The sequence below is a fragment of the Corynebacterium sanguinis genome (genome assembly GCF_007641235.1).
GTDB classification, from domain to species: domain Bacteria; phylum Actinomycetota; class Actinomycetes; order Mycobacteriales; family Mycobacteriaceae; genus Corynebacterium; species Corynebacterium sanguinis.
This window is the reverse complement of sequence record NZ_CP038157.1, coordinates 228,303-457,273: the sequence shown is the minus strand read 5'-3', so window position 1 is coordinate 457,273 and position 228,971 is coordinate 228,303. Positions and strand designations below refer to the sequence as shown.

Here is a 228,971-nt window from a genome sequence, read left to right as displayed (position 1 = left end):
CGCAATCACGTTGCCCTGCGCGTCGAGCGTGCCTGCGGCCCAGCCGCGCCCATCGGGTGACAGCGCAACCGCCACATCGCCCGGCGCCGACAGCTGCGTCGACGACTCCGGCACCTCAACGGAATAGTCGGCGAGTTGGTGCGCGTCCGAGCGCGCACCAACCGCCAGCACGGTCGGGGAGTGCGATGGGATCACGCTCGAGCCCTGCGGGCACTGCGAGGTGACGTTGCCTGCCGCGGCCACCACCACGGCCCCTTCGGCCTCCGCCCGCGCGAGGGCGGCATCGAGGCCGGTGGTGTCGACCCGCGGGGCAACGCGCGGGTCGAGGCACGAGACGACGGAAATGTTGATTACGTCGGCTTGGAGGTCGAGGGCGTTGTTAAGGGCGTCGACAAGCGTTCGCACGCTGCCCGCGCCGGGGCTCGATTCCTGCTCGCGGTAGTGGGCGGAGGTTTGGCGGATGGAAATCACCTCCGCGTCCGGGGCAATGCCGGCGGTCGTGCCCGCGATGATTCCGGCGACGACGGTGCCGTGGGCGTCGCAGTCAAACAGCGCGTCGGGTGCGTCCGGGGTGACGAAGTCCCCGCCCGCGACGAGCTGGTCCAGCTCGGGCGAGGCGGCCACCCCGGTGTCAATCACCGCCACACGCACTCCCGCGCCGGTGGCGAACCGGCGCAGTTGCGGGGCCCACTCGGGCGTGGCGGGTGCGTCCGCGTGGGCGGGCGGGGCGCACACTACGTCCTGGGCGGCGGCACCCGGCGCGACCAGGGCGGGCGCGAGGAATGTGGCAGCGACGATGGCAGCGCGCCCGCGCATCACGCGCCCCGAATCAGGTCGAAGGCGCCCATTAGTAACAGCCCGAGCGGGAACACCGCGATAATCGCGAGTGCCTCCGCGCGCTCGAACCACACCAGCGACGTCGGCTCCAAATCGGGCACCCGGGCCGACCACAGCGGCGCGGTCAGCGTTAGCGCCGCGAGGAAGTAAGAAAACCCCAGCCACACCGGGTGCGCGTTGTCGGTTACGGCGAGGCAGGCGCATGCGACCGCGGCGTACGCCGTAACAGCGAGCGCGATGCGCGACGCGGTGTCGTGGTGGCGAAACGAGTGCAGCACGAGCGCACCGCCTGTGCAGAGGCTAAACGCGCTCACCCAGCCCCCGCCGAGCCATCCCAGCCACGTGAGCGCGGGCACGCAGCACAAACACACCCCGGCGGACACGCCGGCGGTGACGCGGCGCGCCACCCGCCCGCGCACGTCGACGTCGTGCTGGTGGGTGTCCGCGATGGAGAAGTTCTCTCCCGCGGTGGGCACCCGCGGGATGGCGATGCCCGAGGCACGCGTTGCCACGGCGGGCGTGAACATCACCGCGCCGAGCCCGGCGAGCACTACCGCGGCGGCCGGCGCGGTGGGAGGTGACAACCACGCCGCCGCGCATGCACCGGCGCCGAGCAGGGCGGCGGTGGTGGCCAGGGTGGCGGTGATTGGGGTGTCGGAAAGCTTGAGCACCACGCCGAGCCCGGCGCCGGCGATGAGCGTCGCGGCGGCGGCAGCGACACCGAGGGCCACGTCGAGCTCGCCGACCCACAGCCCGGTGCTCACCGCGGCAACCACAGCGAAACCGGCGAACAGCGCGCGGGAGCGCGCCAGAATGCTCACCGCGAACAGTGCTGCCGCCGCCGCCGCCGGCAGCCCCGTGAGCAGGCCGATCACCGCAGCACCTACGGCCGCGGCCACGATGTCCAGGCCTTGCGGCGCGCGGTCGTCGGCGGATGCGGCCGCGAGGGACTCCGCGGCGTCGCGCACAACGGGCGGGGGCACGGGTTCGCGAGGGCGCAGCACGATGATGTGGCCGTCGCTAAGCCGCTGCTGATACAGCGGGCGATGCTGATCGAGCAGGGCTCCGGCGACGGTGGTGACCTCCCACGGGCGCGACAACGGGGGCAGATCGACCAAGCGCGCCAACTCAGGCAGGATCTCGGCGAACGTGGACGACGTCGGCAGCGTCAGGTCGATGTCGCGGTGAAACGATGCGACGTCAATGCGGACGGTGACGCGAACGATGTGGTGCGCAGACGTGGCAACCATAGATACCCCCGAAAACTTCCCGCGCGAACCCCCGCTGCCGCGCGTCTGCGCCAATTATTGCTTAAGATGTCCACCACGTCCACAGCTACGGGGAGCTCGGGACTATTTCTACGGGGGGGTAAATCTGCTGTGCTCGGTCTAGACCACACTGCGGTTTTGGTGCCGCAACACGCTCACGCGGCGGAACCGGCGCCGCCGCTGCCGCAGGGCAGGCTCATCGCCGAGCCCGTGCCGGAGGCGCGACGCGACGCGCCACAGCCGATCATGAAAATCCTGATGCCGGTGGTGATGGTCGTTGCGATTGGCGCGATGGTCGCCACGCTCGCGTTGTCGGGCCGCGACGTCAGCCCGATGATGATGATTTTCCCGCTGATGATGGTGCTGAGCACGCTCATGATGGTTAACCCGCCCGATCAGCAGGGCGATATCGACGAAACTCGGCGGGTGTACCTGCGCCACCTCGACGCGTTGGCGGCGCAGGCGCGTCGTAACGCGAGGCTGCAGCGCGCCCACGTCACGCACTTCCACCCCGAGCCGGCCGAGCTGATCCACGCCACGCCGACGTCGCGGGTCTGGGAGCGGGCCTTTGACTCGCCGCGCGCCTGGGAGGTGCGCTTCGGCGAGGGCGCGACCTCGCTGTGCACCCCGATTGAGGTGGGCGACCCGGGCTCGCCGGAGGACTTGGACCCCGTGTGCGCGGTGAGTCTGCGTCGCACGGTGGCGGCGGTGAGCACGGTGCCGGCCATGCCGATCGTCGTGCAGCTTAGCGCGTTTCCGGCGATCACTCTGGCTGGCCCGCGCGCCGCGGAGGTGGCGCGCGCGGTGATCAGCCAGCTCTGCTTCTTCCACGGCCCGGAGATGGTGGGGGTGGTCAACTTGCACGGGGATCCGGACTTCGGGTGGGTCAAGTGGCTGCCGCACACGCGCGACCCAGACCACGCGGCATTGTGCGTCGCCGTCGCCGACAGCGCGCAGGCCAGCGCCGCTCTTCTGACACCCGGGATCGACTGCGTCATCGTGGTCGACGCGGATCCCGACTACATCGGCGATGAGGACTCCCTGCACCTGTCCTGCGCCGAGGAAATCGTCGCGCACACACTCGAGGGGGCCGAGACGCTGGGCCGGCCCGACGTGTTTAGCGTCGCCCAGGCGCAGTTGCTTGCCCGCCACCTGGCCTTTTACCGCCGGCCGGAGGACACCGGTGCCAGCGGGGCCGCCTCGGATCTGCTGTCGATGCTGGGCATTGCCGATATCGACGACCTCAACCCGCACTCGATGTGGCGCGGCAGGGAGGGCACCCGGCAGAACCTGGTCGTGCCGTTCGGCGCGACGCCCGACGGGGTGCCCGTGCACCTGGATCTTAAAGAGTCCGCCCACGGCGGCATGGGCCCGCACGGGTTGTGCATTGGTGCGACCGGTGCTGGAAAGTCCGAGTTCTTAAAATGCCTGGTCACGGCCCTTGTTGCCACGCACTCGCCGGAGGAGCTCAACTTGGTGCTGGTCGATTTCAAGGGAGGCGCCACCTTCCTCGGGTGCGAGGCGCTGCCGCATACGGCGGCCGTGATCACCAACCTCGATAACGAGGCGGTGCTCGTCGAGCGCATGTACGACGCCATCTCCGGCGAGCTGAACCGGCGCCAGGAGTTGCTGCGCAGCGCGGGCAACTTCGCAAACATCACGGACTACTCCGCGGCGCGGCGCGGCGGGCGCGCGGACCTTGCCGCGCTACCGGCGCTGCTCATCATCGTCGATGAGTTCTCCGAGCTGCTAGTTCAGCACCCGCACTTTGTGGACCTGTTTGTCGCAGTCGGCAGGCTGGGCCGCTCGCTGGGTGTTCACCTCCTGCTGGCTTCGCAGCGCTTGGAGGAGGGCAAGTTGCGCGGGCTGGATTCCCACCTGTCGTACCGCATTGGTCTGCGCACGTTCTCCGCGGGCGAGTCGCGCCAGGTGCTCGGCGTGCCCGACGCCTACGAGCTGCCGAACGAGCCCGGCAACGGTTACCTCAAGGCGGGTGCGCCGGAGCTGACCCGCTTCCGCGCCGCGTACGTGTCCGGGCCGCTGACCCGCCGTGTGGAGCTCGGGGAGGTCCAGGCGCGCCCGAGCGTGGGGCTGTTTCGCGGCTGGGAGTCGCCGGAGCTCGCCGCGTCCGAGGGGTCGACGGTGGTGAGCGTGGATGAGTCGACGACGCTTCTCGACGCTGTCGTCGCCAAGGCGCGCCAGACCGCTGAGCTGCGTGGGTTGCGCGCCCACCAGGTGTGGCTGCCGCCGCTGCCCGAGTCGGTGGAGCTGTCGGCGGTGTGCGAGTCGTCGCAGCCGCTGAGCGTCTCCATCGGGCTTATCGACGACCCCTACCACCAGCGCCAAGAGCACGCGAGCGTAGATTTCTCCGCGGCTGGGGGACACGTCGCTGTGGCGGGCGGGCCCCAGTCGGGCAAGTCCATGGCGCTGCGCACGATCGTCGCGGCGCTCGCTGTGACGCATTCCACCGCCGAGCTGTGCTTCTACGCGATCGACGCTGGCGCCGGGCGTATGGAGGATCTCGCGGTGCTGCCGCACGTTGCGGGTACCGCGACGCGCGCGCAAGGGGAGCGGGCCCGCCGCATTGTCGACGAGGTGTGCGCCATCATCGACAACCCTGCCCGCGCGGGCGGACGCCAGGTGTTCTTAGTGGTTGACGGTTGGCACGCGATCGTCGCCGCCGACTCGCCGCTGGAGGATCTGCGTGACCCGCTCGCCCGCATCGCCTCGGAAGGCCCCGCGGCCGGCGTCCACCTGATCGTGTCCACGCAACGGTGGAACGCGATCCGCGCAGCCGTGCGCGACCTAATCGGGACGCGCTTCGAGCTGCACCTTGCCGAGGCGGCGGATTCGCTGATCAGCAGGAAAGAGCAGCTCAGGGTGCCTGCCGCGCCGGGCCGCGGTCTCGCGCCAGACGGCAGGCACATGCTCGTTGCCGCCACGCACCCTCAAGACCTCGCGCACATTGCCGCCCAGGCCGCCGCGCAGCCGCGGGTGCCGCAGCTCAAGGTCCTGCCCGCGGTGGTGGATGCACGCTCGCTTCTCGACGCCCCCACCGGCCAGCGCCTCCCCTTCGGCATCGGGGGCAGCCAGCTTGACACGCTCTTCCTCGATGCCGCGCACCTTTTGGCGATCGGCTCGCGGGGAAGCGGCAAGTCGACGCTGATTGCCACGCTTTTGGCGGGGATCTGCTCGCTGCCGAGGCAGCGCGCCCGGATCGTGCTCGTGGATCCGCGGCGCACGCACCTGCACCTCAGCGGCTCGGACATGGTTGCTGCGTACGCCGTGGCGTCGTCGGTAAGCGAGACGGTCAACGCGGCGGTGGAAACCTTGCGCTCTAGGCTGCCGGGCCCGGAGGTCACCGCCGAGCAGCTCGCGGAGCGGTCGTGGTGGGAGGGCCCGGATATCTACCTAATTATCGATGACCTCGACATTGTCGGCGACGAGCCGTTTCGGCCCCTGCTGTCGCTGCTGCCCCACGCGCACGATGTCGGGTTGCACGTCATCGTCGCGCGCAAGTTCGGCGGCAGCGCCAGGGCGCTCTACAGCGGTCTGCTCGCCGCGCTGAAAGACCTCACCCCCGACGTCCTCATCTTCGACGGCAACAAAGACGAAGGTGCCCTGTTCGGGGTCAAACCCGCGTCGAAGCCGCCCGGGAGGGCGACGTTGATGCGCGCCGGGCACAACGCTGGCGACGTTCAGATTGCCACTCTCGAACCGGAAGGCGAGGGGCAATGACGACCACCGCTGCCGACATCACCGTCACCGTCAACTCTGATACGACGACTTTCGCCGGGCTGGCCAACGTGCGCCGCGACGATCACCCGACACCCGCGGAGATCGCAGGTTACATCCGAAGCGTGCTCGGGCCCGCGCCGGGCAACGCGCACGTCCGCGTCGTGGCGGAGGCCGAGGACTTTGCCCTGATTGCCCGGGCGCTTGGCGGCTACGACGTGGAGCTCTCCCACGAACCGACTTCCGGGAGGTCAGGGGGCAAACACGCGATACGGGATGCGGAGCCCGCGGATTTCTTCGACGATGGGCCGATCGACATAGCGCGCCCCGAGGCGGAAGCGCCCGGGATCTTCCCCCTCGACGGGTGGCAGATCGTCGTGATCGGCATTGCCGTGGTGCTGTGTTTCGGCGCGATCTTGTCGACGGTGCTGGCTGCTGGTTCCGGTGACGGCGACGTTGTGGTGGAGTCTGAGATCGAGCCGGCGCCGGAGATTGAGACGACGTCGGAGAGTGAGCCGTCGACAAGCGAGCAAGCGCCGCCTCCGCCGACGGTGATTTCGCGGCAAGGCCTGACCGTGGAGGTGCCCGCGGGGTTTAGCGTCGAGGCCGATGGCGACATGTGGCGCGCGACGGGCAGCGACCCCGATTTTCGGCTGCAGCTGGCCGTCGACCCGCTCTACCAACTGCCGTCCGAGCAGCTGTTTACGCAGATCAAGGCGGAAATCGACGCGGACCCCACGGTCGAGCTGCTCAGCGACGACGGCACCGCGCTAACCTACCGCGAGGACAGCGCCGACGGGTCGCACGCGCTGTGGAAAACCTGGGCCGAGGCGGACCACCAGCTTTCGGTGGGGTGCCACACCCGCGCCGAACCGACGACGGTGCACAGCGCGACGTGCCGGATGGCCATGGAGTCGGCGACGTTTAGTGCGGCCGAGTAGAAAAACTTTCGGGTCGGATGGAACCGGAGGCGCCTCGGGGCAGTCAAATAGGGGTGAGGCCACATCCGGGCCCACACACGGACGCACATACAAGGGGGAGACACTATGGCTCAGCTCCAAACTGAAGCCGACGTCATGCGCTCGGCCGCAAACAACGTGGACGACACAAACAACGCAGTCAACCGAGAGATCGAACGCATCCAGGGCGTCGTCGAAGGCACCCGCTCGTACTGGCAGGGCGAGGCCCAGACCAGCTTCGACGGGGTCATGCTGCGGTACGACGATGCGCAGCGCCGCCTCGGCCAGGCGCTCGCCGCGATCGCCGAGAACCTGCGCGACAACGCGAAGAACTACGAAAACATCGAAGCCTCCAACACCGACGACCTGCGCTCCATCAGCACCAGCGCGGGCCTTGCGCTCTAGAGACGAAGGGGTAGAACGACTATGACAATCAAGTACGAATTCGGCCAGCTCGCCGGGGCGGCCGAGGACCTGCGTGGTTCGGTCGCGCAGATCAACCGGATGCTCGACGAGCTCAAGAGCGGCCTGCAACCCATGGTCTCCACTTGGACGGGTGACGCGGCCGAGGCTTACAAGGTCCACCAAAGCGAGTGGGATTCGGCGACGAGCGACCTCAACGCCATCCTGAACAGCGTCGCCGAGGCTGTTGACGGGGGCAACAGCCGCATGCAGCAGGTCAACAACGCCGCCGCGCAAAGCTGGGGCTAGAACACCGCACATACATCGGGGCTTTTTCATCGGGGGATACGCAGCGCGTTCCCGCAGCATCGCTTGGTGCTGTGGGGGCGCGCTGTTTAGTAGATCGCATCTCCGTACCGCAGGTACGGATCACTGGCGATCAGCGCCGCAACGTCGGCGTCGAGATCATCGCCATCGTCCAGTGGCGGTTCGAACGGGAAGGTCATGCCGAACTCACGTTCAAGATCCACCAGCGCCTCCATGCAATCATGGACGTTCTGCGTGAGGTCGAAGTCGTCGAGGATCTTGTGCCCGCGGGCGAAGAACGTCCTCACCCGGTCGCGCTCGCGCAGCCTAGAATCCAGGTCGATATTCCACCTCGGGTTGTGCGGGCTGATGTGCTCACCAATAAACCCTTCGGGTTGCGACAGCTGGTAGGTCCCGTCCGGGAACAGCCACACGATGTCACCGGTGGCGGGATCCGGGACGTAGTACGCCCGGCGGTCCGTCTTCACGTTGTGGTGCCGCTGACAGAGCGAGTACAAATTCGACGGGGTCGTCGCGCCATTTTCCTGGAACGGAACCCGGTGGTCCAGCTGGCATTCCGTGGCATCGCGGTCGCAGCCAGGCCAGATGCACACCCCGTCGCGGGCAATTGCGTAGGCGCGCATGCTAGACGACGGCACGTAGCCGGCAATCTCGTGCTCCGCTACCTCATCGAGGTTGATGATGCGCGGCGGGTTGGCCTCGGTGAGGTCGTCGAACTCGGACGTTCCCGCGGCGTCCGTCCACCCGCTTCCGGGGAAGAACACCGACGCCCCGGGCACGACGGTGCCCTCCGGGGTCAGCGGCGCGTACCCGAAAATGGTGACGTTGGGCTGCGTGGTGTGGCGGCCGGTGAGGATCAGTTTCGCGGCTTCGCTCTCGGAGACCTTGTGCTCCCGGGCAACCTGGCGGCGAAACTCCTTCATCACCGCGTGCGTCGTGTTGTCGCACTCAACCGTCAGGCCGGAGCGCTTGCCGGCGGAAAACTCGTAGAGGGTGAAGTCCTCAGCCGCCTTCGCCCGGTCCTTGCGCTTCTTCGGGTCGTAATCAACCCGCTCGTCGAACTTGGCGATGAACCGCTTCAGCCGGTGCGTGATCGCCTTCGGCGACAGCAGCGGCTGGTTTGCCTTGCGTGGGGTGAAAGTGTCGGTGAGATAGGCGTCGATAAGCTCCAGAACCTCGTGCGAGACCTCGGGGCAGAGTTCGGCGATGACGTTGTCGATGGCGACGAGCCTTTTGATGTCCAGCACGCGCGTGGTGCTTTGCGTGGATCGGAGCTGGGGCAGGTCGGAGAGGCGTCGATAAGCAAAAATGGCTTTTTCGATCGCTGACCTGCTCTCACCCACGGCCTCCTGGAGGGCTGCGACCTCCAGCTCGAAATCGTCGACGCAGTGCGCGGGATCTGCCCACGCCTTGAACAGCTCGAAGTCGGCATCGCGCTTGCGCTGCGCGAGCGCGGCGACGGCATCCCCCGGGCGCTGCGTCCTAAAGAAGTACTCGGTCGGGTCTAAGTGCTGAGTAGTGTTTTCCATGTCCCCCTCCTTGTTGCTCTGCATTGTAATCGAATGTAAAAGCGAGCACAATACTTACAAGCAGATTTTTTAACAAAAAATACGACAAGATGTTCTATAGAAAATTAAGATAAGTCGATCCGCGTTTTTTGGCGATCGAAACCCCGTGCCGTAGTCTTATACCCCTGTGTGTTCTCGCGCCCCGCAGTGGGAGTGACATCGTCCGTCGGGTCTCCACCGGCCGCCGTCAGGACGATGCTGGGCGCACGGCAAGGTTTCTGGCCGGCAGCCATCTAGGCAGACTTTAAGGAGTCATACATGTCTACTTACCACCCGAAGAGCGGTGACATTACCCGTCAGTGGTACGTCATCGACGCAACCGACGTGGTACTGGGCAAGCTCGCTTCCACCGCAGCGGACATCCTGCGCGGCAAGCACAAGCCCCAGTTCACGCCCAACGTTGACACCGGCGACCACGTCATCGTGATCAACGCCGACAAGGTCCACATCTCCTCCAACAAGCGCGAACGCGAGATGCGCTACCGCCACTCCGGTTACCCGGGCGGTTTGAAGTCCATGACCCTGGGTCGTGCTCTGGATGAGCGCCCGGATCGCGTCGTCGAGGAGGCAGTGCGCGGCATGATGCCGCACAACCGCCTTTCTCGCCAGTCCATCAAGAAGCTTCACGTCTTCGTCGGCTCCGAGCACCCCTACCAGGCTCAGAAGCCGGAAACCTTCGAGTTTAAGCAGGTGGCCCAGTAATGACCGAGCCGAACAACTACACCGAAGAGAACTTCGACGCAGAGGTCGACGTCAACCTGGCGACCGCCGCGACCGAGGAATTCAACTACACCATCGGCGACGCCGTCGCTCCCGTGGTGGAGGGGGAGTCCGAGGAGACCGTCGAGCCGGTGTCCCTGCACGAGGGTCCGATCCAGACCGTTGGCCGCCGTAAGCGCGCCATCGCCCGCGTCACCGTGACGGAGGGCGACGGCACCATCACCGTCAACGGCCGTGAGTTCGAGAACTACTTCCCGAACAAGCTGCACCAGCAGGACATCCTGCAGCCGCTGACGCTGCTCGATCGCGAGAGCCAGTTCAACATCAAGGCCAACATCTCCGGTGGCGGCCCCACCGGCCAGGCCGGTGCACTGCGCCTCGCTATCGCCCGCGCACTCAACGTTTACAACCCGGCTGAGCGCCCGACCCTGAAGAAGGCCGGCCTGCTCACCCGTGATGCACGTGCCGTGGAGCGCAAGAAGGCAGGTCTGCACAAGGCCCGCCGCGCACCGCAGTACTCGAAGCGTTAATCGCTTGTGCGCCTCGCCGCCCCCACGTTCGCCACTGCGAGCGCGGGGGCGGTTTTTGTATTCGCCACGGTGGGGTCCTGTCTGGGTGTGCGTGGTTGCTCGGGCATAATGACACGAATGACTCGCTTGTTTGGAACGGACGGCGTCCGTGGATTGGCCAATGAAGTTCTGACCGCTCCCTTGGCGCTGAAGCTGGGCGCAGCCGCCGCGATGGTGCTGACGGAGAACCGTGGTAGCGGCAAGCGCCGCCCGACCGCCATCATTGGGCGCGACCCGCGCGTCTCCGGCGAAATGCTGGCGGCCGCGATGGCAGCAGGCATGGCGTCGAAAGGTGTCAACGTGCTGCGCGTCGGCGTGATCCCAACCCCCGGCCTGGCCTTTCTTACCGACGACTACGGGGCCGACATCGGGGTAATGATTTCCGCCTCCCACAACCCCATGCCGGACAATGGCATCAAGTTCTTCTCCGCCGGCGGGCGCAAGCTTCCCGACGAGGTCGAGGACAAGATCGAAGCAGCGATGGAGCATCTGGACGACAACGGCCCGACCGGAACCGGCGTCGGGCGCGTCATCGAGGAAGCCCCCGATGCCCGCGAGCGCTACCTCGCTCACCTCAAGCGCGCGGTCACGACGGACCTGACCGGCATCAAGGTCGTGGTCGACTGCGCCAACGGCGCCGCCTACGAGATCGCGCCGAAGGCGTACGAGGCCGCGGGCGCCGAGGTGATTCCGATCTTCAACACCCCGGACGCGTTCAATATCAACGACGGTTCAGGCTCGACGCACATGGAGCAGGTGCAGCAGGCCGTCGTGCGCCACGGTGCCGACATCGGCTTGGCGCACGACGGCGATGCGGACCGCTGCCTTGCCGTCGACGCCAAGGGCAACATCGTCGACGGCGATCAGATCATGGCGATCCTCGCGACCGCGATGCGCGACAAGAACATCCTGCAGGAAAACACGCTGGTGGCGACGGTGATGAGCAACCTCGGCCTCAAGCTCGCGATGCAGCGCGAGGGAATCACCATGAAGCAGACCAAGGTGGGGGACCGTTACGTACTCGAGGAGCTCGGGCGCGGCGGCTACTCGCTCGGCGGCGAGCAGTCCGGCCACATCGTCGTGCCCGCCTTTGCGACGACCGGCGACGGCACCCTGTCCGGCCTGCTGCTGATGGCGCGCATGGCGGAAACCGGCAAGAGCCTTGAGGAACTTGCGGGCGTGATGAAGGTCCTGCCACAGGTGCTCATCAACGTCCCGGTGTCCGACAAGTCCTGCATCATCGACGCCGAAGACGTCAAGGCCGCGGTTGCGGAAGTCGAGGCTGAACTCGGTGACAACGGCCGCGTGTTGCTGCGGCCCTCGGGCACCGAGGAGGTATTCCGCGTCATGGTGGAGGCCTCTGAGCAGGAGCAAGCGCGCAAGATCGCGGGCCGCCTCGCGGCGGTCGTATCTTCGGTGTAGCTTTCACCCTGTAACCGGAACAACTTCTCACAGTGCCGAAAGTTTTTCCGGGATGCAGGGAACCGCATCGGGCTCGGGGGAGTCTAATCAGGGTGCAACTGTTGCGGTTGTGGGCCGGTAACGGCCGACATTGAAGGGGGATGTCATGGAGCAGGCTTTGAACGTGGATCCGGAAGCCGTTCGCCAACGGCTCGATTCCGCGATTGCCCAGTACGAGGAACTCGCGGCGCAGCTGCGCGACAACGCGCCTACCTTTCCGGCGCATGCCGTCGGGGCGGGTTTTGAAGCCCACGGGCGCGCGTTGGCGGAAGCCATGTCGCGGATGCAGGAGCGTAACGTCGAGTTCCTCGCCAACCGGGTTGAGGGATGGCGCCAGCTGCGTAGCCTGATGGATTCCGTGGAACAAACCGATGCCGCCAACGCGTCGGAGGTGGGGCTGCGATGACAACGACGGTGACGCAGAACCTCTCATCGTTAGCGGCGGAGGCGGCGACGATCCCAGGGTCGGACCCCGCGGTGGTGGCCAGGATCGACTCTGTTGCCAAAGCGATCGCCCGCGAATACCTCAAGACCGAGGGTATGAACCTCGATGTTGTAGCGGCGAGCGCGAACAAGCTGGGCACATCAGCCACTGCGCCCAGGCGCGGCCGCGGCATAGGCGGTTTCGCGGCCAATTTCATCAAAGACGTGCTCAGCAAGATCGGCGCCGAGCACACCTCCAACTGGTTCGACTCGATCGGTGTGTCCACCGATGAGAAGGGGCGCGAAGACGCCGAGGGGATCCAGGGGGATAACGCCGAGCAGCTGTGCCACGACGTGACCCACTGCTGCGACGCCATCCGCGAGATCGACACCACCGCCGACGAAGCCATTGGGGGAGTGGCCGACGTCATCTCCGCCCTGCTCAGCATCGCCAGGATCCACCCGATCGGCCGGAAGGCTGGGCTTATCCTGCCACTCGTCCTCAATGGCTTCGAGCAAATTAAAGGAATCGTAGACGACCGAAACGGCCAGGTTGAAACCTGCCTCGGAGCCGTCACGCAGGCGTGCAACGACATGCTCGAGCACCAGCCCCAACCTCACAAGCAGTGGGATTGCCCGCCGGTGAGCACCGCCCCGTCACCCACTGCACCCGCCGTGCCCGCCGCGCCCACCGCACCCGCCTCGCTTGACGACGGCTGCGAGCCCCAGGCACAACCCCAAGCCTCAACCCAAGCCCCGACCTCGATTTCTTTTAACTTCGATCTCGGTGCGTCATCTGAGCTGCAGACTCACTCCGTTGCATTGCAACCGCCCACCTGCGACGTCGCGGCGCAGTTCTCTTCGCCGCAACCTGACGCGTCACCGTTGACCGGGATTCTCGCGCAGATTGGGATCAGCATCACCCTGGAGTGCCTCAACCACCTGGCGGAAAGTATTGAGGCAGCCGCCGAGTGCCCGGGGGAGACCTGCTGCACCCACGGCGAGACGGAGGAAGTCGCCGAAGTTGCTCCCGCGGAACCCGTTGCCGCAGCGCCGCCGGAACTGGCGGAGGTCGAAGAGCCACCGGCGCCGGCTGCAAAGCTTCAGGCGGCAGGTCTCCAGACGCCCCCGCCTGCTCCACCGCCCGTGCAGGCTGAAACGCAGCCCGTGCAGGCTGAAACGCAGCCCGCGGAGGTTGAAACACCGCCCGCGGACCCTACACCCAAGATGAGGAAGTCAGGTGAATGGTGATGGATTTCGTCGAATTCGTGGAGCAGTACAAACTCCGAACCGCGAAACGGATGGTTGATTTCGAGGCGGCGATCGCCGAGGCTCACCGCCAAATGGAGCAAGCTGGGCGACAGCAGGCCATAGCGCGGGAAATGAAGCTGCGCCCGGCACCGGTCACCCCGCGGGGCGTTTACCGACCTGTGCGCCGAAACGGCCGCGTGCAGGGAGTGCTGCGCCGCGACGACAAGGACGAGACGTAGAGTCGCCCGCCCTCACGGCTCGGAAACTTAGAAGAAGGAGAAGCTGGAGTCGTCGCGAGTCAGGCCGGCGCGCTCCGCGAGATCGTCCCCGTGCAGCGAGGTGACCTTCGCGCCGGTGGCGTCGGCCTCGCTGAAGTCGGAGTACTTGCTCTGGCCGTCGAGCTGGTGAAGGAAGTAACCCACGAGCAGCCCGCGCACCGTTGCCTGCACCTTCCCGTTGGGGCGAGCCAGCCCCAGGATGCGCTTGACTATGCCGTCTTCGCTAAAGCTTGCCTGGCTCCCCTTGGCCGGGATTCGGTAAACCACATCTCCAGCCCAGTTGTACGCCAGTTTCGCGGGGTTGCCCGGGTCGAACAGGGAGTCGGAGTCATCGTCGGCCCCGATGACCATGCCCGGCAGGAAGATGTTCCGCGCCGCCTGGATCGACGAGGGCGCGGTGTTGGCCGGGTAAATCGCGGCGACGGCTTTGACCTTGTGGTTGTCCACCGCGGACAGCACTGCGGCGCCGCCGCCCATGCCGTGTCCCGCAACGCCAATCTTGCCCGGGGCCACGGTGATGTTTCCGTTGCCGAGGCGCACGCCCGCAAGGATCTGCATCGCACTGTCCAAGTCTGCGGAGAATCCGGCATGGTCAGGTTTGAAGCCCGACTCGGTGGCGGGGGCCGCGACGACAATTCCCCAGCTGGCCAGGTGGCGCAGGGTGGCATGGTAATCGTCGATGCTCTTCATCCAGTCGTGGCCGAAAGCAATCGCGGGAAGGCCCTCGCCTTCCGCCGGGGCGTACACCTTCCCAGGCAGGCCGGTGTAGCCAAGGTCGCCCTCGAGGACCCGGTGCGGGCCACGCTTTGTCAGATCAGACAGCTTCTTCAATTTCGCAGACACAACAGCAAGAATACGTCATGTTGTCAGTGGCAGGGGCGGTTGATGCGTAATTGGTTGGCGGTGCGGTCAGGTTGGGCGTCGAGAAGCAAGATGCGGGTGGGGGTAAGAGGTTGTATTAGGGTGGGGCGCATGTGTGGAATTGTTGGATATGTCGGCACGAAAGAATCGCTGCCCATCGCCGTTGAGGCCCTGCGCCGCATGGAATACCGCGGATACGATTCCGCGGGCGTTGCCGTTGTCGGCGAGAACGGCATTGCCAGCGCAAAGCGTGCCGGCAAGCTCGCCAACTTAGAGGACAAAATCTCTGAGATCGGCGAAGACACCCTCACCGGAACCACAGTTATCGGCCACACGCGCTGGGCCACCCACGGCCGACCGACGGACGAGAACGCGCACCCGCACATCTCCTTCGACGGCAAGGTCGCGATCGTGCACAACGGGATCATCGAGAACTTCGCCGCGCTGCGCGCGGAGCTCGAGCGCGACGGCGTCGAGCTGACTTCCGACACAGACTCTGAAACCGCCGCGCACCTGCTGGCCAAGGCGTACAACGAGGGGGAGACCGCGGGCGACTTCCGCGCCTCCGCGCTGCACGTTCTCAGCCGCCTGGAGGGCGCGTTCACGCTTTTGTTCGTGCACGCCGACCACCCCGACCAGATCATCGCCGCGCGTCGCTCTACGCCGCTGATGGTCGGCGTCGGCGAGGGCGAGATGTTCCTCGGCTCCGATGTCGCCGCCTTCATCGAGCACACGAAGCAGGCCGTCGAGCTGGGCCACGACTCCGTGGTGATCATCACCAAGGACGACTACGAGATCCTCAACTTCGACGGCACGCCCGCCGAGGGCAAACCATTTACCATCGACTGGGACCTCGAGGCCGCGGAGAAGGGCGGCTACGACTCCTTCATGATGAAGGAGATCTTCGAGCAGCCCGCCGCAGTGCGCGACACCCTGGCCGGCCACTGGGCCAACGGCCGTGTCACGCTGGATGAAAACAACCTCACCCCCACGGAGCTGAAGTCCTTCAACCAGGTGTTCGTTGTGGCCTGTGGATCCGCCTACCACTCCGGCCTGGCGGCCAAGTACGCCATCGAGCACTGGGTGCGCATCCCGGTCCAGATTGAGGTGGCCAGCGAGTTCCGCTACCGCGACCCGGTGCTCGACGAGCGCACGCTGGTGCTCGCGATCTCGCAGTCCGGCGAGACCGCCGACACGCTAGAGGCCGTGCGCCACGCGAAGACGCAGGGCGCGAAGGTGCTCGCGGTCTGCAACACCAACGGCTCGCAGATCCCGCGCGAGTCCGACGCTGTGCTCTACACCCACGCCGGCCCGGAGATCGGCGTGGCGTCGACCAAGGCGTTCCTCGCGCAGGTCGCGGCAAACTACATCGTCGGCCTCGCCCTGGCGCAAGCGAAGGGGACGAAATACCCGGACGAGATCACCGAGATCTGGAAGGAACTCGAGGCCATCCCGGACAAGATCGCCACCGCACTGACCGTGCGCGACGAGGTCAAGCGGATCTCTGAGACCCTGGGTGCTGTAAAAACCATGCTCTTCCTCGGCCGCGGCGTCGGCTTCCCGATCGCCCTGGAGGGCGCGCTCAAGCTCAAGGAGCTCGCCTACATCCACGCCGAGGGCTTCCCGGCGGGCGAGCTCAAGCACGGTCCGATCGCGCTGATTGAAGACGACCTGCCGGTCGTGGTCATCGTGCCCAGCCCGCGCGGCGTGAGCCAGCTGCACTCGAAGATCGTCTCCAATATCCAGGAGATCCGCGCGCGCGGGGCGAAGACGATCGTGATCGCGGAGGAGGGCGACACCGCCGTCGAGCCGTACGCCAACTGGCTGCTGCGCATCCCGCAGACGCCGACGATCATGCAGCCCCTGCTCGCCACCGTGCCGCTGCAGTTCCTTGCGGCGGACATCGCGCGCGAAAACGGCAACGAAGACATCGACAAGCCGCGCAACCTGGCCAAGTCGGTCACGGTCGAGTAGGCGCGAGAACCTTTCAGCATGCTCGGAGCCCTCTCCCTTGCTTTCGTCGACTCGATCAACCTGCTGCTGATCGGGGTGGTCGTCGCGGTGGGGATCGTCGTCAAGCACGCGTACGCGAAAATCACTTCGCTGCTGATCATCGGCGACTGGCTGGGTGTGGCCAGCCTCGCGCTAGTCATGCTCGTTATTTTCGACGGCCTCGGACCCGTGGTAAAGAGCTTCGTTGAGGGCCCCGTCTTCGGCGTCGTGCTCATCGCGACGGGCGTGGTCACAGGCCTTTTGGCCCTGCGCGGCGGGGATCACTCCGCGGTGGTGGAAAAGGTCATGGTGCCGCTGCGCACGCCTGGGCCGAAAACCGTGGCCACGGGGTTTGTCCTGGGGTTGATTCAGTCGGCGACGTCCGTGCCGTTCTACGGCGGGCTGGCGCTGCTGTCGACCGCCGGCATCGAGCCCGCGGTGCGCTATCTCTCGCTCGTGCTGTACGCCACGGTGGCGCTGAGCCTGCCCACGGCCTGCGCGCTCGTGGTGGCGTGGGTGCGCCGGAGCCCGGACAGCGCCGCCGGCCGCGGTTTCGCCTGGGCTCGGGCCAACCCGCGCCCGGTAACGCTCACGGCGACGTGGGCAGTGTCCGTGCTACTGGTGATCCTCGGTGGACTCCACCTCGTCTAGATCCGGCACAATAGTGGCCATGGATCTGCTCACCGCACGCATTGACTTGGACGCGATCGCGCACAACACGCGCCTGTTGTCCCAGCTCGCGGGCGGCGCGCGCCTGATGTGCGTGGTCAAAGCCGACGCCTACAACCACGGTGTCGCCCGGGTCGTGCCGGTGATGGACGCCGCGGGCGCCGACGCCTTCGGCACCGCCACGCTCGCCGAGGCTGCCGAGGTACGCGAGCTGACCGCCAAGCCCGTGGTGTCGTGGCTGTGGGTGCCGGGCCAGGACATCCCCGCCGGCATCGAGCTCGGCGTGCCCACCCTGGAGCATCTTCGCTGGCTTATCGACACCCACATCGGCGCCCCCCTGCACATCAAAGTGGACACCGGCATGCACCGCTCGGGGCTCATCGAGGCGCACTGGGACGAGGCGTTCTCCCTCGCGGCGCGCGCCGGGCTCAACGTGCGCGGGCTAATGAGCCACCTCGCCGTGGCCGACGAGCCGGCGCACCCGTACAACGACGTCCAAGCCCGGGCGTTTCGCCGCGCGATCGAGCGCGCCCGCGCGCACGGCCTCGACGTGCAGTGCAACCACCTCGCCAACACGCCGTCGCTGCTCAGCCGCCCGGATCTTGTTTTCGACCAGGTCCGCGCCGGGCTGGGCCTCTACGGGCTCGAACCGATCGCGGGGGCCGAGCACGGCCTGCGCCCGGCGATGACGTGGGTGGCGCGGATCCTTGCGGTCAAGCCGCTGGCGGCGGGCGAGGCGCTGAGCTACGGGCTGACCTGGAGCGCGCCTGAGGACGGGTTCATCGCGGTCGTTCCGGCGGGTTACGCCGACGGCGTGGGGCGCTCCTGGCAGGGCAACCTGGATGTGGCCATCGGCGCCAGGCGCTACCCGCAGGTGGGGCGCGTGTGCATGGACCAGTTCCTGGTCTGGCTCGGTGGCAACCCGGAGGGTGTGGCGGGGGGCGACGAGGCGATCATCTTCGGCGCCGGCGGGATGAGCGCGACCGAGCTCGCCGAGCGCGTCGGCACCATCAACTACGAGATCGTGTGCTCCCCGAAGGGGCGCACGGTGCGCAGCTTTCACGGAGGTAGGCAGGCATGAGGGGCGATTTCCCGGAGAACGGCTCGCGGCGCTGCGACACCGCGGCCGAGACGAAGCAGCTCGGCCACGAGCTGGGCGCAGCCCTCGAGGCGGGCGACGTGGTCATCCTCGACGGCCCGCTCGGGGCGGGCAAGACGACGTTCACGCAAGGCATCGCGGACGGCATGGGGGTTTCAGGTCGGGTGACCAGCCCGACGTTCGTCATTGCCCGCGAGCACAGGTCGCGGGACGGCGGGCCGTCGCTCGTGCACGTCGACGCCTACCGGCTCATCGGTGAGGGCTCGTCCGGCGACCCGCTCGGCGAGCTCGATGCGCTGGACTTGGAGACGGACCTTGACACGGCAGTTGTTGTCGCGGAGTGGGGCGGGGGATTGGTCGAGCAGATCGCCTCGGCCTACCTCAAGGTCACGATTGACCGCGAGACGCTCGTCGCCCAGGATCCGGACTCCGAGGGCAGGCTGATCTTTTGGGAAATAAGAGTCCCAGAGCAGTAGCGATGTAGGATCTAGTCCATGCTGAAGCTGAACAACGCCAACCGCCGCTGGATCGGGCTCGCCCTCGCCCTGTGGGTAATCGTCCTCATCGCCATCATTTTTATCCCCATGACGAGGGGAGGGGCGCAGGTGAGCCACACCAACTCGCTCGCCCAGAGCCTGCAGGCTACCGAGGCCGCCAACGGCGACTCGGTCGTGGCGGAGCTGGTTAACCCCGCGCTGGTGTACGACGATTCCTTCGCCGGCTACACCACGATGTGCCCGACGGATCCGGCTGAGCTGACCCTGGCGAAGCTGCAGGCGTTCGACCTAGATGCCGCCGAGGTCGACCTGAGCGGCAAGTACGGCTACATGGTTCTGCTGCCCGCGGAGCGCGGCGGCGATGTCACCCTGGACAAGATCAACCTGGACACCGTGAACATCTGCACCGTCGCGCAGTCCGAGTCCTTCCCGCTGAACACCCCGATCCCGTTCTACGTCAACGAGGGCACGTGGACGATGGGCATTAACTCCTAAGGGAGCTCGCTTGTGATCGTTCTGGCACTGGACACCGCGACGAGCGACCTCGTGGTCGGCCTCGTCGACGCGTCGGATGAGCCCCGGACGATCGCGGAATCGGTGACACAGACGCGGGCCCACAACGAGCGGCTCGTGCCCGAGGTCACCCGGCTTTTGGACCAGGCAGGGCTCGGTTTCGGCGACCTCACGGCGATCGTCGTCGGCTGCGGCCCCGGCCCCTTCACCGGGCTGCGCGTCGGCATGGCCACGGCGGGAGCCTTCGGTCAAGCGCTGGGGATCCCCGTCCATGGCGTGGTCACCCACGACGCCGTCGCCTCGCTTATCGACGCCCCCACCGAGCGCCCCGTTGTCGTGGCCACTGACGCGCGGCGCAAGGAAATCTATTGGGCGAAGTTCGTCGGCGGCGCGCGCGTCGCGGGGCCGAGCGTTACGGCTCCGGGGGACGTCGATACGCGCGGAGCGGCCGTGATTAGCGTCCCGGAGCACCTGAGCCCGCAGCTTGAGGTAGGCGAGGCGACCGTGACCTACGTAGCGCCGAGCCCGGTCGGGCTCGCGCGCGTTGCGGACCTCGACGCCGAGCCCGCGCCGCTGGTCCCGCTCTACCTCAGGCGGCCGGACGCGGTGCCGCCGAAGCCCGCCGCGCGCTCGGCCGCGATTCCGGCCGTGGACCTCGGGGAGCTTGCGTGAGGCTGCGGGAGTTAACCATCGCGGACGCCACCCGCGTCGCCGAGATTGAGCAGGCGTTGTTCGTCGGCGACAACCCGTGGTCGCGCGATGTCTTCGTGGCGCAGTTCGCGCAGCCGTACACCTTCTACGTCGGCGCCTTCGTCGAGGATGAGGCTGACGCCGAAGAAGTGCTCGTCGGTTACGCGGGGCTGGCCATGCTCGGCCCGCGCGACGACCCAGAGTTCGAGGTCCACACCATCGCGGTGGACGGCGCCTACCAGGGCCGCGGCATCGGGCGGGTGCTCATGGACCAGCTCGTGCACACCGCCGACCTGATGGGCGGGCCAATGTTTCTAGAGGTGCGCACGGACAACACCCCGGCAATCGCGCTGTATGAGAGCTACGGTTTTTCGGTGTTGGCGACGCGCAAGGCGTACTACCAGCCGTCGGGCGCAGACGCGTTTTCCATGATGAGGCACCCGCGCGGCGAGGAGGATCCAGGGACATGATCGTTTTAGGTATCGAGACCTCCTGTGACGAAACCGCGGTCGGGATCGTCGCGCTGGGCAACGACGGGTCGATGGAGATCCTCGCCGACCGGGTGGCGTCGTCCATGCACGAGCACGCCCGGTTCGGCGGCGTGGTGCCGGAGATCGCGTCGCGAGCCCACCTCGAGGCGCTGCCGCAGGTGATGGAGGCGGCGCTGAGCGATGCCGGGATCATCAAACCCGATGCCGTCGCCGCCACGGTTGGTCCGGGACTGGCCGGGGCGCTGCTCGTCGGGGCGTCGGCAGCTAAGGCGTACGCGGCGGCGTGGGGCGTGGACTTCTACGGCGTCAATCACCTCGGCGGGCACGTCGCGGTGGCGAACCTCGACGGCGCCGAGGACCTGCCGCACTCGGTGGCGCTGCTCGTCTCCGGCGGGCACACGCAGCTGCTGGAGGTCGAGGCCGTGGGCAAGCCGATGCGGGAGCTGGGCAGCACGCTTGACGACGCCGCCGGCGAGGCGTACGACAAGGTCGCACGCCTTCTGGGGCTGGGGTACCCGGGCGGGCCGGTCGTCGATAAGCTCGCGGCGAAAGGCACCGCCTCGATTCCTTTCCCGCGCGGGCTGAGCAAGGCCGAGGACCTGCGAGGCGAGCACCGCTACGACTTTTCCTTTTCGGGGCTGAAGACCTCCGTGGCGCGCTACGTGGAGGCCGCAGAGCGCGAGGGGCGCGTGATCTCGGTGGAGGATGTGTGCGCGTCGTTCCAGGAGGCGGTGTGCGACGTCTTGACTAAAAAAGCGCTGATGGCCTGCGAGGATACCGGCGCGCGCGTGCTGCTTTTGGGCGGCGGAGTGGCGGCGAACCGGCGACTGCGCGAGCTCGCCGCACAGCGCTGCGAGGCCGCCGGCGTTGAGCTGCGCGTGCCGCGGCTGTCGCTGTGCACGGACAACGGCGTGATGATCGCGGCGCTGGCCGCGCAGCTGATCCACGAGGGCGGGACGGCCTCGAGTCTCGGGGTGGGCACGGACACCACTCTCGACGTCGCGGTGCCGCTCGTGCATGTTGTCAGTTAGCACTCTCGGGGGTAGAGTGCCAGTAGGTTGCATTGAGCACAGTTGTTCACCCGCGACGACGGCTGCAGCTGGATGAAAACCGACTGAAGTAATTCACTCACGCTCAAAACATCACGAAAGGTCATTGATCGATCATGGCAAACGTCAACATCAAGCCGCTCGAGGACAAGGTCCTGGTTCAGATCGCTGAGGCGGAGACCACCACCGCTTCCGGCCTGGTCATCCCCGATTCTGCCGCTGAGAAGCCGCAGGAAGCCGTCGTCATCGCTGTGGGCCCGGGCCGTCTCGACGACTCCGGCAACCGCGTACCCGTCGACGTCAAGGAGGGCGACACCGTCGTGTTCTCCAAGTACGGCGGCACCGAGCTGAAGTACAACGGCGAGGAGTACCTGCTGCTCTCCGCCCGCGACCTGCTCGCCGTTGTCGAGAAGTAGGAACGGGGTCTAGAGCCACCCATGGCAAAACTTATTGCATTTGATCAAGAGGCCCGTGAGGGCATCCAGCGCGGCGTGGACGTTCTCGCCGACGCTGTGAAGGTCACCCTCGGCCCGCGCGGCCGCAACGTGGTCCTGTCCAAGGCCTTCGGCGGCCCGGCAGTGACCAACGACGGCGTGACCATCGCCCGCGAGATTGACCTCGAGGACCCGTTTGAGAACCTCGGCGCGCAGCTGGTCAAGTCCGTCGCCGTCAAGACCAACGACATCGCCGGCGACGGCACCACCACCGCGACCCTGCTCGCCCAGGCGCTCGTCGCCGAGGGCCTGCGCAACGTCGCCGCGGGCGCGAACCCCGTCGAGCTGAACAAGGGCATCAAGGCCGCCGCCGAGAAGGCCGTCGAGGAGCTCAAGGCCCGCGCCACCGCAGTCTCCGCCTCGGCGGAGATCGCCAACGTGGCCACCGTGTCCTCGCGCGACTCGGAGGTCGGTGAGATGGTCGCCGGCGCGATGGACAAGGTGGGCAAGGACGGCGTTGTCACCGTCGAGGAGTCCCAGACCATGGACTCCTACGTTGACCTGACCGAGGGCATCTCCTTTGACAAGGGATTTCTCTCGCCGTACTTCATGACCGACCCCGACGCCGGCCAGGCAGTGCTTGACGACGCCCGCGTGCTGCTGGTGCGCGGCAAGATCTCCTCGCTGCCCGACTTCCTGCCGCTGCTGGAGCAGATCGCCGCGGAATCCGTGTCGCTGCTCATCATCGCCGAGGACGTCGAGGGCGAGCCGCTCCAGACGCTGGTGGTCAACACCATCCGCAAGTCGCTGAAGGTCGTTGCCGTAAAGTCCCCGTACTTCGGTGAGCGCCGCGCGGCGTTCATGGACGACCTCGCGGTGGTCACCGACGCCACCGTGATCGACCCGGAGGTCGGCGTTAACCTCAAGGACGCCACCCTGAACCTGCTCGGTTCCGCCCGCCGCGTCACGGTGACCAAGGATGACACCATCATCGTCGACGGCGCCGGATCCGCCGAGGCCGTCGAGGAGCGTCGCGCGAAGATCCGCCGCGACATCGAGGCCACGGACTCGACCTGGGACAAGGAAAAGATGGAGGAGCGCCTGGCCAAGCTGTCCGGCGGTGTCGCCGTCATCCGCGTCGGTGCTGCCACCGAGACCGAGGTCAACGAGCGCAAGTTGCGCGTCGAGGACGCGATCAACGCGGCCCGCGCAGCCGTGCAGGAGGGTATCATCGCCGGCGGCGGCTCCGCCCTCGTGCAGATCTCCCGCGAGCTCGAGGCGTATGCCGACAACTTCGAGGGTGAGCAGCGCACCGGCGTGCTCGCGGTGTCGCGCGCGCTGACCAAGCCTGCCTACTGGATCGCGGAGAACGCGGGCCTTGATGGCGCCGTTGTGGTGTCCAAGGTCGCGGAGCGCTCCAACGGCGAAGGCTTCAACGCCGCCACGCTCGAGTACGGCAACCTCATCGAGGAGGGCATCATCGACCCGGTGAAGGTGACCCACTCCGCAGTGGTCAACGCCGCGTCCGTGGCGCGGATGATCCTGACCACCGAGGCGTCCGTGGTGACCAAGCCGGCTGAGTCCGGCGACGACCACGGTCATCACCACCACCACCACTAGTTAGAGCGCACGTAAAAAGGGCCCCTTGCGAGGGGCCCTTTTTAAGGTGTCTACTTCGCGGAGACCGCGGCGACCTTCATCCCGCCGCGCGAGGAGCCGGCGCGCAGGATGGCCTGGCGCTCGGACTCGCTCATGCCGCCCCAGATGCCGTAGGGCTCGGCTACCTGCAGCGCGTGGTCGCGGCACTGCGACAGCACCGGGCAGTTGTAGCAGATGGCCTTGGCGCGGTTTTCACGCTGGGTGCGGGCGCGTCCTCGCTCGCCGTCCGGATGGTAGAACACCTCTGATGCTTCGCCGCGGCAGGCGCCGTGGAGCTGCCAATCCCAAAAATCTGCGTTCGGTCCGGGAAGCTGCTGAGGCTGAGACATGAAAGTTGAGACTCCTTTATCCGCGGCGCCGTGAGAACGAGGATTCACACAGCGTTTTCCTTTGTATAGCTGCGGTGTGTGCACCAAGGAGGAAGTTAAGTCTGCCATGGTTAACGTAGAGTTTCGCGAGGGTTACGCTGAGCTTGAAAGCCTGAAAGGCCCGCGAAAATAATGGCAGTAAGCTGGGAGTTTGATGAAGGTTAAAGCTCGGTGAATTCTTGACGATAGCCCCCAATAAGACCATTTACCCACCTCAGTTAGCCCGTTTAAGGTACGGCAGCGTAGGATGTGCGCCAACTGTGAATGGGTGCGGAAGGGAGTGCAGTGGCTGCGTCGGAAGTAGACAGCCAGCTCGCGGGTTTAGTTCCGCTGGCTGCAGCGGGTGACCGCCGCGCCCTGCAGGACGTGGTGCGGCTCATACACCCGCTCGTGCTGCGCTACGCCCGCGCTCGGCTTGGCGGGGGACGCATGCCCACACCCGAAGACGTTGCGCAGGAAATCTGCCTCGCGGTGGCGACCTCGATTGAGAAGTACGTTGATCGCGGCAAGCCGTTCATGGCGTTCGTTTACGGCATCGCGTTCAACAAGGTTGCCGACGCGCACCGAAGCCTGGCGCGTGACAAGCTCTCCCCGACGGAGCAGGTTCCAGACGAGGAACTTTCCGGCGAGACACCGGAGGAGTTCATACTGGTCAGCGATGGTAGTAACAGAGTTCGTGAACTTCTCGATTTACTGAGTGATAAGGCTAGAGACATCATCATCCTGCGCGTGTTTGTCGGACTCTCCGCTGAGGAAACAGCGGAGGCCGTCGGCGGCACCGCAGGCGCTGTACGAGTGGCGCAGCACCGCGCCCTAGCCACCCTGAGAAAAGCTATCCAAGAAGGTGGGAGCTATGAGTCGTCACTATAACGGCAACGACAGCACGCCAGAGCTGCAGTCGCTTGTCGACGACGACGCGTTCCTCACCGCACTCTCCCGCGGCGAGGACCCGTCCGGCGGCAGCGATCCGCTCGCCGCGATGCTCCTTGAGCTGCGTGACGACGTCCACCAAGAGATGCCCCCGGCCCCCGTCGTGAAGACCCCTGCTCGCCACAAGCGCCCCCACCCGCTGCTCGCGGGCCTGGTCGGCGCTGCCGCGGCGACCGTCATCGTGGCTGGATCCGGCGCCGCACTGTACAACGCCACGCCCGGTTCCCCGCTGTGGCGTGCATCGACCGCCGTGTTCGGCGAGCGCACCTCCGTGGTCGAGCTTGCCAGCACGCTCGAAGAGCTCGAGGTCGCCAGCGCGAAGGGCGATGTCGAGGGCGCGCGCAACCTGCTGAATCAGGCACGCGCGCTTGTCAACGCCATTGGTGCGCGAGAAAACGCCCCAGCAGCTCCGGAGAACCCGGAGAACCCGGAGAATAACGTCACCGTCACGGTGACGGAGACCCGGCAGCCGCAGGCCCCGGCCCCGGTTGCGGCCGAGCCCTCCGATAACCCGCAGCCTGCCTCCGAACCGGCCGCGACGGTCACGCAGACCGTGACGGTGACGCAGACCGTCACCGAGCCCGCGCCGACCAGCGCCGCCCCGGTTACGGCGACGACGCCAACGGGCGAGCCGACACCCCCGCCCACCTCGCCGTCAACGGCGAACGAAGCAGCCTTGCGTTAGCTAGCGCGCGTCGAGCCCGTCGAGGTAGCCCAGGGCGTAATCCCACGGCACGTACGCCTCGACGTTGGGCTGGGCGCTTGGTTCGTGGACCGGGGGCAGCTCACCGTTGAGCGTGGCGAGCATGTTCTGCTCCATAATTTCCCAGTCGTAGTAGTGCATCTCTTCGCAATCCTCGCACAGGAAGTAGATGCCTAGGATGCCGCGCGGGCGCAGAACGTCCTTGAACTCGCGGACCTGGGCGAGGTCGCGGATGATGTGGACGCGCTCCTCGTCGGTGAGCGGTTCGACGACTTCGTCGTCCTCGATAAACGATGCCGGATCGTTCGGGTCATCCTTGAACGGGTCGAGGGGCATCATATCGTCATAGTTCACACTGCCTAACCCTAATTGCCCAGCCCGACATGGGGCAATTCCGGTGCCGCGATATATCATGACGTAAACGACCGGGATGAACATCGGCTTTTCTATTTAAGGGGAGATGCGGTTTATGGCGACCGAGCGAGTACTCACAGGCGGAGACGACCCAAACAAGGTGGCTCTGCGCGGCCTGACCTTCGATGACGTGTTGCTGCTTCCCGCCGAATCCCACATCGTCCCCTCCGAGGTGTCGACGGCGACGCAGTTCACCCGCAACATCCGGCTTGGCATCCCGATCGCGTCTGCCGCGATGGATACCGTCACCGAGTCGCGTATGGCGATCGCTATGGCGCGTCAGGGCGGTATCGGCGTGTTGCACCGCAACTTAAGCGCCCGGGACCAAGCGGAGCACGTCGACATTGTGAAGCGCTCTGAGTCCGGAATGATTTCGGATCCCGTCACCGCCTCTCCCGAGATGACGCTGCACGACGTCGACGCGCTGTGCGCCCGGTTCCGCATCTCCGGCCTGCCTGTCGTCGATGACTCGGGCACCCTCGTCGGCATCATCACCAACCGCGACATGCGCTTCGAGGCGGATTTTGACCGCTCCGTGTCCGAGGTGATGACGGCAATGCCGCTCGTGGTGGCCCGCGACGGGGTGTCCAAGGAGGAAGCGCTGGCGCTGCTATCGGCCAACAAGGTGGAAAAGCTGCCGATCGTTAACGAGGCTGGGTCGCTGACCGGCCTGATCACCGTGAAGGACTTCGTCAAGTCCGAGCAGTACCCCAACGCGTCGAAGGACAGCCAGGGCCGGCTGCTGGTGGCCGCCGGGATCGGCACCGGCGAGGACTCCTACGACCGCGCCGGGCTCCTAGTCGAGGCCGGCGTCGATGCGCTGGTGGTCGATTCGGCGCACGCGCACAACAACCGCGTGCTCGAGATGGTCGCGCGGGTGAAGAAGGACTTCGGCGACCGGGTCGATGTTATCGGCGGCAACCTCGCCACCCGCAGCGCGGCCCAGGCCATGATCGATGCCGGTGCGGACGCCATCAAGGTTGGTATCGGCCCGGGTTCGATTTGCACCACGCGCGTCGTCGCTGGCGTGGGCGCGCCACAGATCACGGCGATCCTTGAGGCGTCGGTGCCGGCGCACAAGGCAGGGGTGCCGGTGATCGCCGACGGCGGCATGCAGCATTCCGGCGACGTCGCTAAGGCGCTGGCGGCGGGCGCATCCACGGTGATGCTGGGCTCGATGCTGGCGGGGACAAAGGAGGCCCCGGGCGACATCGTCGTCGTGGGCGGCAAGCAGTACAAGCGCTACCGCGGCATGGGCTCGATGGGCGCGATGCAGGGCCGTGGGCTGTCGGGGGAGAAGCGTTCGTTTTCCAAGGACCGCTACTTCCAGGCGGATGTCGCCAGCGAGGATAAGCTGGTGCCGGAGGGCATCGAGGGGCGCGTGCCGTACCGCGGTGAGCTTGACTCGATTACGCACCAGATTGTTGGCGGTTTGCGCGCGGCGATGGGTTACACCGGCTCGTCGTCGGTCGAAGAGCTGCAGACCAAGCAGTTTGTGCAGATCACCACCGCTGGCCTGCGCGAGTCCCACCCGCACGACATCACCCAGACCGTCGAGGCCCCCAACTACCGCGGCTAAGCATCCGTTTATCGACGCCCACCTGACCACTACCCAAGAAAGCGAACGTACATGCGCGATTACGTGGAGATCGGAATCGGGCGCGAGGCCCGCAAGGCATACCGGCTAGGCGATATCTCTCTGGTGCCCTCGCGTCGCACGAGGTCCTCCTCGGACGTGGACACGAGCTGGCACATCGACGCCTACACCTTCGACATGCCGCTGGTTGCGCACCCGACGGATGCGCTGGCGAGCCCCGAGTTCGTGATCGAGATGGGAAAGCGCGGCGGTCTGGGCGTGCTCAACGCCGAGGGGATCCTGGCGCGCCACGCCTCGTTCGAGGAGGCCGTATCCCGCGTTGTGGGGTCCGGTGTGAAAAGCGAAGTCGCTGATTCCGATTACTCGATTTCGGAGTTCCGCCGCGCAAGCCGTGACACCACGGCTGCCCTGCAAGAGCTGCACGCCGCGCCGCTCGACCACGACCTGCTTTCCGAGCGCATCGCCCAAGTCCGCGACGCCGGGGTGACCGTTGCCGTGCGCGTCTCCCCGCAGAACGCCCGCGAACTCGCGCCGGTTGTGATCAAGGCCGGGGCCGAGCTCCTGTTTATCCAGGGCACGGTCATCTCCGCGGAGTACGTCAAGCGGGGCGGGGAGCCGCTGGACCTGAAAGAGTTCATCGGCAGCCTCGAGGTGCCCGTGATCGCGGGCGCGGTGTACGACTACACCACCGCAACCCACCTGATGCGCGCCGGCGCGGCGGGCGTCATCGTCGGCTCCGGAGCGGTATCGAGCTACCCCTCGGTCGGCGTGGGAGTGCCCATGGCCACCGCCATCGCCGACGTCGCTGCAGCGCGCCGCGAGTACCTCGACGAGACGGGCGGGCGCTACGTCCACGTGATTGCCGACGGGGAGATTCTCAGCAGCGGGGATGTCGCCGCGGCGATCGCCTGCGGCGCGGACGCCGTGATGCTTGGCCTGCCGCTTGCCCAGGCAGAGGAAGCGGGGGGTCAGGGCTACTACTGGGAATCGGCGGCCGCGCACCCGCGCTACCCGCGGGGTTCGGTAGAGCCCTACGATCTGTTCGGCAAGCGTATCCCCCTCGAGCGGGTGCTCCACGGCCCCGCTGCGGAACCCAACGGGACGACAAACGTGGTCGGAGGTTTGCGCCGCATCATGGCAAAGTGCGGTTACACGGACATCAAGTCGTTCCAGAAGGTTGGTCTGACGGTTCAGCGCTAGCGCTGCCGGAGTATTTTCGCCGGCGGCGCGTCGGCTAATATCTGCAGTTGTGACTACAGCCCAGCAGCGCCCCGTCCTTGTTGTCGATTTCGGAGCCCAGTACGCGCAGCTCATTGCTCGCCGCGTGCGCGAAGCCCGCGTGTACTCGGAAGTCGTTCCCTCCACGGTGACAGCCGCGGAGGTGCGGGAGAAAAACCCCGTGGCGCTCGTGCTTTCCGGCGGTCCCTCATCCGTCTACGAGGAGGGCGCGCCGCAGCTCGACCCCGAGATCTTTGAGCTGGGGTTGCCCATCTTCGGCATCTGCTACGGCTTCCAGGTGATGACCCAAGCGCTCGGCGGCAAGGTAGAGAAGACCGGCGCGCGCGAGTACGGGCGGACCACGATGCTGAGCACCGACGGCGTGCTCCACGGCGGTCTGCCGACCGAGCACCCCGTGTGGATGAGCCACGGTGATTCCGTTACCCAGGCCCCGGAGGGTTTCGTGGTGTCCGCGTCGACGCCGGGTGCTCCCGTGGCGGCTTTTGAGAACGTCGAGAAGCGGTTTGCGGGTGTTCAGTACCACCCGGAGGTCATGCACTCGCCGCACGGGCAGCAGGTGCTGACGCGCTTTTTAACCGACATTGCGGGCTTGGAGCAGTCGTGGACGGCGTCGAACATTGCCGAGCAGCTCATTGAGCAGGTGCGTGAGCAGATCGGTGAGGACGGGCACGCGATCTGCGGCCTGTCCGGCGGCGTAGACTCCGCCGTCGCTGCGGCACTCGTGCAGCGCGCCATCGGCGACCGTCTGACCTGCGTCTTCGTCGACCACGGCCTGCTGCGCCTGGGCGAGCGCGAACAGGTGGAGCAGGACTTCGTCGCCGCGACCGGCGCGAAGCTGGTCACCGTCGACGAGCGCGAGGCGTTCTTGGACAAGCTGGCGGGTGTGACCGAGCCGGAGGCGAAGCGCAAGGCCATTGGCGCGGAGTTCATCCGCTCCTTTGAGCGCGCCGTGAGCACCGTGCTGTCGGACCACACCGTGGATTTCCTGGTGCAGGGCACCCTGTACCCGGACGTTGTTGAATCCGGCGGGGGAACGGGCACCGCGAACATTAAGAGCCACCACAACGTGGGCGGGCTGCCTGACGACGTCGAGTTCAAGCTCGTTGAGCCGCTGCGGCTGCTGTTCAAGGACGAGGTGCGCGCCGTCGGCCGCGAGCTGGGCCTGCCCGAGGTGATCGTCAACCGCCAGCCCTTCCCGGGCCCGGGCCTGGGCATCAGGATCATCGGCGAGGTCACCGAGCAGCGTCTGGAGACGCTGCGCCAGGCGGACGCGATCGCGCGCGAGGAGCTCACCCGCGCGGGCCTGGACAGCCAGATCTGGCAGTGCCCGGTGGTGCTGCTTGCCGACGTCCGCTCCGTCGGTGTCCAGGGCGATGGACGCACCTACGGCCACCCGATCGTTTTGCGCCCGGTCGCCTCGGAAGACGCGATGACGGCTGATTGGGTGCGCGTGCCGTACGAGGTGCTCGAGACCATCTCCACTCGCATTACCAACGAGGTCTCTGAGGTCAACCGCGTGGTTGTGGACATCACGTCGAAGCCGCCGGGGACCATCGAGTGGGAGTAGCCCCTACGCCGCGCGAACCTCAATGTCACCGATACCAACGGTGACGTTGAGCTGCAGCACCCCGCCGTCGGCGTCCTCGTTGAGTGTGTCTGGGCAGTTGTGGGTTCCGATACCTTCCCCGCACGCGAACTCCACGCGGGTGTCCCGAGGAGGGATGATCGTGAGGGTGCCCACTCCGTGCTGGACGTCGACTTCGCGGTCGTCGTCAAGCGGCTTCAGGCCAGACAGGTCGAGCGTCGCATCGCCGATGCCCGAGCTGTAGGAGGACGCGAGGTCGTCGGTTGCGGTGATCGTGGTGTCCACCGGCACCTCGGGTTTGTAGATGATGTATCCGCCGGCTGCGCTGACCAGGACAATCGCCGTGAACAATGCGATGCCTAGGCCGACGAGCCACCCCACCCACCGGTTACGCTTGGGCGCTTGCGTGACGACGGGCTCCGTTGGCGGTTCCGGCAGGTGCCAGAGCTCGGGGGCAACGCCGAGGGGATCCCACTGCGGCGGGGTGGTGCGACCCACGGTGGGGTGCGGGTAGCCGGCGGGGGTTGTGAGGTGGGAGGTGTCAACCTGCGGCCCAGCGGTGGTGGCGCTGGTGGAGACGCTTAGCCCCGCCGGCGGTGCGGGATGCGCGCGGTGCAGCAGGTAAAACGCCCCGGTGGCGATAAAGAGGGTGATCACGGACGCGGTGGCGAGGCCGCCCGTGCCGATCGTGATGGAGGGCAGGAAGATGATCAGGCCGACAAGCAGTGCCCAGCCGGTGTCGCGGTCCTTCTTTTCCAGCGCGCTGAGCTGGACTTTAGGGGTGTTGATGGCGCGCCATGGCGAGGTGGTCATGCCGTAGCGGGGCATGTTCATCCACAGCAGGAGGTAGACGAAGATGCCGCCGCCGAAGGTCAGGGTCAGGCCGACGAAGGCGAGGCGGACGATGATGGGGTCGATTTGGTAGCGGGCTCCGATGCCCTCGCACACGCCGGCGACCAGGGCGTTGCCGCCCTGGCTTTTGGGAATGCGTACGGGGCGGGTGTACCACATGTCTTTGAGCGTTGTCTCGATGCTGGTGTTGGTGTCCATGACTTAAGGATCGCGCGTGAGGGCCTCGAAGCGCTATCGGGAAGCGCCCTGATTTCGCGGTTCAGGGTTATCCCTGATTTGCCTGAGAAGTTTAAGTGCAACAATCGGGGGCATGACTTCTACCACCGCGTATACCCCTGCCCCGGGGCGGCTGTACCCGCGTTTCGAGCGGCGCCGCTCCGGCCGCGTCGTTGCGGGAGCGGCGGCGGGGCTGGCCACGCACCTTGGGGTGCGGGTGCAGTGGGTGCGCATCGCGTTGGCCCTGTCGTGCTTCGCCAGCGGTTTGGGGCTGATCCTGTACGCGCTGCTGTGGGTGTTTACCCCGCTAGAAGCCACGAAGACACCCCCTGACGCCAATGCGACCGGCGATTGGCCGCGGGTGTCGTACGTGCTGATGGCGGCGGTCGGTTTGGCGGGGGCGGCCGTGTCGATCACGGTGGTCGGCGGCGCCGGTGGCGCGTTTTCCTTCATCCTGGGCGTCGTCGCCGTTGGTGCGGTGGTGGCGTGGCAGGCGTACGACCGGGGGATGTCGTCGGCAAGCAATGTCGTGGCGCTGGCGTTGGGCATCGTGCTGGTGATGGGCGGGGTGCTGGCGATCGCGCTGTCGGGCGAGGCCGCGGGCACGGCCAACATCGTGGTCGCGGTCGTGGCCAGCATGTTCGGCGTGCTGCTGCTCGTCGTCCCGCTCATCGTGCGCCTGGCGTCTTCACTTGTGGAGGAGCGCCAAGCCAAGGCCGTGGCGGACCAACGCGCGGAAATCGCCTCGCGCCTTCACGATTCGGTGTTGCAGACGCTGGCGCTGATTCAAAAGCGGGCCAGCGACCCCGAGGAGGTCGCCAGGCTCGCGCGCGGCCAGGAGCGCGAGCTGCGCACATGGCTTTTCGACGCTGAGGACACGCGCAGTAAGCACACGACCGCCACGGTGTTCGCCGCGCTGCACAAAGCGGCGGGGGAGGTCGAGGACCTCTACTCGGTGGTGATCCGCCCGGTCACCGTCGGCGAGGACGTGGCCTTTAGCGAGGCGACGGAACCGATCGTGCTCGCCGCGCGCGAGGCCATGGCCAACTCCGCCAAGCACGCTGGCGTGGACACGCTTGACGTGTACGTGGAAAACCTCGCCGGTGAGCTCAGCGTGTTCGTGCGCGATCGGGGCTCGGGCTTCGACGTCGACGCGGTGCCGGAGCACCGCCACGGGGTGCGCGACTCCATCGTGGGACGCATGGAGCGCGCCGGGGGACGCGCGGTGGTGCGGTCGTCGATAGGCGAGGGCACCGAGGTTGAGCTGAGCTTGAGCGTCTAGGCGCTACAGAGCGGGGTAGTCGTTGTAGCCGGTGTCCCCGCCGGTGTAGAACGTGGAAGCATCCGGGGTGTTCTCCGCGGCGCCGGTCTTCCAGCGCTCGATCAGGTCCGGGTTGGCCAGAAGCGGGCGCGCCACCGCGGGCCCGTCCGCCCAGCCGTTTTCCACCATCGCCACGGCCTCCTCGCGCGAGCTGGTGCGCTTTTCCAAGATGGTCGTGTTGCCGAAGATGGTGCCGGCAAAACGGTCGCGCACAAGCTGCGCGCACGGGCCGGCCAGGTCGGGCTGCTCAAGCGAGATGTAGGCGAGGCCGGTGTCGGCGAGGGCGTCGACAAGCACGGCGTAGGTTGCCAGCGTGTGGTCCTGGTCGGACTCGTCGACGCCCTGGATGCTCACGCCCGGGCAGATGCGGATGCCGAGCCGGTCCGCGCCGATCTCCGCGGCGACGGCTTGGGCAACCGAGATGGGGTACGCGGCGCGCTTGGCGGGGGTGCCGCCGTATTCGTCGTCGCGGACGTTGGAGTTCTTGCCCAAGAAGGTGTGCAGGAAGTAGCCGTTCGCGGCGTGGAGCTCGACGCCGTCGAACCCGGCGTCCATCGCGCGGCGCGCCGCGGCGACGAACTCGCCCCGGGCGCGCTCGAGTTGCTCGATCGTGGCTTCCGCAGGCGTGGCGTAGGGCAGGTGGTTGCCCTCGGCGTCGCGGGTGTGGCCGTCGTGGGCGACGGCGCTGGGCGCCTCCACGGGTAGACCGGTGATCTCCGAGTGCGTGTTCCAGCCCGCGTGCATGAGCTGGACCACGATGGTTCCGCCGGCGTCGTGCACTGCGTCGGTGACCTTGCGCCAGGCGGGGATGTGCTTATCGTCGTAGATGCCGGGCTGGAGGAACTGGACGCGGCCCGCCTGCGAGGGCGAGGTGCCGTCGGTGACGAGCAGCCCGACGGAGGCGCGGTCGCGGAAGTAGCGCACCATGCGGGGCGTCGGCGTGCCGTCGGCGGCCGCGCGCAGCCTGCCCATCGGTGCTTGCATCACTCGGTTACGCAGCTTCAGGGCGCCGGCGGTGATTGGTTCCCAAAGGATATCGGTAGAGGTCATGGGCTCCTCTCGGTGAAATAGATACGGTGTTTTCGTGGGCGGGCCCCATGCTACGCCGCCCTGTAAGTTGGGGGCTATGAAAGTCTTCCTGGTTGATGATCACTCCGTTTTCCGCGCCGGCGTGCGCGCCGAGCTCGCCTCCAGGTTCGACATCGCCGGGGAGGCGGGCACGGTCACGGAGGCAACCCGCGGCATCAACGCCCAAGAGCCGGACGTCGTGCTTCTCGACGTCCACATGCCCGACGGCGGCGGCCTCGCGGTGATTCGGGGCGTGGCCGCGTCGACAAAGTTTTTGGCACTGTCGGTCTCGGACGCCGCCGAGGACGTCATCGCGCTGATCCGCGCCGGGGCCCGCGGGTACGTGACCAAAAACATCGCGGGCGACGAGCTTGCCGAGGCCATTGAGCGCGTCCACGGCGGGGATGCCTACTTCTCCCCGCGGCTGGCGGGGTTCGTGCTCGACGCGTTCGCCTCCGGCGGGGTGGTCGAAGACCCGGAGGGCGAGCCCGTCAAGGTTGAGGACCCGCTTGTCGACGCCCTCACCAGGCGCGAGCTGGAAGTTCTCCGCCTCCTCGCCCGCGGCTACACCTACAAGGAAATTGGCACGCAGCTGTTCATTTCGGTGAAAACGGTGGAGACGCACGCGTCGAATATCCTGCGCAAGACGCAGACGTCGAACCGGCACCAGTTGACGCGCTGGGCGGCGGACCGCGCGTTGGATTAGCGCCGTAAAATCATAGAAAGTACGTTCGACCTCGCCTGTTGCCGGTGTCGCGGCGCGGGTGCATACTTAGTGGCGTGAGTGGAACACCTATTCGACTATCCGCGGAGCCGCAGGCGCTCGAGCCCACCCGGGCCGAGCGCATCGCTGAGCTGCGTTCGCGCATGGCCGATATGGGGGCGCACGCGCCGCAGCGCGTCTTGCCGGACGCGGACGTGCTCGGAGTCGGTGACCAGTTCCACCGCGTTTTGCCTGATGGTGGGGTGCCGCGCCGGGCTGTGACCCACATCAGCGACACGCCCGCGCTGGTGGTGGAGATCATCGACCGCGTCACCGCCGAGGGAGGGTTCGCAGCCGTGGTGGGCTGGCCCGAGCTCTCCTACGCCGGTGTGGCCACCCTAGAACGGGTCATCGCGGTGCCCGAGCCGGGCATCGACCCGCTGGCCGTCGCCGGGGTGCTGGTCGAGGGCCTCGACCTAGTGGTGCTGCACACGCCCCAGCCCTTGAACCTGAGCCCGGTGCGCGCGAGGCCGCTGTTGGCGCGCGTGCGCAAGGGGAAAGCCGCGTTGCTCACGGTCAACGCCCGGGTCCCCTCGCCGGCGCTGAGCATCACCGGTACACTCGCCGGGTTCCACGGCATCGGCCGCGGCGCCGGGCGCATCGTGGGCATGGACATGCGCGTCGAAGCGGCCGGGCGCCGCACCGCCTCGACGGTGATCACCCTGGGCCAGGCCCCGCGGCCCGCGGGCGTGAGGGCGGTGAGGTGAGATGCGGGTGGCCGCGATCTGGTTTCCGGACTGGCCCGTGCAGGCTGCGCGCCTCGACGCCGACGATGTGCTGCCCGAGCCCGTCGCCGTGGTCGCGCAGCACCGCATCAAGGTGTGCTCGCGCCAGGCGCGCTCCCGCGGGCTGCGCCGGGGGATGCTGCTGCGCCACGCCCAGGCGCTGGTCCCGGAGCTCACGGTTGTCGAGGACAACCCAGATCGCGACGGGCGGATGTTCGCGGCCCTGGCCGCGGGTTTCGACGACGTCGCCTCCTCCGTCGAGGTTGTGCGCCCAGGGCTGGTCGTGGTGGATCTCGCCGCCGCCGCGAAGTTCCACGGCGGCGAGGACATCGCGGTTGAGATGCTTATCGACGCCGCCGCGCGCCGCGGTATCGATGCCTTTGCCGGGGCGGCGGACGAGCTGGCCACGGCGATCGTCGCTACGCGGTCCTCGGCGCTTGTCCCGAAGGGCGAGTCGGCGCAGTTCCTGGCGGCGCAGCCGCTGCGCGTCCTGCTCGCCGAGGTGGCTCTGGCGGCCGACGCGGAGACCGTCAAGGCGCTCGGCCAGCTCGGCCTGGCCACCCTAGGCGACATCGCCAACGTGCCCGCAACGGCGATGTCCACGCGCTTCGGCGCGCGCGGCACGTACATCCACCGCATCGCCCGCGCGGCACCGGACCGCCGCGTCGCCCCGGAGCTGCCCGTGGCGGACCTGGCGGTGGCGATCACCCCTGAGGACCCGATCGAGCGCGTCGACGCGGCGGCGTTCGCGGCCCGCGCCCTGGCGGCGAGCCTGCACGAGCGGCTCAAGGAGGCGGGGAAGGTGTGCCTGCGTCTGAAAGTCACCGCGGAGCTGGGCAGCGGCGAGCGCGTTGAGCGCGTGTGGCGCACCCGGGAGGGCTTAAGTGAGTCCGCCACGGCGGACCGGGTGCGCTGGCAGCTCGACGGCTGGCTCACCGGAGGCGGCGCAGGCCAGATCACCTCGCTGATCCTCGAGCCGCTCGAGCTGGCGCAGCCCGAGGTCGTCGGCGAGCTGTGGGCGGACGGGACAACCACGGATGAGGCGCGCCGCGTGGTGGAGCGGGTGCAGTCGCAGCTCGGCATCGACGCTGTGGTGCAGCCCAGGCTCGTCGGCGGGCGCGGCGTGGCCGAGCGCATCGAGCTGGTGCCGTACGGAGAAAGCGTCAACGAGCCGCAGGCGGCGCCGTGGCCGGGGGCGATCCCCCCGCCGCTTCCGGCGCGCCTCGGCGGGGGCATCGAACACCCATCCTCCAAAGTGCTGCTTATCGACGCCACCGCCAAACCAGTCAGAGTCACCGCCGAGGTGCTCCTCACATCCGCACCCTACGCGCTGGGGTGGGGTGACAAGCGGTACCTGGTCACCGGGTGGGCAGGCCCATGGCCGGTGGACGAAGGCTGGTGGGCCGGGGTGGCCAACAGAGTCGCGCGGCTGCAGGTGGTGGGCACGCGCGAAAACGGCAGCGAGCCGTGCGGGTGGCTTCTGATGTGGACGCGGCAACGCTGGCGGGTGGAGGCGGTGTACGGCTAGAAGGTGAGTCAGGCCTTGGAGATGTCGACGACCAGGCGCGTGGGGTCGTCGAGAAGCTGAACCGAGTAAGGCAGGGTCGAGCGCAAGCCGACGACGATCTGGGTGCGGCCCTCGTACGTGCCCGCGTGGACGATGTCGACCACGTTCGAGGAGCTCGACGAGATGTCGATGGGTGTTGCCGCGTCGAGGCCGGCTTCGGAGCGGCTGATTGTGCCGTCGATATTGATGTTGAGGTAGGAGCTGCCCGCCACTTTGACGGGTTTGCCTGCGGTTTCCTGCAGCGGGGAGGGCACGTAGTTGACAAACCACCCCGGCTCGCCGGTGCCCGCGAAATCGACGGTGAGCCTGTCGAACCCGCTGTGGCTGTCGATCGTGATCGCCGATACCGCGAGATGCGCGGGCTCGGCGGGGCGCTGCGTTTTGGGGGACTGGTCCATGGCCGCTGGCGAAGCGTACGCCCCGCGTTGGGCGACACCGACCTTTGCCGAGACGGTATCCGCAGCGGTGGTCGAGGAATCCGGGGCAGCGCACGAAGATACGGCGAATGCGGTCGCGGCGATCGCGGCACCTATTCCCCGTAAACGTCTAACCACCAAAGACATATCTGTCACCGTATCCAGTCGTAGCGTTAGAACGAAATCACGAGCACCACTGAGATAAAAAGGTTACAAAACTGTTGCCTAATTCACCGGGTAAGGTAGACGCTATGAGTCCGAGCGCCGACGACATCTTCTGTTCAGATGTGGAAGTGGAGCCTCTGCCGGGAACAGCCAAGCAGGGCGATGTGTACGTGCTGCTCGAATGGCCGGGGCGGTGGAGCCACGACGTTCTCGACGGCGACACACTCGGCGACGAGCTCACCGCCAAGATCAAAGCTCACCTGAAAAAGTTCGGCGCGTCCCTGCAGCTCATCCGCCACCCCACGCGCGAGGGCAGGCGTATCGACGACCACCACCTCTACATCATCCACACCAGCATCGGGCTGACCGAGGTCAAGCACGTCGACGGTCCCGAGGCGATCTTGGATCTCGACCTGTCGGGGCCCGGCCGCAACCATGCGATGGCGCGGCTGGCCCCGCTGGTTCTGGTGTGCACGCACGGCAGGCGGGACCGCTGCTGCGCGGTCAAAGGCCGCCCGCTCGTCAACGAACTGGAAAAGCTCTACCCCTTCAACCGGGGCAGCGACGTGGTGTGGGAGACCTCCCACATCAAGGGCCACCGCTTCGCCGCCACGCTGCTGCTCATGCCGTGGGGCTACAGCTTCGGGCGGATGAACCTCGAGGCCACCGAGGCGATGATCGCCGACGCGATGCGCGGGCAGTACTTCGTGCCCGGCAACCGCGGCCGCGGCATTTTCTCGCCCGCGGCGCAGACGGCGGAGGTCGGCGTCGCCGCACAGCTCGCGGCGGAGGGAACGCGCATCACCTACGGCCAGCTGCAGGTCGTGGGCGAGGAGGTCGGCGAGGACGAGGCGCGCATAAAGCTAATCGACGCCTCCACGAACGCAACCTTCGATGTCACCATGCGCCGCAGCGCAGTATCCGGGGTTATCTCCTCTTGCGGCGATGAACCGAAGGAGGGCGTTGTGTGGGGCGTCGAAAAGATCGCGCGCTCGTGATTCGGACCGGGGAGCAGCTGCCGGCGGCCTGTCCTCCTTCCGCCTAAACCTGCGCGCGAGTTTAACCGTGTGGGTTTAGGCGCAGCGAGAAGCGCTCTAGCGGCGCATCACCTTCTTAGACAGCCAGTTGCCCAAGAACTGGGCGAGCTGCACCATGACCACGATGACGATCACCGCGGCGAAGGTCACGGCGGGTTCGAACTGGCGGTAGCCGTAGACGATGGCGAAGTCGCCGAGGCCGCCGCCGCCGATGTAGCCCGCCATCGCCGACATGTCGATCACGGCGATAAAGATGAAGGTGTAGCCCAAAATCAGTGGGCCGAGCGCCTCGGGCAGGATCACGGTGCGGATGATGCGCCATGGGCCGGCACCCATGGAACGCGCCGCCTCGATCATGCCCGGGTCGATGGACACCAAGTTCTGTTCCACGATGCGCGCGACGGTAAACGTGGCCGCGACGCACATCACGAACGTCGCCGCCGAGCGGCCGATCGTCGTGCCCACCACCTGCAGCGTGATGGGGTAGAGCATCGCGATCATGATGATGAAGGGGATCGGCCGGAAAAAGTTCACGAGCACGTTGATCAACCAGTAGACCGCGCGGTTTTTCAGGATCCCGCCCGGGCGCGTGGTGTAGAGGAACACGCCGAGGATCAGGCCGAAGAAACCGCCGATGACCATGGTGATGGACACCATGAACAAGGTGTCGCCGATGGCCTCGATGAAGGTGGGGCCGAGGCGTTCCCAGTTGGGCTGGGCGAGGATGGAAGTGTTCATCGGACGATCTCCTGAATGTCGGTGGTGCGCTGGAGCGTGGCCAAAAACTGGCTGATCGCGGCGTCGTCGCCGTTGAGGCGCACCGTCATCTTGCCGAAGGAGTGGTTCTGCAGGGTGGTCACACCACCGTGGACCGGCTGGACGCTCACGCCAGCGGCGCGCGCGGACTCCACGGCGCCGAAGAATCCAGAGTTTTCGCTCAGGTCCACGGTGAACAGGCGGCCGGGCTCCGCGAGCAGCTCGCGGGCTTCGACCTCATCCGGCGTGTTGCGCAGCGAGGTGGACACGAAGCGCTGCGCCACGTGCGTGCGCGGCTTGGAAAACACCTCGTAGACCGAGCCGTACTCCACAACCTTGCCGTTTTCCATCACCGCGACCTTGTCCGCGATGGCGCGCACGACCTCCATCTCGTGCGTGATCACGACGATGGTGATCCCGAGCTCTTCGTTGACTCGGCGCAGCACGCTTAAGACCTCGCGGGTGGTTTCGGGGTCGAGGGCGGAGGTGGCTTCGTCGGCAAGCAAAAGCGAGGGGTTGGTGGCGAGCGCGCGGGCGATGCCGACGCGCTGCTTCTGGCCGCCCGAAAGCTGCTCGGGGTAGTTCTTGCCGCGATCGGACAGGCCGACGAACTCGAGCAATTCCGCTACTCGACGCTTGCGTTCGGCCGGCGGCATGCCGGCCAAGGTCAGCGGGTACTCAACGTTGCCGGCGGCGGTGCGCGAATTGAACAGGTTGAACTGCTGGAAGATCATGCCAACGCCGCGGCGGATGTTGCGCAGCTCGCGCTCCTTCATGCCGACGATGTTGGTGCCGTCGAGAAGCAGCTCGCCGCTCGTGGGCATGTCCAGGCCGTTGATGAGGCGAACGAGCGTCGACTTGCCGGCACCCGAGTAACCAATGACGCCGAGGATTTCGCCGGGCTCGACGGTCAGCGTGACGCCGTCGACGGCGACCACCTCGCGCTTGGCCGTGGTGAACACTTTGGAAACGTCCCGGAACTCAACCCGGGTGCCGGTGGAAGCCACTACTTGTACTCCTCCACGAGACGGTCGAGGATTTCGTTGAGCTCTTGCTTGTCGCGCTTGACCTGGACGGCGGTGCCGCCGGAATCCTGGTTGAGCGCCTCGGTGACCTCGTCGGAGTGCCAGACCTCGACGAGTTTTTCAAAGATCTCGTTGTCCACCTGGTCGGCCTTGACCGTGAACACGTTGATGTAGGGCTCGGCGAGCTCGGAGTTCGGGTCGTCGGCGGCCACCGCAGATGCCGGGTCGATGCCGGCGCGGGAGAGCCAGTTATTGTTGATCACGGCCGGGCGACCCTCGTTGTACGCCGACGGCGTCTGCGAGGCGTCGATGGCGACGACCGAGACCTTGGACGCGGCCTCGTCGATGTCGGCCGGGGTCGGGGTCAGCGTCGGCGCGCCGGGCTTCAGGGTGACCAGGTCAGCCTGGACGAGCACGTTGATCGCGCGGCCCTGGTTCGACGGGTCGTTCGGAACGGCGACCTCTTCGCCCTCGATGCCGTCGAGGGAGTCGTGGTCCTTCCAGTACAACCCGAGGATGTTGATTTCGCCGGAACCGATGATGCGCAGATCCTTGCCCGCCGAGGCGTTGTACTGCGCCTGGTAGTTGATGGTCTGGAACTTCGAGATCTCAATCTGGTCCTCGTCGAGCGCCGGGTTGACCGGCGGGTACTCCGAGAACCGGACGATGTCGAGCTTGATGCCCTCTTCCTCGGCCTTTTCCTCAAACGCGGTCCAAGCTTGCTGGTCGGCGTCGGTTGTGCCGATCTTCACGGTCACCGTTTCGTTGCCCTCGCCCGGAGCGTTCGTCCCGGAGACGGAGGAGCCGGATTCCGTCGAGCAGGCGACGAGACTGGTCGCGGCAATGGTGGATGCGGCGACAGTGGCGGCAAAACGGGAAAACTTCATGCGCTTAAATCCTCCTGTGCGTTATGGCTTAGTTCGATTCGAGGTTGGTCAAGATGTCGTTGAGCTCGGCCTTGTCGCGCTTGACCGGCACCGAAGTGCCCTTGGAGTCCTGGGCGACCGCCTCGGTGACCTTCGGGTCGTGCCAAATCTCGACGAGCTTGTTCAGCGTCTCGTTGTCAATGTCACCGCTGCGGGAAGCGAAGACGTTGATGTACGGCTCGGCCTCGGGGGAGTTCGGGTCATCCTCGAAGACGGCCAGGCCCGGCTCGATGCCAGCGCGGTCGAGCCAGGTGTTGTTGATGATCGCCGGGCGTCCCTCGTTGTAGGCGGCCGGGGTCTGGGAGGCGTCGACAGGCACGACAGAAACCTTCGACGCGGCCTTGTCGATGTCAGCCGGGGTCGGGGCGAGCGGGTCTGCTACACCCTCGCTCAACGTGACCAGGTCCGCTTGGACGAGCACGTTGATGGCGCGGCCCTGGTTCGACGGGTCGTTCGGAATGGCGACCTCTTCGCCCTCGATGCCGTCGAGGGAGTCGTGGTCCTTCCAGAACAGGGCCAGGGGCACGATCTCGGTGGAGCCGACGATGCGCAGGTCGTTGCCGGAGTTCTTGTTGTACTCGGCGAGGTACATGATGTGCTGGAATTTATTCACGTCCAACTCACCCTGGGCGAGCGCCTCATTGACCGGTGCGTAGTCCGAGAACTGCACGATGTCGAGGGTGATGCCCTGCTCCGCGGCGAGATCGCTGAACACGGACCACGCCTGCTGGTCGGCGTCCGTGGTGCCGATCTTGATCACGGTTTCACCGTTTTCCCCCGTGGTGCCGGGGGTGGCGGTGTTGGCGGATTCAGTGCCGCAGGCAACCAGGCTGGTTGCGGCGATGCCGGTGGCGGCCAGGGTGGCGAGCACTCGGTTGAGTTGCATGGGGTCTCCTTGGAAAAGTGAAGTATGTCGGGACAAAATCTATCACCCGGCATACCGCTTAGTCTATTTTCTTGATCGCGGTGAAGAGGAGTCGCGGCCTCGGCCGGGGTCTAGAGGGCTGGGGAAATACCTGGGCGCACGAGCGGAATCGGGGCCGGTATCAGGCGCCTGCGGCGTGTCTTGCGGTGATCTTGTTCACATTGACCGCGAGGCGCGCGACGTGGGTGAGTCTTGAATAAATTGCCGTGAACAGGGAAATTGCCTGGATTGCTAGACGTCGGGTGGTGCGCTTGACCAGGAGAATGTTTCTATCGCCCTATTGAAACGGGTGCCGGGATTGGCTAGCCTGTCGACCGACAGTTAGAAAACTGTCGTGGGCCCTTACTGAAAGCGAGAACAGCAGTGAGCACAACAACTAAAGTGGGTGACACCGGAGCGCCGGTAACAAAACTCAACGATGACTTCCCACTTCGATTCGCGCCGCGGAGCTACCGGCGCTGGACCCCGGCAGCCGTGGCAGGCTCTGCACTCGGTGGAATGGCCTACCTCGCGGACTTCTCCATCGGCGCAGGCATCGGCATCGCGCACGGCACGACTAACGCGATTGGCGGCATCCTCATCGCGGCGGTATTGATCTTCGTCTCATCCTTCCCGCTCGCGGTCTACGCAGCGAAGTTCAACTTAGACCTTGACCTGATCACACGTGGCTCCGGCTTTGGCTACTACGGCTCCGTGGTGACCAACATCATCTTCGCCAGCTTCACGTTCATCTTCTTCGCCCTCGAAGGTGCGATCATGGCGCAGGGCTTGAGGCTGGGCCTCGGCGTGCCGCTGTGGCTGGGATACCTCGTATCCACGCTGATCATCTTCCCGCTGGTGATCTACGGCATGAAGCTCTTGTCCAAACTGCAGACGTGGACGAACCCGCTGTGGCTGGTCATGATCGTGCTCCCGCTGGTCATCCTCGTCGTCCAGGAGCCAAGCACCGTCACCGAGTTCCTTAACTACACCGGTGAGGGTTCCGGTGAGACGAGCTTCGCCGCGATGATGCTCGCCGCGGGCGTCTGCCTCGCTTTGGTGGCGCAGATCGCTGAGAACATCGACTACATCCGCTTCATGCCCCCGAAGACCCCGGAGAACTCCAAGTCGTGGTGGACCTCCGTGATCATGGCCGGTCCGGGCTGGGTCCTCTTCGGCGCGACCAAGCAGATCCTCGGTGTGTTCCTCGCGGTCTATGTCATGAGCCACCTTGGTGCCTCGGCGGCTGAGGCTTCCGAGCCGGTGCGCCAGTTCTTCGCCCTGTACCAGGAGATGATGCCCGCTTGGCTGGCAGTGACACTCGCTGTGTTTTTGGTTGTGGTCTCGCAGATCAAGATCAACGTCACCAACGCCTACTCCGGCTCGCTGGCGTGGACGAACTCGTACACCCGCATCACCAAGTCCTACCCGGGCCGCACGTTCTTCGTGTTCTTCAACCTGGCCATCGCGCTGGCGCTGATGGAGTTCAACATGTTCGGCATGCTCAGCTTCGTGCTCGGCTTCTACTCCAACCTCGCCATCGCCTGGATCTTCACGGTCGCGGCGGACATCGCGATCAACAAGTCCTTGCTGAAGATCTCCCCGGAGTACCCCGAGTACCGCCGCGGCATGATCGCCAACTTCAACCCGGTGGGCCTCGGCTCGCTGGCGCTGTCGGCGATCGTCTCTGTGGCGATGTTCTTCGGTGCTTTCGGCGAGTCCGCCAAGCCCTACTCGGCGCTGGTCGCTGCGCTGATCGCGGTGGTGGCCACCCCGCTGATCGCCGTCCTGACCAAGGGTAAGTACTACCGCCGCCGTAACGACGACGGCATCGACGCGCCGCTTTTCGACGCCCACAGCAACCCCTCCGATGAGCGCTTCACCTGCTGCGTCACCGGTGAGGAGGTTGAGCGCCCCGACGTGATCCGCTCCGCAGCGGATAACCCGGACGGGTCGCCGCGCTACATTTCTTCCTTGGCGCTGACCATGGATAAGACCGGCGAGCACGTCTTGCCGGAGGATCTGAGCCCGCGAGGCTAGATCGCGCACAGATGGGGACCTCGGCGATGCGTCGCCGGGGTCCTTTCGCGCGAAAACCCATCCCGCCTGACACCGATGTTGATATCATTCGCCTACATCCCTCCTTAGCGACCACAGGAAGCGAGTCCCCGTGAAGATTGCGCTTTTTGCTACATGCATCGTGGACGCAATGGTTCCGTCCGCGGCCATCGCAACCACCCGAATCTTGCGGCGCCTCGGCCACGAGGTGACCTTCCCCGCGGGCCAGGGCTGCTGCGGCCAAATGCACATCAACAGCGGCTACTTCGCCGACGTGGTTCCGGTGGTGCGCAACCACGTCAAGGCCTTCGAGGGCGCCGAGTACATCGTCGCCCCCTCCGGGTCGTGCGTTGCCTCCGCCCGGCAACAGCAGGCGATGGTCGCGCGCCGGGCAGGCGATTCGGGCCTGGAACAGGCCGCCGTTGATACCGGCGAGCGCACGTACGAGCTGTCGCAGTTCCTCGTGGACGTTCTCGGAATCACCAACGCCGCGGAGCTCGGCTCCTACTTCCCGCACTCGGTGACCTACCACCCGTCGTGTCACGGAAAGCGCCTGCTGCGCCTGGGCGACCGGCAGGTGGATCTGGTGCGCAGCGTCGAGGGCATCGAGTTCACTGAGCTTCCAGACGCCGCCGAGTGCTGCGGTTTCGGCGGTACCTTCTCCTTTAAGAACCCGGACGTATCTGGCGCGATGGCGGAGGCGAAGATCGCCAACATCGAGCGCTCAGGGGCCGACATCTGTACTGGGGGAGACGCCTCGTGCCTGTTCCATTTGGAGGGGGCGATGCTGAAGAGGGGCGTCGATAAGCATGCGCTTCACTTCGCCGAAATTCTCGCCTCAACGAAGGAGCAGCCGTGGTCAATCTAGGAATGCCGGCCTACGGGCGAGGCAACATCAACCTCGACGTGCCGTTCCCGAGCGCCGCGAGGGTGCAGCTGGGCAACACGCAGATGCGGGAGAACATTCGGCACGCCACGCACGCGATTCGCGCGAAGCGGGCCGAGGTCGTGGGCGAGCTGCCCGATTGGGAGGAGCTGCGCAGCGCTGGGTCCGCGATCAAGGAAAACGTGATGGCGAACCTGCCGGAGCTGCTGGAACAATTCGAGCGCGAGTTCACCGCGCGGGGCGGAGTCGTGCACTGGGCGCGGGACGCGGGTGAGGCGAACGCGATCGTCGAAAAGCTCGTGCGAGAAACGGGTGAGAGCGAAGTGCTCAAGGTCAAGTCCATGGCCACCCAAGAAATCGGGCTCAACGAGCACCTCGAGGCGGCGGGCATCTGCGCGGTGGAGACAGACCTGGCGGAGCTGATCGTGCAGCTCGGGGGCGATAAACCCTCGCACATCCTCGTGCCAGCTATCCACCGCAACCGGCGCGAGATCCGCGAGATCTTCAGCGAGTATATGGACGGCCCGCTTAGCGACGAGCCGGCGGTGCTGGCGGAGGCCGCGCGCACGTACCTGCGCGAGAAGTTCCTTGGCGCCAAGGTGGCGATTTCCGGGGCGAACTTCGGGGTCGCGGAAACCGGCACCCTGGCGGTGGTGGAATCCGAGGGCAACGGGCGCATGTGCGTGACCATGCCGGAGACCCTGATCACAGTGATGGGCATTGAAAAGCTTGTGCCCACCTTCGCCGACCTGGAGGTGTACCTGCAGCTGCTGCCGCGCTCGTCGACAGGCGAGCGGATGAACCCGTACACCTCGCTGTGGACAGGGGTGCACACCGGCGACGGGCCGCGCAACGTCCACCTCGTGCTGCTGGATAACGGCCGCTCCGCGGTGCTGTCGGACCCGCAGGGCCGCTCTGCGCTGCATTGCATCCGCTGCTCCGCCTGCCTGAACGTCTGCCCCGTGTTCGAGCACGTCGGCGGCCACGCCTACGGCTCGACCTACCCGGGGCCGATCGGGGCAATCCTCTCCCCGCAGCTCACCGGCATTGAATCCGAGGCCAACGCGACCCTGCCGTTCGCCTCGACGCTGTGCGGCGCGTGTTACGACGTCTGCCCCGTCAAGATCAACATCCCCGACATCTTGGTGCACCTGCGCGCCGAGGCCGTGGAAAAGACGAGCCAGCCAGCGCAGATGACCGCGGCGATGAAGGGTGCGTCGGTGACGATGAGCTCCGGGCGGCTCATGTCGCTCGCCGAACGCGTCCTGCCGCTCGCGCGGTTCCGCATCTCGTGGCTGCCCGGCCTCTTCGGCGGGTGGACGAAGGAGCGTGTCATCCCCGCGCCGCCGAAAAAGGCCTTCCGTCACTGGTTTAAGGAGAACCGATGAGCGCCAAATCCGATATCCTGGCGAGGCTGCGCTCCGCGCTGGCGGACAACCCGCAGGCCCCAGCCGTGCCCCGCGAGTACCGCCGCGTTTCGACGCTCACAGCAAACGAAACCCTCGACATGCTCATTGACCGCCTGGTTGACTACAAGGCCGCCGTGCACGTCGCGGGCGGTGTCTCCGATGTCGGCCGGGTTGTGGGGGAGCTGGTCTCTGGGCCCGTGATTGCACCGAGCGGCGTGGACCGCGCGTGGCTGACGCCGGTAGATGAGGTGCGCGACCCCTTGGAGGCGTCGTGCGTGGTCACCTCGTCGACGGTGTCGTGCGCGGAAACCGGCACCATCTTCCTCACCGGGCGTGACGACGAAGGGCGCCGCGAACTCTCGCTCATCCCCGACCACCACATCTGCCTGGTGTTTTCCGACACCATCGTCGAGCTCTTCCCCGAGGCGTGGGAGCGGGTGCGCGAGGTGGGAACGCGCGGGCCGGTGACGATGATTTCCGGGCCGTCCGCCACCTCCGACATCGAACTGCAGCGCGTCGAAGGGGTCCACGGGCCGCGCCGGCTCGACGTTGTGATTGTGAGGTAGCTGCCGGGTTCGGGTGGACAGCGAATCGGGGAAAGCGTGTCGGAGTGGGGCGCTTGCACAAAGTGGGAACTTCGGCTCCACCCGCCCTTCCACGGAAACTCGGACGCAGACAACTTGCTTTCGAGTTTCGGCGGAAGAGGGGCATCCTTAGGTGCCCGGTTTTAGGCGGAGGGGTTCCGCCGAGTAGAAAGCATGTTCTAAAACCGCTATTATCTACTCCCATGATGTTTCATGGCGGCGAGGCCCTGTCGTGGTCGCGGCTGGAGCGTATTCTCTCCGGCCGCCCCGGCCCCATGCCTGTGCCCGTTAACCACACTCGCCCGCTTGTCGACGCCCCCACCAACCGCCCCGAAGCCAGCCACGCGCCGTTCGCCGAGCTGCACGCGGTGTCATCGTATAGCTTCCTTGGCGGGGCGAGCGAGCCGGAAGAGATGGTCCGCCACGCCAAGCGCCTGGGCATCACCACGCTCGCGCTGCTGGACAGGGACGGTTTTTACGGGGCAGTGAAGTTCGCCGAGGCCGCGGCGCGCGAAGGGGTGGCCACGGTGTTCGGTGCGGAGCTGAGCCTGGGTGACCGTGTTCTGCCTGTGCTGGCGCGGGGCCCGGAGGGGTATCGCCGCCTGTCCCGCCTCATTGCCGCGGCCCGCATGATCACCCGGGAGAAAGACGAGGTCGCCTACCCGCCGCTGGAGCTTATCGCCCATGAGCTGGCGGGCACGTGCATCGTGCTGGCGGGTTGGCAGTGGGCCCCGCAGATCGATTACCTGATCGAACTGTTTGGCCCCGGGGCGGTGGTGCGCGAGTACGAGGTGTCGATGACTCCGGAGGACGCCGACCACCACCGCGCGCTCGATGACTACCCGCACGTCCCCGCGATTGTCAGCGCCGTGCCGGCCGCCGCCACGCGTGACGACGCCCGCCTGGCCGCAGCGAAACGCGCCCTGGCGCGGCGCGACTGCCTGGGCGACGCCCACGCGCACCTGCACCCCATGGGGGCGAACTGGCTGCGCTCCGCCGAGCAGCTCCAGGCGATGCTGCCGGGTGCGCAGGACAAGATTGACACGGCGCTGGCTATCTCCGCGCAGTGCGCGTTTACTCTCAACCTCGTTGCCCCTGAGCTGCCGCGCTACCCCACGCCGGCGGGCTTTGATGAGATGAGCTGGCTGCGCCACATCACCATCGCGGGTGCGCAGCTGCGCTACGCGACACGCCCGGAGGACATCCGCCGGCGCGCGATGGCGCAGATCGACTACGAGCTCGGCGTGATCGAGGAGCTGAACTTCCCCGGCTACTTCCTCATCGTCCACGACCTGGTGGACTTTTGCCGCCGGGAAAACATCCTGTGCCAGGGCAGGGGTTCGGCGGCGAACTCGGCGGTGTGTTTTGCGCTCGGCATCACCAACGCCGAGCCGATCAGCGCGGGGCTTTTGTTCGAGCGCTTCTTGTCGCCGGATAGGGACGGCCCGCCGGATATTGACATTGATATTGAGTCGGGGCGTCGTGAAGAAGTGATCCAGTACGCCTACGAGCGCTACGGGCGCGACAACGCGGCGCAGGTGGCAAACGTGATCACCTACCGCACCAAGGGGGCGATTCGCGACGCCGCCCGCGCCCTGGGGTATGCGCAGGGCGCGGCGGATTCGTGGTCGAAGGGGATCTCGCGGCCACCGGAGGGCGTCGAAAAGCTTGCGGCGGAGCTCAAAGGCCAGCCCCGGCACTTAGGCATCCACTCCGGTGGCATGGTTATCTGCGACCGCCCGATCGCCGACGTGGTGCCGGTGGAGTGGGCGCGGATGGAAAACCGCTCGGTGGTGCAGTGGGACAAGGACGACTGCGCCTCGGCCGGGCTGGTCAAGTTCGACCTGCTGGGCCTGGGCATGCTCGAAGCGCTGCACCACATGATCGACCTGGTGCGCGACACCGCCGGGCGCGAGGTCAACCTGTGGGAGCTCGACGTCGCGGATGCGCGCGTGTACGAGATGCTGTGCCGCGCCGACGCCGTCGGCGTGTTCCAGGTGGAATCGCGCGCGCAGCTCTCCACGCTGCCGAGGCTGAAACCGCGCTGCTTTTTCGATCTCGTCGTCGAGGTCGCGCTGATCCGTCCCGGACCCATCCAGGGCGGGTCCGTGCACCCCTACCTGCGGCGTCGCGACGGCAAAGAGGCCATCGTCTACGACCACCCCGTGCTGGAGAAGTCGCTGGGCAAGACCCTGGGCGTGCCCCTGTTCCAAGAGCAGCTCATGCAGATCGCCGTCGACGCCGCGGGGTTTTCCGGCCGCGAAGCTGACGCGCTGCGCCGCGCCATGGGCTCGAAGCGCTCGCCGGAGAAGATGGCGCAGCTCAAGGAGCGCTTCTTCGACGGCTGCTGGGCCACCAACCGCATTGATCACGACGTGGCGGAGACGCTCTGGGCCAAAATCGTCGCGTTCGCCGCCTACGGGTTCCCCGAGTCGCACTCTCAGTCCTTCGCCTCGCTGGTGTTCTTCTCCGCGTGGTTCAAGTGCTACTACCCGGCGCAGTTTTGCGTCGGGTTGCTGCGCGCCCAGCCGATGGGGTTCTACTCGCCGCAGTCGCTGATCCAAGACGCGCGCCGGCACGGCATCGACGTGCTGCCCGTCAGCGTCAACGACTCGGGCCGCGAGGCGATCTGCGTGGACAATGCGACGATCCGCGTCGGGCTGAACCTGATCAAGGGCCTCGGCGACCAGGCGGCCGACCGCATCGAGGCGGCCCAGCCGTTTCGCGACATCCCGGACCTGTCGCGCCGCGCCGACCTGTCGGTCGAGCACGTCGAGGCGCTGGCGCGCGCGGGCGCGCTGGACTGCTTCGGCGTGGACCGCAGGCAGGCACTGTGGCAGGCGGGCGTGGCTGCGACCGAGCGTGAGGGCATGCTGCCGGGCCTCAGCGCCATCGAGGCGCCTGCGCTGCCGGGCATGAACGCCTTCGAGCTGATGGCGGCGGACGTTTCGGCCACGGGTGTGACCCACGACAAGCAACCCGTGGAGCTTCTGCGCGCGGGCCTGCGCGAGCGTGGCATCCTCACCGCCGATGACCTGCGCCGCGTCGAGGACGGCTCGCGGGTGCGCGTCGCCGGGGTGATCACGCACCGGCAGCGGCCGAAGACCGCGAAGGGCGTGACGTTTTTGGGCATGGAGGATGAAACCGGGTTGATCAACGTCATCGTCCCGGTGGGGCTGTGGGAGCGCCAGCTTGTGCTGGCCAGGACCGCGAAGTCGCTGATCGTGCGCGGCATCGTGCAAAACGCCACCGGCGCGGTCAACCTGGTGGCCGACAAGTTCGAGCCCCTTGAGCTGGGCGATTACCTCAACCGGGGGGCCCGTGACTTCCATTAGTACTATGAACACCATGACCAGCCACCCCCTGCCACGAAGCGTCGAAGAGATGAACCGAGTGTCACCGCGGCTGGCGATCCCGTCGTACGTGGGACTGATCGTGTGGTCCCTCATTTTCGGCGCGGTGTTTACCTTCGCCGCGCTGCGGTGGAGCCAGTGGTGGGTCATCGGGCTCGGGGTCGTCGTCGTGCTGGCGGTCGTCAATGCCGTTCTCATCCCGCTGCGGGTGCGCGCAATGGGGTGGTTGGAAACCGAGGACGAACTGATCCTGGCCAAGGGCAGGCTGTGGCGTTCCATGACGGTCGTGCCCTACGGGCGCATCCAGTTCGTCGACGTCACCTCGGGGCCGATTGCGCGCGCGGTGGGGCTGAAAGATCTCGAGGTCAACACCGCGTCAACGACCTCGGTGTCGTCGCTTCCCGGCATCGAGGCCGACGTCGCCGACGCGCTGCGCGACCGGCTGGCCGCCAAGGCCCGCGAGCGCATGAGCGGGCTGTAATGGACAGGAAGGTACACCGGATCACACCCCTGCTGCGCGCCTGGGGTGTGCTGTTCGCCCTGGTAGTGATCGCAGCGGTCAATTTCCTCGAGCCCTTGTACACGTGGGTGAGCTCGGAGCACTTCGCCGCGTTCGACATCCTGCGCGGGGTCGGGATCTTCGTCGTCGGAGTCGCGGTGCTGTTCGCCGTGTCTCAGCTGTGGTGGTCGCGGATGGGCTACGGCATCGGGGAGGAGGAACTCGGGCTCAAGCGCGGCGTGTTTACCACGCACGTGCGCACGGCCCGCTTCGACAGGATCCAGGCCGTCGACGTGGTCGAGCCGCTCGCCGCGCGGATCTTCGGCCTCGCCGCCGTGCGCGTCGAGGCAGCCGGCGGCGGCGACTCCGCGATCGAGATCGCCTACCTGCCCAAGGACGAGGCCGAGCGGGTCCGCGCCGAGATCATGCGCGCCGTCGCCCGCGAGGGGGCAGAGGTGGACACGGCCGCGGACGCGCAAGACTTCCTGGTCGCGCCGGTGCCGATTCACCGCTCGCTCATCGGAACGCTGCTGCGGGTGAGCACGCTTGTCGCCGCCGCGTTCACGGCGCTCCCATTGGCCACCAACCTCAGCCCCGCGGCGGCAATCCCGGTTATCATCGGCGTCCTCCCGTCGCTGTGGCGGATGATCGATCAGTCTTGGCGCTTCCAGGCCGTGCGCGGCGACGAGGTGGTCAACGTCACCTTTGGCCTTGCTAATCGACGCCGCCAGGCCGTGCCCCTGGACCGCATCCACGCGGTCTCGCTCACCCAGCCCCCGCTGTGGCGGCCACTGGGCTGGTGGGAGGTCAAGGTCAACGTCGCAGGCTACAAAACCTCCGGCGACGGCGGGACGCTGACCCTTCTGCCCGTGGGCACGCTCGACGAGGCGCTCGCGGTGGTGCGCGCGCTGAGCCCACTTCAGGTCGGTGAGTTGGGCGAGATCGACCCCGCCAGCACGGATGCGCACGTGCGCACCCCGCGCCGGGCGCGCTGGGTCTCGCCGGTGGATTGGCGTCGCCAGTCGCTGCTGCTTCGCGACGGCACCGCGGTGGTGACCTCGGGCAGGCTCTCGCGGCGCTACTCGGTGGTGGAGGTGCCCCACATCCAGGAGCTCACCTCCACCCAGGGCCCGCTGCAGCGGGTGCTGGGCCTCGCGTACGTGCGCCTCGATCTGGTGCCGGGGCCGGTGAGCGCCACGGTGCGTGATCTGGACATCGAGGACGCGCGGTGGGTCGTCGATACGCTGCGCGCACGCGCTCTGCCTCCGGTGGGCGCGGCGCCGATAGAGTTGGGGTGTGACGCAGAACAATCAGACGGGCACCCAACGCCAGCGCGAGAAGGCGAAGAAGCGCCGGGAGCTACTCGCGGCGGCGGCGGACATCATGGCGCGCAAGGGGTTTCACCAGACCAGGCTCGCTGACGTCGGCGCCGCCGTAGGCATCTCCGGCCCGGGGATGTACCGCTACGTCGAGAGCAAGGACGCGCTTTTGGCGGAGATTCTCGACGAGATCTCCGACCGGCTTATGGCGGGGGCGAGGGAGATTATTGATGCCGGAGGGCGTCGAGAAGCAAGCGCCCGCGAGGTGATGGGGGAGCTGGTGGCGTTCCACGTCACCATCGGCGTGACCGAGCCCAACGTGGTCAGCGTGCAGGAGAGGGAGCTGAAAAACCTCGACCCGTCGAGCCAGGAGCTGGTGCGCGCCAAGCAGCGCGAGTACCTGGCGATGTGGACCGAGGTGTTGGAGCGGGCGGAGCCGACCCTGGGCGCGAGCGTGGCGCGGATGAGGGTGCAGCTCGTGGCCGGGATGATCAACTCGGTCAGGTACGTGATCAAGCGTGCGGGGCCCGAGGTGGTGCGCGAGCACGCGTACCGGATGGCAATGAGCGCGCTGTTTTCTTAGGAAAAACAAAAAGTTTGGCGAAATGTGTTGTGGCGCACACTGTGAAGGGTTAGATTGTTAAGCAAAACAAAGTTAATCGCGATTAACTGAAGCTCTGTCTGACACCCACGACCCTTTACAAAGGGGGGGACAACCCTTGACCACTCCACACAGCAACCGCGAGCAGCACATCGGCCTCGTCCGCGACCTGAAGCGCATCCTGGGCGAGACCGCGCGCGGCGGATCCGACGCCGCGCGCGAGCGGCACACCTCCCGCGGCAAAATCCTGCCGCGCGAGCGCATCGACCAACTCCTCGACCCGGGCTCGCCGTTTCTTGAGGTCGCGCCGCTGGCCGCCCACGACATGTACGGCGGCAAGGTCGCGGCTGCCGGAGTGATCGCGGGCATCGGCCTTGTCGAGGGCCGCACCTGTCTCGTCGTGGCCAACGACGCCACCGTCTCCGGCGGCACCTACTACCCGATGACGGTGAAGAAGCACCTGCGCGCCCAGGAAATCGCCGCCGACAATCACCTGCCGTGCATCTACCTCGTCGACTCCGGGGGAGCAATGCTGCTCAACCAGGCCGAGGTCTTCCCCGACCGCGACCACTTCGGGCGCATCTTCTACAACATGGCCAACATGTCCAAGCGCGGCATCCCGCAAATCTCCGCGGTGATGGGCTCCTGCACCGCCGGCGGCGCCTACGTGCCGGCCATGGCGGACGAAAACGTCATCGTGAAAAACCAGGGCACCATCTTCCTGGCCGGCCCGCCGCTGGTCAAAGCCGCGACGGGCGAGGAGGTCACGCCCGAGGAGCTGGGCGGCGGCGACCTGCACTCCTCCGTCTCCGGCGTCACCGACCACCTGGCGCTCGACGACGCGGACGCGCTGGCGCGGGTGCGTCGGATCGTCGCCACGCTGCCGCGCGATAAGAACGCCGCCTGGGACGTGATCGAGCCCGTCGAGCCCACGCGCTCGCAGGACGAGCTTTACGACGTCGTCCCGGTCGGCAGCCGCGACCCCTACGACGTGCGCGACGCCATCGAGATCATCGTCGACGGGGGCCAGTACGACGAGTTCAAATCCGAGTACGGCACCACCTTGGTCACCGCGTTCGCGCGCATCTACGGCCACCAGGTCGGGATCGTCGCCAATAACGGCATCCTGTTCGCCGAATCCGCCCAAAAGGGTGCCCACTTTATCGAGCTGTGCGACCAACGCGCCATCCCGCTCGTGTTTCTGCAAAACACCACCGGGTTCATGGTGGGGCGCGAGTACGAGGCCGGCGGCATTGCCAAGCACGGCGCGAAGATGGTCAACGCCGTGGCCACCACGCGCGTGCCCAAGTTCACCGTGGTCATCGGCGGCGCGTTCGGCGCGGGCAACTACTCCATGTGCGGGCGCGCCTACTCCCCGCGTTTTCTGTGGATGTGGCCCAACGCGCGGATCTCCGTGATGGGCGGGCCGCAGGCCGCGATGACCATGTCCACGGTGCGCCGCAACCAGATCGAGCGCTCCGGCGGGCAGTGGAGCGCGCAGGAGCAGGAGGACTTCGAGGCTCCCATCCGCGAGCAGTTCGAGCGCGAATCCCACCCCTACTACTCCTCCGCTCGTCTGTGGGACGACGGAGTCATCGACCCGGCCGAATACGCAGGCGACGTCACCGGGCTCATCGTCTTTCTGCTCTCGCTCGCCGTCATGGCCGCGGCGTGGGTGGCGGCGCGGCCCGCGCTGCTCGCGCCCGTGGCCAACCGGATGGGCGACGTCAGCGCACGATAGAAAAGGAGAACACCATGCCAGAGTCATACTTCCGACGCACCGGCGACACGACGTTCGCGCCGACCACCCACTGCGAAGGAGCCTGGTCGGCGCAGGACTACCACTTCTCCAGCCTCGCGGGGCTCATCGTGCACGTCGCCCAGCTCTCCCGTGACCCCGACGACACCAAGCGGCTCGTGCGCGTTTCCTACGATATCCTCGGTCGCCTGCCGCTGGAGGAAGCCAACGTTGCAGTAGAAACAATTCGGCCCGGGCGCAAGATCGAGCTCGTTGAGGTGACAGTATCCCTGGCCGGGCGGGCCGCGATTATCGCGCGGATCTGGTACATCGACGCGCTTGACACGCGCGACGTGGAAACCCCAACCCAGCAGACCTACCCCGTCCCTGAGGACTGCGAGGACCAGGGAAGGCGGGTTCATCCGCCAACTCATCGGGCGCAAGGTCACCGGCCTGCCGGAGGGCACGTTCTTCTCGTGGTTTACTTCCGAGACCACCATGGTCGACACCGACGAACGCATCCCGCTCGCGGAGTTCTTCAGCCGCATCGACATCGCCAACGGCATCGCCGTCCACCACAGCCCCACCGAGTGGGCGTTCCCCAACGTTGACCTGACCGTTCACCTGTACCGCTACCCGGTGGGGCAGTGGAACGGGTTGGAGGCAACAAACGTGTGGGGGCCTGACGGGGCCGGCCTGACCAGCACGATTCTCCACGACCTCGACGGGCCCCTCGGCCGCGCCGAGCAAATGCAGGCGCTGGGCAGGGTGTAGGCGTTGGTGGCCGTTGTTTCTGGGGGCGGCGGCGGTGTGGTCGCGCGGTGCCTGGGCGTCTCACACCGCCGGCGTAACCGAGCTGGTGCCACGCCTCGTAGGTGGCGACCCCCGCGCGGTGCCTGACTGCGCATTGTGGACTGCGCAATGTACGGAAACTGGCTCACCGTGACCTGGGACTTTGCAGCCGCGAGATCACAAATTGCGCAGTCCAAACAACGCAGACGCCCAGAAGGGCCGAGAACAGCAGCCAGAACGCCCAAACGTTACACCCCGCCCGCATACCCGAGCTGCCGCCACGCCTCGTACGTGGCCACGGCCGCGGAGTTCGACAGGTTCATCGACCGCCGGCCGGGCAGCATGGGGATACGCAGACGCCGCGTCACCCGCGGGTGGTGAGAATGCTCCGGCGGCAGCCCGGTCGGCTCGGTGCCGAACAGTAGCGCGTCGGAGTCGCGGTAGGCAACGGTGTGGAAGTGCGTGGTGGCGTCGGTGGTGAAGGCGAAGACGCGTGAGGCTGGGAGCGTCGATAAGCATGCGTCCAAAGAGGGGTGAATCTGCACGTCCGCGAGGTCGTGGTAGTCCAGCCCTGCGCGGCGCAGGTGTTTTTCGCTGAGGTCGAAGCCGAGCGGCTCGACGAGATGCAGGGTTGCCCCGGTGCCGGCGCACATGCGTATCGCGTTGCCCGTATTGGGCGGGATAACCGGGTTATCAAGGATGACATGCAGGTGCGACACAAGCTTCAAGTCTAGGATGGGGGCCGTGACTGCGATCAAATTGGACGGAAAGCTCTACCGCGAGGAGATCTTCGCGGATCTGAAAGAGCGCGTGGCGGCGCTGCAGGACAGGGGGATCACCCCGGGCTTGGCCACGGTTCTCGTTGGCGAGGACCCCGCGAGCCAGAACTACGTGCGCATGAAGCACAAGGACTGCGCCGAGCTCGGCATCGCCTCCATCATGAAGGAGCTGCCCGGCGACACCTCCCAAGCGGAGCTTGATTCGCTTATCGACGATCTGAACAACGACCCGGCCGTCACCGGCTACATCGTCCAACTACCGCTGCCGAAGCACCTCGACGAGAACCGCGTCCTCGGCCTCATCGACCCGGACAAGGACGCCGACGGGTTGCACCCGGTGAACCTGGGAAAGCTGGTGCTGGGCGAGCCGGCCCCACTGCCGTGCACCCCGAACGGCTCGATCAAGCTGCTCGAGCGCTTCGGAGTCGAGTTAAACGGCGCGGTCGTCTGCGTCATCGGCCGCGGCGTGACCGTGGGCCGGCCGATCTCCCTGATGCTGACCACAAAGGCCACCAACGCCACCGCCATCTTGTGCCACACCGGCACGAAAGACCTCGCGGCACAGACGCGCCGGGCCGACGTGATCATCGCCGCGGCCGGTAAGCCGCACATGATCACCGCCGACATGGTCAAGGAGGGCGCCGCGGTGCTCGACGTGGGCGTCTCGCGTGTCGACGGCAAAACGGTCGGCGACGTCCACCCCGACGTGTGGGACAAGGCCGGTTGGGTCTCCCCGAACCCAGGCGGGGTCGGTCCGATGACGCGCACCTTCCTCGTCCGCAACATCGTGGAGCGTGCCGAAACACTTGCTGGATAACCCCCACGACATTAACAACGCCCCCTCCAAGCTGCCCGTCCTGGTGCAGCAGGCGATGGCGGCGGTATTTGTCGTGGGCTTCGTGGCGTCGGGACTCTTCTCCGCCACCGAGCACTGGCGCCGCGCCACCTTCACCCTGGGCGCGGCGATGGTGTGGCTAACGCTCATGCGCCTGACGTGTGACTCCCGCGTGATTGGCCTGGTTGCGGTGCGCTCGCGGCGTTTCGATGCCCTGTTCACCACCGCCCTCGGCGCGGCCATGATGTGGCTGGCATGGTCGGTGGACGCGCTGGGGAGTTAGATGTCGTACGCCCCGCTGCGCGCCGCGAAGTCGTGCGGCGAGGGGGTTTGCTCCGACAGCGCGATGAACTTGCGCAAGATGATGTCCATCTGGCGCGCCTCAACGAGAAAGGCGTCGTGGCCGACGGGGCTGGACAGCTTCGACATCGCCAGCAGGTTGCCCAGGTTGCGGCTCAAGTGCTCCTGCTGGTGGTAGGGGTAGAGAATGTCGGTGTCCACGCCGACGATCATGGTGGGCACCTTCGAGCTGGCCAGCGCCTTGTTCAGGCCGCCGCGCCCGCGCCCGACGTCGTGGCGGTTGAGTGTTTCGGTCAGGGTGACGTAGCTGCCGGCGTCGAAACGCTCCACAAGCTTGATGCCCTGGTGGTCGAGGTAGCTCTGGACGGCGAAGCGCTGGTTCTCACACCGGTAGGGGCCAAGCGGGTTCTCCCCGGCCTGGGCGGCGGTGCCGAAGCGCTCGTCGATCTCCAGCTCCCCGCGGTAGGTCAGGTGTGCAATGCGCCGCGCCGCCGCCAGCCCGGCTGAGGGCCCGTTGGGTTTGTCGTAGTAGTCCCCGCCGTACCAGTCGGGGTCGCGGGTGATAGCCGAGAGTTGGGCGGTCTGAATGCCGATCTGCCAGGCGCTCGCGCGCGCGGACACCGCCAACACGCAGGCGTAATCGACCATTTCGGGGAACATGATGGTCCACTCGAGCGTGCGCGCCCCACCCATCGACCCTCCGAGCACCGCGCGAACGCGCTCAAGCCCGAGCCGGTCCAGAAACTGCCTCTCCGCGGCCACCTGGTCGCGAATCGAGATGGCGGGGAAACGCGAACCCCACCGCCCGCCGTCGGGGTGCTCACTGGCCGGGCCCGTCGAGCCGTAGCAGCTGCCCAGCGCGTTCGTGCAGATCACGCAGAACGTATCTGTATCCAGCGCCTTGCCGGGGCCGATGACCTCGCACCACCAGTCGGCGGCGTTGGAGTCGCCGGTCAGCGCGTGCTCGACGAGCAGGACGTTGTTGCTGCCAGACGGGTTGCCCCGGAATTCGCCCCAGCGCTGAAACGCGATCGTGACGTCCGGGATGTCCACGCCCGCCTCGGTAGAAAAGGTACCGATGGCGACGTGGTGCAACTCGCCCTCGGGGGGCAGTGTCAAGGACATGGACGCTGGCTTCCTAGACAGCGGCGAACCCGCGCTCGAGGTCGGCGATGATGTCGTCGATGTTCTCAATGCCCACGCTCAGGCGCACCGTGGACTGGCTGATGCCGGCGCGCGCAAGGCCCGCCTCGTTCGACTGCGAGTGCGTCGTCGACGCCGGGTGGACCACCAGCGAGCGCACGTCGCCGATGTTGGCCAGGTTGGAGTGCAGGCGCAGCGCGTTGATGAAGTCCCAGGCCTTCACGCGATCGTTCGGGTCGCCCGCAAGGTCGAAGGAGAGCACCGAGCCGGTGTACTTGAGCCCCAGCTTCTCCTTGATGGCGTAGTAGGGGCTCGATTCCAGCCCGGCGAAGTTCACTTTGGCCACCTTGTCGTTGTTGGCCAGGTACTCGGCCACCTTCAGGGCGTTGTGGTTGTGACGCTCTACGCGCAGGCCGAGGGTGTCCAGGCCCTGCAGGGCGACCCAGGCGTTGAACGGGGAGATCGCCGCGCCGGTGTCGCGCAGGATGCCCGCGCGGGCCTTGATGGCGAAGGCGGGCTCGCCGAGGTCGGCGTACTTCAGGCCGTGGTAAGCGGCGTCGGGGGTGACAAAGTACGGGAAGACCGGGGCGCCGTCGCGCTCGACGGTCCAGTCGAACCGGCCGGCGTCGATAAGCGCGCCGCCAATGGCCGCCCCGTTGCCGGTGTAGAACTTTGTGGTGGACACGACGACGATGTCCGCGCCCAGCTCAAGCGGGCGCACGAGTGCCGCGGTGGCCATCGTGTTGTCCACGATCAGCGGCACCTGGTTGGCGTGCGCGACCTCGGCGACGGCCGGGATGTCAAGCACGTCGGCGATCGGGTTGCCGAAGGTCTCGCCGTAAAACGCCTTGGTGTTGGGCTTGACCGCGGCCTGCCAGGAGGCGGCGTCGTCGGGGTTGTCCACGAAGGTGGACTCGATACCCAGGCGCGGCAGGGTGACCTCGAAGAGGGTCTCGGTGCCGCCGTAGAGGCGCGGGGAGGTGACAATGTGGTCGCCGGCGGAGGCGAGGTTGGTAATCGCCGCGGTTTCGGCGGCCATGCCCGAGGCGAACGCGACCGCCGCGACGCCGCCTTCGAGGCTAGCGAGGCGGTCCTCCAACGCCTGCTGCGTCGGGTTGGTAATGCGGGTGTAAATCGGGCCAGCATCGGAGAGGTTGAAGCGGTTCTCCGCGTGCTGCGCGTCGTTGAACACGTACGAGGTGGTCATGTAGATCGGCTGGTTGCGGGCGCCGTAATCGGAGTCGAGCTGCTGGCCGGCGTGGACCGCGCGCGTATCAAAGGACCATTCGTGTGCTTGAGAGTTGTCGTAGTGAGCCATAGGGCCAATGTAACGGCGACCGCGCGCGTTGTGTACCAAGCTGTCTAAAAGGCGGGGTAAACTCGGGGTTTTCGTGAATATAAATCTGCCGGGCACGGAAAAGCGGCCCCCGCCGGCTTATCGACGAAGGCCGCTTCCCCTACGAGCGCGCCCCGGTGCTAGTGGAAGTACAGCAGCGGCGGGAAGCTCTGCATGTCGTTGAAGATGCAAAACGCCACGTCTTCAAGCTCGACGCGTGGCTGCTCGGCGATCCACGAATCGTAGAGCCCCTCGGCGTCGACAAGCTCAGCGGCGTCATCGCACTGCGTCAGGCGGTAGCCCAGCGTGCAGTGGAAGGCGTACTCATCGAGCCCAGCCACGGGGATCTCAAGGACCTCGCCCGCTTGACGACGAAACCGGTCGAGCTCGCGCTCCACGCCGGAGCACACGCGCGCCGAATCCATGATTCGCCGCATCAGGGCGGAGGGTCTGGAACCGTTCGTGGTCGACGTGCGCTACGACACCGGCCAAGACTACGTTCTCCCGCTCGTGGAAAGCGGTGCCGTGACGGCGGTAATGTGCCCGACCGATATGAGGCAGCTGCAGTACCTGCGGGCGCTCAGCTCAAACGGCATCGACGTTCCCCGCCAGGTCAGTGTCACCGGGTGCGACGGATTCCTGCCGGGGATGGATGTTTTGGGGCTGACGACCTACACGTGGCCAATCGGGCATTTCGCCGACACGGTGATTGACACCATGATTGACCTGATCAAGCGCTTCCGCACCCCGGATGATCGCCGGGAAGTGGTCAGCGTGAAGTTCGAGGGCGAGGTCGTCGCCGGCGCAACCGTCGCCCCGCCCCCGCTCTAAACCCGCCTAGCGCGCCACCATCGAGTCGATGATCTCGTTCAGCGTCGCCGACGGGCGCATCGTTGCGGTGGCCTTCTCGTCATCCGGCAGGTAGTAACCGCCGATGTCGCCCGCGCTACCCTGCGGGGCGAGCAGCTCTGCGGCGATCTTCTCCTCGTTCTCGCGCAGCTTCTCGGCCACCGGAGCGAAGTAGTTCGCGATCTCGGCGTCCTGGGTCTGCTTCGCCAGCTCCTCGGCCCAGTACAGGGCGAGGTAGAAGTGGGAGCCCCGGTTGTCGATCTCACCGACCTTGCGCGAGGGGGAGTGGCCCTGGATCAGTACTTCTTCGGTGGCCTTGTCCAGGGCGTCGGCAAGCACATCCGCCTTGGGGTTGCCCTGGTCGGCCGCGAGCCGCAGCGACTCCGCCAGCGCGAGGAACTCGCCGAGCGAATCCCAGCGCAGGTGGTTTTCCGCCTCAAGTTGCTGGACATGCTTCGGAGCGGAGCCGCCGGCACCCGTCTCAAACAGCCCGCCGCCCGCCATGAGCGGGACGATGGAGAGCATCTTCGCCGACGTGCCCAGCTCGAGGATGGGGAACAGGTCGGTGTTGTAGTCGCGCAGCACGTTGCCGGTGACCGAGATGGTGTCCTTGCCCTGGCGCAGGCGCTCGACGGTGATCTTGGTCGCCTCGACGGGCGACGCGATGGAGATGTCGAGGCCGTCGGTGTCGTGCTCGGCGAGGTACTTGTTCACCAGGCCGATCAGGTTGCGGTCGTGGGCGCGGGACTCGTCGAGCCAGAAGATCGTCTTCATGCCGGACTTGCGCGCGCGGCTCACCGCGAGGCGGACCCAGTCGCGGATCGGGGCGTCCTTGGCCTGGCAGGCGCGCCAGATGTCGCCGGTTTCAACATCGTGCTCCATCAGCGTCTCGCCGGCGGAGTTGACCACGCGCACGGTGCCGTCGGCCGGGATCTTGAACGTCTTGTTATGGGAGCCGTACTCCTCGGCCTTCTGCGCCATGAGGCCCACGTTGGGCACGGTGCCCATCGTGGTCGGGTCGAACGCGCCGTTTTCGCGGCAGTCGTCAATGACAACTTGGTAGATGCCGGCGTAGGAGGAATCGGGGATGGTGGCCAGGGTGTCCTGCTCCTGGTCCTCGGCGTTCCACATGTGCCCGGAGGTGCGGATCATCGCCGGCATCGAGGCGTCGACGATCACGTCGGAGGGCACGTGCAGGTTGGTGATGCCTTTGGCGGAGTTGACCATGGCCAGGTCGGGGCCGTCGGCAAGCGCCTTGTCAAAGGCGGCGCGGATCTCCTCGCCGTTGTCGAGGGCGCCCAGCCCGTCGAGGATGGCGCCGAGGCCGTTCTCGCCATTGAGGCCCGCGGCAAGAAGTTCCTCACCGTGGGCCTCGAATACGTCATAGAAGTACGCGCGTACTACGTGGCCGAAGATGATGGGGTCGGAAACCTTCATCATGGTGGCCTTGAGGTGCGCGGAGAACAGCACTCCCTCGTCCTTGGCGCGGGCGATGGCCTTGAGCAGGAACTCGTCGAGAGCCTTGGCGGACATGAAGGTCGCGTCGACGACCTCGCCGGCGAGCACGGGCAGGGATGCGCGCAGCACCTCGACGGAGCCGTCGGCCTTGACCAGCTCGATGCGCAGCGTGTCGTCGGACGGCATGATCACGGACTTTTCGTTGTCGCGGAAGTCGCCGTGCTCCATCGTGGCCACGTTGGTCTTCGAGTCGGAGGACCACTCGCCCATGGAGTGCGGGTGCTTGCGTGTGTAGTTCTTCACAGCCTCGGGCGCGCGGCGGTCAGAGTTGCCCTGGCGCAGCACCGGGTTGACTGCGGAGCCCTTGACCGAGTCGTAGCGCGCGCGGATGTCGCGCTCCTCGTCGGTGGTGGGGTTATCCGGGTAGTCGGGCAGATCGAAGCCCTTGGCCTGCAGCTCAGCGATCGCCTTCTTCAGCTGCACCAGCGATGCCGAGATGTTGGGCAGCTTGACGATGTTCGCTTCCGGGCTGTTCGCAAGGTCGCCGAGCTCAGCGAGGGCGTCGTGGGCGTACTTGTCATCCTTGACGCGCTCCGGGAACAGGGACAGGATGCGACCTGCGACGGAGATGTCGCGAGTTTCCACGTTGACTCCCGCGTTGGAAGCGAATGCCGTGACGATCGGCAGCAGCGAGTAGGTCGCAAGCAGCGGTGCTTCGTCGGTGCGTGTCCAGATGATGGTAGCCACTATTTTGCTCCTCTAACTATTACTTAATTATCCAAGCACTCAGAATACCAATGTTGGGTGGAAACGGCGGTGAAGTTGCCCGTCGACGTCATTGCTAGGGTGACACGCATGAGTCTCACGATCGCGTCTGTCAACGTCAACGGCATCCGCGCCGCCACCAAGGTCCGCAACGAGTTGAACCCCGGAATGCTCGCGTGGCTGGAAACGACCACTGCCGACATCGTTCTTATGCAGGAGGTTCGTGCCAGCGTGGACCAGGCGCGTGCGGTACTCGCCCCCGCGCTGGAGGCGGGCTGGCACCTCGTGATCGCCCCCGCCGAAGCCCCCGGCGCGAAGGGTCGTGCGGGCGTGGGAATTTTGAGCAGGTCACAGTTGGAGGACGTGGAGATAGGCATCACATCCTTCGAGGATTCCGGCAGGTTCATCGCCGGCACGCTTGACGACGTCCGCGTCGCGTCGCTCTACCTTCCTTCCGGTTCGGCGGGCACGGAGAAGCAGGACGAGAAGTACCGCTTCCTCGATTCGTTCGAGCCGCTGCTGGAGTTCTGGGCGAGCGAGTACCCGAACATGGTCATTGGCGGGGATTGGAACATCTGCCACCGCCGCGAGGACTTGAAGAACTGGAAGACCAACCAGAAGAAGTCCGGGTTCCTCTCCGACGAGCGCGCGTTCATGGACGCCGTGTTCGGCGTCTTTCCGGACGATGAGGCTCAGGACCTGGAAGCGAAATCGCTCTACTCCTGGGCGGGCGCGGTGGATTACGCGTCGACGGGGCGTCGGCAAGCGAATGCGGACCCGAAGTGGTTCGACGTTGCGCGCAGGCTCGAGCCCGACACCGCGCCGTACACCTGGTGGACCTTCCGCGGCCAGGCGTTCAACAACGACGCGGGCTGGCGTATCGACGTCCAGGCGGCGACCGCCGCGATGCTTGAGCGTGCCCAGCGCACGTGGGTGGAAAAGGCGCCGACGGTGGAGCAGCGCTGGTCCGACCACTCGCCGCTGATGGTCGAGTACGCTTAAGCGCCCGTGGAGTCTTTGAAGATGCTCGGCGTGAGCATGCCCGAGCTGCTGACCACGCTGTTTGTCATCGGCATCATCGCCGAGTCCATGACCGCCGCCGTCGCCGCGGGCCGCGTGCGGATGGACCTGTTCGGGGTGATCACCCTCGGGGCACTGACCGCGCTCGGCGGCGGCACCGTGCGTGACGTCATCTTGGGCAACTACCCCCTGACCTGGGTTGACGAGCCGCGGTTCTTGCTGGTCACGGTGATTGCGTCCGTGGTGACCGTGCGGATTAACTGGCTGATGTACCAGCTACGCAAGTTCTTCCTCGTCGCCGACGCCGTCGGCCTGGCGGCGTTTGTGGTGCTGGGTATCCAGATCGCCCTGTCGCTCGGGCACGGGTTCATCATCGCCGCCGTTGCCGCCGTGACCACGGGTGTTTCCGGTGGCGTGATGCGCGACATCCTCTCCGGCCGGGTGCCGCTGGTGTTTCGCGAGGAGCTCTACGCCTCCATCGCGGTGCTGGGCACCGTCGTGTACATGGGGCTGATGGCGGCAGGGGTGCCCGAGTGGATAGTCACGATCGTGGCCGTGATCTTCGTGTTTGTCACGCGCCTGCTGTCGCTCCGGTTCAGGTGGTCGCTGCCGATCTTCGACTACGACGAGGAAAGAGCGGCGCAGATCGACCCCAAAGACGAGCTGGCAAGCTTCGTGCGCACCCGCGGGCGCAAGATCCCCGGCGCGCGGCGCGTCTACCGCAAGGTACGCATGGTCGCGGAGCAAGCGCCCGTGCGCCACAAGCGCAAGGGCAACAGCAAGGGCTAGCGGATAAACCGCGGGGCGCGCGCAATCACCCAGGCGGCGCCAAGGGCGAGTGCGGTCAAGACAGCGGCGAGCGCGATCGACCCCGCGTTGGGTGCGGTTCGTGGAATTATGTCGCCGCCGATTTCCACCGTCTCGGTCAACGCCGCGTAGGTAAATCCGGCCACTAGGCCACCGATCACAGTGGCGGCCATGAGGATTGCAAACGCCCCGCGGTTCCTGCCGGCAATCCCGGTGGCGATGCCCACCATCGCCGCGACGGCGAAGAGGGCAAAGGTGAGAAGCACGGTCAGCGTGATCGTCGTGGCGTTCTGGCCGGCGTTGTCCACCATGTAGGGCTCGCCGTTGGTGTCGACAAACGGGGTGTCGCCCTGGGTGATCAGCAGGACGTCGTAAAGCCGGTACCAGGGGTTGTTCGTCCACATCACCTGGCCGGCGACGACGTTTGCTGCCGTCAGGATGACCGCACTTATCGCGCTAAAGGCAGCCGCCCCGCCGAGCCAGCGGCCGTAGCTCGCCCCGAGCTGGTTGAGTGCCGCCCACTTGTCGGCGAAGTAGGCAGTCAGCCCGAAGAGCACAATCGCGGACAGGAGTGTCCACGTCGTGCCGTCGCCGGCGTAGAAGCGGCCTGCTGCGCCCACCGCCACGGCCAGTGCGATGACGCCAATGGTGAGGAGGAAACTGTGGGGACCGAGGAAGAGCTTCATAGCGGTGTTAGGCCTTTCGGGTAGCAAGCAGGTCGATGAGTTCGGCGTCGTTCGGGTAGGTCAGCTCGACACCGTCGGCACCGTCGGCGCCGGTACAGGGTTCGGCGAGCTGGGCGCGAAGAGTCGGCCCCAGGGACTGGGCGGCAATCACGTCACGGCCCGCGATCAGCTTGTCGACGTCCGCCTTACGCCCCGTGAGCACCGGAAACGACGCGCGGGCGTCGTCAAGCAGCAGCGGCTGCGAGGTGACTTGGTCGAAGACGCGGATGACGCGGTCGGCGAGCCCCGCTAGATCCTCGCTGCGGTGCGACGCCATGATGACCACGCGGGTGTCGTCGGCTGCGACGAAATCGATCAGGTTGTTGCGCAGCCGGGCGCGCGTGGCGGCGTCGAGGCCGTCGAAGGGCTCGTCGAGAAGCAGCAGCGGCTTGGCTGCTGCGAGGGCGAGGGTAAAGGTGAGCTCGCGCCGCTGGCCGACGGAGAGCTTGCTCAGCCGCGTGGAGGTGTCGAACGGCAGCGTCAAGGCCGCGCGCGGTGTCGCCTCGCGGGCCCAGGCGATGTGGTCAGCGACGGTACGGCCAGCGAAGAGGGCGTCGGCGGCCGCGGGGATGTACGCCGCGTCGGGGCCGATCAGTGAGCGCAGGTAGTGAGTCTTGCCGGCGGCGTTGGGGGCCGATCAAGGCGCTAATACCGGGGGAGTGGTGAATGGTCATTTACGAGTTCTCCTGGGTGATCATCGCGGTGAGTTCGTCGGTTGAGATGCCAAGTTGCTTGGCCTCGTGCATAAGGGGGGTGATGAAGGTGTCGCGGAAAGCCTCGCGGCGGGTGCGCAGGACCTGCTCGCGGGCGGTGGGCAGCACGAACATGCCCAAGCCCCGGCGCTTTTCCAGCAGGCCTTCCTGCTGGAGTTCGGTGAGTGCTTTGGCGGAGGTGGTGGGGTTGACGGAGTGGAAGTGGGACAGCTCGTTGGTCGACGGGGCGCGGTCGCCGGGGCCGAGCTGCCCGGAGGCGATGAGATCGCGGAGCTGATCAGCGATCTCCATGTATATGGGTTTACCACTCATGTGGGTAACTATATAACCCGTGGGCTGAGCGTGTCAACACTCGCCGCTAGAATGACCAACCATGACCGAACAGCAGCGAGTTCTCTCCGGCATTCAGCCGACCGCCGATTCCTACCACCTGGGCAACTACCTCGGGGCGCTGAAGCAGTGGATTGACCTGCAGGAAGGCCACGACGCGTTCTACTTCATCCCCGACCTGCACGCGATCACGGTCGACCAGGACCCCGCGGAGCTGCGCGAGCGCACGCTCAAGGGGTGCGCCCAGCTGATCGCGCTCGGCATTGACCCGAACGTGTCTACGCTGTTCGTCCAATCCCACGTCCCCGCCCACGCGGAGCTGACCTGGGTGCTGCAGTGCCTGACCGGGTTCGGCGAGGCGTCGCGCATGACGCAGTTCAAAGACAAGGCGGCGAAGCAGGGCCAGGACCGTGCCACCGTCGGCCTGTTTACGTACCCGGTGCTCATGGCGGCCGACATTTTGCTGTACTCGCCGCAGCTCGTGCCGGTGGGCGAGGACCAGCGCCAGCACCTGGAGCTGACCCGTAACCTGGCGGAGCGCTTCAACTCGCGCTTCGGAGAGACCTTTGTCGTACCCGAGGGCTTCATCCCCGAGGGCGCGGCGAAGATCTACGACCTCCAAGACCCGACGGCGAAGATGTCGAAGTCGGGGGCGAACCCGAAGGGCTTGATCAACCTTCTCGACGACCCGAAGACGTCGACCAAGCGCATCAAGTCCGCAGTCACGGACAACGACGGCGTTATCGCCTACGACAAGGACAACAAGCCGGGAGTGTCGAACCTGCTGGTGATCCAGTCCGCGCTCACGGGCACGGACATTGACACCCTGGTCGCCGGCTACGAGGGCCAAGGCTACGGCGCCCTAAAGGGCGACACGGCCGAAGCGCTCGAGGCGTTTACCACCCCGCTGCGCACGCGTTACGACGAGCTCATGGCCGACCCCGCCGAGCTTGAAGGCATCCTGGCCCGCGGCGCCGAGCGCGCCCGCGAGGTCTCCGAGCCCCTGCTGGCAGAAGTCTACGAAAGGGTGGGCTTCCTCGCCCCCGCCCGCTAGCAACCACCCGTTGGCAAACTAGCTGGCAAAACTTGGCCTAAACTGTGTTGCCACAGGTGAAAATTAAACAAAACCCGATCACGGAAGGACAGCTTATGGCGACCTCCACCGCGCCCCGCAAGGCGTACCAGGACGAGCAGGGCATTGAGCGCGCGAGTAAGCAGCAGGACAACGGGCCCGCCGACAAGGTGGCCAAGAAGTCGCCGTTCGTCGCGCACCTGATACGCATGAACGAGCGCTTCGCGACGGAGGGCGGAAACCAGTTTTCCGCAGGCATTACGTATTTCTCCGTGCTGGCGCTGTTCCCGCTGACGATGCTTCTCTTCGCTGGCATGGGCTTCTTCCTAGCCAATCGCCCGGAGATGATTGAGCAGATCCGCGTACAGCTTGAGAACAACCTCGGTGGTGAGATCGGCGGCGTGATGTCGCAGTTAATCGACTCCGCCATCGCGCAGCGCGGCGCCGTCGCCGGAATCGGTTTGCTCACCACCCTGTGGTCCGGCCTCGGCTGGATGAACAACCTGCGCGTCGGCATCTCCGCGATGTGGAAGCTCGACGCTAACGAGGGCGGCAACTTCATCGTGAAGAAGCTGTGGGACCTGCTCGGCCTGATCGGGCTGATCCTCCTGTTCATCCTCGCTTTCGCGGTCACCGCGATTGGTGCATCGTCATTCACCAGTGACCTGATGGACTACTTCGGGCTGGGTAACTTCCCCGGCGCGCGCTTCGTCGTCTGGCTCGTCGGGCTTGCCGCGGGTATCTTCGCCAACTTCCTCGTGATGGCGTGGTTGGTCATCTTCATGCCGCGCACGAAGGTGCCGTGGCGCTCCGGGCTCAAGGGCGCGCTTTTGGGTGCTGTCGCCTTCGAGCTGATCAAACAGTTCGCCACCGTGATCGTCAGCTCCGCCACGAACAACCCGGCCGGCGCGATCTTCGGCCCGATCATCGCGCTGATGGTCGTGCTCTACCTCATCTGGCGTGTGGTGCTCTACGTTTCAGCATGGACCGCGACCACCGAGGAATCCCTGGCCATGCAAAAGACCGAGGTGCCCGAGCCCGCCGTGATTAACGTGCGCGCGGCCGCCGCGACCCAGGCCAAGCCGGTCAAGGGAACCGCTATCGGCGTCGGCGCTGCCCTCGGCGCCCTCGGTGTCGGCCTGATGTCGTTGTTAACGCGCGACTAGCAATCACGGCTGCGCCGGCCAGCGCCAGCACGGCGCCGACAATCGCTACCGGCAACCACGGCAGAGCCCGCGAACCGGGCCCTGCCTGAGCTTCGGCCACCGCGGCCCCGCCAGGGGCCTGAGCGGTGGCCGTCGGCGTTTGCAACGCGGTAGGCGCCTGGGAGGACGCAGCCTCGAGCGTGGCCACGGACGTGCCGGGGCCAAACCTGTAGGACTCGTGGAGCAGCTGCTGTGCTTGCTGCCAGGCTCGGGCCTTGTTCACGGTGGTGTCGAGGACAACGGCCACAAGGTGCCGGCCGTCGTGGTTCACAGCGCCGACAAAAGTGTGGTTGGCGTCGTCGGTATAGCCGGTCTTGCCGCCGATGCCCTCGGGATCGTTGAGGTAGAGCGCGTTGTCGTTCCACAGCTCGAAGCCGGGCAAATCGTCGAAGCCGGGGAAGGGGTACGACTGCGTGTCGACGATCCGAGCAAACGTCTCGTTGCCAAAGGCGGCGCGGTAGGCGAGCGCCATGTCCCACGCGGAGCTCGACATGCCGGGGCGATCCAGGCCGGTGTAGGTGGCCACCCGGGTGTCGTTCATGCCGAGTTGCTGCGCCAGCGCATTGACCTTTTGCAAGGTCGCCTCGTCGCCGCCGAGCTCTTGTGCCAGGGCGTGCGCGGTGTCGTTGCCCGAGGCCATCAGCAGGCCGTGGAGTAAGTCGTTGACGGTGTAGACACCGCCGGCGCCGATACCCGCCGCGGACCCTTCCATGTTCGCCGATTCAGCGCTAACGGTGACCTGCTTGTCCAAGGGGAGCTCGTTGATAGCCACGAGCGCGAGCAGCACTTTGATGATTGATGCGGGCCGGTAACGGCCGTGGGGGTCTTTCATCGCCACAACCTCGCCGGTGTCCAGGTCCGCAACCAGCCACGCGGAGGCGAGGACTTCCTCGCCGACGGCGAAGCCTGCAGGGGTACTCACGCCACATGGGCCCTGGTATCCGACGGGCAGCGGGGCGGGGCTGCCGGCGGCCGCTGCTTCCGACGTTGTCCGCGGCTCCGGCGGCCACGTGGCGTGCGGGCAGCCGTCGGTATTAGGCATGGTGTCGCGCGTTGAGGTCGCCGGCGTGGATTCCTCCTGGGCCCATGCCGCGGGCTGGGCCGCGCCGATCAGGATCGCGCAGGCGAGGAAGGTCGCAGTTCGTCGTGTGGTACGCATCGCGGCGAACTTTACGCCCGTTGGTTACGTCGGTCGCGCTTTGAGGTGCGCGTTATTGCCTCACAGTGAGGATAGCCTCACCAAAAAACCTTATGACCTGCGTAAACTTAGCCTTTCCTCGCTTGCGTACACGGTGGTGCAGGCGCAAGATATCGACTATGTCAACGAAAGAAACGCAAGGTGCTCCGGCGAGCGTGGGCCTGAACGAACAACTCAACAAGCTGCGCGCCGCAGTGCTTGGCGCCAACGACGGCATCGTCTCCACTGCGGCGGTTGTCGTTGGTGTGGCAGGCGCGACCTCCGACATCAGGGCAATCGCGACGGCCGGCATTGCGGCCGTCATCGGCGGCGCTGTGTCGATGGCGCTGGGGGAGTACGTCTCCGTGTCCTCGCAGCGCGACACCGAGCGCGCCTACATTGCCAAGGAAACGGCACTGCACAACGCCGATCCGGACAGCGAGTTCGCGCACCTTGTCGCCGCCTACGAGGCGACGGGACTGAGCCGGGAAACGGCGACCCAGGTAGCCACAGAGCGCACCGCTGCCGATCCGCTCAAGGCGCACCTCGAGGTCCACTACGGCATCAACGAAGAGGACCTGGTCAACCCGTGGTCCGCGGCCATCGCCTCCTTCATCGCGTTTTCGCTGGGCGCGTTGCTCCCGCTGGCAGCTGTGCTGCTTCCGCCGGACGCGTGGCGGGTGCCGGTGACGTTCGTGGTCACCCTCGTCGCCCTCGCGATCACGGGAGCGGTGTCGGCGCGGATCGGCGGCGCAGATCCGAAGCGCGCCGTGCTCCGGCTCGTTATCGGCGGCGCGCTCGGCCTGGCGGTGACCTTCGGAGTCGGCTGGGCCTTCGGCACCACGGCGCTTTAAGGCACACTAGCGCGGCTCGCACTTCTGCTTGCCGTCGCGCCCTTCGCCGTCCCGCTCCGCCAAGCGTTTGGCGAGCATGTCGGACAGTTCCGAGTCGGACAGGATCAACTCGACGAGCCCCTCCTGGACATCTTTCTCGTCCACGGCGGGGGCGTCGGAGTCGTTGGCGGAGTCGGCGTAGGACGTGCCGTCTTTATCAAACCCAAACCCCTTGCCGCCGGTGGAGGCGGCAACGCGCACCTCGGTGTCTTCGCGCGTGCCGGGGGAATTCGCGCTATCGCTGAGCTCGCGGGCCAGAACCCGGCTGAGCGTGGCGTGGCGCCAGTCGCGCACGCGCTCGGGCTCGAGCTTGTGAACGCCGCGCTTGGCCACGTCGGCAAGCTGCGATGCGGTGGTGTTGACCGGGGCGAACTGCGGGGAGGTGGGCACGCGCCAGGCGCGGTAGTAGGCGATCATGGAAATAGTGAAGCTGGTCAGCGGCCCCGCCACCGCGCCGAGCGCGAGGTGGCCCGTGTTCGCGCCAATGAGCGTGACGACGGCACCGGCGATCGCGGGCACCACCGTTGGCTGATTGTTGCCGAACACCGCAGGTTCGCGCCCGATCAGCACGTCGCGGATCATGCTTCCGCCCGTGGCGGTGAACACGCCCATCATGATCGTCGGCAAAACCGGTAACCCGAACGTGATCGCCTTGAACGCGCCGACTGAGGCCCACAGGGCGGAGATAAGCGCGTCACCGTGGTCGCGCACTTTTTCCCAGGTGTCGCCCTTGAAGTAGGTTCGCGCCCGATCAGGGCGCCGGTGAACGCGAGGATCAGGTAGGCGGGTTCGCTCATCGCGGCGACGGTGCCTTCGTTGATGAGGACGTCGCGAAGCATGCCCCCGCCGAGCGCCGAGACCATCGCGATGAAGAGGAAGCCGACGATGTCGTAGCCGCGCTGCCGAGCGATCGTTCCGCCGATCGTGCCCATGATGAGCACGCCACTTAAATCAAGCCAGTGATAGATGGATTCAATGATCGGATCGACCTGATCGGGATTCACAGCCCGCCATCATAGAACGGGTTGTCTACGGGGTGCGGCTTAGAACTTGGAGAAGCGCTTGATCAGCTGGTCTTCCATGTCCTTCCACGTCTGCGCCTTGTCTGTAAACGGCGCGGTCGGGACGTATCCGCTGGCCTCGGTGGAGCCGAGCATGTAGGCGAGGTAGTCCTGCATGCGGGGATTCGCCAGCAGCAGGGAATTCAGGGAGTCGTCCTTCGCCCAGTCGGCGGCGTCGGCGAGCAGCTCGTAGGCCTTGGCCATCTGCGCGGTGTCGACGGCGTCCGGGCCCTTCTCAATGTCCGCGGCGATGCCGTTAAAGGAGTACGCGTTGTCCGGGTGGACAGTGATCTCGAGCTCTCCCGCGTTGGCGAGGTTGACCAGGTCCGGCCAGGTGGACACCTCGGCGAGCTCGTGGTCGTCGTTCTCCACGATCCACCGCAGCAACTGCTTGCTGGAGGGGAAGGTGAAAATCTCGCCGTACTTGCCCAAAAACACCGGCGCTGTGCCGAGGTAGGTGCGTAGCGTGTACACGCTCGTACCCTGCATGGTGATCTTCACCGGGTCGATGCCGGCGTTGAACCACGCGGAGCCGTCGTAGGGGTCGGCGTTCGCGGCGCGACGCTGCGCCTCCTCCTTCGCCTTCTCGGCCTGCGCTGCACGCGTGCTCTGGGCGGCGGCGATGCGCTCCTCGGCGGCGGCGACTTCGCCTTCGCTAAACGACGCCTCGTCAACGATCCGGACACTCGCGTCGAGTGAGTGGACAACCTCTGCCCAGTTCGCCAGCACAGCACGGCCGACTCCGGACCACTCCTCCAAGCCGTTCTCGCCCGCGTAGTGCTCCGAGCCGCGGGCAACGTTGCCCAGCACCGAGTGGGAGGCGAAGAAGATCTGGGCTTCGTTGGCGGAGGCGACGTCGGCAAGCGAGCGCGAGATCTGGAACACTTTGGCCAGCTTGGAGACGTTCTCGTGGCTCGGCCGCCCGGCGAGGTAGGCGGGGGCGCCGACGATGTCGTAGAAGTTCCTGTCATCCGGCACGACGCGGTCGTCGCCTTGGGCGTTGAACTGCGCCCACTGCGGGTGATCTACCAGGTCGTGGGGCAGGCCCGAGTCGAGGAAGGCCAGCATGTGGGCCGGGGAGTCGAAGACGAGGACGGAGGTCTCGTCGCCGAGAAACGCCTGCCACTGCGTCCCGTTTTCCTTCCAAGCGGGGGCCCACAGGGTGCAGAAATCGCCCTGGGTGAGTGAGAGTGTGACCGGAACAATCGCGCGGGTGCTCATGGTGCAAAACTCTACTCAACCGCTAGCCCGTCGGGCGCCAGAAGCCCTTGAACCCCATGTCGAGGTTTTGCGTTCGCACCGGGTTCATCTGCACCGGGTCGCCGGCTTCGATGTACATCCCGTCGCCGGCGTACATGGCCACGTGGCCGTCCCACACCGCCAGGTCGCCGGGTTGGAGCTGGTCGTAGGGGACTTGCACGCCGATGGCCTGCTCGTGCGCCATCCGCGGCAGCTCCACGCCGGCTTGCCGGTAGGCCCACGAGGTCAGCCCCGAGCAGTCGAAACCGCCGGGCGAGGTCCCTCCCCACTGGTACGGCGTGCCCAGCTGGCTGCGCGCGGCCTCCACCGCGGCGCGCCCCACGGCGCTGCCCTCGCTCGCGGGACCCGCATCGCCGGTTGGCTCCGGCGGCAGCACGTGCTCGGTGGTTTCTGAGGCAGGCTCCATCGCGACCGGCTGCGTCAGGGCGCGCAGCTCGTCCGTGGCGCGTTGGGCGTCGGGCGTTGCCTGCAGCGGCTCCTCGGCGAGCAGGGAATCGGCAATGCCGGTCATGAGCTTGGTGTGCGGGTCAAGGTCGCGCTCGAGCCGCATCAGGCGCTCGTTGACCTCGCCTAACGCGCGCGAAGCGAGCTCCGCGAGCTTGAGGGCGGCGGACGCCATCCCGGTTGGCGTGAGGGAGAGGGCGATCAGCGTCGCCGCCTCGGCGAGGTAGCGCTGACCCACCGCGACGATGTCAGCGGCAGCCTGGGCGAGCAACTCCGCCGCGGCGGACATGGAGCGATCGATGTCCCCGCGCTGCGTCGCGAGGGTGCTCGCGGCGTCCATAAACCGGGAAGGGTCCCCCTCCACGATGCGCGCGAGATCAACGACCGATTCCAGGCCCGGCAGTGGCGTGACTTCAACTGGGTTGAACTGCGGCGGAAGCGAGGCGGCGACCGCGCGCATCACCTCAGGTGGTGAGATCATCTACAGCACCGCCCTGAGATCACGCGCGAAGTTTCCGTCGACGCTGGTTGAGGCGTCCACGGTGAGTTCCATGACGTCGGCGAGGCGCAGCGCCTCGGCGCGCAGCTGGCCGGCACGGTCGTTGACATGCCCGATCGCCGAAGCGAGCGCAGTGCGGAAGGCAGCCGTCGGCCCGAAATCGTTCGGGGTGTGAGGTGGGATGTCCGTGATCTGGGTTGCCGCGGTGCGCAACGACGACGTCAGCGCAGCAACCTCGGAAGCGTCAACGACAAAAGTTCTCATGGCCTTATTTGACTGCTCCAGGGCCCACCAGGTTCCCTCGGCGAGCAAGTTTGGCAACTAGCATGGGGATCATGGACATCTCGATCGTCGATCACCCCCTCGCCGCCTCGCGGCTGACCATCATGCGCGACGAGCGCAGCGACAACGCGGCGTTCCGGGCCGCGCTCGCCGACCTTGGCGCGATGCTGATCTACGAGGCGTCACGCGGGCTGGCGGTGGAAACGTTTACCTGCCGCACCCCCGTCGGCGAGGCGGAGGGCACCCGGCTGGCCAAGCCGCCAATCATCGTGCCGATCATCCGCGCGGGCCTGGGCATGATCGACCCGGCGCTGTCGATGATCCCCGACGCCCAGGTCGGCTTCATCGGCCTGGCCCGCGACGAGACCACCCACGAGCCGGTGCCGTACCTCGAGGCGCTGCCCGAAGACCTCTCCGGCCAGCCGGTGTTCGTCGTCGACCCCATGCTGGCCACCGGCGGCTCTCTGATCTATGCGCTGGACCTGCTCAAGGGGCGTGGCGCGGACGATATCACCTGCATTTGTATTGTGTCGGCGCGTGCGGGCGTCGATAAGCTTGCGGCCCATAGCCCTGACGTGCGGCTGGTGACCGCGGCGATTGACCCGCAGCTCAACGACGATGCCTACATCGTGCCCGGTTTGGGCGATGCGGGCGATCGGCTGTACGGCCCGCGCAACATTTTCCTGTAGTAGGGTTGGGACCCGTCGGGTAAGGGGGGACATACACAGCGGGGGGGCTGTTATGGCGGACATCATGCCGCAATCCAACTGGGCAAGCTACGGGTTTGTGCTGGCAGAGCGCCTGCGCGCGCTTCGCGAGATGAGGGGGCTGAGTCAGCGGCGGCTCGCGGAGCTGTCGGGGGTCTCGCGCAGCCTGATCTCGAACATTGAGCGCAACCAGTACAACATGTCGCGCTCGGCGGACCCGACGCTGTCGACGGTGTACCGCATCGCGCACGCGCTGCACGTGCCGCCGGTAGCGCTGCTGCCGGCGTCGGAATCGGTGGTCAAGGCGCGCTGCGCCGAGGACGCCGCGGCGGTCATGCAGGTGTGCGCGGTATGGCCGGCAAGCCCGGAGGACACAGCTCGTTTCCACGCGACCTACCTTGTCAGCGGCACCGCGACGTACCCGCCGCGCTTCGAGCACTTCGAACACTGCGTGGGGCACCACCGAGTGATGAACCGCTTGGTCTAGTTGCTAGACTCAGCCCGGATACGAAAAATTCCGGGCTACAAGCAGGAGGACACACGTGGGCACAGGATCCGGCATCGCCACCGCCGTTGGCGAGTGGATACGCGCCAACGAGGCCACGGTGACGCAGTGGCGCCGACATATCCACGCCCACCCCGAGCTGTCCCACGAAGAGGTCGCCACCACCGCGTTTATCTCCGAAGTGCTTTGCGAGCACGGCCTTAACCCCGTGCCCTTCCCCGGCACGGGCCTCTACGTCGACCTTGGCCCCGCCGACGGCGAGCGGCTTGCCTTCCGCGCGGATATCGACGCGCTCAGCGTGGCCGAAATCTCCGGGCTTGAGTTCGCCTCGGGCACCCCGGGGGTGTCGCACTCCTGCGGCCACGACGTGCACACCACCATCTGTATGGCGCTGGCCTGCGCACTCGCGGAGCTGGATTTGGACTACGGCATCCGGATCATCTTCCAGCCTGCGGAGGAGGTCATGGGCGGCGGCGCAGTGGACGTGATCCGCTGGGGTGGGCTGCAAAACGTCTCCGCGATCTACGCCCTGCACGTCGAGCCGTCGCTGCGCGTCGGCCAGATCGGGGTGCGCACGGGCGCGATCACCTCGGCCTCCGACGTCCTCGAGATCGAGATCACCGGCCCCGGCGGGCACACCTCGCGGCCGCAGATGACCGCCGACGTGGTTTACGCCGCGGGCGCGGTGATCACCCAGCTGCCCGCGCTGTTGTCGCGCCGGGTGGATCCGCGCACCGGCACCGTCGTGGTGTTCGGCGCGGTCGAGGCGGGCGATGCGCCCAACGCGATTCCGAAATCCGCCCTGCTCAAGGGCACCATTCGCACCTCCGACATCACCACCTGGCGCTCCATCGAGGAGCTGACCAGCGAGCTCATCGCCCAGATCCTCGCCCCGACCGGCTGCGAGTTCGAGCTCAACTACACGCGCGGAGTGCCGCCCGTGCTTAACGACGACATCGCGACCGCCCTGATCGTCCAAGCGGGCCGCTCCGTCGACCCCCACGCCGTGGTGACCACGCCGCAGTCCTCCGGCGGGGAGGACTTCTCCTGGTACCTCGAGCACGTCCCCGGCGCCATGGTCCGCCTCGGCGCGTGGGACGGTAAGGGTGAGAAGCAGGACCTGCACCAGGGCGATCTGAACGTGGACGAAAAATCCATCGCCGTCGGGGTGCGCCTGTTCGGCGCGGTGGTGGAGAAGTATTTCGCTGCCCTCGCTAGCGACGCTGGGTGACTGTAGACTTGCGTCGGTTAACGCGACTGGCAGTTGTACGTCGAGCCCATCACGGAGGAAAACCCAGGTGTCCAAAAAGATCGTCATCATCGGTGGTGGCCCAGCGGGCTACGAGGCGGCACTGGCCGGTTCGAAGTACGGGGCGGATATCACCCTGATTGAAAATCACGGCGTTGGCGGCTCCGCGATCAACCTCGACGTCGTGCCCTCGAAGGGGTTCATCGCAGCGTCGAACATCAAGACGGACCTGCGCCGCGCCGACGACATGGGCTTGAACCACGGCCTCGGCGAGGCGAGCTTGATGATCACCGCGTTGAACAACCGTGTGGTAGCGCTGGCGTCCGAGCAGGCCCGTGACGTCAAGGTCCAACTAGAGCGCGCCGGGGTGAAGATCATCCGCGGCCACGGTGCCTTGTCGTCGCAGCAGACGGGACACACCACCCACAGCGTGAAGGTGACCTACCCGGACGGCACCTTCGAGCGCGTCGATACCGACATGGTGCTGGTGTGCACCGGCGCGTCCCCGCGCGTGATCAAGGGCGCGGAGCCGGACGGCAAGCGCATCCTCAACTGGCGCCAGGTCTACGACCTCATTGAGCAGCCGGAGCACCTCATCGTGGTCGGCTCGGGTGTCACGGGTGCGGAGTTCGTCTCGGCGTTCGCCGAGCTCGGGGTGAAGGTGACCATGGTGTCCTCCGGCAGCCGTATCCTGCCGCATGACGACGCCGACGCCGCCGACGTGCTCGAGACCGTCCTGGCCGGCCGCGGCGTGGAAGTGGTCAAGGACTCCTACGCCCACAGCGTGGTCAATACCGGCGATCAGGTCGTGGTGACCACGAAGGACGGCCGGGAAATCACCGGATCTCACTGCATCATGTCAATCGGTTCCATCCCCAACACCAAGGACCTCGGCCTGGAGGCCAACGGCGTGGCCATGACCCCGTCGGGCCACATCCACGTCGACCGTGTCTCGCGCACGAACGTCGCGGGCATCTACGCGGCGGGCGACTGCTCCGACCTCATGCCGCTGGCCTCTGTCGCCGCGATGCAGGGTCGCATCGCCATCCACCACGCGCTCGGCGAGGGCGTTGAGCCGCTGCGACTGAAGACGGTGGGCAACGCCGTGTTCACCCGCCCCGAGATCGCCGCGGTCGGTGTGACCGAGCAGCAGATCACCAACGGCGAGGTCGACGCGGATGTAATCAAGCTGGACCTCGAGACCAACCCGCGCGCGAAGATGCGTTCGCTGCAGCACGGCTTTGTCAAGATCTTCGCCCGCAAGGGCTCCGGCCAGGTGCTCGGCGGCGTCATCGTCGCCCCGACCGCCTCCGAGCTCATCTTGTCCATCACGATTGCGGTGACCAACAACCTCAGCGTCGCCCAGCTCGCCGAGTCCATGGCGGTCTACCCCTCGCTTTCCGGCTCGATCACGGAGGCTGCGCGGCGGTTGGTGGGCTCGACGGACCTGGACTAAAGCTTCGGGAAGGCCCGCTGCGGGCAGCGATCGCGCGGGCACATCTCGCAGCCCGGGCCGATCGGGGTGGCGGAGTCCGGCCGCAGGTCCAAGCCGTCGGCGTAAATCATCTGCGGCGCGTGCGTGATGTCGCAGCCCAGCGCCACGGCGTTTTCCTGGCGCGGCGCACCGAACCCGGAGGTCGGGCCCTGCACCATGCGCGCGACCCACAGGTACGTAGATCCGTCCGGCATCACCGAGACCTGCCTGGTCACGCGGTTGGGGGTGTCAAAGGCCCGGTGCACCACCCACAGCGGGCACGTGCCGCCGGCCACCGCGAAGGGAAACGTCGTGGTGGATTGCCGCTTCGAGATGTTTCCCGCCCGGTCGGTGCGGATGAAAAAGAACGGCACCGCGGCGGCGTGCGGGCGCTGCAGTGTGCCGAGGCGCTGGCAGGTGGATTCGAAGCTGGTGCCAAACCTTGATGCGATGACCTCAATGTCATAGCGGGTGCTCACCGCCGCGTCGAGGATTTCGGCATACGGCATGGTCACTGCCGCCGCGAAGTACTGCGCCAGGCCGTGGCGGGTGATGTCGCGCGCGGCGGTGTGGCCTCTGGTGCCGGGGTGGGCGTTCAAGTGGGCGTCGATAAGCGGGCCCTGCGTTAACAGACCGAAGTGGTAGGCCATCTCGAAGCATTGCTGCGCCTCGGTCAGCCCGGCGCGCAGCCGCAGCTCGCGCGCGGTGGCGTCGATGGCGGAGCGCGCGCCCTCGACGTGGGCGGCGGGCTGGTTGAAGCGCACCGTGTAGCCGAGCCTTTGGTCAAAGGCGGCGGCGAGACTGGTCAGCCGCGCCTGGCGGCCACGCGCCCCGGAGGCGAGGTCCTCGGCGGCGCGGTCGAGGTCGTCGAAGTAGTTGCGGTTGTCCTGGAAGAAGGTGCGCACCGCGGCATAAGGGTTCGCCGCGCCCACCCCGAGGTGGGAGGGGATGGCGAGGATGCTCTTTGCGACATCCGGGAAACGCGCCGTAATATCGCGCAGCACCTCGTGCTCGATGTCGGGAAGGAGCCCCGAGAGCTCGGTGATGGTGCGGCGCTCGTCGTCGCCCGAGAAGTACGCCGGGTCGAGGCCAAAGGCGCGCGTTAGCTCGACGAGCACGGCGACGGTAAGCGGGCGCTGGTCGTTTTCTAACTGGTTGAGGTAGCTGGCGGAGATGCCGATGCGCCGGGCCATGTCGACCTGGGTGAGGTCGTGCTGGCGGCGCACAGTCCGGATCCGTCCCCCCGCAAACAACTTCGCCACCGTGGTCGCCTCCCTTTCCGCTCGCGTGAACTGCGATTTTACAAATGTTACAGGATGGGGAGTTTTTGCACGCAGAATTTCACAGGTTAGAACATGGCCCGAGTCACACCGCGGGCCATAGTATGAGGTAGACCATGCAAGCCAGCGATGTGAGGAGTCACGCACCCAAAATGATCAACCACGAAGTACGCACCCGCCGCTCCGCCGAAGAGTTCCCGATTGAAGAGCACCTTGCTTACAAGGTGGCCAAGGTCGCAGCCGACCCGGTTGAGGTCCCGGAGGACACCAAGGAAATGATCATCAACAGGATCATTGACAACGCCTCCGTCGCCGTGGCCTCTTTCGCACGCCGCCCCGTCACTTCGGCCCGCGTCATGGCCCAGGCTCACCCCGTCAACGAGGGTGGTGCCCCCATCTTCGGCGTTGACGGCAACTACTCCGCCGAGTGGGTCGCGTTCGCCAACGGCACCGCGGTGCGCGAGCTCGATTTCCACGACACCTTCCTCGCCGCCGAGTACTCCCACCCGGGCGACAACATCCCGCCGATCTTGGCCGTCGCGCAGCACAAGAACCTCGACGGCAAGGCCCTGATCCGCGGCATCGCCACCGGCTACGAGATCCAGGTCAACCTGGTCAAGGGCATCTCCCTGCACGAGTTCAAGATCGACCACGTCGCGCACCTCGGCCCCTCGGCCGCAGCCGGCATCGGCACCATGCTTGAGCTTGACGTGGACACCATCTACCAGGCCGTCGGCCAGGCGCTGCACACCACCACCGCGACCCGCCAGTCCCGCAAGGGCCTGATCTCCTCCTGGAAGGCCTCCGCCCCGGCGTTCGCCGGCAAGATGGCCATCGAGGCCGTCGACCGCGCGATGCGCGGCGAGGGCGCACCCGCCCCGATCTGGGAGGGCGAGGACGGCGTCATCGCGTGGCTGCTGCACTCCCCGGAGCGCACCTACATCGTCCCGCTGCCTGCCGACGGCGAGGAGAAGCGCGCGATCCTGGACACCTACACCAAGGAGCACTCCGCGGAGTACCAGGCGCAGGCCCCGATCGACCTGGCGCGCCGCATGAAGGCGACCATCGCCGAGGCAGGCAAGACCACGGCGGACATCGAGTCCATCGTGCTGCACACCTCGCACCACACCCACTACGTCATCGGCACCGGCGCCAACGACCCGCAGAAGATGGACCCGACGGCCTCGCGCGAGACGCTCGACCACTCGATCATGTACATGTTCGCGGTCGCGCTCGAGGACGGCACCTGGCACCACGTCGACTCCTACACCCCGGAGCGCGCCGGCCGCCCCGAGACGGTCGAGCTGTGGCACAAGGTGTCCACCGTCGAGGACCCGGAGTGGACCCGCCGCTACCACTCCACCGACCCGAACGAGAAGGCGTTCGGCGCCAAGGCCGTGATCACGTTCACCGACGGCTCCGTCATCGCCGACGAGATCGCCGTTGCCGACGCCCACCCGCTCGGCGCTCGCCCGTTCAGCCGCGAGGACTACATCCGCAAGTTCCGCACCCTCGCCGCCGGCATCGTCTCCGAGGAGGAGCAGGAGCGCTTCCTCGCCGCGGCGCAGGACCTGGAGAACCTGACCGACCTGCGCGAGCTCAACGTCCGCGTCACCGAGGAAGCAGCCGCGCAGGCTCCCGAGACCCCGGCAGGCATCTTCTAATGTTCGCGCCAGAAAAGACGCCGCATGAGCGTCGTCAAGCACTGCGCGAGTCTTTGACCTCGCCGACGATCACGAAGCTGCCGGGCGCGTTCTCTCCGCTGGTAGCCCGCCTGATCGAGGACATCGGTGGCTTCGAGGGCGTCTACGTCTCCGGCGCGGTGGTGGCCAACGACCTGGGCCTGCCCGACATCGGCCTGACCACGCTCACGGAGGTCGCGGCGCGCTCGCGCCAGATCGCGCGCGTGACTAACCTACCCGTGCTTGTCGACGCCGACACCGGCTTCGGAGAGCCCATGAGCTCCGCGCGCACCGTCGCTGAGTTCGAGGCGGCCGGGGTCGCCGCGCTGCACCTCGAAGACCAGGTCAACCCGAAGCGCTGCGGCCACCTCGACGGCAAGGAGGTCGTTCCCCGTGACCTCATGCTGCGCCGCATCACCGCCGCCGTGCGCGAGCGCAGCGACGACGCGTTCGTCATCTGCGCGCGTACCGACGCCGCCGGGATCGAAGGCATCGACTCCGCCATCGAGCGCGCCAAGGCCTACGCCGACGCCGGCGCAGACCTGATCTTCACCGAGGCTCTCTACTCCGAGGCCGACTTTGAAAAGTTCCGCGCCGCCGTCGACGTGCCGCTGCTGGCAAACATGACCGAGTTCGGCAAGACCGAGCTGATCCCCGCCGGCAGGCTCGAGGAGATCGGCTACAACGCGGTGATCTGGCCGGTAACCACCTTCCGCACCGCGATGGGGCAGACCGAGCAGATGCTGCGCGAGATCGCCGAGACCGGCACCCAAGAGGCGTGGCTGGATCGAATGCAGCACCGCTCGCGGCTCTACGAGCTCGTGCGCTACGACGAGTACAACCAGTTCGACCAGTCCGTGTTCACCTACTCGGCGGAGAACTACCGCCCGACGTTTGAGAAGTAAGTAAGGAGCACCACCATGACCGAGCAAGAAGTGCGCAAGGGCCTCTACGGCGTTGTCGCTGACTACACTGCCATCTCCAAAGTCAACCCCGAGACCAACTCGCTGCTCTACCGCGGCTACCCCGTTCAGGAGCTCGCCGACAACGTCAGCTTCGAAGAGGTTGCGCTGCTGCTGTGGAACGGCGAGCTGCCCACCGGCGAGGAGCTTGAGGAGTTCTACGCCAAGGCTCGCGCCCGCCGCGGCCTCGACGAGGAGCTCATCGGCGTCATCGAGGCCATGCCGAAGGACTGCCACCCGATGGACGTGCTGCGCACAGCTGTGTCGTTTCTGGGCACGCGCGACCCGCACAAGTTCACCCAGGACACCGACCACATCCGCGACATCGCGCTGACGCTTCTGACCAAGCTGCCGACCATCGTGGCGCTTGATATCCGCCGCCGCCGCGGTGAGGGCTACATCGAGCCGGACCCGGCGAAGGGCTACGCCGAGAACTTCCTCTGGATGGTCTTCGGCGACGGCGAGGGCTCGCCCGCGACGATCCCGTCGGACATCGAGGCATTCGAGAAGTCGATGATCCTTTACGCCGAGCACTCCTTCAACGCCTCGACGTTCGCGGCCCGCGTGATCACGTCAACCAACTCGGACACCTGGTCCGCTGTGACCGGCGCGATCGGCGCGCTCAAGGGCCCGCTGCACGGCGGCGCCAACGAGTTCGTCATGCACAACTTCGTCGAGATCGACGACCCGGCCAAGGCCGAGGAGTGGACCCTGGACAAGCTCAAGAACAAGGAGCTTGTCATGGGCTTCGGCCACCGCGTGTACAAGAAGGGCGACTCGCGCGTGCCGACGATGGAGGCCTGCTTTAAGAAGCTCGCCGCCGAGCACGAGGCGAAGGACCCGAATAAGGGTGCTGCGAAGTGGGTCGAGATCTACGACATCATGGCCAAGACCATGTACGACAATACCTCGATCCACATCATGCCGAACCTGGACTTCCCGGCCGGCCCGGCCTACTACATCCTCGGTTTCGACATCGAGTTCTTCACCCCGCTGTTCGTCATGGCGCGCATCACCGGCTGGACCGCGCACATCATTGAGCAGTACAGCAACCCGACGATCATCCGCCCGCTGGCCGCGTACAACGGCCCGGATGAGCGCCACGTGCGCTAGCCGACGGGTTGAGTGACAAAAGTTGCACCGCTGGTGCAACTTTTGTCATTTTCCCAGGTCGTTTTCGGCGTCGGTACAACTTTTGTCACTGGCCCCCACCAGCGCCCACAATCACAGAAGCCCCCACACAGAGCGACATTCAAGCCCGCTCGTGTGCCTTCTTTGGGGGTTAGAATCAGCTTTAGCATGACCCCACACCCGCTCGGGAAAGGACCACCACCATGGCTCGCACGCTTCCGCACTTTGACAAAGTCCTCGTTGCCAATCGGGGTGAGATCGCCGTGAGGGCGTTTCATGCAGCGTTCGAGACCGGGGCCAAAACGGTCGCGGTCTACCCGCGCGAGGATCGCAACTCCTTCCACCGCCCGTTTGCGGACGAGGCCGTGCAGATCGGCGTCGAAGGCCAGCCGGTGCGCGCCTACCTGGACATCGACGAGATCATCTCCGCCGCGAAGAAGACGGGCGCGGATGCCGTCTACCCCGGCTACGGCTTCCTCTCCGAGCGCGCCGAGCTTGCTCGTGAGTGCGCCGAGAACGGGATCACCTTCATCGGCCCCAGCCCGGAAACGCTCGACCTCACCGGCGATAAGGCAGCCGCCGTGCAGGCCGCGGAGCGCACCGGGCTGCCCACGTTGAAAGACTCCGAGCCCTCGGACGACCCGGCGCAGATCGCGGAGTTTGCCAAGGAGTTCGAGTTCCCCGTCTTTGTCAAGGCCGTGGCGGGCGGCGGTGGGCGCGGGATGAGGTTCGTGGAGCGTGAGCAGGACGTCGAAAAGCTCGCGGCGGAAGCCTCGCGTGAGGCGGAGGCGGCCTTCGGTGATGCGCGGGTGTACGTCGAGCGCGCGGTGATCAACCCTCAGCACATCGAGGTGCAGATCCTCGCTGATTCCGCGGGCAACGTCATCCACCTGTTCGAGCGCGACTGCTCGCTGCAGCGCCGCCACCAGAAGGTCGTGGAGATCGCGCCGGCGCAGCACATTACGCAGGAGCACCGCGAGCGCATCTGCGCCGACGCGGTGCGCTTCTGCAAGGAGATCAATTACTCCGGTGCAGGCACGGTCGAGTTCCTCGTCGACGAGAACGGCAACCACGTGTTCATCGAGATGAACCCGCGCGTCCAGGTCGAGCACACCGTGACCGAGGAGGTCACGGGCGTGGACATCGTGCGCTCGCAGCTCTACATCGCGGCGGGCGCGACGCTTGAGGACCTCGGCCTGGACCAGGAGAGCGTGCAGATCACGGGCGCCGCGCTGCAGTGCCGCATCACCACCGAGGATCCCGCCAACGGGTTCCGCCCGGACTCCGGCCTGATCACCGGGTACCGCTCGCCGGGCGGTGCGGGCGTGCGTCTCGACGGCTCCGTTGCCGTCGGCACCGAAATTACCCCCAACTTCGATTCCTTGCTGGTGAAGATGACCTGCCGCGGCAAGGACTTCCAGATCGCCGTGGACCGCTCGCTGCGCGCGCTCAACGAGTTCAGCGTCACGGGCGTCTCCACCAACATCGGGTTCCTGCGCGAGCTGCTTTCCGACCCCGACTTCCGCTACAAGCGCGTGAACACCAACTTCATCGCCGACCACCCGCACCTGCTGGAGGCGCCCGCGGCGGCGGACGAGATCGGCCGCATCCTCGACTACGTCGGCCACGTCACCGTCAACCAGCCCAACGGGCCGCGGCCGACGAACATCGCGCCTTCGAAGAAGCTGCCCGAGCGCGACTACGGCGATCTGCCGCGCGGTTCGCGCGACGACCTGCTGGAGCTCGGCCCCGAAAAGTGGGCGCAGAAGCTGCGCGAGCAGACCGCACTCGGCGTCACCGAGACGACCTTCCGCGACGCGCACCAGTCGCTTTTGGCGACGCGCATCCGCACGAACACGCTCGTCGCCGCGGCGAAGCACGTCGGCCACCTCACCCCGCAGCTGACCTCGGTCGAGGCGTGGGGCGGGGCAACCTACGACGTCGCCATGCGCTTCTTGCACGAGTCGCCGTGGATGCGTCTCGACGAGATCCGCGAAGTGCTGCCGAACGTGAACCTGCAGATGCTGCTGCGCGGGCGCAACACCGTCGGCTACACCCCGTACCCGGACAGCGTGACCAAGGCGTTCGTCGCGGAGGCCGCCCGCAGCGGCATCGACATCTTCCGCATCTTCGACGCTCTTAACGACGTCTCGCAGATGCGCCCGGCCATCGACGCCGTGCTGGAGACCAACACCACCGTCGCCGAGGTGGCGATGGCGTACTCCGGCAACCTGCTCGACCCGGCCGAGGACCTCTACACATTGGATTACTACCTGCGGCTTGCCGAGGAGATCGTGGGCACCGGGGCGCACGTGCTAGCGATTAAGGACATGGCCGGCCTGATGCGCCCGGCCGCCGCGACGCGGCTGGTCGGCGCGCTGCGCGAGCGCTTCGACCTGCCCATCCACGTGCACACGCACGATACGGCGGGCGGGCAGCTCGCGACCTACCTCGCGGCGGCCGCCGCGGGCGCCGACGTTGTCGACGTCGCCTCCGCCCCGCTGGCCGGCACCACGTCGCAGCCCTCGATGTCCGCACTCGTCGCCGCGTTTGCCAACACCGAGCGCGACACGGGGCTCTCGCTGGAGGCGGTCTCCGACATGGAGCCCTACTGGGAGGCCGTGCGTCAGGTGTACGCTCCGTTTGAATCCGGCATCCCGGGCCCCACGGGACGCGTGTACAAGCACGAGATCCCCGGCGGCCAGCTCTCCAACCTGCGCACCCAGGCCAACGCGCTGGGCCTCGGCGATCGCTTCGAGCTGATCGAGGACTACTACGCCGCGGTCAACGAGATCCTCGGGCGCCCGACCAAGGTGACGCCGTCGTCGAAGGTGGTCGGCGACCTCGCGCTGCACCTCGTGGGCGCGGGTGTGGACCCGCACGTGTTCGCCGAGAACCCGCGCAAGTTCGACATCCCCGAGTCGGTCATCGGCTTCCTCCAGGGCGAGCTGGGCACCCCGCCCGGCGGCTGGCCGGAGCTGCGCGACAAGGCGCTTGAAGACCGCGCCGTGGTCAACCGCACCGTCGAGGTCCCCGCCGAGGCTGCGGAGGCTTTGGAATCCGACGACGAGAAGCTGCGGCGCGAGGCGCTGGACAAGCTGCTGTTTCCCATGCAGTACGAGGAGTTTCTGGAGCACCGCCGGACCTACGGCATTACCGACCAGCTCTCCGACAAGGCGTTCTTCTACGGGCTTACCGAGGGCGAAGAGAACCTCATCTACTACGGGGAGGTCTCCGAGGAAAAGACCCCGCTGGTGGTGCGACTCGAGGCAATCGGCGACGCCGACGAAAAGGGCATGCGCCAGGTGATCTTCACCGTCAACGGCCAGGTCCGCCCGCTGCGCGTGCGCGACGAGAGCGCGGAGTCCTCGGTGGCGGAGGTGGAGAAGGCCGACACGTCCAACCCGGGCCACGTCGCTGCCCCGTTCGCCGGGGTTGTCAACGTCACGGTTAACGTCGGCGACGAGGTCAAAGAGGGCGACCAGGTTGCCACGATTGAGGCGATGAAGATGGAGGCCGCGATCTCCGCGCCGAAGGACGGCACGATCGAGCGCATCGCACTGACGAAGGCGACGAAGGTCGAGGGCGGCGACCTCGTGGTGGTCATTAGCTAGAGCTCAAGCGCCATCACGTTAGCGGCGCGCGCGTCGCGGAACCCGAACGTTTCATAGCGGTGCCGCGCCCTAGGGTTGTTGGGGTCTACGAACAGGGCCACGCGCCGCGCCCCCTGGGCCCATGCCAGGTCGCAGGCGGCGCGCAGCAGCGTCGTGCCGAGGGCGTGGCCCGCGAAGCGGTTCTCCACGGCGATGGCAAGCTCGGGGACGTCGGGGCCGAGGTTTGCAAAGCCCTGCTCGGGGGTGGCCCAGTAGCGCAACCAGACCCCGCCAGCCGGGGTGCGGTAGGGGTCGAACGCGATGACTCCGCCGTCGCGCTCGGGGTCCCACTGGTCGACGTACTCGGCCACGCCGTGCAGCGAGGACTCGCCAAGCGGGGCAGACTCGTCGCCGAACACCTCGGTGAGGTAGTTGAGGCGCTGGATGTAGGTGCGGTCTGATTCGCTGGCCGGGCGCAGTGTGAACTCCATTCGCTCAACCCTAGTGCCTATTTCAGCTCCATCAGCACAGCGCCCTTGTTGACCTGGCCGCCCTCGAGCGCGGCCAGGCCCGCGACGGTACCGGACTTGTGGGCCTTAACCGGGTTTTCCATCTTCATTGCTTCGAGGATGAGTACGACATCGCCCTCGGCGACCTCGTCACCCTCCGAGACGTTGACCTTGATCACGGTTCCCTGCATCGGTGCCGCGACAGCGTCGCCAGACGTGGCGACCTTGGTGCCGGAGGCGCGGCGCTTCTTCGTCTTGCGGCGCGGTCCGCCGCCGAGGATCAGGGAGTGGGGCAGAGCGACCTCGATGCGGCGGCCGTTGACCTCCACGGAGAAGGTGCGCTTCGGCTCGGCGTCGTCGGCATCTGCGTCTGTGTCGGAATCCTCGTACGGCGGGATCTGGTTGTCCCACTCCTCTTCGATCCAGCGGGTGTAGACGTCGAAGGATTCGCCGTTGCCGGTAAACGCGGCGTCGTCAAGCACTGCCTTGTGGAAGGGGATGACGGTGGGCAGACCTGTGACCGTGTACTCGGACAGCGCGCGCTTGGCGCGCTCGATGGCCTCGTCGCGGGTCTCGCCGTAAACGATGAGCTTGGCCAGCATGGAATCGAACTGCCCGCCGACGACCGAACCGGTGCGCACGCCGGAGTCGACGCGCACGCCCGGGCCGGAGGGCTCGGCGTACTCGGTGATGGTGCCCGGAGCCGGCATGAAGTTCGCGGCCGGGTCCTCGCCGTTGATGCGGAACTCGATCGCGTGGCCGCGCGGGGCGGGGTCCTCGCTCAGGCGCAGCTTCTCACCCTGCGCGATGCGGAACTGCTCGCGCACCAGGTCGATACCAGCGGTGACCTCGGTGACGGGGTGCTCGACCTGCAGGCGCGTGTTGACCTCCAAAAACGAGATCAGGCCGTCAGAGCCCACGAGGTACTCGACGGTGCCGGCGCCGTAGTAACCCGCCTCGCGGCAGATAGCCTTGGCGGAGGAGTGGATGCGTTCGCGCTGCTCATCGGTCAAAAACGGCGCGGGCGCCTCTTCGACGAGCTTCTGAAAGCGGCGCTGCAACGAGCAATCGCGCGTGCCGACGACCACCACATTGCCGTGCTGGTCCGCCAGCACCTGCGCCTCGACGTGGCGCGCCTTGTCCAGGTAGCGCTCGACGAAGCACTCGCCGCGGCCGAAGGCGGCGACGGCCTCGCGCGTCGCGGAGGCGAACAGCTCGGGGATTTCCTCGCGGGTGTAGGCGACCTTCATGCCGCGGCCGCCGCCACCGAACGCGGCCTTGATGGCCACCGGCAGGCCGTGCTCGTCGGCAAACGCGAGGACTTCGTCCGCGTCGGCGACGGGGTCCTTGGTGCCCGGGGCCATGGGGGCGTCGGCGGCCTGGGCGATGTGGCGGGCGGTGACCTTGTCGCCCAGGGCGGCAATCGACTCGGGGGAGGGGCCGATCCAGGTCAAGCCGGCGTCGATCACGCGGCGGGCGAACTCTGCGTTCTCCGACAGGAAGCCGTAGCCCGGGTGGATGGAATCGGCGCCGGAATCGGCCGCCGCCTTGAGGATCTTGTCAATGTCTAGGTAGGACTCGGCGGCGGTGTTGCCACCGATCGCGAAAGCCTCGTCGGCCATGCCGACGAACGGAGCTGCTGCGTCCGGGCCGGCGTAGACGGCGACGGACGCAATGCCAGCGTCCTTGGCCGCGCGAATGACGCGGACGGCAATTTCACCGCGGTTGGCGACGAGTACCTTCTTCAACTGAGACACGAGTTCGATTCCGTCCTTACTGCGAATTTATAAACGTAATAGGCAATAGCTGTTCAACTAGGTATAGCCACAACGCGCGCTTGAATGTTACAACCTGCGCCCATTATAGAGAATTTAGCTCTAGCGAACTTTCTGCCCTACGCCTCGTCGCGGGCGATCGGAACCCCGACGAGGTTGCCCCACTCCGCCCACGAGCCGTCATATAACGATGCGTGCTCAAACCCGAGCGCGTGGCGCAGCGTGTACCACGTGTGCGCCGCGGCGGCCCCGAGGTTGCAGTAGGTCACCGTTTCTTCTTCGGGGTCGAACTGCGCGTACGCTGCCTCGATGTCCGCGCGGCACTTAAAGCGCGCGTTGGGGTGGACGGCTTCGCCCCACGGGATGTTGACCGCGCCCGGGATGTGCCCGCTGCGCAGACACGATGCGGAGCCAACGTTCGCGGTGCCGGAGAACTCGTCGGGCGTGCGGGCGTCGATAAGCTGCAGCGAGGGCGATTCACGCACGCCGGCGACGAAGGTCCGGATCTTAGAGTCGTCGCGCTCGACCACGGGGTAGGTGACCGCGGGGTAGCTCGGCACGGCGAAGGAGGTGTCGCGTTCTTCGCCCATCCAGGCGTCGCGGCCGCCGTCGAGAAGCCGGACATCGGGGTGGCCGAAGAGCTCGAAGATCCACGCGGTGTAGGAGGCCCACCAGTTGGCGCTGTCGCCGTAAACGACGACGGTGTCCTCGCGCGAGATGCCGCGCGAGCCCATCAGCTCGGCGAAGGCGGCGCCGTCGATGAAGTCGCGGCGCACGGGGTCGTTGAGGTCGCGGCGCCAATCGATGCGCAGCGCACCAGGGATGTGGCCGATGTCGTACAGGAAGGCGTCCTCGTCGGACTCGACGACTTTCAGCCCGTCGACGCCGAGGCGCGCGGACAGCCACGCGGCGGAGACGAACTTTTCGGGGTGGGCGAACTCTTGGAACAGCGGGTGCGGGTCATGCTCGATGCCCATGCGGTACCTTTCCTCGGGCGCGTTCGTATCAGGGTTCCACCATACCCGCGTCGCCGACGGTCCCGGCGCCACCCCCTGCAATGTGACGTTTGTCACTTGCGGACAAGCTTGCCCAGCGTAACGGGCATTTTACACATATCGTCAAAGTCGTAAACACCCATGCGTCAGGAGAGTTCGCAATGCACAAAGCAATCGTCGTTTTCGAGGTCGAAGGCGGTTCCGACAAGTACATCGACGGCCACCGCAAAGACACCATGCCCATCGTCAACTCGATTAAGGAAAAGGGCTGGAACGCCGAGGTCGTCTTCTTCCGCCCCGAGTGGACCGAGGACCTGTTCACCTACGTTTCCGAGAATTTCGACGCTTACATCTCCCGCGTCAACCCCGGCAACATCCCGGGCGGTGAGAAGGGCTACTTCGAGCTTCTGTCCCGCCTCTCCGACGCCGGCCTGGTGGGCATGTCCACCCCGGAGGAGATGATCTCCTACGGCGCTAAGGACGCGCTGGTCAAGCTCAACGACACCGACCTGGTCCCCTCTGACACCGCCGCCTACTACAACGTGGAGGACTTCCACAAGACCTTCCCGGTCTCCCTGTCCTACGGCGAGCGCGTGCTGAAGCAGAACCGCGGCTCCACCGGCTCCGGCATCTGGCGCGTGCGCCTCGCCGACAAGGACCTGGCCGCCTCCATTGAGCCGGGCACCGCGCTGCCGCTCGACACCAAGCTCAAGTGCACCGAGGCCGTGGACAACCACACTGAGGAGCGCGAGCTGGGCGAGTTCATGGACTTCTGTGACCAGTACATCGTCGGCGACAACGGCATGCTCGTGGACATGCGCTTCCTGCCGCGCATCGTCGAGGGCGAAATCCGCATCCTGCTCGTTGGCCCGCACCCGGTCTTCGTCGTGCACAAGAAGCCGGCTGAGGGTGGCGACGCGTTCTCCGCAACCTTGTTCTCCGGCGCGAAGTACACCTACAACAAGCCGGAGGAGTGGCAGGAACTCGTCGACATGTTCGCCGCAGCCCGTCCGGTGATCGCGGAGAAGCTCGGCGGCGACAACATCCCGCTGATCTGGACCGCCGACTTCATGCTTGCCGACGACGATCACAGTGGCAAGGACACCTACGTCCTCGGCGAGATCAACTGCTCCTGCGTCGGCTTCACCTCCGAGCTGCACATGGGCATCCAGGACCTAGTGGCTGAGGAAGCCATCAAGCGCGTGGAGGAGAAGCACTCCGCGTAAGTAAGAGCTTTACAGCAGCTTATCGACGCTTCCCGGATCAGCGTCGCTGAGCATCTGGCGGCACCGGTCGTACTCGTCGGTGTCGCCAATTGCTTCGGAGGCCAACGCCAGCATGGCGATCGCCTTGAGCACCCCGCGGTTCGGGGCGTGGCTGGCGGGCACCGGGCCCCACCCCTTCCAGCCGTTGGCGCGAAGCCGATCCAGCGAGCGGTGGTAGCCGGTGCGCGCGTAAGCGTAGGCGATGAGCACGTCGCCGTCCGTGAGTTCGACGGCGGCACGGGCAGCCCACACCGCCGGCGACTCCGGATGCGACAGCGCGGTCTCGCGGTCGAGCAGGTCGAGGTTGTCTGCGGGGTCCTCGGGCAGGTGGACGGGCGGCGGGGCAAGCATGTCGTTGATTTCCATGGCTGTCAGGCTACCCGAGTGGTTGCCAGACGTGGGTGGGCATGAAGGAGGGTGCGCTGCATGCTTAAGCCCACGTCCGCATAGTTTGGACTGCGCAATCTGGCGTGACGTAACGGCAAAACCCCAGGCCGCGACAAGCCGCCGAGCCCACATTGCGCAGTCGGCCCCGCCGCGGCGTGGTGTCCGGCGACGGTTGCCCAGCGCGTCGGCCTATTTCCCAGCCCAGAACTGCGACGCGGACAGCCCGAAGGAGTACAGGGCGCGGCGCAGCAGCGGCATGGACAGGCCAATCACGCTCGAGGGATCGCCCTCGATGGAGTCGATGAACCAGCTGCCCAGGGCCTCCAGGGTAAAGGCCCCGGCGCACTCGAGCGGCTCGCCCGAGCGCGCGTAGGCCTCGATATCGGCATCCGAGACCTGGCCGAAGGCGATGGTGGTGGCAACGCTCTCTGTCACCCATTGGCCCTGGTAGTGCACGGCGTGGCCGGTAATCAACTGGGCGGTTTTGCCGCGCTGGGCGCGCCACCGCGCAACCGTGGCCTCAATCGAGTGGGGTTTGCCTTGGAGCTGGCCGTCGAGAAGCAGCATGGAATCGCAGCCGATGATCACGTCGCCGGGGTACTGGGACGCGACCGCTGCCGCTTTCGCGCGGGCGAGGGCGGTGACGGTGTCGGCAGGCCCGGCGGTGGAGGCGGCAAGCAGCGCGTCCTCATCGATGTGCGCCGGGTGGATCACGGGGCGCACGCCTGCGTTTTCCAGCAGCATCCGCCGCGACGGCGACTGGGAGGCGAGAACGAGTCGCATCAGAAGTAGGTGACGTTGGAAAACGCGCCCGGGTTAAACAGGGGGCGGGGGTGCAGCGGGGTGCCGTGGCTGCCCCACAGATTGCGCTCGCCCGGGTTCTGGGCGTTGGTGGCTGCGGCCTGCAGGTCCGCGAGCACCATCGTCAGCGCGGTGAGCTCGTCGTCCGTGGGGTTGCCCTTGATCACGGTGATGTCCATCGAGAAAGTCTCCTTTTACAGCGGGATGTTGCCGTGCTTCTTGGCGGGCGGGTAAACCACCTTGCGCTCAAGCAGGCGCAGGCCTTCGAGGATACGGGCGCGGGTGGTAGACGGCTCGATGACCGCGTCGACCAGGCCGCGCTCGGTGGCCACGTAGGGGTTGAGGTTCTCCGCGGCGTAGGTCTCCGCGTCCGTGGCGAGGGCCGCGGCGGCGGTGGGGGCGTCGGCAAGCGCGATTTGCGCCGTGGGCCAGGCGAAGACGAGGTCAGCACCGAGGTCCTTGGCGCCCATGAGCGTGTACGAGGGGCCGATGGCCTTGCGTGTGACCACGGTGATCGTGCCCACCTGGGCCTCGGCGAAGGCGTACGCCAGGGACGCGGCGCGCGTGATCACGCCGGACTTTTCTTCCTCGATCGAGGGCACGAAGCCCGGCGAGTCCACGAGGAGGACCAGTGGCAAGTTGAACGCATCGCAGGTGCGGATAAAGCGCGCGGCCTTGATGGCGGCGTCGTTGGTGAGGCAGCCCGCGAGGACGGACGGCTGGTTGGCCACGATGCCCACCGCGCGGCCGCCGACGCGGGCGAAACCGGTCACGATGTTGTCGGCGTGCGCGGCGCCCAGCTCGAGGAAATCGCCGTCGGTGATTGCCGCGATGATGTCGAGCACGTCGTAGGCCGCGCTCTCGTCGTCGGGCATGAAGGCGTCGAGGTCCGTTTCGCCAGGCTGCGGGTTGTCGCCGACGGGGGAGGCGGCGCGGTTGTTCGTCGGCAGGAACCCGATGACGTCGCGGGCGAGCTGCACCGCGTCCTCATCGGTGGACGTGGTCAGCTGCGCCAGCCCCGTCGTCGCGGCGTGGACGGTCGCCCCGCCGATGGATTGCGCGGTGGCCTCGGTTCCGGACACCTTGGTCACAATCTCCGGATCCACAAGGTGCAGGGTTGCGCGATCAACCATGATCGCCAGGTCCGCGAGCGGCACGCTAATCGACGCCAGAGACGACGTCGGCCCAGCCACCACAGCGATCTGGGGGATCAGGCCCGAGGCGGCGGTGGCGGCGCGCAGGATCTTGGCTTGCATCGCGCCGGCGACAATGCCCTCGGCCATGCGCGGGCCTGCGGAATCGTAAATCCCGACCAGCGGCACGCCCGTCTTAGTAGCCAGGTCGTAGATCTTGAGGATCTTCTCCGCGGTCACCTCGCCGAGCGCTCCGTCGAAGATGGTGGGGTCTTGGGAGAACACGCAGACCCGGCGGCCGTCGATAAGCCCGTAGCCCGTGACCACGCCGTCGGTGGCGGGCTTGGTGCGATCCATCTTGTAGGCCTCGACGCGGTGGCGGGCCAGCGCGTCCGTTTCAACGAAGCTACCGGGATCCAGCAGCTTTTCCACCCGCTCGCGGGCGGTGGACTGGCCCGCGGCGTGGACCTTCTCAATCGCGTCACGGCCGACCGGCGCCTGCGCTTCCTCCAGGCGGTTGCGAAGGTCGTGGAGACGGCCCGCGGTCGTGGTCAAATCCGGTTTCGTTGAACTCATAATGCCTTAGTCTAACTGTCAGTTTTGTTGTCGGTTGTGTCTGCGGCTCACGGGCCAGCGCAGGTGGATTCCATGCCGCCCGACCGCAGTGCCTAATGGACTATATCGCCGCGGCGCACAAATTGTTTCGCGGGGTAAAGATCTTGGTCACATCGATTCAAGGTAAACATGGCAGGCATGGACAACAAAGATCACAATGTCACCCCGACGGATGATCCACGCGAGTTTTGGGATGCGCGCTACGCGTCCGCCAGCAGCGTGTGGTCCGGGCGGGTCAACGCGGCTCTGGGTGCCGTGGTTGAACCGCTCGACCTAGGCAGCGCGCTTGATCTCGGGTCAGGAGAAGGCGGTGACGTGTGCTGGCTCGCGCAGCGTGGCTGGTTCGCCACTGGTGTGGAGCTGTCTGCGGTCGCCGTCGAGCGCGCTCGCAAGCTCGCGGAGGCAGCCGGGTGCCAAGACCGCGCGCGGTTTATTGCGGATGACCTCACCACGTGGCGCCCGCCGAGCGGGCAACGCTATGACTTGATCACCGCGAGTTTCTAGCAATCTCCCGTCCGGCTAGAGCGTGCGTCGATTCTGCGGGAAATTTCGCGCTACCTCACCCCGGGAGGCCGCATGGTGATCCTCGCGCACGCGAAGCCTCCGGCGTGGCTTGCGGGCACCGGGCGCGGGCCTTCGACGTTCTATACACCCGACGAAGATCTCGCCGCGCTTGAGCTCGACCCGAATAGTTGGGTCGTGGAGCGCGCCGACACCGTCGAGCGCGAAGCGGCCGGTCCCGAGGGCCAGCCCGGCGTGTGGGAAGATTCCGTCATTGTTGTTCGCGCTGCGTAGCTGGTAGGTGTACGCCCCGGGGGAGGTTCAAAAGGGGGTTCGAAGCAGTCACGGGGCGATGTCGCGGCGGCGCTTTAGTGTCATCGCCATGACCACTCCCGCGAAACCCACCGCAGTTATCCACCACACAGCCCACCTCTCCTCCTGCGCGGACACGCTCGTTATTACCGCCGCCGTTAACGGCGAAATAGTGCACGCCAACCGGCAGTTGGTCTCCTCGTCGTTCGAGGTCTTGAACTGGCTTGTCGACGCAGTCAGTGAAACGTGGAAGCACCAGTGCGACGGCATGATCGTGTACATCTCCGACCCCACGATTCGCCGCCTGCTTCGAGACATCCCCGATGCCTACCCCGGTCTTGAGGTCCGCGACGTAGTTACCGGCCCCGCTCTGAAAGCGACATGGGAAGCGTGCAGCCGGGCCCACTCACTGGACCTGCACGGGCCGGTTGAGGCACACATGCCCGAACGCGCCGCCCATTACGTCTACGCAACCGACGCCTCGAAGGGAAAGTCCGGAAGATTGGTCGGTATCGCCGCCGTGGGCGCGAGCGGCACGAAGTGCGAGGTGCTCAGCCGCGTCACCTCCGCAACAACCGTGCTGGAAGGGGAGTTCGCGGCGGTGCACATGATCTTGGAGCAGGTCCGGTACTGCCTGGACGCGCGTGAGCTCGATCTCGTGACCGATTCGCTGACGGTGGCGCGGATTATCAATTCACCCTCGCGCCGCCCTGTCGCGCAGGACTACGAGCGACGCGCCATGGCGGAGCTCGACAGGGTGCGCGCATCCGGGGTCACGGTTCGCGTCAGCTGGGTGCGCGGCCACGCCGGCAACCCACTCAACGAGCTCGCCGATCGCGCCGCGGTGGCGGCTCGCCGCTGCAAGCAGTGGGAGCAGCCGCGGGGGCCGATCGTGAACAAGCTTCGGGACGAGCTCCGGGAGCTTCTCAGCTCGGCCCACCCCGCCGACTTCGTGCCAGCAACTCCGTTGCCCGGCTCGACGAAGGCCATTGGGGCATAGGGAAGAGGCGCAGGATTCGCCAAACCACGTCCCTTTTCCACGGCTACGGAGCAACAGGCGTACTCCACTGCGGTCCGCGGCGGATCCGAATCGGCCCTTTCGCGGCATCGGCCTGGACCACCGTGTCGCCCTGAGTGGCCACGACGACACCGCGAAGAGCGAGCTGAGCGGCTGCTTCGCGCACTGCTGGCATCACATCACGCCAGGAGTCGTCGCCGAGATCGCGCGCCACTTCGGACGGGCAGAGAGAGGACTCTGCGGCGCGAGCAGCAAGCTTATCGACGATCCCTTCACGCAAGTGCTCAGCCGAAACCACTAGGACCGGCCCTTGTAGATCCCCCACGCCGCTCGGATCAACGGGATCTGCAGCGGGACTCGCCCAATGCTGACAATTTGCAAGTACCACGGCTTTTTTCGCCACAGCTGCGCCATGTACACATTCGCGGGCCACACGGCGGTAAGCAGTGCCGCGGCGGCGAAACCGCCGGCCTTCCGGGTGCGCTTGGTGGCCAGCAGCGCGGCCGTCGCCAGTTCCGCAACGCCGGACGCGTAGGTGTAGCTCCGCGCGCTGCCCGGCAACTGTGGCGGTACGATGCTGTCAAAAGGCTGCGGTTTAATAAAGTGGAGAGCGCCCGCGGTGGCGAAAACTGGGGCGAGGGCCTTCTGGATGCCATTCATAACCAACCAGCGTAGCGTCGTGGGGAGTTTCGCGAGTAAGAAGGAATGATCGTCGGCTACGAATGCGCGTGAGGTTACGCTGGGCAGCGGTGCGGAGTAACCTTTTTTCGTTTGGCGGGGATAACCGAGTAACCCCCGAAGAGCTTCACAATCCCGCGGGCCACCTCCGTAAACAAATGCCAGGGACATTGCCCGTGTCCAGCAGGTGTCAATACCGAGAGCGTCGCGTTAGCGGTTCACTCGCTCAATGTCAGCGGCTGTCTCAGCTTCGACCATCCGGATCCTTTTCCACCCCTGAGTCGTCGACATCTATTGGCCCGAGATGGCCGACCATGACGTGAGCGGACTCATGGACGAGCGTCTGAAACCGAGTTTCGGGAGAGGGCGACGCGCTGTAGGCGGACAGCCTGATAGTGCGTTGGATTCCCGAGTTAACAATCTCGAGAAACTTGCCGGAGGAGTCCTGTGCACTCTGGGCGCAGGTGAGCAGGTCAAATGCATAGTCGACGCAGGATTCATGAACTCCTCGCGACGTTCTCACACGACTCTGCCCGGTGCATCTTCGAACGCGCAAGCGCCCCGGTAGAAATCTTCGGGGCGCTTAATTGGGCGTCGACAAGCGAGGCGTGCGTTTTAACAGTCGAAGTACATCTCGAACTCGAGCGGGGTCGGGCGCAGGCGGTTCGGCGCGATCTCGTTGACGATCTTGTAGTTGATGTAGGTATCGATAAGGTCCTCAGGGAACACGTCGCCCTCGGTGAGGAAGTCGTGGTCTTGGCGCAGGGCCTCGATGACGCCTTCCAAAGAGGTCGGTGCCTGCGGGATCGTGGCGGCCTCCTCCGGCGGGAGCTCGTAGAGGTCCTTGTCCACCGGGGCGTGAGGCTCGATGCGGTTCTTGATGCCGTCGATGCCGGCCATGAGCATGGCGGCGAGGCCGAAGTACGGGTTGCCCGAGGGGTCCGGTGCACGGAACTCGATGCGCTTGGCCTTCGGGTTGGCACCGGTGATCGGGATGCGGACCGCGGCGGAGCGGTTGCGCTGGGAGTAGACCAGGTTGATCGGGGCCTCGAAGCCCGGGACCAGGCGGTGGTAGGAGTTCAGCGTCGGGTTGGTGAACGCGAGCACTGCAGGTGCGTGATGCAGCAGGCCACCGATGTAGTAGCGGGCGATGTCGGACAGCCCGCCGTAGCCGGACTCGTCGTAGAACAGCGGGTTCCCGCCCTTCCACAGGGACTGGTGGGCGTGCATGCCGGAGCCGTTGTCGCCAGCCAGGGGCTTCGGCATGAAGGTGGCAACCTTGCCGTACTGGTGGCAGGTGTTCTTGACGATGTACTTGAACGTCTGGAGGTCATCCGCGGCATGCAGGAGCGTGTCGAAGCGGTAGTTGATCTCGTTCTGGCCCCCGGAAGCAACCTCGTGGTGGAAGCGTTCCACATCGAAGCCGACCAGCTGCAGGTTCTTCACGATCGCGTCGCGTACCTCCTGGGTCTTGTCCACTGGGGTGTTAGGGAAGTAGCCGCCCTTGTTGCGAGTGGGGTTGCCCAGGTTCGGGGAGCCGTCGAGCATGTTCTCGTTGCCGCGGTTCCACCAGCCCTCGTCGGAATCGACGTGGTAGAAGGACGTGTTCGCCTCAGCGGCGTAGGACACCTTGTCGAAGATGAAGAACTCGGCCTCCATGCCGAAGGACGCGGAGTCAGCGATGCCGGTGGAGGCGAGGTACTCCTCGGCCTTCTTCGCCACGTTGCGCGGGTCGCGGGAGAACGGCTCGTAGGTGAACGGGTCGTGGACGAAGAACTTCATGTTCAACGTCGGCACGTCGCGGAACGGGTCGCGGTGCGCGGTGGTGGGGTCCGGGAGCAGGACCATGTCCGACTCGTCGATGGTGGTGAAGCCTCGGATGGAGGAGCCGTCGAACGCCATTCCGGCCTTCGCTGCCTCCTCGTCGAAGGCGGATGCGGGCAGGGTGAAATGGTGCTCTGTGCCAGGGACGTCGGTAAAGCGGATGTCGAGGAATTCGATTCCCTCATCCTTGATGTACTTGACGACGTCGTCGGTGTTAGTGAAAGCCACTTGAGTCTCCTTGCTGTTAGAGGCTGTTTCGGCTGCGGGGAGTTCGTAGCGGGCCCGCTGTTGTGCCTAGCGCTATTCTAGTAAATATCTGTCGATGTATCGACAGGAACGCGAGAAGTGAGTTGTACGTCACCCTCGACTAAGCCTTGAGAGAAAACTCAGCCGAAGGTGTACGCATTTTTCCTAGATCCCGATGGGTGCCTTGGTCGGCTCGACCGGCGCAGGCAGCGCGGTCTCGCCCATGAGGTCCGCATCGACCGCGGCTGCGGCCGCCCGGCCTTCCGCGATCGCCCACACGATCAGCGACTGGCCGCGCCCGTTGTCGCCGGCGATGTAGACCTTCGGCCCGTGCTCCACCGTACGCGCGGCGCGGTAGGAGCCGTCCCGGGTCATGCGGCCGCGATCGTCGATCACGATGCCGAGCTCGGCGTTGAGGCCGCTGGCCTGGGAGCCGGTGAAGCCCAGAGCAATGAGCACGAGATCGGCCTCGATCTCGAAGTCGGTGCCCTCGACCGGGGTCCGGCGGCCGTCGATGACGCGCACTTCGTTGCCGCCGATGGACTCGACTTTGCCGTCGGTGCCATGGAAGCTGACGGTGTTGACCGAGAAGAGGCGCTCGCCCAGGGTGTCGCCGGCGCCGCGGCGGGCGAGCCCGAGCTGCTCGATCTCAGCGGCCGACTCATCACCGGTGACGATGTACTCGCCCTCTTCGTGGGCGGTGGCGGTGCGGTACATCAGCGGGTACATCGGCCACGGGGTCGACGCGCCGCGCAGCTTCGGTGCGCGCGGACGGATGTCGAACTGCGTGACGCTGGCCGCGCCTTGGCGCAGTGCGGTACCGAAGCAGTCGGTGCCCGTGTCGCCGCCGCCGATGATGACGACGCGCTTGCCGCGCGCGTCGATGGTCGGGGCGTCGGTGTCGCCCTCGCAGAACTTGTTCGCGGCGGTGAGGTACTCCATCGCGAGGTGGATGCCCTCGAGCTCGCGGCCGTCGACGGGCAGGTCGCGGGCAACCGGGGTACCCGTGGCCAGCACGATCGCGTTGAAGCCGGCGAGGTCGGCGGCCGAGGGGGAGGTGCTCACCTTGAACTCGGTGCCCTCGGCGCGCATCTGCTCGATGCGCCGGTCGATGTGCTTTTTCTCCATCTTGTACTCGGGCACGCCGTAGCGCATCAACCCGCCGAGGCGGTCGTCGCGCTCGTAGACCGTCACGCGGTGGCCCGCCCGGGTCAGCTGCTGCGCCGCGGCGAGGCCCGCCGGGCCCGATCCAACCACGGCAACGGAGCGTCCCGTGTCAAAGCTGGCCTGGATCGGCTCGACCCAGTCATTCTCGAAGGCGACGTCGACGATCTTCTGCTCGATGTGCTTGATCGAGACCGGGTCGTCGTTGATGCCCAGCACGCAGGCACCCTCGCAGGGAGCCGGGCACAGACGGCCGGTGAAGTCCGGGAAGTTGTTGGTGGCGTGCAGCCGGTCATAGGCCTCCTGCCACCGGCCCTGGCGGACCAGGTCGTTCCACTCGGGGATGATGTTGCCGAGCGGGCACCCTTCGTGGCAGAAGGGGATGCCGCAGTCCATGCACCGGGCTGCCTGTTCCTTGTCGTGCTTCTCGCTCGTCTGCTCGTAGACCTCGCGGTAGTCCATCAGACGCAGCGGAACGGGGCGGTGCTTTGCTTCCTCGCGCGGGTAGCGCATAAATCCTTGTGGGTCGGCCATTATCTCACTGCCTCCATGATTGCCTCGGCCTCGTCGCGGCCGGTCCGGCGCGCGAGGTCAATGATGTCGAGAACTTTGCGGTAGTCGCGCGGCATGATCTTTATCATGTCCTGCGGTGCGTACGGGACCTGTGCGCCGGTGTAGCGCTCGTGGTCGGCGAAGATGCGGGTGAGGAACTCGATGTCCTCCTCATCCACACCGGAGATGTCCACCTGTCCGGGGTTGACCTTGCGGGCCAGGGTGGCCTCGTCGTCGATCGGCGCGAGGTAGGCGATGCCACCGGACATGCCGGCTCCGAAGTTGTCGCCGATCTCGCCGAGGACGACGACGCGTCCGCCGGTCATGTACTCGCAGCCGTGGTTGCCGATTCCGTGGACCACGGCCGTGGCGCCGGAGTTGCGCACGCAGAAGCGCTCGCCGGCCACGCCCGCGATGAACAGCTCGCCGGAGGTGGCGCCGAAGCCGGTGACGTTGCCGGCAATGATGTCCGGCTCGCCCAAATCCAGCTGCTGGGGGGCGTCAGCGGTCGGGCGTACGATGATGCGCCCACCGGATAGGCCCTTGCCCACGAAGTCATTGGCCTCACCGACCAGGTCCAGTGTCATTCCGTGGGGCACGAACGCGCCGAAGGAGTTGCCGGCGCAACCCGTAAAAGTCAAGGTGACGGCGTCGTCGTCAAGCCCGTTAGCACCGCTGGCGCGCGTGACGACGCCACCTGAGAGAGCCCCGACGCTGCGGTTAGTGTTGCGGATCGGGTAAGACTCCTCCACGGCACGGCCGCTACCGGCGCAGGCGGGAGCCGCGTCGGCGACGATGGTGTGGTCGAGCACGTCGTCGAGGAAGTGGTTCTGTGCGGTGGTGCACTTGCGAGCCTGGTCCGGGAAAAACTTGGAACGCGCAGTGGAGAAGATCGGGGAGAGATCGAGCTGGGCCGCACGCGGGTTATTCTCCACGAACTCGCGGTCCGTGCGCTGGCGCAGCAGGTCCGCGCGGCCGATCACCTCGTCGATCGAGCGGTAGCCGAGTTCGGCCAGGTACTCGCGGATCTCTTCGGCGATGAACATGAAGAAGTTGACCACGTGCTCCGCCCGGCCGGTGAACTTCTTGCGCAGGTCGGGGTTCTGCGTGGCGATGCCCACCGGGCAGGTGTCGAGGTGGCACACGCGCATCATGATGCAGCCCTCGACAACGAGCGGGGCGGTGGCGAAGCCGTACTCCTCGGCGCCGAGGAGTGCGGCGACCATCACGTCGCGGCCAGTCTTGAGCTGGCCATCGGCCTGGACGGTGATGCGGTCGCGCAGGCCGTTGAGCAGCAGGGTCTGCTGGGCCTCGGCAAGACCCAGCTCCCAGGGGCCGCCGGCGTGCTTGAGGCTGGTCAACGGGGAGGCGCCGGTGCCTCCGTCGTGGCCGGAGATGAGCACGACATCCGCGTGCGCCTTCGACACACCGGCCGCCACCGTGCCCACGCCCTGTTCGGCCACGAGCTTGACGTGGATGCGCGCGTCCGGGTTGACCGACTTGAGGTCGAAGATCAGCTGCGCGAGGTCCTCGATGGAGTAGATGTCGTGGTGCGGTGGCGGGGAGATCAGGCCCACGCCCGGTGTGGTGATGCGTACCTCGGCGATCCACGGGTAGACCTTGTTCGGCGGGAGCTGGCCACCCTCGCCCGGCTTGGCTCCCTGTGCCATCTTGATCTGGATGTCGGTGCAGTTGGACAGGTAGTGGCTGGTCACACCGAAGCGGCCGGAGGCAACCTGCTTGATCGCCGAGCGCTTCCAGTCGCCGTTAGGCTCGTACTCGAAACGGGCCGGGTCTTCGCCGCCCTCGCCGGAGTTGGACTTCGCACCCAGGCGGTTCATCGCAATCGCCAGAACCTCATGGGCCTCGGCCGAGATGGAGCCGTAGGACATCGCGCCGGTGGAGAAGCGCTTCACAATCTCGCTGGCCGGCTCGACCTCGTCGATCGGGATCGAGGGGCGATCGGAGACGAACTCCATCATGCCTCGCAGGGTGGCCAGGCGCTCGGACTGCTCGTCGACGGTGCGGGTGTAGTCCTTGAAGATCGCGTACTGTCCGGTCTTGGTCGCGTGCTGGAGCTTGAACACGGTCTCCGGGTTAAACAGGTGGTACTCGCCCTCGCGGCGCCACTTATACTCGCCGCCGATCTCTAGGTCGCGGTGAGCGTTTTCCTCGGGCCGCGGTAGGAATGCGTGGCGGTGGCGGGCCTCGACGTCAGCTGCGACGTCGGCAAGCCCGATGCCGCCGATGGGGGAGGGCTCGGCGCCGAAGTAGTCGTCGAGAAGCTCCTGGCTCAAGCCGGTGATGTCCGCCAGGCGCGCGCCGCGGTAGCTGGCCACGGTGGCGATGCCCATCTTCGACATCACTTTGAGTACGCCGGTGGTGGCGGCCTTGACGTAGTTCGTGCACGCCTCATCGAGCGAGAGGTCACCAAGCTGGCCGTCCATGCGCAGCTCGTCGATGGTTTCGAAGGCCATGTACGGGTTGATCGCGTCGGCACCGAAGGCGATGAGCATCGCCAGGTGGTGGACCTCACGGGCGTCGCCGGATTCGATCACCAGCGAGGCGCGCGTCCGGGTGCGCTCGGCGACCATGTGCTGGTGCACCGCCGAGGTGAGCAGCAGCGACGGAATCGGCGCGAAGCGCTCATCCGACTCGCGATCGGAAATGATGATCAGGCCGATGCCGTCGTGGACTGCCTCGGAGACCTCGCGGCGCACACGGTCGATGGCCTCCTTCATCCCCTTGCCGTGGTGCGCCTTCGGGTACAGGCCCGAAATGACGCGGGAGGAGAAGTGCGGGAACTTCCCGTCGTCGTTGGCGTGCACCAGGGTGGTAAACGCGTGGTTGTCGATGATCGGGGAGTCCAGCTGGATGCGGGCGGCTGCCTCGGGCCCGGGGTTGAGCACGTCGGACTGGGGGCCGAGCAGCGTGTGCATCGAGGTCACGGGCTTCTCGCGGATGGAATCCAACGGCGGATTGGTGACCTGCGCAAAGCGCTGCGCGAAGAAGTCGAACAGCAGGCGCGGGCGCTGCGAGAGCGCCGCGATCGGGGTGTCGGAACCCATGGAGCCGAGCGCCTCGGCACCGGTCAGTGCCATCGGCTTGATCAGGACATCGACGTCTTCCTCGGTGATGCCGAACACGCGCTGGCGCAACACGGCGCGATCGTGCTTCATGTAGCTGGCGCGGGTCTGAGGGAGGTCCTTGAGCGGGGTGAAGTTCTGCTCAATCCACTCGCCATAGGGCGCCTTAGTGGCCAGCGCGTGCTTGATCTCCTCATCCGGGACGATCCGGCCAGCCTCGGTGTCCACCAGGAACATCCGGCCGGGGCGCACGCGCGTGCGCTTGACGATCTTTTCTGCCGGAATATCCACCACACCGGCCTCCGAGGCCATGATGACCAGGTCGTCGTCGGTGACCCAGATGCGGCCCGGGCGCAGCCCATTGCGGTCGAGCAGCGCGCCGATGTAGCGGGAGTCGGTGAACGCGACCGCCGCCGGGCCGTCCCAGGGCTCCATGAGGCAGGAATGGTAGGCGTAGAAGTCGCGCAGCTCGTCCGAGATCGTGGGGTTGTGCTCCCAAGCTTGCGGGATGAGCATGGCCATCGCGTGGGGCAGGCTGTATCCGCCCAGGGTGAGTAGCTCGAGGGCTTCGTCGAGACGCGCGGTGTCGGAGGCGCCGGGGGTGCAGATCGGAAGGACGCGCTCCAGCGGTCCGAGGACCTCAGAGTTGATCAGCGCCTCGCGGGCGCGCATCCAGTTTTCGTTGCCCTTGACCGTGTTGATCTCGCCGTTGTGCGCGATCAGGCGGTAGGGGTGGGCCAGCGGCCACGACGGGAAGGTGTTGGTGGAGAACCTCGAGTGGACGAGTGCCAGCGCGGATACGACGCGCTCGTCGCACAGGTCCGGGTAGAAGGTGGGCAGCTGCGAGGCGGTGAGCATGCCTTTGTAGACGATGGTGCGCGAGGACAGCGACGGGAAGTAGACGGTATCGCGCCCTTCGGTCTCACCGAGTTCGCGGGTCAGGCGCTTGCGCAGGAACCACATGATGCGGTCCAGCTCAATGCCGGACTTGCCCTCCGCAGTGAAGAAGGGCTGGAGGAAGCAGGGCATGGCGTCTAGTGCCATGTTTCCGACACCCTCAGAGTTTACAGGGATATCGCGCCAGCCGAGCAGTTGTGCGCCCTCTTCATCTGCGATGGTCTCCACCGCACGCATCGCGTCGAGCATGGCCATGCGCGTGGTGGGCATGAAGGCGATGCCGGTGGCGTAGTGGCCCGGCTCCGGAAGCGTGAAGCCGAGGTTGGCAGTGACCTCTCGGTAGAACGCGTCCGGGATGTTGATCATGATGCCGGTACCGTCGCCGGTGTTTACTTCCGCGCCTGCAGCACCTCGGTGGTCGATGTTCTCAAGAACATCGAGGCCGTGTTCGACGATCGCACGGCTGGCGCGGCCCTTCATATCGGCCACGAAGCCGACGCCACAGGCGTCGTGCTCGTGGGCCGGGTTGTACAGGCCGACTCGGTTCAGGCTCAACGCTGGTCACCTCACTCTCGATTGTGCAGTTCTGTCAAGCTATAGAAAACACTGTCGCAGGGCTGTTGCGCAATCCATATACCTAACGGATTATAGAAAACCCTGCACATCGGGGCGGAGTGTGTTTTATGTCATAGCGGGGAGCCGGGTTGAGGTGCGCGGGCGCTGGGTTCCTCTGCCCCGGCTCGGGCAGCCGGGTGGTAGTGACAAAATCAGCACGACACAAAATGTGACCTGGGGAAAGTGACAGAATCCGCACGATGAACGCCGATTTTGTCACCGCAGCACGGATGTCGCTAACTCAAGGGCCGCGCGCGCGGTCGAATTAGTGTTCACTGGATAGCGAAACATAAACCATCGTTTACGAATTGGAGCATTCACCATGAAGATCGCCATCACCGGCGCATCGGGCAACGTTGGTACGGCCCTGCTGCGCACACTACACAAGGACAGTGAAGTCACCGATATCGTCGGAATCTCCCGGCGCGTACCCTCATCGAAGCAGGAGCCCTACGCGGGAGTGGAGTGGCACAGTATTGATGTGGGGGCCGCAACACCTGAAATTGAGGCCACTGCGCAATTGCAGGACGCATTTACCGGGGTCGACACCGTTATCCACCTGGCCTGGATCATCTACCCCAACCACGACCGCGAGCTGCTGCGCCGAGTCAACGTCGAAGGCACCGAGCGTGTGCTCGACGCTGCGGCAGCCGCTGGGGTGAAGCACATCGTTGTCGCCTCTTCGATCGGGGCCTATAACAGTGACGACGCCCGCGGCAGCGTGCAGGACGCGCAGGACACCCCGCCGCTGCGCGGAGAGGACTTCCCGGCGCGAGGCATTGAGGGATCGCACTACAGCGAGGACAAGGGCGCTGTCGAGGCACTTCTTGACGCCTTCGAAACCACCCACCCGGACATCACTGTCGCCAGGCTGCGCCCCGGCCTGATCTTCCAGGCCGACGCCGCTTCCGAGGTCCAGCGCTTCTTCCTTGGTTCCGCGGCCCCGGTGGGAGTGCTGCGGAAAGCAAAGCTGCCCGCGCTTTTGCTTCCGAAGGGCATCCGCGCCCAGGCCGTTCACGCGGACGACATCGCCCAGGCGTACCTGCTGGCGGCGAAGAAGCGGGCTACCGGCGCATTTAATATCTGCGCCGATGACATCCTCTACCCGAAGGACTTCGCGAACCTGATCGATCACGGTCGTTTCGTTGAGCTGCCTCCGGCCGTCGTGCGCGCGGCGGCCACAGCTGCCCACCGCGCCGGGGCGCTTCCGGCCGATGCGGGGTGGATCGATATGGCAATGGGCGTGCCCATGATGGACAACTCCCGGGCGAAGCACGAACTCGGTTGGCAGCCGACGCGCAGCGCGAAAGACACGGTGCGCGAACTAATCGACGCCATGATCAACGGCTCCGGCCATAATTCACCGAGCCTGTGGGCCGAGGATTCCACCGACAAGGTTCTGCCGCAGCTCGGGGTGACCGCCGGGGAGACCGCACAGATGGCGCAGGAGACCGCCTCCCCGTCGAGTGAGGTTGATCTGGAGCTTCTGGAGCACTACCTAGCCAACCACCTCACCGGCGCACGCGGGGCGGTAGAGCGCCTCGACAAGATGACGATGAACTACCAGGACACACCGGTGTTTGCCCAGATCGCCCGCGTGGCCCGTGAGATCCGAGCTGACCGGGACTTCCTCGAAATTCTGACGCGCAAGTTCGGTTTCAACCCCAAACCGGCGCAGGGAGCTCTTGCCTGGGCAGGGGAGCGGTTTGGCCGGCTCAAGCCGAACGGCCGGGTGGCGCAGCGCTCTCCCATGGCGCTGCTGCTGGAGGCGGAAATGATGCGCTCTGCCGTCGTGGGCAAGATCGGCGGATGGGAGGTCCTGCTTGATAATGCGGAGCACCTGGGCATCGACGCTGGGGTGTTTGAGGCGCTGATTGATGCTGCGCACGGGCAGCTCAGCCTCATCACCGAAGTCCACGAGTACGCCTCGGCCACGGCGTTCCGGGAGGACCGCGAGACCTACAAAGGCTAGTCTGACGCACCGTGCACGGAAAATGCCCCCGAGCCGAGCACCGGCCGGGGGCATTCCGAATTGCGCGCTGTCGCGCTGGGGTGTTTAGCGCTCCCAGACGCGGTGCGCTGCGAGCAGCTCGCCGACGGGGCCGGCGGCCTTGGCAGCGTTGTCAACCGCGGCGATACCGGGCTGCTCGGCCGGCACGCGCGCCGCGTCCAGCGCAGCCGTGCCGTTGTTGCCCACGACGACCAGCGCCTTCTTGTGGCGATCAAACTCGCCGAGCATCGTGGCTACCTCAGGCGTGGCCGGCGGGTTGATCACCACGGCAGCGTCGAACTCGATGGAGCGCGCGGTGAGGTAGGTGCGCGAGACCGGCAGCTCGGTGCCACCGACGGGCAGCGTGCCGCCCTTGTCGGAGACGATCAGCGGTGTCACGCCTGCGTCGAAGAGCTCGTTGACGAGCGTGTCCAGCCCATCGAGATCTCCCGCGGAGCTGACCAGAACGGCCACCTGACGGCCGTCGATAGGCCATGTTTTGCCCAGCTGGGACAGCGCCGGCGACGGCTCGACCTTGGCCACCTCGGCCTTGGCAGGGTGCGGCAGGCCGAGGTTGTCGGCGACGGCCTCGGCGAGGTCCTGATCTACCTGCGCGAGCACGTCGAGGTAACGCAGCTTGATGGCTTCCTCGTAGCACTTGCCCAGCTCAAAGGAGAATGCTTCGGTCAGGTGTTGCTTTTCCACGTCAGTCAGGGACATGTAGAACATCCGCGGCTGCGTAAAGTGGTCCTCGAAGGAGGCCGGGTTCTCGCGCGTGATGGCTCCTTCGACGGGCTGGGGGACGTCAATGAACGCGCCCTGGGCGACACTCGCCTCCGTCGGGTTGCCGGCGTCGAGCGTGTTGGGTTTGTACGGGGCGATGCCGGTGTGGGCGCCCTGTTGGTACATGCCGTCGCGCAGCATGTCATTCACCGGGGCGTGGGGGCGGTTGATCGGCAGCTGGCCGAAGTTCGGCCCGCCGAGGCGGCTGATCTGCGTGTCCAGATAGGAGAACAGGCGGCCCTGCAGCAGCGGATCATTGGTCACGTCGATGCCCGGTACGAGGTGGCCCGGGTGGAAGGCGACCTGTTCGGTCTCTTCGAAGTAGTTGCCTGGGTTCTTGTTCAGCGTCACGGTGCCGATGATCTCGACGGGGGCGAGCTCCTCGGGGACAATCTTCGTCGGGTCGAGCAGGTCAATGCCCTGAAACATCTGGTCCGGGGTGTCCGGGAAGATCTGCACGCCCATGTCCCACTCGGGGAACGCGCCGGCCTCAATGGCATCGGCGAGGTCGCGGCGGTGGAAGTCGGGGTCCACACCCGCGGCGATCTGCGCCTCCTCCCACACCTGGGAGTGCACGCCGAGGCGCGGCTTGAAGTGGAACTTCACCAGCGTGGTCTCGCCGGCTTCGTTAATGAAGCGGAAGGTGTGGATGCCGAACGCCTCCATCATGCGGTAGGAGCGCGGGATGCCGCGGTCCGACATGTTCCAGAAGGTGTGGTGTGTCGCTTCGGTGTGCTGGCCGACAAAATCCCAGAAGGTGTCGTGCGCGCTCTGCGCCTGCGGGATCTCGCGGTCCGGGTGCGGCTTGGCGGCATGGATGACGTCAGGGAACTTGATGGCGTCCTGGATGAAGAACACCGGGATGTTATTGCCCACCAAGTCCCACGTGCCTTCGTCGGTGTAGAACTTAATGGCCGTGCCGCGGGTGTCGCGCACACTATCGGCGGAGCCGCGCGAGCCCAGCACGGTGGAGAAGCGCCAGAAAACCGGGGTTTCCTTGCCCTCGGCGAACAGGCCTGCCTTGGAGATTTTCGAGGCCTTGCCGTTAGATCGGAAAACACCGTGCGCAGCGGCGCCGCGGGCGTGGACGACGCGCTCGGGGATGCGCTCGTGGTCGAAGTGGGTGATCTTCTCGCGGAAGTGGTGATCCTGCATAAGCAGCGGACCGCGTGTACCTGCGCGCAGCGAGTGGCTGGTCTCACCCAAGCGAGTTCCCTGCGCGGTGGTAAGGAATTCGCCCTGCTGAGCCCGGGGGTCGGGCTCGCCCGCGCCGAAGTGGAACGGGCAACCGGTCGGGGAGTAGGGGGCGGGCGGCTGTTGGTCAGCCTTCGGGGTGGGCGGGGTCGTCGGTTCGGTCGGTTCGGAGCCAGTGGGGGTGTGATTTCCCGGTGCGCCGGGAATCGTATTGTCAGCCATTATGGTGTACCTATTCCTCGGAGTTTATGGGTCCCGCCCGAGGGTAGGCACACCGATAGACATCTACCCCCGCACGGGGTTACCAGCCCGGGCCACGCCGCAAACGGATCGGCCCCTTCGCACCTTCCGCGTCCACGACCGCGTCGCCTTGCGTGGCTACGATTGTGCCCTCCCGTGCCATCTGAGCTGCGGTTTCACGCACAAAGGGCATAAGCTCACGCCACGTGTCGCCACCGAGCTTGCGGGCCACCTCCGAGGGGCAGATTGAGGACTCCGGGGCGCGCACGGCAAGCTTATCGACGACCCCCTGACGCACCTGATTTGCCGACACCATCAGCCCTAACCCTTGCGGCCCTTGTAGATGCCCCACGCCGCGCGGATCATAGGAACCTGCAGCGGGACCCGGGCGATGGTGATCAACTGGAGGTACCACGGTTTGCGCCGCCACAGCCACGCCATGTACATGTTCGCCGGCCAGACCGCAGTCAGGAGCACTGCTGCGCTCAGGCCTCCGACTTTGCGGGTACGCGGGGCGGCGAGCAGCGCCGCCGTGGTTAGTTCCGCCACGCCGGAGGCGTAGGTGTAGAAGCGCTGCGAGCCGGGCAGTTGGGGAGGAACGATCCCGTCGAAGGGTTTGGGTCTGACGAAGTGAAGCATGCCGGCCGTAGCAAGGGCGGGGGCAAGCGAATTTCGGAGGAGGTTCATGTGGCCAGTGTACAAGTGTTCGATTAGAGTTCGGGGGGTGTAGGGAGTTTAGGTTCGTGGTCGGGCAGTGGGGGCGCAGTGCAAAATGTTGCGCGACTGAGAACCTGACCTGGGGAAGTGCACAATGTTGCCCCGGATCGGCAACATTGTGCACTCGGCGCATGCTGGGGCTTCGGGTGACTGGGCTAAAAGTGGTCAAGGCGCCGCAGCAGCTTTCCAACCTCGCCGTTGAGCAGCTGTACGTGCATCTGGCTTCCACCCATCATCCGAGAGATGAGAACCATAAGTGCGAGACATGCCAAAACCTCCTCGGCCGAGAGGGTCTCCACCGGGTGGGTGGATAGGTATGACTTGAGATCTTGCCCGCCCAGTACAGCCTGCGGCTCTGCGGGAAATCGCGGCTGCAGGGCGGCAATGAGATGCTCACGCAGCTCGGTTGTCTCTGTTTCATCCAGGATGCTTCCCTCTACTTCCTCTACCAGCGGCAGGAGAGCGGTGATCGCGCTGTACGGGGATACCTCGGCCGGGTCTGGATCTGGGGGAGAATCTTGGCCAGCGGACGCCTTGTGCTTACGGAAGAGTGTGATGTCATTGGGGTCGAATCCGATCGCTTCACACATTCTTCGAATGAGTGCAACTTTCTGTGCCGTGGAGGTGTTGACGCGTACTGAGAGGGCGGGGTCAACCTGGCGCAGCTTTGCGTTGGGCGGTATGTGGGTCGCACTGCTGTGGGTGTCTAGCATGGCCTCGGACTCGGCTGCGAAAAGCACCGCCTCCCGGTGGGTTTCCATCCACGATCTTAAAACTGCGATCAACAAGTCCGTCCAAGTTTTTACTGCTGTCTTCGCGCCGCCGATCTCGACTGCAGACACTTCGACACCGGTGAAGTCCGTGTCCTCGCCCAGGGGTTCTGATTGAAGTACGTCGCGGACGGGCTCGAAGTCAGTTCGTGGCATGGGCCAGACCTCGAGCGCGCGGGTGGCCATTTCTTCAGAGCGTTCGCTGAGTTGTTCCAGTCCCCACGTCGTCTGTCGTTTTATGAAGTTGTTAATCGTGTAGGGCGACTGGTGGAAGCCCCCGGGCATTTCCTTTTTGGTCTTGAACGACGAGTTCGAGTACTGCGAGTTGTAACCGGTGATGGTGAGGTTGGCGATCCTGTTGACCCAAGTACGGTGGATTGCCTCGGCGTCGGGCCCGAGCTCTTCCCGCCAGGCATTGCTCAAAGTCTGGGGCATGATGTGTTCGATGGTGAGCTCGCCCTGAACCAAGTAGTTGGCAATGTCCGCTACATCGAGGGAATGCCCTATCTCGAGCATTTGGAATACGTAGGGTCGGTAGCTCAGTTTCATGTGGTAGAAGTCTCGGGTGCGGAAGGATTCGACAAACTCGTCGTCGTCGGGGAACCTGCCGCTGTGGCCGCGGCTTAGCAGCATGTACGCGAGGATGTCGCTGTACCTCTCTTCACCACGACGCAATTTCCTCAGCTCGGAGTATGCGTTGGCAAAGATCTTGTTTAACGCGTTGGATGCTACGGACACAACAACGCGACGGAAGACGTACGTCTCAATGAGCGCCAGGAGGGACGTGAAGTCATCGGCGCTGATCACGCCCTCCTTGAGGTCGCGGTAGGTCAGCCACAGGAAAGGCTTGACCACGTCACCGAAGACCATATTGGCAGTGCGCAGTCGGCGGTCCACGGCGGGAATGCCGGTGTCTGCTTTGGTGAGAGCCTTCTCAAAGGTGGAGAACATATGCAGATCCTTGACGACCTCGGGCATGGTCTTGGTCGATTTTGCCGAGTAGTCCTTGAACGCTTCGAAAACATCAGCTTCCTTCGGCGTCTTGGAGGTCTGTGCGGTTAGATACCAGCGGACGAAGGTGTCCGTGCGGAACTCGACATTTTTCTCCATCTCGTTCCAATACTTTTCGTACACACGCTCCTGCTCCTCGTGGGGTAGATCCATCAGCACGAGGTTGCGGATCTTGTCGGATTCCTTGAGCGCAAGTCCAGTTGAGTTGAGGGTCTCGAAGATGCGCTGCGGATCATCTCCTGGTTCGAGGTCAAGGTGCATGACCTGTAGGCGCGAGATGCCCTTGTTCCAGAGGTCATCGGCGTTGAGGTGAGTCTTCCGGAGGCGCTGCCTGAAATAGGAGTAGTTAGCCGTGATGTTGGACCTGGCGTTGAAGAACTCCGGCGAACCGAACAATCTCTCGTAAGAATCCTGGTCGTCCTTGATGGGCTTGAGCTTGAACTTTTGCTTCTCGGTGCCTCCCAGGAGCAGGTAGTTGTTCATCAACCGTGTGGCTAATCCTTCTGATCCTTCTTCCACCTCGCCGTCACGCACCGCATGAACGAGCGCGAGGATGAGCAGGCTGACCGTGGTCAGGCGCTGTTGACCGTCGATAACCACCCAAGTAAAAGAGTCTTCGGGGTTACCCACCACCGACCCGAAGAAGTGGCGTTCGCGTCCCTCGTCAACCATTTCCTCGATATCGTTGAACAGGCGTTCGCACTGCTTCGTGGTCCAGTCGTAATTCCGTTGGTAGACGGGAATGACGAGCTTCTTGTCTATACCGTCGAATGGCTTGTGGATCTCTTTCACATCGCCTTTCACGGCGGCCTCCTCCTGGTGGATTAACGTGCTAAATCACCTAATTGGCACTCTCGGTGTTATTGGCACAGTCTAAGCTCCCTTCCTCGGACACGAGAGGTGAGGATGGCACCGAGATGGCTGAGATCACAGTGGTAGGCGGGGTCGCAGAGTTCTACCCTGAGATGTTGTAACTTGCCGCCGGTGAGATGGGCGAACCAGGGGACAGGGCGGATATTCCCGCCGCATTGGCCCGCCCTGTGAGTGATGCCTTCGAGACTCTGGCAAAAATAGAGCGCGCCCTCGACAGTATCGTCGTCACCATCGACACGAGTTTGCTGCGCTGGGCGGCGAGCAAACCCGGCCAAGATGAAAATCACGAGCTACTCGGGGCGCACGAACCGGTCGGTCACCATCTTCGGGCTCGAGTGCGCGCAGTTTGTCGACGCCCTCCTGACGCGGTTGCCAATGAATCCCACCTCCGGTTTTCGAAACTGTCACTCACTTCGGGGCCAAGGTTGAAAAGGTACGGCGTAGCTGGCACCCGCTGGAACTAATGCCCGCAGCAGAGGAATGGATGAAAGCATGGGGCGAGGCGCAGCGCCATGAATTCGATGAGGTCTTAATCCCCGTGCTGGATGTCACCTACGGGGCGGTGAATGACCTGGTTGCCAACGTCGAGTGCGAACAGCGGTTCGCCCTTGGATGACGCTGCGTAGTCCGACCCAGAGGATGAGATCGATCTCAACGGCAATCAGCGGTACTCAGCTAGGTAACGGATCTTGGGAGTAATCTCGATCTTGCTCTTTCCCTCTTGATTACGCTTGATAATCAGCTTTGCAGCGGCTATCTGCCCCGAAGTTGGCGGGGTGGTTGTTTTGGGGACGTAGGGGCGTTGTGAACTCTTTGCGGTCATTCGTGATCCCTCCCATCCATCGCATCAAAGCCTTGTACTACCTGCTGTACGACAGCGTCGATAAGTTGGTTCTCATTCTCCCCAAGAAATGGGAGGTCGTCAAGAGAGTCCAGGATAGCGATCCCCAGCGCAACCTGCTTAGACTCCTCACGAGCGCATAATTCCGTGGCCCACCGCAGGTTGGAGTGCCACTCCTTCATGAGATCCTGTTCTCTTGTGTTCTTCATAGTCTGGTTCACACCTAGCCAGGCGATGGTCGCGGCACCTGTGGGGCCGGCAATCCGTGAGGTGAAATCAAGAAGCTGCGATCGCCCTTCGGTGGTGCTATCGAAGATCAATGCGGTGTAGAGCAGTAATACAAAGGTTCCGAGCACAATGATCGATGCAAAAGCCCAGACGGGTAGGTGTTTCCGACCGCTCCGAGTAAAGGAACTGTGCCCATCCATGGCCAGGATTCTAAGGGCTCTGCAGCTCGAAGGCGCGGTAAGCTTTCCTGTCAGATATGTGTGCTTAGCCCTACAAGTGAAATTAAAGGACCCCACGTGCCACGTCTGAACCTCAAAGACATCGAGGAGCGCATCAAGCCGCTCGCCGGCCGCGATAGCTACGACCGCGAGTTCATCTTCGAGCTGCTGCTCGCTTTCGGTCGCTCCAAGGGCAACGTGACCCGCCTGCGCAACGGCTCGCTCAACGTCGCGGAAGATCCGGACCGCGAGGTCGCGCAGAAGAACGTGGTGTACTTCCGCGAGACCACTGCGGACCTGCTCCACGAATTGGAGGCTCTGCGGGTCGAGCCCGCGGTGGTGAAGTACCGGCCCCGCTTCGTCATCGTCACCGACTACCGCGATCTCATCGCCTACGACACCAAGACGACGGAGAACCGCTCCTTCCCGCTGCGCGAGATTGGCCAGCACTTCACCTTCTTCCTGCCGTGGGCGGGCATGGAGAAGGCGCAGTACACGGCTGAATCGCACGCGGATGTGCGGGCGGCAGAGAAGATGGGCTCGCTTTTCGACGAGCTCGCGTCCGCCAACCCCGGCCTCCTCGAGGACCCGCACACGCGCCACGGCCTCAATGTGTTTTTCACCCGCCTGCTGTTCTGCTACTTCGCCGAGGACACGGGCATTTTCGGCCCCAACCAGTTCACCAATGCGGTGGCATCGCACACGCTTGCCGACGGCTCCGACACCGACGACTTCATCAAAGACCTCTTCGCAGCACTCGACGAGGCGGCCCCGGAGAAGAAGCCGGCGCACCTGCGGGACTTTCCCTACGTCAACGGCCGACTCTTCCGCTCGTCCGCCAACCTGACGGTGCCGCGGTTTAGCGCCGCGGCCCGCCAGATGCTCATTGACTTGGGCACGCAGATTTGGCTGGACATCAATCCGGATATCTTCGGTTCGATGTTCCAGGCGGTGGTCAGCCCGGGCAAGCGGTCCAATCTGGGGCAGCACTACACGTCGGTGCCCAATATTTTGAAGACCATCGAGCCGCTATTCCTCGACGAGCTCAAAGAGGAGTTTGAGGCGAGCTACGACAGCGCGCCGAAGCTGCAGAAGCTGCTGGACAGGATTGCCGAGATCAAGGTGTTCGATCCCGCGTGTGGATCCGGAAACTTCCTCGTCATCGCGTACAAGGAGCTGCGCCGCCTCGAGCACGCCATCCTGCAACGCCAGGCGGACCTGCGCGAAGGGGACATGCTGTTCACCGAATCCCGCATCAACATCGAGAACTTCTACGGCATCGAGATCGACGACTTCGCGGTCGAAGTCGCTGTCCTTTCCCTCTGGATTGCCAAGCACCAGATGAACGAGGAGTTCCGCGAGCAGTTCGGCACCTCTATCCCGCTTATCCCGCTGAAGGAGACGGGCCAGATTCGCGCCGGAAACGCCGCGCGTGTGGATTGGAACGAGGTGTGCCCGAACAATGGGACGGATGAGATCTACTTGATTGGGAACCCGCCTTATAAAGGTGGAAAGTCTCAGCCTCCGGAAATGAAGGCGGATTACCCGTACGTGTTCGAAGACCGGAAATATTCAAAGGACTTGGACTATATTGCCTTGTGGTTTGTTAAGGGCGCGGACTACATCTCCGGTACTAAGGCCTCGCTGGCTTTTGTATCAACAAATTCAGTGGTTCAGGGTGAACACGTCGGGTTGATGCACCCATTTCTAAACGCTGCAGGCGTGGAAATTGGTTTTGCGCATACTTCCTTTAGATGGGAAAACAACGCTAAAGCGAATGCTGGCGTAACCGTTGTAGTAATTGGGTTAAGGCCGGTGTCACGACGCTCAAAGTATATTTTTACGGAGGCGGTTGCTGTCGAAGCTCGAAATATCAATGGCTACCTCGCGGATGGTCCAGACATCCTAATCACACGTCGGCTAAGACCCCTCTCTTCTGCTCTTCCTAAGATGGCACTTGGCTCTGTTCCCAAAGACGATGGTCAGCTCCTTCTAGGTCCGCAGGATAGAGATAAGCTCATAAATCAAATACCGGAAGCTCGTCGATGGATTAAGCGTTACATAGGTGCGAGTGAATTTATACAAGGTCGTAATCGATATTGCCTTTGGTTTTCGGACGATGAAGGCCTCGTGGCCGAAGAGATGTTTTCTCCTAAGATGGTCAGAATCCGCAATTTCCGAGCCACCAGTACTTCCGCGAATACCCGAGAAATGGCTAATAAGCCTCACCGGTTTTGGCACGTAGCCTATAAACCCACCGATTCGATCATTGTTCCGCGGGTTTCCTCGGAAAGGCGAACCTATATCCCGATGGGGTATCTTGGCTCTGAAACAGTGATCTCTGATGCTGCAAATGCCGTTTACGATGCCGAGCCGTGGCTGAGGGTGTCAGATGGTTTGTGTGTGAGGGATTCCCCTCACACCAAGGAGATGAACCAGAATGACTACCGTGGCACGACGAAACCCAGAGGACTCCGCAAAGATCAAAGCGATCGAGGAAAAGCTCCTCGCCAATCCTGAGATGGCGAAGCTGATCGACGAGCTCGGCACCTCCACCACGGATGCCAACGATCTCGTCCGGGGCCTGCTCCAGGCCTCGATCAACCGGGGCCTCAACGCCGAGATGGATGCCCACCTCGGCTACCAGCACGGCGACCGGAACAGCAAGGAAGCCGCTGGTCAGAACAATTCCCGTAACGGTTCCTACCCCAAGCGGGTCGATTCGAACTACGGACCGGTCGATGTCGCTGTTCCCCGGGACCGTGACGGATCCTTCCTGCCGACAATGGTGCCCAAAGGATCCCGCCGGCTGACCGACGTCGACGACATGATCATCAGTCTCTATGCCGGTGGCATGACCGTCCGAGACATCCAGCACCACATGGCCACCGCCATGGGCGTGGACATCTCCCATGAAACAATCTCCGCGATCACCGATGCGGTCCTCGAGGAGGTCATGATCTGGCAGAACCGCCAACTTGATGAGTTCTACCCCGTGGTCTTCCTCGATGCGTTACGGATCAAAGTCCGTGACGGGGGCCGGGTGGTCAACAAATCCGCGTACCTGGCTATCGGGGTGGACATGGAGGGGATCAAACACATCCTGGGTATCTGGCTGGCTAAAGAGGAAGGAGCCTCGTTCTGGGCGCAGGTGTGTGCCAACCTCGCTACCCGCGGAGTGCACGATGTGTTCATCGTGTGCTGTGACGGGCTCAAGGGTCTGCCGGAGGCTGTGGAAGCCACCTGGCCGGATTCGATGGTCCAGACCTGTGTCGTCCACCTGATCAGGGCAGCAAACCGGTGGGTGGCCTATGGAGATCGTAAGGCGGTGTCCGCCGAGTTGAAGAAGATCTACACCGCCCCCACCGAGCAAACCGCTCTGGCGGCGTTGACGGAGTTCGAGGCCTCCGAGCTGGGGGAAAAGTATCCGCAGTCAGTCAAGGTGTGGCGCGATGCGTGGGACCGGTTCATCCCGTTCCTTGAGTTCCCACCGATGGCTAGGAAGGTGATCTACACCACGAACTCGATTGAGTCGATGAACAACGAGCTGCGTAAAGCCACCCGGAATCGGGTGCAGTTCACCAACGATGAGTCTGCGATCAAAACCGTGTGGTTGATGATCTGCAACATTGAGGACAAACGGGCCGCCAAGCGTGCTAAGCAGGGCAAACGGGTCGCGGCGACCAGCGGCCGGCTGATCGAGGGCAGGCGGGTGACGAACTGGAAGCAGGCCATCAACCAGATGTCTGTGGCTTACCCTGACCGCTTCGAGCCCTACCTCTAATAATCACGCCCCACACACAAACAACTTGACACGCTCCCGTGGCTTTTTGCCTTGCTCACATCGCGCATGCACATGGTGTGGGCACGCGCAGTCGGAGGCAAGATGAAGACCGATTACCGCTACTCCAACACCATCGTCTACAACAACTTCCCGGTGCCGCAGCTTTCAGACGTCGACAAGCGAAAGCTCACTGAAAAGGCCCTACGGGTGCTTGATGTGCGCGAGTACCACTGCGAGAAGACGCTGGCGGAGCTCTACGACCCCGACCTCATGCCGGACAACCTGCGGGCGGCGCACAAGGACGTCGATGACCTGGTGGATTCGCTGTACTCCAAACGCGTGTACGAATCCGATGAGGACCGGTTGTCTGACCTGTTTGCTATGTATGAGTCCATGATCGCCGCGGAGAAAGCGGCGAAGCCGGTGAAGCGGGCGCGCAAGGCCAGGAAGTAGGAGACACGATGGGCAAGCATTCGCGGGAGAACCTCGTTGAGGTGTACTACGCGCAGGACGGGACATCGGTTAGCACTGACGAGATGGGCATGCGCGAGATGCAGCGGCGCGTGTACGAGCAGCGGGCCGCGCAGTATCTGTTGATCAAGGCCCCGCCGGCATCGGGCAAGTCGCGAGCACTGATGTTCGTCGGCCTGGACAAGCTGTTCAACCAGGGGCGTAAGAAAGTCATCGTCGCGGTACCGGAGCGCTCCATCGGCGGCTCGTTCGCGCCGACGAATCTCACAAGCAACGGGTTTTTCGCCGACTGGGATATCAAGCCGGAAAACAACCTGTGCACCCCCGGTAGCAGTGCGAGCAAGGTGGACGCGTTTATCCGCTTCCTCGAAGGCCCGGACGCGGTCCTGGTGTGCACGCACGCGACACTGCGCTTCGCCTTTGAGAAGCTCACGCCCGCCGACTTCAACGGGACTGTCCTGGCCATCGACGAGTTCCACCACGTCTCCGCAGACCTGGAAAACTCCCGGCTGGGTAACCTGCTGCGCGAGGTGATGAACGGCTCCGACGCGCACATCGTGGCCATGACGGGTTCCTACTTCCGCGGCGACGCGCTGCCCGTGCTCCTGCCCGGGGACGAGGCGAAGTTCACCCCCGTCACCTTCAACTACTACGACCAGCTCAACGGGTACCAGCACCTCAAATCCCTCGGGATCGGCCACCACTTCTACCAGGGGCGCTACACGGATGCGATCCACGAGGTGCTCGACCTGGACAAGAAGACCATCCTGCACATCCCCAACGTGAACTCCGGCGAGTCCACCAAAGACAAGATCGAAGAGGTCGGCTCCATCATGGACACCATCGGTGAGGTGGTGGGCACCGAGGAGGACACGGGCATCATTCTCGTGCGGCGGCGCGATACCGGCGACATCCTCCGCATTGCGGACTTGGTGGATGACACCGACCAGAAGGCGCGCGCCCGCACACTTGCGTACCTGGTGGACTCCGCGTCGAAGGACCGCGACGCAGTTGACATCATCATCGCGCTGGGAATGGCGAAAGAGGGTTTCGACTGGCCCTTTGCGGAGCACGCGCTGACCGTGGGGTACCGGGCGTCGCTGACGGAGATCATCCAGATCATCGGCCGCGTCACCCGCGACGTTGAGGGTAAATTGCACGCGCAGTTCACCAACCTGCTGGCCGAGCCTGATGCCTCGCAGAGCGAGGTGACGGTGTCGGTGAACAACATGCTCAAGGCGATCACCGCCTCCCTTCTCATGGAGCAGGTCCTCGCCCAGAACTTCAACTTTAAGGCGAAGAAAGACCCGAATGACACCAGCGAGGGAAACAACCTGAAAATCTCCGGGCTGAAAGAACCGTCCACGGACCGGGTGCGGCAGATCGTGTCCACCGACCTCAACGACCTCAAGGCGAAGATCCTGCAGGACGACACATTTGCGCGTGCGGCCGTCGGCAGTGTGGAGGCCCAAACCACGAACAAGGTGCTCATCCCCAAGATCATCCGTGAGCAATACCCGGATCTGACCGAGACCGAGGTGGAAGAGGTGCGCCAGCGCGTGGTGGTCGACTCCGTGATCAAATCAGGCCGTGAAAAGCAGGTGGGTGACAAGCGGTTCATTGAGATGGCGAACCAGTTTGTCAACATCGACGACCTCACCATCAACCTGATTGACTCCATCAACCCGTTCCAGCGGGCCTTCGAGATCCTCTCCAAGTCCGTGAACACGTCGGTGCTAAAGCTCATCTCCGACTCCATCTACGCAACCCGCGTGGAAATGTCGCTCGAAGAAGCACTCGCCTTGATCCCTCAAGTGAGGGCCTGGATCACGGCCAACGGCAGGGAACCCGACCGGCGGACCGAAGACAGTGAGGAGCGCAGGCTCGCCGACGCCCTCCTTGTCGTCCGCAACGCAGCAGCGCAACGCAAAGCCGAATTGGAGGCAGGGAAGTGACCGAAGACTACATTAACGCCCAACTGGACGCTCTGATCGCTTCCGACACAGACGGGCTGCTGGACACCCCTGAAAAGCCGGCCCCGGTCACCGCGACTGACCGCCTGACACGGGCCTTCGGGGAGATTGTCGAGTTCGTCGAGGCCAACGGGCGCGAACCCGACCCGAACACGATGACGATCTCGGAGCGAAAGCTCGGTGCGCGGCTCGTGGGGATCAGAGCCAGCGAAGACAAGATGGAGGCGTTGCGTGAGGTCGACCATCTGGGCCTGCTCGCCCCGCAAAAGGCACCGGCCTCGATAGATGATCTGCTGGCTTCGGATGACCTCGTGGGCGCGGTGTCGGACATCTTCGATGTGTCCAGCCTTCCCGCCCGCAAGAGTCCTGACACCGATCACGACCGGGCCACGCGGATCAAGGCGGCTGATTTCCAACGCTTCGAGCAACTCTTCGCCGACAAACATGCAGGACTGGCCAGCGGCGACTGGAAGTTGACCACCTTCGTCGGCGAACGCAGCATCAAGGAGGGCCGCTTCTTCGTCACCAGCGGTGTGATGGCGTTTGTGGCGGAGGTGCGCGAACCGCTAGAGGGGGAGACGAAGCCGCGGCTTCGCGTCATCTTCGAAAATGGCACGGAGTCCTCCATGTACCGCGAATCGCTGGCCACGCGACTCTACGAGTCGAATGGCCAAGCGCTCACGCGGGCGAGGATGGACGCCACCGAAATCGGTGATGCCGACGTAGACACCGGGCATATTTACGTGTTGCGCTCGCTCAGTGAACATCCGGATCTCCGTGGCCTGGAGAACCTGTACAAGATTGGATTCACCACGGGGACTGTCGCGGCGCGGATTGCCGGCGCTGAGAAAAGTCCGACGTATCTCAATGCTCCGGTGGAGGTGGTCGCGGACTATCGCGTCTACAACGTACGTCCCTCGGCACTCGAACACCTGCTGCACCGGGTTTTTGCGTCAGTACGGCTCGACGCCTCAGTGGTTGATGAGGTTGGCGGCTCGGTGGCCGCCACAGAGTGGTTTATGGTGCCGCTCGGCGTCATTGACCAGGCCATTGAGCTGATCATGTCGGGCGACATCGTGGACTACGTCTACGAGCCGTCGGTGGGGGAGCTGGTCCCGCTACCGGGCGAGGGGTGAGCGAGGGGGGAGCTCGACCTCGGAAGCGGCAAAGGGGCACAGGAGTCGGTGAGCACCACTACCCAGGACTCGAGCGGAGCGAGCCTAGGCGACCGCGTGTGCAAGTCGGTAGGCTCTGTTCCTACTGGTCGGAGGGGCGGTTGCAATGACTAATCCAGAACTGACGAGTTCCCGAAGGTGGAGCCTGATCGTCGCTGGGGACCGGTCGGTCAATTCGGCTATCTCTTGAGTTTTCAAGGGTTTGTCATGGTGAAGAACTTCAAGGATTGCAGCTGATGTTCCAGTGGGTACGTCACTTGTACGGAGGACAAAATGGTCCGGAGCAGTTTCGCGAAGCAGGCGTTGCCGGGCGAGGTCGCCGAGTTCAGCCCTGGCATCGTCGCTGTCCATGCCGACATGCCTGCGAAGATCCTGCGGTGAGACCGCTCCTAGGTCGCGAGCGAGGGTGAGAGCAATATCTTGAAAATTGTTCTTACCGTGTCCATAGGTATCCAGAAACTGCCGAGCCTCATGTGTGAGTAACCCAAACCTCGGCAGTGTCACAGTGAATGTCGAGATCTTGTCTTTGAATTCCGGTCTCGGGAGCCCGCTTTCCTGCATCGCCTTCAACATGCGGGGTATTCCGCTGCCCTGATTCTCCGCGACTTGCTTAAGGTCGGCATCGATGACATAGCTAAGCAAGTTCGCAAGACCGGTATTCCGCGATACAGAACGCCCATCTGTGATGTTGTCTTCCGTGCGGTCCGCCCACAGCCCACCAGGGCTGGTTATCTCGACACGGTCAGGGTAGATGTCTACTGCGATTTGCTGGCCTCTTTGGTATTCGCCGTAATCCCGGTGCATTACCGCATTCGCGATTGCCTCACGGATGGCAATCGGAGGTACTTCTTTTTCTTCGCGAATGGTTCCTTCAGATTCCACGTACCTGGTTCGTAGTTCTTTTAGTACTGCTTGCACTGCATCATCGATGGCAAGAGGCATCCCGCCGTCACATCTTCTTCTAGTCAGAAATCGTTGTCCTCCGGTCCCGGTTCCTTTCTCCAGTCCCGGATGCGTAGTGACATCGATGAAGAACTGCGGAAAAAACTGTTGTGGGTAGCCACCAAAGACCAATAAACCAGAAAGTGTCGGCTTACCATTAGCGACCACTTTCAATCTGATTAGTATTTCTTTGGTAGACGATGCATCGTCTCCGACGCGGGAGCCGAGATCGGTGAGACGCTCAATGAGATTCTCGACGCGATCCGACGAAAGATCCTCGAGAGTAGCCTCTGCGACGGGCTGCAGGTCCGTAAGGTCCTCGTCGAACCTGTGGCTCAGACTAAAGATTTCGTATTGATTGAGTAGCTGATCCTGGTCAAGTACTCGTTTGTAGCTCCCTTTAGCTATCTGCTTTGAGCTGACGAAGCATGGCATCTGTTTTCGTAGTCGGAGCGAATCGGCTAGCGGCTCAATTCGAATCGCGATAATCTCAGTTTCTTCAATGGTGAGGGTAGCGATGCGGTACTCGGGTACCGGCGTAACCTTAGGTTCCGCGTTGGGCGCCTCCCGCAAACCTCCGGTTACCTGGTCCTGGACTTTTTCGAAGTCAAATCCTTTCGTAGGGGTAAAATCTGGCTCGTCGAGCCCGAGAAGGATAAGGCCACCTTCTGTGTTGGCGAATGCACTGACGGTCTCCCAGAAGCTCGTGCCCACCTTCGTTGTGCAACGCTTCACCTCGACGCGTTCATTGTCTGTACCCGTTCTGCGAAGCTTCGCGAGCTCTACTTCTATTTCGTACAGCCCGAAGAGGGTTTCGTTAGTGCCGTCATTAACAACAGTGGATGCGCCCATACCTGACATGATAACAGTGAGGACTGGCATGATATCAGTGAAAACCAATATGATGACAGTGAAAACTGACATGACGATAGTGAGAACCGATATGATGACGCCGATGTTATGATGTTGCGGCTCTGTCCGCGTGGAAGTATTGGCGCAGTTTTGAATGAGGGCAGTGACGAGCCCCCACGCCTATTCAGGCGGCAAGCCATCCAAGATCTTCGCTCGGTTTGCTCCCTTTTCCGCCGGGACAGCGGCGCGGTATCCACGTTCATGAGTTTGGTAATTGCGGGCAATGACCGGGCCCAAAATCGCCGACAAGGGGAGCAGATCTCCGATAAATGAATAGAATTTGGTGTCATTGGCTGAATTGACTGGCCGTCGATCTGATCACGTCCGGCGGCATCGTGAACTGCGTTTGCGAGCCCGCGGCGGGGGATTTGGTGCAACTTAGCAAGGAAAGCGGTAACAACTAATGTCTACAACACCGGGATTCGCCGTCATCGATCTGGAAACAACCGGATTCAGTGCCAGCGATCGGATCATCGAAATCGGCCTAGTTCTCCTTGACAGTTCTTTAGCCGTCGAATCCACCTGGGACACCCTTGTACAGCCCAACCGCGACATCCCCAACAGCTTTGTCCACGGCATCACCGCAACGGATGTGGTGAAAGCACCGGCCTTCGGCGAGGTGGCGCCTCAACTGGCGGGACTGCTAACGGGGCGAATCCCGGTGGCTCACAACGCTTCCTTTGAGAGGCGGTTCTTGACAATGGAATTCCGCCGTGCAGGGGTGGACACCAACGTAGATAGCGTCGGATGGACGGACACCCAAGCTCTGTCCAAGCGGATCCTGGGGTGCGCGAAACTGGAGCAGGCACTGGCGGTGGTCGGGATAGAAAATGCGCGTCCGCATGCGGCACTCGCAGACGCGCTGGCCACGGCTGAGCTGTTGGGCGTTCTCGCCCGTGAATACGGTGCAAGCGTGGATCCCGGATCCCGCGTCGTTGCTGAACCCGCTGAACCCGCTGAAGCCCCTCGAGTCGGACTCCTCTCACGCACGCTCGAGACCGCCAAGAGTAAACACTGGCTCGCTGGGCTGGCGGACAATCTGCCGAGCAACAGCGATGCGGATGTGGAGCGTTACCGCAAAGCGCTGGCGGCCAGCCTGGTGGATCGAAGCCTTTCTGCCTCCGAAATTGCGCAGCTCAGTGCCATCGCTGTCCAGGACGGCCTGTCGTTCGACGACATCGCTCTCATTCATGAGGACTTCATCCGTCAGCTGGCCGTGACCGCATGGCTTGACGGGGTGGTTACCAATGATGAACGCGCGGAATTGACCCAGTTGGCGAGGCAGCTCGGAGTGGCGGATGAGGTAGTCGATCAATTGCTCGCGGCACCCGTCGGCGACGGTGAAGCCGGAGAGTTCCGCCTGCGCCCGGGCGACCGCGTCGCGTTCACCGGTTCATTGGATTTACCGCGGGCGGAGTGGGAGCGCCGCGTCGTTGAGCTCGGCCTCAGTCACGGAGCGGTGACCAAGAAGACGGTCGTGGTGGTCGCGGGCAACCCTGACTCCATGAGCGGCAAGGCCGCCCGGGCACGCGAACTGATGATCCCGATTGTCTCGGAGGTAGCGTTCACCCGCCTCATTGCCGCGTTCGAGGGAATTGTCGCCGCTCCGGCGGAAGACGTGGAAACCTCTGGCGTCGATGAGCAGCGCTTCCCGTGGTTACTCGATGTCGAAGCGGAAGCACAGGCGCCCGACGAAGTGGCGCTGGCATGGATCTCCCACAAGCCGGATGCACCGCTTCACCACCTGTCCCCAGGGTTATCCGTTGACAGCCAACTAGAGCTTGCGCACTCTTCCATCGCAGCGGCGGGGCAGCGTTGGAGGCAGCTGTACCCGCGGATGCTGGAGGCGACAGTCTATGACCTCCGCAGTCTCCAAGGGGTTGGAGAAAAGCGGGTTCGGCGGCTGGTGGAGGCCGTAATCCTCGCTGCGCTCGACACGGACGAGTCGGCAGAGCAGGATTCGCCTGCCGTCGTCGACGACATGGGATTGTCGTCGTCGATCTACCTCGATGGCGATACCTATCGCGGACCGCGGGAAGATGTCGATGTCGTCGCTGGGTGGGCGGCTTTGACGGGAGAGCCGTTCCCCGGAACGGGCCGAGAAAAGGTGGTGAGTCTTTTCTCCGCGTGCGTGGCAGAACTGGTTGAGGTGGCGCTCAGAGATGAGCGGATGCTTGAGATCGCCACACAGCGCTGGCTGGGCGACGCCACATTGGAAGAGCTTGGTGCCCAGTTCGGAGTGTCGCGCGAGCGGGTTCGGCAGTTGGAGACAAAGGCGCGTGACGCCTACTCCGTCAATTCCGAACTGAGCGAGGCAACGGCTCGGGCAATTTCCCGGAAATTCGGCCGGCTAATCCTCACTGAACAGGCCCAAGCGGAGCTGCCGGAGCTGTGGAACGAGGCGGTTCTGCCCGGGACGACGTTTGAGCAGTACTTCCGCAAACTCTACACGCTGTGGGACGTCAACGGCCGGTGGATTCACGCTCCTGGTGTGCCCGCAGAGCTAACAACGTGGATTGACGGCAACATCGACACCCACGGAATTTTCAGCACCGCCGCGGCAGCGAAACACCTCGATGTTGATCAGAATGATCTGCGAGAACTTTTGCTGGAAGCACCATCTTTCTTCCCCCTGTCGGACGAGGAAATGGCGCGTGCGACAAACTACCAAGATCGTGCAGTGGCAGTACTGGCTCACGACCAGCACCCGATGAGCCTCGAAGACATCGCCGCACACTTCCGGACGGAATCCAACATCCGCTCTGTGGCAAACCAGCTGGCTGTGGACCCCCGAATCACCCGGGTCGCCCTCAACTCCTACGCGCTGACTGAATGGGGGATGGAAGAGTTTTCCACCATTTCCGACTGGATTGCGCGGCGCATTGACGACAGCCCTACCGGAGCAGTCGCGCTGAGCGAACTCCTCGCGGATGCACCGCAGCTCGGAGTCTCGGAAACCTCGGTCCGCGCGTACGCCTCATCGATTGATTTCAGAATGGACAACGGAATGGTTCGCCGTGCCGTTGGTGACGAAGAGGTGATTGAGGACGGCCCCGAAGACTCCAAGAACATGTACCTGCGCGGCGGGACCTGGCGGCTCCTTATCGCCGTGACTGCTGATCACCTGCGAGGTTCAGGGTTTCAGGTCCCACGCGGGGCAGTCGGACTCTACCACGTTCCGGTCGGCGGCGAGGTGGAAGTCCCCAGCCGCCTGGGTGGTCAGTTTCTGAGGGTAAATAAGCTGCGTCAGCCGTCGACATCGACGATTCGCCGTTTCCTCCAAGAGCTCGGTTCGAAGGAGGGCGATCGGGTGTGGCTGACCTTTGGGCCAGAGCTTTTCGACGTCTCTCCGGCGCCTGACCGCGACTCGCACCTCCGTGGTCTGGCCCGTTTGCTTAATGAAATGGGGCTGGATACCGCTCTGGCATCGGACGCAGATGCGGCGATGCGGGAGGTCAACCTCGCACTGGGCCTTTCCGGCGACGCTCCCCGACGGCGTTCGGCGGCCATCTTCGGCCACCGTGGCCAGGACGAATTGGCGGACATCATCCGGTCACTGTGAAAAACGGTGTCTGCCCACTCTTCGAAAGCGGCAGCCTCCATGTCGTGTGTCTACGTATTCTTGGGGCATGAGAATTTCACCAGAGAAAATGACACACCCGCGAGTTGCTCAAAGGAGTAGTCACACTCCGTGACGAACTTGAAGGCAGCGATGCCGAGTTCAGGGATATTCTCGACTACCCGGACTGGTTGTGGTTTGGAATCTGGGACGGTATCTACCTCCTCGATTTCCTCGGATGCGACTCCTCCCGCCACTACAAAGAGTTCGGCTCTATCACGGAACAAGAGGCGCAGTCATTCGGCCTAGACAAGCTGTTCACCTGGTTCGTCATCTTCGGCAATCGGGAGAGGATTGTAGATGGCCTGATCGGCCGCGGTGTGGAGAACGGAACCGTCTACCTTATCACACGCCGGCTCGTGGAGCTGTTGGAAAGTGACCGCCGGAAAATGGAACTCATCGAAGACAGTACGTGGACCGCTGCGTCCCAGCGGTAGGGCCCTGGGTCAAGTCCTGGTAAGAAATGTTGCGCTGCCAAAAATCTGACCTGGGAAAACTGAGAGATGTTGGGGCGGCGCGGTAGCATTTCTCACGGACCATGATCGGTGACACGACCACGCGGACGCTCCACCGCGCGATCATGCCCTGGAAAATGGGGGCATCCGCGCTACATGGACGCGAGCTTCAGGTTGACCGCATCCAGTACCACTTCCATAGTGGTGCCGGACACGGTCCCGGAGCCAAGGAGTGCCCCGCAGGCCCTACGCCCGCGGGTACACACCGTCCTCACCGAGGCGCGCGTCCGGGTCGAGAAGCAGCGCGATTTCCCCGTCGTGTGCGTTGCCGTCCGCGAAGCGGCGGTTCTCCACCTGGGTGAACAGCGCCCGGCGGGCGACCATCCCGGCCTCGAGGTGCTCGGCGCCGGCGCGCAGGCGAGCCGTGGCGCGGCAGCGCCACTCGGACACGGACGCACCAGACGCAGCCAGCGCCGCCTCGAACACGCCCGGATGCGCCAGCACCACGAGTGCGCCGACGTGGCCGAAGCCGAGGGAGGTCAGCGCCGCCGCCTTCACGGCACCGACACCCAGCGACAGGGGAGCGCGCAGCCACACCAAGTTGCGTGCCTTCTCACCCACGAGGGGATCGACGCAGTCAAGTGATGCGTTGGCGGGGATGCGGCCGGTCGCGAGGACGTCGATAAGCCCGCCAATCTGGAACAGCGCCGCACCCGCTTTCGAGTGGCCGGTCAGCGTCTTCTGGGAGATGACGTACATCGGCGCACGGGTGTCGCGCCCGATCGCGGGCCACAGCAGGGAGTGTAGCTCGGATTCGTTAGGGTCGTTGGCGTTGGTGGAGGTGTCGTGCTTGGACAGCACGGTGACATCGTCGGGTGATAGGCCCAGCGAGGCCAGCGAGCGTGCCAGGCGGGAATTCTCACCCCCACGTGCCGCGGCGAGCACACCCAAACCGGGTGCGGGAATCGAGGTGTGCGCCCCGTCACCGAAGGAGGAGGCATAGGCGATAACCGCATACACTGGCAATCCCAGCTCAGCTGCCAGTGAGGCACGGGCGACCAACACCGTGCCACCGCCTTCGGCTTCAAGGAAGCCGCCGCGGCGGCGGTCGTTGGCCCGTGAAATGAAGCGGTCGTGGATGCCCTTGGCACGCATCGTGGCCGTCTCCGCGGTGGCGTTCATATCGCCGAAGCCCTGCAGCGACTCGACCTGGACATCGTCGATGCCGCCGGCGACGACAAAGTCGGCCTTGCCCACGGCGATCTTGTCCACGGCTTCCTCGACGGACACCGCCGCGGTGGCGCAGGCGCCGACCGGGTGGATCATCGAACCGTAGCCGCCAACGAGCGATTGCATGACGTGCGCGGCCACCACGTTCGGCAGCGCCTCCTGCAGGATGTCGGACTGGCGCTCGTGGCCGAGCAGGCGGGAGACGAACACCTTATGCAGGGATTCCATGCCACCGATTCCCGTGCCCTGCGTCGAGGCCACGTCCGCGGGGTGGACGGCCTGCATCAGCTCAGCCGGGGTAAAACCGGCGGAGACGAACGCGTCGACGGCGGTGACCAAGTTCCACACCGCAATGCGGTCCATGTTGTCAACCATTTGCGCTGGAATTCCCCAGGCTGCCGGGTCGAAGTCGTCCGGCATCTGCCCGGCCACGGTGCGGGTCAAGGTCGCCTTGCGCGGAAGGGCAGCCTTCGCCCCGGCCAACCTGGTCACTGTCCACTCGCCGTCAATCACGCGCACTACGGTCTTGTCGGGGTCAGCGGCCTCGTAGTCGCGCGCCTCGGCCTCGCCGGCCACGGTGAAGGTGATGTCGCGGTCGAGGAAGACCTCAGTGAGATCGATGGAGCCCTTATCGGTGAGGAAGTACTTGTCCGTCAGCTCGCGCACGCCGGCGCGGGCGACGACCTCGTCGCGGAAGCGCTCGTAGATATCCTCCTCGGCGATCACCGTGCCCTCGGCGTCATACCAGCCCGGGTTCGGGTCCTCGGACCAGCGCACCAGCCCGGTCATCCAGGCCAGCTCGAGCACGCCGGCGGCGGTGAGGTCGACGTCGCCGTCGCGGCGGATGCCGTACTCGGCCTCGCGTCGGGTGCGACCCGAACCCCAGGAGGACACCTCGCCGATTCCACAGATCACGATCATGTCGTCGAGGCCGCAGCTCACTGTATCCACCTCGACGCCTTCCGGCTGTACCGGGTTGGCCAGGTTCGGCAGGGCTTTGATTCTTTCACCTGCCGACGCTCCCTCGTCCACGCCCCCACCCGCAGGCAGCGAGGCGCTGCGGGCGAGCTCTGCGATGGACACGCCGGCGTCGGCAAGCCCCCCTGTCAGGTCGAGGTCCAGCGGCGACTCGGTAGCCTGAGCGCGCGCTTCGGGCGTTGCCAGGGTGAGGATCTCACGGGAGATCTCCTCCGGGCTCCACACGTGGATGCCGGCGGCTTCGGCCGCGGGGACGAGAGCGTCGTTGCCGCCCATCAGGTGCGTGCCGGCCACCCAGCCGATGCGCGCCTGGGCAAGGGTCACGCCGTCGGGCCAGCCGGTCTCGGCGGACCACTTGTTTAGCACGGCGTCGAGCGCGGCCTTGACCTCGCCGTATGCGCCGTCGCCGCCGAAGGTGCCCCGGTTCGGCGAACCCGGCAGGACAACGTGGGTGCGCTGGACGGAATCGGAAGTCTGCGCCAGCTCGGCAAGGCCCGCGATCGTGCGCTCGACCGACCACAGCAGCAACCGGGCCTGGGTTTCGGCGTTGCCGCCGACCTCGGCCAGGGATCCGGACACGCTCGGCGCGGCGAACGGGAAGGCCAGGGTGGGGATCAGCCGGGGCTTGATCACGCGCACGTCCTTGCCCACGGTCTCCTTCTGCTCCTCGCCGAGCCAGGCGATGAGCGCGTCGATGTCACGGTAGCTCGACAAGTTGGCGGGCACGAGCCACAGCGCGGCGCCCGCGACGGCGTTGTCGCGGTAGAGGGTGCGCGCGAACTCCTTGCGTGCCTGGCTCACGTTCGAGGCAGTCATGACCACGGTGGCGCCCCCAGCGAGCAGGCGCTCGACAAGAGCAGTCGCGATGGAACCGGGCGCGGCACCCGTAACCAGGGCAATCTCGCCGGAAAACTCGCCGTTAAAGTCCTCGGCGGCGGCCTGCGCGATCTCCGCCAGCGGGCCGGAGTAGCCGTTATCCGCGTACCACTGCGCCTGCTCGGCCACAGTCTGCCCGGTGTCGCGGAAGCGCTCCACCGCAATGTCCGCCTCGCCCAGGGCCACGCGGGCGAGGTCCTCGCGCGCTTGGGCCCAGCGGTCGTCGAAAAGCACTGCCTTGCGCGCGTCGAAGCGGGGGGTGACCTGCGAGACCCAGCCGGCGCCCAGCTCAGCCTCGACGGTTTCGAGGACGGTGGTGTCGGGTGCTTCGATCTCGACGTGCTCGTCTCCGACGCCGAGCTTGGCCAACAGTGTGCGCGCGGTGGTCACCAGCGTGTCGGTCACCTCGTCGCGGTAGGCCTCGAGGGCTGCGGAGTCGACCACTGCGCCGCCGGAGGCGCCACCTGCCTTTGCCGGGCTGACGTTGATGCTGTGGCGGGCGGCGACGTTGGCCACGGCGGCGTCGATAAGCGTGTTCACCTCGGACTTCGAAGACGCGCCGGGCAGAGTGCCGAGGGCACCACCGCGCACCGACTCCTCCTGGCGGGTGCCCAGCAGGATTTCAGCCTCGACGTGGGGAACCCAGGACGCGGGCAGCGCCCAGGTGCCGGTGACGTGGTCGCCGACGTGTGCGGGTTTAAGCCCTGCCACACCGAGAAGTTGGCGCAGGCGCGCGCCGATTGCCTCGGAGAGCACGGAGCCGAAGGGAGCGTAACCGGGGGCGGCGGTTCTCACGCGCTCGCGCAGCGTGGTCACGTCGGCCTCGGCGGCGCCGTCGATGGCGGGCACCCCAAGCTCGGCGGACATGTCCATGAGCAGCTGGTTGCGTCGCGACGACACCCCGCCCGTGAGCTCCTCGATGGTGTCGGAGCCGGTGATCTGCTCCACGCGGATCTTATTCTGGAACGCGAAGAGCACGTCGATGGCGTCAGCGGCGCTAAACGGGAGGTCGGTGACGGGCGAGCCGCCGGCCGCAGCGGGAGCGGGAGTGGAAGACGGGGAGGGCGCGGCTGCCGCAGGCTCGGGAGCGGTGGCGGGCTCAACCTCCTCCGCCTGCCCAGGCTGCTCCGGCTGATTCGCCTCCTCCGGTTCGGGCGCGGCGATGGAGTCCGCCAGCATGACGGTGTCCTGGCTCGCCTCGACGTTGAGCACCGGGATGTGGCGGCCGATCACGTCCATCTCGCGCTTGGCCAGGTTGGTCAGCGTCGGCGAGGCAGCGAGGCCGACCTCGATGAGCTGATCGACGCGCCCGATGAGCAGGTCCTGCGTTTCAATCCAGCGCACCGGCGAGGCGAACTGCCAGGCCAGAAGCTCGATGAGGAGGATGCGGGCGAGCTCGCCTGCGGGAGTGTTGTCCACCGTGACTCCGGCGAGGCGCTCTGAAGGGACCTCGGCGGTGACGGCGTCGATGAAGTCCTGGGACAGCTCGAAGGGCCGGGCGACCAGGTTGGGCACATAGCGGTGCTCGAGGGTGGCCACGTCGATCTCGGCGGGCAGCAGCTCGTCGAGCTTCTGGGCGAAGGCCGGCACGCCGTCGCGCAGCACGCGGGAGTGGAAGGGCACGTCGATGCCCGGCACGGTGACGAACGCGCGCTCGCGCACACCGTTGGCGGCCTGGGCCAGGGCGGCGAGGCCGCGCTTGGTTCCGGCCACAGAGTACTGCTGGCCGGAGATGTTGTAGTTGACAATCTCCAAAAACTCCCCGGCGGCATGTGCCACCGAGGCGACGTAATCCACGACGTCGCCCGGTGCCACACCGATCATGTTCGGGCGCAGCGCACCCATGCCGTAGTCGGAGTTGCCCTCGGCATCGCGCGGCACGAGCGAACCCATCGCGGAGCCGCGCGAGTAGACGATGTCGATCACGGCCTCGAGGTCGAAAATCCCGCCGAGTGACGCAAGCGCCGTGTACTCGCCCAGCGAGTGCCCGGCGAACATCGCGCCGGTGGCCAGCGCGTTCGCGTCGCGCAGCCGCTCGGTCTGCGCGTACGCCACCACGGCCAGGGCGACCTGGGTGAACTGGGTCAGGTGCAGCACGCCATTCGGGTGCTTGAACACCTCGCCGCGCACCGTGATCTCGGTCGGGTTCTCATCCACGATGCGCTGGATGGAAAAGCCCAGGTTGGTCCTGGTGTGACGGTCGGCGCGGCGCCAGATCTCGCGCGCGGCGGGGCTGGCCTGGCGATCTCCCGCACCCATGCCCTCGGCCTGCACGCCCTGGCCCGGGTAGACGTAGGCGGTGCGCGGCTGCGCCAGAAGCGCCTGGCCGCGCGAGACCACCTCGCCGCCGATGCGGCAGGTCACCTCCAGTGCCGGGCGGATGCCCACGCGCCCGACGCGCTCGACGGTGATCTCGATGACGTCATCGAGCTGCACCATGCCGTACATGTTGTACGTCCAGCCGGTGACCTCGCCGTGGCGCCCGGCGACGTGCTGGGCGGTGGCGGAGAGCCACATCCCGTGCACCAGTGGCGCGCTCAGTCCGACGAGCCCAGAGGCGTTGTAGGAGGTGTGGATCGGGTTGTAGTCGCCGCTCACCAGCGCGAACGGGGTCATGTCGTGCGGGGCGGTGACCACGGCGCGGTCCACAAACGAGCGCGGGGTGGCCTCCACAGCGTCCGCGTCGGCGCCGCCGCCGAACTGCGGGGCGGGCACGGGAGGGGTGGCCACGGTCGCGCGGCCGCGGATGGCGAAGCGGTGCATCTGGGTGGCCACGACCTCGCCGCCGGAGGAGAGCTCGAGTTCGACGGTGACGATGCGCCCCGCGGAGGACTCGTCAATCGAGCTGCAGTGCGAGGCCACGTCGATGGTGCGGCCGTTCGCAAGCTCGCGCAGCGGCACACGCAGGTCAATGAGGTGGTCGAGGTGCACGGCGTTGAGCAGGCCCTCGATGACGGGGAAGCCGTCGGGCAGCATGCCGGAACCAAGCGCGGTGTAGATCGCCGGCCAGCACGGCCCAACGAGCACGTCCGGGGTGCCCGCCACGACGTCCTCGCCGAGCGCGGCGCCAGTCACCGCGGTGTGCGCGGCGAGCAGGGAAGCGGGGAAGGTGAACGAGGCGTGGGCGATGCCGTCGACAAGCGAGGGCATCTCGGCAATGTCGTCACCGGTCTCGGAGGTCGAGCCCACGCCCGCCAGGCCGGCGAGCAGGTCGTAGACGGACTTCGGCAGACGCTCGTCGGACACGACCGGGGACGCGCCGGTGGCGACACCCGCGGGCAGGTCGATCGGGATGGTCACGTCGCGCACGTAGAACGGGCGCTGGTCCTCCGGCAGATCGTCCCAGTAGGAGTCGGTGACGATGCGGATCGCCCAGCCGTCGGCCTCCTCGACGATCTCGTAGGCGCACTCGTCCATCGCGTAGGCGGGATTGTCCATTAGGTGGCCGTGCCAGACCAGTGTCGGGGCGGCCTTGAGGTACTCCTCGACACTGGTGGCGTCGGCGAGGCGGGAGAAGCGCTCGGTGGCGGTGACGCCGGCGTCGAGAAGCGAGTGCGTCGTGGCGGCCTCGAAGCGGCCGAGGAGCTCGGCGACGGGCTCGTTCTTCTTGGTGATTCCCGCGACCGCGACGGGGCCGGGGATGATGCGGACCTGGTCGGCAGTGTAGCGGGGGTCCTGGGCCTGCCACAGCGTGTCCTTGCCGAACCAGACCTTCAAGTCCCCGTCGATCGCGGGCACCCACGGCATCGGCTTCGGGTAGGCGTAGTGCAGCGCTAACCACCACGCGGCATCGCGCGGGGAGACCTTGACCTCGTGCGCGACAGGGTAGGCAGCCAGCAGCTTATCGGCGCCCTCACGCGCGTCCACCCCCAGCTCAAACAGCGACTCGATCTCGCCGTGGTCGCTGGGGTTCAGGCGCGCCTCGACGCGCTGCAGCACCGCGAGGAAGCGCTTGTCCCACGAGGAATCCGTGAACGGGTAGGCGAGCTCGACGAACCGGTTGACCCACTCCGCGTAGGTCATGGTTTCAATGTCGCCGAAGAACGGCTTCGAGGTCTTCGACAGGGCCTCGATGATCTCGTCGCGGCGCTCGTCGTACTCCTCGATGGACAGGCTCGTGATCAGCCGCGACGCGCGCGCGAACGAGTTGTCGAGGTCGTGGATGTCGGCGAGCAAGTGGCTTTGCGACGACGCCACGCCGTTGCGCCCGGTGCCGCGCGAAACCCAGCCGCCGTTCTCATCCGGGGTAAGTCCCTTGGTGTTGACCAGCAGGTCCTTGACGGAGTCGGTGGCCTTGGCCTCCTTGGTGGCCATGGCGACGGTTCCAATAAACACAGCGTCGACCGGCATGAGAGGCAGGTCCCAGCGCGTCGCCCAGTCACCGGTGATGAGATCGGAGGCGCGCTCGGGGGAGTAGACGCCTCCGCCGACGGTGAGATAGGCGTTGTCGTGCTCACGCACCTCGCCGTAGGTCTCGATGAGAATGTCGTCAAGGTCCACCCAGGAGTGGTGTCCTCCGGCGTGGCCGTCTTCGACCATGAGGATGACGGGCACGTCGGGGTTGGCTTCGGCGATCTTCAACACCGCGCGGACCTGTGCGGTCGTACCCGGTTTGAAGGCGATGTAGGGGAAGCCGTCGGCACGCAACTGAGCAAGAAGGTCTGTGGCCTCCTCGACCTCGGGGATGCCGGCCGAGATGCAGACCCCGTTGAACGGTGCGCCCGCGGCGCGGGCTTTGGGCACCATGCGGGTCTGACCGAACTGGAGGTTCCACAAGAAGCGGTCGAAGAACATGGTGTTGAACTGGGCGGTGCGCCCCGGCTCTAGGTGCTCGACCAAGGTGTTCTTGTGCTGCGTGAACACGTCTTCGGAGTACATGCCGCCGCCGGCAAGCTCCGTCCAATATCCGGCGTTGGCGGCCGCGGCGACGATCTCGCCGTCCGCGGACGTCGGGGTCATGCCTCCGAGGATGATCGGGGAAAGGCCGGTCAGCGTGGAAAAGCGGGTCTGCGTGTACGTCTCGCCGTCGGGGAGGCGCACCAGGCGGGGCGCGAAGCGGGAGTAGTCGGCGGCCTCCGGCACAGGTGCGCCCGGGCGGGCGAGGTTGTCGCGCGCGGTCGCGCTGTCCGCGGTGATCACGGGCACGCCCGCCCCGGCGACGAGCTTGGTGGTGATGCTCGCCACGGCCGGGTCGAGCGCGACGATGTGGCTTACGCCCTGCTCAAGCAGGCCGCGCACCAGCGCGGGATAGTCGTGGGGGTCGTGCAGGATGGCCTGGGCCAAGTCGCGCGGGGTGGTCTCGCCGAGATCGATCCCGCAGGCCTGCGCCCACTTGACGGCCAGCTCGACGGCGTCCTCGTTGCCCTCGTTATGGAAGGGGTAGGCGACGGGAAGGAAATCGTAGACCGGGTTCATCTCCGAGCCGCCGAACTCGGCGGCCTCCAGCCTCGCGTTGAACTCGGCCGCGGCGGCGTTGATCGCTGATACAGCGGCCTCCAGCTCGGCGGGCTCACCCGAAAACACGACGTGGCGGGGGCCGTTGACGACGGCGGGCTGGGTACCCAGGAAGCGGTCCAGGTCACCGCGGTGGATGCCGCGCACGGACAGCATGCGGGAGCGGGCATCGCGCCCGCTGGAGGTGGCGGATGCGGCCGCGCCGAGGATGAACGCGAATGCGAGCGCGTGCTCGGGGTGCGACGCGGCGGCCACGCCGAGGCTGCCCTGGGAGTGCCCGGCGAGGGCGGCGGAGTCGATGTCGAGCCCCAGCCCGCGCAGCTGGTCCGTGGCCGCGATCTGGGCAAGCACGATGCCGGGCACGGACACGGCGGGGAGGCGGTCGACGTCGTTGACCGCGGTGGCCTGGTCGGGGTCCATGATCGCGCGCAGACGCTCAACGACGCCCGGAACGCTCGAGGCCAGGGGACGGGCGATTGGTCCGGTTACGCTGCGGGCAGCATCAAGAAGCGAGTTGAGGCGCGCGTGGGTCATGGGGGTCGCGGCGGCGTCGGCCAGCGCAAGCTGCCAGTTGGTACCCTGGCCTTGGAAGATTACGGCGGGCGAGGTCATGCTGGTCAACGGGGTGAGGTTCTTCATTGCTGTGAAAGTCCTTATCGGTTCTAGAGGGGGATGTTGCCGTGCTTGCGCGCCGGGCGCGCCACAGTTTTTCCGCGCAGAAGGCGCAGGTTGGCGGCGATGGTCGTGCGGGTTTCCGAAGGCAGGATGACGGCGTCGATAAGCCCGCGCTCGGCGGCGTTGTAGGGGTTGAGGATGGTGTCTTCGTACTCGCGCTCGAATGAGGCGACGAGGTCGGCCAGCTCGGCTTCGCCCATCCCGGAGTCGCGCGCGGCCTTTATCTCCTTGCGGTTGATGAACCCGACGGCGCCGGCGGCACCCATCACCGCGATCTGGGCGGTCGGCCACGCCAGGTTCACGTCTGCGCCGAGGCCCTTCGAGCCCATCACGCAGTACGCCCCGCCGTAGGCCTTGCGCATGGTGACGGTGATTTTCGGCACCGTCGCCTCGCCGTAGGCGTAGAGAAGCTTCGCGCCGTGGCGCAGGATGCCGTCGTGCTCTTGGGCGGCGCCGGGCAGGAACCCGGGGACGTCGACAAGCAGCACGAGCGGGATGTTGAAGGCGTCGCAGGTGCGCACGAAGCGGGCGGCCTTGGCGGAGGAGTCGATGTCGAGGCAGCCGGCGAGGACGCTGGGCTGGTTGGCGACGAAGCCGACGACCTCGCCGTCGATGCGGCCGAACGCGACGACGACGTTTTCGGCGCGCTGCTCCATGATCTCCATGAACTCGCCGTCGTCGGCGATTCGGGTGATCACCTCGCGCACGTCGTAGGGTTGCGAGACGTTGTCGGGAATAATGTAGTCCAGCTCGCGGTCGAAGTCGCCGATCTCGGTGTCGGGCTCGGCGTACTCCGCCGGCGCGTTCAGTCGGCTGTTGCTGGGAAGGTAGCCGACGAGGTCGCCGACCCAGTCGAGGGCGTCGGCGTCGCTGGCGGCGACGTAGTGGCAGTTGCCGGCGCTGCCCATGTGGGTCCAAGCGCCGCCGAGCTCCTCTTGCGTGATGTTCTCGCCGGTGACCGTTTTGATCACGTCGGGGCCTGTGACGAACATCTTCGATGTCTTGTCCACCATGACCACGAAGTCGGTCAGGGCGGGGGAGTAGGCGTTGCCGCCGGCGCAGGCGCCCATGATCACCGAGATCTGCGGGACGACGCCCGAGGCCTTGACGTTGAGGCGGAACGTGGCGGCGATCCAGTCCAGGGACACGGCACCGTCTTGGATGCGGGCCCCAGCGCCCTCGTAGAGGCCAATCAGCGGTCGGCCTGTGGTCACGGCGAGCTCCTGGAGCGCGACCATTTTCTCGCCGTAGACCTCGCCCAACGCGCCGCCGAAGACGGTGCCGTCCTGGGAGAAGATGCAGACCTCGCGGCCATCGATGGTGCCGAAGCCGGTGATGATGCCGTCGGTGACGGGACGCTTGGAGAACATGCCGAAATCGTGGGTGCGGTGGCGCGCGAGCTGGCCGGTTTCGACGAAGGAGTCTTCATCGAGGAGGTAATCCAGCCGCTCGCGCGCGGTCATCCTCCCGGCGGCCCGGACCTTCTCGTGGGCTGCGCTGCCCAGCGGCGCCTGCGATTCCTCGCGGCGGGCGAGCAGATCGGCGATCTTGTCTGCCGTCGTGCGGGGCGCCGTGGCGAGCCGCTCGACCGGTTTGTACGGCGAAATCGTCATACGGCGCACAATAATGCGGGGTGGTAGTCATCCTCCGGCGCACTTACCGAAACGTAGCTTACTGCCGGGTAAGTTAAGCGTTTATACTGGGTGTTCGCGTAGATGTGATTTACAACACGTTTTTTGGATAGGCAAGGAGAGTGGGCCCAATGCATGTCGGCACCGATATCGTCCAGATTTCGGCGTTTGCGTCGCAGCTGGACGTCTCTGGCTCGACGTTTACGCGCGTGTTTACGGAGAGGGAGCGGCGCGAGTGTGCGGCCAAGCCCTCGCCCGTCGCGTCGCTAGCCGCGCGGTGGGCGGCGAAGGAGGCCTACATCAAGGCGTGGGCGCAGTCGCGCTACGGGTCGCCGCCCGCGCACTCCGACGTCGATTTCAGCGACATCGAGGTGGTCGCGGACGCGTTTGGCCGCGTTACGATTGCGCTGCGCGGCTCGCTTGTCGACGCGGCGCCGGAGGCAACATCGCTGTCCCTATCCCACGACGGCGACTACGCCATCGCGGTGTGCGTCGTGGGGTGAGGGGGTTCGTTTATAACGGGCATTTGTCTTTCGTCTTACGCGGCCGGTGTCGCGTGCAGCTCCTAGTCGTCGTTGCTGGGGGGGCGGGGACTGCGCGTTTTGCACTGCGCAATTTAGGCAGAGGGTGCATTCGTGAGCTGGGACTTTGCTGTTCCGAATCGCTACGTTGCGCAGTACAAATTGCGCAGTTGCGGAGATCCTGGGGCAGGCCTTTGCTCCCGTGTACAACCCGGACCGCGGTGCGGCGACTGCGCATTGTGCATTGCGCAATTTACGCAAACGTCACTGTCGCGAACAGGGAATTTGCCATCCCGAATCGCCACATTGCGCGGTACAAACGGCGCAGCCGCCAAAACCCTGGAGCAGGCCCCCGCACCCGTCGTAAAGCCCGAGCCGCGACAAAACACCACCGAGCCAACAGAACGAGCGCCTGGCACGAAACTACCGCCCGACAGCGCCCACCCCGACCCGCGGCTGAGCCAGAAACGCGCTCGCCGCGCACGTGCGGAACCGCCACAGCACAACAAGCCCGACGACGGTCTGAGACAACATGCACAGCGGCATCGCCCAGGTCAGATACGACGCGTCGTCCGAGGGCACCGACACCAGTGCGTCCCAGATCCAGTGGAAGGCAATGACCGCTACCAGGCTTTTCGTGCTCAGGAACAGGCAGGCGAAGACGATCCCGGCGAGGAAGATGATCAGCATCTGGCTCGCCACCTGCGTCGCGGTGCGCCCGCCGAGAACGCTGACGGCGTGGAGCGCAGAAAACGCGAGCGCCGAGCCGACAACCGCGCCGATCACACCCCCGCCAGCCGCGGCGCTGCGCTTGAGCAGAGCGCCGAAGAAGACCTGCCGAAACGCCACCTCCTCGCCAATGGCAACCAACGCAAGCCCGATCAGCGCGACGCCCGGGGGTACCGTCACCAACGCGACGGCGAGCAAAACAACCAAAGGCACCATCACAATCGCGTACGCGCCCCAGCGACGCGCACGCTCCCACGGGATCGCCGCCTCCTCACGAAACACCAGGCAGTAGGCCACGGTCGCCGAGGCCAAAACGACGAGCACCAAGAAGAAGGTTTGGATAAACGCGGGGTCGGCGTACTCCACGCCACGGAAATTCCTGACGTAGTACAGCCCCGCGGCCAACCCGGCCGTGTATAGGGCGATAACTGCGATCGCTTTTCCGATGGTCTTATCTTAAACATCACTGCAGGGGGCGCTGAGGCGTCGATAAGCAATATGCTTGAGGCCATGACAGTCAAGGACATCCAACGCATCGCCACCGAGGTCGCCGACTCCTGGGCGGACGTGAACTGGGTCGCGTCGACCGACTCCACCAACACGCAGCTGCTGGCGAGCGGCACGCCGGGCAGCGTGCTCATCGCCGACGAGCAGACAGCGGGCAAAGGCCGGATGGGCCGCGAATGGGTCTCGCCGGCCGGCTCGATCCTCGCGCTGAGCGTGCTTGTCGACGCCCCCACCGCCGACAACCTGGGCCTCGCCTCTCTTGCCGCCGGCCTCGCTGTCACGGACGTCGTGCCCGAGGCCGAGTTGAAGTGGCCCAACGACGCCCTGCTCAGTGGAAAGAAGTTCGCGGGCATCCTCTCCGAGGCCGACATCGCCGGCGACACCCGCCGCGTTGTGGTGGGCATCGGCATCAATGTTTACTGGCGCGCCGAGGACCTGCCGGTGGCGGGCGCGACCTCGCTCAACCTCGAGGGCATCCAGATCAACTTCGACGAGTTCACCATCGACCTGCTGCGCGCCCTGGCCACGCGCCTGGAGCAGTGGCAGACCGGCGACGAAAAGCTGCTGGAGGACTACCGCGCGGTGTGCTCCACCATCGGCAAAACGGTGCGCCTTGAGCGCCACGGCGACGACGTCGAGGGAACGGTCGACGACGTCACCGCCGCCGGCGAAATCCTCATCGACGGCACCGCGTACAGCGCCGGAGATGTGACCCACCTGCGCCCGGCGAACTAACATCGTCAGCCGTGGTAGACAATCGGGGCCTGCGACTGGCCAGGGGTGAAGTTGTTCTCGCGGACACGACGAGCCCGTTGACGACCCTGATTTTCCCCCTGCTCGAACTCGTCGTCATCACCGCCGTGTGCTGGATGGCGATTGGGTGGATGGACGCGAACGGCATCTCGTCGGGCCTGCGCAACCTGATTGTGCTTATCTGGGCCATCGTGGGTGTGGTGCGGTTTTGCTGGCCGCTGGCGACATCTAGGCGGCGCCGCTTCGTGGTCACCAACCACCGCGTGCTCGCCCGCAGTCGCCGCGGCGCGATCGACTCCATTCCGTTCGGCCAGATTCACTCGGCGCACCGCGACCGGGGCGGGATCTCGCTGGCGGTGTACGGCTTCGAGCGCCCGCTGTACTTCCCGGAGGTCGGCCGCAGCCGCAAGGTGGAGCGGATCCTCCATGGCCAGATCGCTCAGGCGCGTCGCTACTGACCGCACCGCGGGCGCTAGAGTGGGTGGGCGTGAATGATGCTTACGGAACGCCCATCGTCGCCGTCATCGGCGACGGCCAACTCGCCCGCATGATGCACACCGAGGCCATTGAGCTGGGGCTCGCCCCGCGCGTGCTTGCGGGCAGCCGCGAGGCCTCGGCGGCGCAGGTCTTCGGCGACGTTCGCCTCGGTGACTACCACAACCTCGCGGACCTTGAGGCCACCGCGGCCGACGCCACCGCGGTCACCTTCGACCACGAGCATGTCCCCAACGAGCACCTGCATTCGCTGATCGACGCCGGCGTGGCCGTCGAGCCCCGCCCCGAGGCGCTGATTTACGCCCAGGACAAACTCGAGCAGCGCACTCGCCTACGCGAGCTCGGGCTGCCGGTGCCCCCGTTCGCGGCGATCACCTCGGTCGACGACGCCTCCCGTTTCTTCGACGAGGTCGACGGTCAAGTGTGCTTGAAGGCCACCCGCGGCGGCTACGACGGGCACGGGGTGTGGTTCCCCGAGACGCGCGAGGAGCTCGCCGAGCAGGTGGCAACAATTTTGGCGCAGGACGTGGGGCTTTACGCCGAGGCTAAGGTCGCGTTCGTGCGCGAGCTCTCGGCCATGGTGGCGCGCAACCGCTCGGGCCAGGTCGAGGCGTGGCCGGTGGTGGAGTCGCGCCAGGACGGCGGGATCTGCCGGGTGGCCATTTCGCCGGCGCCGGAGCTTTCCGACGAGCGCGCCCGCTACTGCCGCGACCTAGCGATCCGCATCGCCGAGGAGCTCGACGTCACCGGCGTGCTCGCCGTCGAGCTGTTCGAAACCGCCGACGGAGTCCTGGTCAACGAGCTGGCGATGCGCCCGCACAACACCGGCCACTGGACCCAGGACGGCTGCGTCACCTCGCAGTTCGAGCAGCACCTGCGCGCAGTGCTGGACTGGCCGCTGGGATCCACCGCACCGACTGCCCCGGTGACCGTGATGGTTAACACCCTCGGCGGAGACGCGGACCCGGAGATGCCGATGGAGGAGCGCGTCATCGAGGTCATGCGCCGCTATCCCGAAGCCAAGGTCCACCTCTACGGCAAGGACTACCGCCCGGGCCGCAAGATGGGCCACGTCAACGTCGCCGCCGACTCCCTTGAGCGCGCCCTGGAGGTCGCCGAAGACGCCGCGCACTACATCATCAACGCAGAATGGAAGTAGGGAATATGCAGCCGCTCGTTGGCCTGATCATGGGCTCCGACTCCGACTGGGACACCGTCGCGCCCGCCGCCGAGGTGCTGGCGGAGTTTTCCATCCCCTTCGAGGTCGGTGTCGTCTCCGCCCATCGCACCCCGGAGAAGATGCTGGCCTACGCCACGTCAGCCCACGGCAGGGGCCTGAAGGTGATCATCGCGTGCGCCGGGGGAGCGGCCCATCTGCCCGGCATGATCGCCGCGGCTACGCCGCTGCCCGTCATCGGGATCCCGCGGGCACTCAAAGACCTCGACGGCCTGGATTCGTTGCTCTCCATTGTGCAAATGCCCGGCGGTGTGCCCGTGGCCACTGTCTCCATTGGCGGGGCGAAGAATGCGGGACTGCTCGCCGCGCGCATCATCGGTGCGTCGGACCCAGAGGTGCTGGAGAAGATGGCGGCCTACCAGTCCGACATGGCCGACGAGGTCGAGCGCAAGGACCAGGCCCTGCGCGAGCGGCTGATGGGTGGCTAAGGGCCCGATCGTCGTGCTCGGCGCCCGGGTGATCGACGGGCGTCCCTCGCGGATGCTCGAGGCCCGCCTCGCGGCGGCGCTGTCGTTGTACCGCAGCGACCCGTCGCGTCCCCTTCTCGTCAGCGGCTTCGAGGAGGCCGGCGCGATGGCGGCGTGGCTCGTCGCGCGCGGCGTGCCCGGCGCGGCGATCGCGCTCGAGCCCGCCGCGCGCTCCACCAACGAGAACTTGGAAAACTCCCGCGCGATGTTCCCCTCGGCCCCGCGCCTGACCGTGGTCACCAACGGCTTCCACGTGCTGCGCACGAAGGTGTGGGCGTGGCACCTCGGCATCCCCGTCGACATCGTCGCGGCCGAGACCCCGGCCTCGTCGCGGTCGCGCAACTACGCCCGCGAGGTGGTCGCACTGCCACACTCGGTGGCGCGCGTCGCGTGGCGACGCCTCGCCCGGCGCCTGCTCGGGCGCTAGCAACTCCATTTTGAAGTAGTAATCGAATTTCTCACCTATTAGTGCTTCCAAACAGAGAAGAATTAAATAAGGGAGCTCAGGAGATCTCGCACAATACAATTAGCCGAAGCTGGAGCGAAACCGTAGATGCGTTAGGCGGCCGGTCACGCTTCCTGGGGCCCTTCGTTGGAATGAGAAACAGATCGAGAGAGATGATAGTAAATGCCACGTGACATCGTGTACAAGTCACCGGAAGTAAATCTGCACCGGTCGTTTGTCTACCTCGATGATGAGCTGGTGGTGAACTCATTATCTGCACTTGAAGCGGGAAAAATCGACAGTGTAGTTACCAAGATAAATGAAGCGCGCGAAAGCGGTTTCGGCGGTTCTGTATCGGCTAGTGCACTTGCAGTTAAAGGCAATGCAGAAGCTGGAAAGAAGAAGCAGTCCTCGTTCGAAGACGAGCTGATTAGAATCCGAACGAAATTCTCGATCTTCGAGGCTTGGTATCAGTACCTTATCGACAACAATGCAGTCGGTGATCTCTTGAATCCAAACGAATGGCAACAAGCAGCCCTGAGGATCGGCGAGGTGATAAAGCTCGAGGGAAAGGTGAAAACCTACGAGATTTATCCGCTGGCGAGAATGTATTCAGACTACGCAAAGAGCACCAAACTCCCAGGGCACCCTTGGTATATCAAAGGTGAAGGGGCTAAGAAAATCACGCAATCGGCTGAAATTATGCGGCATGTCTTTGGGGCTGAAGGCGAAATGCAGATTCCCGCGAGGGTGGATTTAAGCGAGAAGGCGGGTGATATCGCATTTATTCTAGGAGAAGAAAAGCTGCTTGGAAGCCCAGCGCCGTTGGAGGGAGAGTACACGGTAGTAGGTCAAGTCGCTGAAATCCTAGAGCCTGGTGATTGGAGTCCGACACTGCGGTTAATGCCGAAAGCGCCTAAGAACGAATTCGAGCGATCGGCTGTGATTGAAATGCTTTCAAACTTCGAGGAGGCGAGTGCGCAGTTTGGGGTGCGGAATGTGGGCACCATGGGTGAATTTACAGGCCCTGCCTTGATCCTCGAACCCATAGCCATTTTTAGATGAGTTCATTCACAGAGCCGTTATGTTCGACGAGCGCTAAGGCTGTACCGTGCACAGACATCTCTACCGGAGAGACCATAGAAAGTGCAATCGAAGGTAAAGGCCTGTATCACTTCGAATCCGCCTCAACCCGGACGGGTAAGAATGCCCCGGGTTTAGGCGGAGAGGCAGCACGTTTACCCGTCCGGGTTTAGGGGGAGTGGGGGTCGGCTCCGGCGCGCCATGTGCGCCACCGGCGCGTGAGCCAGAACGTCGCCAAGCACAGCGCGCCCGCGAGCAGACCCGGCCAGAGCAACGGCTCGGGGCGAAACAGGTTCAGCACAGCCTGCACGAGCGCGACGGCGGCGAAGAAGCCGACGAACCCGATCAGGGTCTGCCACATGAGGTCGCGGCGCACTAACCCTTCACCCCGCCGGCGGTCAGGCCGGAGACGATGCGGCGCTGGAAGATCAGCACCATGATGATCAGCGGCACGGTGACGAGCGAGCCAGCCGCCATGATCGACGCGTACGGGTACTCGAACGCGCTCGGTCCGGAGAAGCGCGCGATGGCCACCGTCACCGGCTCCGTCGCCGTGGTGGAGAGCTGGCGGGCCAGCATGAACTCGTTCCAGGTGGTGATGAACGCCAGGATCGCGGTGGTGAAAATCGCCGGCGCCGCCAGCGGCAAAAGCACCAGCCGGAACGCCTGGCCGCGAGTGGCGCCGTCGACACGCGCTGCCTGCTCGAGCTCCCACGGAAGCTGCTGGAAAAACGAGATCAGCGTGTAAATCGTCAACGGCAGCGCGAACGAGATGTTCGGGATGATCATCGCGCGGTACGTGCCAATCCAGCCGAGGTCGCCGAAGAGCTGGAACAGCGGGGTGACCAGCGCGATGCCCGGGAACATCGAGGCCGCGAGGATGACACCGGTGACGATGCCCTTGCCCGGGAAGTCGAGTCGCGCAATCGCATAGGCCGTGAACACGCCGACAGCCACGGCGATCGCGGTGGTCGACAGCGAGATGACCAGCGAGTTGCCGATCGCGCCGAGGAAGTCGTTGCCCTTGTCGGTGGCCAGCGCGTCGTAGAAGTTCTGCAGGGTGACGTGCGTGGGCCACGGGGTGGTATCGAAGGTGTGCGCGCTGTCGCGCAGCGCGGTGATGAGCATCCAGTAGAACGGGGCCAGGCCCCAGAACATGATGAAGATGACGCCTACGTAGTGCCAAATCTTTTTCATCGCTTAGACCTCCTGAGCTTTCGTGCCGCGCGCTTGTCGACGCCCAACCCAACGCCGCCTCTTCCTTTTGGTGCGCTCCACGCGCCCGACGTCGGCGCCGAGGAAGCGGATCATGACAAACGCCACGGCGAAGATGAGCAGGAAGATCAGCGTGGACAGGGCGGAGGCGGAGTTGAAGTTGCCCTGGCGCATGTCCTCGACGACGAGCTGGGAAATCGTTGCCGTGGGGGAGTTCGACGAGCCGGAGATCATGATCACCGGCAGGTCGTACATGCGCAGCGCGTCGAGGGTGCGAAATAGCACGGCCACCATCAGCGCCGGGCGCACCAGCGGCAGGGTAATGCGGGTGAACTGCTGCCACTTCGTGGCGCCGTCGACACGCGCGGCCTCGTAGACCTCGCGCGGGATCATCTGCAGGCCGGCGAGGATGAGCAGGGCCATAAACGGCGCGGTTTTCCACACGTCGGCGATGATCACGGCCGTACGTGCAGCCCAGGGGTCCGTCGTCCAGGCGATCGACGTGCCAAGCAGCGAGTTCACAATGCCGGAGGGGGCGAACATGAACTGCCACAGCTTCGCCGTCACCGCCGTAGGGATCGCCCAGGGGATCAGCACCGCGGCGCGGATCAGCGCACGCCCGCGCGACGGGGTGTTCATGATCAGCGCCATGATCATGCCCAGAATCGTCTCAAGAAGCACGGTGACCACCGTGAAGAACAAGGTGATGCGCACCGCCGGCCAGAAGTCGGTGGCGAGCACGCCCGGCGGGCACACGCCGACGACGCCGGAGGGCGACATGCAGCGGTTGGTAATCCAGTACAGGTAGTTCTCCAGGCCCGCGAAGCCGCCCTCGGTGAACACGCCGGTGGCGGGGTCGAGGCGGCGGTTTCCCTGGAAGGACAGGAAAATCGCGCGGATGATCGGGTAGCCGATCACAACGGCCAAAACCGCTAGCGCTGGGGCGACGAGCAAGGCCGCCTTACCCGTATCGCGCCGCGGGCGAGACCTCGTTGTTGCTTTCACAGCTGTGGTCATGTGCACCTTCTTGCAAATCAATCACGGACGAAACGCCCGCATCTGTGGAACTAGAGTCTCACAGGTGCGGGCGTCGTGCGCTTATATGGCAACCCCGAAATGGTGGGTCTAACTGTTAGGAGGCCTGGCGGATCGCGGCGGCCATGTCGCGGGTCGCGTCGTCGACGCTCTTACCAGCGGTCAGCGCAGCGTAGGCGTTGTCCTGGATCGCCTTGGAGATGGCCGGGTAGAACGGGGAAACCGGACGCGGCTTCGCGTTCTCCAGCGACTCCTTTAGAGCCGGCAGGTACGGGTGCTCCTCGATGAGCGCCTGGTCGTCGTAGATCGACGCGAGAACCGGCGGGAAGGACGCCTCAGCAAAGGAGAGCTGGTTCTCCTCGTTGATGATGAACTCGATGAAGTCCTTCGCGGTGGCCTTGTTCTCGGAGTTGACGTTGATGCCGTTGTTGTAGCCACCGAGGGTGGACACGCCCACGCCGTCCTTGCCGACGAGCGGCTGGACCTCGAATTGCAGGCCTTTCTCCTCGGCGTTGGAGTACATGTACGGCCAGTTGATGGCGAACGCGGTCTCACCCTCGGTGAACGCCAGGTTGGTCTCCTCCTCGGTTGCCGCGGTCGACGCGGAGGAGATGGTGCCGTCGGCGTAAGCGTCGACAAGCGCCTGCAGGCCTTCCTTTGCCTCGGCGGACTCAACGGTGGGCTGGCCCTGGTCGTCGAGAACCTCGCCGCCCCAGCCGTTGATGAAGCCCAGGGTGTTCACGGTCAGGCCCTCGTACTGCTTGAGCTGCGTGGTCAGGCAGTCAGCGCCTTCAACGGCCTCGCAGGCGGAGCGGATGTCGTCGAAGGTGTCAGGAGCGTCGGCGACGAGCTCGGTGTTGCGGAACAGAAGCTGGCCGTTGGTGTTCTGCGGCAGGGCGTAGAGCTTGCCGTTGTACGTGGCGGACTCGACGGTAGCGTCGAGCAGCCCGGAGGTGTCCACCTCGTAGTCGCCCTCGAGCGGCTCGAGCCACTGGTTGGCGGCGAAGTCGGCGGTCCACACGACGTCGAGCGCCATGACGTCGTAGTCGGAGTTGCCAGCCTGAAGGGACTGCACCAGGGTGTCGCGCTGGTCGTCGGCCTCGCCGGCGAGCTCGTTAAGCGTGACCTGCTCGTCGGGGTGCTCAGCGTTCCACTTCTCGATGATCGGGACGATCTTGTCGGTGTCGTTGCGGCCCATGGCAAAGGTGATCGGGCCGCGGCCTTCACCCTCCGCGCCCGCCGTGGCGGTAGCGGCGTTGGTGGCCGAGTTGGTGGCGGGTTCGGAGGCGGAGTCGGAGCTCTCGGAGGAGCAAGCGACGAGTGTTGCGGAACCGAGGGCGGCAGCGCACAGCAGCGCGCCAGACTTACGTAGCGACATCTTCATCTGGTGAACCTTTCTGATTAAGGGGTGCTCTTACCGTAGTTAGTTGATGTGTACGAACTGGTTAGAATCTCCAACTAACCCTAATATGGGGGTAAAGGAACCTGAAAACGGACGGTTACGCAGCAATCTTAACCTGCTGTTAAGAATTGGGTCACGTTTTCCGTTTCCGCGATCTCACGCAGCCGCTCTGCCGAGGCCAACCCCGCCGCCACCACGACGGACCCGTCGGCGGCCAGCGGCGCAAGCACCAACTTTTCAAAGTCAGCGGTCGTGCGCCACGGATCCACCATGTAGCGCTCCGGCACGTAGCCCGCCTCGGCCCAGCGTTGCAGCTGCGGCGAGTCGCCGTAGTACACGTCGCCGTAGAAGCGCACGGTGGGGCCGAAATCCACCGTTGCCGGGGGCAGCTGCCCGCCCGATTCCACCACACCGCGGCCGAACGGGTCGGTGGAGACGACGACTACTTCCGGCACCTGGGCCCACTCACCTGCGCGCTCCGCGTGGGTGAACACCACGTCGGGGGCTGCGTTTAGGGCGTTTAAGGGGGCGTCGAAAAGCGGAGTGCGCGAGGAATTGAAGGTGCCCAGCGCGATGACCGCCGCCTGCCATGAGACGGGCAGGTCGATGACCACGGCCGCGTCGGGGGCCAGCTCGAACTCCTCGTCGAGCATGTTCGCGATCTTGGCGGCCCAGTTATCCAACGTCAGCGCGGAGAAATCCATGCGTGTGCCCGCGGTCTCGTCGTAGACGGTCAGACGCGGGCTGGAGGGCTGGGAGGCGACAAGCGGTGCCATAATGCTCATGGCCGCCCATCATAGGTTTAGTTCACGCAGCGCGGACCGTCGCCGCCGGCGTCGATCTGCGGGGCGACCTCTGCGGCGCCGAAGTCCTCGCCCGGCGTTCCCACCGACTCGGTCGGGTCGGCAGCGCCCGAGGAATCGGTCTCCGAGGTGCCAATCGAGGTGCTGCTTGACGACGGCCCCGCGTAGTCGTCCGCCACCACGACGATGAGGCTGGAAGGCTCCAGCCCCTCGTTCGAGGTCACCGGAAGCCCGCCCAGCATCTCCGCGAGCGCCAGCGCGGCCGGGTCCTGCGGGTCGAGCGCCACGATCTGGGAGCTCGAGTACACCCCCGGCATCGCGTTGGAAACATCCGCGATGGTCACGCCCTGCTCCTTGAGCCAGCCCGCCACGCCGCCGGCCTGTCCCTCGATCTGCCCGGCGTTCAGGGCGAAGACGTTGTACCCGGACAAAGGCGACGTCGGCGAGTCCGGAGCGGGCGCCTCGGGTGCGGCGGGGGGAGCGACGACCTCGTCCATGAAGCGCTGCACCTGCGGGACGTCGACGGTGACGATCGATTCGCCGTAATCGCCGACACCGTCGACGGAGGTCACGGGGATGGTCGCAAAGGTGATGTCGCCGGCGGCCAGGCCCGACATCTGCTGGGCGAAGCGCACCACGTCCCACCCCTCGTCGAGGGTGACGGAGCGCTCGGCCGCGGTGGCGAGCTCGCGCAGCTTGGCCGGGTTTGTCAGGGTGCCTGCGGAGAGCATCTTCTGCGCCAGCGAGGCCATGTACACCTGCTGGCGCACGATCCGGTCGAGGTCGCCGCGCGGCAGGTCGTGGCGCTGGCGCACGAACGACAGTGCCTGGGCGCCGTCGAGGGTTTGCTCGCCGGCGGGGAAGTTCGCTCCGGACAAAGGCTCGTCGACGGGGGCGTTGAGGCAGACGTCCACGCCGCCGACGGCGTCGGTAAGCAGTGCGAAGCCTAAAAGCCCGACCTGGGCGAAGTGGTCGACCTCGACGCCGGTGAGGTCCGCGACAGCCTCGATCAGGCCCTCCTGGCCGGCACGCGCAACCTGCTGCTCCAGCGAGGCGCCCTCGCTTACGCCCGCGTTCAGCAGCTCCTCGCGCTTGCGGCCCGCGTGCGCCGCGTAGACGCCGTTGATCTTCATGTTCCCGAACTCATCGTTGTGGATGTAGGTATCGCGGGGAATCGACACGGCCGTGGCGCTGGAACCGTCCTCGGGAATGCGGATCACCATGATCGTGTCTGTATTAATCTCTCCCTCCGCGACACCGGCGTTTAGGCGCGCGAGCTCCTCCTCGCTCAGCGGGTTGCCTTGGGCATCCGTGCGGGAGTCGGAGCCGACCAGGAGGATATCCACGGCGCCATCGAGCACGTCGACGTTTCTACCGCGGTCGAGCTGCAGCTCGGAGGCGCTGAGCGACCCGCCGAGGCGGCCCACAGAAAAGTAACCGGCGCCAGAGATGACCAGGATGAGCGCCGAGAGGAAAGCGAGAACACCCTTGATCGCGGGGTGGCCGGACTGGCTTAAGTCCCTCATCCGCGAGGGGGCCGCCTGGATGTCGCGGACACGCCGTGAGTTGCGTTGGGGGTTCTCGGTCACGAACGGAAGTATACGACATGCACCCGACAACCCCGTGTGCCGCAACCTGCCTTGAGGCGCGCTTCTGACTACGCTGTGGGGCATTGTGAACACACCTGCTAAGCCGCTAGCCGTTATTACGGTGACCTACTCGCCCGGGCGCCACCTGCGTAGCCTCGACGACACGTTGCGCAGCGCTACTGCGCGCCCGACGCTTCTGGTCTGCGCCGACAACGGCTCGACGGATGGCTCGCCAGAGGAGCTCGAGGCCGGCCGCAACGACGTTGACGTGTTCTTCACCGGGGGCAACATCGGTTACGGCGCGGCGATCAATGCTGCGGTGAGGCGTTTGGGTGGGCGTCGACAAGCGGGCGAAATTGACCCCGACTACCTGCTGATCACCAACCCCGACGTGCGCTTTAAACCCGGCTCGGTCGACGAGCTGCTCGCCCGGCTGGCGGCGAGGCCGCGCGCGGGAGCCGCTGGGCCGCGCATCGAGGAGGCAGACGGGTCCGTCTACCCCAGCGCGCGCGAGGTCCCCGGCCTTCTCACCGGCATTGGGCACGCGTTGCTTGTCGACGCCTGGCCCAACAACCCGTTCACCCGCGCCTACAGGGCGAACAACGACATGGACACCGAGCGCACCGCCGGGTGGCTTTCCGGCTCCTGCCTGCTCGTGCGTTGGGAGGCCTTCGCCGACATCGGGGGGTTCGACGAGCGCTACTTCATGTACCTCGAAGACGTCGACTTCGGCGACCGCCTTAGCCGCGTTGGCTGGGAGAATCTGTACTGCCCATCGTCGGTGATCATGCATGATCAGGGGCACGTGGCGGGCAAGCATACACGAGTTACCGTGCCAGCACACCACAAATCCGCGTACCGTTTCCAAGCGGACAGGCACCCCGCCTGGTGGCAGGGACCCATTCGCTGGGCGCTCTGGCTCGGCCTGCGGACCCGCGGCATCCTTCAGCAGACGAAAGGCTCCTAGAAAGATCATGACAGATCCAGCGCGCACCGACGCGGTCATCCTCGTTGGGGGGCGCGGCACCAGGCTTCGCCCGCTGACGGTGTCGACTCCCAAACCCATGCTCCCCACCGCCGGCTTCCCTTTCCTCAGCCACCTGCTCGCCCGGATCCGCGCCGCGGGGATGAACCACGTCGTGCTCGGCACTTCGTTTAAGGCCGAGGTGTTCGAGGCGTACTTCGGCGACGGCTCCGACTGGGGCCTCGAGATCGAGTACGTCGTCGAGGAGGAGGCGCTGGGCACCGGCGGAGCGATCCGCAACGTGGCCGACAAGCTGCGCTACGACACCGCAATGGTGTTCAACGGCGACGTCCTTTCCGGCGCCGACCTGAGCGAGATCCTGGCCACGCACACCGACAAGGACGCGGACGTGACCCTGCATCTCGTCCGCGTGCCCGACCCGCGCGCCTTTGGCTGCGTGCCGACGGACGACGATGGCAACGTCCTCGAGTTCCTGGAGAAAACCCCCGACCCGCCAACCGATCAGATCAACGCGGGCTGCTACGTGTTCAAGCGCTCCGTGATCAACGAGATCCCGGCGGGGCGCGTCGTGTCCGTGGAGCGCGAGACGTTCCCGGGCCTGCTGTCGGACGGGGCGAAGATCGTCGGCCACGTCGACACCTCGTACTGGCGCGACATGGGTCGCCCCGACGACTTTGTGCAGGGCTCCTCTGACGTGGTGCGCGGGATCGCCTACTCGCCGCTGCTTGAAGGGCGCACGGGTGAGGCGTTTGTGGACGAGAGCGCCGGTATCGCCGGCGGGGTGATCCTCATGGGCGGTACGGCCGTGGGGCGCGGCTGCGACATCGGCGCGGGCTGCCGTGTCGACGACAGCGTGATTTTCGATGGCGTGACCATCGAGCCTGGCGCCATGGTGCGCGGGTCCATCATCGCGGCCGGGGCGCGCATTGGCGCCAACGCGAGGATCATCGACTGCGTCGTGGGCGAGGGCGCCCAGATCGGGGCCCGCTGCGAGCTCCAGGCTGGGATGCGCGTGTGGCCCGGCGTGGTTATTCCCGACTCGGGGATCCGATTTTCGCCCGACGCGTAGCGACACGCCGATACAGGGGCAATTAGGTGCCCTAGGCCACAACCGCCACAACATGTAGCACCCCCGCAATTTACCCCCAGGCTCGGTCCAGTGTTACTGATGTGACGAATGTGATTATTGGCGCGGTTTTTACCGTGTTCGACCCCGTTTGCATACAAAACGTGTTGCGGGGCTTTGCCTAATCGGTGTGTAATCGCTGTAGTAATCACAGGCATGTAAGCAACCCACAACGGAGGAAGGGGACGGCGTGGACAATATGGCTGACAACGCCATTCTCCGTGGCGCAGCTGCGGGCGGGATGACCCTCGATGAGCTCTTCGGCACCGTCGAACAGGAGTGGCAGGATCAGGCCCTCTGCGCCCAAACCGACCCCGAGGCATTCTTCCCGGAAAAGGGCGGCTCGACCCGCGAAGCCAAGCGCATCTGCCAGGCCTGCGCCGTCCGCGACGAGTGCCTCGAGTACGCGCTCGAGCACGATGAGCGCTTCGGAATCTGGGGCGGCCTGTCCGACCGCGAGCGCCGCCGCCTGAAGAAACAGATCGGCTAACTACCAGCCAAATTCGGGGTCAAGATCCCGCGGGTCCATATTGAGGTGGTTCGCCACCAGCGCCGTGAGAATCCACGTCAGCATCTCCGAGCGCTCAACCACCGTTTTCGCTCGGCGCTCCACCGGCATCCGGAAAACGATGATCCGCGCCCGAGTCGGGTTGCCGTTTCTGTCCACGCCCGCGCCCAGGATGCGTCCCAACGGCACCGGCCCGTCTGCGACGATGTCGTCGGGCATTACCGAGTCCGGCCGCAGGCGCATCCGTGGGATGGTGTCCACCGCGAGATCAACCCCTGCGAGCTGATCGAGGTAAGCGTTGTGCAGCGGGGCGTACGCCTCTAACACCAGCTGGTCGAAGGCCATCGAGCGAGTCCTGTACCGCGGGACCGCGACGGGAAGGAGCGGCCCGCGCGGCCCGCGCCCCCTGCGGTCGTGGGCGGGCCGCAGGTGCGCAAGCCGGGCGTGCCGGCGGGACTGCGGGGATTCGGCGGGGCTCATAGCGCCTTATGATAGGACTTCAGTAGGCGCCGTCGCGGCCTACCACGCCGCGTGTCACCCGCCAGATCTCAAGGAGAGGTTTAGACTTGGCCCACGTGAACACCTTCCGTCGTTGCTGCCGTCCCGGCTGCGGCAGGCCTGCCGTGGCCACGCTCATCTACGCGTACGCGGATTCCACCGCCGTCGTCGGCCCGCTCGCTCCCGTGGCCGAACCCCACTCCTGGGACCTGTGCGAACGCCACTCTTCCAACATCTCCGCGCCCGTCGGCTGGGACATGGTGCGAGTCGAGCACGTCGAGATCGACGACGACGAGCTCGAGAGCATGGAGGAAGCCGACCTCACCGCGCTGGCGGAGGCGGTGCGCGAAGCCGGGCGGGTGACCACCGGGCTCGTCGACACCAGCCAGGACCCGATCGAGTACGCGGCCAACCACGACTTCGGCGACCCCGGCACCTCGAACCACCCGGTGCACCGCACCAAGCGCGTCGAGGGGCAGCTCAACGCCGCCAAGGCCGCGCGACGCTCCCACCTCCGGGTCGTCCCAGACCCATCCCAGGAGAATGTCGAGCGCAACAACTAGGATTGCCGCCATGGCAATCACGCACACGCAAGAGTCGATCACGAAGGTCATCAAGGCGTACGACATCCGCGGTGTCGTCGGCGAAACAATCGACGAGCAGTTCGTCTCTGACGCGGGCGCGGCGTTCGCGCACATCCTGCGCGGCGAGGGGGAGACCCGCATCGCCGTGGGCTACGACATGCGCCCCTCCTCCCCGGCGCTGGCCGAAGTGTTTGCGCGTGGTGCGGCATCCCAGGGCCTCGACGTTGTCGAGCTCGGCCTGACCTCGACCGACGAGCTGTACTTCGCCTCGGGCAGCCTCGAGTGCGCCGGCGCCATGTTCACCGCCTCCCACAACCCGGCCCAGTACAACGGCGTCAAGCTGTGCCGCGCCGGGGCAAAACCCGTCAGCACCGACACCGGGCTTGCTGCGATCTCACAGCTCATCCTCGACGGCGTGCCGGCGTACGAGGGCGTTGCGGGGGGCGTCGAGAAGCGAGATGTGCTCAGCGACTACGCGGCCTTCCTGCGCGAGCTGGTGCCCGTGCCGTCGCGGCGCCCGCTCGTCGTCGCCGTCGACGCCGCGAACGGGATGGCCGGTCTGACCGTGCCCGCCGTTTTAGACGGGGTTGACGTGCGCCCGCTCTACTTTGAGCTCGACGGCACCTTCCCCAACCACGAGGCCAACCCGCTGGACGCGAAGAACCTCGAGGACCTACAGAAGCTCGTGGTGGAGCAGCGCGCCGACATCGGGCTCGCGTTTGACGGGGACGCGGACCGCTGCTTCGTCGTCGACGAGCGGGGTGAGCCCGTGTCGCCGTCCGCGATCACCGCACTGGTGGCGGCGCGCACGCTCGCCGAGCACCCGGGGGCGACGATCATCCACAACGCGATTACCTCGCGCGCGGTGCCAGAAATCGTCGCTGAACAGGGCGGAAGGGCCGTGCGCACGCGCGTGGGCCACTCCTACATCAAGGCGCACATGGCCGAAACGGGCGCACTGTTCGGCGGAGAGCACTCCGCCCACTACTACTTCGCCGAGTTCTTCAACGCCGACTCGGGCCTGCTCGCCGCCCTCCACGTGCTCGCCGCGCTCGCCGAGCAGGACCTGCCTCTGAGCGAGCTGATGGGCGAGTACGACCGCTACGCCGCCTCTGGCGAGATCAACTCCGAGGTCGACGACCAGGACGCTGCGACCGAGCGCGTTGTCGAGGCATTTGCGGAGCGTGCGGTGGGCGTCGACAAGCTCGATGGCGTCACCGTCGAGCTGAGCGAGACCCCGCCGGTGTGGTTCAACGTCCGCGCCTCCAACACCGAGCCGCTGCTGCGCCTCAACGCTGAGGCCCCGACGCGCGCTGAAGTGGACGCGATCGTCGAGGAAGTCCTCGGCATCATCCGGGCGTAGCCGCCACGTAGGCTGGGCCCATGGACGACCAGCAATACTACGACGGTTCGGGCCGCTACGACCGCGAAACCGTGCTGTTTTTCGACGTCGCGCACGAAGGCGCCCAACTTCGGGCGGTGGCCGAGGCGGCGCAGCGGCTGGATTCGCTGCGCGCCGTTGACCCGCGAAGCGTCGTGGTGATCGCGACCGACCAGATCTCGCGCGCCGCGGCCCAGGCCGTGGTGGAGCTGCGCGCGCCCCTGCGGCTGCCGGTGGTAGTGACGCCCGTGCTGCCCAGCTACGTCGGGCCGCTCGACGTCGTTGTTATCGTGGGCGACGCCGCCGAGGATGACGGGGTCTCGCGCGCGCTGATCACCGCGTCGGCCCGAGGCGCCGAGACCGTTCTGGCTGGTCCCGCGCGCGGCCCGCTTCTCGACGACGCCCCCGACGCCACCCTCATCATCCCCGCGCTGCCCACGTCAGCGGGCACCTCGCCGCTGCGCGCATTCGGTGTGTTTACCGCGGTCCTCGACGCGCTCGAGCAGCCAGCGGAGCTGATTTCCACCCAGCTGCAGGCGATGGCCGAGGACGTTGATGAGGAGCTCGTGGGCTTAAGCCCCCAGCGCGATGAGGCGGTCAACGCCGCGCGGCAGCTGCGTGCGTTCGCTTCCGGGGCACGGGTCATCCACACCGGCTTCGAGCGCTGCGGGGCCGCGGTGGCCTCAGTCGCGGCGCAGGTCTGGTCGGCGCGCTCGATGGCGTCGGGGTTTGTGGAGCACCGCGAGCTTGACCGGGCGGTGGAACAACCCGCCCGCGACATCTTCCACGATCCGTTCATCGACGGGGAGCAACACCATGTGGCGCTCAAGGTAGTGGTGTGGAATCAGGCCGACGTCGCGCTCGCCGACGCCACTGCGCAGTGGTGCGAGCCGTCGTCGGTAGGCGAAGAATCGACGGTTGCGCGGCTGATCGTCCGCGCGCTCGCCGCCACCGCAATGGACGAGCCAGCTTAAATCCGGCTTATTGGAAAACCTGCTGGAGGCGGTCCCACCACGTCTTCGGGTCGGTGGAGGTCGGCGGGAGGGCCTGCTCGACCGGGTCCGGCAGCTGCTGGGGAGCAGCGAGCTGCTCGGCCGGGGCACTCTCCGCCGGGTTCTGCACATCGGTGGAATTAACGCCCGGTGACGCGGGCACAGTTGCGTCCGTCGGAGCGGTTGCGGGTGTGCTCGGCGGCGCAGCCGGGGCCGGAGTCTCCGGTGCGGCCTCAGCCGGGGCAGTCGGGACGGGCTCCACAGCCTGCCCGGTGGGACCTGCCGGTGCAAGATCGGTACCCAGCGCGTCGCCCTGCGGCGCGGCAACAGAGGTGGGAACGACGTTGGAGGGGCGGTAGACGCGCGTTGGGGTGGCCGCGCGTGGAGCCGGGTTAACCACGGCGTTCGGCGGGAGCAGCGGATCGCGCTCTGTATTGCCGGCGGCCTCAGGGCTCTGCGTGTTCTCGGCGGCCTCGTCCTCCGTGGGCGCTGTCGACTCCGGCGACGTGGCTCCGCGCATTACGGGCTGGCTCGTCCGCTCGGTGGTGGAGGGTTCAGCCGCATCGGCCTGGTAGGCGGGATCCGCAGAGGAGGTGGGAGAGGACATCTTCCACACAGCCACGCCGACCCCGATGGCGAGGGCAAGGCCGACCGCCATGAAGACAGAAACGATGCGTTTTGAGTCGTTCATGGCGTGCCCCTTTCCCTGGGATTAGTTACAGCTTGGTAACGGTTTGATTCCGACTTTGATTTTATAGCACGTCGGAGGCCATTTGTGAAGCCACCACACCGACGTTCCGGTGGTGCGTACTAGACAGATGGCGTACTAAGGGGATAGCAATGACAGTGAACACCGGTGGCGCACCCCACCTCACCCTCCGCACCACAGACAGGAGACCAACAGCAATGAGCGCCTGGGACAAGGACATCTTCTCGCGGGAAGAAAACGTCGACTTCCTCGATGAGCTTTCCGAGCTCGACCCCGACGACGTTGCCGAGTCCGTCCGAGATGCGGTGCTACTAGCGGCTAACGCGGACTCGGCGACAGAGGAAGAAATCGCCAACGGTCTTGCCGCCGCGACGATCGCAGCGATCTGGTCCGGAGCTCCATTCAGTGCGGGCGAGATCGTCGATAGCTACCCGTTTATCCGCTCCGCCTCGGCCGAGATCGACGAGAAGCTCGCGGAGGCGGCGGTGTCCGTCCTCGAGGCCGCGGAGACCGAGGACGACCAAGACGTCGACCCCTTCGTCGAAGCCCTCTCCTAACTAGCCGCCTCATTCAGCGCGGCCGCGAAGCCGGTGCGAGGGGGCTGGGCGACTATGGTGGGAGCGAACAATCCATGGGCCACAAGTTTCAAGCCCTCTTTATAACTGGGAGTAACGACAAGAAATGAACGACGCGAGCGGCGCAGCCGACCACGGGACCGACCTCACGGCGGATTACAAGATTGCCGATATCAGCCTCTACGAGGCCGGACGCAAGCAGATCGAGCTCGCCGAGTACGAGATGCCGGGCCTGATGCAGCTGCGCCGCGAGTACGCCGAAGAGCAGCCCTTGGCGGGCGCGCGCATCTCCGGGTCGATCCACATGACCACGCAGACCGCCGTGCTCATTGAGACGCTCGTCGCGCTCGGCGCCGAGGTCCGTTGGTCATCCTGCAACATCTTCTCCACCGAGGACGCGGCCGCCGCGGCCATTGTGGTCGGCAAGGACGGCACCCCGGACAACCCGCAGGGCGTGCCCGTGTTCGCCTGGAAGGGCGAGACCCTCGACGAGTACTGGTGGTGCGTGCGCCAGATCTTCAACTGGGGCGAGGGCGTGTACCCGAACATGATTCTTGACGACGGCGGCGACGCCACTATGGCCGTGATCAAGGGCATGGAGTTTGAGAAGGCCGGTGCGGTGCCCAACTCCCAGCCCGGCGACTCTGACGAGCAGGTCGCGTTCTACTCCATGCTGAGCGAAACGCTCGCCGCCGACAGCGGCGTGTGGACGGCGACGGCGGCCGCGGTCAAGGGCGTAACAGAAGAGACCACCACGGGCGTGCATCGTCTCTACCACTTCGCCAGGGAGGGCATTTTGCCCTTCCCGGCAATGAACGTCAACGACGCCGTGACCAAGTCGAAGTTCGACAACCGCTACGGCACCCGCCACTCCGTCATCGACGGCATCAACCGCGGCACCGACGTGCTCATCGCGGGCAAGAAGGCGCTGGTGTGCGGCTACGGCGACGTCGGCAAGGGCGTTGCCGAGGCGCTCGACGGCCAGGGCGCGATCGTGTCCGTCACCGAAATCGACCCGATCAACGCCCTGCAGGCGCTGATGGACGGCTACCGCGTTGTCACCGTCGACGAGGCGATCGCGGAGTCGGACGTCGTGATCACCGCCACCGGCAACCTGGGGATTATCACCTTCGGCGACATGCTGAAGATGAAGGACCACGCGGTGCTGGGCAACATCGGCCACTTCGACAACGAGATTGACATGCACTCGCTGCTGCACCGCGACGACGTCAGCCGCACCCCAATCAAGCCGCAGGTGGACCTGTTCCACCTGCCGTCCGGCAACTCGATCATCGTGCTGTCCGAGGGCCGCCTGCTCAACCTGGGCAACGCCACTGGCCACCCGTCGTTCGTGATGTCGAACTCGTTCGCTGACCAGACGATTGCCCAGATCGAGCTGTTCACCAACGGCGCGCAGTACGACAACGAGGTTTACCGCCTGCCGAAGAACCTCGACGAGAAGGTCGCCCGCATCCATGTCGAGGCCCTCGGCGGCACGCTCACGGAGTTGACCAAGGAGCAGGCGGAGTACATCGGCGTCGATGTCGCCGGCCCGTTCAAGCCGGAGCACTACCGCTACTAGGCGCCATGATCATCGCGGTAGAGGGAATCGACGGCGCCGGCAAAAATACGCTGGTTAACGCCATCAAAGACGGGCTCGGCGCGGAGACTCTGGCGTTTCCGCGCTACGCGGAGTCCATCCACGCGCAGCTCGCGCGGGAGGCGCTGCACGGCCGGATGGGCGATCTCGTGGACTCGGCGCACGGGATGGCTACCTTGTTCGCGCTGGATCGGGCGGGGGCCAAGCCGCTTCTCGACACCTTCACGAACGCCCCGGACAAAATCATCATCCTAGACCGCTACGTCGCCTCGAACGCCGCGTACACGGCAGCGCGCACCGGCGACGATGCCGCCGCCAGGTGGGTCTTTGAGCTCGAGTTCGAGCGCCTCGGTCTGCCCCAGCCCGACCTGCAGGTGCTGGTGGACACCGACCCCGCGGAGGCGGGGCAGCGCGCGCGCCGCCGTGAGGAAAGCGACGCCGCGCGGGTGCGCGACCGCTACGAGCGCGACGTATCTTTGCAGCATGACACGTTCGCCGCGTATGAGCGACTGGCGGATACCGGCTGGGCGGGTCGGTGGGTCAAGGTGTCCGACGCTGCGACTATTATGCAAGCGGTAGAGAACCTACGTTAAGGAGTCGTCGTGCCCCACAGGATTTTGGTCGTCGATGATGACCCAGCCATCAACGAGATGCTGACTATCGTGCTCGAGTCGGAAGGCTTTGAGACGCAGTCGGTGACCGACGGCGCGGCGGCGGTTCCGGCCTTTAACGACTACGACCCCGACATCGTTCTTTTGGATTTGATGCTGCCGGGGATGAATGGCGTGGACATCTGCCGCGAGATCCGCAAGGTCTCCGCGGTGCCGATCGTGATGCTCACGGCGAAAACCGACACCGTCGATGTGGTGCTGGGCCTGGAATCGGGTGCTGACGATTACATCACCAAGCCGTTTAAGCCGAAGGAACTCATCGCGCGTATCCGGGCTCGTCTGCGCCGCACCGAGGAGGAGCCCGCCGAGGTGCTTACCATTGGCGACCTCACCATCGACGTGCCGCAGCACATGGTCACGCGCGACGGCGCCGAGATCGCCCTGACCCCACTCGAGTTTGATCTGCTCCTGGAGATGGCGCGCAAGCCCAACCAGGTCCATGCCCGTGAGGAGCTGCTGGAATCCGTCTGGGGCTACCGCAACGCTTCTGACACCCGCCTTGTCAACGTCCACGTCCAGCGCCTGCGTTCGAAGATTGAGCACGATCCGGAGAACCCGGAGATCGTTTTGACCGTGCGCGGCGTCGGGTATAAGACGGGCAAGCCGGGGGTGTAAGACTTCTGAACACTAACCCCGTTCGGCGGGTGCGGGAGCACGTCGCCGAGGCATGGCGCACGTCCCTGCAGGTCAGGTTCGTGGGCACGGTGCTGATCGTGTCCACCGTGGTCATGCTGGTCCTGGGCTTTGCGGTGGCCTCGGTGGTGGCCCAGAGGGTGACCACCGCGAAGGTGGGCCTGGCGACGACGGAAATCGAGCGCGCCCGGGTGGTGGCCGAGGAGCAGATTGACGGTTCAGGGTCGACGGGGTCAACCCAGACGCGCTTCAACTCCGCGCGCGCCGTGCTGGGGCAGAGGTCGCAGCAGGATTCGGAGGCTGCCGCCGTCTACGAGCCGGTGCTGCTGTTAGAAAACGCCGATGGCTCGCTGACCACCTCGCCGGAGGGCTATGAGGTGCCGGAGCGGCTGCGCCAGTTCGTTTCTGAAGGCAACGTCGCCTACCAGTTCCACGAGGCGCTGCGTTCCGATGGCTCAAGTTACAAGGCCCTGATCGTGGGCACCCCGACCAGCTCGGATATCCCGGGCCTGCAGGTGTATTTGGTGATGAGCATGGAGGCCGAGGCGTCGACCCTCGCGCTGATGCGCGGCCTGTTGGTCTCGGCCATCCTGGTCGTCGTGGTCCTGCTCGTCGGCATCGCGTGGCTCGCCTCACAGCAGATCGTGGCCCCCGTGCGTTCCGCGTCGCGCACGGCGGAGCGCTTCGCGGCGGGGCATTTGCGCGAGCGCATGCCCGTCGACGGCGAGGACGAGATGGCGGTCTTGGCGCTGTCGTTTAACGACATGGCGGATAAACTGTCGCGCCAGATCACCCAGCTGGAGGAGTACGGTGACCTGCAGCGGCAGTTCACCTCCGACGTGTCGCATGAGCTGCGCACGCCGCTGACCACTGTGCGTATGGCTGCGGACATGATCGCCGCCGACCCGGACAGCTTGGAGCCGACCACGAGGCGCGCCTCCGAGCTGATGACGCGTGAGCTCGACCGCTTCGAGGAGTTGCTGGGGGACCTGCTCGAGATTTCGCGTCACGACGCTGGCGTGGCCGACCTCTCGCCCGCGAAGATGGATGCCCGCGCCCCGATTGAAGCGGCGTGGCAGCACACGCGACACCTGGCTGACGAGCTCGACGTTGAGGTGAACTTCATCGTCCCGGACGAGCCGGTGCAGATCGAGGGCGACTCCCGGCGCATCGAGCGCGTGATCCGCAACCTCATCGCGAACGCCGTGGACCACTCCGAGGGCAACCCCGTGACGGTGGAGCTAACGCAGAACGACGAGGCGGTCGCGATCACGGTGACCGACGAGGGCATCGGACTCAAGCCCGGGGAGGAAGATCTTGTGTTTAACCGCTTCTGGCGCGCGGACAAGTCGCGCAAGCGCCACTCGGGAGGCACCGGCCTGGGCCTGGCGATTGCGCGAGAAGACGCCCTGCTGCACAAGGGAACCCTTGACGCGGCGGGTACCGTCAACGTTGGATCGCAGTTCCGCCTTGTCCTTCCGCGAGACCCGCGCACGGGGTTTGTCACCGCCCCGGTTGACCTGAAAGCGCCCACGGCGCGAACGGCGAAAGGAGCCTAAGTGATGCGTAGTTTCCGCGCGCGGCCCAGCCGCGTTGTTTCGGCGCTCGCGGCGCTGACCGCGGGCGCGCTGGTTACGTCCTGCGCTTCGCTGCCGACGGATTCGGCGCCGCAGGTGATTCGCAGCTTTGACGCCCCGACACAGGTTAACCCCGATATCACGCCTGCGCCTGACAGTGACCCTGACGTACTGCTGCGGGATTTCTTCGCGGCCTCCGCGGTGCCGGCGGGCAACTACGAGGGTGCGAAGAGCTTTCTCACGGACGCGGCGCGCCAGGCCTGGGACCCCAGCGCCTCGACGATCGTCGTGGACCGGATCAGCGTGAACACCCTGGCTAGTGGAGGTGACACCCAGAGCTTCAACGTGCAGGGCAACGTCATCGGGGAGTTGCGACCGGGCGGCTCTTTTATCCCCGCGCGCCAGGGTTACGAGGCGACGATGGAGGTCCAGCGCGTCGACGGCCAGTGGCGGATCTCGTCCCTGCCGGCCGGTGCTGTGATCGAGCGCACGGAAATGCGCAACCGCTACCAGCCGTTTAACCTGTACTTCTTCAACCGCGACGGCACTCAACTCGTGCCGGATCGTCGCTGGGTGTTCGCCGAGCGTGACACCTTGGAAACCACGCTGATTACGCTTCTGCTTCGCGGGCCCTCGGAGCGGGTACGCACGGCGTTCAAGTTCGATCTTCCTGCCGAGGCCGCCTACACCGGGGTGGAAGACGGTGCGTACACGTTCACGGGTCTAAGCGGGTTGGGGGAGCAGGAGCGCCTGCGCTTCGCGGCCCAGCTGGTGTGGACCTTGGCCGGTGCCGGTGTGAGCGGGCCGATTGCGATCTACGCCGACGGTGATCCTCTGCTGCCGGGAACGGAAAGCTTCTCACGCGAGGACTTCCCCAACGTCAGCCCGGTGGCGACGGTGGAGGAAGAGCGGCTTTACACCCTGGCGGGTGGACGCCTGTTCGAGGTGGCCGAGGAGAAGGCACAGCCGATGGATGGCAGGGTTGCTGAGCAGGGCAATATCGTCGCCGCTGACGTCACCGCGGCTGGTGACTACGCAATCATCACCGGTGCTGAGGGGGACCAGGTGTTCCGCGCGGGAGCGTTTGAGCAGGGTGCGCGCGAGATTTTAAGGGGCGATAACTTCACGCGACCGACGTTTGAGAGCTCAGGCTCCGGGATCTGGACGGTCATGAATGGCCGCCAGGTGCAGCGCGCCGTGCAGGCCCCGTCGGGGGAGTACTCCACGGCGGAGGTGGTTGTCGAGCTGCCGCAGGGCGTCGACGGAAGTATTTCAGTGCTGCGGCTGTCCAACACGGGGGTTCGCGCGGTCATGGTGATCGAGGGCACGCTGTATACCGGCATTGTTGAGCAGTACGGCGACGGCGAGCGCCGCGTGATTAACGTTCTGGAGTACGCGCCGGATTTGGCGGGCAGCGTGATTTCGGCGGACTGGCAGCCTGACGGGTCGATCATCGCGGGTACCAGTAACCCGGGCTCGCCGGTGGTGCGCGTGGAGCAGGACGGTTCGGGTACGACGGGCAAGCCGATTGGAAATATCACCGCGCCGGTCGTGGCTGTCGCGGCGGGGGCGGACATGATCTACGCCACAGACGCGAACGCGGTGCTGCAGCTGCCGTCGGGTGCGACAGACGTCCCGAACTGGCGCGAGGTGCCTGGGTTGCAGGGTGTGCGATCCGTTCCGATTGTGGCCCGGTAGGCCGGAAATGTTTGAGCTGGTCCTGCCGCGGCGCTGCGCGGGGTGCGCGGCGGCGGGCCAGGTTCTGTGCGAAAAGTGCCAACACGCGCTCGCTGCGCTGCCGTACCGCGTGAGTACGGGCGTCGATACGCTCGCGCCCGTGTTCGTGCTCGGCCCGTACGCGGGCGCGCACCGCGGCATTGTGCTGTCAATGAAGGAGCGCGCCAACCTCGCTGTTCGCAGGCACGCGGGCATGCTTCTCGACGCCGCACTGACGCACCTCGAGGCCCGCGGTGAGATCCCGGAGGGCGCGGTGCTGGTGCCCGCCCCGACGCGCCGGGCGGCGGCGCGTGCTCGCGGCGGCGACCCGGTGGAGGCTCTGTGCCGAGCCAGTGGCAGGCCGACGGCCGCGGTGCTGAGCCTGGCGCGGGCCGCGCGGGATCAGTCGGAGCTCTCCGCCGCGCAGCGGCGGGCGAACCTGGCGGGGCAGGTGCGGTGCGCGGCGGTGCCGGCGGGTGTGGTCATCGTGGTCGATGACGTGGTGACGACCGGCTCGACGCTGCATGCGAGCGTCGCAACGCTGCTTGCCCGCGGAGCCGACGTGCGTGCTTGCGTGGCGCTGTGCGGGGCGTGAGTGCCGCGAAGTTGGTGGCACGTTTGCTCACGGGCGGCCGCGGCCCGCTTGTATAGTGGATATACCACCATATTCGCTGCTAGCAAGGGAGGAAGCAGATGACTTCTGCAGACAACAACGACGCCAACGCCGTCTTGAGCCCGGAGGCGCAGGTGACCATCACCGGGCGCAACGTCGAGGTCCCCGAGCACTTCCAGGAGCGCGTCAACGCCAAGCTCGCCAAGATTGAGAAGCTTGATCCGACGCTGAATTTCTTCCACGTCGAGCTCAAGCACGAGCCGAACCCGCGCCGTGAGGCGCAGGCGCAGCGCATCCAGATCACCGCCACCGGCAAGGGCCACCTCGCCCGCGCCGAGGCCAAGGAGGACAGCTTCTACGCGGCCCTCGAGTCGGCGATTGGCAAGCTGGAGCGCTCGCTGCGCAAGGTCAAGGTGCGCCGCGAGATTTCCCGCTCCGGCCACCGCGCTCCGAAGTCCACCGGCCAGATCGCCGCGGAGCTCGAGGCACAGGCCCGCGAGGCGCGCGCAAACGCCGGCGGCCAGTTCGACGTGGACCCGTACGCTGACCAAATCGAGGACGTTCAGCCGGGCCAGGTCGTGCGCCGCAAGGAGCACCCCGCCACGCCGAAGAGCGTCGACGACGCCCTGTCCGAGATGGAGCTGGTCGGCCACGACTTCTACCTCTTCATTGACAAGGAGACCAACCGCCCGTCGGTGGTGTACCGTCGTCACGCGTTCGACTACGGCCTGATCTCGCTCGTGGAGACGGACGACAACGCCTAAATGAGGTTTTGCGCAGCGCCGCCTGTGAGGGTTTTCGCCCTTGCAAGGCGGTGCTCGGTCTTTTAAGGGTGACTTCCCAGCGACGGTTGTCAGCCATGGCGGTACTATGGCTGGTTGGCAGTAGTTTATTTCCACCAACATGAAGGACTCCTAGCACGTGTTTGGACTTTCAAAGCTTCTCCGAGCCGGTGAGGGTCGCACCGTTAAGCGCCTCGCCAAGATGGCCGACGAGGTCATCGCCCTCGAAGACGAGTACGCGAGCCTGAGCGACGCTGAGCTCAAGGCAAAAACCGCCGAGTTCAAGCGGCTCATCGCGGACGGCACCAGCTTGGACGAGCTGCTTATCGACGCCTTCGCCACCGCCCGGGAGGCCTCGTGGCGCGTGCTGGGCCAGAAGCACTACCGAGTCCAGGTCATGGGTGGCGCGGCGCTGCACTTCGGGTCCGTCGCCGAGATGAAAACCGGTGAGGGCAAGACCCTGACTTCTGTGCTTCCGGCGTACCTCAATGGCCTTGAGGGCAAGGGAGTGCACATCGTTACCGTCAACGACTACCTGGCTAAGCGCGATGCCGAGATGATGGGCCGCGTGCACCACTTCCTGGGCCTCGACGTGGGCGTGATCTTGTCCGAGATGCGCCCGCCGGAGCGCAAGAAGGCCTACGCGGCGGATATCACGTACGGCACGAACAACGAGCTCGGTTTCGATTACCTGCGCGACAACATGACCCGCTCGACGGCGGATATGGTCCAGCGCGGACACAATTACGCCATCGTTGATGAGGTCGACTCGATCCTGATTGATGAGGCGCGCACCCCGCTGATTATTTCGGGCCCCGTCGACGGTTCGAGCCAATTCTTCACCGTCTTCGCGCAGCTCGCGCCGCGCATGCGCGAGGGCATTCACTATGAGGTGGACAAGCGCAAGCGCACCATCGGCGTGACCGAGGAGGGTGTGGAGTACGTCGAGGACCAGCTCGGCATCGACAACCTGTACGCCCCGGAGCACTCCCAGCTGGTGTCGTACCTCAACAACGCGATTAAGGCCAAGGAGCTCTTCGAGCGCGACAAGGACTACATCATCCGCAAGGGTGAGGTGTTGATCGTCGATGGCTTTACCGGACGCGTGCTGGCGGGGCGACGCTACAACGAGGGCATGCACCAGGCCATTGAGGCCAAGGAAAACGTCGAGATCAAAAACGAGAACCAGACTTTGGCGACCGTGACCTTGCAGAACTACTTCCGCCTCTACGACAAGCTCGCCGGCATGACGGGTACCGCGGAGACGGAGGCCGCCGAGCTGCACCAGATTTACGGCCTCGACGTCGTGGCAATTCCGCCGAACAAGCCGAACCAGCGCGTTGACCATGACGATTTGGTGTACAAAACCCAGGAGGCGAAGTTCGCCGCTGTGGCGGATGATATTGCTGAGCATGTCGAAAACGGCCAGCCGGTGCTAGTGGGCACGACCTCGGTCGAGCGTTCCGAGTACCTGTCTCAGCTTCTCACCCGCAAGGGTGTCAAGCACAACGTGCTCAACGCGAAGCACCACGAGGAGGAGGGCCGAATCATCGCCGAGGCGGGGCTGCCCGGCAAGGTGACGGTGTCGACGAACATGGCCGGCCGCGGCACCGACATCGTGCTCGGCGGCAACCCGGAGGTGCTGCTCGACGCCCGGCTCCAGGAGCAGGGTCTTGACCCCTTCGAGGACGAGGAGCGCTACCAGGAGGCGTGGAACGAGCAGCTGCCGAAGGCGCGCGAGCGGTCAATGCAGCTTGGCGACGAGGTCCGCGAGGCCGGCGGCCTGTACGTTATCGGCACGGAGCGCCACGAGTCGCGCCGCATCGACAACCAGTTGCGCGGCCGTTCGGGCCGCCAAGGCGATCCGGGTGAGACCCGTTTTTACCTCTCCATGCGTGATGAGTTGATGGTCCGCTTCGTCGGCCAGACCATGGAGAACATGATGAACCGCCTCAACGTCCCCGATGACGTGCCGATCGAGGCGAAGATGGTCTCCAACGCGATCAAGGGCGCGCAGAGCCAGGTGGAGAACCAGAACTTTGAGATGCGCAAGAACGTGCTCAAGTACGACGAGGTGCTCAACGAGCAGCGCAAGGTGGTCTACCGCGAGCGCCAGGAAATCCTCGGCGCGAAAGACATCAAGGACCAGATCCGCCGCATGATCACCGACACCGTCGGCGCCTACGTCGACGGCGCGACGGCGGAAGGCTACGTGGAGGACTGGGACCTCGATGAGCTGTTCAACGCGCTCGACTCCCTCTACGGCCCGTCCGTGACGCCGCAGCAGCTTATCGACGGCTCCGAGTACGGCCGTCCCGGCGAGCTCACCGCCGGCCAGCTACGCGAAGCCCTCGTCGCCGACGCCCAGGCCCAGTACGACGCGCTGGAGGCCAACGTCGCCGCGATTGGCGGGGAGGCGCAGATGCGCAACGTCGAGCGCATGGTCATCCTGCCGGTGATCGACACGAAGTGGCGCGAGCACCTCTACGAGATGGACTACCTTAAGGAAGGCATCGGCCTGCGCGCGATGGCGCAGCGCGACCCGCTGGTGGAGTACCAGAAGGAGGGCGGCGACATGTTCCACGCGATGGAGGAGGCCGTCCAGGAGGAAACCGTGCGCCAGCTGTTCATGATGCGCAAGCAGTTCGAGCAGCAACCGGGAGCTGAGACCGCGACGACTTAGAAGGTGGGCCGTTGTGAGTGACAAAAGTTGCACCAGCGTTGCAACTTTTGTCATTTTCCCAGGTGGTGTGGAGGCCTGATGTAAAACTTGTCACTGCTGACCCTCGGCGATTCACCCGCGAAAGGTTTTTACTGTCGTACCGAGCTCGGACTTCGGGCTTCCTGCTTCCCGCGTATCGTGCGATGGTCGCAGTCATGTTGAAGAACCCGCTAGTCATTCTGCTGATCCCCGTCACGTGCGTGGGGATACTGCTGAACGTAGTGCAGATTGTCACCGGCGACTTCTCCCACCCGCTGTACTCCCAAGGAAAAACCCTCACCTTGCTGGGAGGTATAGGGTGTGTCCTTTACGCGCTCAGCGTTTACCGCCGGCGGCGCCGCGGGAAGTAGCGTGTCGACCTACAGCACCTTGAACGACACTAGGCGCGCGTCGCGCACGCGGGCGACGTAGCCGAAGCGCCGCCCGCCAACGTCGACGGTGCCAAACAACTCCCCGCCCTCGCGTGCGTGGCACGTGACAATGCGCACCGGTCCGCGCACCGCCAAAGCCCTTTGCTTAGCCTTGACGTGGTTGCGCACCCCGAGCGCGTACAGCTTCGATTTAAGAGTCGCCGCGTCGCGGTTGCCAAAGGCCGCGTCGAGGGCACCGCGCACCAGGGGTGAGACGTTAGCCGTGGGCTCGGCGCGGTCTTGGGGCCTGGCCGAGGGCAACCTCCTGGGCACCAAAACGTGCATGTACTGCTGCCCTGGCACTGGGTAGAACACGTTTGCTCCTTACGCGGTGGGAAAGCGGGGTAGGTAGGATTGTGGCACGATTAGGCAGCGTCGCAAGGGCGCTAGCGCACAATAAAGTAAGCACGAAAACTAAGCTCACAGAGAGGTTTCCTATCCTGATGCAGGCACTCATCATTGACTACGCCGGAGTTCTCGACACCGATGCCGAGGACCAGCGCCGGTGGCGCACCTTGATCGAGTCCGTGAAGGACACGGGCATTAAAACCGCCATCCTCTCCAACGTCGAGGCCGAGGGGGAGCAGGCCGACCAGGTGCGCGAGTGGGAGTTCCGCGGGATAGTCGATGCGGTCGTGCTCTCTGGCGAGGTGGGTGCGCGCAAGCCCGAGCGCGCCGCGTTCCAGGCCGCCGCGGACGCGGTCGACGCCCCGCTGGCCGACTGCGTGATGATCGACGACGACATCATGAACGTGCGCGGCGCCGTGGAAAACGGCATGATCGGCATCCTGCACACCGCCTTCGAGCGCACCGCTGTGGAGATCCAGTCCCTGTTCGACATTGAGGGTGAGTTCGAGTGAGGGTCTACATCCCGGCGACGTTTTCTATGCTGGCCTCGCTCAAGGACAACGGCGTTCTCCACCCCCGCAACGGCTGGGGTTTCGCCGCGACACCAAAGCTGACGGAGCTTTTCACCTCGGGCGATCAGGAGGAGATTGAGGCGATTGCGTTCGACGAAGCTGCGTTGGCGTCAATACGCTTGCTCACGATTGGGGACGAGGAGCAGTTCCCGCACCGCCGCGTGGTTGTCTCCGCCGATGTGGAGGCCACCGGCGAACCCGAGATGGGGGAGTCCGTGGTCCGCATCGCGGGGCCCGTTGAGCTCAAAGACGTCGCCGCGCTGCATATCGACGTCGCCGAGGCCGAGGCCGCCACCGCGAAGGCGATTGACAACGTCGACGCCGCGGATCTCGGCGACGAGGACGCCGAGCTGGCGGTGGGCGACGCCCAAGACAACTACATGGCCTTCTACGACCCCAGCGAGCTACCGTTTATCATCGAGCTGCTTTAGCTCCCACTCGTTGTTCGAGTGCAGCGCCTCCAGCAGGCGTCGGACAGCGAGCGCGCGCCTGCCCACCGGGGAGGAGTGATCGAGCTCGTCCCACGCGCACTCCGGGTCGGCGGGCGGGCCGAGGTGCGTGCAGCCGCGCGGGCAGTCCTCCGCTGCCGCGGCGAGCTCGGGGAACACGCCGACGATCTCGTCGGGACTGACGTGGGCCAGCCCGAAGGAGCGGATGCCGGGGGTGTCGATGATCCAGCCGCCGCCGGGCAGCTCGAGCGCTACCGACTGGGTGGAGGTGTGGCGGCCCTTGCCCACCCCGGAAACCTCGCCGGTTTCCCGGTTGGCGTCGGGAACGATGCGGTTGACCAGTGTCGATTTGCCCACGCCGGAGTGGCCGATGAGCGCGGAGAGGCGACCCGTGATGCGTTTGGTGAGCTGCTTGATGTCGTCGTCGATGCCGACCTCCATCACGTCGACGTCGAGGTCTTCGAGCTCCGCGCGGAAAATCGCCGGGTCAGCCAGATCAGATTTGGTCAGGCACACGATTGGGGTGACGCCCCCGACGAACGCGGCGATCAGCGCGCGCTCGACAAACCCGGTGCGCGGCGGGGGATCGGTCACCGCGCTGACAATCAGCAGCAGCTGCGCGTTGGCCACGATGATGCGCTCGTAGGGGTCGGTGTCGTCCGCGGTGCGGCGCAGCACCGAGGTGCGGTCCTCGCGCTTGACGATGCGCGCTAGGGTGTCCTTGTCGCCGCTGGTATCGCCCACCACGCCGACGCAGTCGCCCACCTCGACGGAGACCTTCTTCAGCTCCCGCGCCCGCATGCACTGGACCACCGCCCCGGTGTCGTCGAGCACGACCCCCCAGCGGCCGCGGTCTTTCGTAACCACCATCCCGCCCACTGCGTCGTCGTGGGAGGGTCGATCCTTGGAGCGTGGCCGCGAGCCCTTGCCGGGGCGGACGCGGACGTCTGACTCGTCGTAGTCGGAAAACCGCCTCGCCACGAAAACTTACGCCTCCACCATCTCGGCCCACATGGTCTCGAACCCGGGCAGGGTCTTGGCGGTGGTGGCGATGTTTTCGACCTCAACACCCTCGGTGGTCAGGCCGATGATCGCCCCGGCGGTGGCCATGCGGTGGTCGTCGTAAGAGAGCCACTGGCCCCCATGTAGGCGCGCTGGGCGGATGCGCAGGCCGTCGGTGAGCTCCTCGCAGTCGCCGCCGAGCTTGTTGATCTCGTCCGTCAACGCCTTGAGCCTGTCGGTTTCGTGCCCGCGCAGGTGCGCGATGCCGGTGAGCTCGGACGGCGTCGTCGCTACTGCTGCGAGTGCGGCGACGGTGGGGGTCAGCTCACCGAGGTCGCTCATGTCCAGCCGGATGCCGCGCAGCATGCCTCGCGACGGCCCCGTCACGCGCAGGGTGTGGCCACCCGCGCCGTCGGCCTCGAGCACGGTCTCGCCGCCCATGCGCTCCACAATCGTGCGGATCGCGTCGCCCGGCTGCGTGGTGGACACCGGCCAGTGTTTCACGGCCACGGAACCACCGGTGACAGCCGCTGCGGCGATGAACGGGGTTGCGTTCGACAGGTCCGGCTCGACCACCCACGTGCGCCCGCGGATCGGCTGCGGCGCAACGCGCCAGGTGTGACCGGAGGTTTCGACGGTCACGCCGGCGTCGGCAAGCATGGCGAGCGTCATCTCGATGTGCGGCATCGAGGGCAGGGTGCCGCCGGTGTGGGTGATGGTCACGCCTTTGTCGAAACGCGCGGCGGCGAGGAGCAGCCCGGAGACGAACTGGGAGGAGCCGGAGGCGTCGATCTCCACGGTGCCGCCGCGCGCGTGGGAGGTGCCGTGAACACTAAACGGCAGGCTGTCGCCCTCGATGTCGACGCCGAGGTCGCGCAGGGCGTCGAGGATGGTGGAGATGGGGCGCTGGCGGGCGCGATCGTCGCCGTCGAAACGCACCTGCCCGGACGCAAACGCGGCAACCGCGGGCACGAAGCGCATCACGGTGCCAGCGAGCCCGCAGTCGACCTCGGCGCCGTGCAGGTCGCCGGGGGTCACGGAGATTGTCTCGCCCTCGGTGTGAAAACGCACGCCCATGGAGGCGAGCGCCGCCTCCATTAAGTCCGTGTCGCGCGAGCGCAGCGCACCGATAATCGTTGAGGGCCCCTGGGCCAGCGTGGAGAGCACGTAGGCGCGGTTGGTCAGCGACTTTGACCCCGGCACGCTTACGGTATGGGTGATCGGGGTCGCCGAAAACGGCGCTGGCCACAGTTCAGTCATGCAAACCATCATAAGGACAAACCGCGTGGCAGCACCATTATTGCGCCAACGCGCGCGATTAGGGCGATAATGGTGAGCATGTGCGGACGATTCGTTCTCTTCACCAGCGGCACCGACCTCATCGAGGAGGTCGCGACTCTGCCGGGCATCTCGCGTGTCGACGCCCCAGACGGCACCCCGCCGCCGCGCTACAACGTCGCGCCCACCCAGCAGGTGCCGCTGATCCGCTTCGACGGCGAGGTCGCCGCCCTCGACTCGGCGCGCTGGGGTCTTCTGCCGAGCTGGAAGAAGGACGATTCCGGCCCGCCGCTGTTTAACGCCCGCGGTGAGACCGTCGCCGAGAAGCCGGCGTTTCGCTCGGCGTTCAAGGCTCGGCGCGGCCTGATGGTGCTCGACGGCTACTACGAGTGGAAGGACAAGCAGCCCTACTACGTCACCCCCTCGGAGGGCATGCTGTACGCGGCCGCGCTGTGGGAGACGGGGCTCGACATACTTTCCACCACGATGGTCACCACCGACTCGGTGGGCGACGACATGACGTGGCTGCACAACCGCCTGCCGCTGTTTCTCGCCCGCGACGAGATCGAGCAGTGGGTGCGCGGCACGCCGGAGGAAGCGCTCGAGCTGGTGCACCCCTCGCGCGTTGCCGGCGACCTGTCGTATCGCCCGGTATCCAAGGATGTGGGCAACGTCCGCAACGATTTCGCCGAGCTTATCGACGCTCCCTAGACGCCCAGCTGAACAAACTCCGCGCCGGTGAGGCGCGCCAAGTCGCTTGGGGCGAGGGAGATGGACAGGCCGCGCTGGCCGCCGGAGACGGTGACGGTGGGCAGGGCAGCGCAGGGGGCGTCGATAAGCGTGCGCAGCGCCGTTAAAGTGCCCAAAGGCGAGATGCCGCCGATGATGTAGCCGGTGGCGCGCTGGGCGCGGCCGGGGTCGGCGAGTTCGGCGTTTTTCCACCCCAGGGCGTGCGCGGCGGCCTTGAGGCTTAGGCGCTTCGAGACGGGGACTAGGCACAAGGCCAGGTCGCGCTCGTGCTGGACGACGAGGGTTTTCAACACTGCGTCGGCGTCGAGGCCCAGCTCGGCGACGGAGTGCTCCCCAAAATGATCGTGGCTGGGCGCGTAGCTCAAGATCTCGTGGTCAATCGCCGCCACGGCCTCGACGGCCCGGGTTCTTTTCGCCATGGTGCCCCACAATAGGCCAGCGGCCGGTAGCTACAATGATCCCCATGGCCGACACTGACGTGCATAAGCGCTTCACCGAGGAGGCGATGCCGCTTCTGGACCAGCTCTACGGCGGCGCCCTGCGGATGACGCGCAACCCCCAAGACGCGGAAGACTTGGTGCAGGAGACCTACCTCAAGGCGTTCAACGCCTTCGAGAGCTTCAAGCCCGGCACCAATTTGAAGGCCTGGCTGTATCGGATCATGACCAACGCCTACATCAACACCTACCGCAAGAAGCAGCGCAGGCCGATTGAGACCTCGACCGAGGACATGACCGACCACCAGCTCTACACCACGAGCTCGCACGACTCGACGGGCCTGGAATCCGCCGAGGTCGCCGCGCTCAAGGGCATGCCCAACGGGCGGATCTCGGAGGCGTTCGACGAGCTCAACGAGGACTACCGGATGGTCGTTTACATGGCCGATGTCGAGGATATGGCGTACAAGGAAATCGCCGAGGCCCTCGACATTCCGCTCGGCACCGTGATGTCGCGGCTGCATCGGGGAAGAAAACAGCTACGCGTGTTGTTGAAGGATGTGGCCAACGAGCAAGGAATCGGTCTGGAGGAGAAGAAGTAGATGAGCACTGATTGCCCGAAGTGCGAGAACGCGCACCGAATGTTGTGCGAATTGCTCGACTCCGAAACTAGCGTCGAGCGCGCCGCCGAGATCCGCGACTTCATCCAGTCCTGCCCCGAGTGCTTCAGCCGCTACGAAAACGAGCTGGCCGCGCGCACGATCGTGCAGAAGTGCTGCGGCGCCTCCCACGCCCCGGACCACCTTCGCCAGCGCATCATCGCCTCGCTCACGACCGTGTCCATTACCCAGATTCACTACCGCGGGTAATTTCGCCGGCTGCTTGAGAGATGCGAAACGCCCTCCCTGCCTGAAATCCGGCGGGGAGGGCGTTTGCGCGTGCGCTCTATTTAAGAGTTGGGGCGCTTGCCGCGGTTGGCGCTCTTCTTGCGGCGGTCCTTCCGCTTACGACCACGCTTGCTCATGGTGCCTCCTTTAAGGGGTAAATGGTGTCTCGTTTCCCCACTTTATCGCCCGCCTAGGCGTGCGGAGAAATCGGGCCACTCAGTTTTAGAAGGGGTTAGGCGGTCAGGCGTGCGCGGCTGCGGGCGCGCTGCTTGTTACGGCGCTTGAGCGCGCGGCGCTCCTCCTCGGACAGGCCGCCCCAGACGCCGGCGTCCTGGCCGGTCTCCAGTGCCCACTTCAGGCACTGGCTGGTAACGGGGCAGCGGTTGCAGACGAGCTTCGCCTGCGCGATCTGGGTGAGTGCGGGGCCGGAGTTTCCGACGGGGAAGAACAGTTCGGGGTCTTCGTCGCGGCAAACGGCTTCGTGGCGCCAATCCATGGTCAATACTCCTTTAGTCGGTGGTTTCAGTCGGTTTTTAAGATTTTGTGCGCACCACAAGTGCCCCCAGATGATCTGGGTGCACTGTACGTTTCAACACCGCAGGTGTTGGGCGGAGCTCCCCGGTGGATCCGGGATCCGTCATCCATTTCCCTGCTGTTAACCCCGTGGTGGCTTGGGGTTAAGGGCTGTGTAACCAGCCTGTCGTTTGAGCTACCCGGAAATAATGGCATGTCCCAGCGAACTCCGCTAGGGGTAGAGTACAAAATGTGACGGAGATCATATTTTTCCATTCATCAAAATCGGGTCGAATTGGTCAATACCCACGAAATTTGGCCGGTGCTTCAACGCCGTGGCCTGCATGTTTAGGTGTTTTTGGGGGAGCACGCGGCCTAGTGCGGGGTCAAATCGCTGGCAGCCGTGCTGTAGACGCCGGAGTAGCGTTTACGAGGTGTTTACGGAGAGTTTGCGGCGGGGATAGACTTGAAAACCGTGACTGAGAAACGGAATCCCATTGACGAAACCGAGCTCGCCGCGCTCAGCGTCCCAGCTGTGGTCAAGTTCGGCGCGGCGGTCGTCCTCGCGCAGTGCCTTGTCCTGTTCGGCTACTCGATCTGGCTGATCGTGACCAACGTGCGCGGCACGGCGGCGTCAAGCTTGGAGTCCGCCTCCGCCGCCACGGACTTCGTGGGCATTGGCACCGCGGTGTTCCTGCTCATCGTCTTCGGCTTCGTCGCCTTCCACGCCGCCCGCACCCTGGCGGGCCAGCCCTCTGGCCGTGGCGCGATCGTGCTCATCGAGGCCATCCTGCTCGGCGTGGCCGTCTACATGTTCAGCGGGGGAGCGGTGCTGCTCGGCATCGTCACCTTGATCTCCGCGCTCCTCGCGCTCGTCGGTGTGTTCCACCCCGCCGCGGTCCACTACTGGGAAGCTCGCTACGCCGCCCGCACCCGCGGCTAGTTCGCCGAAAACACCACCAGCTCGCCGCCTCGCTTTTCGACGACCACGCCCCCGGCGCCAGCAATCCCCACCGTGCCCGTGTAGCCGCCGCGATCCACGGCGATCACCCGCTCCACCTCGCGGGTGTCCCAGTTGGCCACGGCCACACCCTGGTCTGTGGCGAAGAGCAGCCTGTCGCCGGCCGCGACACCGGGCCCGAGCGCGCCTTCAAACTCCCCGCTAAAACGCAGGCTGTCCGGCTCAAACAACCCGAGCGTGTTCGGGGCAAAGTAGGTCATGTGGTGGGGCAGGTCGGCGGCTTCGTGTGTCGCCGAGTCGGGCGCGGGCCCGAAATCCGGGGCGGGTGACGCCGACACCTCCTCGCCACCGGTGTTGTAGGCGCGGACCTCGCGGGAACCGGGGTTGTACACCGCCGCAACCTCCGGTGACACCGCGACCAGATAGGCCGACTCGGCGATCGAGACATTGGCCTCGATCTCCGGCTTGCGGGAATCCTCGGGCGTGGTGGTTTGCAGGCGCAGCCACGTGCCGTCGTCGCAACGCTCGGTCACCGCGAGCAGCTCTTTGCGGGTCAGCGCCGAGGTGATCCCGCAGGCGTGCGGCTGCATCCCGGACTCCTGTGGAGCCTCGACCCGGCCGTACTCCACGGTGCGGACAAGGTCCGAGCGCCACAGCTCCACGCGCTCAGAGCTGACGTAGCCCACGCGATCGTTTGACGACAGCGAGGCCACCTCGTCCGGCGCCACCGACGAGCGCGTGGCCGAGTACGTGCCGGCCAGCGCGTCGAGCGCCACGACATCGCCGCACCCCGCGTTGCCGCGGTAGGTGGCGATCACCTTTCCCCAGGCCTGGTCAAGTGTGCACAGCTCGAGGTCGCGCTGATACGTCCACGCCGTCTCGCCCTGCGGCGTCGTCGCGCGGAGCGTGCCGTCGGCGTAGGAAATGATCATGCCCTCCGCGATAACCGGGGAGACTCCCGGCGAGGTGTCGGGCAGGCGGAAGGACTCCTGGAGCGTTGTCGGGGGCGTCGATAAGCGAGCGGCGCTTTCGTACTGCTTCTCGGCAGGCGATAGCTGGGAGGCGCGGATGGGGGCGGTGAGAAAGGCCGCGGCCACGAGGACCAGCGAGACCACGGCGATAACCGCCGTTGCGATCAGGTCGCCACGGGTGCGTCGATACGGAGCACTCACCGGCGCTTCCTTTCGCGCGAGCGGCGCGGGGTCGGGTCGCCGTGGACGGTGACCGCCGGGCCGACGCGCTCGCCCGCGGAGTCGGGGATGTCGAGTCCCTGGTAGAGCTCGGGCGAGGTGGAAAACCACTCCGGCGGCTCGGGCATCTCTAGGCCCAGCTCGGTGTTGATGGCGGCCCACTTCGGGCCCTCGTCGAAGCCGACGAGCGTGACCGCGATCCCGGTCTGGCCCGCGCGGCCCGTCCGGCCGATGCGGTGGACGTAGGTCATGGGGTCATCCGGGGTCTGGAAGTTGATCACGTGGGTGACGTCGTCGACGTCGATGCCGCGCGCGGCGACGTCCGTGGCCACAAGGATGCTCACCTCGCCGCTGCGAAACGCCTCGAGCGCCTGCTCGCGAGCGCCCTGGCCCAGGTCGCCGTGGACGGAACCGACGTCGAAGCCGCGCTCGGCAAGATCGCGCGCCACCTCGGCGGCGGTGCGCTTGGTCCGCGTGAACACGATCGTGCGGCCGCGGCCGCGGGCCTGCAGGATCCGCGCGGTGACCTCGAGCTTGTCCATGCGGTGCGAGCGAAACACCACCTGGCGCGTGGTCGAGTGCGTGCTCGGGGTGTTCGCGGCCTCCGCGCGGATGTGCACAGGCCGGTTCATCAACGAGCGCGCGAGCGTCAAAATCGCCCCGGGCATCGTGGCCGAGAACAGCATCGACTGCACCGGCTGCGGCAGCGCCGCCCACAGCTTCTGAATGTCCGGCAGGAAACCGAGGTCGAGCATCTCGTCGGCCTCGTCGAGAACCAACACGGCCACGCGATCGAGCTGCAGGTTGCCGCGGTTGAGTAGGTCGATCAGGCGCCCCGGTGTTCCCACCACGACGTCGACGCCGCTGCTCAGAGTGGCGATCTGCGCCTCGTAGGGGCGGCCGCCGTAGACGGTGGTGATCCGCACCGGGGTGTACTTCGCCGCCCGGGTCAGGTCGTCTCCGACCTGGACGGCCAGCTCGCGCGTGGGCACGATAATCAGCGCGCGGGGGGTGCCGTCGAGTTCGGCGACGTCGGCATCGTCGAACACCCGATCAAGCAGGGGAACGCCGAACGCGTAGGTTTTGCCCATGCCCGTGCGCGCCTGCCCGATAACGTCCTTGCCCGCCAGCGCCAGGGGGGCCGCGAGCTCCTGGATGGAAAACGTATGCGTGATCCCGAGCTCACCTAACGCGTCGACAATCTCCGCCGCGACACCGAGCTCAGCGAACGTCGGCGCGAGTTTCTCTGCGGGATCTTTTGCGTCTGGCACACGCTCATCTTAGCGTTGGTGCATTTTCGTCGGCGGATGCAGTGGATGCTGCTGGCGATAATGCCCTCTATACAATGGTGTCCACTTGAGAAAACCAATGAAAACCAATCTGAGACAAGGACAGTGAATCTAGGCACATGGATATCAGGATCGGACTTTCCGACAGCCAGCGCGAGCTCGCCGTTTCCAGCAACGACCTGCAGGAGGACGTACTCGCCCGCGTGAGCACGGCGATCGCGGAAGGCCAGCCAACGCTGACGTTGGAGGACGACAAGGGACGCAAGTTCCTCGTCCGCACCGAGCGCATTGCCTACGTTGAGGTAGGTAACTCCAACGCGCGCGCCGTTGGCTTCGCCCGCTAGCGCCGGGTTAGATTGAGGCGTATGACACATAGGCACGGCCACGAGCCCCACCCCAGGCCCGAGACTCGCGAGAAGGAGCCGTCGTTCTTCGTCCGCTTCGCCCGCGAGTACGGCTGGCGTGCTTACGCCATCCCGGTGCTCGCCGTGCTGACCGTCTTCGTGCTGGTCAACATGGTTTCTAACCCGGGGGAGGCGGTGGTGGCCTCGCCGGTGGCGGACACCTCTGATTCGCGCCAGGGCGATAGCGCGCACAACCACGAGGCCAGCCCCGCGCGCGAGCCCGCGAAGCTGCCAGAGGGCAGCGTCGGCTTGGAGGACCTGCCGCCCGGCGGGCCGTTTACCGAGCGCGGCGAGGGCACGTTCCGCACGATCGGGGCGCCCGGCGCGGCGGCGGGCCGGGGTGAAGAGCTGGTCTTGCGCTACATCGTCGAGGTGGAAAACGGCCTCGACACCAGCCTGTACGGCGGCGACGACGCGTTTGCGGCGCTTGTCGACGCCACCCTCGCGGACCCGCGCGGGTGGACCAACGACCCGCGCTTCGGCTTCGAGCACGTCGCCGCCGACCAAAACCCCGACCTGAAGATCCAGCTCACCTCCCCGGGCACGACGAAGGCCAACTGCGGCGGCGACCTCGGGCTGGAAACGAGCTGCCGCACCATGGCCACCGGCGTGAGCACGGTCGTGATCAACGAGGCCCGCTGGGTGCGCGGCGCCGCCCCCTTCGAAGGCGATCTGGGACGCTACCGCCAGTACCTGGTCAACCACGAGGTCGGGCATGCCCTCGGTTTCGCCGAGCACGTTCCCTGCCCAGAAAACGGCGCCTTGGCGCCCACGATGATGCAGCAGACGCTGAGCCTGAACAACGCTGAGCTGCACAGCCTTGACCACGACGAGGTGTACCCGGACACGAACGAGACCTGCCTAGCTAACCCGTGGCCGTACCCGCGTCCGGCCGTTCTGTAAAGAGGGGGACAGTATGCCAATTCCGGGGCACGTGTTATCCGCATTCCAGGTCGACGGGATCGCACCCGTTAAGCTGGGCGCGGCGTGGGATTTCGGCGCGCGCTACGACCGCGTCGTGGTGTCAGCAGCGACAGCCACCTCCGCGTGGTCTGCGAAGGTCCGAGAGCGCTTTACCTCCCCGGGCGTCCTCGTGGCACGGCCCGTGCGCGCCACCGATGGCCGAGTCGTCGTCGGCGGCTTTCGGGCCAGCGAGTTCATCGAGGGCGATATCGCAGCGCGTGCCGACGAGGCAGTCGCCGCCGCGCTGGCCTTCGACGAGGCGATGGCCGGCGTGGACGCCCCGACAGTCGAGCGCACCGACATGTGGGCGGAGGCGGATCGCGCGGTGTGGGATGCGGCGGCTCCAACTGGACGGGTGTCTGTGGCCCACCTCGACTTCTTCGCCTGCTGCCTGTTTTCGGGCACGTTGCCGCCAGCGTTGACCGACATCGTCCCGTCTGCCGAGCCGCGCCCGCGCGGGTACACGGCGGCGCTCACGCTTGTCGACGCCCTTCTCAACGAGGCCGTCGATGAGCGCATTGTCTCTCGCTGGGCGCACATCCCAGACCTGGGTGCGCTGGCGCTCAAGGCGTGCGAGTTTCGTGAACTCACCAGCGCGTCTTGCCGCGGCGAATCGAATGTGAGTGCTAATTTGGGGCGGGTTCGCGCGCTGGTGTCGATCTAGCCTGGCACAATCGGTGCCCATGGCGACAGACAACTCTCTTCCCGCACCACCGCGGGCCTACCTTGTGCCGCGCCGCCGCCGCACTGAGCAGCGCTCGTGGGCCCAACCCCTGCCCACGAGCGGGACCTGGAAGGTCACGGGCGAGGCGGGCTCGGGAGTCAGTAGCTTCCTCATTGACACCGTCGTGCGCGCCGTCGAGTCCGGCGCCGACCCCCGCGGCATCCTGGTCATCAGCTCGTCTAAGGAATCGGGCGCGCGCCTGCGCGTCGAGCTGTCCGACCGGCTCGCTGCCTCCGGGTTCGTCATCGACGAGCCGATGGTGCGCTCCGTGCACTCCCTGGCGTTCGCCTTGCTGCGTCAACGCGTGGACGGTGATATCCGGCTGATCTCCGGCGCCGAGCAGGACGCCGCCATCCGCCAGCTCCTCCAGGGCCACGCCGAGGACGGGCGCGGCACATGGCCGGAGCAGCTGCGCCCCGCGCTTTCCATGGTGGGCTTTGCCCGGCAGCTGCGCGACTTCCTCCTGCGCGCCGTGGAACGCCAACTCACCCCGGATGACTTGCGCGCCCTAGGGCAGGCGCACAACCGCCCGATCTGGTCCGCAGCCGGCGACTTTTTAGACGAGTACCAGCAGGTCATGGCGCTTAACCCGGCACGCTTCGTCAGCGCCTCCGAGCTCGTCTCCTCGGTACTGCGCGGCGAGATCGACGGTCGCTGGCACACCGTCGTCGTCGACGACGCGCAGCACCTCGCGCCTGCAGCCGGCGAGCTCGTGCGCCGCCTTGTAGAGCACGCCTCGCTGGGTGTCGTCGGCGGCGACCTCGGCCAGAGTGTGTTTCACTTCCGTGGGGCGTCGCCACGCTTTTTTGCGAACCTCGGGGGGCTCGACCACGAGGTCATCGACCTCGGGGCGTCGCGGCGCGCACCGATTGCCCAGGCGGCGGTGTGTGACAGTAGCGCGGCCCAGCACTCCATCGTCGCCGACACCGTGCGCCGCGCCCACCTCGAAGGCGGCGTTGACTACCGCGAGATGGCCGTGATCGTGCGCTCGGTCGGCTCGATCGAGTCCGTTCGGCGCGCTCTGCTGCACGCCGGCGTTCCGGTCATGCTCAACCCCACCGACGTGGTCTTGAGCGAGCAGCGCATCGTCGCCGCGCTCATCCTCGGCCTGCGCGCGCTGGAGGGGGAGCTGAGCTCCGCCGAGTGGCGCGACCTTCTGCTCGGCCCGGTCGGCGGCACCGACCCTGTCACCCTGCGCCGCTTGTTGCGCGGGTTGCGCCGCTGGCAGCCGGAAGAACGTGCCGAAGACACTCTGCGCCACCTGCTGCGATCGACCCAGCCCCTGCCCGATTTCGGCGTCATGCTCACCGAGCGTGAGCTGTCCATCCTGGGCCACGTGCGCGCCGTGCTCGACGCCGGGCGCGGCGAGCTTGCCCAGGGCAGCATCGAGGACGTCCTGTGGGCGGTGTGGAACGCGACCGGCCTGGCGAACCGCCTGCTCACCGCCGCGCTGCGTGGCGGGGCGACGGGATCCCAAGCCGACCGCGACCTCGACGCCGTGATGGCGCTTTTCGACGCCGCCGGCGACTACGTCGAGCGCCGTGTCGGCGGCTCCAACGTCGCAGGTTTCGTCGCGCACATCGCGGAGCAGGAGCTGCCCACCGGCGTGCGCGATAGGCGCACCGCCACGCCGGACGCGGTCGCCCTGCTCACGGCGCACGGTGCGGTGGGGCGTGAGTTCCACACCGTCGTCGTCGCGGGTGTGCAAGAGATGCAGTGGCCGTCGTTGGCGGAAACCGGCACGATGTTCTGCCAAGAAGAGCTCGTTGATCTTGTCGACAACAACGTCGACCCCGCGGTGCCGGTGAGCCGGAAGGCGGAGCAGCTGGCGGAGGAGAAGCGCCTGTTTGACGTGGCCACCAGCAGGGCCACCCACTGCGTGCTGGTCACGGCCGTCGACGAGCCTGACGGCGAGGAGGTGATCCAGCCCTCGCGCTTCATCGAGGAGTTCTGTACCAGCCACTCCATTGCACCAGCACGCGTGACAACGGCCTCGAGCTCCGCCGACCCCGCCCCCGGGGCGGACGAGCTCACCGCCGTTCGCGTGCTCGCGCGCGACGACGTGATAGCGGAGCTGCGCCGAGCCCTTCAGGATCCCGGCGTTGGTGAGGCGGGGCGTCGACAAGCTGCGCGACAGCTCGCGCGCCTTGCCGACGCGGGCGTGCCCGGCGCGGACCCCGGAGAATGGTGGACGACGACCGAGGTCGCCTCGCACGAGGCGCTCGCCGTGCCCGAGAGGCTCTCGCCTTCGCGCATCGAAAGCCTGCTGGCCTGCCCCATGCGCGAGGTGCTCCAACGCATGGTCGGCCTCGACTCCTCGCTGCACATGGTGTGGGGTTCGATGGCGCACGCCTACTTCGAGGCCCTCGGCCGCGGGGTCGATGAAGCCTACGCCCGCGAAGCGGTGCTCGACGCGCGCCGCAGCGTCGACGACGCGCCCGGGTGGAAGCTCGAGCGCGAGATCGCGGAGTTCGACGCGCTGCTGCAGCGCACGCATCTCTGGCTGCAGACCTCCCGCGCGGCGTTCGAGCAGGTCGCCGTCGAGGCCGACATCGACGTCACCATCGCCCCGGGCCTGCGCATCGTGGGCCGCGCCGACCGCATCGAGCGCGACGGCAGCGGCGCACTGCACATCGTCGACCTGAAAACCGGCTCAGCCCTGCCTTCCCAAGCAGAGGCCGAGGCCAACCCGCAGCTCGAGGCGTACCAGCTCGCGCTGTCGCGTGGCGTCGTGGACGGTGAGACGGTGCGCAGCGCCGCGCCGGGCGAGGCACCCAGCGACGTCGGCGGGGCGGTGCTCGTCTACCCCAAGGCGGACAGGAAGGCAGTGGCGACGCGGGAGCAGGCGTCGAAAAGCGAGGAGCGGCTCACGGAGTTCGCGGAGGTCGTTGCCCCGCTCCCGCAGCTGGTGGCAGGCCCTGAGCTGCTCGCCTCCGCCGGTGCCCACTGCGACAGGTGCGCGGTGCGCGCGCTGTGCCCCGTACAACCAGAAGGACAGGTGGTTCCCCGTGGCTAACGCCCCCCACACGCCGATGAGCCCCACGGTGCTGTCGAAGTACCTCGGGCAGGCCTACCCGCCGACTGAGCAGCAGGCGGACATCATCGGGGCCGACCCGGGGCCCTTGCTCGTCGTTGCGGGCGCCGGAGCCGGCAAGACGGAGACGATGGCGGCGCGCGTCGTCTGGCTCGTTGCCAACGGATACGCGCGCCCCGAAGAGGTTCTCGGGCTGACGTTTACGCGCAAAGCTGCCCAGGAACTGAGCAAACGCATCCGGGACCGGCTCGGCGTCCTCGCAGCGAACGATGCGCTGCTGCGCCGCCTCGACCCGAGCGGAGAGCTCGCCGACACGCTGCGAGTCATCGCACCGACTGTCGCCACCTACGACTCGTACGCGGGGGACCTGGTGCGCGAGTACGGGCTGTTGGTTCCCGTCGAGCCGGACGCGCGCCTGATCACGGCTGCGGAGCTGCACGCGATCGCCCACGAGGTCGTCCTCGGCTACCGCGGCACGCTTGTGGCGGAAAGCGGGAAAAACCCGAGCGTGGCCACGGTCGTCAAGAATGTCCTCGGCCTGGTCACCTCGATGGGGAACTCTCTGATGCAACCGGAGTTTATCGCCGAGCATGCGCACGACTTCCTCGCTGAGACCGAGTCCCTGCCCGGCCGGGGCAACCCCCCGACCTTTACCGGTAAAATGACCGGCTGGCGCGACACCCAGGAGCTGCGTCGCGCCTACCTGCCGCTGGTGGAGGAGCTCAACGCGCAGCTGCGCGAGCGCGGGCTGGTCACCTTCAACGAACAGATGTCTGTGGCCGCCCGGCTCGCCCACGACCACGAGTTCGTCGGCGCGTCCCAGAGCCAGCGCTACCGGGTAGTCATGCTCGACGAGTACCAGGACACCTCTCACGCCCAACGCGTGCTCCTGCGCAGCTTGTTCGGGCAAGGCCCCGACGACGACTCCCGGCGCCACCCGCTGACCGTCACCGCCGTGGGTGATCCGATGCAGGCGATTTACGGGTGGCGTGGAGCAACGGCTGCCAACCTCGCTGCCTTCGTTGAGGACTTCCCGGAGCCGACCGGCGCGCTCGCGCCCACGAAGCAGCTGACCACGTCGTGGCGCAACCCGGCAGAGGTGCTCACCCTGGCTAACTGCGTCTCCGACTCTCTGCTGGGCACCGGCAGTGACCGCGTCGTCGCCGCGCTCGAGCCCCGCCCTGGCGCGGGCGCAGGCGAGGTTGAGCTGGGGTTCTTCGAGTACGAGGATGAGGAGCTCGACTTCGTCGCCGACACTCTTGCGGCCCAGTACGAGGCTGCCCGGGCCGCGGGTGAGCCGTTCAACGCGGCCGTGTTGGTCCGCGCGAACAAGACCTCGCCCGAGGTCGCGGAGGCGCTCGACGAGCGCGGCGTGCCCTTCGAAATAGTCGGGCTCGCCGGGCTGCTCGACGTCCCCGAGGTCGCCGACGCCATCGCCATCGCGGCGATGCTGGTGCGCCCCGGAGACTCCGCCGCCGCACTGCGCATCCTGGCTGGCCCCGCCGTCGGGCTGGGTCTGGCCGACCTCGATGCGCTCTCGCGCCGCGCCGCTAACCTGCGCGGGGTGACGCCCACCGCAGTACAGCTGGATGAAGCCGCCGACCCCACCAGCCGGTTTGAGGCGCAGCTGCAGGAATCTGTGGCGGAAGCCCAGCGCATCACCGCCGGCGCCGACACCCCGGCGGGGCTGACCGACGCGGTCGCGGACTTGGGCGAAACCGAGCGCTACACCCCCGAGGGCCTGCAGCGCATCAAGTCGCTGGCCTCGAAGCTGCGCTGGTTGCGCACGCACGCGCTCGGCAAGCGCCTGCCCGATGTCTTCGCCGACATCATCTCGGTATTCGGAATCCGCACGGAGGCGCTGGCGCGCCCCTCGACGACGGGCACCGTCCACCTCGACCGTCTGCTGGAAGAGGTCGCCTCGTACCCCGGAACGAGCCTGACGGCGCTGCTGGACTACTTCGAGCTCGCCCGTGAGCACGAGGGCGGGCTGACCCCGGGCACTGTGCCGGTGCGCACCGACCGCGTCCAGATCCTCACCGCCCACAAGGCGAAGGGACTGGAGTGGGACACGGTCGCCGTGGTCCGGGCGGACGCGGAAACTTACAAACCGATCGTCTCGACCTTCCTCACTCAAGCCCAGATCGTGCCCGACGAGGATTTCGACGCCTTTGACGACGCCGAGACGCGCACGCAGTTCGCCAAAGCCGCCAACGCCTACTGCGAGTCGGTGCGCACCAAGTTGGAGGAAGAGTCTGCGCGGCTGTTCTACGTGGCGGTGACCCGTTCGGCGCGCAAGCTCATCGTCACCGGCTCGGCGGTAAAGCATGGCCGCAAGAAGGTCGCCGAGCCCTACAAGCACTTCGCCGCTATCCGTGACCTCGTGCCCGAAACCAGCGTCGTTCACTGGTACGACGGCCACTCTGCAAGAGACGACGAACAAGTCGAAGAGCATGAAAATGCCGCGCCGGAGCGCACCGGGTTGTGGCCCCACCTGCGCGTCGAGCCGGGCGATGCCGAGGCCGCCGCGCTGGTCGCGCAGGCGCGCGAGAACCTGCCCGAGCTCAGCGCGGGCGAGCTCTACGGCCTCTGGGAGCGCGACACGAGCGCCCTCATCGAGGAACACGTTGCCGCGGCCAGCGGGGAAGTGCCCGTCATGTTGCCGGGCGAGCTCACCGCCTCCGACGTGGTGGCGCTCAGCGCCGACCCGGAGCAGTTCGCCCGCCGGGCCCGCCGACCCGTCCCGTTCAAGCCCAACACCTACGCCAAGCGCGGCACCGCGTTCCACGAATGGCTGGAGGAGTTCTACGGCGCGCGCCCCCTGCTCACAGAAGATGAGCTGCCCGGAGCCGATGAGTCCGAGGTGGATACGGGCACGCTTGAGCAGCTCAAGAGCAACTTCGAGAGCAGCCACTGGGCGCAGCGCACCCCCGCTTTCGTGGAGCACCCCTTCGAGCTCGCGCTGGGCGAGTCGGTCGTGCGCGGCCGCATGGACGCGGTGTTTGTAGACGACAACGGGTGGACGGTGGTCGATTGGAAGACGGGTACAAAGCCCGCGCCCGCGCAGATGAAAAGCGCGATGCTGCAGCTTGCGGTGTACCGCGAGGCGTGGCGTCGAATAGCGGGCGACGGCCGGGATGTGCGCGCGGTGTTCTTCTACGTGCGTACGGGGGAGGACTACGAGCCCTCCGACCTGCCGGGTTCGAATCAGTTGGAGCAGCTGCTTCGGCAATCCTCGGCGGAGGGGATAAAGTTCCTCTCAGATTCAGCTGAGGAAAGGGAGTAAACAGCAGTGAGACTCCGCAGGAACCCCATGGGGGTGACGTGGCGCGACCGGTTTCAGGCCGACGCCGACGTCAGCAGCATGCCCGTGCACACGCTGCTCGACGTCGTCACCATCCCCACTGCGGAGCAGGCGACCCCCTGGGCGATCATCCTGCGTCGCTTCCTTTATGCCTCAATCTTGATGGTCGTCGTTTCCGTCATCGTGTACGTCGACCGCGATGGCTATTCCGAGCCGCTCACGTTTATCGACGCCCTTTATTATTCGGCGGTGTCGCTGTCGACAACCGGCTACGGCGACATCACACCTGTGACGCAGGGCGCGCGACTGATGAACATCTTCGTGATCACGCCGCTGCGCATCGCGTTCCTATTGTTGCTCGTCGGCACCACGTTGTCGGTCCTCACCGAGGATTCCCGCAAAACCCTTCAGATCCAGCAGTGGAGGAAAACTGTGCGCAACCACACCATCGTGCTCGGCTACGGCACCAAGGGCCGCTCCGCCATTGACGCTTTGCTTGCCGACGGCGCCTCGGCGTCCAACATCGTCGTCGTCGATAAGGACGCGGCGGTGCTCACGCGCGCCGAGAAGCGCGGCCTGGTCACCGTGCACGGAAACGCGACGAAGTCTGACGTGCTTAAGGTCGCCGGTGTGACCCGGGCGCGCTCCGTCGTGGTCGCCCCGTCTAGCGACGACACCGCCGTGCTGATCACCCTGTCGGTGCGCGAGCTTGCCCCGAGCGCGATGATTGTGGCGTCGGTACGCGAGAGCGAAAACCAGCACCTGTTGATGCAGTCCGGTGCGGACTCGGTCGTGGTGTCTTCCGAAACCGCCGGCCGTCTGCTTGGCATCGCGACGGTCACCCCGCCGGTGGTGGCCATGGTGGAGGACCTGCTCAGCCCGGACGACGGCTTCGCGGTGGCGGAGCGCCCGATTGGCGACGACGAGGTCGGGGCAAACCCGCGCCACCTCGCCGACATCGTGCTGGGCGTGGTGCGTTCCGGCGAGCTCTACCGCATCGATTCGCCGGAGGCGGAAACCGTCGAGCCGGGCGATCGCCTCCTCTACGTGCGCCATACCCGCGACCTGCCGGGCAAGGCTGAGGGCGTCAATGGCAATTGATCTTTCGCTTCTCGACGACGACCAGCGCGTCGCCGCGACCGCCCCGCGCGGCCCGGTCTGCATCTTAGCGGGCGCAGGCACTGGCAAGACCCGCACGATTACCTACCGAATCGCGCACCTCATCGACCAGTCCGTCGTGTCGCCGCAGAAGGTCCTCGCCGTGACCTTTACCCAGCGCGCGGCGGGCGAGATGCGCGATCGCCTGCGCGTTCTCGGCATCGGTGGTGTGCAGGCGCGCACCTTCCACTCCGCGGCGCTGCGTCAGCTGCGCTACTTCTGGCCACAAATTGCCGGGGACTTGCCGTGGCGGCTGCTGGACAACAAGTTCCCCCTCGTCGGCCGCGCCGCCCGCGCCGCGGGTCTCGACTCCGGCAAGGAAATGGTGCGCGACCTGTTGAGCGAGATCGAGTGGGCAAAAGCGTCGGTGATCGGCGCGGACGACTACGCGGAGAAGGTCGCTGCTACCAAGCGCACCCTGCCGGCGGACCCGGCGAAGGTGGCCCACGTCTACCGCCTCTACGAGGAGGCCAAGACCAGCCCGGAGGGGATGCTGCTCGACTTCGACGACCTGCTGCTGCACGTCGCCGGCGCCCTGGAGAACGCCCCCGCGGTGGCAGAGGAGTTCCGCATGCAGTACCAGACGTTCGTGGTGGACGAGTATCAGGACGTCACCCCGCTGCAGCAGCGCGTGCTGGAGGGCTGGCTCGGTCAGCGCGACGACCTGACCGTGGTCGGGGACGCGAACCAGACGATTTACTCGTTCACCGGCGCGACCCCGGATTACCTGCTGAACTTCTCGCGCACCTACCAGCACGCCACGGTGGTGAAACTACAGCGCGACTACCGCTCGACGCCGCAGGTCACGGACCTGGCGAACACGGTGATTTCGCGCGCGACGGGCCGCGCCGCGGGCACCCGCCTCGAGCTCGAGGGCATGCGCCCGCCCGGCCCCGCTCCAACCTTCGCCGCGCACGACGACGAGCCGACCGAAGCGCGCGAGGTGGCCCGGGCGATCCGCTCGCTTCTCGACGCCGGCGTGGCCGCCCGCGAGATCGCCGTGCTCTACCGCATCAACGCCCAGTCCGCGGCGTTTGAAGCGGCGCTGGCGGACGCCGGTATCGTCTACCAGGTGCGCGGCGGTGAGGGGTTCTTCCACCGCGCGGAGATCCGCGAGGCGATAAACACCCTGGTCGCCGCAGCGCGTCGCGACGACCTGCCGGACGACCCGGTGGCCGTCGCGCGCGCTGCGTTCGCGCCGCTGGGGCTCTCGGCGCAGGAACCGGAGGGTGCGCAGGCGCGCGAGCGCTGGCAAACGTTAAGCGCCCTGGTGGACCTGATCGAGGAGATCGTGAACACCCAGGAGGCATCGACGCTGACCGACGTGCTGCGCTCCCTGCGTCAGCGCGCCGACGCGAAGCAACCGCCAAGCGTCGATGGTGTCACCCTGGCCAGCCTGCATGCCGCGAAGGGCCTGGAGTGGGACGCGGTGTTTTTGGTGGGGCTGGTGGAAAACACCCTGCCCATCTCGCACGCGATCAAGGCGGGCGACGCCCAAGTGGAGGAGGAGCGCCGCCTGTTCTACGTCGGCATCACCCGCGCCCGGGAGCACCTGCATATGTCATGGTCCCTGGCTCGCCAAGAGGGCGGGCGGAAATCGCGCAGCCGCACTCGCTTCCTCGACGGCATCGCTCCCGAGCTCGACGTGGAGAAATCCCCCGACAGGTTGAAGCGCTCCCGCGCGTGCCGGGTGTGCGGCAACCCGCTGGACACCCCGGCGGAAAAGACGTTGGGCCGCCACGCGGACTGCGAGCCGGAGTACAATGAGGACGCGTTTTTCGCGCTCAAGGCGTGGCGCCTCGATGTCGCCCGGGAGGCGGGACACCCGGCCTACATGGTGTTTTCCGACGCTACCTTGCTGGCTATTGCGGAAGCCATGCCGTCAACAGAGGCGGAACTGCTGGACATTTCGGGTGTCGGCCCGGTCAAGGTGGAAAAGTTCGGCCACGGGGTTCTGGAGACGCTGAACCAGTTCCTTTAGGCCCTAGTAGCACACGGGGCAGCGCGGGTGCGGCCCGTGTGCCGAGCGCACGAGCGGCACCGGCCCGAAGGGGTCGGCGATGAGCATCTCACCCCGCGCCGGCGCTTTGGCGGAGACCCCGGGTGGGTCGGGCACCCCGGCGAGTCGGCGCAGCACGGTGGCGGCGGCGACTGCCCCAGCCGCGGTCGTCACAGCGTCGGGTTGCGCGGGTGCTGCCGCGAGCGTGTCGACGAGGTGTTCCCACTGCGCATCGCGCTGGGCGTGGTAGAGGTGCGCGCAGTACAGGCACGGCCCGGCGCGCCCGACGCCGAGCGGGCCGATGAACACGCGAGCGTCGACGGTCGAGACGGGCAGCGACGCCCCGCTGCGGTGGCGCACCAGGCGGGCGATGTCGCGCGCGTGGGGCAGCTGGTCGACGAAGGCCGCCGGCGTGCTCGGATCGGCAGACGCCAGCGCCCGGCTCAGCGGCTCGGAGGCCAGCGGCGAGCGCACGGTGATGCCGGAGGCTCGCAGGAGCGTGGACAGGGCGTCGGCAAGCGGGCTTGAGCCGATGAGGAGTACGGCGAGGGGGTGTTCGGCGACGATGACGCGGTAGGCCACGAGCTCGTCGATGAGGTTGCGCGCTGCCGCGGGCACCATCCCGGCCTGGGCAAGGGCGTCGAGCACCTCGCCCAGCGGCGCCGGTGCACTCAGGCGCTCGAGCACGGGCTGGAGGTGCTCGGCGAGAGAGGTGTCGATGACGCCGCAGCGGGTCGCGTCGAGCCCGAACTGCAGCACGCTGCGCCCACGCACGAGCACGCGCACGCCGGGTGCGAGGCGAATGGGCGTGGTCGCGGTTAGCTGCACGAGAACTATTGCAGCACAGATAGAATCACTTTTCATGTGGTCGACAGAACAGGTGCGCGTGATTCGTTCGCCGCGGCGCAGGCGCACTGTGCAGGCCCGCCTCAACGGATCGGTGGTTGAGGTGCGCATCCCAGCCACGTTCACGGCCCGTCAGGAGCGCGAGGCGGTTGAGGAGATGCTGGGCCGGCTCGAGCGCAAGGCCATGGCGTCGGTCAGCTCGGACGAGGAGCTTCTGCAGCGTGCGCAGCGACTCAATAAGGAGGTCTTGGCATCTCGCGCTCGCGTCACGACGATCCGCTGGTCACCCAGGCAGAACTTCCGCTGGGGCTCGTGCACCGTCGCCACGGGCGAGATCCGCATCAGCGATCGTCTCAAGCATGTGCCCGACTACGTCCTCGACGCGGTGATCGTGCACGAGCTGGCGCACACGATCGTCGCGGAGCACTCGGCGCAGTTCTGGGAGCTGGCGGACCGGGCCCCGCTTGCTGAGCGGGCGAAGGGCTACCTCGAGGCTTACCAGCGCTTCGGCTCCTAGCGCGGCCTAGTCGTCGTCGCGGTTGTCGCCCTGGTTGCGCAGCTCTTCTTCGAGCTTGGCTACTTCGGCGTCGAAGTCGGTGTCGGGGGCGTCGTCAAGCAGGGTGTCAATGAACGCCGCGGGGTTGTCGATGTGCTCGGCGGTGGGGAGGAAGTCGGGGTGGTCCCAAACCTTGTCGCGGCGCTCCATGCCAACCGCGGTGTTAGCGCGGCGCCACAGCTCGGCGGCTTCGCGCACCTTGGGGGCGGACAGCTCGATGCCGACGATGTTGGCGAAGGCCTGCTCGGCAGACCCTCCGGTGGCGCGGCGGCGCGCCCACGCCTCGGCGAGCTGCGGCGTGGACGGGATACGATCCGCGAGCGCTTCGGTGACAACGACGTCGATCCAGCCCTCCACCAGCGCCAGCAGCGTTTCCAGGCGGGAGGTGGCCAACTCGTTGCGAGAACTGACCCGCGGGGTGAGGTCCATGCCCTGGAGCTCGCCGAGCTTTTCCTGCAGCTGCTGCGGGTCGCCCGACTCGAGGTCGAGGTTGCGCGCGATCTCCTCGATGTGGGAGGTATCGATGACCAGGCCGGCGGCGTACTCCTCCACAGAGGACACGAGGCGTTCGACCAGCCAGGGCACGTGGGTGAACAGGCGCTGGCGGGCGGCCTCGCGCGCGGCGATATAGACCAGCACCTCCTGACCCGGCACGCCGAGGTCGTCGGAGATGGCCGAGACGTTCTTCGGCAGGATCGCCGCGATGTTGCGGGGAGCGACCGGCAAACCGAAGTCGGTGCCGGTCAGCGCCTGCTGGGCGAGGTCGCCGAGGGCGTGGCCGAGCTTCATGCCGAAGTTCATCGCGTTCATGGAGTTCATCATCCCCGCCATCGGGCCCATCATCTCGCGGGCCTGCTCGGGCATCGACTCCATCTGCGCCCGATTCATGTTCTCGGCGACCGGGTTCACCATCCGCTTCCACATGGGCATCGTGTTGGAGAGCCAGTCTTCCGCGTTCCATGCCGCGGGCTGGGCGGAGGAGGCGGGCAGCGTGGTGGCGTTATCGATCCACAGATCCGCCAGGCGCAGGGATTCGGTGACCGCAGTGGTGTCGGCCGAGGACACGGCCGGCGACGAGCCAATACGCTGGCGCGCCATGCGCAGCGCCAGCTCGAAGTTCACGGCGTCGCCGCCGGAGCGCTCGTTGAAGCTCGTGCCCATGCCGGAAAGCATCTGGCCGAACTGGTTGAGGATGTCGCCCAAGTTGCCTCCCTGGCCTGGTTGCGCGCCGAATCCGAAGGCGGCGAAGGGGTTCTCGCCGCCCTTGCCGGTGCCGTCGTTGTTCTCGCCGTTGCCCTTGTCGCGATCGTTGGGGTCGTTGTTGGGGAAGGAGAAACCGAATCCGTTGCTCATACGACCACACTACTAGCCGCGCCGAACGCACGCGATGGCCTAGCGGACGCTGACAGCGAACGCGAATAGGGCCGCCGGGGCGGCGGCGGATAAGATGTTGCCCCGTGACGGAGACGACGGCTTTGAGGCAGCGGCGCTGGTCCACCATCGTGTGGGGTGCCCTGCCCGTGGGCCTGCTCGCAGTAACACTGTCGGTGGACCACATTCCCTTCACTGACGTGTCGCTGACGGTGCCCTACGCGGCCCAGGGGCCGGGGCCGACGTTCAACACCCTGGCCGAGATCGACGGCACCCCCGTGGTCGACATCGAGGGCACCGAGACGGACAAGACCTCCGGAAATCTGAACATGACCACGGTCGCCGTGCGCACGAACATGACGCTCGCCCAAGCGCTGGCCAGGTGGATCGGCTCCCAGGACACGCTGGTGCCTTTGCAGCAGGTCGTTCCGCCGGACGTGTCCGAGGAGGACTTTCAGAAGTTCAACGAAGCGGCGTTCGTCGGTTCCGAGGCCGCGGCGACCGTGGCGGCGATGAACTACCTGGGCAAGCCCACCACCGTGGTGGTCCACGACGTTGTCGACGATTCCGCAGCTCAGGACATCCTTGCTGCGGGCGACGTGATCACCGCGGTCGACGGGGTGGAGGTCTCGGAGCCGGGCGAGGTCCAGGATGCAGTGCTTGCCCACGCGCCGGGGGGGACGATCACGCTGACTATCGCGCGCGAGGGCCAAACCCGCGATGTGGAGGTTGAGCTCGGGGAGAACCCGCAGTCACCGGGCGCGGCCCAGCTCGGCATCCTGATGACGTCGGAGCCCGCGGGCGGGATCTCGGTGGAGTACAACCTCAACGACGTCGGCGGCCCGAGCGCGGGCATGATGTTCTCTCTCGCGGTGATAGACAAGCTTTCGCCTGGCGCGCTCAACGGCGGCAACTTTGTGGCCGGCACCGGCACGATTAGCGAGGACGGCGAGGTCGGCCCGATCGGCGGCATCACCCACAAGATCCGCGCCGCGCGCGATACGGGGGCGGAGCTGTTCCTCGCGCCCGAGGGCAACTGCGCAGAGGCATCGCGGGTAAATTCCGGGGATATGGTCGTTGCGAGCGTCGCCACGCTTGACGACGCCGTGCGTGCCATGGCCGACTTCAACGAGGGCCGCGACGTTCACACCTGTAGCTAGCTGGCAGGCTCGCTCTGCTCAGTCTCTTGCGCCGTCTCGGTTTCGGCCGCAGCCGCGCTGTCCTCGTCGACAAGGCCCAGCTTGATGATGCGCTCGCGCGGGTCCTCCCGGTCGGACGAGACGAGCTGCTGCATCACCTGCCCCTTGGAGTTGTCCACCACGGTGATAATCGCCGAGGTGCCCAGCGTCGACCAGCCGACGACGCGTTCGCCGGTGTCCTCCACAATGCGCGAGCTGCGCAGCTCGGTGAGAAGCTGCGTCGTCGAGGCCGCCTTCGAGTCCGAGTCGAAGAATTGGAACTGGCCGATATCGGCGCCCGAGCAGTCGAAGGAGCTCTCCACGTCGACAGCGACGCACGTATCAAGCTGCTCGAAAAACTCGGGCGGGGCGAGCGTCGAAAAGCGTTCCGCGACCAACTCCACGGCCGCTTCTTCCTCGGCCTGCGTCGTCGTTGCGCTTTCGCTTGACGACGCCCGGCTCGACGTCGTTTCCTCTGCCGACGATGAGGTCACGGGAGTGGTAGGCGTTGCGGTTGGCTCAGGGGCTCGCTGGGTTGAGCACGCGGAAAGCGCCATCGCAGCGCTGACTGCGAGGGCGGCGGAGCTCAGGCGCACGGTGGAAAAAGACATAACCGCAGACTACTCGAACTCGGCTTCATCCAATGGTTGCTCAAGCCCGTAGCGCAGCGCGGCGATGATGTTCGGCGCTACCCCGGGCCCGCCGCGCAGCTCGATGTCGTCTTGAGCAAACGGGCCGCGCTCGGTGAGCTCGTCGTCCGTGGGGCGTAGCTGGAGAAGCGTGAGCTCGGTGTCGTCGTCACGCAGCACGCCGGAGAACAAGCGCGCCGGCCGTGGGCCCTGCTCGGCGGGGGCGGAGGAATCGACGAACGAAATCTCCTGGGCCAGCACCACGCCCTCGACCTCGCGCGGCCAGGCCAGGCGCGCGACGTACTCGGCCAGCTCCTCCGAACCGGGCAGGATCGTCGCCGGAAGGTCCTGCACCACCAGCGTCAGGGGAGCGTCGGCCAGGTCGGGGTCGAGCTGGTCGATCAGGAGCGAGGTGGGAACGAGCCCGAACAGGGTCGGGCCCGCATCCCAGCCCTCGGCGTGGACAAACTCCACAGCCTCCATCATCGCTTTGTTCAGCGCCTGCTGCTCGGACATGGGGAACCTTTCCGGTATCTCTAACGTTGGACACCTTAGGCTATACACACAAAGTGTGCCTTCGACGAACAACCTAATTCTTAAGGAGCAGGATTGGCTACCCGCCTAACCCCGCCGCAACCAGGCGCCAAGAAGACGAACTCCGGATTGATGGCCACCATCGCGGTCATCGGCGTGATCCTGTTCATCGTCCCGCTCGCCGTGGGGGTTTACACCGACTGGCTGTGGTTCGGCGACCTCGGTTTCCGCGGCGTGTTTACCAAGGTGGTTCTCGCCCGCGTCGTTCTCTTCCTCATCTTCGCCGCCCTCGGTGGTGCCGTGACCTACGCCGCGGCAATGGTCGCGTGGCGCGGCCGGCCGAAGGACGGCCCCGAGGCCGACCCGTTCTCGCAGGCGTCGCCGTACCGCGCGCAGATCGAATCCGGCGTGCGCACCCTCCTAATTTGGGTCCCGCTTGTTGTCGCGGTTTTTTCCGGTTTGGCGGGGCAGCGGGCGTGGCGCACGGTGATGCTCTGGCTCAACGGCGGGGACTTCGGCATGACTGACGCGCAGTTCGGCCGCGACCTCGGGTTCTACGCGTTTGCGCTGCCCGGGATCTCCGTGCTGCTCGGCATGCTGTCGATGCTGCTTGTCGTCGCCTTCCTAGTCGCGCTCGTGGCCCACTACCTCCTCGGCGGGATCCGCATCGGCTCGAACGTCAACGGAATCCGCGGCCACATCTCAAGCTCCGCTCGCATCCAGCTCGCGGTAACCGCGGGCCTGTGGATGCTGATCAAGGCTGTGTCCTACTGGCTGGAGCGCTACACGCTGCTGTACCAGCAGAACGACATCTTCACCGGCGCCTCCTACACCGCCATCAACGCCACCTTGCCGGCGAAGATCGCCCTGATGGTCATCGCGGTGATCGTCGCCGCGGCCTTCTTCGCCTCCATCGTGTACAAGGATTTCCGCATCCCGGTCCTGGCGACCGTGCTCATGCTCGTCTCCTCGCTGGTGATCGGCAGCATCTGGCCGGCCATGCTCGAGCAGTTCTCCGTCAAGCCCAACCGCCAGGCCAAGGAGTTCGAGTACATCGGCCGCAACATCGAGGCCACGCGCTACGCCTACGGGCTTACCGACGACAAAGTGACGTACCTGGAAAATTGGAGCGCCGAGGACGTTTCCGACGAGCAGGTCGCAGCCGACGAGGCGACCATCTCCAACATCCGCCTGCTGGACCCGGACATCATCGCTCCGACGTTCACCCAGAACCAGCAGCTGCGTAACTTCTACGGCTTCCCGGAGACGCTGGCCATGGACCGCTACCAGGTGGACGGGGAGATGCGCGACTTCGTCGTCGCCGCCCGCGAGCTTGACCCGAACGCGCTGCGCGAGAACCAGCGCGACTGGATCAACCGCCACACCGTGTACACCCACGGCAACGGCTTCATCGCGGCGCAGGCGAACACTGTCGACGAGGCGGCTCAGGACGCCGGCTCGACCCGCGGTGGATTGCCCATCTTCACCGTGTCCGATTTGCAGACCAACGCGATTGCCACCCAAAGCGATCAGGCCGAGGAGCTCGGCATCAAGGTCGATGAGCCGCGTATTTACTTCGGCCCCGTGATTGCGTCGTCAAGCGATGGGCTCGACTACGCCATCGTGGGCGACAACGGCCAGGGGCCCGTCGAGTACGACACCGACAACCTGAACTACACCTACGAAGGTGACAGCGGCGTTGAGATTGGCAACTGGTTCAAGCGCGCCGCGTACGCAATGAAGTACCAGGAGCTTAACTTCATCCTGTCCGACCGCGTCGGCCCTGCATCGAAGATCCTCTACGACCGTGACCCGCGCGAGCGTGTCGAGCGCGTTGCACCGTGGCTGACCACGGATTCGGCGACGTACCCCGCGGTTGTCGACGGCCGCGTGAAGTGGATCGTGGACGGCTACACCACGCTGTCCCACCTGCCGTACTCCACGCGCACCTCGATGGAGGACACCACGCAGGACGCACTGAACCCGGACGGCACGACCCAGCGCCTGGTGAACAACAACCTGGGTTACATTCGCAACTCGGTCAAGGCGACCGTCGATGCGTACGACGGCACGGTCGAGCTCTACGCCTTCGACGAGGAGGACCCTGTGCTCAAGGCGTGGATGGGTGTGTTCCCGGGCACGGTGAAGCCGGGCAGCGAGATTTCCGACGCGCTGCGCGAGCACCTGCGCTACCCGGAGGACCTGTTCAAGGTCCAGCGTGAACTGCTGGCTCGCTACCACGTCGATGACCCTGGCGTGTTCTTCAACAACGACGCGTTCTGGTCTGTGCCCAACGACCCGACCGCGCCGGAGGGCCGCCAGGAGCTTAACCAGCCGCCGTACTACATCGTCGCGGCCGACCCGGAAACCCGCGAGCCGTCGTTCCAGCTGATCACCCCGTACCGCGGCCTGAACCGGGAGTTCCTCTCCGCGCACATGTCGGTTGCCTCGGACCCGCAGAACTACGGCAACATCACGGTCCGCGTGCTGCCGACCAACACGCAGAGCCCTGGACCGAAGCAGGCGCAGGATGCGCTGATGTCGTCCGACCAGGTCGCCCGCGACCGCACCCTCTGGGAGGGCACTAACGACATGCAGAACGGCAACCTGCTGGCGCTGCCTGTCGGCGGCGGCGAAGTGCTCTACGTCGAGCCGGTGTACTCCCAGCGCAAGGACCAGGAATCGGCCTTCCCGAAGCTGCTGCGTGTGCTGGTGTTCTACCAGGGCCGCGTGGGTTACGCGCCGACGATTTCGCAGGCGCTGAGCCAGGTGGGTATCAACCCCGCCGCAGCCCAAGAGATCGAGGTCGTCGACGACGGCGCTGCCACCACCGGCGAGGATGCCGCACCTGAGGCACCTGCGGCCCCGCAGGCGTCTGGCAGCACCGATGAGGCGCTCAACCGCATCAACACGGCTCTGCGCAACCTGGAGACCGCCCGCGGCGGCTCCTTCGAGGAGTTCGGCAGCGCACTCGACGAGCTTGACCGCGCGGTGCAGGACTACCAGGCGCTCAACACCCAGTAGGTCGCACTTATGTCCCCTGGCGAATCATCACCTCGCCAGGGGATTTGGTGTTTAGTGGGGCAATCACTATAGTTGGTACACGTTGCCGATGCAGTGCAAACCGCACAGGCAGCAGGTGAATTACATAACACCCGTCGCGGGGTGGAGCAGCTCGGTAGCTCGCTGGGCTCATAACCCAGAGGTCGTAGGTTCGAATCCTGCCCCCGCTACTAAGAAAGACCCCCTCTCTGTAATCGGAGAGGGGGTCTTTGTGTTGATTATTCCGCCGGGGCAGAACGTCCCTTGGCCAGCCCGATACCTTTGGGCCCAGAGGAGGTGCTACGGACGCCGCTCCCACGCGGCATGAACCCGAAGATCGCGTAACCGACGATGAACAGGAGGCACAGCGTGGTCCAGATCGCGCCGAGCCACGGGGTGGTTTGGGAGAGCTCGTCGATTCCGCGAGACGACATAGCGCGCCACACCGGGTAGGAGACGAACGGGATGTGGAAGCAGACGATGGCCGCGAGGGACGCGAGGCCAGCGAGGGCGCCGTTAAACGAAGCGCCGAAGCGGTCGGCCGCCCACTCGTTGACGGCGATGAAGAGCACCATGCTCAGGGGTACGAGCCAGACGAAGTGGTGGTACCAGGAAAAAGGGGACACCAGACAGGAGCTGATGCCGGTGAGCGCGAACGCCATCGAGCGGTTGTTACGCAGCATTGCCGTGCGCAGCGCGAGGCAGGTGAAAACGAAGATAACAATCACCGAGAGGATCCACACTGTGCCGCCCTCCAGCCCGAAGGTGCGCTGCATCACGGAGAGGACGGATTTGGACCCTGTGTTTTCGGAACTGCCGACGCGCGAGGAATCGAACATAGCGTGTTCCCAGAAGTGGCGGGCGTCGGGCACGAAGGCGAAACCGATGATCACGGTCGCGAAGAAAGTTAGCACCGAGATAACGGCAGCCCACCAGCGCTTTTGGAAAAGCAGCACCAAACCCATGTAGGCCGGGGTTAGTTTCAGCCCTGCGGCGATTCCGATGCCGATCCCCGGCAGGCGCCGACGGGCGGGGAGGATATCGAGCGCGACGAGGAGCATGAGGAAGATGTTGATCTGTCCAAAGAAGAGCGTGCCGTGGACAGCTTCGTTGCCGATGCTGGCGCACGACAGCAGCGCGCAGACCAGGAGGGTCAGTGGGGTGAGCTTGAAGCCTCGCTCGCGAAACACCAAAGCGATGATTGCCGCGAGGGCGGCGAGCATACCGATCTGCCACAGGATGATGAGCGCGTTGTCCGCCAGATACGCGAACGAGGTAAACAGCACACCTGCGAACGGCGGGTAGGTAAACGGCAGGTCGAAGATGTAGGCCTTGTCGTACAGGTTCTCGCCCCGCAGCAGCGCCTGCCCGCCCATGCGATAGATCTCCAGGTCAAGGGGGACTCGCCACCGCAACGCGTGGTCCTCCGGCTGGGTGAAGATGCGCACAACCATCCATGCGATCAGCGCGCCCAACCCAACGATAAGAACGGGCGCCCCGGCGAGTTCCTTTTCCGGGGGCGTTGATATGCCGGCACGAGGTGGTGTCACCGCGTGGCGCGGCTTGGGCCTGTTCACGAAAGTCATCTATTCAACCTTTTAGATGAGCTCCGATGGTGAGCTCGTTGCGGGCAAGGATCTTGGTCTTGTCGGCATGATCTGCTTTTGCCACCACATCGTTTCACAGCACGCCGCTCAAACTTGGTTTCATGGATCCAACGGCGTGCCGGATTGCGTCGAGCTGCGCGGACCTTTGGCCCACTGCGCACTTCTTATACGTGGGTACACTAGTTGCTACACCATCAACAACACATTAAGGGGAAAGAATATGTCTACTTTTCAGGGCAAAGTTGCACTCGTCACCGGTGCCGGTTCGGGAATCGGCGCGGCGGTAGCCAAGAAGCTCGCCGCCGATGGCGCGAAGGTCGTCGTGGCAGACCTTAAGCTCGACTCCGCCGACAGCGTTGTGGAGGAGATTGTCAACGCCGGTGGAGAGGCCGCGTCGTTCGAAATCGACACCGCTGATGCGGAGAAGAACAAGGAAGCGGTTGCGTTCGCCGTCGAGAACTTCGGTTCGCTGGAGCTTGCTGTGAACAATGCTGGTATCGGCGGCAAGTCCAACAAGGTCGGCGAGATGGACCTGGAGGATTGGGACAACGTTATCGCGATTAACCTCTCCGGCGTCGCTTACGGCAACCGCTACCAGATCGAGCAGTTCCTGACGCAGGACAACACGTCTGAGTGCGCCATCGTGAACATGGCGTCGATCCACGGCGCGGTCGCAGCTCCCGGCAACTCCGCCTACACCGCCGCAAAGCACGGCGTCGTCGGCCTGACCAAGAACGCCGCTGTCGAGTACGGCACCGAGGGCATCCGCGTCAACGCTGTCGGCCCGGCCTACATCGACACTCCGCTGCTGCAGAACCTGCCTAACGACGCCCGCGAGGGCCTGACTGCCAAGCACCCGGCTGGTCGTTTGGGCGAGGCGGACGACGTCGCCGCGCTGGTCGCGTTCCTGCTTAGCGACGAGGCGTCCTTCATCACCGGTAGCTACCACCTTGTTGACGGTGGCTACACCGCTGTCTAACTAAGACAAGCGCGAAAAAAGGCCCCTTTCGAGGGGCCTTTTTGGATTCAACAAGCTACGGATTAGTGCTCGTCGTAGTGGTCGCCGTGAGCGGCGTGGCGGTGGCCGTCGTGGATGTAGTCCACGTGATCGCCGTGGGGGATGGCGACGTGGCCGCAGCCCTCACCGTGGGTGTGGTCGGAGTGGTCCTCGTGGGCCTTGTGGTCAGTGGGCTCGCACTCGTCCCAGTGGCCATCGTGGCTGCGGTGGATGTGGCCGTCGTGGATGTAGTCGACGTGGTCGCCGTGGGGGATGGCGACGTGGCCGCAGCCCTCACCGTGGGTGTGCTCGTGGGTTTCGTGAATGGTGTGAGTGCTCATAAGAGCAGTCCTCTCAAGATCGTGTTTTCAACTAGTTTTCATTTAAGCACGGTTCCATTTAGTTTTCAATAAACCTTCCGCGCGAATAGTTTATACTGCAAAACTATGTCCACTATTGACACACTCCACCGCGACGTTCTCATCATCGGCGCGGGACTATCCGGCATCAACGTCGCCTACCGCTTGCCGCAGGGAACCACCTACGAAATCATCGAGGCCCGCGACCGCATCGGTGGCACCTGGGACCTGTTCCGCTATCCCGGGGTGCGCTCCGACTCAGACGTGTTCACGCTGTCCTATCCATTTCGACCGTGGACCGGCCACAATTCCATCGTCGATGGGGCAGACCTGCGCGACTACATCGAGGACACTGCGGACCACTACGGCATCTCGGAGCGCATCACCTTCAACACCCGCGCCGTCGCCGCGAACTGGGACAGCGAGTCGGGTCAGTGGACCGTCAGCTGCGAACAGGACGGCAACCGCGTTGTCTACACCGCCAGGTTCCTTGTCGCCGCGAGCGGGTACTACGACTACGACAACCCCCACGACCCCGCCTTCGCGGGCGTCGAGGACTTCACCGGGACCATCCTCCACCCGCAGTTTTGGCCCGAGGACATAAGCTTCACCGGAAAGAACGTCGTGGTCATCGGCTCGGGCGCGACAGCAATGACGCTTGTGCCTGTGCTGGCGGAAAAGGCCGCCAAGGTGACTATGCTGCAGCGCACGCCCACCTACGTGCTCAGCCAGCCGCGGGTGGACAAGCTTGGCAACGTCATCCGCTCGGTGTTGCCGCGCAAACTGGCAAACACCGTCATGCGGAGCAAAAACAGCGCGCAACAGTGGGTACTGGTCGCGCTGAGCGCGCGTTTCCCGAGCGTGGTCAAGCGGGCGCTCAACATTGCAACCATCGTCTCGACCCGGTCGCGAACCACCGCGCACGAACACTTCACCCCGCCGTACAACCCCTGGGAACAGCGCCTGTGCGTTGTGCCCGACGGTGATCTCTTCCGCGCCCTCAGGCAGTCGCGGGCGGAGGTCGTCACCGCACACATCGATCACTTCGTCGCAGACGGCATCAAGCTTGTCGACGGCGGCGTCGTCCCCGCCGATGTCATCGTCACCGCCACGGGCCTGCGCATCAAACTGCTCGGCGGGGTGGAGCTATCCATCGACGGGCGCGCGGTCGATTTCTCCGAGCGCTACACCTGGTACGGCACCATGTACTCTGACGTGCCGAACTTCGCGGCCGTGATCGGCTACATCAACCACTCGTGGACGGTGCGCTCGGACCTGACGGCGAAGATGATCGCGCGCATCCTGCGTCGCCTGCGCGCCAGCCAATCGACATCGGTCACCCCGGTCACCCCGGCGACGGTGGGCGAGGGCAGACCGTACATGGACATGCAGTCCGGCTACCTGTCGCGCGCAGCGGCCGTGATGCCGAGGTCGACGCAGAACTACCCGTGGTCAGCCAAGCAGAACGTGCTCGAAGACACCTGGAACACCTCCCGTGCGCGCCTTGACGACGGCCTGGTCTGGTCTTAGATCCAGTTGAACTCCACGTCGGTCTCGGTGCCCAGCGGCTCGACGTGTACCACCGTCGTCGCGCCCCCGAGCGTGACATCGATGCCCTCTTCGATCATGTCCGCGTACTCGTGGGAGCGATCCACGCTCCACTGGCCCGGCACCTGCATGACCACGTTGACAAAACGCTCCCGGCCGAAGGCGGCGGTGCGCACGTCGGTGAACTCCACGTCGTGATCTACGGAGAACTCGTCGAGGAATGCTTTGATGGCAAGTCGCTCGTCTTCCGGCAAGGCCTCCGAGAGCAGGCTGATGAAGGAGTTTTTCAGGAGCATGTAGCCGGTGAACAGGATGTTGACGCCCACCGCCAAGGCAATGAGCGGGTCGAGGATCTCCCAGCCGGTCAGCCACACGAGCACGATGCTTGCGATAACGCCCACGGTGGTCCACACGTCGGTAAGCAGGTGGTGGCCGTCGGCGCCCAGCGTCGCCGAGCGGTACTTCCTGCCAGCGCGAACCAGCGCCATGCCGACGCCGAGGTTGAGTCCGGCGGCGAGCGCGGAGAGGACCAGGCCCACGCCAGCCTGCTCGATGGGCTGGGGCTCAATCAGGCGCTGCACCGCGGTGTAGATGATCGCTACCGCCGCCAGCAGGATCATCGAGCCCTCTACCTGGGCGGAGAAATACTCCGCTTTGGAGTGGCCGAAGTTGTGGTTCTCATCCGCCGGTTTCGCAGCGACCTTCAGCGCGATGAGCCCGACAATAGCGGCCGCCAGGTTGATAAAGGATTCGATGGCGTCGGAGAGGAAACCCACGGACCCGGTGACCCAGGCCGCGGCGAGTTTGAGCGCAATCGTTGCCACGGAGGCCGCGATGGACAACCACATGAACCGCTCGAGCAGCTTCTGTTCATCAATCACAAGACGGTTGTCCTTCCCTGTGGCCCCAGTCCTCTACACTCGGCGGGCATGGATATGAGTCGCTGGATCATCGCAATCGCAGGCGCCGTTATCGGAGCGCTGTTCTTCGGCTGGCTGCTGCAGATGCTGGGCGTAACTGGCATTTTATACACGGTGCTCGTGCTCGTCGGCTCGGCCGCAACGTCCTCGCTGGCTGGCACCCTGTTCAAGCCCCGCTAGAGCCACGCGACCTAGTTATTCTATCCCGTGCATGTTTGCCCCGCCGGGCAGGCTCGTCAGCGTGATGCCGCGGCGCTGCGCGACGTCGGCGAAGCGTTCCACAAAGCGCTGCGAGCGCGAGCCGGAGGCGCAGTAGACCACCACCTCGGCATCGCGGGGTAGGGCATCGAGCAGCGAACGCGCCGCGGCGTCGTCGTCTGCCTCCCATTCGCTTGTGGGCAGGTGGTGGGTCGCGCCGGGGATGTCGGAGAGCGCCTTCTCGTGCTCCTCCCGAACGTCCAGCCCGAGGACCTCGCCGCGCGCCATCCTGCCTAGCAGCTCGCGTGTCGACGCCCCCACCACCTCGCACCTCCCTCCGCCGTACACGCCGAAACCGGTCACGAGGTCTCGCCCCGGATCGCGGGCAACGTCGAACGTACGAATCGCTGCGGAAAGCGCGTCGTACATCCTTAGCCGGCCCACCACCGAGTCCCCGACCCCGGTGACGTACTTGATTACCTCGGTGGCCATCAGCCCACCGACAACGCTGGTGGTCACCCCGAGTACTCCCGCGGTGGCGCAGTCGGGCACCGAGTCCGCGCCGGGTTGGGTGGGGTAGAGGTCGCGCAGGCCCGCCCCATCGGCCGGCGCGCCGGGGCCGCTGAACCACAAGGCAACATCACCGCGGTAGCGCAGCACCGAGCCCCAGACGAGGGGTACGCCGGCAATTTCGGCGGCGTCGGCGGCGAGGAACTTGGTGGCAAACGTGTCAGAGCCGTCGACAAGCACGTCGACACCCGCGAGCAGGCCCAGCGCGTTGTTGTCGCTGAAGCGGCCGTTGATGCAGTTCAGCTCGATGCCGGGCTGCAGTGCGCGAAGCCGCTCGCCCGCGACGTCCACCTTCGCGCGGCCCACGTCGTCCGCGCCGAAGAGAATCTGGCGGTGGATGTTGCTTACGTCCACGGTGTCGTCGTCGATCACGGTGATGCGCCCGATTCCGGTGGCGGCCAGGGTCTGCATCAGCGGGCAGCCGAGCCCGCCGGCGCCGATGACAAAGACGTGGGCGTTGTGCAGCGCCGTCTGCTGCTCGAGGCCGAACCCGGGCAGGTTCATCTGGCGGGCGGTGCGGCGAAGTTCGTGGTGGGGCAGGTCACGCATATCTCCCACCCTATTGAAGCGACGCGCTACACTGCGCATTTATGTCGACGAACACATCCATTAATAAGCGTGGGTTGCAGTCCGACCCACTGATTTTTTACACCTCCGTGGGCTTTATCGCCCTGTTCGTCGGGCTCACCATCATCTTCGGCGACCGCGCTCGCGACGCGTACTCGTCGATTTCCACGGCGCTGATGAACAATTTCTCCTGGTTCTACATCGGCGGCGTGTCCATGGTCCTGGTGTTCCTGATCGTGGTGTTCGTGTCCAAGTACGGCAACCTGCGCCTCGGTGACGACGAGGACGAGCCCGAGTACTCCTTGCCCGTTTGGTTCGCGATGCTGTTCGCCGCGGGCATGGGCGCCACGCTCCTGTTCTGGGGCGCCGCGGAACCGCTGCACCACGCCTACAACCCGCCGCGCGGTGACTACGAGCCAATGAGCCGCGAGGCGATCACCCAAGCGTTCGAGTTCACCTACTACCACTTCGGCATCCACATGTGGGTGATCTTCACCCTCCCGGGGCTGGCGCTAGGTTACTTCAGCTACAAGCGCAAAATGCCGGCGCGCATGTCCTCGCTGTTCTCCCCGCTTCTAGGCAAGCGCGTCTACGAGTGGCCGGGCAAGCTTATCGACGCCGCCGGCATCATCGGCACCGTCTTCGGCATCGGCGTCTCCGTCGGCTTGGGCGTGCTGCAGATTTCTGCCGGGATGAACATCATGTGGTCGGTTCCGCTGATCACCCCGGTGCAGCTCGGCATCATCCTCGCGATCACGGCCGCCGCGTGCCTCTCCGTTGCCTCCGGTCTGGATAAGGGGATCAAGATCCTGTCCAACCTCAATATCGCGGCGACCGTCGTAGTGATGCTGTTCGTGCTGCTGGCGGGCCCGACGCTCAGGCTCATCGGGCAGATCACCGAGTCCTTCGGCATCTACGCCAACTCGCTTCCGGAGCTAATGTTCTGGGTCGATTCCTACAACGACAACCCGGGCTGGCACGCGACGTGGACCGCGTTCTACTGGGCGTGGACGATTTGCTGGGCGCCGTTTGTGGGCATGTTCTTCGCCCGCATCTCTAAGGGCCGCACGGTGCGCGCGTTCATCGGCGGCACCCTGCTTTTGCCGACGACCTTCGACATGATCTGGTTCTCCATCTTCGGCCGCGCCGCGACCGAGATCGAGACGGCCAACCCGGGCGTGCTCACCGGCCCCGTGGTGGAGCAGGGCGACACCCCGCAGGCGCTGTTCACGCTGCTGTCCCAGTACCCGCTCTACGGCATCGTCGGCTCGCTGGCCCTGGTTGTCATCATCTTGTACTTCGTCACCTCGATGGACTCCGCCGCGATGGTGATGGATATGTTCGCCTCGGGTGAGGAGAACAAGACCCCGACGTACTACAAGGTCGGCTGGGTCATCGCCATTGGCGTGGTCACTGCGGCCCTGCTGTTTATCAACGACACCGGCATCCAGGCGCTGCAGGAAGTCGTGATCATTATCGCGCTGCCCTTCTTCATCCTCTACTTCTTCATCATGTTCGCGCTACTCAAGGCGATGAACGACGACTCCGCCGCGCGCCGCCGCGTCCGCACCCGCCAGTGGGAGAAGACCGACAGCGCCGAGAAGCTGGAGGAGGCGGAAAACCGCCCCGCGCCGGGCTACGACGCCGAGGGCAACGAGCTGGCCCGCCCCGAGCTGGAGTACGACCCGGAGGAGGGCGGTTGGAGGCTGTCGGACTCGCTGATCATCGAGGGCGACCTCGCCATCGGGGGCGAGGTGGACCAGGAGTGGAGCGGGGAATCAGAACCGGCGTTTACGATCGTCGACGAGGAAACCCCGAAGCGCCGTTAGAGCACCTGGTCGGCCCAGCTCGCCAGGCCCTCGAAGCTTGACGACGCCACCGCGTGCTCCCGTTTCGGAATCCGCCCGGCCCCGGCCGCCAACGCTCCGGCCTCGACTGCCAGGCGCATTGCGTTGGCCATCGCCTCCGGGTCCTGGCTGCGGTTGATGGCGCTGGCCAGCAGAACGCCGGAGCAGCCGAGTTCCATGGCGAGCGCGGCGTCGGAGGCCGTGCCGACGCCAGCGTCGATGAGCACGGGCACCTCGGCGCGCGAACAGATCAGCTCGATGTTGTGCGGGTTGAGGATGCCCAGCCCGGTGCCGATCGGCGACCCGAGCGGCATCACCGCCGCCGCGCCGATGTCCTCGAGGCGTTTTGCCGCCACCGGGTCGTCCGAGGTGTAGGCGAGCACGGTAAAGCCGGCGTTGATGAGCATCTCGCAGGCGTCAACGGTCTCCACCACGTCGGGCAGCAGCGTGCGGTCGTCGGCGATGACTTCGAGCTTGACCCAATCCGTATGCAGTGCTTCGCGGGCGAGCTCGGCGGTGATCACCGCGTCGCGCGCGGTTTTGCAGCCCGCCGTGTTCGGCAGTGGCGCGATACCGAGTCGGCGCAGCAAGGCGAAAACCGACTCGCCACTGCCGCCGGCGGAGTGGCGGCGCATCGCGACGGTCGTCAGCTCCGTGCGGGAGGCAACCAGGCAGCGCTCGAGCATGTCCATCGAGCTCGCGCCGCCGGTGCCCATGATGAGGCGGGAGGAAAACTCCCGGCCAGCGATAGTAAGCACCTGCCCTAGCCCCCCTGGACTGCGGTGAGGATGTCCACGCGCGCCCCGTCGGCAAGCCGCGTCGACTCCCACTTCGAGCGCGGGACGACGGCCGAGTCGATCGCGACGGCGGTGCCGGCGTCGGGAACGTGCCCGAGCACCTCGTGCACGAGCTCGCTGACCGTCGCCGCATCGGTGTCTCGCGCGGTGTCGTTGACCAAAATGTTTCTGCTCATTGTGTCCTCCTGTGGCGCATCGGGTCGCACGCCATCAAGTCTATAAAGGGCGGTTGCTTGTCGACGAGCTCCGCTGCGCACTGCGCCGCCAGCGCCGCCAGCAAGATTCCGTGGCGGAAGTAGCCGGTGCTGACAATCACGCGCTCGCTGGCGCGCCCGAGGTAGGGCAGATCGTCCGGAGTGCCGGGCCGGGCGCCCGCACCGGCCTCGATGAAATCGCAGTCCTCGATACCGGGCAGGATCTCAATCGCGTCGCGCAATAGCTGGTGCACGCCCTGGGCTTGCGCGTTTGCGCGGCCGTCCTCGCGGCTGGTTGCGCCCACGGTCAGCGTCGCGTCCTCGCGAGGGATGACGTAGATCGCCCTGCCCTCCACCACACCGCGGACCACCCTGGTGGCGAGGGGATGCAGGTGCGCCGGGGCCCGCAGGTGCAGGATGTCGCCGTAGACCGGGCGAAGCTGCAGCGGGCTGACGTTATCGTCGCCCCACCCGGCGATGTCTTGTGCCCCGAGGCCGGCGGCGATGACGACTTGCTCCTGCGGCAGGTGGGAGACGTCGGTGACCCGCTCGCGCACGAAGCTCACCCCGGCGTTGGTGCAGGCGTCGATAAGCGCGCGCGTCAACAGCCGCGGCTGGACCTGGTGATCACCGCTGCTGAGCGCCGCCGAGGACAGCGCGGGAGACAGGGCCGGTTCCAGTGCCCGGGCCTGGCGCACCGTGAGGCGCTGCGCGTGCACCCCGCGCGCTTGTTGGTAGCTGAGCAGATCGTCCAGAAAGGTGCTGTCGGCGCGGTCGCGGGCCACCACGATGGTGCCGTCGGTGCGGTAGCCCGTCGGCAGGTCGGAGTACTTCCGGCACAACGCGATCAGCTCCGGGTAACGGCTGGCTGAGGCCTGCATCAGCGGTAGAAGCGGGTCTTGCTTGTACACCACCTCTGAAGCCGGAGCCAGCATTCCGCCCGCGTAATGGGAGGCGCCACGGGCCGGTGCAGGGTCGTAGACGGTGACCGCACGGCCGCGATCGGCCAGGGTTAAGGCGGTGCTCAACCCGATGATTCCCGCACCGACGACGGCGGTTGGCGTGTCAGACATGGTCCCATTATTCCACACGCGAAGGTATCTCAGGCTCGCGCCCGAGCGCGCGGAGTTTACGTAGGGTTGAAAGGTGTAACGCAATCGCCAACACGTAAATCTTGAGGAGGATTTCATGTTCACCAGGTCTCGCAACGATGTGGAAAAGGTTGAGTGGGGCGGAGGGACCTCCGAGCGCGTGCTCACCGCGAAGGACAACATGGGTTTCGCGGTGGCGCACACCGTGGTGCGCGCGGGTACCGAGTCCAAGCTGCAGTACCGCAACCACCTGGAGGCGTGCTACTGCATCGGCGGCTCCGGTGAGGTTGAAGACACCGAGGGCAACATCTACCCGATCACGCCGGGCACCATCTACGTGCTCGACGAGCACGACGCCCACTACCTGCGCGGCGGCAAGGACGAGGATCTGATCCTGGTCAGCATCTTCAACCCGGCGATCACCGGCGACGAGAAGCACACCTTAAGCGAGGACGGGTTCAGCTCCTACTAAAGGCATCTCTGTGAGGCGCTAAGGAAGACAGGTAGTGAAATGCACCCCGCGGGGTAGCGCGACAGTACTAAGCTGTCACCAACGTGATGTAACTCACATTCATAGACGGATTCGAGGTACGCGATGTCCACTGTTGAAACCACCACAGCGCCACAGCGTAAGTCCGGCATGTTTGGGCCGGGGCTGCTCATCGCGGCGTCGTTCATCGGCCCGGGTACGGTCACCACAGCCACGGTGACCGGCGCGAACTTCGGCTACGCGCTCGTCTGGGCGATTGTTTTCTCCATCGTGGCGACGATCATCCTGCAGGAAATGTCGGTGCGCCTCGGACTCGCGGCTCGCCTCAGCACCGGTGAAGCGCTGCGTCAGACGTTTAGTTCGCAGATTATCAAGTGGCTGATGATCATCTTGGTCGTCTCCGCAATCGGCATCGGCGGCGCAGCGTACGCCGGGGGCGACACGACGGGCACCGCGCTCGCGCTCGCCAGCGTGACGGGGTGGTCGCAAGTGCTGCTCTCCGTCGGGGTGGCCGCGGTGGTGCTGGCCTTGCTACTTTCAGGAAGTTACGCGTTTCTAGAGAAGGTAATGACGGTGCTGGTGGGCATCCTGGCGCTGACCTTCTTGGTTACGGCCATCAGCGTGGGGCCCGACCTCGGGGCCATGCTGCGCTCCACCTTCATGCCCAGCGTGCCGGACGGCGCTGTTCTCTCCGCGGTCGCGCTTATCGGCACGACGGTCGTTCCCTACAACGTCTTCTTGCACTCCAACCTGGTGCAGGAGAAGTGGGGAGACGAGCCGCGGGACCCCGCACTGAAGAAGGCGCGGATAGACAACGTTGTTTCCATCAGCCTCGGTGGTTTGATCACGCTGGCGATCGTCGCAACGGCCGCTGCGACGATGTTTGCGCAAGGACTTCAGGCGGAATCCGCCGCCGACCTCGCCGAGCCGCTTCGCCCGATGCTTGGCGACGCCGCCCCGTGGCTGCTCGCCATCGGCCTGTTCGCCGCGGGCCTGACCTCCGCGGTCGCCGGCCCGATGGGTGCGGCGTACGCGATCTGCGGCGTCATGGGCTGGCCCACCGACATGAAGAGCCAGCGCTTCCGCATCATCGTCGTCGTGGTGGTCCTCTTCGGCGCGGCGATTTCCATCTCGGGGTTCAACCCGATCCAGATCATCATCCTCGCCCAGGCCGCGAACGGCATCTTGTTGCCCGTTATCGCGTTTTTCCTTCTGATCACGATGAACAACAAGCGTCTGCTGGGCGAGCACGCGAACTCGCTGGTGGGAAACATCCTCGGTGGGCTGATCTTCCTGATCACACTCGTCCTCGGCGGTCTATCGCTCGCCGACCTGTTTTAGCTTTCAGCGCCGCAGACGCATCATCACGTGCGGGATGCCGGCATCGGGGAATTCCTCGCCCTCGGCGACGAAGCCGAAGCCGGTGTAGTAACCCACCAGCCCGGATTGGGCCTCGATAACAAGGTCGCCGGAGAATCGCTGGGTGTAGGCGATGCCGGTGCGCACGATCTCATGGCCGAGGCCCGTGCCACGCGCAGCTGGGGCAACGACGAAGCGGCCGAACCGGCTGCCGGAGTCGGTGGGAAACACCCGTGCGCACCCGAGCAGCTCGGCCGGATCCTCATCCGACCACGCCAGAAGGTGGCGGGTGTCCGGGTGCGCGTCAATGTCGTCGATCTCAGCAAACGGGCACTGCTGCTCGACGACGAACACGTCAACGCGCAGCTTGAACAGGGCATGGGTCTGCAGAGCGGTAAGCTGCGCCAGCGGCGAGATCGCAATCATGGCCCCAAGCTTAGGCGCGGGAGAGGTAGCCGGTCTTAATCTGGGTAAAGCGCACGACGGCTGAGGTCAGGGCCAGGGCGGCGAGCACGAGCAGGGGCACCGTCGGCCCGGCCAGCGGCTCCAGCCACTGCAACAGCGGCGGCAGGGCGAATCCGATGTAAGTGCCCACGTAGTAAATGCCGAGGACGCGGCCGCGAGCGTGGAGGGGAGCGTATGTGTCGACGTCGAGAAGCCCATCGCGCAGGCACAAACCGTACGCCGCACCCAACGCGATGGTCGCTGCGACGAAGGCTGCGAGCGTGGGGTTGGTTCCAGCGAAGCCGGCAATCGCCAGTCCCGTCGCGGAGCACAGCGCGCCGATGACGCCGGCGCGCGGGCCCCAGTCGAAGCGCCTGCCCAGAGCCTGGAGCACAAGCGCGGTGCCGAAGCCGAGACCGGCGGCGATTCCCGGCATGAACACCCCGGTAGGGAAGTAGTGGGCCACGCGAGCGGCGAGCCCGACGACCGCGGTAGTGATGGAGGCGAAGACCCACACCGCCACCGGCAATGCCGTCGCCAGCGCCTTGGTGGATGAGCGCTGCGCCGGTGCCGCGGCGGGCGCTGGTGCGGGGCCGTCGGGGCCCTGGGTTACCGCGTGGTGGGGTGTGTCGCCGATGACCAGGGAGACCACGATGGCCAGCAGCGACAGCGCGATGGTCACCGCGTAGAGCTCCCAGATCCGCGGCTGGGCATAGGCGAAAATTCCGGAGAAGATCGGCCCGAGGGCGAAGCCGGAGGTCAAAAAGATGCCGGCGAGGGTCGCACCTTGCGCGCCGCGGAGCCTCGCCGCCCACGCCGTTCCCGCGCTGACGACAAGTCCGACACCGAGCCCGACGACGAAGCGGCCCGACAGCAGGGCGGCGGCGCTGTGCGAGAAGGCAAGGCCTAGGTTTCCGAGCGCGGAGACGATCGTGCCCGCAATGACAATCGGGCGGCCTCCGAAGCGGTCGGCGAGGATCCCGCCGGCCAGAAGGCACGGAAACAGACCGGCTGCGTAGATTCCGTATGCGCCGTTGACCAGCAGCGGCTCGAGGTGCGCGCGCTCTTTAAGGGCCACGAGAACGGCCGCGAAGTGGTTCGCGGCCCATCCTGCCGTGACGAGGAAGAGGATGACGCTGTAGAAAACTTTGCGGCTGGACATGGGGACTAATCTACTGCGCCGCGTTCGAACTCGGAGAGTACGCGCGCCACGTAGGCGCCGGTGTCCTCGGCGTTCATGATGCCGCGCACCAGAGCGAGCCCGTCGACGCCGGTGGAGGCGAGCTCGGCGGCGTCGTCGACCGTGACATCGCCGATGGCTACGACGGGCACGAGGGACTCAGCGACGAGGGGGCGGTAGCCGTCGACACCGAGTAGCGGCCGGCCCGAGTCCTTCGTCGGGGTGGCGCGAAACGGCCCGGCCCCGACGTAGTCGATGTCTCCAGCTAGTTCATTGGCCGCGCGCACGAGCTGAAGCGTCCCCGTGGTCAGTCCGATGATCGCTTCCGGGCCGAGTAGCCGCCGGGCAACGCGGACATCGAGGTCGTCTTGGCCGAGGTGGACGCCGTGGACGCCCTCGTCGCACAGGGCGAGCGCGACGTCGACGCGGTCGTCGATAAGCACGCGCGTGGCGGGGTTGGCCTCGCGCACCGCGTGGGCAACCTCGCGGCCGAGGCTGTAGAGGTCGCGCGCGGAGATGGGTTTGCTGCGCACCTGTATGACACCGGCGCCGGCGCGCGCGGCGTCGCGGGCGCGGGTGACGATGTCGCGCTCGCTACCGCTCCCGGTGACAAAGTAGCAGCGCAGGTCGAGCTCGCACTTAAGCATGTGCGGGCCTCGGTTCGATCGCGCCGGTGCGCCCGTAGGCGAGGTGGCGGTGAACCCACTCGAATGGGCCGGGGGTGCGGGTGGCCTCGAGGACGGAGGCAAGAAGCAGGGTGATCAGCCAGACGAGCAGGCCCACCCCGAGCTTGCCGGCGACGTTCGCGTCCAGGCCGAGCCCGAACCCGAAGGGCGAGACGAGGACAATAAACAGCAGCGACTGTGCGAGGTAGCCGGACATGGAGCGCTTACCCAGCGCGATCAGTGGGTTGGCCCAGCCAGGCGCGGCCTGCGCCTGGGCGGCGCGCTTTTGCATCCCGTTGGTGGCCAGCGCGAACGCGGCGAGGATGCCGGGGCCGGTGAACGGCCCCCAGGACTGGTTGAGGATCCAGAAGAACTCCTCGAGGCCCGGGTCGATCACCCCGATCGCCGCGAGACCCCACGGAAGCCCGAGCAGCAGGGTGATCGCCACGGCGACATAGACCCATTGCCGCAGAATAGCGCGATGCTTATCGACGTTCACCAGGTAACCCTCCGTCGCCCAGACGTAGCCGATGATGCTCAGCCCGGCGAGAGAACCGACCGCGAAGGGGATCGAAGTGAGCATCAGCATCGCCGCGGAAAAGTTGGCGCTGAAGTAGTCACCCACGGTTAACAGCTCCGTGGTGGGGGCGCGCATATCGGGCAGGGCCCCGGGCTCGAAGAAGTACACAGCAAAAGCGCCGGCGGTGCCGGTAACGGCGAAAAATCCCAGCAAGATGTAGGCGATCAGGCGCAGCCACTTCGCGCTGACGGTGAACAGTAGAGCCATGAGCACGCCGATGAGCCCATAGGTGAGCATGATGTCGCCGTAGAAGATCGCGAGCATGTGGATTAGCCCCAGAGCAGCGAGGGTGCCGTAGCGGCGCAGAAGCACCCGGCGCGCGTCGCGCAGCGGGTAGTGCTTGCGGTACAGGCTGGCCACCACTAGCCCGAAGCCGAAGCCGAGCAGCGTGGAAAACATCGGCAGGCCGCGTACGTGGACGAACATCGCGGAAAACACGGCGAAGAAGGCATCCACCCCGCTCGAAGGGTCGACGCCGCCGAGGGTGTCGCCCGGCGCGCCGGCACCGGATGAGCCAGTGGTGATCCAGGCTTGGACCGAGTTGGCTGCGGCGATGCCCAGCAGGGAGACGCCGCGGGCGATGTCGGGGAGGAGCAGTCTTTGCTTCGCGGGTGTTTTGTCCATGCCCACAACCTACTCGGGTGGCTTACTCGGGGAGGTAGACCTGCGAGCCGTGTTCGCGGAAAACATGCGCCATGTGCTGCTCGCCGAGGACGGCGTCGACGGTGGGCATGCCCAGGGATTCGATGGTGTCGCCGAACTCGTCCCGGATGTCCTGGGAGATCCGCATCGAGCAGAACTTCGGACCGCACATGGAGCAGAAATGCGCGGTCTTGGCCGGTTCGGCGGGCAGGGTCTCGTCGTGGTAGGCGCGCGCGGTGTCCGGGTCGAGGGAGAGCGCGAACTGGTCCTCCCAGCGGAACTCGAAGCGGGCCTTGCTCATCGCGTCGTCCCAGTCCCGGGCGCCCGGATGCCCCTTCGCCACGTCGGCGGCGTGCGCGGCGATCTTGTAGGTGATCACGCCCGTCTTCACGTCGTCCTTGTTTGGCAGGCCGAGGTGCTCCTTCGGGGTGACGTAGCACAGCATCGCGGTGCCGCCCGCGGCGATGTTGGCCGCGCCGATCGCGGAGGTGATGTGGTCATACCCCGGAGCGATGTCGGTGACCAGGGGGCCAAGCGTGTAGAAGGGTGCCCCGCCGCACCACTCCTCTTCCTTGTCGTTGTTGATCTGGATCATGTCCAGCGGCACGTGGCCGGGGCCCTCGATCATCACCTGGACGTCGAAATCCCAGGCGCGGTGGCACAGCTCGCCGATGGTCTTCAGCTCGGCGAATTGGGCGGCGTCGTTGGCGTCGGCCACGGAGCCGGGGCGCAGGCCGTCACCGAGCGAGAAGGAGACGTCGTAGGCCGCGAAGATCTCGCAGAGCTCGTCGAAGTTCTCGTAGAGGAAGGACTCCTTGTGGTGGGCGAGGCACCAGCCGGCCATGATCGAGCCGCCGCGGGAGACGATGCCCGTGACGCGCCGGGTGGTCAGCGGCACGAACGGCAGGCGAACTCCGGCGTGGATGGTCATGTAGTCCACGCCCTGCTCGCACTGTTCGATGACGGTGTCGCGGAAGATTTCCCAGGTCAAATCCTCGGCAATGCCGCCGACCTTCTCCAGGGCCTGGTAGATGGGCACGGTGCCGATCGGAACGGGGGAGTTGCGGATGATCCACTCGCGGGTGGTGTGGATGTCGTTGCCGGTGGACAGATCCATCACGGTGTCGGCACCCCAGCGGGTTGCCCAGCGTAGCTTGTCCACCTCCTCGCGGATTGACGAGGTCACGGCGGAGTTGCCGATATTGGCGTTGATCTTGGTCAAAAACGCGTTGCCGATGATCATCGGCTCGCTCTCGGGGTGGTTGACGTTGTTCGGGATGATTGCGCGGCCTGCGGCGACTTGCGAGCGCACCTTCTCTACGTCGCAGTGCTCGCGCAGGGCGACGAACTCCATCTCGGGGCTGATTTCGCCGCGGCGGGCGTAGTGCATCTGGGTCACGCGCTTGCCGGGGTGGGCGCGCAACGGGTTTCGCCTGGCTCCCCGCCACTCCTCGGAGGCGGAGCCGCGCTTGGCGGCCCGTGTGCCGTCGTCAAGAAGGTTGCGTTGGCGCCCGGTGTACTCCTCGACGTCGCCGCGCTCGGCGATCCACGTGCTGCGCAGCGCCGGTAGTCCTTCCTCGGGCTGTGCCCATGGCCCGCGGGTGCGGTAGGTCCGGAAGGGCTCGTTTGGACCGCTTGGCGAGTCATCGAGTGAGATGGCGGTTTCGGGCACTTCCAGGCCGCCTGCGCGGATCGGCGCGTAGCTGTGCTTGGGGTGGATTTCTTGCGCGTACGAATCGGTCACGAAATGGCTCCTTACATCCTTCGCTGGTGCTAACCAGGCAGGTTCGAACGGTGCCCGCGCGGCTGCTTCGGCGCGGTCTCAGCCCCTAACCAGTGGGGCGCCCGTGTGGGGTCGTGCGCACCAACCTAGTCGTGGTGGCGCGGCAATGCTATATTGCTGTTACAGAAGTTACGCAAGAGAAAGTGTCATCACATGGTCCGCCGCCTGCTCGCCCCTCTTTTCGCCCTTATCGTCGTCATGGCGGGGGCGCCGCTCGCCCACGCGCAGGAGGACCCGAATTACATCTGGCGCACCGATCCGGTGTCCAAGGTGCTGGCCGGCAAGCCCGCGGCGGATCGCGTGCTGCACCGCGTGCCGGGGTCGTTTCACGATGCCGCCCCGATCGCCCCGGAGGCGTGGGACGCGCAGGTCAACCGCGGTAAAGCTCTGTACGGGCCGGGCACTCCGGTCTACATCAATGGCTCAGCAATGTGCACCATCGCCGCGGCCGGCTACGACGCCGCCGGCCGCATGGTCGCCGTCACCGCCGGCCACTGTGGCTCGGAGGGCCAGTCAGTGATCTCTGCCGACGCGATCGGTGTGGGCGAATCCGGCCGCATCGCCGCGGTCAACCGCGCACTGGATTACGCCGTCATCGAGCTTTACCCCAACGCGGAGGTTAGCCGCACCTACAACGGCGTGACGGTCAACCACCTCGGCGCCGCGCCGCGCGCGTTCGGCCAGGTCGTGTGCAAGTCCGGCTACGCCTCGGCGCAGACCTGCGGCGTGACCTGGATCGACGATGGGGTCACCAACCTCAACCAGGTGTGCGCAATGCAGGGCGACTCTGGCGCGCCCCTGCTCGCCGGGGATTCCCTCGTCGGCATTATCAACGGCGGCATCATCAACGCGCCGTGCTACTCGCCGCTGCAGGGCCCGATCTTCTCCCCGACGTCCTCGGCGAGATTCGAGACGATCCTCGGCGCGATGAACAGCGGATCCGCCCCGGGCAGCGGGTTTAGGCTCCCGTAACTTCCTTCAGCACTGCCTCGTGGAGGGCCCCATTGGTCGCGACAGCGTCGCCGCCGTGCGGGCCCTCTTCGCCGCTTAACGACGTAAACGTGCCCCCAGCCTCAGTCACCAGCACCGCCAGCGCGGCCAAGTCCCACAGCGACACCTCGGGCTCCAAGGCGATGTCGACCGCGCCCTCAGCGACGAAGCAGTAGCTCAGGAAATCGCCGTAGCCACGCAGCCGCCAGGCCTTCTCGGTCAGAGCGATGAAGTTGTCGCGCAGGCCGCGCTCCTGCCAGCCCTCCAGCGAGGACATGGAGATAGAGGCGTCAGACAGCTCGGCGACCTTGGACACGTTCAGGCGCTTCAGCGCGCCCGTGCTGAAGGTGCGCCACGCCCCGGTTCCGGCGGAGGCGTACCAGCGGCGCGCCAGGGCGGGGGCGGAGATGACGCCGACGACCGGCTGGCCGTCGACAAGCAGCGCGATGAGCGTCGCCCACACGGGCACGCCGCGCACGAAGTTTTTGGTGCCGTCGATCGGGTCGATCACCCACTGGCGGCCCTCGATGACCGCCTCGCCGCCGAACTCCTCGCCGAGCACGGCGTCGGCCGGGCGCGCGGTCGCAAGCTCTGCGCGCAGCGCCTCCTCGACGGCCAGATCGGCGTCGGAGACGGGGGTCATATCGGGCTTGGATTCGACGTTTAGGTCGGCCGCTTCGAAGCGCTCGATGGTGATCCCGTCCGCGAGATCCGCGAGTTTGAGGGCGAGGGCGAGGTCGTCAGCGTAGTTAGACATGCTCAGAGAGTTTACCCGCCACCTCATCGACGATGAGCGGGTTGCCGGCCACGCACCACGCGACACCGCCGGCCTGAACCTTGATCGCGCGCCCGCCGACGGCTTCGACGAGCGCCTTGCCGGGCAGCCAGTCCCAGTCCGCCACGGAGTGCTGCAGCCAGCCGCCGATGCCGCCGGAGGCAACGGTGGCCAGGTCGACGGAACCCGCGCCCCACATGCGGATAGTGGCGGCGTCTTTAACGGCCGAGACCCAGGCCTGGCGAATCGACTCGTGACTCATCGAGCGCGGGTGCAGGTAGGTCGCCAGCGCGAGCTGGTCCAGCCCCGCGCTTTCAAGCTGTGGCAGTCGCTCGCCGTTGCGCGTCGCCACGCCGCCCGCCGCGAGCCAGGTCGTGGCAAACGCGGGTCGGTGCACCGCGCCGAGAATAAGCTCATCGGGCTCGCTGACATCGCCCGCAACGAGCGCGAGCGCGGAGCAGAAGTAGTCGGAGCCGTGGGAGAAGTTGTAGGTCCCGTCGACCGGGTCGATCACCCAGGTCCGCCCGCTTGTCGACGCCCGGGCAGCGCCCTCCTCGCCCACGACGCCATCGTCGGGGCACAGCGCCAAAAGCGCGTCGGCGACGAACTGCTCTGCGGCGCGGTCGGCGTCGGTGACCACGTCGGAGACGGAGGTTTTCTGCTGCGTGGACAGGCCGTCGTCACGCATGCGCAACGCGAGGCGGCCAGCGTGCTCGACGAGTGCCGCGGCGAGCGTGGCGTCGTCGGAATCGGCATGGGCGGAGATGAAGGCAGCAGTCATGCAGACCATTATGGCGCGTTAGCCCACTAGCTTCAGCCCGGCGATGCCGCCGACGACCATGAGTAGGAACGTGACCTTCAAAGGCGTGATCGACTCTTGGCCCGTCACAAAGGAATAGACAACCGCGAGGGATGCGCCGACGCCGACCCACACCGCGTAACCGGTGCCGAGCGGGACGGTGCGCAGCGCCCACGCCAGCCCCGCCATAGAGATGGCCAGGGCGACGAAGAAGACGACTGCGGGTGCCGGGCGGGTCAGGCCCTGCGAGCGATCCAGTGCGATCGCCCACACCGCCTCGAAGGCGCCAGAGAGAAGCAGAATGATCCATGCCATGGTGCGTACTTTCTGGCCGTCTTGTCGTGGTCCCGGGTACGGCTCCCTCGTCCGGGTCCCGCTCGAACGCGCAGGCTAGACTTACATGTTATGCAACCGGAGACCCAGGCACGAATCCAGAACCTCGATTCGACGCTCACCACCATTGAAAAGGTGATGGACCTAGACGAGCTCGCTGCGCGCGCGAGGGAGCTCGAGCAGCAGGCCAACGACCCCTCGCTGTGGGACGACCCGGCGCACGCGCAGAAGGTGACCACGGAGTTGTCGAACGTGCAGGCGCGGCTGAAGAAGGTCGCGTCGCTGCGCGAGCGTATCTACGACCTTCCGGTGATGTACGAGCTCGCCGAGGAAGAGGGTGAGCCGGCACTGGTTGACGACGAGCTTTCCGCGCTGGAGGAGTCGATCGGCTCACTGGAGGTGCAGACGATGCTCTCCGGCGAGTACGACGAGCGCGAGGCCGTGGTCAACATCCGTTCCGGCGCCGGCGGCGTCGACGCCGCGGACTGGGCGGAGATGCTGATGCGCATGTACACGCGCTGGGCGGAGAAGAACGGCTACAAGGTCGAGGTCTACGACATCTCCTACGCGGAGGAGGCCGGCATCAAGTCCGCCACCTTCGTGGTGCGCGGGGAGTACATGTACGGCCAGCTTTCGGTGGAGCAGGGCGCACACCGGTTGGTGCGTATCTCACCGTTCGACAACCAGGGCCGGCGGCAGACCTCGTTCGCCGAAGTTGAGGTGCTGCCCGTGGTTGAGCAGACGGACCACATCGACATCCCTGATTCCGACATCCGCGTCGACGTGTACCGCTCCTCCGGCCCCGGCGGGCAGTCGGTCAACACCACGGACTCGGCGGTGCGCATCACGCACCTGCCGACCGGAATCGTGGTCACGTGCCAGAACGAGAAGTCGCAGATCCAGAACAAGGCCTCCGCGCTGGGGGTCCTGCAGTCGAAGCTGCTTGAGCGCAAGCGCCAGGAGGAAAAGGCCGAGATGGACGCCCTCGGCGCCGGGGGTAACGCGTCCTGGGGCAACCAGATGCGTTCCTATGTGCTGCACCCCTACCAAATGGTGAAGGATTTGCGGACAAACTACGAGGTAGGCGACCCGCAGAAGGTGCTCGACGGCGACATCGACGGCTTTTTGGAGTCCGGCATCAGGTGGAGGATGGCTGAAGCCAAAGGGTAGGGTGTGACGGGTGATTACATTCACCAACGTCACCAAGGTCTACCCGACCTCGACTAGGCCCGCGCTTGACGACGTCTCCTTCACCATCGACAAAGGAGAATTCGTCTTCCTCATCGGCCCGTCCGGATCGGGAAAGTCAACGTTTTTGGAGCTGATGATCCGCGAGGAAAATGTCACTTCAGGCGACATCCGCTTCGACGATTTCCACGTCAACGCGCTCAAAGGCAAGGAGATCAACCGGCTGCGGCAGTCCATCGGCTACGTCTTCCAGGACTTCCGCCTGCTGCCCAAGCTCAACGTCTACGACAACGTGGCGTTCGCCCTGCAGGTCACGGGCAAGCCGAAGGCGGAGATTGCCAAGCTGGTGCCCGACGCGCTTGGGCTCGTCGGCCTCGACGCGAAGGCGAACCGTTACCCCCACGAGCTCTCGGGCGGTGAGCAGCAGAGGGTGGCGATTGCCCGTGCGTTCGTCGATAAGCCCCCGCTCGTGCTTGCCGACGAGCCGACGGGCAACCTCGACCCGAAGACCGCTGACGAGATCATGGCGCTTCTCACGCGCATCAACCGGCTGGGGTCCACCGTGGTGATGTCCACCCACAACGCGCGCGCGGTCAACGACCTGCGCCAGCGCGTCCTCGAGCTGAACCTGGGCAAGCTGGTCCGCGACGAAAAGCACGGCGTGTACGGCGTATCGGGATCGGAGGCACGCTAATGAACTTCAGTTTTGTGTTCCGCGAAGCGTTTCGCGGGCTCGGCCGCAACCTGACCATGACCGTGGCGCTGGTGATCACCACCGCGCTGTCGCTTATGCTCGTGGGCGCGGGCATCCTGATCTCGCAGGCGACCTCCGAGACGAAGGCTCTCTACCTCGACCGCGTCGAGGTGATGATCGAATTGGACGAGGAGATTTCCGCCAACGACACCGACTGCTCCTCGCCCGCCTGCCTCGAGGTGCGCGATCGCCTGCAGGCAAGCAACGGGGTGGAGCAGGTCACCTTCCGCTCGCGCCAGCAGTCCTACGACCGATTCGTCGAACTGTTCCAGGACACCGATCCTGATCTCGTGCGCGAAACCACGCCCGACGCGCTTCCCGCGGCGTTGCACGTACGACTGACCGATCCGGCGGACACCCGCCCGGTGCAGCAGGTCGCCGACATGCCGCAGGTGACCGTCATCACCGACCAGGCCGACACCGTCCGTGAGGCCGCGGGCACGATGGACACCTTCCGCAACGTCACCTTCGTCGTCGCGGCGGCGCAGGCGGTGGCGGCGCTGTTCCTGATCTCCAACATGGTGCAGCTCGCCGCATTCAACCGCCGCGAGCAGATCGGCATCATGCGCATGGTCGGCGCCTCGCGCTGGTTCACCCAGGCCCCGTTCGTCCTTGAGGCGGTGGTCTCCGTGCTGATCGGCGGGGTGATCGCCACCGTCGGCGCGTGGCTGGCAAAGCGCTTCCTCGTCGACCCGATGCTGGGCGATCTCTACGCCTCCCAGCTCATCGCGCGCGTGCCGGATTCCGCAGTCTGGGTAACCATGCCGCTTGTCACCCTCGCGGCGATGGTGCTCGGAGGTGTCGCAGCACAGGTGGCACTGCGTTCCTACGTGAGGAAGTAAACGGGTAAACTTAACCCGACTATGGCGAAGAAGAAGAAAAAATCACCCTCCGGAAACGTCGTTGCGACGAACCGGAAAGCTCGCCACGACTACACCATCCTGGATACCTGGGAGACCGGCATCGTGCTTGTGGGCACGGAGATCAAGTCGCTGCGCGACGGCAAGGCCAGCCTCGTCGAGGCCTTTGCCACCATCGACAACGGGGAAGTGTGGCTGCGCAACCTGCACATCCCCGAGTACTCGATGGGGTCGTGGACGAACCACTCGCCGCGACGCACCCGCAAGCTGCTCATGCACCGTAGCGAGATCGATTCGCTCGAGGGCAAGGTCCGCGACGGCAACCGCACGCTTGTGCCGTTGTCCATTTACCTGAAAGAGGGCAAGGCCAAGGTGGAACTCGGGCTGGCGCAAGGTAAGCAGGATTACGACAAGCGCCAGGCGATTAAGAAGCGCACCGAGGACCGAGAGATCGCGCGCGATCTGGGCAAGAAGTTCAAGGGGATCAAGGCGTGAAGAAGGCACTTATCACAGGGGCGTCCCGCGGCATCGGCCGCGCGATTGCCCAGGAGCTCTCCACCGACCACCACATCTACGTCGGTGCTTCCCGCGATGCTGCGGCGGTCGTCGATACGCTGCCCAGCGCCGAGCCTTTCGAGGTTGACCTGCGCGACTCGACCGCCATTTCCGCTGCCTGCGCCCGCATCGGGGAGCTTGACGTGCTCGTCCACGCCGCCGGGATTTACCCGAAGGGGCCGTTCGACCAGCTGGGCGATGCCCAGTGGCGCGACGGCTTTGAGGTGAACTTTTTCGCCGCGGTCCAGCTCGTGCGCGAGCTTTTGCCCGCTTTACGACGCTCGCGTGGACTGATCATCACCATCAACTCCGGCGCCGGCTTCCACGGCGTCGACCAGGGCAGCGTGTACTGCTCGACAAAGTACGCGCTGAAAGGGTTCACCGACGTGCTGCGGCTGGAGGAGCAGGGGCGCGTGGGCGTGACCTCCCTGCATCCCGGACCAACCGGCACGGACATGATTGCCGCCGATGACCGGGTAAAGATGGACCCGGTAGACGTTGCACGCGCGGCCCGTCTGGCCGTGGACTTGAGCCCGGAGACGGTGATCGACTTCCTGCGTGTGACCCCCTTGCGCAAATCCTGAATGAGGCGTAGGGTTAACCCTCCTACGGTTCCCGTAGTTAATGGGGTTGATTTTTGGTTTCGACTTCATTGACCAAGCCAGGGGAAGCGTGCCGGTGCAGGCTGGAGACCACCGTGAGCGTCGCAGCAAACAATAAACGCAGAGAAGACCTCTCAGCGTGACTACGCCCTCGCTGCCTAAGAGCTAGCGACTAGCGTGTCTGTCAGGCCGGGCCCGTTCCCAGCCCGGTACCTGGCATCGACTTAGGGAACTTGCCCAAGGGCCGTGCCAGTGCGGCCCGCGGGGACTTTTCACACTGGCTGGGCCCGTCAACCGGACATGTTCGCCTGATCCGGTGGGTCGAGCAGAGACGATGCGCGAACTGCGCACGGAGAAGCCCTGGCGAGGTGATGAAGGACCCGGGTTCGATTCCCGGCAGCTCCACCGGTAGCAAACCCCCTGATCGGAGATGATCGGGGGGTTTGTTCTATTTCTCCTGGTCAACAATGTGATGGCCTTATGCAACGTGTGCGTAGTTAGCAACTCCGCACGGTACCAATATGGGCAGCGTCCGCCGCCACGCCGACATGGCGCACCCATGCCACTTTTGCGGATTTCGGGGTGGGTGAAGCGGGGCGACAGGCGGTCCAGGCGAATGCAACGGCACCTGCAAACCCGCACCAGTTGTAACAAATCTCTGCTGCAACGTGCGAGGAGCGTTCACTCTAGTAGCGCACAGCGCCAAACACCGCCGTCTGCACAATCTGATCCACGTCAGCAGCTGGGTACCGGACCGGCGCCTCGCCGTCCCGCAACGCGGCCGCCAACGCGCCCGACGCCCCCTTAGCCCACTCGCCGGCCGCTCGAGCGACCTGATCCACATCGGCGATACGGTTCACCCCGGAATCGTCAGTGAAAGCTACCTTCGACGGCCTACCGGATGCAGAGTCGGTTTCCGCCACGACAGGGCGCGACCAATACGAACATGCACCGGTTGCTACCCACAGGATCTCCAATGCCACATCGCGTGGTACCGACAAGACATACCTCCAAAGTGTGTAAACAGCAGCCGAAAAGTAGCCCATAATTGTGTGCTGATTATTATGCCTGACGCGCTGTGGCGAGTCGCGGCAACGAAATTCGGGAAGCGGAGGCTGCCTTCCCGCTTACCTTTTCCGTGCTCGCCGTGCGGTGGCGTGATTACACACCTATTCTTGAGCCTGAAACCCACCACACCAGCGAAAAAAGGACCCAACCATGCGCATTGAAGCAATCGAGATTTCCCAGCACGAAGGCGACACCCTCTACTTCCGCACCGAGCACCCGGAGACGGGTGAAGACCGCGTGGCGCAGCTGTGCGAGGCCATCGAGAACGGGACTGAGTTCACCGCCGAGGACCTCCTCGGTCGTATCCAGACGATTCATCCGGACAATATCGAGACCTGGGAAAAGCGCCGCGTGGAGGACACCGCGCTTTAGTCGGAGGTAGACGTCTTCCATGGCTCGGCCCAACGACGATTTCTCGCACGTTCTAAGGGTCTTGGGTCCACCGGAGGATGCAGCGTCCACCGAGATCGTCTGGGGGCAAACGGAGACTTTCCGCCCCGAGTGGTGGGTTAAAAGCTGGCCGAGTAATCTACCGCTGCCTCATTTCCTGGCCAGGGATGACCGTTTCCTTTCTGTGTCCCGGCAGCGGTTGTTCGAACTCGGGGAGTCCGTAGAGACCGAGGCTGAGGCCGTGAGCTTCTACGTTGCCGTGTGCTCGTGGGGCGCTGGGATGAGCGCGCAGCAAACACAGCGGTGTCTTCGGCCTTTACACCAGCCCGATGCGCCGGCGAAGTTACTCCAGGGTTTGAAGGCCGCAGCGCTCAACTCAGCCGATGACGCTTACTTTGAGTTCAGGAATTACAGCAGGTCCAGGATTAAACACCTGGGGCCGGCATTCTTTACCAAACTGCTCTACTTCGCCTCGGGCCGTCCTTCACCAGCGCAGAATCGTCACCCCCTGATCCTCGATCGCAGGGTCGCGGACGCGATTGGATGGGCAAACACCTCAGGATGGCTAACCGCCGAATACTCGCGCTACCTCGACATCATCGAGCAAGTTCACGGGCAGTGGCGCCCGGACTTGCCCACCGACGTTATCGAGTACACCCTTTTCCAAGCTGGACGCTCCATTCAGGCTCCCAGCATTTAGCTCCACCCTGCAATAGGCGGCGTCCCAAACAGGTGCGGGTACCGGCCTACACTCGGGCCCATGCCCGAGACAAACCCGCTATTCCAACTCTCACAGACCCCGCACACAGAACTGCCGGGGTTTGCCCGCACGTTTCGACGCGGCGAGCTGACGGTGGGCCTGAGCCTGCCGATCGAGGAAGGTGCGGAGGAAAGCCCCGAGGATTCGCTCGACAATCAGGTGCGCTTGATCCGCAAGGCAGAGGACGCCGGGTTCGCGGCCGTTTGGGTGCGCGACATCCCGCTGCGGGTGGAGACCTTCGGCGACGTCGGCCAGGTGTGGGACCCGTGGATGTACTTGTCCTACCTGGCCGCGCGGACGTCGACGATCGCGCTTGGCACGGCGGCGGTTGTAGTGCCTTTCCAGCACCCGCTGCTCATGGCTAAGCGTGCGGCAACGCTGGACAGGCTCTCGGGAGGGCGGTTCTTGTTCGGCATCGCCACGGGGGATCGGCCGGAGGAGTTTCCCGCCTTCGGGCAAGATCGCGGGACCAGGGGAGACGTGATGGCGGAGCACCTGCGCGTCTACCGCGAGGCCATGACCACCAGTTATTCGCCGATTCGGTGGTCCGGCGGGAAGATGGGTGGCGCTGATGTCGTCCCTAAACCGAGCGCGCGGGAGGTGCCGCTGTTAGCCACCGGTTCGCTCCAGCAGACGATGCAGTGGCGCGCCGAGCACACGCACGGGTGGCTGATGTACCACAAGGGCCTTGAGATGCAGAAGGTCAACGTGGACAACTGGAACGCCGCCGTCGATACGCTCGGCGGCGGGTGGAAGCCCTTCGCCGAGTCGCTGTGGCTTGACCTGCATCCGAACCCGGACGCCGAGGCGGAAGGGCACCACTTCGGCTACCGGCTGGGCCGCAACGCGCTGATTCGTTTGCTGCACAAGCAGCGCGAGATCGGGATCAGTCACGTGATGGTCAACTTCCGCATTTCTGAGCGCGATGCGGAAGAGCAGATCGACGAGTTCATTCAGTACGTGATGCCGGAAATTACCCCCGCCGACTGAATTAGAAAACACTAGTGTAGTGTAATTCTGCGTTGGGCCCGGGGGTGAGGGTTGGCTAACCTGGGCCGCCCCCTTACCATCTCCAAGGTAACCCTTACCTAAGTTTTGAGAGAGAAAGGACGCGGACCTTGTCCCGTTTCAATACCCGAACCGCCGTGGCAGCGCTCGTCGCAGCCGTTTCGCTGACCGTTGTGTCCTGCTCCGGCGCGCAGGAGCAGGCGTCTGATGCCACGGACACCACGGCGGCGCAGGCCGAGAACACGGTCACCGTCGAAGACAATTACGGCGTCAAGGAGGTCCCGAGCCCTGCGCAACGCGTCGTCGCGCTGGACAACCGCTCCTTCGAGCTCCTGGACACCTGGGGCATTGAGCCCGTCGCCGCGGCGCGCGCGCTCGTCCCGGTGACCATCCCGGGCATCGGCGACAACGACAACATCGTCGACATCGGCAACCATCGCGAGCCCAACCTCGAGGCCATCGTCGCAGCCGAGCCCGACGTCATCGTCTCCGGCCAGCGCTTCCAGACCCACGACGCCGACATTGAGAAGCTCGTCCCCGACGCCATCCTGGTCGACTTCGAGCCGCGCGACGGCGAGCCCTTCGACGCCGAGCTGATCCGCCACACCGAGTCCCTCGGTGAGATCTTCGGCAAGCAGGGGGAAGCCGCCCAGCTTGTCGACGACTTCCAAAACGCCCTCGAACGCGCCAAGGCCGCCTACAACCCCGAGCAGACCGTGATGGCTGTCAACATCTCCGGCGGCGAGATCGGCTACGTCGCGCCGGGCGTCGGCCGCACCTGGGGCCCGCTGTTCGACCTGATCGGCATGAAGCCCGCTCTCGAGGTCCAAAACGCCACCGACGACCATCAGGGCGATGACATCTCCGTCGAGGCCATCGCCTCCGCCAACCCGGACTGGATGCTCATCCTCGACCGCGACGCCGGCACGCGCGACGACGAAGGCTCCCCGGCCGCGCTGAGCGTGATCGAGGATTCTGCGCCACTGCAAAACGTCACGGCAGTCAAGGAGGGCCAGCTCTACGTTGCGCCCGCGGACACCTACACCAACGAGTCCATCATCACCTACACCGAGATCCTCAACGACATCGCCGATCAGTTCGAGGCCGCCAAGTAATGTCCTCTGCCCCCACCGCCACCCGCCCGGCACTTCTCGACTGGAAGTTCCTGGCGGGTGCTGGTGTTGTCGTCGCCCTGCTTTTCGCCTCTTTGGCGGTGGGGCAGTACGACATCCTCGGTGCCGAGGACGGGTGGGCCATGTTCAACGCCACCCGCGTGCCGCGCACCATCGCCCTCATACTCGCCGGCGCGGCCATGGCGATGAGCGGGTTGATCATGCAGATGCTCACCCAAAACCGCTTCGTCGAACCCACCACCACCGGAACCACCGAGTGGGCTGGCCTGGGGCTCTTGGCCACAATGGTGTTCGCGCCGAACGCCTCCATCCTGGTGCGCATGATCGTGGCAGTGGCCTTCGCGTTCGTGGGCACCATGGTGTTCTTCGCCTTCCTGCGACGCGTGACGCTGCGCTCGAGCCTCATCGTGCCGATCGTCGGCATCATGCTGGGTGCGGTGGTCAGCTCCGTGTCAACCTTCTGGGCGCTGCAGACGCAACTTTTGCAGTCCTTGGGCGTGTGGTTCGCGGGCTCGTTCACCAGCGTCATTGCCGGACAGTACGAGGTCTTGTGGATCGTCCTATTCGTCGTCGCCGTGGTGTTCTTCTACGCAGATCGCCTCACCGCCGCCGGCCTGGGTGAGGACGTGGCCACCAACATCGGGCTGAACTACAACCGCATCGTGCTCGTGGGCACCTCGCTGGTGGCAATCGCCGCCGGTGTGGTCACCGTTGTGGTCGGCTACCTGCCATTTCTGGGCCTGATCGTCCCCAACATCGTTTCCATGATCCGCGGCGACGACCTGCGCTCCAACCTTCCGTGGGTGTGCCTCCTCGGCATCGGCATCGTCGCCGCCTGCGACCTCATCGGCCGCACCATCATCGCGCCGTTCGAGATGCCGGTCTCGGTGATTCTCGGTCTCGTTGGCGCGATCGTGTTCATCGCGCTGATTATCAGGCAGGCCCGCCATGGGTAGCGCGGTTCGTAACGTCGGCGCATTTCAGACGTCGAAAAGCAAGAGGCGCTATTTTGTCGCGCTCGGCGTGCTGGCTGTGCTCGCCGTGGTCTTCACCGCGGGGCTGATCGCGTGGGACAACCCCGTGGCTTTTGGTACTCGCGCGTATTGGCTGATCGCGGAGCGGCGCTTGAATGCGGTGATCGCGATGGCGGTGGTTGCTGTATGCCAAGGCGTTGCGACGGTCGCTTTCCAAACCGTGACCAACAACCGGATTCTTACCCCTTCCATCATGGGATTTGAGTCCCTCTATATCGCGATCAACACCGCCACAATTTACTTCCTCGGGGCCTCCGGCTTGCTGGCCTCGCGCACGCTCGAGACGTTCGTGCTGCAGCTCGTGCTCATGGTGGGCCTTTCCTTGGTGCTCTACTCCTGGCTGCTGACCGACAACGCCGCCAACTTGCACGCGATGCTGCTCGTCGGCATCGTCATCGGCGGGGGCCTGGGCAGTTTATCGACGTTCATGCAACGCATGCTCACGCCCAGCGAGTTCGACGTGCTCACCGCCCGGCTTTTCGGCTCCGTCAACAACGCGGACCCGGACTTTTACCCCGTGGCGATTCCGCTCGTGCTCATCGCCGTGACGTTGGTGTTGTTGAACTCCCGCCGGCTCAACGTCATC

208 protein-coding genes, 1 tRNA gene, 1 other RNA gene, 3 pseudogenes and 1 riboswitch (2 of these 214 cut by a window edge) are annotated in these 228,971 nt (G+C 65.7%); of the genes and pseudogenes, 128 read left to right on the top strand and 85 right to left on the bottom strand.

The genetic code is table 11. From position 1 onward, the window contains the following. Positions 1-816, bottom strand: the 5' portion of a protein-coding gene (locus tag E3227_RS02205) for a S8 family serine peptidase (protein ID WP_136650810.1). The gene continues 318 nt to the left of window position 1, outside the view; the window shows 816 of its 1,134 coding nt (coding positions 1-816); it begins with the start codon at positions 814-816; its stop codon lies beyond the left edge, outside the window. After that, positions 816-2,087 carry a type VII secretion integral membrane protein EccD gene (gene eccD / locus E3227_RS02200; protein WP_144317411.1) on the bottom strand — a complete coding sequence of 424 codons (1,272 nt, stop codon included), beginning with the start codon at positions 2,085-2,087 and terminating at the stop codon, positions 816-818. Before eccD ends, E3227_RS02205 begins: the two co-directional genes overlap by 1 nt. Before the next feature lie 129 nt (positions 2,088-2,216). Between eccD and eccCa the strand changes: the two genes are divergently transcribed. From eccCa to E3227_RS02180, 4 genes are all read left to right on the top strand, one after another. After that, entirely contained in the window at positions 2,217-5,843 is a 3,627-nt protein-coding gene (eccCa, locus tag E3227_RS02195; protein WP_144317410.1) for a type VII secretion protein EccCa, read from the top strand. Further along, positions 5,840-6,781, top strand: coding sequence for a type VII secretion-associated protein (locus tag E3227_RS02190; protein ID WP_144317409.1), 942 nt, complete (start codon positions 5,840-5,842; stop codon positions 6,779-6,781). The genes eccCa and E3227_RS02190 overlap by 4 nt, the downstream gene beginning before the upstream one ends. Positions 6,782-6,886: 105 nt before the next feature. Continuing rightward, the gene (locus E3227_RS02185; RefSeq protein ID WP_136650814.1) at positions 6,887-7,204 is read left to right on the top strand and encodes a WXG100 family type VII secretion target; all 318 of its coding nucleotides are present in this window, start codon (positions 6,887-6,889) and stop codon (positions 7,202-7,204) included. 21 nt (positions 7,205-7,225) lie between these two features. Further along, complete coding sequence (locus tag E3227_RS02180; RefSeq protein ID WP_144317408.1) at positions 7,226-7,510, top strand: WXG100 family type VII secretion target; 285 nt, start codon at positions 7,226-7,228, stop codon at positions 7,508-7,510. 86 nt (positions 7,511-7,596) lie between these two features. Here the strand turns inward: E3227_RS02180 and E3227_RS02175 are convergent, their stop codons facing one another. Next, positions 7,597-9,057, bottom strand: coding sequence for an HNH endonuclease signature motif containing protein (locus E3227_RS02175; RefSeq protein WP_144317407.1), 1,461 nt, complete (start codon positions 9,055-9,057; stop codon positions 7,597-7,599). A 297-nt stretch (positions 9,058-9,354) separates the two neighbouring features. On the opposite strand from E3227_RS02175, the gene rplM reads away from it, so the two are divergent. The 6 genes from rplM (at position 9,355) to E3227_RS02145 (ending at position 13,759) form a co-directional block, all read left to right on the top strand. Further along, positions 9,355-9,798: a 50S ribosomal protein L13 gene (gene rplM / locus E3227_RS02170; RefSeq protein ID WP_136650817.1), complete on the top strand. Its 444-nt coding sequence runs from the start codon at positions 9,355-9,357 to the stop codon at positions 9,796-9,798. Next, positions 9,798-10,346, top strand: a complete 549-nt coding sequence (gene rpsI / locus E3227_RS02165) for a 30S ribosomal protein S9 (RefSeq protein ID WP_144317406.1) — start codon at positions 9,798-9,800, stop codon at positions 10,344-10,346. Before rplM ends, rpsI begins: the two co-directional genes overlap by 1 nt. Positions 10,347-10,463: 117 nt before the next feature. Further along, complete coding sequence (gene glmM / locus E3227_RS02160; RefSeq protein WP_144317405.1) at positions 10,464-11,807, top strand: phosphoglucosamine mutase; 1,344 nt, start codon at positions 10,464-10,466, stop codon at positions 11,805-11,807. 145 nt (positions 11,808-11,952) lie between these two features. Next, the gene (locus E3227_RS02155) at positions 11,953-12,252 is read left to right on the top strand and encodes a hypothetical protein (protein ID WP_136650820.1); all 300 of its coding nucleotides are present in this window, start codon (positions 11,953-11,955) and stop codon (positions 12,250-12,252) included. Then, positions 12,249-13,520 (top strand): hypothetical protein, encoded by a 1,272-nt coding sequence (locus E3227_RS02150; protein ID WP_144317404.1) that lies wholly within the window; start codon positions 12,249-12,251, stop codon positions 13,518-13,520. The genes E3227_RS02155 and E3227_RS02150 overlap by 4 nt, the downstream gene beginning before the upstream one ends. Next, on the top strand, positions 13,520-13,759 hold the full coding sequence (locus E3227_RS02145; RefSeq protein WP_040422383.1) for a hypothetical protein: 240 nt from the start codon (positions 13,520-13,522) through the stop codon (positions 13,757-13,759). Before E3227_RS02150 ends, E3227_RS02145 begins: the two co-directional genes overlap by 1 nt. A gap of 27 nt (positions 13,760-13,786) precedes the next feature. Here the strand turns inward: E3227_RS02145 and E3227_RS02140 are convergent, their stop codons facing one another. Continuing rightward, the gene (locus E3227_RS02140) at positions 13,787-14,641 is read right to left on the bottom strand and encodes a poly(ethylene terephthalate) hydrolase family protein (protein ID WP_144317403.1); all 855 of its coding nucleotides are present in this window, start codon (positions 14,639-14,641) and stop codon (positions 13,787-13,789) included. Positions 14,642-14,770: 129 nt separating this feature from the next. Here E3227_RS02140 and glmS point away from each other — a divergent pair, with 129 nt between their 5' ends. From glmS to groL, 10 genes are all read left to right on the top strand, one after another. Continuing rightward, positions 14,771-16,633, top strand: coding sequence for a glutamine--fructose-6-phosphate transaminase (isomerizing) (gene glmS, locus E3227_RS02135; RefSeq protein ID WP_136650823.1), 1,863 nt, complete (start codon positions 14,771-14,773; stop codon positions 16,631-16,633). A gap of 18 nt (positions 16,634-16,651) precedes the next feature. Then, positions 16,652-17,302, top strand: a complete 651-nt coding sequence (locus E3227_RS02130; RefSeq protein WP_136650824.1) for a sulfite exporter TauE/SafE family protein — start codon at positions 16,652-16,654, stop codon at positions 17,300-17,302. 19 nt (positions 17,303-17,321) lie between these two features. Further along, positions 17,322-18,401 carry an alanine racemase gene (gene alr, locus E3227_RS02125; RefSeq protein WP_144317402.1) on the top strand — a complete coding sequence of 360 codons (1,080 nt, stop codon included), beginning with the start codon at positions 17,322-17,324 and terminating at the stop codon, positions 18,399-18,401. Then, the gene (tsaE, locus tag E3227_RS02120; protein WP_136650826.1) at positions 18,398-18,895 is read left to right on the top strand and encodes a tRNA (adenosine(37)-N6)-threonylcarbamoyltransferase complex ATPase subunit type 1 TsaE; all 498 of its coding nucleotides are present in this window, start codon (positions 18,398-18,400) and stop codon (positions 18,893-18,895) included. Before alr ends, tsaE begins: the two co-directional genes overlap by 4 nt. A gap of 18 nt (positions 18,896-18,913) precedes the next feature. Further along, positions 18,914-19,411 (top strand): hypothetical protein, encoded by a 498-nt coding sequence (locus E3227_RS02115; RefSeq protein ID WP_136650827.1) that lies wholly within the window; start codon positions 18,914-18,916, stop codon positions 19,409-19,411. A 12-nt stretch (positions 19,412-19,423) separates the two neighbouring features. Beyond that, a complete protein-coding gene (gene tsaB, locus E3227_RS02110; RefSeq protein WP_136650828.1) occupies positions 19,424-20,101 on the top strand; it encodes a tRNA (adenosine(37)-N6)-threonylcarbamoyltransferase complex dimerization subunit type 1 TsaB in 678 nt (225 codons plus the stop codon). Next, entirely contained in the window at positions 20,098-20,589 is a 492-nt protein-coding gene (gene rimI, locus E3227_RS02105) for a ribosomal protein S18-alanine N-acetyltransferase (RefSeq protein WP_136650829.1), read from the top strand. Before tsaB ends, rimI begins: the two co-directional genes overlap by 4 nt. Further along, complete coding sequence (gene tsaD, locus E3227_RS02100) at positions 20,586-21,641, top strand: tRNA (adenosine(37)-N6)-threonylcarbamoyltransferase complex transferase subunit TsaD (RefSeq protein ID WP_144317401.1); 1,056 nt, start codon at positions 20,586-20,588, stop codon at positions 21,639-21,641. The genes rimI and tsaD overlap by 4 nt, the downstream gene beginning before the upstream one ends. Positions 21,642-21,775: 134 nt before the next feature. Then, a complete protein-coding gene (gene groES / locus E3227_RS02095; RefSeq protein ID WP_006839505.1) occupies positions 21,776-22,075 on the top strand; it encodes a co-chaperone GroES in 300 nt (99 codons plus the stop codon). 21 nt (positions 22,076-22,096) lie between these two features. After that, on the top strand, positions 22,097-23,713 hold the full coding sequence (groL, locus tag E3227_RS02090) for a chaperonin GroEL (protein WP_136650831.1): 1,617 nt from the start codon (positions 22,097-22,099) through the stop codon (positions 23,711-23,713). A 50-nt stretch (positions 23,714-23,763) separates the two neighbouring features. Here groL and E3227_RS02085 read toward each other — a convergent pair whose 3' ends face one another. Continuing rightward, positions 23,764-24,081, bottom strand: a complete 318-nt coding sequence (locus tag E3227_RS02085; protein ID WP_136650832.1) for a WhiB family transcriptional regulator — start codon at positions 24,079-24,081, stop codon at positions 23,764-23,766. A gap of 324 nt (positions 24,082-24,405) precedes the next feature. Between E3227_RS02085 and E3227_RS02080 the strand changes: the two genes are divergently transcribed. Continuing rightward, positions 24,406-24,990, top strand: a complete 585-nt coding sequence (locus E3227_RS02080; protein WP_374058452.1) for a sigma-70 family RNA polymerase sigma factor — start codon at positions 24,406-24,408, stop codon at positions 24,988-24,990. After that, on the top strand, positions 24,974-25,735 hold the full coding sequence (locus E3227_RS02075; protein ID WP_211346242.1) for a hypothetical protein: 762 nt from the start codon (positions 24,974-24,976) through the stop codon (positions 25,733-25,735). The genes E3227_RS02080 and E3227_RS02075 overlap by 17 nt, the downstream gene beginning before the upstream one ends. On the opposite strand, the gene E3227_RS02070 is transcribed toward E3227_RS02075, so the two are convergent. Further along, positions 25,736-26,107: a DUF5319 domain-containing protein gene (locus E3227_RS02070; RefSeq protein WP_170228610.1), complete on the bottom strand. Its 372-nt coding sequence runs from the start codon at positions 26,105-26,107 to the stop codon at positions 25,736-25,738. Positions 26,108-26,222: 115 nt separating this feature from the next. Here E3227_RS02070 and guaB point away from each other — a divergent pair, with 115 nt between their 5' ends. Genes guaB through guaA form a run of 3 tightly spaced genes read left to right on the top strand, consistent with a single transcriptional unit; the run spans position 26,223 to position 30,570 of the window. Continuing rightward, positions 26,223-27,746, top strand: a complete 1,524-nt coding sequence (guaB, locus tag E3227_RS02065; RefSeq protein WP_136650834.1) for an IMP dehydrogenase — start codon at positions 26,223-26,225, stop codon at positions 27,744-27,746. A gap of 51 nt (positions 27,747-27,797) precedes the next feature. Further along, positions 27,798-28,964, top strand: coding sequence for a GuaB3 family IMP dehydrogenase-related protein (locus E3227_RS02060; RefSeq protein ID WP_136650835.1), 1,167 nt, complete (start codon positions 27,798-27,800; stop codon positions 28,962-28,964). A gap of 49 nt (positions 28,965-29,013) precedes the next feature. Continuing rightward, positions 29,014-30,570 carry a glutamine-hydrolyzing GMP synthase gene (gene guaA, locus E3227_RS02055; RefSeq protein WP_136650836.1) on the top strand — a complete coding sequence of 519 codons (1,557 nt, stop codon included), beginning with the start codon at positions 29,014-29,016 and terminating at the stop codon, positions 30,568-30,570. A gap of 3 nt (positions 30,571-30,573) precedes the next feature. On the opposite strand, the gene E3227_RS02050 is transcribed toward guaA, so the two are convergent. Then, entirely contained in the window at positions 30,574-31,638 is a 1,065-nt protein-coding gene (locus E3227_RS02050; RefSeq protein ID WP_144317400.1) for a PspC domain-containing protein, read from the bottom strand. Positions 31,639-31,750: 112 nt separating this feature from the next. On the opposite strand from E3227_RS02050, the gene E3227_RS02045 reads away from it, so the two are divergent. After that, a complete protein-coding gene (locus E3227_RS02045) occupies positions 31,751-32,938 on the top strand; it encodes an ATP-binding protein (RefSeq protein WP_144317399.1) in 1,188 nt (395 codons plus the stop codon). 3 nt (positions 32,939-32,941) lie between these two features. On the opposite strand, the gene E3227_RS02040 is transcribed toward E3227_RS02045, so the two are convergent. Continuing rightward, positions 32,942-34,027 carry an oxidoreductase gene (locus E3227_RS02040; RefSeq protein WP_144317398.1) on the bottom strand — a complete coding sequence of 362 codons (1,086 nt, stop codon included), beginning with the start codon at positions 34,025-34,027 and terminating at the stop codon, positions 32,942-32,944. 76 nt (positions 34,028-34,103) lie between these two features. Between E3227_RS02040 and E3227_RS02035 the strand changes: the two genes are divergently transcribed. From E3227_RS02035 to E3227_RS02025, 3 genes are all read left to right on the top strand, one after another. Then, positions 34,104-34,751, top strand: a complete 648-nt coding sequence (locus tag E3227_RS02035) for a LuxR C-terminal-related transcriptional regulator (protein ID WP_144317397.1) — start codon at positions 34,104-34,106, stop codon at positions 34,749-34,751. Positions 34,752-34,825: 74 nt separating this feature from the next. Beyond that, positions 34,826-35,515, top strand: coding sequence for a hypothetical protein (locus tag E3227_RS02030; protein WP_246062723.1), 690 nt, complete (start codon positions 34,826-34,828; stop codon positions 35,513-35,515). Position 35,516: 1 nt separating this feature from the next. Beyond that, the gene (locus E3227_RS02025) at positions 35,517-37,061 is read left to right on the top strand and encodes a Y-family DNA polymerase (protein WP_144317396.1); all 1,545 of its coding nucleotides are present in this window, start codon (positions 35,517-35,519) and stop codon (positions 37,059-37,061) included. 8 nt (positions 37,062-37,069) lie between these two features. Here the strand turns inward: E3227_RS02025 and E3227_RS02020 are convergent, their stop codons facing one another. Then, complete coding sequence (locus E3227_RS02020) at positions 37,070-37,663, bottom strand: AMIN-like domain-containing (lipo)protein (RefSeq protein ID WP_144317395.1); 594 nt, start codon at positions 37,661-37,663, stop codon at positions 37,070-37,072. A gap of 104 nt (positions 37,664-37,767) precedes the next feature. On the opposite strand from E3227_RS02020, the gene E3227_RS02015 reads away from it, so the two are divergent. After that, on the top strand, positions 37,768-38,679 hold the full coding sequence (locus tag E3227_RS02015) for a ferredoxin family protein (protein ID WP_144317394.1): 912 nt from the start codon (positions 37,768-37,770) through the stop codon (positions 38,677-38,679). Between the two features lie 96 nt (positions 38,680-38,775). On the opposite strand, the gene E3227_RS02010 is transcribed toward E3227_RS02015, so the two are convergent. Genes E3227_RS02010 through E3227_RS01995 form a run of 4 tightly spaced genes read right to left on the bottom strand, consistent with a single transcriptional unit; the run spans position 38,776 to position 42,311 of the window. Continuing rightward, on the bottom strand, positions 38,776-39,456 hold the full coding sequence (locus tag E3227_RS02010) for a methionine ABC transporter permease (protein WP_144317393.1): 681 nt from the start codon (positions 39,454-39,456) through the stop codon (positions 38,776-38,778). Beyond that, positions 39,453-40,481: a methionine ABC transporter ATP-binding protein gene (locus E3227_RS02005; protein ID WP_144317392.1), complete on the bottom strand. Its 1,029-nt coding sequence runs from the start codon at positions 40,479-40,481 to the stop codon at positions 39,453-39,455. Before E3227_RS02005 ends, E3227_RS02010 begins: the two co-directional genes overlap by 4 nt. Next, positions 40,481-41,386: a MetQ/NlpA family ABC transporter substrate-binding protein gene (locus E3227_RS02000; protein WP_144317391.1), complete on the bottom strand. Its 906-nt coding sequence runs from the start codon at positions 41,384-41,386 to the stop codon at positions 40,481-40,483. Before E3227_RS02000 ends, E3227_RS02005 begins: the two co-directional genes overlap by 1 nt. 28 nt (positions 41,387-41,414) lie before the next feature. Beyond that, positions 41,415-42,311, bottom strand: coding sequence for a MetQ/NlpA family ABC transporter substrate-binding protein (locus E3227_RS01995; RefSeq protein ID WP_144317390.1), 897 nt, complete (start codon positions 42,309-42,311; stop codon positions 41,415-41,417). 402 nt (positions 42,312-42,713) lie between these two features. Between E3227_RS01995 and E3227_RS01990 the strand changes: the two genes are divergently transcribed. From E3227_RS01990 to E3227_RS01940, 11 genes and pseudogenes are all read left to right on the top strand, one after another. Further along, a complete protein-coding gene (locus tag E3227_RS01990; RefSeq protein ID WP_246062722.1) occupies positions 42,714-44,369 on the top strand; it encodes a purine-cytosine permease family protein in 1,656 nt (551 codons plus the stop codon). A gap of 130 nt (positions 44,370-44,499) precedes the next feature. Then, positions 44,500-45,255, top strand: coding sequence for a (Fe-S)-binding protein (locus E3227_RS01985; RefSeq protein ID WP_136650848.1), 756 nt, complete (start codon positions 44,500-44,502; stop codon positions 45,253-45,255). 2 nt (positions 45,256-45,257) lie between these two features. After that, positions 45,258-46,661, top strand: coding sequence for a LutB/LldF family L-lactate oxidation iron-sulfur protein (locus E3227_RS01980; RefSeq protein ID WP_144318568.1), 1,404 nt, complete (start codon positions 45,258-45,260; stop codon positions 46,659-46,661). Continuing rightward, positions 46,658-47,248, top strand: a complete 591-nt coding sequence (locus E3227_RS01975) for a LutC/YkgG family protein (RefSeq protein WP_136650849.1) — start codon at positions 46,658-46,660, stop codon at positions 47,246-47,248. The genes E3227_RS01980 and E3227_RS01975 overlap by 4 nt, the downstream gene beginning before the upstream one ends. Positions 47,249-47,469: 221 nt before the next feature. Continuing rightward, a complete protein-coding gene (locus E3227_RS01970; protein WP_144317389.1) occupies positions 47,470-50,601 on the top strand; it encodes an error-prone DNA polymerase in 3,132 nt (1,043 codons plus the stop codon). Between the two features lie 13 nt (positions 50,602-50,614). Further along, positions 50,615-51,100, top strand: a complete 486-nt coding sequence (locus E3227_RS01965) for a PH domain-containing protein (protein WP_246062721.1) — start codon at positions 50,615-50,617, stop codon at positions 51,098-51,100. Continuing rightward, positions 51,100-52,539 (top strand): PH domain-containing protein, encoded by a 1,440-nt coding sequence (locus E3227_RS11670; RefSeq protein WP_144317388.1) that lies wholly within the window; start codon positions 51,100-51,102, stop codon positions 52,537-52,539. Before E3227_RS01965 ends, E3227_RS11670 begins: the two co-directional genes overlap by 1 nt. After that, positions 52,502-53,020, top strand: a complete 519-nt coding sequence (locus tag E3227_RS01955) for a TetR/AcrR family transcriptional regulator (protein WP_136650852.1) — start codon at positions 52,502-52,504, stop codon at positions 53,018-53,020. The genes E3227_RS11670 and E3227_RS01955 overlap by 38 nt, the downstream gene beginning before the upstream one ends. Before the next feature lie 136 nt (positions 53,021-53,156). Further along, entirely contained in the window at positions 53,157-54,779 is a 1,623-nt protein-coding gene (locus E3227_RS01950) for a carboxyl transferase domain-containing protein (RefSeq protein WP_144317386.1), read from the top strand. A 14-nt stretch (positions 54,780-54,793) separates the two neighbouring features. Further along, positions 54,794-55,045, top strand: a pseudogene (locus E3227_RS11905) (acyl-CoA thioesterase domain-containing protein); the annotation flags it as partial. 70 nt (positions 55,046-55,115) lie between these two features. Next, on the top strand, positions 55,116-55,550 hold the full coding sequence (locus tag E3227_RS01940) for a thioesterase family protein (RefSeq protein WP_144317384.1): 435 nt from the start codon (positions 55,116-55,118) through the stop codon (positions 55,548-55,550). A gap of 266 nt (positions 55,551-55,816) precedes the next feature. Here E3227_RS01940 and E3227_RS01935 read toward each other — a convergent pair whose 3' ends face one another. Next, positions 55,817-56,287, bottom strand: coding sequence for a tRNA (cytidine(34)-2'-O)-methyltransferase (locus tag E3227_RS01935; RefSeq protein WP_136650863.1), 471 nt, complete (start codon positions 56,285-56,287; stop codon positions 55,817-55,819). A 25-nt stretch (positions 56,288-56,312) separates the two neighbouring features. Here E3227_RS01935 and E3227_RS01930 point away from each other — a divergent pair, with 25 nt between their 5' ends. Together E3227_RS01930 and E3227_RS01925 are read left to right on the top strand one after the other, a co-directional pair. After that, positions 56,313-57,164, top strand: coding sequence for a bifunctional methylenetetrahydrofolate dehydrogenase/methenyltetrahydrofolate cyclohydrolase (locus E3227_RS01930; protein WP_186365947.1), 852 nt, complete (start codon positions 56,313-56,315; stop codon positions 57,162-57,164). Next, on the top strand, positions 57,142-57,465 hold the full coding sequence (locus E3227_RS01925; RefSeq protein WP_170228609.1) for a DUF3017 domain-containing protein: 324 nt from the start codon (positions 57,142-57,144) through the stop codon (positions 57,463-57,465). The genes E3227_RS01930 and E3227_RS01925 overlap by 23 nt, the downstream gene beginning before the upstream one ends. Here E3227_RS01925 and metX read toward each other — a convergent pair. The 3 genes from metX to E3227_RS01910 all read right to left on the bottom strand — a co-directional run bounded on the left by metX (position 57,462) and on the right by E3227_RS01910 (position 60,398). Further along, the gene (metX, locus tag E3227_RS01920; protein ID WP_144317382.1) at positions 57,462-58,607 is read right to left on the bottom strand and encodes a homoserine O-acetyltransferase MetX; all 1,146 of its coding nucleotides are present in this window, start codon (positions 58,605-58,607) and stop codon (positions 57,462-57,464) included. The two genes, E3227_RS01925 and metX, sit on opposite strands and share 4 nt — an antisense overlap. A 13-nt stretch (positions 58,608-58,620) precedes the next feature. Next, positions 58,621-59,943, bottom strand: a complete 1,323-nt coding sequence (locus E3227_RS01915) for an O-acetylhomoserine/O-acetylserine sulfhydrylase (protein WP_144317381.1) — start codon at positions 59,941-59,943, stop codon at positions 58,621-58,623. Between the two features lie 158 nt (positions 59,944-60,101). After that, entirely contained in the window at positions 60,102-60,398 is a 297-nt protein-coding gene (locus tag E3227_RS01910; protein ID WP_144317380.1) for a hypothetical protein, read from the bottom strand. On the opposite strand from E3227_RS01910, the gene E3227_RS01905 reads away from it, so the two are divergent. Next, positions 60,385-60,792 (top strand): substrate-binding domain-containing protein, encoded by a 408-nt coding sequence (locus tag E3227_RS01905; RefSeq protein ID WP_144317379.1) that lies wholly within the window; start codon positions 60,385-60,387, stop codon positions 60,790-60,792. The two genes, E3227_RS01910 and E3227_RS01905, sit on opposite strands and share 14 nt — an antisense overlap. Positions 60,793-60,798: 6 nt before the next feature. On the opposite strand, the gene E3227_RS01900 is transcribed toward E3227_RS01905, so the two are convergent. Next, positions 60,799-63,015 carry an NADP-dependent isocitrate dehydrogenase gene (locus tag E3227_RS01900; protein ID WP_144317378.1) on the bottom strand — a complete coding sequence of 739 codons (2,217 nt, stop codon included), beginning with the start codon at positions 63,013-63,015 and terminating at the stop codon, positions 60,799-60,801. Positions 63,016-63,123: 108 nt separating this feature from the next. Between E3227_RS01900 and E3227_RS01895 the strand changes: the two genes are divergently transcribed. Then, complete coding sequence (locus tag E3227_RS01895) at positions 63,124-64,035, top strand: exodeoxyribonuclease III (RefSeq protein ID WP_144317377.1); 912 nt, start codon at positions 63,124-63,126, stop codon at positions 64,033-64,035. Between the two features lie 6 nt (positions 64,036-64,041). Then, positions 64,042-64,842, top strand: a complete 801-nt coding sequence (locus E3227_RS01890; protein ID WP_246062720.1) for a trimeric intracellular cation channel family protein — start codon at positions 64,042-64,044, stop codon at positions 64,840-64,842. On the opposite strand, the gene E3227_RS01885 is transcribed toward E3227_RS01890, so the two are convergent. The 3 genes from E3227_RS01885 to E3227_RS01875 all read right to left on the bottom strand — a co-directional run bounded on the left by E3227_RS01885 (position 64,839) and on the right by E3227_RS01875 (position 66,610). Next, positions 64,839-65,546 (bottom strand): hypothetical protein, encoded by a 708-nt coding sequence (locus E3227_RS01885; RefSeq protein WP_144317376.1) that lies wholly within the window; start codon positions 65,544-65,546, stop codon positions 64,839-64,841. The genes E3227_RS01890 and E3227_RS01885 overlap by 4 nt on opposite strands. Positions 65,547-65,553: 7 nt before the next feature. Then, positions 65,554-66,069 carry an ATP-binding cassette domain-containing protein gene (locus tag E3227_RS01880; protein ID WP_170228608.1) on the bottom strand — a complete coding sequence of 172 codons (516 nt, stop codon included), beginning with the start codon at positions 66,067-66,069 and terminating at the stop codon, positions 65,554-65,556. 190 nt (positions 66,070-66,259) lie between these two features. Continuing rightward, positions 66,260-66,610, bottom strand: coding sequence for a GntR family transcriptional regulator (locus E3227_RS01875; RefSeq protein WP_144317374.1), 351 nt, complete (start codon positions 66,608-66,610; stop codon positions 66,260-66,262). A 61-nt stretch (positions 66,611-66,671) separates the two neighbouring features. Between E3227_RS01875 and trpS the strand changes: the two genes are divergently transcribed. Together trpS and E3227_RS01865 are read left to right on the top strand one after the other, a co-directional pair. Beyond that, the gene (trpS, locus tag E3227_RS01870; protein ID WP_144317373.1) at positions 66,672-67,682 is read left to right on the top strand and encodes a tryptophan--tRNA ligase; all 1,011 of its coding nucleotides are present in this window, start codon (positions 66,672-66,674) and stop codon (positions 67,680-67,682) included. 95 nt (positions 67,683-67,777) lie between these two features. Next, positions 67,778-68,866: a YhjD/YihY/BrkB family envelope integrity protein gene (locus E3227_RS01865; protein WP_144317372.1), complete on the top strand. Its 1,089-nt coding sequence runs from the start codon at positions 67,778-67,780 to the stop codon at positions 68,864-68,866. On the opposite strand, the gene E3227_RS01860 is transcribed toward E3227_RS01865, so the two are convergent. Next, positions 68,799-70,064: a D-alanyl-D-alanine carboxypeptidase family protein gene (locus E3227_RS01860; protein ID WP_144317371.1), complete on the bottom strand. Its 1,266-nt coding sequence runs from the start codon at positions 70,062-70,064 to the stop codon at positions 68,799-68,801. The genes E3227_RS01865 and E3227_RS01860 overlap by 68 nt on opposite strands. Before the next feature lie 158 nt (positions 70,065-70,222). On the opposite strand from E3227_RS01860, the gene E3227_RS01855 reads away from it, so the two are divergent. Beyond that, on the top strand, positions 70,223-70,936 hold the full coding sequence (locus E3227_RS01855; protein ID WP_144317370.1) for a VIT1/CCC1 transporter family protein: 714 nt from the start codon (positions 70,223-70,225) through the stop codon (positions 70,934-70,936). A gap of 6 nt (positions 70,937-70,942) precedes the next feature. Here E3227_RS01855 and E3227_RS01850 read toward each other — a convergent pair whose 3' ends face one another. Genes E3227_RS01850 through E3227_RS01835 form a run of 5 tightly spaced genes read right to left on the bottom strand, consistent with a single transcriptional unit; the run spans position 70,943 to position 74,503 of the window. Continuing rightward, the gene (locus E3227_RS01850; protein ID WP_309485224.1) at positions 70,943-71,686 is read right to left on the bottom strand and encodes a trimeric intracellular cation channel family protein; all 744 of its coding nucleotides are present in this window, start codon (positions 71,684-71,686) and stop codon (positions 70,943-70,945) included. After that, positions 71,587-71,979: a trimeric intracellular cation channel family protein gene (locus tag E3227_RS11835; RefSeq protein ID WP_311196704.1), complete on the bottom strand. Its 393-nt coding sequence runs from the start codon at positions 71,977-71,979 to the stop codon at positions 71,587-71,589. The genes E3227_RS01850 and E3227_RS11835 overlap by 100 nt, the downstream gene beginning before the upstream one ends. Before the next feature lie 39 nt (positions 71,980-72,018). Further along, entirely contained in the window at positions 72,019-73,257 is a 1,239-nt protein-coding gene (locus E3227_RS01845) for a hypothetical protein (protein WP_144317369.1), read from the bottom strand. Between the two features lie 22 nt (positions 73,258-73,279). Further along, complete coding sequence (locus E3227_RS11795) at positions 73,280-74,221, bottom strand: C40 family peptidase (RefSeq protein WP_136650880.1); 942 nt, start codon at positions 74,219-74,221, stop codon at positions 73,280-73,282. After that, positions 74,222-74,503 carry a hypothetical protein gene (locus E3227_RS01835; protein ID WP_136650881.1) on the bottom strand — a complete coding sequence of 94 codons (282 nt, stop codon included), beginning with the start codon at positions 74,501-74,503 and terminating at the stop codon, positions 74,222-74,224. A 71-nt stretch (positions 74,504-74,574) separates the two neighbouring features. Here E3227_RS01835 and upp point away from each other — a divergent pair, with 71 nt between their 5' ends. The 4 genes from upp to E3227_RS01815 all read left to right on the top strand — a co-directional run bounded on the left by upp (position 74,575) and on the right by E3227_RS01815 (position 78,438). Continuing rightward, positions 74,575-75,210, top strand: a complete 636-nt coding sequence (gene upp / locus E3227_RS01830) for a uracil phosphoribosyltransferase (protein ID WP_181729566.1) — start codon at positions 74,575-74,577, stop codon at positions 75,208-75,210. A 52-nt stretch (positions 75,211-75,262) separates the two neighbouring features. Further along, positions 75,263-75,715: a helix-turn-helix domain-containing protein gene (locus tag E3227_RS01825; RefSeq protein WP_136650882.1), complete on the top strand. Its 453-nt coding sequence runs from the start codon at positions 75,263-75,265 to the stop codon at positions 75,713-75,715. Between the two features lie 55 nt (positions 75,716-75,770). Continuing rightward, positions 75,771-76,964 (top strand): amidohydrolase, encoded by a 1,194-nt coding sequence (locus E3227_RS01820; protein WP_144317368.1) that lies wholly within the window; start codon positions 75,771-75,773, stop codon positions 76,962-76,964. Positions 76,965-77,031: 67 nt separating this feature from the next. Then, complete coding sequence (locus E3227_RS01815) at positions 77,032-78,438, top strand: NAD(P)H-quinone dehydrogenase (RefSeq protein ID WP_136650884.1); 1,407 nt, start codon at positions 77,032-77,034, stop codon at positions 78,436-78,438. On the opposite strand, the gene E3227_RS01810 is transcribed toward E3227_RS01815, so the two are convergent. After that, positions 78,435-79,718 (bottom strand): helix-turn-helix domain-containing protein, encoded by a 1,284-nt coding sequence (locus E3227_RS01810; RefSeq protein ID WP_136650885.1) that lies wholly within the window; start codon positions 79,716-79,718, stop codon positions 78,435-78,437. The genes E3227_RS01815 and E3227_RS01810 overlap by 4 nt on opposite strands. 170 nt (positions 79,719-79,888) lie before the next feature. On the opposite strand from E3227_RS01810, the gene prpD reads away from it, so the two are divergent. From prpD to E3227_RS01790, 4 genes are all read left to right on the top strand, one after another. After that, complete coding sequence (prpD, locus tag E3227_RS01805; protein ID WP_144317367.1) at positions 79,889-81,400, top strand: 2-methylcitrate dehydratase PrpD; 1,512 nt, start codon at positions 79,889-79,891, stop codon at positions 81,398-81,400. Beyond that, complete coding sequence (gene prpB, locus E3227_RS01800) at positions 81,400-82,323, top strand: methylisocitrate lyase (RefSeq protein ID WP_136650887.1); 924 nt, start codon at positions 81,400-81,402, stop codon at positions 82,321-82,323. The genes prpD and prpB overlap by 1 nt, the downstream gene beginning before the upstream one ends. A 15-nt stretch (positions 82,324-82,338) precedes the next feature. Then, positions 82,339-83,493 (top strand): bifunctional 2-methylcitrate synthase/citrate synthase, encoded by a 1,155-nt coding sequence (locus tag E3227_RS01795; protein WP_144317366.1) that lies wholly within the window; start codon positions 82,339-82,341, stop codon positions 83,491-83,493. A 221-nt stretch (positions 83,494-83,714) separates the two neighbouring features. After that, positions 83,715-87,125, top strand: a complete 3,411-nt coding sequence (locus E3227_RS01790; RefSeq protein WP_144317365.1) for a pyruvate carboxylase — start codon at positions 83,715-83,717, stop codon at positions 87,123-87,125. On the opposite strand, the gene E3227_RS01785 is transcribed toward E3227_RS01790, so the two are convergent. The 3 genes from E3227_RS01785 to E3227_RS01775 all read right to left on the bottom strand — a co-directional run bounded on the left by E3227_RS01785 (position 87,122) and on the right by E3227_RS01775 (position 90,365). Next, entirely contained in the window at positions 87,122-87,595 is a 474-nt protein-coding gene (locus E3227_RS01785; protein WP_136650890.1) for a GNAT family N-acetyltransferase, read from the bottom strand. The genes E3227_RS01790 and E3227_RS01785 overlap by 4 nt on opposite strands. Before the next feature lie 17 nt (positions 87,596-87,612). Further along, complete coding sequence (locus tag E3227_RS01780) at positions 87,613-89,370, bottom strand: acetyl/propionyl/methylcrotonyl-CoA carboxylase subunit alpha (protein WP_186365381.1); 1,758 nt, start codon at positions 89,368-89,370, stop codon at positions 87,613-87,615. Positions 89,371-89,507: 137 nt separating this feature from the next. Continuing rightward, positions 89,508-90,365 (bottom strand): sulfurtransferase, encoded by an 858-nt coding sequence (locus E3227_RS01775; RefSeq protein WP_144317363.1) that lies wholly within the window; start codon positions 90,363-90,365, stop codon positions 89,508-89,510. A 179-nt stretch (positions 90,366-90,544) separates the two neighbouring features. Between E3227_RS01775 and E3227_RS01770 the strand changes: the two genes are divergently transcribed. Continuing rightward, entirely contained in the window at positions 90,545-91,609 is a 1,065-nt protein-coding gene (locus E3227_RS01770; protein WP_144317362.1) for a Cj0069 family protein, read from the top strand. Positions 91,610-91,618: 9 nt separating this feature from the next. Here E3227_RS01770 and E3227_RS01765 read toward each other — a convergent pair whose 3' ends face one another. The 4 genes from E3227_RS01765 to E3227_RS01750 form a co-directional block, all read right to left on the bottom strand. Next, positions 91,619-92,014 carry a DUF3151 domain-containing protein gene (locus E3227_RS01765; RefSeq protein ID WP_144317361.1) on the bottom strand — a complete coding sequence of 132 codons (396 nt, stop codon included), beginning with the start codon at positions 92,012-92,014 and terminating at the stop codon, positions 91,619-91,621. 210 nt (positions 92,015-92,224) lie between these two features. Next, positions 92,225-92,818, bottom strand: a complete 594-nt coding sequence (locus E3227_RS01760) for a Maf family protein (protein WP_144317360.1) — start codon at positions 92,816-92,818, stop codon at positions 92,225-92,227. Beyond that, positions 92,818-93,015 (bottom strand): acyl-CoA carboxylase subunit epsilon, encoded by a 198-nt coding sequence (locus E3227_RS01755; RefSeq protein ID WP_136650896.1) that lies wholly within the window; start codon positions 93,013-93,015, stop codon positions 92,818-92,820. The genes E3227_RS01760 and E3227_RS01755 overlap by 1 nt, the downstream gene beginning before the upstream one ends. Before the next feature lie 15 nt (positions 93,016-93,030). After that, positions 93,031-94,545, bottom strand: a complete 1,515-nt coding sequence (locus E3227_RS01750; protein ID WP_144317359.1) for an acyl-CoA carboxylase subunit beta — start codon at positions 94,543-94,545, stop codon at positions 93,031-93,033. Between the two features lie 177 nt (positions 94,546-94,722). On the opposite strand from E3227_RS01750, the gene E3227_RS11610 reads away from it, so the two are divergent. The 3 genes from E3227_RS11610 to E3227_RS01740 all read left to right on the top strand — a co-directional run bounded on the left by E3227_RS11610 (position 94,723) and on the right by E3227_RS01740 (position 96,397). After that, on the top strand, positions 94,723-95,088 hold the full coding sequence (locus tag E3227_RS11610) for an SAM-dependent methyltransferase (protein ID WP_211346240.1): 366 nt from the start codon (positions 94,723-94,725) through the stop codon (positions 95,086-95,088). A 72-nt stretch (positions 95,089-95,160) separates the two neighbouring features. After that, positions 95,161-95,379: a hypothetical protein gene (locus tag E3227_RS11605; RefSeq protein ID WP_211346239.1), complete on the top strand. Its 219-nt coding sequence runs from the start codon at positions 95,161-95,163 to the stop codon at positions 95,377-95,379. Between the two features lie 88 nt (positions 95,380-95,467). Next, the gene (locus tag E3227_RS01740; protein ID WP_170228607.1) at positions 95,468-96,397 is read left to right on the top strand and encodes an RNase H family protein; all 930 of its coding nucleotides are present in this window, start codon (positions 95,468-95,470) and stop codon (positions 96,395-96,397) included. A gap of 43 nt (positions 96,398-96,440) precedes the next feature. Here the strand turns inward: E3227_RS01740 and E3227_RS01735 are convergent, their stop codons facing one another. The 5 genes from E3227_RS01735 to gltB all read right to left on the bottom strand — a co-directional run bounded on the left by E3227_RS01735 (position 96,441) and on the right by gltB (position 105,411). Continuing rightward, the gene (locus E3227_RS01735) at positions 96,441-96,695 is read right to left on the bottom strand and encodes a DUF3253 domain-containing protein (RefSeq protein WP_220184845.1); all 255 of its coding nucleotides are present in this window, start codon (positions 96,693-96,695) and stop codon (positions 96,441-96,443) included. Between the two features lie 17 nt (positions 96,696-96,712). After that, positions 96,713-97,075 carry a DoxX family protein gene (locus E3227_RS01730; protein WP_144317356.1) on the bottom strand — a complete coding sequence of 121 codons (363 nt, stop codon included), beginning with the start codon at positions 97,073-97,075 and terminating at the stop codon, positions 96,713-96,715. 633 nt (positions 97,076-97,708) lie between these two features. Continuing rightward, positions 97,709-99,145 carry a type I glutamate--ammonia ligase gene (gene glnA / locus E3227_RS01725; protein ID WP_136650903.1) on the bottom strand — a complete coding sequence of 479 codons (1,437 nt, stop codon included), beginning with the start codon at positions 99,143-99,145 and terminating at the stop codon, positions 97,709-97,711. A gap of 183 nt (positions 99,146-99,328) precedes the next feature. After that, a complete protein-coding gene (locus E3227_RS01720) occupies positions 99,329-100,861 on the bottom strand; it encodes a glutamate synthase subunit beta (protein WP_144317355.1) in 1,533 nt (510 codons plus the stop codon). Beyond that, positions 100,861-105,411, bottom strand: coding sequence for a glutamate synthase large subunit (gene gltB / locus E3227_RS01715; protein ID WP_136650922.1), 4,551 nt, complete (start codon positions 105,409-105,411; stop codon positions 100,861-100,863). Before gltB ends, E3227_RS01720 begins: the two co-directional genes overlap by 1 nt. Positions 105,412-105,799: 388 nt before the next feature. Here gltB and E3227_RS01710 point away from each other — a divergent pair, with 388 nt between their 5' ends. Continuing rightward, complete coding sequence (locus tag E3227_RS01710; protein WP_144317354.1) at positions 105,800-107,449, top strand: NAD-dependent epimerase/dehydratase family protein; 1,650 nt, start codon at positions 105,800-105,802, stop codon at positions 107,447-107,449. Between the two features lie 84 nt (positions 107,450-107,533). On the opposite strand, the gene E3227_RS01705 is transcribed toward E3227_RS01710, so the two are convergent. The 4 genes from E3227_RS01705 to E3227_RS01690 all read right to left on the bottom strand — a co-directional run bounded on the left by E3227_RS01705 (position 107,534) and on the right by E3227_RS01690 (position 112,986). After that, a complete protein-coding gene (locus E3227_RS01705; RefSeq protein WP_144317353.1) occupies positions 107,534-109,666 on the bottom strand; it encodes a catalase in 2,133 nt (710 codons plus the stop codon). A 79-nt stretch (positions 109,667-109,745) separates the two neighbouring features. Continuing rightward, positions 109,746-110,000 (bottom strand): DUF3253 domain-containing protein, encoded by a 255-nt coding sequence (locus E3227_RS01700; protein ID WP_144317352.1) that lies wholly within the window; start codon positions 109,998-110,000, stop codon positions 109,746-109,748. 5 nt (positions 110,001-110,005) lie between these two features. Then, positions 110,006-110,371 carry a DoxX family protein gene (locus tag E3227_RS01695; protein ID WP_144317351.1) on the bottom strand — a complete coding sequence of 122 codons (366 nt, stop codon included), beginning with the start codon at positions 110,369-110,371 and terminating at the stop codon, positions 110,006-110,008. Positions 110,372-110,556: 185 nt separating this feature from the next. Then, positions 110,557-112,986 (bottom strand): DUF262 domain-containing protein, encoded by a 2,430-nt coding sequence (locus E3227_RS01690; protein ID WP_144317350.1) that lies wholly within the window; start codon positions 112,984-112,986, stop codon positions 110,557-110,559. 553 nt (positions 112,987-113,539) lie between these two features. On the opposite strand from E3227_RS01690, the gene E3227_RS11790 reads away from it, so the two are divergent. Then, on the top strand, positions 113,540-113,671 hold the full coding sequence (locus E3227_RS11790) for a hypothetical protein (RefSeq protein ID WP_259787936.1): 132 nt from the start codon (positions 113,540-113,542) through the stop codon (positions 113,669-113,671). A 203-nt stretch (positions 113,672-113,874) separates the two neighbouring features. Here the strand turns inward: E3227_RS11790 and E3227_RS01680 are convergent, their stop codons facing one another. After that, complete coding sequence (locus E3227_RS01680) at positions 113,875-114,324, bottom strand: hypothetical protein (protein WP_144317348.1); 450 nt, start codon at positions 114,322-114,324, stop codon at positions 113,875-113,877. Between the two features lie 96 nt (positions 114,325-114,420). Here E3227_RS01680 and E3227_RS01675 point away from each other — a divergent pair. The 5 genes and pseudogenes from E3227_RS01675 to E3227_RS01655 all read left to right on the top strand — a co-directional run. Then, a pseudogene (locus E3227_RS01675) lies at positions 114,421-116,724 on the top strand (class I SAM-dependent DNA methyltransferase); the annotation flags it as partial. Positions 116,725-116,782: 58 nt separating this feature from the next. Next, complete coding sequence (locus E3227_RS01670; RefSeq protein WP_144317347.1) at positions 116,783-118,126, top strand: IS256 family transposase; 1,344 nt, start codon at positions 116,783-116,785, stop codon at positions 118,124-118,126. 27 nt (positions 118,127-118,153) lie between these two features. Next, positions 118,154-118,579, top strand: a pseudogene (locus E3227_RS01665) (type IIL restriction-modification enzyme MmeI); the annotation flags it as partial. An 8-nt stretch (positions 118,580-118,587) separates the two neighbouring features. Then, complete coding sequence (locus tag E3227_RS01660; RefSeq protein WP_144317346.1) at positions 118,588-120,552, top strand: DEAD/DEAH box helicase; 1,965 nt, start codon at positions 118,588-118,590, stop codon at positions 120,550-120,552. After that, on the top strand, positions 120,549-121,706 hold the full coding sequence (locus E3227_RS01655) for a GIY-YIG nuclease family protein (RefSeq protein ID WP_144317345.1): 1,158 nt from the start codon (positions 120,549-120,551) through the stop codon (positions 121,704-121,706). The genes E3227_RS01660 and E3227_RS01655 overlap by 4 nt, the downstream gene beginning before the upstream one ends. Before the next feature lie 84 nt (positions 121,707-121,790). Here E3227_RS01655 and E3227_RS01650 read toward each other — a convergent pair whose 3' ends face one another. Then, positions 121,791-123,611 (bottom strand): ATP-binding protein, encoded by a 1,821-nt coding sequence (locus E3227_RS01650; RefSeq protein WP_144317344.1) that lies wholly within the window; start codon positions 123,609-123,611, stop codon positions 121,791-121,793. 391 nt (positions 123,612-124,002) lie between these two features. On the opposite strand from E3227_RS01650, the gene E3227_RS01645 reads away from it, so the two are divergent. Both E3227_RS01645 and E3227_RS01640 read left to right on the top strand, forming a co-directional pair. Next, positions 124,003-127,161 carry an exonuclease domain-containing protein gene (locus E3227_RS01645; RefSeq protein WP_144317343.1) on the top strand — a complete coding sequence of 1,053 codons (3,159 nt, stop codon included), beginning with the start codon at positions 124,003-124,005 and terminating at the stop codon, positions 127,159-127,161. A 104-nt stretch (positions 127,162-127,265) separates the two neighbouring features. Continuing rightward, entirely contained in the window at positions 127,266-127,655 is a 390-nt protein-coding gene (locus E3227_RS01640; RefSeq protein ID WP_144317342.1) for a hypothetical protein, read from the top strand. 264 nt (positions 127,656-127,919) lie between these two features. Here the strand turns inward: E3227_RS01640 and E3227_RS01635 are convergent, their stop codons facing one another. Next, positions 127,920-136,850: a type I polyketide synthase gene (locus E3227_RS01635; RefSeq protein ID WP_144317341.1), complete on the bottom strand. Its 8,931-nt coding sequence runs from the start codon at positions 136,848-136,850 to the stop codon at positions 127,920-127,922. A 23-nt stretch (positions 136,851-136,873) separates the two neighbouring features. Continuing rightward, the gene (locus E3227_RS01630) at positions 136,874-138,499 is read right to left on the bottom strand and encodes an acyl-CoA carboxylase subunit beta (protein WP_144317340.1); all 1,626 of its coding nucleotides are present in this window, start codon (positions 138,497-138,499) and stop codon (positions 136,874-136,876) included. A gap of 149 nt (positions 138,500-138,648) precedes the next feature. On the opposite strand from E3227_RS01630, the gene acpS reads away from it, so the two are divergent. Continuing rightward, positions 138,649-139,020, top strand: a complete 372-nt coding sequence (acpS, locus tag E3227_RS01625; protein WP_144317339.1) for a holo-ACP synthase AcpS — start codon at positions 138,649-138,651, stop codon at positions 139,018-139,020. A gap of 441 nt (positions 139,021-139,461) precedes the next feature. On the opposite strand, the gene E3227_RS01620 is transcribed toward acpS, so the two are convergent. After that, positions 139,462-140,172 carry a CPBP family intramembrane glutamic endopeptidase gene (locus E3227_RS01620; protein WP_144317338.1) on the bottom strand — a complete coding sequence of 237 codons (711 nt, stop codon included), beginning with the start codon at positions 140,170-140,172 and terminating at the stop codon, positions 139,462-139,464. 105 nt (positions 140,173-140,277) lie between these two features. On the opposite strand from E3227_RS01620, the gene E3227_RS01615 reads away from it, so the two are divergent. The 6 genes from E3227_RS01615 (at position 140,278) to E3227_RS01590 (ending at position 144,736) form a co-directional block, all read left to right on the top strand. Further along, the gene (locus E3227_RS01615; protein ID WP_170228606.1) at positions 140,278-141,009 is read left to right on the top strand and encodes a biotin--[acetyl-CoA-carboxylase] ligase; all 732 of its coding nucleotides are present in this window, start codon (positions 140,278-140,280) and stop codon (positions 141,007-141,009) included. 11 nt (positions 141,010-141,020) lie between these two features. After that, entirely contained in the window at positions 141,021-141,485 is a 465-nt protein-coding gene (locus E3227_RS01610) for a hypothetical protein (RefSeq protein WP_136652976.1), read from the top strand. Positions 141,486-141,574: 89 nt separating this feature from the next. Further along, positions 141,575-142,681 (top strand): 5-(carboxyamino)imidazole ribonucleotide synthase, encoded by a 1,107-nt coding sequence (locus tag E3227_RS01605; RefSeq protein ID WP_246062850.1) that lies wholly within the window; start codon positions 141,575-141,577, stop codon positions 142,679-142,681. Positions 142,682-142,686: 5 nt separating this feature from the next. Continuing rightward, positions 142,687-143,187, top strand: a complete 501-nt coding sequence (purE, locus tag E3227_RS01600) for a 5-(carboxyamino)imidazole ribonucleotide mutase (RefSeq protein ID WP_144317336.1) — start codon at positions 142,687-142,689, stop codon at positions 143,185-143,187. After that, positions 143,180-143,653: a YdcF family protein gene (locus E3227_RS01595; protein ID WP_259787930.1), complete on the top strand. Its 474-nt coding sequence runs from the start codon at positions 143,180-143,182 to the stop codon at positions 143,651-143,653. The genes purE and E3227_RS01595 overlap by 8 nt, the downstream gene beginning before the upstream one ends. A gap of 201 nt (positions 143,654-143,854) precedes the next feature. Continuing rightward, on the top strand, positions 143,855-144,736 hold the full coding sequence (locus E3227_RS01590) for a DUF6414 family protein (protein ID WP_144317335.1): 882 nt from the start codon (positions 143,855-143,857) through the stop codon (positions 144,734-144,736). A 187-nt stretch (positions 144,737-144,923) separates the two neighbouring features. On the opposite strand, the gene E3227_RS01585 is transcribed toward E3227_RS01590, so the two are convergent. From E3227_RS01585 to E3227_RS01560, 6 genes are all read right to left on the bottom strand, one after another. After that, positions 144,924-145,130, bottom strand: a complete 207-nt coding sequence (locus E3227_RS01585) for a hypothetical protein (protein ID WP_144317334.1) — start codon at positions 145,128-145,130, stop codon at positions 144,924-144,926. Then, a complete protein-coding gene (locus E3227_RS01580) occupies positions 145,130-145,951 on the bottom strand; it encodes a carbohydrate ABC transporter permease (protein ID WP_136652971.1) in 822 nt (273 codons plus the stop codon). The genes E3227_RS01585 and E3227_RS01580 overlap by 1 nt, the downstream gene beginning before the upstream one ends. A 3-nt stretch (positions 145,952-145,954) precedes the next feature. Beyond that, complete coding sequence (locus tag E3227_RS01575; RefSeq protein WP_144317333.1) at positions 145,955-146,986, bottom strand: carbohydrate ABC transporter permease; 1,032 nt, start codon at positions 146,984-146,986, stop codon at positions 145,955-145,957. Positions 146,987-147,101: 115 nt separating this feature from the next. Beyond that, entirely contained in the window at positions 147,102-148,388 is a 1,287-nt protein-coding gene (locus E3227_RS01570) for an ABC transporter substrate-binding protein (protein WP_136652969.1), read from the bottom strand. A gap of 128 nt (positions 148,389-148,516) precedes the next feature. Further along, on the bottom strand, positions 148,517-149,191 hold the full coding sequence (locus tag E3227_RS01565; RefSeq protein ID WP_136652968.1) for a TIGR03089 family protein: 675 nt from the start codon (positions 149,189-149,191) through the stop codon (positions 148,517-148,519). A 17-nt stretch (positions 149,192-149,208) separates the two neighbouring features. Further along, positions 149,209-150,735 carry an LCP family protein gene (locus E3227_RS01560; protein ID WP_136652990.1) on the bottom strand — a complete coding sequence of 509 codons (1,527 nt, stop codon included), beginning with the start codon at positions 150,733-150,735 and terminating at the stop codon, positions 149,209-149,211. Between the two features lie 148 nt (positions 150,736-150,883). Here E3227_RS01560 and E3227_RS01555 point away from each other — a divergent pair, with 148 nt between their 5' ends. From E3227_RS01555 to E3227_RS01545, 3 genes are all read left to right on the top strand, one after another. Beyond that, positions 150,884-151,765, top strand: coding sequence for a glycosyltransferase family 2 protein (locus tag E3227_RS01555; protein ID WP_246062718.1), 882 nt, complete (start codon positions 150,884-150,886; stop codon positions 151,763-151,765). Positions 151,766-151,772: 7 nt separating this feature from the next. Further along, positions 151,773-152,852 carry a mannose-1-phosphate guanylyltransferase gene (gene manB / locus E3227_RS01550; protein WP_144317331.1) on the top strand — a complete coding sequence of 360 codons (1,080 nt, stop codon included), beginning with the start codon at positions 151,773-151,775 and terminating at the stop codon, positions 152,850-152,852. Positions 152,853-153,099: 247 nt separating this feature from the next. Then, positions 153,100-153,399, top strand: coding sequence for a WhiB family transcriptional regulator (locus tag E3227_RS01545; RefSeq protein WP_040422218.1), 300 nt, complete (start codon positions 153,100-153,102; stop codon positions 153,397-153,399). On the opposite strand, the gene E3227_RS01540 is transcribed toward E3227_RS01545, so the two are convergent. After that, positions 153,400-153,897, bottom strand: coding sequence for a metallopeptidase family protein (locus E3227_RS01540; RefSeq protein ID WP_144317330.1), 498 nt, complete (start codon positions 153,895-153,897; stop codon positions 153,400-153,402). Positions 153,898-153,992: 95 nt separating this feature from the next. On the opposite strand from E3227_RS01540, the gene E3227_RS01535 reads away from it, so the two are divergent. Genes E3227_RS01535 through E3227_RS01525 form a run of 3 tightly spaced genes read left to right on the top strand, consistent with a single transcriptional unit; the run spans position 153,993 to position 156,854 of the window. Then, positions 153,993-154,478, top strand: coding sequence for a DUF3499 domain-containing protein (locus E3227_RS01535; protein WP_136652989.1), 486 nt, complete (start codon positions 153,993-153,995; stop codon positions 154,476-154,478). Between the two features lie 10 nt (positions 154,479-154,488). Continuing rightward, a complete protein-coding gene (locus tag E3227_RS01530) occupies positions 154,489-155,862 on the top strand; it encodes a phosphomannomutase/phosphoglucomutase (RefSeq protein WP_144317329.1) in 1,374 nt (457 codons plus the stop codon). Positions 155,863-155,882: 20 nt separating this feature from the next. Then, complete coding sequence (locus E3227_RS01525) at positions 155,883-156,854, top strand: hypothetical protein (protein ID WP_136652963.1); 972 nt, start codon at positions 155,883-155,885, stop codon at positions 156,852-156,854. A 7-nt stretch (positions 156,855-156,861) separates the two neighbouring features. On the opposite strand, the gene E3227_RS01520 is transcribed toward E3227_RS01525, so the two are convergent. After that, on the bottom strand, positions 156,862-157,563 hold the full coding sequence (locus E3227_RS01520) for a hypothetical protein (RefSeq protein ID WP_136652962.1): 702 nt from the start codon (positions 157,561-157,563) through the stop codon (positions 156,862-156,864). A gap of 215 nt (positions 157,564-157,778) precedes the next feature. Between E3227_RS01520 and E3227_RS01515 the strand changes: the two genes are divergently transcribed. From E3227_RS01515 to secA, 9 genes are all read left to right on the top strand, one after another. Then, positions 157,779-158,138 carry a DUF4259 domain-containing protein gene (locus E3227_RS01515; RefSeq protein WP_136652961.1) on the top strand — a complete coding sequence of 120 codons (360 nt, stop codon included), beginning with the start codon at positions 157,779-157,781 and terminating at the stop codon, positions 158,136-158,138. 124 nt (positions 158,139-158,262) lie between these two features. Next, positions 158,263-159,738, top strand: a complete 1,476-nt coding sequence (gene ahcY, locus E3227_RS01510) for an adenosylhomocysteinase (protein ID WP_144317328.1) — start codon at positions 158,263-158,265, stop codon at positions 159,736-159,738. A 5-nt stretch (positions 159,739-159,743) separates the two neighbouring features. Then, positions 159,744-160,349, top strand: coding sequence for a dTMP kinase (locus tag E3227_RS01505; protein WP_136652959.1), 606 nt, complete (start codon positions 159,744-159,746; stop codon positions 160,347-160,349). A 9-nt stretch (positions 160,350-160,358) separates the two neighbouring features. Continuing rightward, positions 160,359-161,042 carry an MtrAB system response regulator MtrA gene (gene mtrA, locus E3227_RS01500; protein ID WP_136652958.1) on the top strand — a complete coding sequence of 228 codons (684 nt, stop codon included), beginning with the start codon at positions 160,359-160,361 and terminating at the stop codon, positions 161,040-161,042. 29 nt (positions 161,043-161,071) lie between these two features. After that, the gene (gene mtrB, locus E3227_RS01495; RefSeq protein WP_144317327.1) at positions 161,072-162,619 is read left to right on the top strand and encodes an MtrAB system histidine kinase MtrB; all 1,548 of its coding nucleotides are present in this window, start codon (positions 161,072-161,074) and stop codon (positions 162,617-162,619) included. 3 nt (positions 162,620-162,622) lie between these two features. Continuing rightward, positions 162,623-164,335: an LpqB family beta-propeller domain-containing protein gene (locus tag E3227_RS01490; protein ID WP_144317326.1), complete on the top strand. Its 1,713-nt coding sequence runs from the start codon at positions 162,623-162,625 to the stop codon at positions 164,333-164,335. A 7-nt stretch (positions 164,336-164,342) separates the two neighbouring features. Then, positions 164,343-164,948, top strand: a complete 606-nt coding sequence (locus E3227_RS01485) for a ComF family protein (protein WP_186365382.1) — start codon at positions 164,343-164,345, stop codon at positions 164,946-164,948. Between the two features lie 98 nt (positions 164,949-165,046). Further along, positions 165,047-165,730 (top strand): ribosome hibernation-promoting factor, HPF/YfiA family, encoded by a 684-nt coding sequence (gene hpf / locus E3227_RS01480; protein ID WP_136652955.1) that lies wholly within the window; start codon positions 165,047-165,049, stop codon positions 165,728-165,730. 157 nt (positions 165,731-165,887) lie between these two features. Then, positions 165,888-168,431 (top strand): preprotein translocase subunit SecA, encoded by a 2,544-nt coding sequence (secA, locus tag E3227_RS01475; RefSeq protein ID WP_136652954.1) that lies wholly within the window; start codon positions 165,888-165,890, stop codon positions 168,429-168,431. A gap of 398 nt (positions 168,432-168,829) precedes the next feature. Here the strand turns inward: secA and E3227_RS01470 are convergent, their stop codons facing one another. Then, entirely contained in the window at positions 168,830-169,195 is a 366-nt protein-coding gene (locus E3227_RS01470) for a hypothetical protein (protein ID WP_136652953.1), read from the bottom strand. A gap of 128 nt (positions 169,196-169,323) precedes the next feature. On the opposite strand from E3227_RS01470, the gene E3227_RS01465 reads away from it, so the two are divergent. After that, positions 169,324-169,740, top strand: coding sequence for an HAD-IA family hydrolase (locus tag E3227_RS01465; protein ID WP_144317325.1), 417 nt, complete (start codon positions 169,324-169,326; stop codon positions 169,738-169,740). Further along, complete coding sequence (locus E3227_RS01460) at positions 169,737-170,231, top strand: DUF6912 family protein (RefSeq protein WP_136652951.1); 495 nt, start codon at positions 169,737-169,739, stop codon at positions 170,229-170,231. Before E3227_RS01465 ends, E3227_RS01460 begins: the two co-directional genes overlap by 4 nt. Here E3227_RS01460 and rsgA read toward each other — a convergent pair. Further along, positions 170,205-171,230: a ribosome small subunit-dependent GTPase A gene (rsgA, locus tag E3227_RS01455; RefSeq protein WP_144317324.1), complete on the bottom strand. Its 1,026-nt coding sequence runs from the start codon at positions 171,228-171,230 to the stop codon at positions 170,205-170,207. The genes E3227_RS01460 and rsgA overlap by 27 nt on opposite strands. Positions 171,231-171,236: 6 nt before the next feature. Then, positions 171,237-172,520, bottom strand: a complete 1,284-nt coding sequence (gene aroA / locus E3227_RS01450) for a 3-phosphoshikimate 1-carboxyvinyltransferase (RefSeq protein ID WP_246062848.1) — start codon at positions 172,518-172,520, stop codon at positions 171,237-171,239. A 69-nt stretch (positions 172,521-172,589) separates the two neighbouring features. On the opposite strand from aroA, the gene E3227_RS01445 reads away from it, so the two are divergent. After that, positions 172,590-173,240 carry an SOS response-associated peptidase gene (locus E3227_RS01445; RefSeq protein WP_144317322.1) on the top strand — a complete coding sequence of 217 codons (651 nt, stop codon included), beginning with the start codon at positions 172,590-172,592 and terminating at the stop codon, positions 173,238-173,240. Here the strand turns inward: E3227_RS01445 and E3227_RS01440 are convergent. Next, complete coding sequence (locus tag E3227_RS01440; RefSeq protein ID WP_144317321.1) at positions 173,237-173,698, bottom strand: aminoacyl-tRNA deacylase; 462 nt, start codon at positions 173,696-173,698, stop codon at positions 173,237-173,239. The genes E3227_RS01445 and E3227_RS01440 overlap by 4 nt on opposite strands. 35 nt (positions 173,699-173,733) lie before the next feature. Here E3227_RS01440 and E3227_RS01435 point away from each other — a divergent pair, with 35 nt between their 5' ends. Both E3227_RS01435 and rsrA read left to right on the top strand, forming a co-directional pair. Continuing rightward, positions 173,734-174,318, top strand: a complete 585-nt coding sequence (locus E3227_RS01435; protein ID WP_144317320.1) for a sigma-70 family RNA polymerase sigma factor — start codon at positions 173,734-173,736, stop codon at positions 174,316-174,318. After that, entirely contained in the window at positions 174,319-174,585 is a 267-nt protein-coding gene (gene rsrA / locus E3227_RS01430; protein ID WP_144317319.1) for a mycothiol system anti-sigma-R factor, read from the top strand. 80 nt (positions 174,586-174,665) lie between these two features. Here rsrA and E3227_RS11900 read toward each other — a convergent pair whose 3' ends face one another. Both E3227_RS11900 and E3227_RS01425 read right to left on the bottom strand, forming a co-directional pair. Beyond that, positions 174,666-174,740: a 50S ribosomal protein bL37 gene (locus tag E3227_RS11900; RefSeq protein ID WP_095066802.1), complete on the bottom strand. Its 75-nt coding sequence runs from the start codon at positions 174,738-174,740 to the stop codon at positions 174,666-174,668. Between the two features lie 95 nt (positions 174,741-174,835). Beyond that, positions 174,836-175,099 carry a WhiB family transcriptional regulator gene (locus E3227_RS01425; RefSeq protein WP_136652944.1) on the bottom strand — a complete coding sequence of 88 codons (264 nt, stop codon included), beginning with the start codon at positions 175,097-175,099 and terminating at the stop codon, positions 174,836-174,838. A 492-nt stretch (positions 175,100-175,591) separates the two neighbouring features. Between E3227_RS01425 and E3227_RS01420 the strand changes: the two genes are divergently transcribed. Beyond that, positions 175,592-176,059, top strand: a complete 468-nt coding sequence (locus E3227_RS01420) for a hypothetical protein (RefSeq protein WP_144317318.1) — start codon at positions 175,592-175,594, stop codon at positions 176,057-176,059. Here E3227_RS01420 and E3227_RS01415 read toward each other — a convergent pair. Both E3227_RS01415 and E3227_RS01410 read right to left on the bottom strand, forming a co-directional pair. Further along, positions 176,056-177,249: an Rv3212 family protein gene (locus E3227_RS01415; RefSeq protein ID WP_144317317.1), complete on the bottom strand. Its 1,194-nt coding sequence runs from the start codon at positions 177,247-177,249 to the stop codon at positions 176,056-176,058. The genes E3227_RS01420 and E3227_RS01415 overlap by 4 nt on opposite strands. Continuing rightward, the gene (locus tag E3227_RS01410; protein WP_144317316.1) at positions 177,246-178,538 is read right to left on the bottom strand and encodes a DEAD/DEAH box helicase; all 1,293 of its coding nucleotides are present in this window, start codon (positions 178,536-178,538) and stop codon (positions 177,246-177,248) included. The genes E3227_RS01415 and E3227_RS01410 overlap by 4 nt, the downstream gene beginning before the upstream one ends. 137 nt (positions 178,539-178,675) lie before the next feature. Between E3227_RS01410 and E3227_RS01405 the strand changes: the two genes are divergently transcribed. The 7 genes from E3227_RS01405 to E3227_RS01375 are packed head-to-tail and all read left to right on the top strand — an operon-like array spanning position 178,676 to position 190,124. Beyond that, positions 178,676-178,900 (top strand): DUF3107 domain-containing protein, encoded by a 225-nt coding sequence (locus E3227_RS01405; RefSeq protein ID WP_136652940.1) that lies wholly within the window; start codon positions 178,676-178,678, stop codon positions 178,898-178,900. A 21-nt stretch (positions 178,901-178,921) separates the two neighbouring features. Further along, positions 178,922-179,863: a DUF3152 domain-containing protein gene (locus E3227_RS01400; RefSeq protein WP_136652939.1), complete on the top strand. Its 942-nt coding sequence runs from the start codon at positions 178,922-178,924 to the stop codon at positions 179,861-179,863. Positions 179,864-179,894: 31 nt separating this feature from the next. Then, positions 179,895-180,587 carry a hypothetical protein gene (locus tag E3227_RS01395; protein ID WP_246062717.1) on the top strand — a complete coding sequence of 231 codons (693 nt, stop codon included), beginning with the start codon at positions 179,895-179,897 and terminating at the stop codon, positions 180,585-180,587. A 19-nt stretch (positions 180,588-180,606) separates the two neighbouring features. After that, entirely contained in the window at positions 180,607-183,663 is a 3,057-nt protein-coding gene (locus E3227_RS01390; protein WP_144317314.1) for an ATP-dependent DNA helicase, read from the top strand. A 16-nt stretch (positions 183,664-183,679) separates the two neighbouring features. Then, positions 183,680-186,967 (top strand): ATP-dependent helicase, encoded by a 3,288-nt coding sequence (locus tag E3227_RS01385; protein WP_144318563.1) that lies wholly within the window; start codon positions 183,680-183,682, stop codon positions 186,965-186,967. A gap of 27 nt (positions 186,968-186,994) precedes the next feature. Further along, entirely contained in the window at positions 186,995-188,086 is a 1,092-nt protein-coding gene (locus tag E3227_RS01380; protein ID WP_144318562.1) for a potassium channel family protein, read from the top strand. Next, positions 188,076-190,124, top strand: a complete 2,049-nt coding sequence (locus tag E3227_RS01375) for an ATP-dependent DNA helicase UvrD2 (RefSeq protein ID WP_144317313.1) — start codon at positions 188,076-188,078, stop codon at positions 190,122-190,124. The genes E3227_RS01380 and E3227_RS01375 overlap by 11 nt, the downstream gene beginning before the upstream one ends. 3 nt (positions 190,125-190,127) lie before the next feature. Here the strand turns inward: E3227_RS01375 and E3227_RS01370 are convergent, their stop codons facing one another. Beyond that, complete coding sequence (locus tag E3227_RS01370; RefSeq protein WP_246062716.1) at positions 190,128-190,970, bottom strand: hypothetical protein; 843 nt, start codon at positions 190,968-190,970, stop codon at positions 190,128-190,130. 34 nt (positions 190,971-191,004) lie between these two features. Here E3227_RS01370 and E3227_RS01365 point away from each other — a divergent pair, with 34 nt between their 5' ends. Continuing rightward, complete coding sequence (locus tag E3227_RS01365; protein ID WP_170228604.1) at positions 191,005-191,505, top strand: M48 metallopeptidase family protein; 501 nt, start codon at positions 191,005-191,007, stop codon at positions 191,503-191,505. Between the two features lie 6 nt (positions 191,506-191,511). On the opposite strand, the gene E3227_RS01360 is transcribed toward E3227_RS01365, so the two are convergent. After that, entirely contained in the window at positions 191,512-192,897 is a 1,386-nt protein-coding gene (locus E3227_RS01360) for a zinc-dependent metalloprotease (protein ID WP_136652934.1), read from the bottom strand. A gap of 104 nt (positions 192,898-193,001) precedes the next feature. Here E3227_RS01360 and E3227_RS01355 point away from each other — a divergent pair, with 104 nt between their 5' ends. Further along, the gene (locus tag E3227_RS01355; RefSeq protein WP_144317311.1) at positions 193,002-194,075 is read left to right on the top strand and encodes a YlbL family protein; all 1,074 of its coding nucleotides are present in this window, start codon (positions 193,002-193,004) and stop codon (positions 194,073-194,075) included. Here E3227_RS01355 and E3227_RS01350 read toward each other — a convergent pair. Both E3227_RS01350 and E3227_RS01345 read right to left on the bottom strand, forming a co-directional pair. Continuing rightward, entirely contained in the window at positions 194,072-194,704 is a 633-nt protein-coding gene (locus E3227_RS01350; RefSeq protein ID WP_144317310.1) for a hypothetical protein, read from the bottom strand. The genes E3227_RS01355 and E3227_RS01350 overlap by 4 nt on opposite strands. Before the next feature lie 9 nt (positions 194,705-194,713). Continuing rightward, positions 194,714-195,238 (bottom strand): PPA1309 family protein, encoded by a 525-nt coding sequence (locus E3227_RS01345; RefSeq protein ID WP_136652931.1) that lies wholly within the window; start codon positions 195,236-195,238, stop codon positions 194,714-194,716. A gap of 93 nt (positions 195,239-195,331) precedes the next feature. On the opposite strand from E3227_RS01345, the gene E3227_RS01340 reads away from it, so the two are divergent. Together E3227_RS01340 and E3227_RS01335 are read left to right on the top strand one after the other, a co-directional pair. Further along, positions 195,332-198,280, top strand: a complete 2,949-nt coding sequence (locus E3227_RS01340) for a UPF0182 family protein (protein ID WP_144317309.1) — start codon at positions 195,332-195,334, stop codon at positions 198,278-198,280. 135 nt (positions 198,281-198,415) lie between these two features. After that, positions 198,416-198,489: transfer RNA gene (locus E3227_RS01335), tRNA-Met, on the top strand. Between the two features lie 48 nt (positions 198,490-198,537). Here E3227_RS01335 and E3227_RS01330 read toward each other — a convergent pair. Continuing rightward, positions 198,538-199,884 (bottom strand): glycosyltransferase 87 family protein, encoded by a 1,347-nt coding sequence (locus E3227_RS01330; RefSeq protein ID WP_144317308.1) that lies wholly within the window; start codon positions 199,882-199,884, stop codon positions 198,538-198,540. 241 nt (positions 199,885-200,125) lie between these two features. On the opposite strand from E3227_RS01330, the gene E3227_RS01325 reads away from it, so the two are divergent. Further along, complete coding sequence (locus E3227_RS01325; RefSeq protein WP_144317307.1) at positions 200,126-200,884, top strand: SDR family NAD(P)-dependent oxidoreductase; 759 nt, start codon at positions 200,126-200,128, stop codon at positions 200,882-200,884. Positions 200,885-200,946: 62 nt separating this feature from the next. Here the strand turns inward: E3227_RS01325 and E3227_RS01320 are convergent, their stop codons facing one another. Next, on the bottom strand, positions 200,947-201,243 hold the full coding sequence (locus E3227_RS01320; RefSeq protein WP_144317306.1) for a hypothetical protein: 297 nt from the start codon (positions 201,241-201,243) through the stop codon (positions 200,947-200,949). A gap of 105 nt (positions 201,244-201,348) precedes the next feature. On the opposite strand from E3227_RS01320, the gene E3227_RS01315 reads away from it, so the two are divergent. Continuing rightward, entirely contained in the window at positions 201,349-202,791 is a 1,443-nt protein-coding gene (locus E3227_RS01315; RefSeq protein ID WP_144317305.1) for a flavin-containing monooxygenase, read from the top strand. On the opposite strand, the gene E3227_RS01310 is transcribed toward E3227_RS01315, so the two are convergent. Continuing rightward, complete coding sequence (locus E3227_RS01310; protein ID WP_144318560.1) at positions 202,788-203,657, bottom strand: cation diffusion facilitator family transporter; 870 nt, start codon at positions 203,655-203,657, stop codon at positions 202,788-202,790. The two genes, E3227_RS01315 and E3227_RS01310, sit on opposite strands and share 4 nt — an antisense overlap. An 81-nt stretch (positions 203,658-203,738) precedes the next feature. Between E3227_RS01310 and E3227_RS01305 the strand changes: the two genes are divergently transcribed. Next, positions 203,739-203,909: a glycerol dehydrogenase gene (locus E3227_RS01305; RefSeq protein ID WP_136652564.1), complete on the top strand. Its 171-nt coding sequence runs from the start codon at positions 203,739-203,741 to the stop codon at positions 203,907-203,909. A gap of 15 nt (positions 203,910-203,924) precedes the next feature. Here E3227_RS01305 and E3227_RS01300 read toward each other — a convergent pair whose 3' ends face one another. Further along, positions 203,925-205,046 carry a ThiF family adenylyltransferase gene (locus E3227_RS01300; protein WP_144317304.1) on the bottom strand — a complete coding sequence of 374 codons (1,122 nt, stop codon included), beginning with the start codon at positions 205,044-205,046 and terminating at the stop codon, positions 203,925-203,927. Positions 205,047-205,087: 41 nt separating this feature from the next. Between E3227_RS01300 and E3227_RS01295 the strand changes: the two genes are divergently transcribed. Next, entirely contained in the window at positions 205,088-206,893 is a 1,806-nt protein-coding gene (locus tag E3227_RS01295) for a BCCT family transporter (protein WP_144317303.1), read from the top strand. Here E3227_RS01295 and E3227_RS01290 read toward each other — a convergent pair. From E3227_RS01290 to thiO, 3 genes are read right to left on the bottom strand one after another with little or no spacing between them, the layout of a single operon-like run. Then, positions 206,890-207,669, bottom strand: a complete 780-nt coding sequence (locus E3227_RS01290) for a thiazole synthase (protein WP_144317302.1) — start codon at positions 207,667-207,669, stop codon at positions 206,890-206,892. The two genes, E3227_RS01295 and E3227_RS01290, sit on opposite strands and share 4 nt — an antisense overlap. Before the next feature lie 5 nt (positions 207,670-207,674). Next, positions 207,675-207,884, bottom strand: coding sequence for a sulfur carrier protein ThiS (gene thiS, locus E3227_RS01285; protein WP_144317301.1), 210 nt, complete (start codon positions 207,882-207,884; stop codon positions 207,675-207,677). After that, positions 207,881-208,975, bottom strand: a complete 1,095-nt coding sequence (thiO, locus tag E3227_RS01280; protein WP_144317300.1) for a glycine oxidase ThiO — start codon at positions 208,973-208,975, stop codon at positions 207,881-207,883. The genes thiS and thiO overlap by 4 nt, the downstream gene beginning before the upstream one ends. A 115-nt stretch (positions 208,976-209,090) precedes the next feature. On the opposite strand from thiO, the gene E3227_RS01275 reads away from it, so the two are divergent. Together E3227_RS01275 and E3227_RS01270 are read left to right on the top strand one after the other, a co-directional pair. Then, on the top strand, positions 209,091-209,465 hold the full coding sequence (locus E3227_RS01275) for an ectoine synthase (protein ID WP_092147173.1): 375 nt from the start codon (positions 209,091-209,093) through the stop codon (positions 209,463-209,465). Between the two features lie 123 nt (positions 209,466-209,588). Further along, the gene (locus tag E3227_RS01270) at positions 209,589-210,824 is read left to right on the top strand and encodes an Nramp family divalent metal transporter (protein WP_246062714.1); all 1,236 of its coding nucleotides are present in this window, start codon (positions 209,589-209,591) and stop codon (positions 210,822-210,824) included. Between the two features lie 3 nt (positions 210,825-210,827). Here the strand turns inward: E3227_RS01270 and E3227_RS01265 are convergent, their stop codons facing one another. Genes E3227_RS01265 through thiC form a run of 5 tightly spaced genes read right to left on the bottom strand, consistent with a single transcriptional unit; the run spans position 210,828 to position 216,097 of the window. Continuing rightward, positions 210,828-211,268 (bottom strand): GNAT family N-acetyltransferase, encoded by a 441-nt coding sequence (locus tag E3227_RS01265; protein WP_144317299.1) that lies wholly within the window; start codon positions 211,266-211,268, stop codon positions 210,828-210,830. Between the two features lie 10 nt (positions 211,269-211,278). After that, on the bottom strand, positions 211,279-212,448 hold the full coding sequence (locus tag E3227_RS01260; protein WP_144317298.1) for an MFS transporter: 1,170 nt from the start codon (positions 212,446-212,448) through the stop codon (positions 211,279-211,281). Between the two features lie 5 nt (positions 212,449-212,453). Further along, the gene (locus E3227_RS01255; RefSeq protein WP_144317297.1) at positions 212,454-213,113 is read right to left on the bottom strand and encodes a thiamine phosphate synthase; all 660 of its coding nucleotides are present in this window, start codon (positions 213,111-213,113) and stop codon (positions 212,454-212,456) included. Beyond that, entirely contained in the window at positions 213,106-214,335 is a 1,230-nt protein-coding gene (locus E3227_RS01250) for a DUF418 domain-containing protein (protein WP_144317296.1), read from the bottom strand. Before E3227_RS01250 ends, E3227_RS01255 begins: the two co-directional genes overlap by 8 nt. A 22-nt stretch (positions 214,336-214,357) precedes the next feature. Next, positions 214,358-216,097, bottom strand: a complete 1,740-nt coding sequence (gene thiC, locus E3227_RS01245) for a phosphomethylpyrimidine synthase ThiC (RefSeq protein ID WP_144317295.1) — start codon at positions 216,095-216,097, stop codon at positions 214,358-214,360. A gap of 192 nt (positions 216,098-216,289) precedes the next feature. Between thiC and E3227_RS01240 the strand changes: the two genes are divergently transcribed. Next, entirely contained in the window at positions 216,290-217,108 is an 819-nt protein-coding gene (locus tag E3227_RS01240; protein WP_144317294.1) for a S1 family peptidase, read from the top strand. Here E3227_RS01240 and hisN read toward each other — a convergent pair. The 3 genes from hisN to E3227_RS01225 are packed head-to-tail and all read right to left on the bottom strand — an operon-like array spanning position 217,095 to position 219,015. Continuing rightward, positions 217,095-217,883: a histidinol-phosphatase gene (gene hisN / locus E3227_RS01235; protein WP_144317293.1), complete on the bottom strand. Its 789-nt coding sequence runs from the start codon at positions 217,881-217,883 to the stop codon at positions 217,095-217,097. The two genes, E3227_RS01240 and hisN, sit on opposite strands and share 14 nt — an antisense overlap. After that, positions 217,876-218,691 (bottom strand): inositol monophosphatase family protein, encoded by an 816-nt coding sequence (locus E3227_RS01230; RefSeq protein WP_144317292.1) that lies wholly within the window; start codon positions 218,689-218,691, stop codon positions 217,876-217,878. The genes hisN and E3227_RS01230 overlap by 8 nt, the downstream gene beginning before the upstream one ends. 9 nt (positions 218,692-218,700) lie before the next feature. Continuing rightward, the gene (locus tag E3227_RS01225) at positions 218,701-219,015 is read right to left on the bottom strand and encodes a DMT family transporter (protein ID WP_136652369.1); all 315 of its coding nucleotides are present in this window, start codon (positions 219,013-219,015) and stop codon (positions 218,701-218,703) included. 11 nt (positions 219,016-219,026) lie between these two features. Then, positions 219,027-219,095: riboswitch (guanidine-III (ykkC-III) riboswitch) on the bottom strand. Positions 219,096-219,105: 10 nt separating this feature from the next. On the opposite strand from E3227_RS01225, the gene prfB reads away from it, so the two are divergent. From prfB to ssrA, 6 genes are all read left to right on the top strand, one after another. Next, positions 219,106-220,203 carry a peptide chain release factor 2 gene (prfB, locus tag E3227_RS01220; RefSeq protein WP_144317291.1) on the top strand — a complete coding sequence of 366 codons (1,098 nt, stop codon included), beginning with the start codon at positions 219,106-219,108 and terminating at the stop codon, positions 220,201-220,203. Between the two features lie 10 nt (positions 220,204-220,213). Then, positions 220,214-220,915 (top strand): cell division ATP-binding protein FtsE, encoded by a 702-nt coding sequence (ftsE, locus tag E3227_RS01215; protein ID WP_136652367.1) that lies wholly within the window; start codon positions 220,214-220,216, stop codon positions 220,913-220,915. Continuing rightward, complete coding sequence (ftsX, locus tag E3227_RS01210; protein WP_136652366.1) at positions 220,915-221,817, top strand: permease-like cell division protein FtsX; 903 nt, start codon at positions 220,915-220,917, stop codon at positions 221,815-221,817. The genes ftsE and ftsX overlap by 1 nt, the downstream gene beginning before the upstream one ends. Positions 221,818-221,838: 21 nt before the next feature. Further along, on the top strand, positions 221,839-222,330 hold the full coding sequence (gene smpB, locus E3227_RS01205) for an SsrA-binding protein SmpB (protein WP_006841192.1): 492 nt from the start codon (positions 221,839-221,841) through the stop codon (positions 222,328-222,330). After that, positions 222,327-222,974: an SDR family NAD(P)-dependent oxidoreductase gene (locus tag E3227_RS01200; RefSeq protein WP_144317290.1), complete on the top strand. Its 648-nt coding sequence runs from the start codon at positions 222,327-222,329 to the stop codon at positions 222,972-222,974. The genes smpB and E3227_RS01200 overlap by 4 nt, the downstream gene beginning before the upstream one ends. A gap of 42 nt (positions 222,975-223,016) precedes the next feature. Then, positions 223,017-223,400, top strand: a transfer-messenger RNA (tmRNA) gene (ssrA, locus tag E3227_RS01195). 278 nt (positions 223,401-223,678) lie between these two features. On the opposite strand, the gene E3227_RS01190 is transcribed toward ssrA, so the two are convergent. Further along, positions 223,679-223,993: a hypothetical protein gene (locus E3227_RS01190; protein ID WP_144317289.1), complete on the bottom strand. Its 315-nt coding sequence runs from the start codon at positions 223,991-223,993 to the stop codon at positions 223,679-223,681. A 217-nt stretch (positions 223,994-224,210) separates the two neighbouring features. Between E3227_RS01190 and E3227_RS01185 the strand changes: the two genes are divergently transcribed. The 6 genes from E3227_RS01185 to E3227_RS01160 all read left to right on the top strand — a co-directional run. After that, positions 224,211-224,432: a hypothetical protein gene (locus E3227_RS01185; RefSeq protein WP_144317288.1), complete on the top strand. Its 222-nt coding sequence runs from the start codon at positions 224,211-224,213 to the stop codon at positions 224,430-224,432. A 19-nt stretch (positions 224,433-224,451) separates the two neighbouring features. Then, on the top strand, positions 224,452-225,150 hold the full coding sequence (locus E3227_RS01180) for an 8-oxoguanine DNA glycosylase OGG fold protein (protein WP_006841207.1): 699 nt from the start codon (positions 224,452-224,454) through the stop codon (positions 225,148-225,150). Between the two features lie 60 nt (positions 225,151-225,210). Then, on the top strand, positions 225,211-226,200 hold the full coding sequence (locus E3227_RS01175) for an LLM class oxidoreductase (protein WP_144317287.1): 990 nt from the start codon (positions 225,211-225,213) through the stop codon (positions 226,198-226,200). Positions 226,201-226,328: 128 nt separating this feature from the next. After that, complete coding sequence (locus tag E3227_RS01170; RefSeq protein ID WP_170228603.1) at positions 226,329-227,333, top strand: siderophore ABC transporter substrate-binding protein; 1,005 nt, start codon at positions 226,329-226,331, stop codon at positions 227,331-227,333. Then, positions 227,333-228,307: an ABC transporter permease gene (locus tag E3227_RS01165; RefSeq protein WP_211346238.1), complete on the top strand. Its 975-nt coding sequence runs from the start codon at positions 227,333-227,335 to the stop codon at positions 228,305-228,307. The genes E3227_RS01170 and E3227_RS01165 overlap by 1 nt, the downstream gene beginning before the upstream one ends. Continuing rightward, positions 228,300-228,971, top strand: the 5' portion of a protein-coding gene (locus E3227_RS01160; RefSeq protein ID WP_144317286.1) for an iron chelate uptake ABC transporter family permease subunit. Its footprint extends 342 nt past the window's final position; only the first 672 of its 1,014 coding nucleotides appear in the window; its start codon is at positions 228,300-228,302; its stop codon lies off the right edge, out of view. The genes E3227_RS01165 and E3227_RS01160 overlap by 8 nt, the downstream gene beginning before the upstream one ends.

Excerpts from the sequence above, each read along its gene's own strand:
- eccD (WP_144317411.1), bottom strand. The coding sequence starts at position 2,087 with ATGGTTGCCACGTCTGCGCACCACATCGTTCGCGTCACCGTCCGCATT.
- E3227_RS02190 (WP_144317409.1), top strand. The coding sequence starts at position 5,840 with ATGACGACCACCGCTGCCGACATCACCGTCACCGTCAACTCTGATACG.
- E3227_RS02185 (WP_136650814.1), top strand. The coding sequence starts at position 6,887 with ATGGCTCAGCTCCAAACTGAAGCCGACGTCATGCGCTCGGCCGCAAAC.
- E3227_RS02180 (WP_144317408.1), top strand. The coding sequence starts at position 7,226 with ATGACAATCAAGTACGAATTCGGCCAGCTCGCCGGGGCGGCCGAGGAC.
- E3227_RS02175 (WP_144317407.1), bottom strand. The coding sequence starts at position 9,057 with ATGGAAAACACTACTCAGCACTTAGACCCGACCGAGTACTTCTTTAGG.
- rplM (WP_136650817.1), top strand. The coding sequence starts at position 9,355 with ATGTCTACTTACCACCCGAAGAGCGGTGACATTACCCGTCAGTGGTAC.
- rpsI (WP_144317406.1), top strand. The coding sequence starts at position 9,798 with ATGACCGAGCCGAACAACTACACCGAAGAGAACTTCGACGCAGAGGTC.
- glmM (WP_144317405.1), top strand. The coding sequence starts at position 10,464 with ATGACTCGCTTGTTTGGAACGGACGGCGTCCGTGGATTGGCCAATGAA.
- E3227_RS02155 (WP_136650820.1), top strand. The coding sequence starts at position 11,953 with ATGGAGCAGGCTTTGAACGTGGATCCGGAAGCCGTTCGCCAACGGCTC.
- E3227_RS02150 (WP_144317404.1), top strand. The coding sequence starts at position 12,249 with ATGACAACGACGGTGACGCAGAACCTCTCATCGTTAGCGGCGGAGGCG.
- E3227_RS02145 (WP_040422383.1), top strand. The coding sequence starts at position 13,520 with ATGGATTTCGTCGAATTCGTGGAGCAGTACAAACTCCGAACCGCGAAA.
- glmS (WP_136650823.1), top strand. The coding sequence starts at position 14,771 with ATGTGTGGAATTGTTGGATATGTCGGCACGAAAGAATCGCTGCCCATC.
- E3227_RS02130 (WP_136650824.1), top strand. The coding sequence starts at position 16,652 with ATGCTCGGAGCCCTCTCCCTTGCTTTCGTCGACTCGATCAACCTGCTG.
- alr (WP_144317402.1), top strand. The coding sequence starts at position 17,322 with ATGGATCTGCTCACCGCACGCATTGACTTGGACGCGATCGCGCACAAC.
- tsaE (WP_136650826.1), top strand. The coding sequence starts at position 18,398 with ATGAGGGGCGATTTCCCGGAGAACGGCTCGCGGCGCTGCGACACCGCG.
- E3227_RS02115 (WP_136650827.1), top strand. The coding sequence starts at position 18,914 with ATGCTGAAGCTGAACAACGCCAACCGCCGCTGGATCGGGCTCGCCCTC.
- tsaD (WP_144317401.1), top strand. The coding sequence starts at position 20,586 with ATGATCGTTTTAGGTATCGAGACCTCCTGTGACGAAACCGCGGTCGGG.
- groES (WP_006839505.1), top strand. The coding sequence starts at position 21,776 with ATGGCAAACGTCAACATCAAGCCGCTCGAGGACAAGGTCCTGGTTCAG.
- groL (WP_136650831.1), top strand. The coding sequence starts at position 22,097 with ATGGCAAAACTTATTGCATTTGATCAAGAGGCCCGTGAGGGCATCCAG.
- E3227_RS02085 (WP_136650832.1), bottom strand. The coding sequence starts at position 24,081 with ATGTCTCAGCCTCAGCAGCTTCCCGGACCGAACGCAGATTTTTGGGAT.
- E3227_RS02075 (WP_211346242.1), top strand. The coding sequence starts at position 24,974 with ATGAGTCGTCACTATAACGGCAACGACAGCACGCCAGAGCTGCAGTCG.
- guaB (WP_136650834.1), top strand. The coding sequence starts at position 26,223 with ATGGCGACCGAGCGAGTACTCACAGGCGGAGACGACCCAAACAAGGTG.
- E3227_RS02060 (WP_136650835.1), top strand. The coding sequence starts at position 27,798 with ATGCGCGATTACGTGGAGATCGGAATCGGGCGCGAGGCCCGCAAGGCA.
- E3227_RS02050 (WP_144317400.1), bottom strand. The coding sequence starts at position 31,638 with ATGGACACCAACACCAGCATCGAGACAACGCTCAAAGACATGTGGTAC.
- E3227_RS02045 (WP_144317399.1), top strand. The coding sequence starts at position 31,751 with ATGACTTCTACCACCGCGTATACCCCTGCCCCGGGGCGGCTGTACCCG.
- E3227_RS02040 (WP_144317398.1), bottom strand. The coding sequence starts at position 34,027 with ATGACCTCTACCGATATCCTTTGGGAACCAATCACCGCCGGCGCCCTG.
- E3227_RS02035 (WP_144317397.1), top strand. The coding sequence starts at position 34,104 with ATGAAAGTCTTCCTGGTTGATGATCACTCCGTTTTCCGCGCCGGCGTG.
- E3227_RS02025 (WP_144317396.1), top strand. The coding sequence starts at position 35,517 with ATGCGGGTGGCCGCGATCTGGTTTCCGGACTGGCCCGTGCAGGCTGCG.
- E3227_RS02020 (WP_144317395.1), bottom strand. The coding sequence starts at position 37,663 with ATGTCTTTGGTGGTTAGACGTTTACGGGGAATAGGTGCCGCGATCGCC.
- E3227_RS02015 (WP_144317394.1), top strand. The coding sequence starts at position 37,768 with ATGAGTCCGAGCGCCGACGACATCTTCTGTTCAGATGTGGAAGTGGAG.
- E3227_RS02010 (WP_144317393.1), bottom strand. The coding sequence starts at position 39,456 with ATGAACACTTCCATCCTCGCCCAGCCCAACTGGGAACGCCTCGGCCCC.
- E3227_RS02000 (WP_144317391.1), bottom strand. The coding sequence starts at position 41,386 with ATGAAGTTTTCCCGTTTTGCCGCCACTGTCGCCGCATCCACCATTGCC.
- E3227_RS01995 (WP_144317390.1), bottom strand. The coding sequence starts at position 42,311 with ATGCAACTCAACCGAGTGCTCGCCACCCTGGCCGCCACCGGCATCGCC.
- E3227_RS01980 (WP_144318568.1), top strand. The coding sequence starts at position 45,258 with ATGCCGGCCTACGGGCGAGGCAACATCAACCTCGACGTGCCGTTCCCG.
- E3227_RS01975 (WP_136650849.1), top strand. The coding sequence starts at position 46,658 with ATGAGCGCCAAATCCGATATCCTGGCGAGGCTGCGCTCCGCGCTGGCG.
- E3227_RS01970 (WP_144317389.1), top strand. The coding sequence starts at position 47,470 with ATGATGTTTCATGGCGGCGAGGCCCTGTCGTGGTCGCGGCTGGAGCGT.
- E3227_RS01965 (WP_246062721.1), top strand. The coding sequence starts at position 50,615 with ATGACCAGCCACCCCCTGCCACGAAGCGTCGAAGAGATGAACCGAGTG.
- E3227_RS11670 (WP_144317388.1), top strand. The coding sequence starts at position 51,100 with ATGGACAGGAAGGTACACCGGATCACACCCCTGCTGCGCGCCTGGGGT.
- E3227_RS01955 (WP_136650852.1), top strand. The coding sequence starts at position 52,502 with ATGGCGCGCAAGGGGTTTCACCAGACCAGGCTCGCTGACGTCGGCGCC.
- metX (WP_144317382.1), bottom strand. The coding sequence starts at position 58,607 with ATGTCCTTGACACTGCCCCCCGAGGGCGAGTTGCACCACGTCGCCATC.
- E3227_RS01915 (WP_144317381.1), bottom strand. The coding sequence starts at position 59,943 with ATGGCTCACTACGACAACTCTCAAGCACACGAATGGTCCTTTGATACG.
- E3227_RS01905 (WP_144317379.1), top strand. The coding sequence starts at position 60,385 with ATGATTCGCCGCATCAGGGCGGAGGGTCTGGAACCGTTCGTGGTCGAC.
- E3227_RS01910 (WP_144317380.1), bottom strand. The coding sequence starts at position 60,398 with ATGCGGCGAATCATGGATTCGGCGCGCGTGTGCTCCGGCGTGGAGCGC.
- E3227_RS01895 (WP_144317377.1), top strand. The coding sequence starts at position 63,124 with ATGAGTCTCACGATCGCGTCTGTCAACGTCAACGGCATCCGCGCCGCC.
- E3227_RS01885 (WP_144317376.1), bottom strand. The coding sequence starts at position 65,546 with ATGAAGCTCTTCCTCGGTCCCCACAGTTTCCTCCTCACCATTGGCGTC.
- E3227_RS01875 (WP_144317374.1), bottom strand. The coding sequence starts at position 66,610 with ATGAGTGGTAAACCCATATACATGGAGATCGCTGATCAGCTCCGCGAT.
- trpS (WP_144317373.1), top strand. The coding sequence starts at position 66,672 with ATGACCGAACAGCAGCGAGTTCTCTCCGGCATTCAGCCGACCGCCGAT.
- E3227_RS01865 (WP_144317372.1), top strand. The coding sequence starts at position 67,778 with ATGGCGACCTCCACCGCGCCCCGCAAGGCGTACCAGGACGAGCAGGGC.
- E3227_RS01860 (WP_144317371.1), bottom strand. The coding sequence starts at position 70,064 with ATGCGTACCACACGACGAACTGCGACCTTCCTCGCCTGCGCGATCCTG.
- E3227_RS01855 (WP_144317370.1), top strand. The coding sequence starts at position 70,223 with ATGTCAACGAAAGAAACGCAAGGTGCTCCGGCGAGCGTGGGCCTGAAC.
- E3227_RS01845 (WP_144317369.1), bottom strand. The coding sequence starts at position 73,257 with ATGAGCACCCGCGCGATTGTTCCGGTCACACTCTCACTCACCCAGGGC.
- E3227_RS11795 (WP_136650880.1), bottom strand. The coding sequence starts at position 74,221 with ATGATCTCACCACCTGAGGTGATGCGCGCGGTCGCCGCCTCGCTTCCG.
- E3227_RS01835 (WP_136650881.1), bottom strand. The coding sequence starts at position 74,503 with ATGAGAACTTTTGTCGTTGACGCTTCCGAGGTTGCTGCGCTGACGTCG.
- upp (WP_181729566.1), top strand. The coding sequence starts at position 74,575 with ATGGACATCTCGATCGTCGATCACCCCCTCGCCGCCTCGCGGCTGACC.
- E3227_RS01825 (WP_136650882.1), top strand. The coding sequence starts at position 75,263 with ATGGCGGACATCATGCCGCAATCCAACTGGGCAAGCTACGGGTTTGTG.
- prpD (WP_144317367.1), top strand. The coding sequence starts at position 79,889 with ATGATCAACCACGAAGTACGCACCCGCCGCTCCGCCGAAGAGTTCCCG.
- prpB (WP_136650887.1), top strand. The coding sequence starts at position 81,400 with ATGTTCGCGCCAGAAAAGACGCCGCATGAGCGTCGTCAAGCACTGCGC.
- E3227_RS01795 (WP_144317366.1), top strand. The coding sequence starts at position 82,339 with ATGACCGAGCAAGAAGTGCGCAAGGGCCTCTACGGCGTTGTCGCTGAC.
- E3227_RS01790 (WP_144317365.1), top strand. The coding sequence starts at position 83,715 with ATGGCTCGCACGCTTCCGCACTTTGACAAAGTCCTCGTTGCCAATCGG.
- E3227_RS01785 (WP_136650890.1), bottom strand. The coding sequence starts at position 87,595 with ATGGAGTTCACACTGCGCCCGGCCAGCGAATCAGACCGCACCTACATC.
- E3227_RS01775 (WP_144317363.1), bottom strand. The coding sequence starts at position 90,365 with ATGGGCATCGAGCATGACCCGCACCCGCTGTTCCAAGAGTTCGCCCAC.
- E3227_RS01770 (WP_144317362.1), top strand. The coding sequence starts at position 90,545 with ATGCACAAAGCAATCGTCGTTTTCGAGGTCGAAGGCGGTTCCGACAAG.
- E3227_RS01765 (WP_144317361.1), bottom strand. The coding sequence starts at position 92,014 with ATGGAAATCAACGACATGCTTGCCCCGCCGCCCGTCCACCTGCCCGAG.
- E3227_RS01760 (WP_144317360.1), bottom strand. The coding sequence starts at position 92,818 with ATGCGACTCGTTCTCGCCTCCCAGTCGCCGTCGCGGCGGATGCTGCTG.
- E3227_RS01755 (WP_136650896.1), bottom strand. The coding sequence starts at position 93,015 with ATGGACATCACCGTGATCAAGGGCAACCCCACGGACGACGAGCTCACC.
- E3227_RS01750 (WP_144317359.1), bottom strand. The coding sequence starts at position 94,545 with ATGAGTTCAACGAAACCGGATTTGACCACGACCGCGGGCCGTCTCCAC.
- E3227_RS11610 (WP_211346240.1), top strand. The coding sequence starts at position 94,723 with ATGGACAACAAAGATCACAATGTCACCCCGACGGATGATCCACGCGAG.
- E3227_RS11605 (WP_211346239.1), top strand. The coding sequence starts at position 95,161 with ATGGTGATCCTCGCGCACGCGAAGCCTCCGGCGTGGCTTGCGGGCACC.
- E3227_RS01740 (WP_170228607.1), top strand. The coding sequence starts at position 95,468 with ATGACCACTCCCGCGAAACCCACCGCAGTTATCCACCACACAGCCCAC.
- E3227_RS01730 (WP_144317356.1), bottom strand. The coding sequence starts at position 97,075 with ATGAATGGCATCCAGAAGGCCCTCGCCCCAGTTTTCGCCACCGCGGGC.
- E3227_RS01720 (WP_144317355.1), bottom strand. The coding sequence starts at position 100,861 with ATGGCCGACCCACAAGGATTTATGCGCTACCCGCGCGAGGAAGCAAAG.
- E3227_RS01710 (WP_144317354.1), top strand. The coding sequence starts at position 105,800 with ATGAAGATCGCCATCACCGGCGCATCGGGCAACGTTGGTACGGCCCTG.
- E3227_RS01705 (WP_144317353.1), bottom strand. The coding sequence starts at position 109,666 with ATGGCTGACAATACGATTCCCGGCGCACCGGGAAATCACACCCCCACT.
- E3227_RS01700 (WP_144317352.1), bottom strand. The coding sequence starts at position 110,000 with ATGGTGTCGGCAAATCAGGTGCGTCAGGGGGTCGTCGATAAGCTTGCC.
- E3227_RS01695 (WP_144317351.1), bottom strand. The coding sequence starts at position 110,371 with ATGAACCTCCTCCGAAATTCGCTTGCCCCCGCCCTTGCTACGGCCGGC.
- E3227_RS11790 (WP_259787936.1), top strand. The coding sequence starts at position 113,540 with ATGAAAGCATGGGGCGAGGCGCAGCGCCATGAATTCGATGAGGTCTTA.
- E3227_RS01680 (WP_144317348.1), bottom strand. The coding sequence starts at position 114,324 with ATGGATGGGCACAGTTCCTTTACTCGGAGCGGTCGGAAACACCTACCC.
- E3227_RS01670 (WP_144317347.1), top strand. The coding sequence starts at position 116,783 with ATGACTACCGTGGCACGACGAAACCCAGAGGACTCCGCAAAGATCAAA.
- E3227_RS01660 (WP_144317346.1), top strand. The coding sequence starts at position 118,588 with ATGGGCAAGCATTCGCGGGAGAACCTCGTTGAGGTGTACTACGCGCAG.
- E3227_RS01650 (WP_144317344.1), bottom strand. The coding sequence starts at position 123,611 with ATGTCAGTTTTCACTGTCATCATATTGGTTTTCACTGATATCATGCCA.
- E3227_RS01645 (WP_144317343.1), top strand. The coding sequence starts at position 124,003 with ATGTCTACAACACCGGGATTCGCCGTCATCGATCTGGAAACAACCGGA.
- E3227_RS01635 (WP_144317341.1), bottom strand. The coding sequence starts at position 136,850 with ATGAAGAACCTCACCCCGTTGACCAGCATGACCTCGCCCGCCGTAATC.
- E3227_RS01630 (WP_144317340.1), bottom strand. The coding sequence starts at position 138,499 with ATGACGATTTCGCCGTACAAACCGGTCGAGCGGCTCGCCACGGCGCCC.
- acpS (WP_144317339.1), top strand. The coding sequence starts at position 138,649 with ATGCATGTCGGCACCGATATCGTCCAGATTTCGGCGTTTGCGTCGCAG.
- E3227_RS01615 (WP_170228606.1), top strand. The coding sequence starts at position 140,278 with ATGACAGTCAAGGACATCCAACGCATCGCCACCGAGGTCGCCGACTCC.
- E3227_RS01605 (WP_246062850.1), top strand. The coding sequence starts at position 141,575 with ATGATGCACACCGAGGCCATTGAGCTGGGGCTCGCCCCGCGCGTGCTT.
- purE (WP_144317336.1), top strand. The coding sequence starts at position 142,687 with ATGCAGCCGCTCGTTGGCCTGATCATGGGCTCCGACTCCGACTGGGAC.
- E3227_RS01590 (WP_144317335.1), top strand. The coding sequence starts at position 143,855 with ATGCCACGTGACATCGTGTACAAGTCACCGGAAGTAAATCTGCACCGG.
- E3227_RS01580 (WP_136652971.1), bottom strand. The coding sequence starts at position 145,951 with ATGAAAAAGATTTGGCACTACGTAGGCGTCATCTTCATCATGTTCTGG.
- E3227_RS01575 (WP_144317333.1), bottom strand. The coding sequence starts at position 146,986 with ATGACCACAGCTGTGAAAGCAACAACGAGGTCTCGCCCGCGGCGCGAT.
- E3227_RS01570 (WP_136652969.1), bottom strand. The coding sequence starts at position 148,388 with ATGAAGATGTCGCTACGTAAGTCTGGCGCGCTGCTGTGCGCTGCCGCC.
- E3227_RS01565 (WP_136652968.1), bottom strand. The coding sequence starts at position 149,191 with ATGAGCATTATGGCACCGCTTGTCGCCTCCCAGCCCTCCAGCCCGCGT.
- E3227_RS01560 (WP_136652990.1), bottom strand. The coding sequence starts at position 150,735 with ATGAGGGACTTAAGCCAGTCCGGCCACCCCGCGATCAAGGGTGTTCTC.
- manB (WP_144317331.1), top strand. The coding sequence starts at position 151,773 with ATGACAGATCCAGCGCGCACCGACGCGGTCATCCTCGTTGGGGGGCGC.
- E3227_RS01540 (WP_144317330.1), bottom strand. The coding sequence starts at position 153,897 with ATGAGCCCCGCCGAATCCCCGCAGTCCCGCCGGCACGCCCGGCTTGCG.
- E3227_RS01530 (WP_144317329.1), top strand. The coding sequence starts at position 154,489 with ATGGCAATCACGCACACGCAAGAGTCGATCACGAAGGTCATCAAGGCG.
- E3227_RS01525 (WP_136652963.1), top strand. The coding sequence starts at position 155,883 with ATGGACGACCAGCAATACTACGACGGTTCGGGCCGCTACGACCGCGAA.
- E3227_RS01520 (WP_136652962.1), bottom strand. The coding sequence starts at position 157,563 with ATGAACGACTCAAAACGCATCGTTTCTGTCTTCATGGCGGTCGGCCTT.
- E3227_RS01515 (WP_136652961.1), top strand. The coding sequence starts at position 157,779 with ATGAGCGCCTGGGACAAGGACATCTTCTCGCGGGAAGAAAACGTCGAC.
- ahcY (WP_144317328.1), top strand. The coding sequence starts at position 158,263 with ATGAACGACGCGAGCGGCGCAGCCGACCACGGGACCGACCTCACGGCG.
- E3227_RS01505 (WP_136652959.1), top strand. The coding sequence starts at position 159,744 with ATGATCATCGCGGTAGAGGGAATCGACGGCGCCGGCAAAAATACGCTG.
- E3227_RS01490 (WP_144317326.1), top strand. The coding sequence starts at position 162,623 with ATGCGTAGTTTCCGCGCGCGGCCCAGCCGCGTTGTTTCGGCGCTCGCG.
- E3227_RS01485 (WP_186365382.1), top strand. The coding sequence starts at position 164,343 with ATGTTTGAGCTGGTCCTGCCGCGGCGCTGCGCGGGGTGCGCGGCGGCG.
- hpf (WP_136652955.1), top strand. The coding sequence starts at position 165,047 with ATGACTTCTGCAGACAACAACGACGCCAACGCCGTCTTGAGCCCGGAG.
- E3227_RS01465 (WP_144317325.1), top strand. The coding sequence starts at position 169,324 with ATGCAGGCACTCATCATTGACTACGCCGGAGTTCTCGACACCGATGCC.
- aroA (WP_246062848.1), bottom strand. The coding sequence starts at position 172,520 with ATGGTTTGCATGACTGAACTGTGGCCAGCGCCGTTTTCGGCGACCCCG.
- E3227_RS01445 (WP_144317322.1), top strand. The coding sequence starts at position 172,590 with ATGTGCGGACGATTCGTTCTCTTCACCAGCGGCACCGACCTCATCGAG.
- E3227_RS01440 (WP_144317321.1), bottom strand. The coding sequence starts at position 173,698 with ATGGCGAAAAGAACCCGGGCCGTCGAGGCCGTGGCGGCGATTGACCAC.
- E3227_RS01435 (WP_144317320.1), top strand. The coding sequence starts at position 173,734 with ATGATCCCCATGGCCGACACTGACGTGCATAAGCGCTTCACCGAGGAG.
- rsrA (WP_144317319.1), top strand. The coding sequence starts at position 174,319 with ATGAGCACTGATTGCCCGAAGTGCGAGAACGCGCACCGAATGTTGTGC.
- E3227_RS01425 (WP_136652944.1), bottom strand. The coding sequence starts at position 175,099 with ATGGATTGGCGCCACGAAGCCGTTTGCCGCGACGAAGACCCCGAACTG.
- E3227_RS01405 (WP_136652940.1), top strand. The coding sequence starts at position 178,676 with ATGGATATCAGGATCGGACTTTCCGACAGCCAGCGCGAGCTCGCCGTT.
- E3227_RS01400 (WP_136652939.1), top strand. The coding sequence starts at position 178,922 with ATGACACATAGGCACGGCCACGAGCCCCACCCCAGGCCCGAGACTCGC.
- E3227_RS01390 (WP_144317314.1), top strand. The coding sequence starts at position 180,607 with ATGGCGACAGACAACTCTCTTCCCGCACCACCGCGGGCCTACCTTGTG.
- E3227_RS01385 (WP_144318563.1), top strand. The coding sequence starts at position 183,680 with ATGAGCCCCACGGTGCTGTCGAAGTACCTCGGGCAGGCCTACCCGCCG.
- E3227_RS01380 (WP_144318562.1), top strand. The coding sequence starts at position 186,995 with ATGGGGGTGACGTGGCGCGACCGGTTTCAGGCCGACGCCGACGTCAGC.
- E3227_RS01375 (WP_144317313.1), top strand. The coding sequence starts at position 188,076 with ATGGCAATTGATCTTTCGCTTCTCGACGACGACCAGCGCGTCGCCGCG.
- E3227_RS01365 (WP_170228604.1), top strand. The coding sequence starts at position 191,005 with ATGTGGTCGACAGAACAGGTGCGCGTGATTCGTTCGCCGCGGCGCAGG.
- E3227_RS01360 (WP_136652934.1), bottom strand. The coding sequence starts at position 192,897 with ATGAGCAACGGATTCGGTTTCTCCTTCCCCAACAACGACCCCAACGAT.
- E3227_RS01350 (WP_144317310.1), bottom strand. The coding sequence starts at position 194,704 with ATGTCTTTTTCCACCGTGCGCCTGAGCTCCGCCGCCCTCGCAGTCAGC.
- E3227_RS01345 (WP_136652931.1), bottom strand. The coding sequence starts at position 195,238 with ATGTCCGAGCAGCAGGCGCTGAACAAAGCGATGATGGAGGCTGTGGAG.
- E3227_RS01330 (WP_144317308.1), bottom strand. The coding sequence starts at position 199,884 with ATGACTTTCGTGAACAGGCCCAAGCCGCGCCACGCGGTGACACCACCT.
- E3227_RS01325 (WP_144317307.1), top strand. The coding sequence starts at position 200,126 with ATGTCTACTTTTCAGGGCAAAGTTGCACTCGTCACCGGTGCCGGTTCG.
- E3227_RS01320 (WP_144317306.1), bottom strand. The coding sequence starts at position 201,243 with ATGAGCACTCACACCATTCACGAAACCCACGAGCACACCCACGGTGAG.
- E3227_RS01315 (WP_144317305.1), top strand. The coding sequence starts at position 201,349 with ATGTCCACTATTGACACACTCCACCGCGACGTTCTCATCATCGGCGCG.
- E3227_RS01310 (WP_144318560.1), bottom strand. The coding sequence starts at position 203,657 with ATGTGGTTGTCCATCGCGGCCTCCGTGGCAACGATTGCGCTCAAACTC.
- E3227_RS01305 (WP_136652564.1), top strand. The coding sequence starts at position 203,739 with ATGGATATGAGTCGCTGGATCATCGCAATCGCAGGCGCCGTTATCGGA.
- E3227_RS01300 (WP_144317304.1), bottom strand. The coding sequence starts at position 205,046 with ATGCGTGACCTGCCCCACCACGAACTTCGCCGCACCGCCCGCCAGATG.
- E3227_RS01295 (WP_144317303.1), top strand. The coding sequence starts at position 205,088 with ATGTCGACGAACACATCCATTAATAAGCGTGGGTTGCAGTCCGACCCA.
- thiS (WP_144317301.1), bottom strand. The coding sequence starts at position 207,884 with ATGAGCAGAAACATTTTGGTCAACGACACCGCGCGAGACACCGATGCG.
- thiO (WP_144317300.1), bottom strand. The coding sequence starts at position 208,975 with ATGTCTGACACGCCAACCGCCGTCGTCGGTGCGGGAATCATCGGGTTG.
- E3227_RS01275 (WP_092147173.1), top strand. The coding sequence starts at position 209,091 with ATGTTCACCAGGTCTCGCAACGATGTGGAAAAGGTTGAGTGGGGCGGA.
- E3227_RS01270 (WP_246062714.1), top strand. The coding sequence starts at position 209,589 with ATGTCCACTGTTGAAACCACCACAGCGCCACAGCGTAAGTCCGGCATG.
- E3227_RS01265 (WP_144317299.1), bottom strand. The coding sequence starts at position 211,268 with ATGATTGCGATCTCGCCGCTGGCGCAGCTTACCGCTCTGCAGACCCAT.
- E3227_RS01260 (WP_144317298.1), bottom strand. The coding sequence starts at position 212,448 with ATGTCCAGCCGCAAAGTTTTCTACAGCGTCATCCTCTTCCTCGTCACG.
- E3227_RS01255 (WP_144317297.1), bottom strand. The coding sequence starts at position 213,113 with ATGCTTAAGTGCGAGCTCGACCTGCGCTGCTACTTTGTCACCGGGAGC.
- E3227_RS01250 (WP_144317296.1), bottom strand. The coding sequence starts at position 214,335 with ATGGACAAAACACCCGCGAAGCAAAGACTGCTCCTCCCCGACATCGCC.
- E3227_RS01240 (WP_144317294.1), top strand. The coding sequence starts at position 216,290 with ATGGTCCGCCGCCTGCTCGCCCCTCTTTTCGCCCTTATCGTCGTCATG.
- hisN (WP_144317293.1), bottom strand. The coding sequence starts at position 217,883 with ATGTCTAACTACGCTGACGACCTCGCCCTCGCCCTCAAACTCGCGGAT.
- E3227_RS01230 (WP_144317292.1), bottom strand. The coding sequence starts at position 218,691 with ATGGTCTGCATGACTGCTGCCTTCATCTCCGCCCATGCCGATTCCGAC.
- E3227_RS01225 (WP_136652369.1), bottom strand. The coding sequence starts at position 219,015 with ATGGCATGGATCATTCTGCTTCTCTCTGGCGCCTTCGAGGCGGTGTGG.
- prfB (WP_144317291.1), top strand. The coding sequence starts at position 219,106 with ATGCAACCGGAGACCCAGGCACGAATCCAGAACCTCGATTCGACGCTC.
- ftsX (WP_136652366.1), top strand. The coding sequence starts at position 220,915 with ATGAACTTCAGTTTTGTGTTCCGCGAAGCGTTTCGCGGGCTCGGCCGC.
- smpB (WP_006841192.1), top strand. The coding sequence starts at position 221,839 with ATGGCGAAGAAGAAGAAAAAATCACCCTCCGGAAACGTCGTTGCGACG.
- E3227_RS01185 (WP_144317288.1), top strand. The coding sequence starts at position 224,211 with ATGCGCATTGAAGCAATCGAGATTTCCCAGCACGAAGGCGACACCCTC.
- E3227_RS01180 (WP_006841207.1), top strand. The coding sequence starts at position 224,452 with ATGGCTCGGCCCAACGACGATTTCTCGCACGTTCTAAGGGTCTTGGGT.
- E3227_RS01175 (WP_144317287.1), top strand. The coding sequence starts at position 225,211 with ATGCCCGAGACAAACCCGCTATTCCAACTCTCACAGACCCCGCACACA.
- E3227_RS01165 (WP_211346238.1), top strand. The coding sequence starts at position 227,333 with ATGTCCTCTGCCCCCACCGCCACCCGCCCGGCACTTCTCGACTGGAAG.